Genomic DNA, 191,695 nt, shown 5'->3' on the forward strand with positions numbered 1-191,695 from the left:
TTATGCAGTGATGCTTGCGACGATACCGGCGCCGACGGTGCGGCCGCCTTCACGGATAGCAAAGCGCAGCTTCTCTTCCATGGCGATCGGAACGATCAGCGTCACGTCAACCGTGATGTTGTCGCCCGGCATCACCATTTCCGTGCCTTCCGGCAGCGTCACGATGCCCGTCACGTCCGTCGTACGGAAGTAGAACTGCGGACGGTAGTTGGTGAAGAATGGCGTGTGACGGCCACCCTCTTCCTTCGTCAGGATGTAGGCTTCTGCAACAAACTTGGTGTGCGGCTTGACCGAACCTGGCTTGCACAGAACCTGACCGCGCTCAACGTCTTCACGGCCAACGCCACGAACCAGAGCACCGATGTTGTCGCCAGCCTGGCCCTGATCGAGCAGCTTGCGGAACATTTCAACGCCGGTCACGGTCGTCTTCGACGTGTCGCGGATGCCGACGATCTCGACTTCCTCGCCAACCTTGACGATGCCGCGCTCAACACGACCGGTCACAACCGTACCACGGCCCGAGATCGAGAACACGTCTTCGATCGGCATCAGGAACGGAAGGTCAACCGGACGCTCTGGCGTCGGGATGTATTCGTCAACTGCAGCCATCAGCTTGCGGATTGCGTCTTCACCGATCTCCTTGTTGGAGTCTTCAAGCGCAGCCAGAGCCGAACCGGCAACAATCGGAATATCGTCGCCTGGGAACTCGTACGACGACAGCAGCTCGCGAACTTCCAGCTCGACCAGCTCGAGAAGCTCCGGATCGTCAACCTGGTCGACCTTGTTCAGGAACACCACGATCGCCGGAACGCCAACCTGACGGGCGAGCAGGATGTGCTCGCGGGTCTGCGGCATCGGGCCGTCAGCAGCCGAAACAACCAGGATCGCGCCGTCCATCTGAGCGGCACCGGTGATCATGTTCTTCACATAGTCAGCGTGACCGGGGCAGTCGACGTGCGCGTAGTGACGGTTCGGCGTCTCATACTCAACGTGCGACGTCGAGATCGTGATGCCGCGGGCCTTCTCTTCAGGCGCGGCGTCGATCTGCTCATACGCCTTGAACTCGCCGAAGAACTTCGTGATCGCAGCCGTCGTCGACGTCTTGCCGTGGTCAACGTGACCAATCGTACCGATGTTCACATGCGGCTTGTTACGCTCAAATTTACCTTTGGCCATTGTAATATCCCTTTGGCACCATGGATGCAGGTTGTGTCAGTGCGGGCGATTAGCGACTGACGCCACAAAAGACAAGCACTTTGTCGGAATCGATGACGATCGGGGTGCGAGGAGTGCACATCCCACGCCTTTCGAGACGGACTTGCGCTTGCGCGCTGGAGTGCACCTTGGAGCGGGTAGCGGGAATCGAACCCGCGTATTCAGCTTGGAAGGCTGCTGCTCTACCATTGAGCTATACCCGCCTATCAAGGTTCCCTGGCGCAGTGGTGGAGGAAGTTGGATTTGAACCAACGAAGGCATAGCCAACGGATTTACAGTCCGTCCCCTTTAACCACTCGGGCATTCCTCCGTACTGCGCCGGAACCATGTGACGAGGCACATGCGGGATGTCGTTGGCTTCGTTGAAGTTGCCGCCGACAATCTGGAGCGCCTTATGGCTTTCCGAACCGACGCTGTCAACACGCCTTGTGACTGTTTTGTGGAGTATTTTTGCTCTCGAGCGATTGTCTGCCCTACCCGGCGTTCGTCTTGCGCTGTTCACGGCCTTGCGAGCCGTCTATAGAGGGCTCATGAAATCAGATGACAAATCCAGAACCCCCAAAGATAGCCACTATGCGCGTCTGCGCCGGGCCCACCGGGACACCACAGGCGACGCGTCGGCTCAATCAGGCAGACCGCGGCCACGCGTCATAGCAGGAGATCTGCCGACAGACGGGCTTGTGCGGCTCTATGGCCTGCACACGGTCCGCGCTGCGCTCGATAATCCGGCTCGCCGCATCAAGCGTCTTATGGTTACGCGCAATGCTCTGGCTCGTCTCGAGCTTGAAGAGGGCGCCAAGCTGCCCTTCCCCGTCGAAATGGTCGAACCTCGCGACATCGACCGGATCGTCGGCAGCGAAGCGGTTCATCAGGGTGCGCTTCTCGAAGCTCACCCGCTGAAGCCCAAACCGCTTTCGGCTTTGGGAGACGCGCAACTGGTTCTGGTGCTCGATCAGGTGACTGATCCACATAATGTTGGCGCGATCATGCGCTCGGCAGTCGCATTCGGCGCGGGCGCGCTGATCACCACGTCCCGCCACAGCCCGGCCGAATCGGGAGTGCTTGCCAAATCCGCATCGGGCGCATTGGAGCACATAGATCATATCGAGGTACGCAACCTTGCCGACGCGCTTGGCCAGCTGCACGACATCGGCTTCCAGACCATCGGGCTCGATTCGGAAGGCCCGGCCGAGCTCGAAAAGACGTTTGCCGCCGAGCGAATCGCGCTGGTTCTGGGCGCGGAAGGTAAGGGACTGCGCCAAAAGACTCGCGATACGGTCACCGCACTCGCGCGCCTCGACATGCCCGGTGCGATTCGGTCTCTGAACGTGTCCAACGCCGCCGCCATCGCGCTGTATGCGGCCGGACGACACCTCACCACCTCGTCAAAATAAGCCACACAGGGCAGGGTCCCCTGCCCGGACGCGCCAGACGTGTCAGACGAAACCGCCAATCTCTGTGATGCGGCGCAGATACAGCGCCAGCATCACAAAACCCGCTGCGAGCGCCACGCCTTTCCAGTCGACATTTCCCCGTCGAAGCTCGCCAGCCAGTCGGACAAGCAGATAGAGCGTCGCCACCAGAACTAGTGCAAACACAACCACTCGGATCATCCGCTTGCCCCTCCTGCTGGAAATCGGTGCAATGCTGATGTGGTGCGCATGCGGAGCACTGCCAAGTCCCCGATCTGCCAAATTGCCAACGCGTGCCGGCGCGACGCGTTCACGATCGTGGGAACCACGGGTATCATCCGGGCATTGATGCGCGTAGGCTTCACTCACGACGCAACGAAGGATCCGCACGATGTCCTCACCGACGACTACGCAATCTGTGACCCTCACGCGGCGAGGGCTATTATGTGCAACTTCTGCGATGACGGCGTTGGCACTGGCGCCATGGCCGACCCTGGCCTTGGCAGCCGATCTTGATGTTGACGCCTTTCTGGCACTTTCAGAAAAACAGGTAGGACAATCAGGTCTGTCAAAAGACATCGCATCGGCAATGCTGAATGCCTACACGACCGTCGGCAAACGGGATGCGCTTGCAGCCTTAGCTGCGGGCAGCAACGATGCCGATCTGGCGAACTCCATTGTCGCCTCCTGGTACACCGGCGAGTCGCCAGACCCCGACGCGCCACATGCTCTCGACTATACGGACATCCTGCTCTGGGACGCGATGGATTACTCCAAGCCCATGGGATATTGCGGCGGCGCCACAGGATATTGGGCCGAGCCGCCGGAAGCCTGATTCTGCCAGTTTCCGCCCCAGACAAAATCCAGGACAAGGAACTTTCCCATGGCACAAGATATTTCGGTCGATGTTCTGATTATCGGCAGCGGCATCGCTGGCGCGCTTGCAGGCGCCAAGCTGGCAGGCAAGGGCCTGACGGTCGCCTTTCTCGAAAGCGGCAAGCGAATCGAACGTAGCGATGCTGTGCAGACATTTTGGGACGCCGCGATCAAGGTTCCCGAATCGGCCTACCCGAACGATCCGACTGCGCCGCACCCGCTCAGCCATCGGATTGGCGACTATTATCAGCAGATGGGTCCTGAGACGTTCAAGTCGACCTATATCAAGGTGGTGGGCGGCACGACCTGGCACTGGCTCGGTACCACGCTGCGCAACGTCCCGGCCGATTTCAAACTGAAATCGCTTTACGGCCATGCCGTCGACTGGCCGTTCGACTATGACGCGCTCGAACCGTTCTATCTGGCGGCCGAACAGGAAATCGGCGTATCCGGCGACAATAACGAGGATCTCGGCTCGCCGCGCTCGGGAGACTTTCCGATGCCGGTGATTCCGATGACCTATCTCGACAAGCAATTCGCCAAAGCGCTGGAAGGATCAAAATACCAGGTCCGCTCAACGCCGCAAGGACGCAACTCCGTGGACCGTGAGGACCGCCCGCAATGTTGCGGCAGCGGTTCCTGCATACCGGTGTGCCCGGTCCAGGCCAAATATGACGCCACGGTGCATCTGGCGCAGGCTGAGGCGGCGGGTGCGGTGATCTACGATCAGACCACGGCGACCCGCCTCAATCTCGGAACGGACGGCCAGATTGCCTCGGTCGACTTCCGCCGCGCCGATGGCAGCACGGGCACGGCGAAAGGGAAAGTGGTGGTCGTTGCAGCCCATGCCATCGAAACCCCGCGCCTGCTCCTCAATTCGGCACAGGAAGGGGCCGCAAACGGCATCGCCAACAGCTCCGACCAGGTCGGGCGCAATCTGATGGACCATCCGAGCAAGCTGAGCTGGGCTGAAACGCCGGAACCTGTCTGGCCCTATCGTGGCCCGTTGTCGACATCGGGGATCGAAAACGTGCGCGATGGCGACTTCCGCAAGGAACGCGCCGCCTTCCGCATCGAAATCGGCAATGACGGTCACAACTGGCCGACCGGCGCCCCCTTGTCGACCGCGGCTGCCCTCGCCAAGCAAGGCTTGCGCGGCGCTGAACTGGACGCAGCGATCAAAAAGGCAACGTCACGGCACATTCGCCTTGCATCGCTGGTCGAGCAGACGCCTGAAGCCGAGAACCGGGTGACGCTCGACCCGGACAAGCGCGATGCCAACGGCATGCCCCTGCCGCGCATTCATTACGACTATTCCGATTATACCCGCGCGGGACTCGACGCCGCGCAGCAGGCGCACGATGAAGTATTTGCTGCATTGGGCGCCACCAACATCAACCATGCCAAGGACGTCAACGGATCGGGGCATGTCATCGGCACGGTACGCATGGGCACCGATGCTGCAAGCGCAGTGGTCGACGCCGATCTGCGCAGCTTCAACCACCACAATCTGTTCTTGCTTGGCTCCGGCACATTTCCGACCTCGGCGACAGCGAACCCGACCCTGACGATTGCCGCACTCTCGCTGCGCGCCGTCGACGCCATCGCTGGCACGGTCAAGTAGGCTGCGTACGCGCCCTGCGATTACCGTCAATGAGCCTGCGCCCTGTATCCACATACCGGGTTCAGGCTTTTTGGCGGTATCAGCGCCCAGTGTGGCTCGATACCAGCCGATGAGCGGGGATTCAGGTCAACGCTGTCAGGAAATTGTGGTGGTGCAACCCCTGTTCTACCTCCATCTCTCCGGTACGCATGCCAGCATGGACCAGCGCCTGCGCGCGGTCGAAACGTGGCTGTGCTCAGGCGATCCCCCAGAGCGCGCACCCGGCATGGGGGCGTTGAGCGCCATGTACGAGGCCTATCGCTTCACGTCTTCCTACAATTTCGATTTTGGTGCGCGTCCGCGCAATCACCATTACCGTCGCGCCCAGCTGACACGGCCACAGACTCTCCAAAACGCCGGTATACGCTCTCGGCTCCTGAAATCGGCCGGAGCCGCACAAGATGGCTCGGTGCTCCCATACGGCAAATGTGCTTAACTGCGGGAACCTTTTCCTTGCCGCGACATCGCATGGGGTCAAAGGAGGACGTTTCATGGCTTTGGCACAGGCTACGTCCACTCTCGACGAACCTGCCCTGATCCGCCTTGCGCAGGCGCGCGAGCCTGACGCGATCCGGACAATTATTACACGCTACAATCAGCGCCTCTATCGGCTCGCTCGCTCCATCACGCGCAATGACGCCGATGCGGAAGATGTTGTTCAGGAAGCCTATCTGCACGCATTCAGGGCAATCGGCGGCTTCCGGGGCGAGGCGAGCTTGGCGACATGGCTCTCGCGGATCACGATCAATCAGGCGCTCGGTCGCCTCCGAAGAATGCGCCGACGAGAAAAGCTGAATGCCAGCCTTGGCTTCCAGCCCACTGCCTCCGTGATTCCATTTCCCGTCGCAACATCTACCGACGACCCCGAACGATCCATGGCACAGAAAGAGCTCCTGCAATTGGTGGAGAAGGCAAGCGACAATTTACCGGAAATCTACCGTGTGGTCTTCGTCGCGCGCGTCATCGAGGGCTTGAGCGTTGAGGAGACCGCGCAGGTTCTGGATATCCTGCCAGCCACAGTGAAGTCGCGCCTTCATCGCGCACGTTTCCAGGTCAAGCGCGAAGTCGAAGCACGGATCGGCCCGCTGCTGCTTGACGCATTTCCTTTTGCGGGCGTGCGCTGCAGCCGCCTTACGCAGGCTGTCCTCAATAAACTGGGGTTCCGGGAACCTTTATGAGCGGGCGCCATCCAATCTCAGTCCCCCGCAAAACGCGAAGAAACGGGACGATGGAGGTTTCGATGAAAAGTTATTTGATTGCAGGTGCCAGTGCGCTCTTGCTGGTCGCCACGGCCATCACTGCCCCTGCGCAGGTCAAACCGACTGATCCACAGATCGCCCACATCGCCTACAGCGCCGGTGTCATTGACATCGAGACGGCCAAGCTAGCTCTGTCCAAATCCACCAACGATCAGGTCAAGGAGTTTGCCCAGTCGATGGTCGATGACCACCAGGCGGTCAATGAGCAGGCGCTCGCACTGGTTGAAAAGCTCGGCGTCACGCCGGAAGATAACGCAACCAGCCAGGCCCTTGTCACCGCAGCTGATGCCAAGCGCGCGGAACTTGGCAAATTGGACGGCAGCGCATTCGATACAGCCTATGTCGCGAACGAGGTGGCCTATCACAAGCAGGTCAACGAGGCGCTTGAAGCACTGCTGATTCCGTCGGCACAGGACGCTGAACTGAAGGCTTTGCTCGAAACGGGTCTCAAATTATTCCAAGGCCATCAGCAGCATGCTGAACACGTCGCGGCAGAACTGAAATGAACGCGCCCCATCTCAACCGCCGGCATCTCCTGATCTCAGGAGGTGCGGCACTGATCATCAGAGAGACACCGGCGCGTGCGCATAACGGCGCCGTCCACGTCACGATCGAAGACCTCGTCTTTCTACCCGCCGAGATTGAGGTGAGAACGGGCGAAACCATCGAATGGGTCAACAAGGATCGCATGGCCCACACCGCAACTGTCAAAGGCGGCTGGGAAGTGATGATCCCCGCCGGCAAAACTGCCACGCGCGTTGCCGAAGCAGGTGACAGCGTCGACTATTACTGCCGCTTTCATCCGAACATGAAAGGACGCATCACCATCGTGGCGTGAGGCTACGCGAACTATCCGGATGAATTGATGATCAGCGAGGCAAATGGCGGTGAAGCGTAAAATGACATGCCGCCTGTAAAACAGGGCTGTTTTGGTTCACTGCTAAGTGCTTGAAAAATGGTGCCCCCGAACGGACTCGAACCGCCGACCCCCTGATTACAAATCAGGTGCTCTACCAACTGAGCTACAAGGGCATCACGACAAGCGAACTACCACAATTGGCCGTACTGTAAAGGGAAATCTGGCACTTTTCCGCAGCTTCCTTCCGGGGGCGGCGCATGCTACCGCTCTAGGCCCGATTTATCTAAAGCAGTTGTCACGATCCATGCGCCTCAAGAATTCCGCGATCTGTTTCATTCACGCAGATACGCCAGATGCGCGCGATGCTGCCGTGCATCTGACGTCGCTCTACGGCAACACCGCAATGGAACAAGCCGATGTGGTCGTCGCGCTCGGTGGCGACGGGTTCATGCTTCAGGCGATTCAGCAGAACATGAACAGCGGCCGCGCAATCTACGGAATGAACCGTGGAACGGTTGGGTTTCTGATGAACGAATACTCCGACACGGATCTGCGCGAGCGAATTGCAGCAGCTGTGGCCGAAACCATTCGCCCGCTGGTGATGGATGCCGAGACGGTCGACGGCCCCGTTGCGACAGCACGCGCAATAAATGAAGTGTCGCTGTTTCGTCAGTCCGCGCAGGCAGCGAAAGTCAGGATCACCATCGACGGCAAGGTGCGGCTGGACGAACTCGTCTGCGATGGCGTGATGGTCGCCTCCCCTGCCGGCTCCACCGCTTACAACCTCTCCGCTCAAGGACCGATCCTGCCGCTGGATGCGCCGCTGCTGGCGCTGACGCCAGTCAGCCCGTTTCGTCCGCGACGCTGGCGCGGCGCGTTGCTACCCAACCATTCGGTTGTGCGTTTCGATATTCTCGAAACCGAAAAGCGGCCGGTCAACGCAGTCGCAGACCATGTCGAGGTACGGTCCGTCACCTCAGTGACGGTTCGGGAGTCCCGATCGCGCACCGTCACATTGCTTTTCGACGAAAGCCACTCATGGGACGAGCGCATATTGAACGAACAGTTTCGGTATTGAAATTGAGCTAAACGTAATCATATTGCGGCGTTATCGACGCAAAATCCGCGTTTTATCGCATGCGCCGTTGACAATTTGCCTCTCGCGTCTTAACGCCACGGTTGGACGTTCGCGCCTCGCGTGAACTTGAAGGGCGCATATGCGGCGGCTCCCAAAACCGCGAAACAGCAAAGACAGCCATAACGTGTCATCAGACGATAAGACTGAAGTCCTGGCCGAAACGACGGCTGAGCCCAACACAGTGACTTTCGCCGATCTAGGCCTTTCCGAGAAAGTACTGTCCGCCGTCACCGACGCCGGTTACACCCACCCTACCCCGATCCAGGCCGGTGCGATTCCGCACGCGCTGGAAGGCAAGGATGTGCTCGGCATTGCCCAGACCGGAACCGGCAAGACTGCCGCCTTCGTGCTGCCGATGATCACGCGCCTTGAAAAAGGCCGCGCCCGCGCGCGCATGCCACGAACCCTGATTCTGGAGCCGACGCGCGAACTCGCTGCGCAGGTTGAAGAGAATTTCGTCAAATACGGCAAGAATCATCGCCTCACCGTCGCGCTGCTGATTGGCGGCGTGTCGTTCGAGGAACAGGAAAAGAAGCTTCAGCGCGGCGCTGATGTGCTGATTGCAACACCTGGTCGCCTTCTCGACCATTTTGAGCGCGGCAAGCTGCTGCTCACCGGTGTCGAGACCTTCGTCATCGACGAAGCTGACCGTATGCTCGACATGGGCTTCATTCCCGACATCGAGCGTATTGCGAAACTGATTCCGTTTACCCGTCAGACCCTGTTCTTCTCGGCAACGATGCCGCCGGAAATCACCAAGCTGACTGAGCAGTTCCTGCACGCGCCCGTGCGCGTCGAGGTTGCCAAGGCAGCATCGACCGCGACGACCGTGACGCAAGCGCTCGTGAAGTCCAACTCCAAGAGCTGGGACAAGCGCGCAACGCTGCGCCGTCTGCTCGAGGCGGAAGGCGCGGAAATCCAGAACGCGATCATCTTCTGCAATCGCAAGGTCGACGTGTCGGAACTGTTCCGCTCGCTGGTCAAGCATGGCTACGACGCCGGCGCACTCCATGGCGACATGGATCAGCGCGCCCGCATGGCGATGCTCAGCGCATTCCGCGATGGCAAGCTGAAGCTCCTCGTCGCGTCAGACGTGGCCGCGCGTGGCCTCGACATTCCAGAAGTCTCGCACGTGTTCAATTTCGACGTACCGATCCACTCGGAAGACTATGTCCACCGCATCGGGCGCACCGGGCGCGCGGGACGGACCGGCAAGTCCTTCACGATCGTGACCCGCAGCGACACGAAATACCTCGATGCTATCGAGACGCTGATCGCGCGGAAAATCGATTGGCTGGATGGAGACATCTCCACTCTTGCCGCGGTCGACACCGAGAGCGAAGCTCCCCGCAGCCGTGGACGTGAGCGGGGTCGCGCTTCGTCTTCCGGCAGAGGCCGTCGTGGCTCGGAGCAGAAGGCTGCAACCGCGCCCAAGGCGGCAGAACCCGCCGTGGTTGAGGCTGAAACGACAGCTCCAGCTGCCGAGGTGGAAGAAAAGCAGTCGCGTCGCGATGCAATCCGCGCTGAAAATGCAGAGCGTAAGGCTCGCCCTGAACGCCGTCATGACGAGCACAAGCGCTCGCGCGACTGGCGCCGCGACGATGACGGCCCCTCGCCCATCGGATTTGGTGATGACATACCGGCATTCATGCTGATCGAGCCGCCGGTAAAAAACGTGACGCAAGGCGAATGAGCCGACCGAAAGGTCAGGACGTTTTCCAACAAACAAAAAGGGCAGCTCGACGCTGCCCTTTTTGATTCTGAATGTCAGGTAAGCAATTCCAGTAACAGTGCGAAGCGGTTTTGCGTCCGGAATTTGCTGGAACCTAAAGCGCGTCGCGATCTTTCAGATTCGCGCGTTAGCTTGCCGCCGCTGCGGCACGCGCTTCGGCGAGCGTCTTAAGATCTGCGGGCTTCAGCTCCACCGATTCGCCGCAGCCACACGCGGACGACTGGTTCGGATTGTGGAAGGTAAAGCCGGTGCGCAAGGTCGTTTTCTCGAAGTCCATCTGTGTCCCGAGCAGGAACAGAGCCGCTTCGGGTGCGACCCAGACATGCGCATCGTTATGTTCGATATGGTCGTCGCCTGCCTTCGGCTCGGTGACGAGATCGATCGTATACTCCATGCCGGCGCAGCCGCCCTTCTTGACGCCGACACGAATGCCCATCGCGCCTTCACGAGCCTCAACGATCTCGCGCACGCGAGCCGCCGCGGCGTCCGTCACCGCCATGATCTGAAATCTGCCCATCGTCATCTCCACTCGTCACCGGTTCAAGGCCGGCAGAATGTCCATTTCAGCAGAACATGGTGAAAGATCGCGCTTTGCGCAAGCGATCAGTACCAGCCGACTGCCACCTGCGCCTCTTCGGACATCCGATCCGGCGTCCATGGCGGATCAAAGACCATCTTCACCTCGACGCCGGAGACGCCCTCAACGGTGTTGACGGCATTCTCGACCCAGCCCGGCATTTCGCCTGCCACGGGACATCCTGGCGCGGTCAAGGTCATGTCGATCTTGACCGACCGGTCGTCCTCGATGTCGATCCGATAGATCAGGCCGAGTTCGTAGATGTCGGCAGGGATTTCGGGATCATAAACCGTCTTCAAGGCGCTGACGATATCGTCCGTCAGGCGCGCAATCTCTTCCGCCGGGATTGCCGATTCTGCATGCAGCCCATCGTCCGGCGCGGAAGCGTTGTCTGTTGTTATATCCGACATAGACGTCACCCAAAAAATGTCCGTGCTTTCTCGATGGACTCTGCCAGTACATCGACCTCTGCACGTGTATTATACATCGCAAACGAAGCGCGGCACGTTGAAGTGACGCCAAACCGGTTCAGCAGCGGCTGCGCACAGTGCGTACCGGCACGGACAGCGACACCTGACCGATCGATCACCATCGAAACGTCGTGCGCGTGGATACCTTCCAGCTCGAACGAGACGATCGAACCCTTGCCCGGCGCATTCCCGATAATGCGCAAGGAATTGATCCGGCTCAGTCGCTCATGCGCATAGGCGACAAGGTCTGCCTCGTGTGCGGCAATGCTCTCTCGTCCGACGCGCTCCATATACTCCAGCGCCGCACCTAGCCCGATCGCCTGGGCGATCGGCGGCGTTCCAGCTTCGAAGCGGTGCGGCGGGTCGTTATAGGTTACGCCCTCCTCGGTCACCGTCTCGATCATTTCGCCGCCGCCCATGAAGGGGCGCATGGCGGACAGCATGTCCTTTCGACCGTAGAGAACACCGATGCCCGACGGCCCGTAGAGTTTGTGGCCGGTCATGACATACCAGTCACAGCCAATGTCCCGTACGTCGACCGGCAGATGAACCGCGCCCTGGCTACCGTCGATCAGCGTCGGGATACCGCGCTCGCGAGCAATCCGGCAGATTTCCTTCACCGGCGTGACAGTGCCAAGCGCATTCGACATATGCGTCACGGCAACAAGCTTGGTGCGCGGGCTCAGCGCCTTTTCGAAATCCTCGATGTGAAATGCGCCGTCATCGTCGACGGGCACCCATACGATCTTTGCGCCCTGGCGCTCCCGAATGAAGTGCCACGGAACGATATTGGAGTGATGCTCCATGATCGTGATGACGATCTCGTCATCGGGGCCGATGTTTGGCATGCCCCAGCCATAGGCGACCGTGTTGATCGACTCGGTCGCCGATTTGGTGAAAATGATTTCGTCCACGCTGGTGGCATTCAGAAACCGTCGAACCGTCTCACGTGACCGCTCATAGGCGTCGGTCGCCGCGTTCGACAGGAAGTGCAGGCCACGATGCACATTGGCGTATTCGTTCGAATAAGCATGCGTGATCGCGTCGATCACAACCTGCGGCTTCTGGGCCGATGCGCCGCTATCCAGATAGACCAGCGGCTTTCCATGAACCTGACGTGCCAGAATCGGAAAGTCGCGCCGGATCGCCTCGACGTCGTAAGAAGGGTTTTCGACTTTCTGATCCATCTGCTTTCAGCCTTTCCGAAAAAGGTGGCCAGGCGGCGTCACCGCCGCCGGCCTGTCCGTCAAGCGTGCTTGGCAAACCAGTCATCAAGCTTGGCTTCGAGCACTGCAACCAGTTCCTCGCTCTCAAGCTCTTCGATGATTTCCGCAAGAAACGCCTTGATCAGCATCGCACGACCGGTTTTCTCGTCGACGCCACGCGCCATCAGATAAAACAGATGATCGTTGTCGATCTCGGTAACGGTAGCACCGTGCCCACAAGCGACGTCGTCAGCGAAAATCTCAAGTTCCGGCTTGGTCGAGAATTCCGCGTCGTCCGACAGAAGCAGCGTGTTGCACGCCATCTTCGCGTCAGTCTTCTGCGCATCCCGCGCAACCCGGATCTGTCCCTGGAACACGCCGTGAGCACGATCCGTGATCACATTGCGGATGATCTCCGTCGACGTCGTGTGCGGCGCGAGGTGGTCAAGCACCATCGTCACGTCGCAATGCGTGTCGCCGCCAAGAAGATTGACGCCGCGCAGGTTGAAGTCAGAGCCTTCCCCCCTGGCTGCAATCACCAGATCCTGACGCACCAGCTTGGCGCCGATATTCATCAGGAAAAGCGTGAGCTTGGAGTCCTTGCCGAGCGTAATCCGCATTTGTCCAAGGTGGCTTGCGCCTTCACCCTGTTCCTGCACGACCACGTAGAGAACTTCAGCACCATCAGCAACATCAAGCGTCGTCACCGAGCTTGCGAGGGTATCGCCCGTGCCTGCCTGACGCTCGATCACGGTCACCCGTGCTCCAGCTCCGACAGTCACCGGAAAACGGGCATGAACCTGCCCACCTGCCTGCAAGTTCTGCAACTCGATAGGCGTTGCAATGTCTGCGCCTGCTGGCACGGCCAGAGCAAAGCCATCAGACACCAGTGCAGTGTTGATTGCAGCGATCGCATCGGCGGAGTCTGCCGGCGCGAGTGCGGCACGTGCATCGCCCGCCAGCAGAAGATCCTGGAAGCGCTCGATCTCGACGCCATCCACGCTGGCGATGACACCGCCAACGCCATTGCTGACAGACAGCACCGCAGAGCCTTCAAGCAACGGCTTCAATGCCGCCGGCCGTGCGGCCGGATCGAAAGAAGGCACGGCGTTCAGCAGACGTCGCAGATCGGTGTAATGCCAGGCCTCAACCCGGCGAGTTGGCAATCCGTTCTTGATCGCCTCGATCGCGTTGTCGCGATTCAGCGCCACCCCGGCATCACCGGCCAATTCGGATACGCGCTGCGCGAACCCGTCAACCAGTGCCGCTTCTGCCGGAGTCAGCGTAGCGGAAGCATGAATGTTCATTGATCCACCTCAGGCTGCTTCGCCGATGACACCGGCATAACCATTCTGTTCCAGTTCCATCGCAAGGGACTTGTCACCGGACTTGATGACCTGACCCTTGTAGAGAACGTGAACGCTATCAGGAACGATGTGCTCCAGCAGACGCTGATAGTGCGTGATGACGAGGAACGCACGATCCGGCGAACGCAATGCGTTCACACCGTCCGAAACGATCTTGAGCGCGTCGATATCGAGGCCGGAATCGGTCTCGTCCAGCACGCAAAGGTTCGGACGCAGCAGCTTCATCTGCAGGATTTCCGCACGCTTCTTCTCACCGCCGGAAAAGCCGACATTGAGCGGGCGCTTCAGCATGTTCATGTCGATGTTGAGCGTTCCGGCTGCTTCCTTCACGAGCTTCAGCAGCTCAGGGATCTTCAGTTCCGGCTCGCCACGCGCCTTGCGCTGCGCGTTCATGGCGACCTTGAGGAACTCCATCGTCGCTACGCCCGGAATTTCCATGGGATACTGGAAGGCAAGGAAGATGCCGGATGCGGCGCGTTCCGCGGGGTCCATCTCGAGGATGGACTCGCCGTTGTAGAGGATGTCGCCTTCGGTCACTTCATAGTCGCTGCGTCCTGCCAGAATGTAGGACAGCGTCGACTTGCCCGAGCCGTTGGGGCCCATGATGGCGGCAACTTCACCCTTGTTGACCGTCAGGTTCAAGCCGCGGATAATTTCCGTGCCGTCTTCTGCGATACGCGCGTGGAGGTTCTTGATCTCTAGCATGTTGTGTCTTCCTGAATAACGTGGACGGCCTCAGCCGACGGAACCTTCGAGCGAAATACCGATGAGCTTCTGTGCTTCGACAGCGAACTCCATCGGCAGCTCCTGAATGACATCCTTGACGAAGCCGTTGACGATCAGCGCAATGGCCTCTTCTTCGGGAACGCCGCGCTGCATCACGTAGAACAGCTGGTCTTCGGAGATCTTCGAGGTCGTCGCCTCGTGCTCCACCTTGGCGGTCGAGTTCTTCGCCTCGATATAGGGCACGGTGTGTGCGCCGCAGTCGTTGCCGATCAGCAGCGAGTCACAATTGGTGAAGTTGCGCGCATTTTCGGCGCGGCGATGGATCGACACCTGACCACGGTAGGTGTTGCTCGACTTGCCTGCCGAAATACCCTTCGAAATGATCCGGCTGCGCGTGTTCTTGCCCAGATGAATCATCTTGGTGCCGGAATCGATCTGCTGGTGGCCGTTCGACACCGCAATGGAATAGAATTCACCCTGCGAGCCGTCGCCGCGAAGAATGCAGGACGGGTATTTCCAGGTGATCGCCGAACCGGTCTCGACCTGTGTCCACGAGATCTTCGAGTTCTTGCCACGGCAATCGCCGCGCTTGGTGACGAAGTTGTAGATGCCGCCCTTGCCCTGCTTGTCGCCGGGATACCAGTTCTGGACCGTCGAATACTTGATCTCGGCGTCGTCGAGCGCAATCAGCTCGACCACTGCAGCGTGCAGCTGGTTCTCGTCGCGCTGAGGCGCCGTGCAGCCTTCCAGATAGGAAACGTACGAGCCTTCATCGGCGATAATCAGCGTGCGCTCGAACTGGCCGGTGTTCTTCTCGTTGATGCGGAAATAGGTCGACAGCTCCATCGGGCAGCGAACGCCCTTCGGGATGTAGACGAACGATCCGTCGGTGAAGACCGCCGAATTGAGCGTGGCGTAATAGTTGTCGGTCGTCGGCACGACAGTGCCGAGATACTTCTTCACCAGTTCCGGATGCTCGCGCACCGCCTCGGAAATGGAGCAGAAGATCACGCCGGACTTCGCCAGCTCTTCCTTGAAGGTCGTGACAACCGAAATCGAATCGAACACCGCATCGACCGCGACGCGACCGGATGCGTAGACATTGTCGCTCGGCTCTTCCGAATCGACGTCCTTCTGAACGCCAGCGAGGATTTCCTGCTCGCGCAGCGGAATACCGAGCTTTTCGTAGACGCGCAGCAGTTCCGGATCGACCTCGTCAAGCGAACGCGGGCCGGTCTGGTTCTTCGGGGCGGCGTAATAGTGGATGTCCTGGAAGTCGATCTTCGGATAGTCGACGCGCGCCCAGTTCGGCTCGGTCAGCGTCAGCCAGCGGCGGAACGCCCCGAGACGCCACTCCAGCATCCACTCAGGCTCGTCCTTCTTGGCCGAAATGAAGCGGATGATGTCCTCGTCCAGCCCCTTGGGAGCCAGATCGGTTTCGATCTCGGTTTCAAATCCGTATTTATATTGGTCAACATCGAGCAAGCGAACCTGATCGATTGTTTCCTGTACAGCTGCCATCGGCGCTCTCCAATCTCGCCGGGTTCAAGGCCCGGCAGTTTCGAAATCGCATATGAACGCGTTGAACGCGGTATGCGGGTTACATAATGCAGGCTTCGGCCAATTGCACCTGTTGCATGGCAGAGACCCGAATTTTGTGGGTCACGCGGCCCTGCTTCGCCGCTTCATGAAATCGTGCAGTGCGATCGCGAACTGCTCGATCTCGGACCCCTTTGTCTCGTGGCCAACCGAAACCCGCACCCCACTGACCGTGTCGCCAAATCCCATCGCCTTGAGAACCCGACTGGCGCCGACCTTTCCCGAAGAACAGGCCGACCCCGCCGAAACCGCAACACCTGCCAGATCCAGCGCAATCAGCAACGTCTCTGCCTTCACGCCGGGGATCGAGAAGAACACGGTGTTCGGCAGACGGTGGGTCGCTTCGCCAAATATCGTCACGTCTGGCGCAATCTCGCGCAGTATGGCGACGATCCGCTCGCGCCGCTGCTCAAGGTCGCCCGCGCGCGCCACATTTTCCCGCGCCCGTCGTGCCGCCACACCGAAGCCGGCAATCGCTGCATAGTTTTCGGTCCCGGCGCGATGCCCGCGCTCCTGCCCGCCACCAGCGGCTATCGCTGCCGGCATCAGCACGTCGCTGGTGCCGATCAATGCGCCAGCGCCTTTCGGGCCGCCGATCTTGTGCGCAGCCAGAATCAGGAAGTCCGCGCAAAGCTCTGAAACATCGAGAGAAATGCGCCCTCCCGCCTGCACGGCATCAAGAACGAACACGCCACCTGCATCATGCACGATCCTGGCGATTCGCGCTGCCGGCTGGATCACGCCCGATTCGTTATTTGCCAGATGCACGGCCACCAGCGGCAGCCCCTCGGCCTTGTCATGCGCAGCCAGAGCAGCCTCAAGCGCGGCAAGATCGACGATGCCCATTGCGTCGACCGGCAGAAATACGACCTGCTCTGCAGGGAACCTCCCGCCACCGACGACAATCGAATGATCGGTCTCAGCGACATAGAGCCGTGAATAAGTCAGCGATGCGCGCCCCATCTTCCAGTTGGGCGTCAGGACAAGCGCCGCGGCCTCGCTGGCACCCGAGGTAAAGACCACATGCTCAGGCTTTGCATTGCACAGCGCTGCGACGTCCCGCCTTGCCGCTTCCACGATACGCCGGGCTTCGCGCCCCTCATGATGCACCGAAGAAGGGTTCGCCGTCAGGTCCAGAGCCGCAATCATCGCCGCCCGCGCTTCCGGCAATAGCGGCGCGCTCGCGTTATGATCCAGATAGGCTCGAGGCGACTTCATGCGGCTTTGGGCTCCTTGGTGCTGGGTTCAGTCGCCGGACAGCGAATTTCCTTGAAATTGCAAGGCCGACCGTCCTATCTACCGGCATCACAAGCTGAGGAAAATAGCGTCCATCAGTTTTGAACAATTCTAAAGTAGCTTCTAGGCGGACGTCGGCGCTCCGTCAAGTGCGCGGGTTTTCAAACTACGTGGCGCGCCGCCTTGATGTTTTTTCGTGAATGGAGACGATATGCCTGAGGTTATTTTCACCGGTCCTGCTGGCAGACTTGAAGGTCGCTATCAGCCGTCCAAGGAAAAAAACGCCCCTATCGCCATCATTCTGCATCCGCACCCGCAGTTCGGCGGCACGATGAACAACAAGATCGTCTACGATCTGTTTTATATGTTCCAGAAGCGCGACTTTACAGTCCTTCGTTTCAATTTTCGCTCCATCGGCCGCAGCCAGGGCGAATTCGACCACGGCGTCGGCGAATTGTCGGACGCTGCCGCGGCTCTCGACTGGGTGCAGTCGCTCCATCCCGACTCAAAGAGCTGCTGGGTCGCAGGCTATTCATTTGGCTCGTGGATCGGCATGCAGCTTCTGATGCGGCGCCCCGAAATCGAAGGCTTCATCTCGATCGCGCCGCAGCCCAACACCTACGATTTCGCGTTCCTGGCGCCCTGCCCTTCATCTGGGCTGATTATCCATGGCGATGCGGACAAGGTTGCCCCGCCGAAGGATGTTCAGGTGCTCGTGGACAAGCTCCACACGCAAAAGGGCATCACCATCACCCAGAAGACAATGGCGGGCGCAAACCACTTCTTCAGCGATCATACCGAAGAGCTGATCGAAGAATGCGCAGACTATCTCGACCGCCGTCTGGCCGGTGAACTGGCCGACCCTCGCCCAAAGCGCCTGCGCTAAGGCAGGTCTTGAGCGGCGGCAGGGCTCATCAGCTACTGCCGCAGCTCACCCCTTGTTGGACATGCCGGGGATCAGCCTGAAACTGCGCTTGATCTTCGGCAACCCCACTTCGGTCCTCGCGAACAAATAGCCAAATCGCGCAAACAGGACAGCCGCAATGACGGCCCAGGCAACACCCAGCGAAAAACCCATCACCACGTCGCTCGGATAATGCGCACCGACGACGATGCGCGTGGCCGCAAGCCACATTCCCGCCGGCACTACTACCCAGCGCGATGCTGGCCAAATCAGCACCAGCGCGCCGACCACCCCTCCCACCGTTGCCGAATGTCCGGAGGGAAAACTCGCCCAGCTTGCATCCAGTGCAAACGGGTCGAACGCCAGAATTCCATGCTCTTGGTAGTGGACCGGGCGCGCGCGACCGATGATGCGCTTGATGATGTTGGAAAATAACAACGCTCCGCCAACTGACATCAGTACGAAAGCTGCCAGGACGGTCCAGTTATAGAGCAGCAAAAGCCGCTGGCCGGCTGCGCGCGTCCAGTCGATCTGGTTGACGGCGAGCAGCGCCAGGACAGCCGGCACGACATACCAGACTCCGAGCCCGACATCTGTCATGCGTGTCGCCAGCGCTGCGGCGGAGCCTGCCCATTGCCCCCGAAACGCGCCGGCAGCGTCGTCAAGCACCAAAAAACAGATCACGGTCAGCGTCACAACGATCAGCGCCGGCATCTGCCACGCTATCTTCGGGAACCGGCTGCGCCTTGTTCCTGCGCGGCGACGCAAGATTGCGACCGTCCGGCGCGAATTGTCGAAGGACAGCCCGACGGCCGCCTTCAGGCGCGGCATGCGTGTTCCGTTCTCAGGCGTCGTTTCTCGCTGCCGATCGCTCATGTCAGGCATTCCTTAGATCCGCTGGCACCGGTAAACATCTTTGCCGGGAATTGCGAGGCACATTCTCGGCACCGCAGCTTACGGTGTTGCAAGCAATCCCCCCGACACTGGCTGAAGACAGCCCGTCGTCGTTGGAAAAGTCAGCGGCAATCCACGCTTGGCGCGCACGGCCAGATAGGCCCATGCCTCGGCTTCCATCGCATCCCCATCGAGGCCGACATCTTCTGCCATCAGCACTTTTCCAGAACCGGCGACAGCGTCCCGCAAGTCGCCAACGATGTGAGGATTCTTCCGGCCACCCCCAGCAACAATCCACAAGCGCGGTTCTTCAGGCAGCAACCGAACAGAAGCGTGGATGGCCCGCGCAGAGACCGCTGCGAGCGTACGTGCACCATCCGCGACCGCAAGATCCTTGACATGAATCAGATCAAAATCGTTTCTGTCCAAAGACTTGGGAGCAGGTTTGGTGAAGAAGGTCGAACCGAGATACTCGGACACCACCTCCTCTACCACCATCCCCTGTCCAGCGATCCGGCCATCTGCATCGAAACTCATGTTGGTATGCAGACCGATCCACTGATCGATCAGCGCATTGCCCGGACCGCTATCAAACGCAATCGGATCTCCTTCCTGCGGAACGAAGGTGATGTTCGAAATGCCACCAATATTGACAAAACAGACCGGCATCATCCGGTTTTCGTCATCCAGCGACGCCGCCAGTGCCGCATGATAGGCCGGAACCAAAGGGGCACCCTGTCCACCATGGCGCATGTCGTTGGCACGCATGTCCCAAACCACCGGCAGGCCGGTTTCAAGCGCCAGAAGCTCGCCATCGCCGATCTGCACGGTCATGCCCCGATCTGGCGCATGAAACACCGTCTGGCCGTGAAAGCCGATCAGATCGGGGCGTAGCGCCGGGTACGCCGCTAGAAATGCACGGACCGCATCCGCGTGATGCACTGTGATTTCGCGCTCGAGATCGGCGAGGTCTCCCGGTCGCTCATCGCGATCCTTGATCGTGCGGGCGACTTCGAGGGCGCGTTCGATGCGCTGACGAAAGGTTGCGTCATAGGCGAAAAAGCCGCTGCTGCCACGGCGCACGATCTGCTCTCCGTCGGTCTCCACCACGGCGATGTCGATGCCATCCATGGAGGTGCCGCTCATCAATCCAATCGCGCATTTCAGGCCCATTTTGCCGTCGTCCTTGTGATTCTTGCGTTTTAGATGCTAAAGCCGCCTGGTTCCCGCGCCATTAACACGCGCGGGCTTGGCACAGTCCCTACGGAAAGCACGATCATGTCCGCCTTCAAGTCCGATTTTCTCCGCACGCTTTCAGAGCGCGGTTTCATCCACCAGATTTCCGATGAATCCGGCCTCGATGACCTGCTCGCGAAGGAATCGGTGACGGCATATATCGGCTATGACCCGACAGCCTCCAGCCTGCATGTCGGTCACCTGATGCAGATCATGATGCTGCATTGGTTCCAGGAAACCGGTCATCGCCCGATCTCCCTGATGGGCGGCGGCACCGGCATGGTCGGCGATCCGTCGTTCAAGGACGAAGCCCGCCAGTTGATGACGCTCGACACGATCGAGGCAAACATTGCGTCGATCAAGCGTGCGTTTGCGCAGTACCTCGATTACGACAAGCCCGGCAACGGCGCGATGATGATCAACAATGCCGACTGGCTGCGTCCGATCAACTATCTCGAATTCCTGCGCGATGTCGGCCGTCACTTCTCGGTCAACCGCATGCTGTCCTTCGACAGCGTCAAAACGCGGCTTGATCGCGAACAGTCGCTGTCGTTCCTCGAATTCAACTACATGATCCTTCAGGCCTACGACTTCGTCGAACTGAACAAGCGCTACGGCACACGCCTGCAGATGGGCGGCTCCGATCAGTGGGGCAACATCATCAACGGCATCGACCTTGGCCACCGCATGGGCACGCCGCAGCTTTACGCGCTCACCGCGCCGCTGCTGACGACTGCCTCGGGCGCCAAGATGGGCAAGTCGGCATCCGGAGCCGTATGGCTCAACGCCGATCTGCTGCCCGTTTACGAATTCTGGCAGTACTGGCGTAACACCGAAGACGCGGACGTCATCAAGTTCCTCAAGCTCTTCACCAAGCTGCCGATGGACGAAATCGCGCGCCTGGCTGCGCTTGGTGGTTCCGAAATCAACGACGCCAAGAAAATTCTGGCGACTGAAGTCACCGCCATGCTTCATGGACGCGCGGCAGCAGAGGAAGCAGCCGAGACCGCCCGTAAGACGTTCGAAGAAGGCACGCTGGCCGACTCTCTGCCAAGCGTCGAAATCGCCGCCGGCGAACTTGAGGATGGCATCGGTATTCTTGCGCTGTTCGTCAAAGCCGGCCTCGCCGGCTCGAACGGCGAAGCCCGTCGTCACATCCAGGGCGGCGCAGTTCGCGTCAACGACGCGGCGGTAAGCGACGAGAAGCAACTGGTCGGTACTGCCGATGTCACTGCCGACGGCATCATCAAGCTGTCACTGGGCAAGAAGAAGCACATTCTCGTTCGTCCAGTCTGATCCGAAAGCGCCTGGCGCCGGCTATCTCGCAGATCGCCGGCTCCAGATGCCAGATTTTGGCATCAATTTACCAAATTTTGCATCGAAAAGACCAAAAGACGGTCTTCCCGGACCATCATCTGAACTCGAAAACCGAGCGAAAAATGCCCGGAGCGATGACCGACAGCGGGTTTACCTGCAATTGCGGCTCGCTGTATTTCCCTGACAGCTTGAACGTGATCCCGATCAGCCCGCGATCACGACCATTGCCGAGCAGCTGGCCAATCAGCGGTATTTCCCCGAAAATCCGGTTCAAACCATAGGCCGGCATGAAGGTTCCGGTCATGTCCATATTGCCGGCGGCGTCATAAACTCGCCCTTGAAACGTTGAACCAATCAACGGGCCCCGCAGCACGCCGCGATCAAGATCGAGCGCGCCATTCCCTGTTGCAACCAGTGAAAACGCGCGCTCGAACTGCACTCTCGTCGTGTCAATATCACCGCGAACTGCTTGATTTAGCGAGCGATCTCCGCCCGCGGGGGTACTCGACACCAGAGAGCGCAGACGCGGCTCGTTGACGATCCAGAAATTGCGCGTGTCGACCTGCCCCGAGAGCGGTCCCGTCCCCGTCCCGCGCATGGATAGCGCAATCGCCCCACCTTCCATATGCTCATAAACGTCCAGAAAGCGCAGAATGGCTCCCGCATCGGCCGAAGTCATTGTCACGCTCCGCGCATCGCCATTGCGGGTATCGCTGAACGCCACCTTGCCACCCGTCGAGGTCGTCGCGGCGAATTCAAGCTTGTCGGTACGCCCGTTGGTTCCGGCGAATTTCAACGTCACGCCCCGCAAAGATTCGCCGTGAAAACCGGTCATCGCATCGACGGCGACATCCACGCGAACCGGGCCGGTATCGACGTTTTCGCCCCGGTTCTCACCGGCTCCGGCATACAGCTTGACGATGGAACGCACGTCAATCGACTTGCCTCGAACCTCGATGTCGTAACCGTTGCGTTCCGCCTTCATGGTGAACGAAAAATCGTCGTTCCGATTCAACCTTGCAGACGGAAAGCTGACCGACTGCAACTTGCCATCGACCAGCGACAGCGCCCCGGTCGCACCAAACGTGTCCCCGTCGAGCTTGAAATCGGACAGGCGGGTGACGTTGCCCTGCTGTTCCAATCCGAACGCAACCGATGCCGGCACGCCGGTGCCCTTGCTCCATCCGATCCAGGGAATGTTCAGCGTCGCGCGCTCAAGGCTCGCCTTGATGGATCTTGAACTGTCCTTGGTGTCATCGAGTTCGACCCGCGCAGTGCCGGACAGAACCGTGTTCAACCCCGGCGCAATCGCGCGCCGCCCGGCATCATCGAGGTTAAGAACGACGCGGCGCTGTCGCTCGACGCTGCTCTGACCGAGCGGCTCCACCAGCCGTAGATCGGCAGATACGCCGTTGAGCAGCGCAGCGGCGGTGATCTCGGCTTTGCGTGGATCGACCACGATGGAGCCCTTGGCTTTCGTGACCGTCTGGCCTTCGAACTTCCTTGAAATGTTGAGATTGTCGTAGGCAAGATCAACTTTCCATTCGAGTTTTTCGATCGGAAAGTCTCTTTCCAGCGGGATATCCGTGATGATCTTGCCCGCCACGGTGCCCGACAGTTCATCGGGCTTTACATCAAAGAACCGCGACACATCGATGGGGTCATAGGACGCCAGCGCGAGGATGGCATCGGCATTGCTTTCGACGTCAATCACGAGCCGCCCGATTACGGGTCTTTTGTGGGCCTCACGTATCTCCAGCAGACCATTGCGCGCATTGACGGTTCGTCCTTCCTGCATGAAAACCGTGCCGCTTTCGAGCGCGATATCGATGTCCATACCTGCAAAGATCACGGAACCGTTGCCATCACGAACTGGCGGCATGCGTCCAACAATGTCGAACCGCGTGCCTTTGATAGAAAACTCACCGGACAGCTCGGAAGCCGTCAACGGCACACCATTGCTCAGCCGACCGGGGGCAGCGTTGATCTTGATCTGCCCCGCCTCGACCTTGCCACCATACATGTTATCGACCACCCAGCGGCGCGCACCGCGAGCGGAGAACCACGGCCACAGCTGCTTGATCTCACCGACCGGCATGTCGATGACGTTCAGCTCAAGTCCAAGCCCTACTCCGACCTCGTCCACGACGATCCGGGCGCTGCCGTGAACTTCACCTTCCAGCGAACGCAGCCCAATCGTTTTAATTTCAATGACATCCGCGGTGGCGCTCATCACGCCTGCGAGCTTTGTCACAACCTCCAGGGGCCGTTCTGGAGAACCAGTTGGCGCAACAGTCGACCCGTCGCTTACAAGCTCGAAGCGATAACCTGCCTCTCCGCCCTCTGGCAGCGAACCCAGTGCGCCATGAAACGTCCAGTTTGAGCGTCCGCTTGAGACTCGCAAGGCTTCGACCTCGATCTTGTCCGCCCCCTCCTTGAGAGTGGCTCGCAGTTCAAGATCGGCATCAATCCGATCGCCATCTTTCAGGTCGACAGTAACCTGACCGATCTCCGTGTGCAGGCGCAGTTCGTGGTCTGACTGATGACGTGTCGCCGAAACAGAAAGACGCGCATCCTTGAAATCGTTCGTGCGGCCGGACGTGGCAGATGTTTCCTGTGGCACCGCGACGTTCAACGTAACCTGATCCACTGCGCCATCGCTCGGATCTCGAGAAACCTGACCCTGAACATTTGCTGTGCGTCCTGCGGCCGCAACATTAGCCTCGACCTCAAAGGAAACGGCGTTGCGCCGGCGCAATTGAGCATCGATCAACTTCACAGTGCCCAAGAGAGGATCGTCCGACAGAACCAGATCAATATTCTGAAGTCTGACGCGGCCGACACCGCCATCATTGAGCAACGACGCGAACTCATTTGCGGCTGCAAACACAGTCCGTACCGCAGCATCCTGGTCGAAAACGCCTGCCTCATCGAAGAATGGCAGTTGCGCAGGGGGGGTAGTACCGGTCAACGACGACAAGACGATCCGGGAGTCCTGTATGCGAATCCGCCGTATCTTCAGCTTGCCGCCAATCAATGGCGCAAAGCCAACCCCCAGCCGTAACTGACCGATCCGCAAGGCTTCTTCGCCGGTTCCAGTGGGCGAGAGAACGACATTGTCCGTTTCAACCGAAAGAAGTTCCATGCCGTCAAAGGACAGACGTGTCGCACCAACCGCCGCGACATAGTCGTCCCCTACGAGCTGTTGAACGGCATTCTGGGCTTCAAGACGAAGCGTTTCGCTCCCCGCCCCCAGCAAAACCGCGCCTGCCAAGGCAACCAGTGCAAGCAGGATGACTGCGACGCCCCCGAAAAAAAGCATCGCAACGCGCCCTGGACGGAAGCGTTTCCGCTCTGGCGCGGGGAGGCGCTGCGCGGAGGGGAGCTTGTCCAGACAGACGATCTCCTCGCGCCGAAACCGAATTTTCTGATGTGAAGGGATCTCGCTGTGCACGCCGGGCGAGCCTGTTTCCTTGCGATGGACGAATCTGGCCCAGCCACTATAACTGGCACCTGCATCAACGTAACCACAAAGAAGAGCTAACAGATGACTCAGATCGCCATTGGCGAGAGCGCCCCCGACTTTGAACTTCCGGGCGACGGTGGATCGACAATCTCACTAAGCGCCCTTCGCGGCAGCATTGTGGTTTTGTTTTTCTACCCAAAGGACGACACAAGCGGCTGCACCACCGAAGCGCTCGACTTCACATCCCTGAAAGAAGAATTTGACGCAATCGGCGTAAAGCTGATCGGGATCTCGCCTGACAGCGTGAAGCGGCATGACAAGTTCAAGGCCAAGCATGGCCTCACAGTTACCCTGGCTTCTGACGAAGAGAAGCAAGTCCTTGAAGCCTATGGCGTCTGGGTGGAGAAAAGCATGTACGGGCGCAAATATATGGGCGTCGAACGCACCACCCTACTGATCGACAGCAATGGGAAGATCGTCCGCATATGGAACAAGGTGAAGGTCGCAGGCCACGCAGCGGAGGTGCTGTCGGCAGCGAAAGAGGCCGCCTGAGCCTATCGCGAGTTTGAGGCCCTACCAAAGGGCAACTGGGTTTCGTGCCGAACCGAAAACGTTTGTTAACCCTAATAATGTGTAATCGGACTGTGTATTTCCCTATTGCTTGGGTGTGGGTCCGTGACAGTCAAACGACATTCGTCCGTGTTCGGAAGGCGCAAAGAGCCGCATACGATCATCATTGCCAATGGCAACAAGATCCGACACTTCACGCTGCGCCCCTGGATGACTGCTCTCACCGGGTCGGTGCTGGCAACTGCGGCCATCGGCTACCTCTCAGCCACGACCTATCTGGTGTTGAGAGACGACTTGATTGGTGCTTCGGCAGCGCAGCAGGCGCGCATGCAGCATGCCTATGAAGACCGCATCTCGACGCTGCGGGCACAGGTGGACCGCATCACCAGCCGACAGCTGCTGGATCAGCAAATCGTCGAGAGCAAGGTTTCGGAACTGCTGGCACGTCAGTCGCAACTGACACAGCGTCACGGTCGCATCGGGCCAATTCTGGAACGGGCAACAATCAACCGTGCAGAGCTTCCAAGCTCCACGCCCGTACCACCCTCCCGCCCGGACATGCGCGCTACAGTTGACGTTTCGCAGCCCCTTGTGACGGCAGAGGCTTCAAGTTTCTGGCCGCGACACGCGGCACCTGCAACCGGACGTGAAACTGCGGCAGATCGCGCCGATCAGCTCTTCGTCGCTCTCAACAAATCCCTTGAGGCTATCGAGACGGAACAGATCGCGGGAATGGAATTGCTGGCCGAAGATGCCTTCAAGACGGCGGACGAGATTACGGGCGCTCTTGAAGTTGCAGGCCTGCCGATTGAACTCGAACTCGGCGACGATGCCGCCGGCGGTCCATTGCTCCCGATTGACGGCAATCGGTTCGAAGCAGGTGTGAAGGAACTCGACGACGCCCTCGCCAAGCTCGAAGCAGCCAAGGCGATGGCTCAGGTGATGCCGATCCAGAATCCGCTGCCCGGCCGCTCGATCTCCAGCAGCTATGGCGTGCGCCGGGATCCGCTGTTGCGAACGCCGGCAATGCACGCCGGCATCGACTTTCGCGCTCCCACCGGCACGAAGATCAAGAGCGCTGGCCAAGGCACAGTGGTCAACGCCGGATGGAACGGTGGCTATGGCCGGATGGTGGAGATAGACCATGGCAACGGCCTCACCACCCGCTATGCCCATCTGAGCCGCATCCACGTCAAGGAAGGCCAGACGGTGGAGAAGGACAGTGTCGTCGGCGAAGTGGGCACCACAGGACGCTCAACCGGGCCACATCTTCACTATGAAGTGCGACACAACGGCTCCCCGATTGACCCGTTGCGTGTCATCAAGGCCGGACGCAAGATCGAAAATCTGCTGTAAGAAAAAGGGCAGGACGCTTGCGCCCTGCCCCCATGATTGCTCAAGATCACACCAGAAGGCATGACATTAATCGATGTCTTCAACCGCCTGGCCCGAACCGCCTTCGATGCGAGCCGACAGCGCCGCTTCCATGAATTCGTCCAGGTCACCGTCGAGCACGTCGCTCGGGCTGCTGCTCTCCACTCCGGTGCGAAGGTCCTTCACCATCTGGTATGGCTGAAGGACATAAGAACGGATCTGGTGGCCCCAGCCAATGTCGGTCTTTGACGCTTCGCTGGCGTTTGCAACGGCTTCGCGCTTTTTCAGCTCTTCCTCGTAAAGCCGCGAACGCAGCATTTCCCACGCCTTGGCGCGGTTCTTGTGCTGTGAACGCTCCGCCTGACAGGCAACCACGATGCCGGTTGCGATATGCGTGATACGCACCGCCGAGTCTGTCGTGTTGACGTGCTGACCGCCCGCGCCGGATGCACGGTAAGTATCGATCCGGACATCGGATTCCGACACATCGACCTCGATCGAGTCGTCGACAACCGGGTAGACCCATGTGCTTGCGAACGACGTGTGACGACGCGCGTTCGAGTCATAGGGCGAAATGCGCACCAAACGATGGACCCCGGACTCCGTCTTCATCCAGCCATAGGCGTTGTGGCCCTTGACGAGAATGGTCGCCGACTTGATGCCGGCTTCTTCCCCGTCATGTACCTCAAGCACCTCGACCTTGAATCCGCGACGCTCGGCCCACCTTGTGTACATGCGCAACAGCATGCTCGCCCAGTCCTGGCTCTCGGTGCCGCCGGCACCCGCGTGGACTTCGACATAGGTGTCGTTCGAGTCAGCTTCGCCCGAAAGCAGTGTCTCGACCTGGCGTGCCTGCGTTTCCGCGCGCAATGCACGGATGGAAGCTTCGGCGTCGGCGACGATGCTCTGGTCACCCTCTTCCTCGCCAAGCTCGATGAGTTCGAGATTGTCGCTCAGGGCTTGTGTGATCTGCTTGACGGTCGTGATACCGTCTTCGAGGCTTTGACGTTCGCGCATCAGTTTCTGCGCTTCATGCGGGTCGTTCCACAGGTCGCCGTCTTCTGCGCGCATATTCAGGTAATCAAGTCGTTTTACGGCCTGATCCCAGTCAAAGATGCCTCCTCAGCAGGGTTATGGCCTGCTTGATTTCGTCGACAATGTTTTGGGTTTCTGCGCGCATGGCGGCGGGACATCCTGCTCAAATTTGCTTCTGAATCGGCGCGGACCATAGGGACGCTGTCACCACGTGTAAAGGGACTTGCGCGCGGCGAAACAGCATGAACAGTGGGTTAACCTGCCTGCGCTAGTGTTTTCACATGGTCTGGGGCGGCTTGAAGATCAATATTGGCAGGCTGGTGCGCTACCTACTGGTTGGCGGCGCGATTTTTGGTACGCTCGCCGCTGGCCCTTCGGCAGCGTCAGATCGAGCCTGTCGGAAAATTGAAGCAAGACTTGCGGCCCTTACCGCGGAAAGCGGCTCCCGCGCATCGACGCGGCGCTACGATGACGCCATCGCCCGTCAACAAGAACAATTACAGAAAGCGCGGGCTCAGGCGAACCAGGCCGGTTGCGGACGCGCCATTGTCGGCAGCGCTGTCGCCTTCTGCGCAAGCGTCAATGGCAGCATTGAGAAGATGCAGCGCAATCTTGCCGAGTTGCAGGCGAAGCGCGGAAAACTGAAGAGCAAGGATTCGTCACGGGAGCGTGCACAGCTGCAGACTGCGCTAAAACGCCAAGGATGCGGTAGCCAGGCGCGTCGCGCCAACAGCGTCCCCGCCGAGGCGCGCAAGGTCGAGTCCAGCGCGCCTGCGTCTGTTGCGATTGGACGGGTGAGCGGAAATTTCCGGACAATGTGCGTGCGTACCTGTGACGGATATTATTTTCCGATTTCTAATTCCGTGCCCCAATCCAGCTTCGAACGGGATCAACAAGCCTGCCAGGCAATGTGTCCGGGCAGCCCCGTGGAGCTCCATATCCATCGCATGCCTGGGCAAGAAGCAGAGGACATGGTGTCTGCCTCAACCGGACAGAGATATCGCGATCTGGCCAATGCTTTTGTCTATCGGAAAAAAGCGATCGGGAGCACCCCGGCTTGCAGCTGCAATCGCGCGAACGCGGCGCCAACTTCCGGCTTTACAGTCGTTGGCGGAGAGTATGACCACCGATCTGCCGATGCAGCAATTTCGGTACCGCCGCGCCCCTCAGCACGACCAGACCCTGCCGAAGACCCGAAAACGCTGGTGAATCGGGAAAGCGGCGTCGATATTCAGGCGCTGAAACACCTGAATATCCCAAAGCCCAACACGACAGCAAACGCATCGCTCACAAATGATGGCGCGGTCAGGGTCGTCGGGCCAGTGTTCCTTCCCGACCCAGAAGCGGCAATAAATCTGCAAGCTCCGGTCCCTGCTCACGACCGGTAAGAGCAAGACGCAAAGGCATGAAAAGCGATTTGCCCTTGCGCCCTGTCAGTTCCTTGAGCGCGTCGGTCCAGGCTTTCCAGGTGGTTGTATCCCAGGGCTCTGCTGGAAGGTTCTCGAATGCGGTCGTCAAAAATGCGAGATCTTCGGCATTAAACTGCTGCCGCACGAGCGGTCCTTCGCGGACGATCGACCACCACTGCGCGGCGTCTGCAAGACGCTCGAGGTTGCCGCGAACCACCATCCAGAACGTCTCGGCATCGCTGCCGTCGATGCCAAGTGCGACGAGGCGCTGCCGGGCTTCTTCAAACGGCATGTTGTGGATCAATGTCCGATTCAGCGCCTGCACCTCTGCCGGATCGAATTTCGCAGCGGACTTTGACGTCGCCGCAGGCTCAAAACGTGCTGCCAGTTCCGACATGGTGGGAACAGCAGAAACGCTCTCGGCAGTACCGATCAACACCGCCAGGGATGCGACAGCCATCGGCTCGACGCCTTCCTGAGCCAGACTGAGGATCGAGAGAGCGCCTGTTCGCTTCGACAGCCCCTCGCCCGAACTCGTCGTCAACAGATTGTGGTGACCAAAAGCCGGCGCGACTGCACCGAGAGCCTCGAAAATCGCGATCTGCGCGCCGGTATTGGTGACATGGTCGTCGCCACGAATGACATGGGTGATGCCAAGCTCGATATCATCGACCACCGATGGCAGCGTGTAGAGATAGGTTCCATCTTCACGCACGAGGACCGGATCCGACATGGACGCCAGATCGACTGTCTGCGGACCGCGCACGACGTCATCCCAATGCACTTCCGTGCGACGGGTGACAAAGGGATCGCTCTCAAAATTTGGAAGCAGGAAGCGCCAGTGAGGCTTGCGCCCTTCCGCTTCATAGGCAGCCTTCTGTTCGTCGGTCAGCTTGAGCGCCTCGCGCCCGTAGACGGGAGGAAGACGGCGCGACAACCTGATCTTGCGGCGACGTTCGAGCTCTTCGGACGTTTCCCAGCAGGGATACAAAAGCCCGGCTTGCTTCAATTTCTCGACTGCAGCGTCGTAGGTCGCAAACCGCGCCGACTGATGAACGATAACGTCCGGCAAGACGCCGAGCCAATGCAGATCCTTCTCGATCTGGTCCGCGTATTCCTGCTTGGAGCGCGCGGCATCGGTGTCGTCGAAGCGCAGGACGAAGCGTCCGCCGTTCTTCAAGGCGAACAGCCAGTTGAAAAGCGCGGTCCGCGCATTGCCGATGTGGATATAGCCGGTCGGCGACGGCGCAAAACGTACTGTGACTGACATAGTCAGGATCTGTCCCTGAACCTGTTGGTGATCGGATAGCGACGGTCGCGGCCAAAATTCTTCCGGGTGATCTTCACACCCGGCGCTGCCTGCCGGCGTTTGTATTCGGCGATGTAGAGCAAATGCTCGATACGATGCACGGTTTCACGGTCGTGCCCTCGCGCGACAATGTCCTCAACCGCCATTTCTTCTTCGACGAGACATTCGAGAATGTCATCGAGAACCGGATAGGGCGGAAGCGAGTCCTGATCTGTCTGATCGGGTCGCAGTTCGGCGGATGGCACCTTGTCGATGATCGACTGCGGAATCACGATACCCGCAGGGCCGAGCGCGCCTTCGGGACGCGCGGTATTCCGCCATGCGGACACCGCGTAGACCTGCATCTTGTACAAGTCCTTGATCGGGTTGAACCCACCATTCATGTCCCCATAAAGGGTGGCATAGCCGACGGACATCTCGGATTTGTTGCCGGTCGTGACGACCATCGAGCCGAACTTGTTCGAGATCGCCATAAGGATCGTCCCTCGTGCGCGACTCTGAAGGTTTTCCTCGGTGACGCCTTCCTGGGTACCCTCAAAGAGCGGAGCCAGCGCTTTGGCAAAACCCTCGACCGGTTCAAAGATCGGCGCAACGTCATAACGCACGTCTAGAGCCTTCGAGCAATCCTCCGCGTCCTTCAAGGAATCAGACGACGTGTATCGATAAGGCATCATGATGCAACGAACCCGGTCCGCTCCGAGCGCGTCTACTGCAAGCGCGGCGCAGATCGCGGAGTCAATTCCGCCAGACATGCCGAGCACGACCTCACGGAACCGGTTCTTGTTCACGTAGTCACGTAGTCCAAGCATGCAGGCAGCGTAGTCCGCCGCCTCTTTTTCGGGCAGGCGCTCCTTCGGACCCTCAACACAGCGCCAACCCTCAACGTCGCGCTTCCATGTGGTGAGTACGCAGGCAGTCTCAAACTGCTTCATCTGGAAGGCAAGCGACTTGTCGGCATTTATCGCGAACGACGCGCCGTCAAAAACAAGCTCGTCCTGCCCGCCAACCATGTTGGCATAGAGCATCGGAAGACCGGTTTCGATAACCTGGCGAAGCACGATCTGCTGTCGCCGATCGACCTTTCCGCGCTGATAGGGCGAGCCATTCGGAACCAGCAACAATTCGGCGCCGCTTTCGGCAAGCGTTTCGCATACGCCGTGCTCGCCCCAGATGTCTTCACAAATTGGGACACCAATCCGGACCCCACGGAAGTTTACCGGTCCTGAAAGCGCGGGCCCGGCCTGAAACACACGTTTTTCGTCGAATTCGCCGTAATTTGGCAAATCCATCTTGTACCATTCGCCAAGAATCCGACCGGCATCGGCTGCAATCATCGAGTTGTGCAGACCGCTGGCGCGCTTCAGCGGCACCCCGATCATGACACCGGGGCCGCCGTCAGCCGTCTCTGCTGCCAGTTCCCGCACGGCTCGTTCACACTCGGCAACGAAGGCCGGTTTGAGCACCAGATCTTCTGGCGGGTAGCCAGCGATGAACAGTTCGGTGAAGAGGACGAGGTCGGCGCCTGCCTCGGCGGCCTCTTTTCGCGCCTGACGCGCAAGGTCCAGATTGCCGGCGACGTCACCAACCACCGGATTGAGTTGTGCAACGGCGATGCGGATCTGATTCAGCACTGTATCGGTCATGACACAGCGTGTAGCGCGCACTCAGGCGTGCGGCAATGGCGTTCTAGGTGTCGGCATGGAATTGCAGTTCCTCCAGGCTTCGATTGTCTCCGATAGACAGCGCCAGAATGCGTGAAATATGTGTTCGACAGAGACCACTCTCGTCAGCCCATGCGTTCATTTGCGCTTGCACCGCCGCAAGGTCCTTTCGCGACGTTGGCGCGTTACCGATATCGAGCCCCGCTTCCCGCAGCGCAAGCACCACATCAGGAGACAGGATAAACGCGTCCCAACCGACCCAACGAAGGAAATATTGCCCCGTATTGCCGCCGAGGCGGCTCCCATGGCGCGCAAGATAGGCCATCAATCCGACCTGATCTTCTGCTGGCCAGCTTGCAAGAAACCGCCCGAAGCTGCCGTGCTCCTCGGCTACTTTCTGCACAAACGATGCATTGTCTCGAACGGATCGGATTTTTTGCGGATTTCGGACGATACGCTTGTCAGCTGCCAGATCGTGCCAGAAGTCATCCGGTTGAAACAGCAAACGCTGGGGCTGAAAGCCGAGGAAGGCCTCTTCGAAATCCGGCCATTTCTGTTCAATCACTCGCCAGACGAATCCAGCTGAAAACACCCTGTTCGCCATGATGGAAAGAATGCGGTCATCGGGCACGTCGAAAAGTGCCGCATTGTCGGGGACTGGCCCCAACAGCGAGACGAGGACGGCGCTCCCACCTTTGCGCTCTGCAGCTCTGTCACGAATGGCATTGAAAGATGACATGACACCCTCGAATTGTCGTGGCCAATATGGCTCCTGGCGCTGCATCAGCCAAGCTGGAGATGAAATATGTCGAAATCAACTTCCGAACTGGCGTCGCGTTTCTTGCCCAACACAGAGCTGGGAGAGGCAGAAAAGCGCGTTCTTGATCGGCTGCTTTCCCGAAAAACGCTTGCCCACAACATCAATGTGCGCCTTGCAAAGGATGCAACATTTGGCCAGCGTCTCGCCGACAGCATTGCGCGCATTGGTGGCTCGTGGGGCTTCATTCTCGGCTTTATCGCCTTCCTTGTCGCATGGACATTGCTTAACGGCTGGCTCCTGATGGCACATGCGTTCGACCCTTATCCCTTCATCTTTCTCAACCTCATCCTCTCGATGCTCGCCGCTGTGCAGGCCCCCATCATCATGATGGCGCAGAACCGTCAGGCTGCGCGCGACAGGATCGACGCAGCCCACGACTACGAAATCAATCTCAAGGCGGAACTCGAGGTGATGGCGCTCCACGAAAAGATCGACGAGCTGCGTCACAGCGAGTTGATGGGAATGAGATCCGATCTGGCTACAGTTGTAGGCAGCCTCGGCCGCATCGAGGCAAGGCTGGCTGACGCCACACAGTCATGACTGACACTCTGCATGCACTCGTCGAGCGCTTTGGGCTCCTGGCGGTTTTCATCGGCTGTCTTGCCGAAGGGGAAAGCGCGGCCATTCTGGCAGGCTTCTTCACTCATCAAGGCCTGTTTGCCGTGGCATCGGCATTTCTCGCAACATTTCTCGGCGCGTTTCTTGGCGACGCGGCGATTTTCATCGGCGGCCGGCGATTCGCCACGCAACCGAATATCCACGCCATCACGGCCCGACCAGGATTCGACCGCGCCCTCAACCTGGTGGCGCGACACCCGACGGCCTATGTCTTGCTCAACCGGTATGTCTACGGATTTCGTCTTGTCGGCGGAATCGCGGCCGGCCTGTCGACCATTCCGGTGCCCAAGTTCCTGCTGCTGAATGCTATCTCATCGCTGATCTGGAGCTGCCTGTTCCTGTCCATCGGATATGTCTTCGGTGCAGGCGCGCAACAGGCTTTGGGCGGTGAACTGGCAAAACACGAACGACTGCTGGTCGGCCTTGCCATCGCGGTAGCGGTAACGCTCGTGACTGGAGCGGCGGCGCATTTTCTGGGCCGACGCAGAAGGCCCCAATAGCGCGCAACGAAAAAGGCGCGGATCGCTCCGCGCCTTCATAATCGCCATCAGGTTATTGATCAGCCGTGCGCAGCGTGCTTTGGCTGCTCGCCGGTCTTGCCCTTGCGCAGAAGGTCGGACACCAGAAACGCCAGTTCTACCGCCTGATCGGCGTTGAGGCGCGGATCACAATGGGTGTGGTAGCGATCCTGCAACTCATCGTCGCGAATTGCACGTGCGCCGCCAGTGCATTCCGTCACATTCTTGCCGGTCATCTCGATATGAATGCCGCCCGGATGCGTGCCTTCGGCATGATGCACGTCGAAGAACGACTGCACTTCTTTCAAGATGTAATCGAACGGGCGCGTCTTGTAGCCCGCAGCAGTGATCGTGTTGCCGTGCATCGGGTCGCAGGACCATACGACCTTGCGGCCTTCCTTCTCGACGGCACGGATCAGCTTCGGAAGATGCTCGCCAACCTTGTCGGCACCGAAGCGTGCGATCAGAGTCAGGCGGCCTGGTTCGTTCTCGGGATTGAGCAAGTCAATCAACTCGAGAAGACCGTCCGGTGTCAGCGACGGACCGCACTTCAGACCCAACGGGTTCTTGATGCCGCGGCAATACTCGATATGCGCGTGATCCGGCTGACGCGTACGGTCGCCGATCCAGATCATGTGCCCCGAGGTTGCGTACCAGTCGCCAGACGTCGAATCGACCCGGGTCAAGGCTTCTTCATAGCCAAGCAGAAGTGCTTCATGGCTGGTGTAGAAATCCGTCTCACGCAACGCCGGATGGCTTTCTGCCGAGATCCCCACTGCCCGCATGAAATCGATGGTTTCCGAAATACGCGCGGCAAGTGCCTCGTAACGCCCGGACTGCGGGCTATCGGCAACGAAACCCAGCATCCACTTGTGGACGTTTTCCAGATTGGCGTAACCACCCTGCGCGAAAGCGCGCAGCAGGTTCAGCGTTGCAGCCGACTGGCGGTATGCCATTTCCTGACGCGCAGGATCCGGGATACGCGACTTCTCGTCGAAGTCGATGCCATTGATGATGTCGCCGCGGTAGCTCGGCAGCGTGACATCGCCCTTGGTTTCGCTGCCCGAAGAGCGTGGCTTTGCGAACTGGCCAGCGATGCGGCCAACTTTCACCACCGGCTGGGCGCCAGCGTAGGTGAGGACCACGGCCATCTGCAGGAATACGCGGAAGAAGTCGCGGATATTGTCCGCGCCATGCTCGGCGAAGCTCTCGGCGCAATCTCCGCCCTGCAGCAGGAAAGACTCGCCATTGGCGACCGTCGCAAGCTGTCGCTTCAACTTGCGTGCTTCACCAGCAAAAACCAAAGGTGGATAGGATGCGAGCTGCTTTTCGGTCTCGGCCAGAACGGCAGCGTCCGGATAAGCCGGAACCTGCTGGATTGGCTTGCTTCTCCAGGAGTTCGGGGACCAATTGTTGTTCATTTCGCACCTATACGTCACGGGCGGGCGACCTGCGCCCGCAAAGACCCGATTGGCCGGGACGCGGCTCCCTTACACGAGAGACACCACGTATTCCAGTCTTAACGGCTCGAACGCTGAACTCGAGCGCTATCAGTCGACACGTTCGCCGTTTTTGACTCGATAGCTAGGCTGATACATGGTCACCAGTTCTTCAGCTGCTGTAGGGTGAACCGCCATCGTCGCGTCGAAAGCGTCTTTGCTCAACCGCGCCTTGACCGCGATACCCAGCAACTGAGCCATTTCGCCAGCGTCAGGGCCGAGTATGTGCGCACCGACGACGCGTCGTGTTTCTGCATCGACCACCAGCTTCATGATCATCTTGTCCTGACGGCCAGGCAAGATGTTACGCATCGGGCGGAATTCTGCACGATAAATTTCCAGTTCCTCGAACTGTCTGGCTGCCTCGTCCTCAGAAAGACCGACGGTGCCAATCTCAGGCTGTGAAAATACGGCCGTCGCGATCGTCTCAAAATCGGGCTTTGTCGGCTTGTCGCGATAGACGGTATCGATGAAACACATGGCCTCGTGAATTGCGACCGGCGTCAACTGAACGCGGTTCGTCACGTCGCCAAGTGCATAGATGTTGTCGACATTGGTGCGCGAGTAGTCGTCGATGAAAATTTCTCCGTGAGCGCCCGTCTTGACACCAGCAGCCTCAAGGCCGAGGCCTTCTGTATTCGGCGCGCGGCCCAATGCCAGCATGAACTGACCGACATTGAGCGTCTCACCACTGGAAAGCTTGATGTCGAGTGTATCATCGTCACGCTTCTCCACGCTCTGCGCGACCGAATGGAGAATGATGCGGATACCTTTATCTTCCATCGCTTTATGGAGTCCGCGCCGCATGTCCATGTCGAACCGGTTCAGGATCTCCTGTCCGCGATAGATCAACGTCGTTTCGACACCGAGTCCATGAAAGATGTTGGCGAATTCAACGGCGATATAGCCACCCCCAGCTATTGCGATGGCTTTCGGGAGCTTTTCAAGGTGAAACGCCTCGTTGGAGCTAATCGTGTGCTCGAACCCAGACAACGCCGGATGCGGGCTGGGTCGTCCACCAACCGCGATGAGAATTCGCTCCGCCGTAACCGTCCGGTCTTCGTTGACGATCCGCACCGTATGCTTGTCGATCAGTTCCGCCCGGCTCTGGATGATATCGGCGCCGGCACGCTCAAGATTCGTCCGGTAAATGCCTTCGAGACGGTCGATCTCCTTGTCCTTATTGGCAATCAGCGTGGGCCAGTCAAAACTGTTTTCCCCCACCGACCAGCCATAGCCGGCAGCATCCTCGAAATGTTCGGAGAACTGCGAGGCGTAAACAAACAGCTTCTTGGGAACGCAACCACGCACCACGCAGGTGCCACCGAACTTATACTCTTCGGCAACTGCAACACGCTTGCCGAGCGACGCTGCGACGCGCCCTGCCCGCACACCACCGGAACCGCCACCAATGACAAAAAGGTCGTAGTCAAATTTCTGCATGGTCGAACTCCGGCGTGCCTGCTCTAAAATCTATGTCTCACCTAAGATGGCTGGTGCCAAAAGAAAAGCCCGGGAAAACCCCGGGCTCATGCAGTATCGGAATGTGTTACCTTTGTACGGTCAATTTCCCGTGGCCGCGGGAGCCTCTGCCGCAGCGGGTGCGATCTTCTGGAGTTGCTCACCGACTTGCTGCGCCAGATCGCGACCGATACCCCGCTGCCAGATTTCCGCAGCCTTGAGAATTTCGCGTCCCGCAATAGGACCATCATTCATCAATTTCTTGCCACTTTCCGACTGATAGAACGTCGAAATATCCTTGAGCTCGGTTTCACTGAAAACCCGTGCATAAGCAAGCGCGGCTTCCTTTTCGAGATCGCCGCGACGGGCAGCCAGAGCCAAGGCCGTCTGGTCGACAATTCGATTGATTTCCGCCTGCAGGTCAGGGTTTTTCTGGATCAGCTCTCCCTTAAGAGCACCAACCGCCTGCGGCAGGATGGCGTCGAACTCAAGCGTGACACCCGTGGCAGCGATCGCAGCGCGGGCCGCGGCAAGATGGCTCTCAGAGACTTCCTGCGCACTGGCCGGCAAGGACAGGGCCAGGAGTGCAACGGTACCGGCTACAGCAGCCATGCGGCGCGAACGGTTAACCAACTTCATGGTGAGGGAACTCCCTTAGTGTTGCTTCTTGACGGCGCGTACCGTTCTTGCACCGCCGGCATCAGCGACAATGGCCGCATCAGCCAATCCGAGAAAAAGACCATGTTCGACGACACCGGGGATGGCATGCAGAACATCTGAAAGCGCTCTTGTATCCGGAATACGGCCAAAAGATGCATCGAGAATGAAATGTCCGCCATCTGTAACAAACGGGGTTGTGCCCGTCATCCTCAAATTGATCGGACCTTCAAGACCCAGTGCGTCCGCTGCAGCGCGAATTGCGATCGTCGTGGCCTTAAGTCCGAAAGGATTTACTTCAATCGGAAGCGGGAACTTGCCCAGCGTATCGACGAGCTTCGATGTATCGGCGATCACCAGCATCTGCCTGGAAGCTGCAGCGACAATCTTCTCCCGCAGCAAGGCTCCGCCGCCCCCTTTCACAAGCGCCAATTCTGGATCGATCTCATCGGCCCCGTCAATGGTCAGATCCAGCTCCGGTGTTTCGTCGAGAGTCGACAGCGGAACGCCGAGTTCCTGGCACAGAGAAGCAGTGCGTTCCGACGTCGGAACGCCGATCACGCGGAAGCCTTCAGACACTTTCACAGCCAGCAAGCGCACGAATTCTTCGGCAGTCGAGCCGGTGCCGATCCCGAGCTTCATCCCGTCGGTGACATGCGTGAGCGCTTCCCGCGCCGCTTCGATCTTCAGTTGTCTCGCGTCCATCATGCTTCCTCGGCAGGTCAATTGCAGGGGGTCGTAGCAGTTTTGCTGAAGCGGGCAAGTGCTTTATCGGTTGTGCGCCCGCCAACAGCTTGCCGCACAGACGGCAAACCGGTATCGCCTATCTTATCTGATCGTTGCCATCTCCGGAGACTTGCTGCATGACCAAGCCCATCATTGTCTACGACCTGGACGGAACTCTCGTAGACACAGCGCCGGATCTGCTGGACAGCCTCAACCACTGCCTGAACCAGGCCGGTCTGGAAACTGCCGAACCTACGGAGCTTCGCAAGTTTGTGGGCATGGGCGGTCGCGTCATGATTGAACGCGCGTTTGCGGCCCAGAACAAGACATTGGAACAGGACCAGCTCGACCGGTTGCTCGCAGCCTTTCTTGACCACTACGGTGGCGCAATCCCTGGAAAGTCCCAGCCCTACGCAGGCGTGCTGAGCGCGCTCGATAGGTTCGAGCGTGCAGGTTACATCGCAGCTGTCTGCACAAACAAATACGAGAATCTTGCAACGTCGCTCATCGGCTCTCTGGGTCTTGCACCCCGCTTTGCGGCAGTGTGTGGACAAGACACGTTCTCGTTCCGCAAGCCCGACCCTCGCCACCTCACCGAAACCATCGCCCGCGCCGGGGGCTCTCCTGCCCGTGCGGTGATGATCGGCGACTCGCGCACAGATATCGATACTGCGAAGGCAGCAGGCATTCCTGTCGTCGCCGTCGACTTCGGATACACCGACCGGCATGTCCGTGAATTTGAGCCTTCTGTGGTGATCTCGCACTTCGACGAACTGACACTCGAAGTGGTGGAAGGGCTTCTGCAAGCGGCGACCATCTGATTTTACACAGACTATCTCGCTGGCGCGTCAAGCGCCCTTGACTTGCATCGCAGCTCCACCTTATATCGCCGCACTTTCGCGAGCCGAACCGGTTCGTGATCGGGCGCGTAGCTCAGCGGGAGAGCACACCCTTCACACGGGTGGGGTCACAGGTTCAATCCCTGTCGCGCCCACCATTGTTTCAAGAAAATCTCAATTACTTGCGGAAACTGCGCTCGACGTCGCACGTCTCGTTGGCAGTGGAGCGTGATCTCGGGCGGTGGGAGAAACGATGCTCCTTCGCTTCGCCCACCCAGAATCACAAAATAGATACCAGCTCGCGCAAATGTCAGCTGGCCGGAGCGCGTGATGCCTCCACCTTGTTGCGTGCGGCGATGACCTTATCGTCACGGGCATACACATCATTGAAATATTCAACTTTCCCCCCTGCATCTGGCCACGCGGTGAAATAGGCCACATAGACGGGGACTTTCACCTTCAGGTTTTCTCGGGAATGGGGGCGCTCGAGGCGGGACGCGATGTCGCTGCGATCCCATCCCAGCACGGCCGCCGCCATGGCGCGGGGATCGGCAAGACGAATGCATCCGTTCGACAGGGCACGATTGTCGCGCGCGAACAGGTGCTTGTCCGGTGTGTCGTGCATGTAGATCGCATGTTTATTGGGGAACATGATCTTCATTTCCCCCAGCGCGTTGCCCCGACCTGGAACCTGACGCACATCGTAAGGGATGTTCGCACCATATTGTGTCCAGTTGACCGAAGAGGACGCGATCTTGCGGCCATCGCGGGCGACAACCTCAAAGCCGTTACGATCCAGATAGGATGGGTCCGAATAAAGTTTCGGCAGATATTTGTTCACCAGAATTGAGCGCGGCACGCCCCAATAGGGGTGAAACTCGACATACTGAATCTCATCCTGGAAGAAATAGGTCTGCGTTCCGAGCGAGCCGACGACAGTCGTCATCGCAAGCTTCTCTACCCCATTTTCAACATAGGTCGCCGTGAATGCAGGCGTGTTGATGAAAACGTAGCGGTCGCTCAGATCTGACGGCAGCCAGCGTAGCTGCTCCATCGCAACCAGCACCTTGTTGATTCGCGCCGATCGCGTCTCACCGGCGATTGCCTGCACTGTCCGCGGACCGATAACGCCATCATCAGTGATCCCAGCCGCTTTTTGCGCGGCTTTTATCAATGGCACCAGATCCTGCGCGTAAATGTGGCTCTCGCGGTTGCTGGCCAGAAGCTCACCATACTGCGTCAAAAACGCTCCGTCGGCCCGGCGTTCGATCAAAGTCAGCAATTTTGGAAATTCGTCACTGCTCTGGCCTGGCTTGATGACCGTGCCGTCGGCAATGACGATATCGTTTTCAGCTATTGCCTGAAGCGCCGCCAGTTCTGCCCGCAGTTCTGCATATTGTTTGTTCTGGGGATGGAAGCCTTCCAGAAGCGATGACACATCGTGGCTGCGCGCAAGCTCCTGCAGCAGCGCGGCGCGATCCAGTTCCTTTGGCTTGAAATCGTGATAGCCGGAAATCCGGTTTGGATCGACCCGTCCGGCCTGCGCGTCACGTGCATAGCGTAATACGCGTGCCGTGAGTGCCATTTCGAAACGAGCCAAGGCAGCGCTATCATTTGGCGAAGACGCCTCGACAGCATAATCATCCGGGTTGAGACCGTGTTCGGCAGCCTCGCCAAGAATACGTATCGCTGCTTCAGCACGCGCCGAAACGCCACCTTCATCCACCCAAATGAATGCCGGATTCTCAGAATAATGGGCCAAAAGCGCTGAAGCAGCGTCCTTCTCGGCCACTATCTCGAAGCCTTGAAGAGCGGTCAGATCAACGTCTTCAAGCGCTTTTTGTGCCGCCACCTGCTGTTGCGGCTGATCGGTCGCGCCCGCTCCGTCTTGCGTAGGCCGCTTGAGCGATGAAAAGTCGATGCGCACCAGGGCGTCGACCTTATAGTCGTAGTAGCCAGGACCAGTAACGCGCGGAGGTGCCGCCGGTGGCTTCGGTGCTGCGGGAGGAGCTTGCTCCTGCACGACCGGCGCCGAACGTTTATTACCAAACAACGCCTCTAACAGACCTTGTGCGGACGCCTGTTCAGCAGACACAGCCCAAAATGTAATGACTGCCGTGGCTGACAGGAGCAGCGGAGACCGACTCGACTTCATCCAATAAATTTCCTTATGGGACGTCGACTATAGTGATTCACGCTCTGGCCGTTAAGTCTGCGATTACCTATCGCGGAACCTGCACCATGCGTGCGGCACTTTGAACACACCCAGAGAACTCACCCGGACATGGCCGAGAACGCCGCGAAGCAATTGGCTTATCGCCTTTGCTTGGATAAAGAGGCCTCAACACGCAAGCCACAACACATCAGATGGAAGACCGCCATGACTGATCAGCCGACAGCAAGCCTTTTCCCCCTCGGCGCCGACGAGACGCCATACCGCAAACTGACGTCAGACTTCGTCTCGGTGGAAACTTTTCGTGGCCAGGAAATCCTGACAGTTGAGCCCGAAGCCTTGCGGCTCCTGTCAGAAACTGCGTTCTCTGACATCAACCATCTTCTGCGCCCAGGGCATCTTCAGCAGCTCGCCTCGATTCTGGAAGATCCTGAGGCCACCGACAACGACCGCTTTGTCGCCTACGATCTCCTGAAGAATGCAAACATTGCGGCCGGCGGTGTCCTACCGATGTGTCAGGACACCGGTACCGCGATTATCATGGGCAAGAAGGGCCGACGTGTCTGGACCGAAGGCGGCGATGACGGGCTGCTTGGCCAGGGCGTGATCGACGCCTACTACAAGAAGAACCTGCGCTATTCGCAGCTCGCGCCCATTTCGATGTTCGAAGAAAAGAACACGAAAAATAACTTGCCCGCCCAGATCGACATCTATGAAGAAGGTGTCGACGAATACAATTTCCTGTTTGTCGCAAAGGGCGGCGGTTCGGCCAACAAGACGTTCCTTTATCAAGGCACGCCTTCGCTTCTGACACATGACCGCATGGTCGCATTTCTGAAGGAAAAGATCCTGACGCTCGGCACCGCCGCGTGCCCGCCATACCACCTTGCGATTGTGATCGGCGGCACGTCAGCCGAGATGAACCTCAAGACGGTCAAACTTGCATCGACGCGCTATCTCGACTCGTTGCCTACGAGCGGCAGCGATGAAGGGCACGCCTTCCGCGACCTCGAGATGGAAGCCGAAATCCATAAGATGACCCAGCAGCTGGGTGTGGGTGCGCAGTTCGGCGGCAAATATTTCTGCCACGACGTGCGTGTCATCCGCCTCCCGCGCCACGGCGCATCGCTGCCTATCGGCCTGGGCGTGTCCTGCTCGGCGGATCGCCAGGCGAAGGGCAAGATTACGCGGGACGGCGTATTCATTGAGGAACTGGAGACCAATCCAGCTCGCTTCATGCCTGACATCGATGAGGAAAAGCTGACCTCCCATGTGGTGCGCATCGACCTCAACCAGCCGATGTCAGAAATTCTCAAGACGCTCTCGCAACACCCGGTGAAGACGCGCCTGTCGCTCACCGGGTCAATCATCGTGGCCCGCGACCTTGCACACGCAAAGATTCGTGAACGGCTGGAGAGCGGCGAAACGATGCCGGACTATTTCAAGAATCACCCGATCTACTATGCGGGCCCGGCCAAGACGCCGACCGGCTACGCGTCCGGTTCGTTTGGCCCGACAACTGCAGGTCGAATGGATTCATATGTCGATCAGTTCCAGTCGTTCGGCGGCTCGATGGTGATGCTGGCAAAGGGCAACCGCTCCCGCCAGGTTCGCGACGCTTGCGGCAAGCACGGCGGCTTCTATCTTGGTTCGATCGGCGGACCCGCAGCCAGACTCGCACAGGATTGCATCAAGAAGGTCGAAGTGGTTGAGTATGCCGAACTCGGCATGGAAGCGATCTGGCGTATCGAGGTCGAGAATTTTCCGGCCTTCATCGTGATCGACGACAAGGGCAACGACTTCTTCAAGGAACTCAACCTCGAATAGGACGAATGCGGATGGCGATGAAAAAGGGCTACAAAGCGCTGCTTCAAGAGGCAAATGCTGCGATCAAGGCAGTATCGCCACAGGAGGCGTACCGATTGGCTCAGTCGCCAGACCATGTACTGGTCGACATCAGGGACCCGCGCGAACTTGAACGCGACGGGCGGGTTCCCGGCGCTCTTCATGCTCCGCGGGGCATGCTTGAGTTCTGGATCGACCCGGAAAGTCCGTATCACAAGCCGATCTTAGCCAGCGGGAAAACCTTTGTGTTCTTTTGTGCTGGCGGCTTGCGATCAGCGCTTGCCACGAAGACCGCGCAGGACATGGGACTTGAGCCCGTCATGCACATCGAGGGCGGCTTTGGCGCCTGGCGTGATGCGGGTCTGGCGGTGGAAAGAAAAGATCAATCCTGATGAGGTCTGGGCTACGATCAGGCTGATCTGCGACTAATCATCGTCGAGGCGTCAACGGCGCTCTCGCGAAAGTCCCTTGGCGGCAAGCTCATCCAGATAAGCCTGCCAACGGGATTCCTTTTCATGCCCGAGCGTGTGAAAATAATCCCACGTGAAAATGCCGGTGTCGTGAAAATCGTCAAATGTGATGCGAACCGCATAGTTTCCGACGGGCTCGATCTTGGAGATGACAACATCGATCTTGCCTGGAACCGTGACGCGCTGTTCCGGCGAGTGCCCCTGCACTTCTGCCGACGGTGACAGAACGCGCAGCAGTTCCGCTGTAAACTCGAACGGCTGGTGCCCCGGAAAGCTCACCGACAGGACGCGACGATCTTTCGATACGCGCAACTCACTTGGTGCGGTCATATGATTCCCCAACATTTGTCACGGCCAGCTTAGCTCCGGCAGAACGGCACGGCCATAGGGCCGGCCAGAACCTGCCACTTGAATTGGCGTTTGGTTTGGCCGACATTCGGGATGAGGATGCACGTGGTGCAACGACACAATGGCACGCAATGGTGTCAAGGAAACGCGAATACATGACATTTCCCTACGCAAACATGACGGATAATTTCGGCCGCGACATCACCTATCTGCGGGTGTCCGTGACCGACCGTTGTGATTTTCGCTGCACTTACTGCATGGCGGAGGACATGACGTTCCTTCCGAAGAAGGACCTTCTCAGCCTGGAGGAGCTCGAACGCCTCTGCAGCGTCTTTATTGCAAAAGGTGTGCGCAAGCTGCGTCTGACCGGAGGCGAGCCGCTGGTACGCCGAAACGTCATGGAACTGGTGCGCCAACTGTCACGTCACCTCGAAAGTGGCGCGCTGGAGGAGCTGACGCTCACCACCAACGGGTCTCAGCTGTCTCGTTTTGCCAATGAACTTGCCCAACATGGCGTCAAGCGCCTCAATGTCTCGCTGGACACGCTGGACCCCAGCAAGTTTCAGGAAATTACACGCTGGGGGGAACTGTCCAAGGTTCTGGCGGGCATTGACGCGGCCCAGGCCGCTGGCTTGCACGTCAAGATCAATGCTGTTGCCCTCAAAGGCTTCAATGATCATGAATTGCCCGACCTGATGCGTTGGGCGCATGGTCGCGGTATGGACATGACCGTGATCGAGACCATGCCAATGGGCGAGATCGACGCTGACCGGACGAACCAGTACCTGCCGCTCTCGCAACTGCGTGCAAAACTGGAGCGCCAGTTTACCCTCAACGATATCCCGTTCAAAACCGGCGGGCCGGCTCGTTATGTCACCGTTGAAGAGACTGGCGGGAAGCTCGGGTTCATCACCCCAATGACGCATAATTTCTGCGAAAGCTGCAACCGCGTCCGACTGACCTGCACTGGAACGCTCTATATGTGTCTTGGCCAGGAGGATGCCGCCGATTTGCGTGCGCCACTGCGCGCGTCTGAGGGTGACGAACTGCTGTCCAACGCCATCGATGAGGCGATCGGCCGGAAGCCGAAGGGGCACGATTTCATCATTGATCGGCGCACCAACCGCCCCTCTGTATCGCGCCACATGAGTGTTACGGGCGGCTGAGTCTTCCAGATTTCCGCGTAAACATCGTGACCATTGCGCTTGGGTACGGCGCGGCCTAGTGATCGTATACCGATACGATTCCCGAGAACATTGTCCGTGCCACTATCTGCAAACCTCCGCGGCGCCCTGTTCATGGTCATTTCCATGGCGGGCTTCACTCTCAACGATGCGCTCAGCAAGGTGCTGCTTGGATCTATGGGAAACGGGCAACTGATGCTCGTGCGCGGAATTTTCGCAACCTCGGCCGTGCTTGTGCTGGCCTGGTACAGCGGTGCACTCGCGCACCCGCGACAACTGCTCAACCCGATGGTCGCCTTGCGATCGGTTTGCGAGCTTTTGTCCACGATGACCTATCTCGCCGCGTTGTCGCACATGCCACTTGCGAACGTCTCCGCACTGATGCAGGCCCTGCCCCTCGCCATCACGGTTGGCGCGGCGCTGTTCTTGGGCGAGATGGTTGGCTGGCGCCGGTGGCTCGGCATCTGCATCGGCTTCACCGGCGTCATGATCGTGGTGCGTCCCGGCTATGATGGTTTCAATGTCTACTCTCTGCTGATGATTGCATGCGTCAGCGTGTGCGCCGTTCGCGACCTGTCGACCCGTTACATCCCGACGGATACGCCATCGGTCCTGGTCTCTACCCTCACATCGACCATCGTTACCATTGGCGGCGGATTGTTGATCCCCTTCACAGGCGGTTGGCAACCAATGACGGCAGGCGATATCGGCATCACCGCCGCTGCTGCTGGTCTGCTGCTGATTGGATACCAGTTCATCATCATGTCCACGCGCGTTGGAGATGTCTCCTACATCGCGCCATTCCGCTACACCGCACTCCTTTGGGCGGTCCTTCTGGGATATCTTCTGTTCGGCGATGTACCCGACACCGCCATGATCATCGGCGCTGCGATAATCGTCGGCTCAGGACTTTATACCATCTATCGCGAACGCCGGGCCGGCAGGACGCAACCTGTCGCCGATACGACTACGCCCGGTATGGGGGTCGATGGCCTATAGACACGTCGACAGTCGATTGCTTTAACGAGACCCTATGATCCCGCCGCGCTTTCTGAACAAAACAACCCCACCGCATCTGTTCACTTTGGTGATCGCCACAGCCACCGGCGCGCTCACAATGAACATTTTTCTGCCTTCGCTTCCCGCGATAGCAAAGCATTATCAGGCAGATTATGCGGTCGTGCAGCTGATTGTGTCACTCTATCTGGCAGCGACTGGCACCCTTCAATTGTTCATCGGCCCGGCCTCGGACAGATATGGGCGCCGGCCAGTCATGCTGACGTGCTTCGTCGTCTTCATTCTTGGCTCAATAGGCGCTCTTTTTGCGCCCACCATCGAAACGCTGCTCGCTGCTCGCATACTTCAGGCGTTCTCGGCGTCCGGAATGGTGCTCTCACGCGCGATCGTGCGGGATACGGTGTCCACCGACGAAGCTGCCAGTCGCATTGGCTACATCACCATGGGCATGTCCGTCGTTCCCATGATCGGCCCCTTCATCGGCGGTCTGCTGGACGAGTATTATGGCTGGCAGGCTTCTTTCCTGCTTATTCTGCTGTTCGGAACGCTGGCGTTTGCACTGATCTATCTCGATCTTGGTGAAACCAACAAAAACCGTTCAGCACATGTAGGAGGACAGATCCGCAGCTATCTCGAGCTTGTCCGCTCCGCTGATTTTTGGTGCTACACGCTGACTGGCGGGTTCGCTTCCGGCTGCTTTTTCGCCTTTCTTGGCGGTGGTCCGTATGTTGCGACAGTCATGCTCGGTCTTTCACCCTCGCAGTACGGAATGTACTTCGCTCTCATGTCAGTCGGCTACATGGCCGGAAATTTCGTCTCTGGACGCTTCTCCCGTGATGTCGGGATCAACCGGATGATGCTCGCCGGCAACATCGTGACCGCACTGGGCATCTTCATCGCCCTCGCGTTCATATTTGCCGGTATTTTCACACCGCTGTCCTTCTTCGCGCCGATTGCCATGATCGGCATTGGCAACGGAATGGCGCTACCAAATGCAAATGCCGGCATTGTGAGCGTGCGCCCAAGACTTGCTGGCGCAGCATCAGGCCTCGGAGGCGCATTGCAAATTGGAGCAGGTGCAGGGATGGCCAGCCTGGCGGGTGCTCTGCTGTCACCAACCAGCGGCCCAGTACCTTTGTTGATCGTCATGTCCGTCTCGGCCGTAGGCGCATTATTTCCAACACTCTACCTGCTCAGGCAGGTTCGCCCATCGGATCAGAGTTAATCGGCCGCGAGAGTATCCACAAATGCGTCGATCCTTCGCCCAGCAGCCATTTCGTCATTGCAATCTTGCTGAAAACAATGGGATCATCGATACAAAGCTCGCATAAGAGCGCTTCAACGGTCTCGGGCGAAGGAACAACTGCGAGACCATAGATGATTTGAGAGGAACAATATGCCTATGTTGTCGAAAGTTTCGTTGGCCCTGTCTGCTGCAGCTTTTGCGCTTTCACTTGGCTCCGCACAGGCGCAGGACAAGATCAGGATCGGTACTGAGGGTGCATATCCTCCTTTCAACGCATTGACGGCGGACGGACAGCTTGTCGGCTTCGACATTGATATTGCACGCGCGCTCTGTGAAGAGATGAAAGCAGAGTGCGAGTTCGTCACCCAGGACTGGGATGGGATCATTCCTGCGTTGCAGGCCAGCAGATTCGACGCAATCATCGCCTCGATGTCGATCACCGACGAGCGTAAGCAGCAGGTCGATTTCACGGACCCCTACTACACAAACTCGCTGGTTTTTGTCGCTCCCAAAGACTCGGACCTGATGCCGGATAACGCTGGTGACAAGGCAATCGGGGTTCAGGAAGGCACCATCGCTGCAATCTTTGCCGAGGAAAACTATCCGAATGCCGACGTAAAGGCCTATCCTTCCCAGCTTGAAGCATGGGCGGACCTGCAGAATGGTCGCGTCGACTCGGTTCTCGCGGACTTCGGCGTTCAGTATGACTGGCTCGAGACGGACGGCAAGGAATGCTGCGAGTTCAAGGGCGACGTTGTGAGCAGCGACGACAAAATCGCAATCGCAATCCGCAAGGGTGACACCGCACTCGCGGAAAAATTCAACACCGCTCTCGCTGCAATCCGCGCCAATGGCAAATACGCGGAAGTGAATGCGAAGTATTTCCCCTTCGACATTTTCGGCGAATAATCGACCTACGGGGCGGTGAGCCTAGCCGGCTCCCGCCTCGCTGGCGCGGCGATTGAGATCTGCACACCCATCTGCCGGCATCCATTTCAAGTTATTTCATCAAGCATTTTGCAGAAGTGGCAGCGTTACAATTGCTGTCATGACGTGCCCAATCGACGGGATTGCGATCGAGATGGACAGGTTTCTGTCACTGCTGTCCTTTAGCCCCGATGGCTGGGGTGACGAAATTGCATCCGGGCTTCTGGTGACAGTCTCGCTGGCGCTGGCCACCCTGCCCTTCGGCCTTGCTGCGGGTTTTTTCATCGCATTGGCAAAGCAGTCGAGCGAGCCTTCACTGCGCCTTGCCGCGAACATCTACACGACGATCTTTCGCGGCCTACCCGAACTTCTGACACTGTTCCTCGTGTTTTATGGCGCGCAACTGGGCGTGCAGCAACTCGCCTCGTTCCTCGGCATCGAGACGGCTATAGAGATCAATGCATTCGTCGCCGGCATGGTCGCGCTGGGTGCGGTGTTCTCGTCATATGCCAGCGAAGTCTTCCTGTCCGCATTCCGTGCGATACCTCACGGGCAGTACGAAGGCGGCTGGGCGGTCGGCCTGTCCTCCTTTCAGACCATGCGGCTGATCATATTTCCGCAACTGGTCAGACTGGCCCTGCCCGGCCTTTCCAACCTGTGGCTGATCCTTTTGAAGGATACTGCTCTGGTGTCGGTGATTGGATTGTCGGACATCATCCGGCAGGTCGGCATCGCTGCGCGCGTCACACGAGAAGCGTTCTTGTTCTTCGGCATCGCCTGCCTCCTCTACCTGGCGCTGGCCATGCTTTCGTCAGTCGTGTTTGGCTATATTGAGCGCTGGGCGCGCAGGACGGAGGATGTCAAATGAGCACCGCCTCCCGCCTGGATGTAATCAAGCCGCCTGAACCATCCCGCGCCTGGACGAAACAACGTATCGTTGGATATTTTCTGGTGTCGCTGTGGGGACTCGCGGCACTGGGATTGATCATTTTTCTGGTGCGGGCGTGGAATCCGGAGCTTTTCTCCAGATATGCACCAAGCTATTTTTCCGGGCTGATCATCACGATCCAGCTCGTGGGGCTTTCGCTGCTGCTTGGCGCGCTTTTGTCCCTGCCGATCGCCTATGCGCGCGATGCCACGAGCAAGTGGGCGGCCTGGCCATCCTATATGTATGTCTACTTCTTTCGCGGCACGCCGCTTTTGGCCCAGACATTCTTGATCTACTATGGTGTCGGATCGTTCAAATCCCCGCTGGAGGCACTCGGCCTGTGGTGGTTTTTCCGCGATGCCTGGTACTGCGCGCTGCTGGCATTCACGCTCAATACCGCCGCCTATCAGGCGGAAATCCTGCGGGGCGCGGTGAAGTCCGTTCCCAGCGGTCAGTGGGAAGGCGCTGATTCACTTGGCCTGCCCCGGCTGCTGACTTTTCGAAAAATCGTTCTTCCTCAAGCCCTGATCGTGGCGCTTCGTCCCTATGGCAACGAGATCATTCTCATGATCAAGGGCTCTGCGATTGTCGCGATCATTACCGTCTACGACCTGATGGGAGAAACGCGGCGCGCCTATTCGCGCACATTCGACTTCCAGACCTATCTGTGGGCGGCCATCATCTATCTTGCGATCGTCGAAACGCTGCGCAACCTCATCGAATGGATCGAACGTCGCATCACCCGGCACCTCAAACGCTAGCGCGACCTGTCGAACAATCACCCCCAAACAAGGAGTTGGCGAAATGGCCAAAGTTGCTTTTCTCGGGCTCGGCGTCATGGGTTACCCGATGGCTGCCCATCTGAAGAACAGGGGTGGCCATGATGTCACAGTTTACAATCGGACCACGGCCAAAGCCGAACAGTGGGTAGCCGAGCACGGCGGCAACTTTGCCACCACGCCCGCTGAAGCAGCTCGTGGCATGGATTTCGTTTTCGCATGTGTCGGAAATGATGACGATCTGCGCTCGGTAACGCTTGGTCCGGACGGTGCATTCCAGTCGATGTCCAGAAATGCGGTCTTCATCGACAACACGACGGCTTCGGCTGATGTCGCGCGAGAACTCGACGCAGAGGCACGCAAGCTGGGCTTCGGGTTTATTGATGCCCCGGTGTCGGGCGGTCAGGCAGGCGCGGAAAACGGGGTGCTCACGGTCATGTGCGGCGGCGATGAAGAAAACTTCGCCAAGGCACGACCTGTCATAGAAGCTTACGCGCGTATGATCGGCCTGATGGGGCCGGCTGGCTCCGGCCAGGTAACCAAGATGGTCAATCAGATCTGCATTGCGGGATTGGTACAGGGGCTCGCCGAAGGCATTCATTTTGGCAAGAAGGCGGGCCTCGACATCGAAAAAGTGATCGAGGTCATCTCCAAAGGTGCGGCCGGCTCGTGGCAGATGGAGAACCGACACAAGACCATGAATGCCGGTCAATATGATTTCGGCTTTGCGGTCGACTGGATGCGCAAAGACCTTGGCATCTGTCTCGCCGAAGCAGATCGCAACGGTGCGTCCCTACCGACCACCGCGCTGATAGATCAGTTCTACAAAGATGTGCAGGCGCTCGGTGGCGCCAGGTGGGATACCTCATCGCTGCTCGCGCGCCTCGAGCGATAGGACAGGATGAAAGGCGGCGTGATCGACTTGTCGGACGCGCCGCCTCGACTTGGTAAGCTAGGCGCCACCATCCTTGTCCAGAACCAGATAGTCGAGCGGCAACTGGGTGGTATATTTTATCTGTTCCATCGCGAAAGTCGACGAAACGTCGCGAATTTCGATCTTTCCGATCATGCGCTTGTAGAAGGCGTCAAACGCCGCAATGTCGGGCACGACGACGCGTAGAAGATAGTCGACGTCACCGCTCATCCGGTAAAACTCAACGACTTCCGGAAATTCCTGAATAACTTCGGAAAAGCGCTTCAACCACTCGATGCTGTGCGTGCTGGTACGGATAGACACGAAAACGTTGACGCGGGTATTCACCTTTGCGGGATCAAGAACCGCGACCCGCCGCTGGATGACGCCTTCCTCCTCAAGTTTCTGAATGCGCCGCCAGCAAGGCGTCGTCGACAGACCAACCTTTTTTGCTACATCAGCAACGGCGAGTGTCGAATCTTCCTGCAAAAGACGAAGAATTTTGCGATCAAGGCGGTCCATCAGGTGCTCCAATAGAATCTCATTCCATTGTGGAGCTCTCCAACGCGCAAAACAAGAAATTTAATCTCATGGAAAACGCTGAAACAGCTGGTTTCGACTAAACGGGGCGTCAAATACGGATTCGTATTTCCTGCTGCAGAAAAGGTAGCAAATCCATCTCAAACCACGGGTTGCGTTTCAACCAACTCGTGTTGCGCCATGAAGGATGCGGCAAGGGGAGAATCCGGGGGGACGTATTGCGCATGACGATGGACCGCCAGTCTGCGACACGCTCACTGAGTGTCGCGCGTGCATCCTTGCCCAGATGCCATGCCTGTGCGTAGCTCCCCACCGCCAGAACAAGCTCAATCTGTGGCATCAAGGCAAGCAATTGCTTGCGCCATGCTGGCGGGCATTCAGGCCTCGGCGGCAAATCGCTGCCCCTGATGTCCTGGCCCGGAAAGCAGAACCCCATCGGCACGATAGCGAAACGATCCGCGTCGTAGAACTCTTCCCGGGTCACCCCCAGCCACTGCCGCAAACGGTCGCCTGAACGGTCATCGAACGGAATGCCTGACGCATGTACCCTCGTTCCCGGTGCCTGCCCGGCAATCAGCACGCGCGCGTTCTGCGAAGCGACCACCACCGGATTGGGTTCATGCGGCAGCGGCTTCTTGAAGGGCGCGTCGCGACAAATCCGACAAAGCCGGATCTGCGCAACAAGTTCGCCGAGCGGCAATTCCATCAAGCACTCGCGCTTGGTCGCGCGGAAACTGAACTATGCCAGCGCCTTACATGGACCAATTCATCTGGCACAGTAATGCGTGCGGGCTTCATGAAATCGACCGCAATCAGTCCGGTAATGTCGGCGATGCTATAGTCGTCTCCGGCAATGAATTCACGATCTGCAAGCTCGCGATCAATGAGATGCAGGAATGCGAGCGCCTTGGGCTTGTTCGCCTCACCCCATTCCGCAATCTGTGGCACCTCCCAATCCTTCATGGCGGGATGAATGTGACGGAAAGCGTGCGCCACCGGCATCAGAAGGTTCAGTTCCATACGCCGCTGCCACTCCTCCACCTTCGCGCGTCCCAGTGGACCTGTCCCGAAAAGCGGCTTTTCAGGATAGCACTCTTCAAAATAGCGACAGATCGCTACAGATTCCGTCAACACCGTCCCGTCATCGAGCTCGAGAACCGGCAGACGCTGCAAGGGATTGCGGTTCGCAACCTCCTCGTCCCGATGGCCCAGCGCGCCCATATCGACCGGCACCAGAGGAACCTCGATGCCTTTCTCGGCCAGAAAGACGCGCACACGGCGCGGATTCGGTGCCTTTCCACCATCAAACAGCTTCATCTTACCTATTCCTCCAGAGCCCCTTGAAGGCTCTCTTAATCATTGTGAGCTAATCTAAGGGAAGTATCTCGAACAAGTTTAGCCCGTTAGTCTTCATGGCGTTTCAACAGTCCGGCATTGCGGACAAGAATATTGTGGATCGCAGAAGAACGCATCGCAACCCTGACGTTGCGCGCGCGGTGCGACGCACGCGCGATCGCTTGTCGCAGCAAGCAGGCAATCCTGTATTCGACCGTGAACTATTGAAGATACATGCCAGATCCCTGATCAATGGCTCTGTCGCGATCCCACTCCTGGTAGCCCTGGTGGCCGGGGCGGGAATTTTCATGGATATCGGGATCAATGTTCTGGTGTGGGCGGTCCTGACGCTCGCCTGCTACACCGGGCTCGTCCTGTTCGCTCAACGGGTCGAACGGCAGGATGCGGCCGAAATCAATATCGAGAACGTCCGGCGCATCTTCCTGCTGTGGCATGCGGTCAGCGGCCTTGGATGGGCCTATCTGGCGTGGCTAGCCTGCAGTGAATGCCAGGTCGAACAATTTCCAGTTCTGAAAGCGGTCATCCTGCTGCTCGTCATTGCGGCCACCGCCATATTCTGTTCGGCACTTGGGGGCGCACTGGGCGTTACCTTCGCGCTTCCCGTCATGATTTTTCTGCTGTCACTATTCCTGGCGCCTGACTGGCAGCCGGTCGAAGCGATGATGGCAGCGTTGCTCATCGTGTCGCTTCCGTTTTTCAGCTTCATATCGCGCAGCCTTCATTCCTCAACGGTGATGCTGCTGGCATTCCGGGCCGAGAAAGATTTTCTGATCGCAGAACTGGAAACGGCGAAGGCCATGTCGGACGAAGCCCGACGTCGCGCAGAAGAAGCCAACCTGGCAAAATCCCGCTTTCTGGCGACCATGAGCCACGAGCTGCGCACTCCGCTCAACGCAATCCTTGGTTTCTCTGAGGTCATGGCATCCGAAGTTCTCGGGCCGATGAACAACGCGACTTATCGCGAATATGCAAATGACATCCATGGATCAGGGCGTCATCTTTTGCATCTCATCAATGAAATCCTCGATCTCTCGCGGGTGGAGGCCGGACGCTACCAACTCGCCGAAGAGCCGGTACAGCTTGAGCACGTCGTTGAAGAGTGCTGCCACCTGATGGAACTGAAGGCGCGAAACAAGGACATTCGCGTCTTGCAGCAGTTTGAGCCGAATCTACCTCGAATTTTTGCCGATGAGCGGTCGTTGCGGCAGATCACATTAAATCTGCTGTCAAATGCCATCAAGTTTGCGCCCAGCGGCAGCGAGGTGCGCGTGCGTGTCGGCTGGACCGCAGGCGGAGGCCAGTACATCTCCGTGAAGGACAACGGTCCGGGGATCCCCGAAGACGAAATCCTCGTCGTTCTGTCGGCGTTCGGCCAAGGTTCAATTGCGATCAAAAACGCCGAACAGGGCACTGGGCTCGGCCTGCCGATCGTTCAGGGCCTCGTCGCTCTTCATGACGGCGAGTTCCAGCTTCACTCCAAGCTTCGGGAAGGCACCGAGGCGATTGCGGTCTTCCCTCCGCGTCGCGTTATGGAAGAACTCCCCGCCCTGCCGCATCAGGTCAAGATTGCAGCAGCCGGTGGGCGACGTCGTTAAAACGTGTCGCAACCCTTCGGATTCGCTCACACGCTTTAAATTGCTCTATTCGCGGAAAGCCATCTGGGTGTGAACCAAGGCTGCATTCTTGACCACGCAGGCAGCAAATGCGGCTCCGGCACCTTCGCCATCACCCAATCCAAGATCAAGCAACGGGACCAAGCCCATCCGTTCTGCAGCCTTGCGCATGCCTGGCTCGCTGGAAACATGGCCGAGCAAGCAATGGTCGATCGCGGTCGGCTCAGCAGCGCGCAGCACCGCAGCGGCGGCGAGCGGCACATAGCCGTCAAGAATCACTGGAGCCTTTTCAACCCGCGCTGCCAGAATAGCGCCCGCGGCGGCGGCGAACTCCCGCCCTCCAAGGCGGCAAAGGGCTTCCAGCGGATCTTTCAGATTTGCACCATGCAATGCCAGCGCAGCGTCAACCGTATTTGCGTCGCCGCCGGGCCCGACCCAATCAGCACCCGTCCCGCCAAAGAGCGCAGCCATCAGCGCCGACGCGGCAGTTGTTCCGCCGACCCCGACTGTGCCCACACACATCAGATCGATCCCCCCAACAACAGCTTCCATGCCGAAAGCCATCGTCACGGCGCAGCCCCGCTCGTCCAGTGCAGGTTCGGTCCCGATATCCCCGACGGGCAAATGCAGTGCGAGATCGAAGATCTTGAGGCCCAGATCATTGGCAGCGCACAATTGGTTGACCATCGCACCACCTGCCGCGGCGTGCTCGATCATCGATTGCGTCTCCTTGCCTCCATAAGGTGCAAGCCCGTGCGTTCCCGCAAACAGCGCGACCAGAGGACGCAACACCTGCGGATCACGACCGGTCCAGGCAGCCAGCCACTCCGAAATTTCACCGACGCGGCCAAGTGCCGTCCCTTGTAAACTCAGCCGGGCATTCCGCTCAGCAACGCGCTTACGCGCTGCCTCGTCCGGGCCGGGCAGGTTTTTGAGAAGCTGGCGAGTGTCATCGAATGGGAGGCCGGTAGTCATCGTTCTTCCGAAACTGATTGCGGGTTTCGGTGGGCATAACCCCTCGCGTGCGGAAGCACAACGGTTGCCGCCTTGCATTGCGAGAAGCCGTGCCCCATGTGGATTGTAAACTTCGGAGAGCGGCAAGGCCATGACAGCCATCGAATCCCCCTGCACTCTTGTGTGCAGTATCGATCTCGCAAGTGGCTATTGCTTCGGCTGCGGACGGACAGGCGCAGAAATCGGCGCATGGATCAGCATGACGGTCGACGAGCGTCGGGACGTGATGGCCCAGCTGCCGGCACGGCTTGCGACATTGATACGCCCCGCCCGCCGGGAAACACGCCGTAGCCAATTGGCGCGGGAACGAGGAGAAACATCCTCGTGAGACGCGACATGCTGTTGTGGTTGGTACTTGGCGCTATTGCCATTGGCTCGGCACTGTTGCTTTTCAGCGAAGATTCAGGGCGCGTTCTTGGCATTGAAGATGAGATTTTTGCGCACACGCTCTACCTTGGCACCTTGGGCGTCGTCATCGCGGCTGGCATTCTGGGCTCAGGGCTGCGTTTCGGCCAGGCTGTGCGCAGCGCAGCACTCTGGCTTGCCATCGTCCTCATCCTCGTCGCCGGCTATCAATATCGCTATGAAATTCAGGATGTCGCCAGCCGGGTAAGCGCGGGTCTTGTACCGGGGAGCCCACTATCGCGAACGGACGCCGACGGCCGGATCTCGGTCCTGCTTGAGCGTCTGGGCAATGGTCACTTCGAGGTGCGGGCCGTTATCAACGACGCTTCCGTTCCCGTGATGATTGATACCGGCGCTACCTCAACCGTCCTGACTTATGACGATGCCCGACGCGCTGGGCTGAATCCGCAGAACCTCGCCTACAATATCCCGGTGATGACGGCCAACGGGCGCACCCACGCGGCGCGCGCCACCGCAGATGAAATACGTGTCGGTGATATCGTGCGCAAGCGCGTACCGGTCCTCGTCGCAGACACCGGAAGGCTCGAGCGGAGCCTTCTGGGGATGAATTTCATCGGGACACTTTCCGGCTTCGACATGCGTGGTGAACGGCTGATCCTGAGAGACTAGATTATTGCTCCCGAAAGCGGGAGCCGGTTTCGGGAGAGCGTGTGCAGCGAACCAGAAAGGTCGCGGCACGCAACTGCTATACGAGACTGATGATGAAACGGACCGCTACGAATACGCAGAACAGACCGAACCCGATCTCAAGCTTTCGCTTCGACAAATTGTGAGCAAGCGTGACGCCATAAGGCGTTACAATCATTGCCAACGGGATGATGAGTGCGACGGCAATCCAGTTGATGAAGCCCGTCGACGCGATCGGGAGTAGCGGGTTGCCCCAACCTGCCCAGATATAGCCAATGGTTCCCGGTATCGCGATCAGCACACCTACACCAGACGATGTCGCGACAGCCTGATGGATCGGTCTGCCAAACAGCGTCATGAAGGTGTTGTTCAGAACCCCGCCGCCAATTCCCATGAGCGTCGACAGATAGCCAATGACAACACCGATCATGCTGAGTGCGGGATTTTCGGGCAAACGGGTGCCGAGGCGCCAGCTTTCACGGTTAAAAAGCATTCGGAATGCAACAAGCAGCATGATCACTGCAAAAATGGATCGCAAACCCGCACTGGAAATGTAGGCCGCCGTCAGTGAAGCCAGCACCACACCGATCGGCACCGGAACCAGGAACTTGCGCAGCAGTTCCATGTCGACCGCGCCCTTGGCCTTGTGGCTGGTAAATGAACGGATGGCCGTCGGAACAATGATCGCGAGCGACGAGCCCACCGCAAGGTGCATGATGACACTCTCGTCAACATGCAGCAACTGAAACACCTGATAGAAAACCGGGACCAGGACAGCCCCTCCTCCTATGCCGAATATTCCGGCCAACAGTCCTGAAACCACGCCTGACGCAGCGATGGTCACGGCGAACGTAATCAGTTCGCCAACCGGCATATCCAATGCTGACATCAAATTCCCCGCCTAGATCACATATCGGACTGGTGCCTCACCGCGCTCTGCGGTCAGTCCGTATTCTCATTAAAGTCAAGCAGCTCAGGCCGCTGCGACCGCGTCGTGCAGCCGAACTTCAGCAAATGCGCGCTGGATTACCTCCGGGCCCGCATCTCGTTGGGTCGTGTCGGTCGACAGAATCTGCCGCCAGCGACGCGCGCCTGCAAGGCCATGAAACAGCCCGGTCATGTGTCGGGTTATGTGAACCAAACGCCCCCCACCTTCTATGTGGCGCGCTGCATATTCAGCCATCGTATCGATGATACCCGCCCAGTCGGTTTGAACAGAAGGCGCTCCAAAAATTTTCCTGTCGACATCCGCAAGCTGGCTCGGATCGTGATAGGCTGCACGTCCCAGCATCACGCCATCCACACCGGCTTCCAACTGGATGACAGCCTCATCCAGCGTCTTGATGCCGCCATTGATACCGACGAAGACATTCGGCAATCGTTGCTTCAACCGGTAGACCCGCTCGTAGTTCAACGGTGGAATGTCGCGGTTCTCCTTTGGCGACAATCCCTGCAGCCACGCCTTGCGCGCATGGACCCAGATCGCATCGGCACCGGCGGCCAGTACGTCATCGGTCAACCGATCAAGCGCTTCCTCGATGTCCTGATCATCAACGCCGATCCGGCACTTGACGGTCACAGGTACCGGGACAGCTGCTTTCATGGCACTCACGCACTCCGCCACCAACTCAGGAGTCCTCATCAGACACGCCCCGAATGTGCCGGACTGAACGCGGTCAGAAGGACAGCCGACATTCAGGTTGATCTCGTCGTAGCCGAACTCCATGCTCGCCCGCGCCGCTGCCGCCAGCTTGACCGGATCCGATCCACCCAATTGCAACGCAATCGGGTGCTCGCTGACATCATGTCCAAGCAAGCGCTCACGATCCCCGTGAATGATCGCATCTGCAACCACCATTTCGGTGTAGAGCAACGTCTGCTTCGTCAACTGACGGAAAAGAAATCGGCAATGCCGATCTGTCCAGTCCATCATAGGCGCAATGGCAAATTTATTGTTATATTTCATAGACTTGGAACAGTTATTAAAGTTGGCACATGACATTCGGCCGACCGCGGAAGCTCACTTGGGAGTGAGATATCATTTACTGAGGGAGGCGGACAAGCTGCAAAGCATTTACATCTAGAGCGACTTAAACACGTTCCCCCGATGGTGGCTCATGTAGGTTCGGTGTCCATCAGTGAGAGCTCGCAGCGTAGCCGTTTCCGATATCCCCGCAGCCTCACGCTGGGGAACGGGCAGCCGGTCGGAAAGCATTACTGCTCCCGCATCGTTGAATGTAATTAAGCCGGCATCGAACGCCGCATCGTAGGCTGGTCCAAGAAGCAGGCCGTTATGAACATCAAGTCGCTCCCGGTTATCAGAGTCGCGCCAGGGCTTTATGTGCGAAGCGCGTAAAAGAGGCTCAATTTCCAGGCCAGTCACGGCGCACTTACCCGACCAATGCTTCAGCAAGTCCTGACGCCAACGCCCCTGCCCAAGCCTCGCTCTAATCAAGGCCTCACGTGTAGTTTCACTCGGTATGGTCCGAGCCAGGGTATCCGCAACCAGTTCATCGACTGGGGTGGCTATCGCTAACCGCTCGCAAATCAGCTGCCCAGCTTTTGGAGGAACGCTGAACAGATATCCTTGAACGCCTTTTTTCAGCTTGGTAATTGGCGAGTTCCGTTCAGGCAGTAGTTCGACCAGCTCGTCAACGAAGGTCGAAATGGGTATCGCTGGTTGGATGGGCTGGTACACCAAGTCAACGCGGCGGCCATCATCTTGCCAGCCACCCTCAAACTCCACCGGCTGAGGTGCGTCGTATGCCGGGGTGGATGCAATTCCAATGGCGCCTATGGACTGCTGCGCATAGGAGAAAATAACGTCTCCGGGCTGAACGAGCGTCATGTTAGACCAGTGATGGAATACGACGCCCCCGGAACCGCGTTTTGGCGCCCAAAGATAGCCACCCTCGCGCTCCTCCCTAAAAGTTTTGTTTTGTGAAACCCACCAATACGCCATACCCATAAATTCCTGTGCTTCGAACGGCCTACGCTGCCATCTGATATCAAAAACCCCAGATACAACACCTACTTTAGTCAGCGTGAAACAGCATGAGCGTCAACGCCGAATGGAGCAAGCCCAGATGACAGATGAGCAGAAGATCAAGCGGCTGCTGGATCATCGGATGCAGTCGGTTGCGACGCTCAATTGGGCCCTAGAACTGAGATCGCATTGGAAAGAAGCACCCTCAATAGCTGTCTACATCGACGGCAAATTGATGATCGAGGGCAACCTGAATGCGGTCACCAACCCGATGATTGAAGTGGGTTTGGTGCATTGCCGTGCGTTACTGGAATTCTTGGGACTGTGCGACGAAAAGGGATCGCTCGGTCAGATCAAGAAGCGGCGCGGGAGTGACGTCGGCGTCGAGGGCTTCCGCAACGCCGACGGCCCCTTGAAGAAGGTGGACCCGGAGGTGGCGTTGAGCAGATATGAAGGGGAGCGGTCTGAGGCCGAGCGCGCGCTGGTGCAGATACTGCATGTCACCAATAAGGGGCTAGCGCACAACACAATGAGCCTCATTGAAGATCCGGAAGACTCCAGGCTCATTGAGATTGCAAGTCGTGGTGTGCCAGCCCTGATGATCAGCTACTTCTACACGCCGCTCGGACTGCCGAAGCCAGACTCCAGGATCACGACACGGCGGAGGGAGCCGTAGGGTCGATACCAGCTTCTCCGGGCATTACCGATTAGATATCAAAAGTCGATAATATCCAGCAAGATCAATGAGTTGAGCCATTTGCCGGTTGCCATTCACCTGCTGCGTGGCTAAGCTCTGAACCGTGGGCAGAGCACGCGACTTGCGTAACTCAATCAACTGCAGGCGGACGGTATGAACACGGCTATGATTTTGGTGGCACAGTACGGGAAGGCGATTATCCCCGTGGCGGCGGTGGCTCACGATTACTTCGATCTGACGGCCCCAAAGTTCATTCGCAAGATTCAAACGGGCGAAATTCCCCTGCCGCTGGTGCGAATGGAAGCGAGCCAAAAGGCAGCGCGGGGCGTCCATGTATCCGATCTTGCTGCATACATTGACCGCGCTCGCGAGGATGCGAAGCGGATTGTAGGCGAGAAGACCATGAAAGAGTGGCGACGCGCCGCCCTGCCTTAGCTCGCCATTTGGCCCATTTCCCCACCTAGGCCGATTCAGCCGGACATCTCGGAAAAATGTGGTCCAATTCGTGGTCCATCGCAAGTTCCGAGCGAGATTTCCTCAACTCATTCAGGTATTTACAGCAATAATCGATCCCGTCCATCATCGGGGCTGTGGAAAATCTGTAGTTCGGATAGGTCACGGGTGTCAGCGATCTCGATCAAAAGTTGCGGCTGGAGGCCGTGGTGAGGGCGGAGCTCCAAGCGCGTTGACGCGGTGTATAACCTATCTCGCAGGAACAGTCATTCTTTCGGCAAATGCGGATCTGATAGGGCAGCAGCTGGGCGGCTTACAGGAACCGACGTTCGCGAGGTCCGCTTCGCCAGTCGGCTTTCACCACTGCTCTGCAGGATCGTGCGGAAACTGGGGTGCATCCCTCCATCCACATAGGCATGTGCGCTCAGCGCACTTCCGCTGGACACAAGCGTTTCCATCGTCTCCAGATCGGACTGCGACCGACTTGCGATGGCTGGACTGAGATTGCTGCTTGCTGGCGGACACGTCGTGAGCGGATCTTGTGGCTGACCGCCGGCAAACTCCTGGTCGAAGACATATCTGCCACCGCAATACGAAACCTTAGGTTGCCTGCGGGTCACTTCGAAAATGTCGTATCCACGCTTCAGGTCGGTCCAGAACGCAAAATTGGGGTCATTTCGGTATTTTGCCATGTTTCCGGGCGTCATCCTGAACGGATAGGCCTGCACCTGAAACGATCCCTGCCCGCCCTTCAGTGCTTCACGGACGACTGCGTAGATCTCGGCGACACCATCATCCGTCATGGCATAACAACCTGAAGAGGAGCAGGCGCCATGCACCATCAACGCATCGCCAGTATAACCCATGGCGGCTTCCAGGCGGTTTGGATATCCCAGATCAAATGACAGATAATAGCTGGAAAGCGGATTCAGCATGCGGGCGTCGACATGATAGAAACCTTCGGGTGCCTGTCGGTCTCCGCTTCGCGTCTTCGGCCCCAATTTTCCGGACCAGCGACATATCGGGTAGGTCTTCAGCAACGCAAATTTGCCACTGGCGTCGCGCTTCCAAAGCTCAAGCTCGCTTTCCTGCTTGAAAATCCGGACGAGCACCGGCGACGACTGCGACATCGAGCGCTTGGACATCTCGCCTCTGAGTGAAGCCGGAATGGGTTGCGTCGCGCGACCGTCAACTGAAAGTGTCGAGGTTACACAGCCGCTGAGCGCGAGCGCGAGCACGCCGGTTGCTACTGCCTTCAGAGGGGGCCACATCATGCGTCTTTCCGTGCAGTGAAATTCAGGCTCGCCCACCGACCCGCCTATATATTGAAGGTGGGAAGGTTAACGAGATGTTTAGCACGAAAGGTCGCGTCAGAACACCGCACGATCCGTCTCGCCCTGGTGCCGGCCTGATTGAAATGCTCACCATCCCTCCCGATATTCCCTGTGACTGGAGAAAGATGCGATGCTGTCTATCGGAGATTTGGCGCGCCACACCGGCGTAAAGGTTCCTACGATCCGCTACTATGAGCAGCTGGGGCTGCTTGAAGCGGCGGATCGCAGTGAGGGAAATCAACGCCGCTACGAGACGACGCAGCGAGATCAGCTGGCATTCATCAAACATGCGCGAGATCTTGGCTTCACCCTGGAAGCCATACGCGAGTTGCTCGATTTAAGTGCTCATCCCGAGAGTTCCTGTGCTGGAGCAGACGACATAGCTGTACGGCAACTGGAAAATGTGCGGGACAAGATCGCGCGGTTGCGCAAACTGGAATCCGAACTTCAACGCATGGTTGGCTCCTGCTGCAACGGCGACGTGAGCGAATGCTACGTCATCCGCTCACTTGGCGATCACCATCTTTGCCACAGTGATCACGACTAGCCCTTTTGAAGCTTGACCCTCTAGCTACTAGAGGTCCTATCTAAGTATTCCTGTAGCTTCAGGAGAACAGATATGGACGTTTCTACGCGTCAAACCCGCTTTCGGGTCGAAGGCATGGACTGCGCCAGCTGCGCGACGAAGATCGACACGGCGGTTCGCCGAATTCCAGGTATCAATGATGTCCATGTCTCGGTCGTCGCGGGAACAATGTCCGTGGATCACGACGAATTCATCGATATGGCGGCGGTCGAGCGCAAGGCGTACAGCCTCGGCTACAAGACCACACAGATCAAAGACGAGCCGGAAAAGCGTCTATCGGGTGACAATGATCGCGACCCGCTCGCTGGAATGCACGGGCATGACCACGGACCCTCAGAAGGCCCATGGTGGCGGTCAGCTAAATCGCGCCTGACAATCGCCTGTGGTCTGGCGCTGGGCGTAGCGTTTCTGGTCGCGCAGGCTTTTCCGCAGTCCCAGCCATGGGGCTTCATTCTCGCAATGGCCGTGGGTTTGATCCCGGTCGCGCGCCGTGCGTTCGTTGGCGCGATGAATGGCAGCCCCTTCTCAATCGAAACCCTGATGACGGTCGCAGCGCTCGGTGCGGTCGTGATCGACGCCTCCGAAGAGGCTGCCGTGGTGGTCTTTCTCTTCCTACTGGGTGAACTGCTGGAAGGCATCGCAACAGGACGCGCGCGCGCATCAATTCGGGCGCTTGGAGCACTCATGCCTAAAACGGCAATTGTCGAAACCGATGGAGTTCTAGAAACGGTCGCCGCAGACAGCCTGGCGCCCGGAACGATCACCGTTGTACGTCCCGGCGATCGTGTACCGGCCGATGGGGACGTCGTTTCCGGGGACAGTTCTGTCGATGAAGCGCCTGTCACCGGCGAATCCGTGCCAAAGCGCAAGGTTGCCGGCGACCGCGTGTTTGCCGGTACGGTCAATCAGGATGGCGTTCTGCGGATAAATGTTACCGCATCTGCGTCCGACAACACGATTTCCCGGATCATCGCTCTGGTCGAGGAGGCGCAGGAATCGAAAGCGCCGACGGAACGTTTCATTGATCGCTTCTCTCGCTACTACACCCCGGCAGTGATGATTGTGGCGTTCTTGATCGCAGTGATCCCACCTCTTGCCGTAGGAGCGGACTGGGGACCCTGGGTATATCGCGCCCTCGCCGTGCTGCTGATCGGCTGCCCGTGTGCGCTCGTGATCTCGACACCAGCAGCGATTGCCGCAGCCCTTTCGGCGGGCGCCCGTCGCGGCCTGCTGATGAAAGGCGGTTCCGTTCTGGAAAATCTCGGCAGGGTCAATCTCGTTGCATTTGACAAGACCGGCACTTTGACCGAAGGCAAGCCCAAAGTGACCGATGTCGTTGGCGTCGATCGCGATGAGCGCGAAACCCTGCGTCTTGCAGCTGCACTTGAGGCAGGCTCAAGTCATCCACTTGCAGTTGCAATTCTTGCACAGGCCAAGGCCGACGACATTCCTGTCACGCCAGCAGAAGACGCGCGCGCCATCGGCGGCAAGGGCGTGGCAGGCGTGGTGGACGGCGTCCAGCTGTTGTTTGCGTCGCCCAAAGCCGCGAGCGAGCAGCTTAGCCTTGACCCCGAGCTTCTCGCACGTATCGCTTCTCTGAATGATGAAGGAAAAACGGTATCGGTGCTGCTCGCGGGTAGCGAAGTCGCCGGGCTCATCGGGATGCGCGACGAACCCCGTGACGATGCACGCAATGGTATCGAGGCACTACGGGAGCTTGGCGCTGATACGGTGATGCTCACCGGCGACAATGCCAGAACCGCCAAGGCGATAGGGTCTTCCCTCGGAATGCAGGTCCACGCGGAACTGCTACCACAAGACAAGCAGCGGATTGTCCGTGAAATGCGCTCTGACGGCCGGTTCGTTGCGAAGGTCGGCGACGGAATCAATGACGCACCGGCGCTTGCAGCAGCCGATATCGGCATCGCCATGGGGGGCGGCACGGACGTCGCGCTGGAAACGGCAGATGCAGCAGTTCTGAATGGACGGGTTCGCGACGTCGCCAACATGATCGTTCTATCGCGCCTGACGATGCGCAACATCTGGCAGAACATCACCATATCGCTTGGTCTGAAGGCGGTTTTCCTCGTGACAACGGTCATGGGCATCACCGGCCTGTGGCCTGCCATTCTGGCGGATACCGGGGCAACCGTGCTTGTCACGGCAAATGCGATGCGTCTGCTGGCATGGCGTGGCGTCCAGGAGAGCTGACCCTCCCGTCACGCTGGCATATGCGCGCTCTGCGTGCCAAACCTCTGCCTGTTGAATCGATCGGGCAGAGGCTAGCGTGGGCAACGACAAGAAACTGACAAGTCTCGGCCTGCCTGCCCTTGCATCACTGTTGCTTGAGGCAGAACCAGCCCTGGCGCACGCTTCCGATCGTGGTCACGTGCTGCTCTTGCCCACTGAGCACTATCTCGTAGGCGGCGCGATCACCGTTCTGGCCAGCTTTGTCGTCCTGGCGCTCTTGCCGGCTGCTCCACTTCATCGTGCCATGCAGCAGCACTGGAGCCTCGCCTTGCCGCTCCCTCGCGCTCGCGCGATTGTCAGCACCGCAAGCTTCGGCCTCATAATCCTGCTTGTGAGCGCAGGCTGGTTTGGCAGTCGCGATCCTCTCGCCAATCCACTGCCTTTGACATTCTGGAGTCTGATCTGGGTCGGTTTGGTGGTTCTGCAAGGCGCCGTCGGGAATGTCTGGGGATGGATCAACCCCTGGTACGGACCATGGCGTATCGCCATGCTGTTGACGGCTCGATTGCCTAAGTCGCGAATGGCATGGCCCCGACATCTGACAACATGGCCATCCGTGGTCGGGCTCGCCGCTTTTGTCTGGTTCGAACTCGTCGACCCTGCGCCGGATGACCCGAACCGATTGGCAAATGTGATTGCCGGCTACTGGCTCGTCACTTTTGTAGCAATGCTGATATTTGGCTATCGTCGATGGTCTGCGCGGGGAGAATTCCTGTCCGTTTTCCTTGCAATTATTGCCCGCCTGCCTGCCGTTTGCATCGGTGAACGGAAGATCGTCCTGCGACTTCCCGCTGCCGCCCTCATGAATGCGCCGCGATTGCCGCCAAGCGGAGTTGTTTTCCTGCTCCTCGCGCTGAGCTCGGTAACTTTCGACGGCTTGCGGCACACCTTCCTGTGGATGCGTGTGATCGGCGTCAATCCCCTCGAATTTCCCGGTCGCTCGGCCGTGATGCCACAAACGACTGTGGGACTTACAATCGCCTTCATGCTTCTCAGTTCTGCCTTCGTAGGCGCCATTGTGCTCGGCCATGTCTTGGCTGGCACAACGGTACCTTTGAAGCGCGCCCTGTCTTGCCTGGTGTGGACAATCGTACCAATTTCATTCGCCTACCACTTTGCGCACTATCTACCGTCGCTTTTGATTGATGGCCAATTTGCGCTGGTCGCGTTGTCGGACCCCTTTGCGGTTGGTCAGGATTGGCTTGGTACGTCCAACTACCATGTCCAGGCAGCGCTTCTTTCGGCTGCGCAAAGTGTCTGGATACTGTGGAACGTCCAGGCTGCAACGATCGTTGCCGGCCACATCGTCGCGATCATCGCCAGCCACGTGATCGCCTGGCGGATCTACGGCGACGGACCAACTGCAATCATCACACAACTGCCGCTCGTCGTTGTGATGATTGTCTACACCGTGATCGGTCTGTGGCTTCTGTCTACGCCCACTGCCATTTAGACGAAAGAAGCGAGCGTTACGACGCGAGAACGCCAGTTTCCAGAAGAGACAAGCTTCGATACGCCAATCAAACGAAGAGACTTGCCCTGAAAAAATAGCGAAAACCAACAAATTTCTCTGAAGTTACGCCCGTTTTTGTTTGACAGCGCCTGTCTTATTGATGCGCGAAAAGCCAATTACGCTTCACCTGCTGGCATGGCGATACAATTGACACAACAGCGGTCATTGCTGACGTTTCGTTTCTCAACGTTTCGTGCCAAGGTGCGTTAGAGTTTGAGGAACAACACAAAAAAGAGTGCCGTCATGAGCACCCCATCAAGAAGCATATCCAGTCTCGCAAGCGTCCATACGCTGCCAAAGGCCGTTGCAGGCGGGCTGGACGAGATCCCCCGCAACCCCGGCATGGCGCTTGATCTGGGCTGGCTGGAAGATATGCGCGCCGTAAACCGTTCGGCGCTCGAACGGCGCGCAACGACGTTGACCAAGCGACGTTCGATCAAGGCTGACAATCAGGCCGCGTGGCTGTTGCGCGCGATCAGCTTGATGGACCTGACAACGTTGAACAGCAACGACACCGCCGACCGCGTGGAACGGCTGTGCGCCAAGGCGAAACATCCGCTGCGCGCCGATCTGATCGCTGGTCTGGGGCTTGGGGACACCTTGATCCGTCCTGCCGCCGTTTGCGTTTACCATCCATTCGTGGCGACGGCAGTGCGTGCGCTGGAAGGGACCGGTATTCATATCGCGGCTGTTTCAACCTCATTTCCGCATGGGCTGGCGCCGCTGGAGACACGCATTGCCGAGATCCGTGCGTCGGTTGCGGATGGCGCCGATGAAATCGACGTGGTGATTCCGAGGGGCCTCGTTTTTGGCGCAAGATGGCAGGAGCTTTACGATGAGGTCCGGCGCTTTCGAGAAGCCTGTGGCGACGCACATCTGAAGGTCATCCTGGGCACCGGTGATCTGGCAACCCTGCGTAATGTTATGCTTGCTTCCATGGTGTCGATGATGGCTGGCGCCGACTTCATCAAGACCTCGACCGGCAAGGAAAGCGTCAACGCCACGCTTCCTGTCGGCCTGGTGATGACCCGCGCGATCCGCTCCTATGCCGAGCGTACCGGCTTCAAGATTGGCTTCAAACCGGCAGGCGGCATTTCGACGGCGAAATCCTCTCTCGACTGGTTGATCCTGATGAAAGAGGAGCTCGGTCGTCGGTGGCTGGAACCAGACCTGTTCCGCTTTGGCGCGTCCAGTCTGCTCACCGACATCGAGCGCCAGCTCGAGCACCATCTGACCGGCCGCTATTCTGCGGCTCATCGCCACGCGATGGCATGAACGGGCACGCACCATGAACATTCTTGAACGATACCACGCCATGGAATACGGCCCCGCCCCAGAAGCACGAAACGAAGCTGACGCTTGGCTGGCCGGACGTGATTTCAATGCTTCGCTTTTCATAGGCGGCAGCTGGCGCAGCGCGGAAGGAAGCCGGACATTTGAGGTTCACGAACCATCGTCCGGCAAGCTGCTCGCGCGTGTGTCAGACGCCTCGAAGTCTGACATCGATGCGGCCGTTGCGGCGGCGCGCAAGGCGCAAGCTTCATGGCAGGCGTCTTCCGGCTACCAGAGAGCGCGGGTTCTGTACGCGATAGGCCGTGCGATGCAGCGGCATGCGCGGCTTTTCGCGGTTCTTGAATCGATCGACAATGGCAAACCGATCCGTGAAAGCCGGGACATCGACGTCCCCCTGGCCGTGAGACATTTCATGCACCACGCAGGCTGGGCCCAGGCGCTTGAAAGCGAATTTCCCGGACGTCAGGCTGCCGGTGTCGCAGGCCAGATCATTCCGTGGAATTTTCCCCTACTGATGCTTGCCTGGAAGATCGCGCCGGCACTCGCTGCGGGCTGCACAATCGTGTTGAAACCCGCGGAGTTTACACCGCTCACGGCGATCCTTTTCGCTGAAATCTGTGAGAAGGCTGGCGTTCCGAAGGGGGTCGTCAACATCGTTCACGGAGGCCCCGAAGCGGGCGCCGCAATCGTCAATCATCCTGGCATCGACAAGATCGCCTTTACCGGCTCGTCGGAGGTCGGCAAGATCATTCGTCAAGCCACGGCCGGCACAGGCAAGAAGCTTTCGCTTGAACTGGGTGGCAAATCCGCATTCATCGTCTTTGAAGACGCTGACCTCGACTCTGCAGTCGAAGGACTTGTCGACGGCATCTGGTTCAATCAGGGGCAAGTGTGCTGTGCCGGCTCCCGCCTGCTGATCCAGGAAGGTATCGCCGAAGAATTTCTCGCGAAAGTGCGCGCACGCATGGAAAAGCTGCGCATCGGCGATCCGCTGGACAAGAACACGGACATCGGCCCGCTCATCGATCGTACACAGCTGGAACGTGTCTCAGGTCTGCTGGCGCAAGGTACATCTCAGGGAGCGCAGTGCTGGATGCCAGCGGGTGAAGTGCCCGCTACCGGCTGGTATCACCTGCCTGTTCTAGCAACCAACGTTGCGCCCGCTAACATTCTGGCACAAGAGGAAGTGTTCGGCCCGGTGCTGGCTTCAATGACATTCCGCAATACTGAAGAAGCGATCGAAATCGCCAACAATACTCGCTACGGGCTCGCTGCCTCCGTGTGGAGTGAGAACGTCAATCTCGCACTTCACGTCGCGCCGCAGCTCAAAGCTGGCGTGATCTGGATCAATGGCACGAACATGTTCGATGCCGCCTGCGGATTTGGCGGCTACCGCGAAAGCGGTTTTGGGCGCGAAGGTGGGCGCGAAGGCATGGCCGAATACCTCGCATGGCCAAAATCCAGAAGCCAGCCCATCAAGCCCTACGACCATCCCGGCGGCGCACTACAGCGCAACGAGGTCGAAGACGGCTTTATAGACCGAACCCCCAAGATGTTTATTGGTGGCAAGCAAGTCCGGCCTGACGGCAATTACTCCATGGCGGTCCTGGACAAGAAGGGAAAGCAAATTGGAGAAGCAGGCGTCGGCAATCGCAAAGACATTCGCGACGCTGTCAGTGCCGCTCGCGGAGCGAAGGCGTGGGCTTCCGCAACTGCCTACAACCGAGCACAGGTGCTCTATTTTCTGGCGGAAAACCTTTCCATTCGCGCCACCGAATTTGCGGCGCGTCTTGTGCAGCTGACAGGCGTCTCTGCCAAAGCCGCCAAGGCTGAAGTCGAAGCTTCGATCGAGCGGATTTTTGCGGCGGCGGGAATGGCTGACAAGGTGGAAGGCACGGTGCACACCCCACCCGCGCGCGCCGTCACGCTTGCCCTGCATGAGCCTGTTGGCGTGCTGGGTATTGTGGCTCCTGACGAGCAGCCATTGCTGGGACTGATCGCGATGCTGGCGCCTGCGCTTGCCATGGGCAACACGGTTGTCGCAGTGCCTTCCGCACGCTGGCCATTGCTGGCAACCGATCTCTACCAGGTGATGGAAACCTCCGATCTGCCTGCTGGCGTGGTCAATATCGTCACCGGAAAGACATCCGAGCTCGCCGCCGTTCTGGCAAAGCACGGTGACGTCGACGGTTTGTGGGTGGTGGCGGATGCCCAGACATGCGCCGCCGCCGAGCGCGAATCCGCAGACAATCTCAAACGCGTTTGGTCATCAAATGGCGCTGCCATCGACTGGGCGGCTGACGAAGGCAGCCTTAACCGTTTTCTTCAACGCGCCATTGAGGTGAAAAACGTCTGGGTCCCCTACGGCGACTGATCCCACTGGTCCTGCATTACGGGAGGAAACGCCATGAACGATGTGGTTCTCCATAATTACTTCCGCTCGTCGACGTCCTATCGGGTGCGCATCGCCCTGGCGCTCAAGGGCGTTGAATATACCTATGTCGCCCATCATCTGCGGCATGGTGCACATCGTGAAGCCGGCTATCTTGCGATCAATCCGCAAGGACTGGTGCCAACCCTGATCTGGAACGACGGAACAACAATCGCTCAGTCGCTGGCGATCATGGAGTTTCTCGATGAGGAGGTGCCGGAACCACCTCTCCTGCCCGCCGACGCTGCAGGGCGAGCGCGCGTTCGTATGCTGGCACAGATGATCGCGTGCGATATCCATCCGGTGAACAATCTGCGGGTTCTTGACCGGCTACGCAGCCGCTACGGCGCAGACGATGTTGAGATCGCAGATTGGTTTCGTCACTGGGTCAATGAGACTTTCCGCCCTTTGGAGCAGTTGCTGGCGGAAAGTGCGCACACGGGCATGTTCTGCCATGGTGACGCGCCCGGCATGGCAGACATTTGTCTGGTCGCTCAGGCGACCAACAATGCGCGCTTCAACGTCGATATGACGCTGTATCCGACGATCTGTCGGATACGCGATGCATGCCTGGAACTCGACGCTTTCGTAAGCACCGCCCCAGCACGGCAGCCAGACGCGGAATAGTTTTTAAGCAACTCCGAACGCAAAATCGCTTCGCGCCTTTGCTGGAAGCGCTCTAGCCAGCGTCGACGAGCAGCATCAGCGTTTCGGCGACAAAAGCCGGCTTTGCTTCGCCGTCGATTTCCATCGTGTTGAGGGTCTTCATCAAATGCTGACCTGGAGCCTTCGCCTCCAGCGAGATCAACTTGGAATGCATCCGAACGCGAGAGCCAACCTTGACCGGCGAAAGAAACCGCAGTTTGTCGAGACCGTAATTGATGACGACGTCGACACCGGCAGGCGTGATCTGTAGCTGCTCGTTCATCGCAGGCACGAGCGACAGCGTCAGATATCCGTGGGCGATCGGCGCATGATAAGGACTATCACGCTTCGCACGCTCGACATCGACATGGATCCATTGCCGATCACGCGTCGTCGTCGCAAAAGTGTCAACCATCGACTGGTCAATCTCGATCCAGTCCGAAACGCCCAGATCAACACCGATCATCGTCTTCAGATCTGCGATGCTTACTTGCTTGTGGTTCAAAAAAGCTGCCCTGATTTCAATTGCCTATAATACATTCCTCATCGAGATCGGTAGCATTTGAAAGCCCGCAGAGAGCCAGTGTCAGGTCGAACTCGGCGATGATGTTGCGGATCACCTCGCACACACCGGCCTCGCCCGCAAGAGCAAGGCCATAAACGTATGGCCTTCCAAGGAGTACCGCGCGCGCACCAAGCGCCAGCGCCTTGGCGACGTCGGCTCCCGAGCGTATGCCGGAGTCAAGAAGCACAGGCATGTCGCCGGCAGCCGCGACGATCGACGGCAACATAGTCAACGTCCCCGCCTCGCCATCGACCTGTCTGCCGCCATGGTTTGAGACGACAATCGCGTCAACACCATGGCTTGCGGCTAGCGCGGCGTCCTCGGGATGGCGCAGTCCTTTTAGAACGATCGGGAGTTTGGTCATTGCTCGCAGGCGGGCCACATCATCCCAACTCAGATCGGGGCGCGAATAAGTGGCGGTAAAATGCGCGACCGCGGCGCGCATCTGGTGTACGGTCAGGCCGAAATCCTTGCCTTTGCGACGCAAACTAAGGACCGTATCGATAATTCCGAGACCTTTGGGCTTCAAACCAGTGTCTGGCGGGGATTGCGGGATCTTCGACCGGAACACCGGATCAGTGAGATATTGGGCGATGCCCAATCCACGCAGAAACGGCAGATAGCCAAGATCCAGATCGCGCGGACGCCAACCGAGCAGCGTCGTATCCAGCGTGACCACAATTGCCTCCGCGCCTGCCTTCTCTGCCCTGGACACCAGCGAACGCACGACCTCATCATCACTTGACCAATATAGCTGGAACCATCGCGGCCCCTCGCCCATTGCAGCCGCGCAATCCTCCATGCTGACGGAAGCCTGGTTAGAAAACACAAATGTCACGCCTTCACTCGCGGCGGCGCGCGCAACCGCCCTGTCTGCATCGCGATGAACCATTTCCAGCACACCGATTGGCGCAAGCAGAATTGGCGACGGATGGCGACGGCCAAGCAGTTCGATGGAAAGATCGCGGCTTGAAACATCCCGCAGAACGCGCGGCGACAATTCCGCACTGTCAAAAGCCAGGCGATTGGCGCGCATGGTCGCCTCGGCCCCCGCTCCGCCGACGATATAGGCAGCGGCCTCCCGGCTCATCCGAGCCGCAGCTTTCCGCTCAAGCTCTTCAGCAAGGACCGGAACCAACGGGCGCGTTCCACCTGCACCCGGCACATAGATCTGCATCTGCCGCATACGGCCACGCTGCATGGCTTGCGCTTGTAAGTCCCCGCTCATCGACATTCCTCCCCTGTCATCGCCTCAGAGACTAGGGCAGCGGCTCAACAGCTTCAATTGGTGAAGAGAAGGCGATCGGCAATGTGGAGCACAAGACCTGCAAGACCGCCGATCAGCATACCGTTGAAGCGGATATACTGAAGATCCCGTCCGATGTTGAGTTCAATCAGCCGGGTCAACTGGACGATGTCCCAACTGCGCACCTGATCTCCGATAAAGGCAGCGACGCCACTTTTCTGAACCTCGACAAAGGAGGACAGCGCGACCACGAATCCTTCGTTCATCTCGGCGCGGATACGTGGCTCAGCGGCAAGCTGGCGTCCGACTTCCACGAACATGTCAGTGAGATGACGTCGGACAACGGAATCATTCTCATTGATGTCCTGCTCGATGAATACCCGCAGACTTTCCCAAAAACTGGTCGCCAATGTCTTGAGTTCAGGGCGTGCAAGCAAATCGCGCTTCAGTTTGTCGGCGCGCATCTCATATTCGGCAGAGGTGCGAAGCTCGCTGATGAATTTCTCCACAAACTGATCGAATTCGGCGCGCAAAGGGTGGTCGGGTGCCGCGTTAACTTCGGTGATCAATGTGCTTGCCGAGGCAACAATCTTCTTCAAAAGATAGGCATCGGCGCGGAAGAAACGGGCAAGGCTGGGCAGTTCATCACGGATCTTGTCGCGCAACGCGTCAAGCGCGGCCTCATCGCGGAGAAATCCGCCGAGCATGACCAGAATTTCGTCCAGAAGCCTCTGGTGGCGTCGATCTGCCGTGATCGCGCCAAGCATGTCTGCAGCGAGCGGAGCGATTTTTATCTTGTCCAGCTGGTCCACAAGACGACGGGTGACGAAATCACCCACTCCCGAGCCTTCCACCGCCGTCAACGCCTGCGGTGCTATACGTCCGACAAAGCGCGAAAGTTCATCTGAACGCGCGCGGTCAGTCAGCCAGTCTGCAACCATCTGGGCGAAATCCACTTGCTGCAGCTTCGCCCGAACGGGCTCCGGAGCAAGAAAATTCACCTCGATGAATCGTCCCAGATTGCTGGCGATCCGATCCTTGTTGGCAGGAATGATGGCCGTGTGGGGAATAGGCAAACCAAGTGGCCGCCGGAACAAAGCAACGACCGCGTACCAATCCGCCAGCCCGCCAATCGCGGCCGCTTCTGCAAATGCGGCAACATAAGACAACATCGGCCAGTTTGTCTGGAAAGCTCGCGCCGCGAGGAAAACCGCGACGCACAAGACAAGTGCCCCGGTGGCAATCGCCTTCGTACGCCTTAACGCTGCTTGTTTTAGCCGCTCTTCCGGAAGAAGCTCCCGCGCATCCGCCAGCGCCTCATGATCCGCCATGTTGTCCTGCCTCGCACTTTTACAGCATCCTATTGGCTGCAAGATGTGGGGGCTTATGGCCTCCAGGTCACGTCATTTTTGCCAGAATGCCAACTTCGCCGCTCAGAATGCACCGGCCTCCAAGGGAACAAAAGCGCCAGCGCCCGGTCGAAGCGGCAACGGCGGCATGGGTGCCAGTCCAATCATGCCGACAGTCTCACCATCTTCAAAACGCAGCGTCGCGTTGAAGCGCATGGCCAACCGCTTCATCGTACCATTCTGCGGATGGGTCGTGACACGGAGCCGCTCATATCCGAACGCACGAGCGCTCTCGATGAGCCGCGAAAAAAGCAAGCCTCCAAGGCCACGTTGCTGCATGTGAGGCTCGACGCTGAACGCGATCTCACCTGTTGGCTCGGCCTGCGTGACCTGCTCATGAAGTTCAGCAGCGCCGAGTACCTTGCCATTCTCAACATAGCCGATCACGACCGCACCGTTGCGAAAGCACTTTTCAGCATAGGCCGAAACAAAGGCGTCATTTGCAGGACCATTGAAACGATCGCGACGGCTCTCAACATCAAGACGCAGGAGATGCGCCTTGAACTGAGGGAGCTCGGAGTGTCTCAATAACCGGATTACACCCTGGAGGGGAATGTCGGCACGGGGAGCAATGGTGGTCATGGTCTGCTTTCTCGTCGGTTCCTCCCACGGCGGCAAATCAGCCACGTCGTAGATTGTGCAGTGCAGCATGAATTTCAAGAGGCGAGATGTCGCGCCCTTAAAACATGAGCGCGTAACTCCAGATTTATTTGACAGCCTCTCTGGAATTGTTCTAAATTTTATTCCATATTCATGTTTCGAGTCAGTTCAGGTCGTTGCGGGAAGGTTCACGATGCGGCTTACACGCCAGACAAACTATGCGATCCGCATATTGATGTACTGTGCGGCCAATGAAGGCCGCTTGAGCCGGATCGCCGACATCGCTGCCGCATATTCCGTTTCGGAACTTTTCCTGTTCAAAATCCTGCAGCCGCTTGTTGAGCACGAGCTCGTACAGACCGTTCGTGGCCGCAATGGGGGCGTGCGTATCGGACGGCCAGCCTCCGAGATTACGCTATTCGATGTCGTGCGTGTAACTGAAGAAAACTTTGCGCTGGCCGAGTGCTTCGAAAACGATGCGACAGAGTGCCCGCTCGTGGATTCCTGCGCCCTAAATGAAGCGCTGCGCAAAGCCTTGGGCGCATTTTTTGAAGTTCTTGAAGGCTACACGATTGAAGATCTTGCCAAAGCGCGCTTTTCGCTGCGCGACCGACTGGGCATCAACGATCTGCCGCAACTGGCAGTGCACAACTGATGACGGGCTCTAACGCTTTTTGCGTTTAGCCTCATCAATCAGCATGTTTGCAATCTGCATGCGTAATGCCGCACGCTCGCGAAACTCCGCCGGTACACGGTCTGGATGATAGCGCATCGCAAAGGCGCGACGCGCCTTATCCAACTCATCGGGCATGCTGCGCGGTCTAATGCCAAGCTCGCGGGAAATCGATTCCGGGTCGAGAAAAAACAGATCCTCCAGTGCGGGCTGAAGATGCGTCGGCGTTTCGACGGCCTTTTTCACACTTTGATCTTCAGATATTTCGCCATAGGCATGGACTGCACGGTCGCGAAACAACCCGGTATTTTCTGCTTGAAGCCGCTCGATCTGCGCGAGCATATCAACTTTCAGCGACGGTGGTGGCCCGTCGCTCCGCTCACGCACTTCTGCTTCATGAGTGGCGGCAAGCAACTCATCAAGCAGTGATGTAAAATCAAGCTCCGCTTCTCCGCCCACTTGAGACTCCTGACACAGGCGTTTGCGATTTCAGGAACTTAAAGCTGATCCGGTTAAAAAGATCTCTGAGAATAGGTTCGCCGATAGAATTTCACCGTTGCAGTAAACAGTTCGCTAACCAGTCCGCCGCGGCGTTCATCGCACCCCATCCATCCAGTTCAACGTCCCTCGCCAATCCACCATACGGATAGGCGTGCCGTGACTTCCCGTTTCAAAGCGCACGAATCGTACCGGGTAGTTGGGCGCTTTTTTCAGGATCGACCGGAAAAACCGCTCCTGCGTTGCGACCGGAAAAACACGATCATCGCTGCCATGGCCGAAAAATACCGGTACGCGCCGCTTAAACGCGGTACTCGCGAGGAAACTCTCGTCCCAATGCGAACCAAGCAGCAGCAAACCTCCCAGACGCGGTGCCACATCGGCATCCTTGGCAAGCTGCCAGCACAGCGCTCCCCCCATTGAGCCACATGCCAGATAAATTTTCGCGTCAGGAGCCGATGTCGAATAATAGGACAGAAGACTGGCGACCTGGCGGGAGCCCCTGGGCCCGAAATCTGAGAACTCGGGCGTGATGTAGATTCCGCCGTTACGCTGGGCAAGGTTCTTGAGGCGGTTGAAATTGCCGCCAAAAGTATGGTCATTCATTCCCTGATTGCGATTGCCGCCCTGCCCGTAAAGGTAGACGACGATGAACCGCGCTGTCTCTGGCGCGCCGACAACAACATGCGGAACGTTTGCGACATCGGTCTTGAGAACCAAGTCCGTTTGCGCTCGCAACGGAGCAAAGTCGACAAACCTGCCCCTGACCCGCCTCTCCGGCACCTCATCGCGCTCGCGCAGATCCCGTTCGATTCGATAATCGACCGTCAGGTGTCGGCCGCCGTCAGCACTGGCAAGCAATTTGGGGTACGCAAAAAACTCGTCTTTGAAAGGACGCATCAGCTCTGCACGTGCGTCGCCACCCGCCCCCGCAAGAACTAAAAACATAGCCAGGATGCTGGCAACGACATGATTTTGCGGGACGAAGCAGGGCATGACGCAGAGTAAACCACGTCTCTACCCTCACGCCAGCCCCAGCCATCGCAATGCTTCGCCCGCCCATCCGACTTGGTGTCAGCTACTCGGTGGCGTCTCCTGCCAGTTGGCGATAGGCACGGTGGAAATATATCAATGGATCAACGCTCTCGCCGACGCGGACGCCGGTGACCTGTCCGAATAGGATCCGGTGGGTGGCAAAATCCTTTGTCTCGACGATGTGACAGTCAAACGTGGCCAAGGCTCCGGCCAAAACAGGAGCACCGGATGAGATGGTTTCCCATGCTCCGAGGTTAAAGCGTTCGTCCTGCGTGAGGCCCGTGAAACCGGAGAATGCGTCAGCAATCTCGCGCTGGTCAGCCGCCAACGTGTTCAGAGCAAACACGCCGTTTTCGGCAAAACAGTCATTGTCCCGCTTCACCCGGTTGAGGCAAACAAGTACCGTTGGTGGATCATCGGACACCGAACAGGCCGCAATCGCAGTCACACCACGACGCCCCGAGGGACCATCTGTGGTCACAACCTGCACTGCGCCGGAATAACGGCTCATTGCCTCGCGATAGAGGCGTGATTCAACAGCATTCTTCTTTAGCACGATGTTACCTGCGTTTATGGCCACGCCACAATATGGGGATAGGTCTCGACAGGACCAAGATTGAGCCTAAATCTCCTGCCGTCTAACGTGTTGCGCCCACGACCGCCACCCTTTACGAGTTGACACACCCTTCACTTTTCATTCCGCAAAGGCGTGGCGATGCATTTCGTGCCCATTTTTCTGTGTTTCGCAATGTCGTTCTGGCTGACCGCTCAGACACATGCAGAAATACATGTGGGTGTAGCCGCGCCGCTGGAAGGCCCGAACCTCTTGCTGGGCCAGCAGATACGCGACGGCGCGCGCGTAGCGGCAGTATCTGCGGCGGTCAGGCTGTCCACCGTAGACGACCAATGTAGCGCAGAAAGCGGCGAACAGGCTGCGCAGACACTGATCGAAGCCGGTGCCGACATTGCTGTGGGCTTCCTGTGCACCGAAACGCTCGAAGCCGCCCTTCCCCTGCTGACGCAGGCAAACATTCCGGTCATCACATCAGGCGTGCGCAGCAACGGGATCACAGATCGGCACTTGCGCACAGAATGGCTTGTCTGGCGGGTCGCACCGCGCGCTGATGCCGAGCTCAATGCGATTGCGCAAATTCTGATACCGCGGTGGCGCAACGTTCTGTTTGCGATTGTCGATGATGGGACGATCCATGGCCGTGAGCTTGCTGAGTCGTTGCGTTCGGCTGCCGAGTTGGCGGGACTGAAGCCCGTATTGGTCGACACATATCGACCGCAATCCGACAACCAGATCGGGCTGGTGGGGCGATTGCGGCACGCAGGCGCAAGTCATGTCTTTGTCGGCGGCGACCGTGACGATATCGCAATCATGGCGCGGGACGCCGCAGGGCTCGGCTATGATCTGACCCTTGCGGGCAGCGAGGCGCTGAGAGCCGCTGGCGAGGTTCCACTCGCACAAGGTACATTGATGGTCGGCGTGCCGGAATGGGCGGACGAAGCCAGCGAGGCAGAGCTTGCGCTGTTTCGCCGGGCTCTCGTAGCGCCGGAGGGATATGCAATCCCGACTCACGCCGCCGTCGAAGTTGCGACACAAGCGCTGCGCAAGGCACGTGAGGATAAATTGCCGACCGTCCAAATTCTCAGAACTGAAACGTTCAAGACACTGGCGGGAGCGCTGCGCTTCGATGACAAGGGCGACGTGACGGACAACCCTTTCCGCCTGCTGCGCTATGACGGCTCCCGTTTCCTGCCAATCGAGTGAATATGATGCCTTACCTTGCCGGACCCAGAAACCTCATCACTGACGTCGCAGGCCTTCGTGTCGGCAACGCCCAGGATGACGTCATCAAAAGCGGTGTCACGGTGATTCTTCCGGACGCGCCCATGGTCGCGGGAGTGCAGGTGCTCGGTGGAGCACCGGGCAGCCGGGAAACAGACGCGCTCGAACCTCACAATTCGCTCGAAACGATCCACGCGGTGGTGCTCTCAGGCGGATCAGCCTTCGGGCTTGATGCAGCGTCGGGAGTGCAGTCGGCGCTTCGTGAAGATGGCGTGGGTGTCGAGGTTCGCGGCCATCGCGTCCCCATCGTGCCGGCTGCGATCCTGTTCGACCTGATCAATGGCGGCAACAAGGATTGGGGACGTTACCCCCCCTATCGCGAGCTCGGTTACACGGCTACCCGCACAGCGTCGCTGGATTTTTCCCTCGGAACGATCGGCGCAGGAGCCGGAGCACTTTCGTCCGGCTTGAAGGGCGGGCTCGGCTCCGCATCGACAGTCCTGAAAAGCGGCGTGACGGTTGGCGCACTCGCCGCGGCGAACCCGCTTGGCTCGACAACAGTCGGCAACAGCGCGCATTTCTGGGCTGCACCGTTCGAATTGGGCGACGAGTTTGGCGGCCTTGGCCTCCCGGCTCCGATGCCAGACGATGCATCGGCGATCCGGTGGAAATTCGAAGAATTGGCGCGATCTGCCGGCAACACCACCATCGCGATCGTTGCCACGGATGCGGTGCTGACCAAAGCCGCAGCGAAACGGCTCGCAATTGCAGCGCATGACGGGTTCACCCGCGCGATCTGGCCATCGCACACGCAAGGGGATGGTGATCTGGTCTTCGCACTCGCGACTGGCGCCAGCGGCATCGAACTGGATGAGATGGGCATCCTGGAGCTTCATGCCATGGCCGGCGCAACGATGGCCCGAGCGATTGCCCGTGGGATCCATGCGGCCACCCCGTCGCCCGGCGATCTGATGCCAGTTTGGTCATCACGCCTGTAGCGTCCGTATTACCTCCTTGCCTTCAGCAAAATTCGTGAAAGAGCCCGCATGAAAGCGTTTGTACCCGCCCTCATTCTCGCCACAACAGCAGCCTTCTGCGCTCCCGCACGCGCAGGAGACGCTGCCGAACTGAATATTCTCGGATTTTCTGCTGATGGACGCATCTTCGCATTCGAAGAATTCGGCATTCAGGACGGCTCAGGCTTTCCCTATTCCCACCGCTTCTACATCGATACGGGCAGCGACGAATTTGTGTCCGGATCGCCAATCCGCGTCCGCATTGATGACGAAGCCGCCAACCTTGAGCTTGCCAGACAACAGGCGCGCGAACGCGGCGACGCGATTGTTCCCAGTGCAACGCTCGCAGCCAATCGCGGCTTTACTGCAGGTGCAAGGCCGGCCACACAAATTTCGGGCGATGCGCTGCACATGGCCGTCAATCCGCGACCAGTATTTCCTCCGATCGACGCAACGCTGGAACTGCGCCTGGAAGAATTTTCGCTGCAAGGTCCAGATTATTGCGGCGACTTCGGCCCTACCAAGGGATTTCGCCTCACCCGGCTTGGGGTTCAGCCGGGTGAGCAAGCGACCTTACTGCATGAGGACAGCACCTTGCCGGCCAGCCGTGGCTGTGCCCTTGGCTACAGCATCGGAGCCGTCCAGACATTCTTTCCGCAGGGTGGAGCACCCGTTTATGCCGTGATGATCTCGGTCCGCTCTGCTGGCTTCGAGGGACCGGATCACCGTTGGATAGGCATCCCGGCGCAGTTTTGACTATCCGCCGCGTTGAGGAATCCGCTGGTCTCTGGTACGGAGCCAGCATCCATCCCCCATCAGTCAGGATATGTTCATGATCCCGCGCTACTCGCGACCCGAAATGGTTTCCATCTGGTCCCAGGAAACCAAGTTTAGGATCTGGTTTGAAATCGAGGCGCATGCCTGCGATGCCTTGGCAGAACTCGGAGTTATCCCGAAAGAGGCCGCAAAGACGATCTGGGAACGGGGCGGCGCGGCGACATTCGACGTCAATCGGATCGACGAAATCGAACGCGAGACGAAACATGACGTTATCGCCTTCCTGACGCATCTGGCTGAATTCGTCGGCCCGGACTCGCGCTTCATCCATCAGGGCATGACGTCGTCAGACGTTCTCGACACCTGCTTCTCGGTTCAGCTGGTGCGTGCTTCGGACCTGCTGCTCGCCGATCTGGACAGCCTTCTCGCCGCGCTCAAGAAACGTGCTTTCGAGCACAAGGACACCGTCACCATCGGACGCAGCCATGGCATTCATGCAGAGCCAACCACCTTTGGAGTGAAGCTGGCGCAGGCCTATGCGGAGTTTGAGCGCTGCCGCACACGCCTCGTTCATGCACGTGAGGAGATTGCAACCTGCGCGATTTCCGGCGCGGTTGGAACATTTGCCAATATTGATCCAAGTGTCGAAGAACATGTCGCTGCCAAGCTCGGGCTCAAGCCCGAACCAGTCTCGACACAGGTAATCCCGCGTGACCGCCACGCCATGTTCTTTGCCACGCTCGGCGTCATCGCTTCCTCGATCGAACGCCTGGCGACAGAAATTCGTCATCTGCAGCGCACCGAAGTTCTGGAAGCTGAAGAGTATTTCTCACCTGGCCAGAAGGGCTCGTCGGCAATGCCGCACAAGCGCAATCCGGTCCTGACGGAAAACCTGACCGGTCTTGCCCGGTTGGTGCGCGGTATGGCGCTGCCCGCAATGGAGAATGTCGCACTCTGGCATGAGCGCGATATCTCCCACTCTTCAGTCGAGCGCATGATTGGCCCCGACGCGACCGTCACACTCGACTTTGCTCTGGCTCGCCTTACGCAGGTTGTAGAGAAACTCGTCGTTTACCCGCAGAACATGCTCGATAACATGAACAAGTTCCGTGGCCTGATCCACTCGCAGCGCGTCCTGCTTGCACTGACGCAGGCAGGTGTGTCACGCGAAGATTCGTATCGCCTGGTGCAGCGCAATGCGATGAAGGTGTGGGAACAGGGTGCCGATTTCCTTGAAGAACTGCTCGCCGATACAGACGTCCGCGCGGCGTTGAGCGAGGAACAATTGCGCGAGAAATTCGACCTCGGCTATCACACCAAGCATGTCGACACGATCTTCAAGCGTGTTTTTGGTACTGTCTGAGTTCATACGACGACGGTTCTGACGTTAAAAAAGCCCGGCCGGAATGTTCCGCGCCGGGCTTTTCAATTTCGGGTCGACAAGGTCAGGCCTTGCCGGCCAGCACGCGAATCTCGTTACCCCACGGATCGCTGGAAACACTGTCAGCTGCAGCATCGCGAGAAGCAAACTCGACATAATTCAGGCCGGTGCGATCCAACTCGCGCGCACCAGCCCCACGGCTGTGCCACGAATTGGCGCCAATGTGATGATGATAGCCACCTGACGACAGGAAAACCGCCTGCGGCCCATATTGCAACATTGTGTCGAGACCCTGGACTTCATTCCACCAGCGCTCCGCCTCCTGCACGTTGCCAACTCGGGTATGCACATGGCCGATGACGGTATGGTCGGGAACTGCCGCCCACACATCGCCCTCGCCAATCTCGCTCATCAAGCTCTGGAAATTGAGGCGGTGGTTGCCCATCCGCACGGACGAGCCATCGTACGACCACGCTTCCTTCGGACGGTCGACATAGACCTCGATGCCATTTCCTTCAGGATCAGTCAGATACATCGCTTCACTGACAGCGTGATCGGCAGCACCCTCAAGAGGCAGCCGCAAGTCGCTGATGTGCTTCGCCCACAATGCAAGGTCCTTACGCTCCGGCAGCAAAAACGCAGTGTGGTAAAGGCCTGCGCTGCTGGGATCATCCTCGCGGAACGCTTTGGATTCCTCAATTTCGAGAACTTCGCGATCGCCCGCGCCAAGCCCGATGACCGCGCCATCACGGCGCATTTCCTGAAGGCCAAGGACCGCCTTGTAATAATCTGCCAGCTTGTTGCCATCGCGCGCCCGCAATCCGACACGACGAATGTTCACAGGCGTCTGAGCAGCAAAAGGAATATTTCCCATAGTCGTCTCCTATCGAAGGCGAAAACCAAACCTTCGCGACAACGCAGCCAACCCGTTGGCCGCATGACATAACCTGCTCCTAAAATTGATGCCGCATTGTCAAATGACAACTGTTATTTCGACAACACGTCGTTCACAAAATAGAAACGGTTGCATCGAGCGCTTCGGATCGCTACATCGCCGCCCATGAAGGTCAAAGATACAGATATCCTCATCATTCCCGGCTACACCAATTCGGGGCCAAACCACTGGCAGACGCGCTGGGAGCAGAAACTGTCTACCGCGCGGCGCGTTCAGCAGGCCGAGTGGACGAAGCCGGTGCGTGAGGATTGGGTGGCCAACGTGGTCCGTGCAATCAACGAAGCTGAGCGACCGGTTGTCCTGGTTGCGCACTCGCTGGGGGTGCCAACCGCGATCCATGCAGCGCGCGAAGCGTCAAAGCCGGTCGCCGGTGCGTTCTTCGTCGCTCCACCGGACGTGGCCAACTCAAAAATCCGCCCCAAGCATCTGATGACATTCGGACCCTACCCGCGCGAGCCGCTGCTTTTCCCGTCAATGACCATCGCCAGCCGCAATGATCCCTTCTGCGCCTTTGATGTAGCCGAAGATATTGCAGGCGCGTGGGGATCGTTGTTCATCGACGCCGGAGAGAGTGGCCATCTCAATGAGGAATCAGGCCACGGTCCATGGCCTGAAGGGTCGATGACATTCGCGAGCTTCCTGTCGAAGCTCTAAGCGCCGAACACGCCCGCGCTCAGGAAGTCAAGGCACCGGCGTCAGCCAGCAATGCGGCTGCGCCACGCTCCATATAGTTCTGCTCATTGCCCAGCGCGAAAAGCCGATATCCCATCGCCGAATAGCGCTGGACCAGCTTCGGGTCGACAACGTAGATCCCCGCGTGCTTGCCCACTGCTTGTGCGCGGGCCGAAATATGAGCAATCGCCTCCATCATGCTCTCGAGTGAGGGATCGACCGCCTTGCCGTCGGTCAAGGCAATCGAAAAATCCGAAGGCCCGACAAACACGCCGTCTATTCCGGCAACCGCAAGAATCTCATCCACAGCATCCAGAGCTTCGCGTGTTTCAATCATCGCAAAGGCGAGCGTCTTGCGGTTGGCCTCATCCAGCCAGGCACTTTGAGGCCCGCTAAAGCCAGAACGCCCCATTGCCAGATGTGGGCCCCACGAGCGCTTCCCGACCGGTGGATATTTCATTGACTGGGCGAATGCGCGTGCATCGGCGACAGAATTGACCATCGGCGCGATGACCGCCTGCGCCCCGAAATCCAACGCTCTCGCCGCCATGTCGAAGCGGTCCACCGGCACGCGTACGAGGCCGGGCTTTCCTGACGCGATGATCGGCCCCAGACAGCGCATCACGCTGTCTTCATGGTGCGCGCCATGCTGCATGTCCAGACACACAGCATCAAACGGAGTCGCCGCCAGACCTTCGGCATTCAACGAATCTGGCACTGAAGACCATGCTGAGAAAACGCGTTCACCCGCCATCAGGCGTTCAGTTAGCAACATATGGTCCCCTCCCGTTCACTGTGCGCCATTGAAGCCGACAACAGAACAAGGTCAAATAAAAAACCGCCCACAATGGTTTGCGGGCGGTTTTTCTCGTTGATGCGATGTGGGATCAGCTTTTCTGGATCTGAGTAGCTGCCTCGATCAACAGCTCTTCCATCGTACGGCGAATCTGATGCTCCGACTGCTGCACTCCTGCAGCTTCGAAGTCGCCGTGTATCTTGCGAAAAACGTCTTCGTCGCCCGCCTCTTCAAAGTCGGACTTCACGACTTCCATCGCGTAGTCTGCAGCGTCAGAGCCGGATTTCCCGAGCTTTTCCGCAGCCCACAGTCCCAGCAGCTTGTTGCGGCGCGCAATCGCCTTGAACTTCAGCTCCTCATCGTGGGCGAACTTCTTCTCAAATGCGTCCTTACGTTCGTCCATGCTGGCCATAAAAATTACCTCCGGTTTGTGGAGCAGTTTGCGGCAAGCAGTAGATCACGCTGCGCAAATGCGATCATTCAATTCTAAAGTGAGAACACGTTGCCCGAAACCGCTTAAGGCTCGATCCGCCGATCTCTCGATTCCCGTATTCCGATCAAGAAACACGTTCAGAAACCAAATGCGATCGGTTGCGTCAATATACAAGTCATGTCTCACGGAAACCGCAATCGCGCGCGAAAAAGCGTCCGTGACCAAATGCCGATTGAGCAAACGCCCGGTTTGCGCTAGAGGACGCGCGAGAATCCCGTTGTCGGCTTCAAGCAGCGCCGCATGGAGCCAGGCACAAACTCCGCTCCCAAGATCCAGAGATTGTCATGAACCGTCGCCGTCGCATTTATGAAGGCAAGGCCAAGATCCTTTACGAAGGACCTGAGCCGGGCACCCTCATCCAGTTCTTCAAGGACGACGCAACCGCGTTTAACAAGAAGAAGCACGAAATCATCGATGGCAAGGGTGTGCTTAACAACCGCATCTCCGAGCACATTTTCACGCATCTCAACCGCATGGGTATTCCAACCCACTTTATCCGCCGCCTCAACATGCGTGAGCAGCTGATCAAGGAAGTGGAAATGATCCCGCTGGAGATCGTCGTGCGCAACATTGCCGCCGGCTCCCTGGCGAAGCGGCTTGGCCTTGAAGAAGGCACCGTTCTGCCCCGGTCGATCATTGAATTCTACTACAAGGCCGACGCCTTGGACGATCCGATGGTTTCTGAAGAGCACATCACGGCTTTCGGCTGGGCATCGCCGCAGGAAATCGACGACATCATGGCGCTTGCCATTCGAATCAACGATTTCCTTTCGGGGATGTTTCTCGGTGCAGGCATTCAGCTTGTCGACTTCAAGATCGAATGTGGTCGCCTGTTCGAAGGCGACATGATGCGCATTGTGCTTGCCGATGAAATCTCGCCCGACTCATGCCGCCTGTGGGACGTCGCAACCAACGAGAAGCTCGACAAGGACCGTTTCCGCCGCGACATGGGCGGCCTCGTTGAGGCCTACCAGGAAGTCGCTCGCCGGCTCGGGATCATGAACGAGAACGAACCCCCGCGACCAAGCGGGCCGGTGCTTGTCTCGTCGAAGCCCGACAACGGCAGCGTTCACTGAAATCTGTCTGGCGGCGAGGTGCAAACCTCGCCGCTCTCACTCTTGCCATCAACTTCTGCCCGGACCCAGCTAAACATGATCAAGGCTCGCGTAACCGTCACGCTCAAGAACGGCGTTCTCGACCCGCAGGGTAAAGCGATCGAAGGAGCACTCGATGCTCTCGGTTTCAATGGCGTTGGATCGGTTCGTCAAGGAAAGGTGTTCGACCTCGAACTCGACACTGCTGACAAGGCGCAGGCCGAAATTGAAATCAACGCAATGTGCGAGAAGCTGCTCGCCAATACGGTGATCGAAAACTACCAGGTGGAGATAATCTGACGTGAAATCGGCGGTTGTCCTCCTTCCTGGCCTGAATCGTGACCGCGACATGATCGCGGCACTGACGAAAATCGGCGGCAAACCGCCTGTCACTGTCTGGCAAACAGACACGGAAATTCCTGATGTCGATCTCATCGTCATCCCCGGCGGGTTTTCCTATGGCGACTATCTGCGTTGCGGCGCGATCGCAGCGCGCATGCCGGTGATGCGCGCGGTTGCCGAGAAGGCAGCTCAGGGCGTGAAGGTGATGGGCGTCTGCAACGGCTTCCAGATCCTGCTCGAAGCCGGCCTGTTGCCCGGCGCGCTGATGCGCAACGCTTCGCTCAAGTTTGTCTGTCGTGAAGTGAAACTCGAGGTCGCCAATGCAGCGACAGCGTTCACCAGCGGTTACCAGCAGGGCCAGGTCATTCGTTGCCCGGTAGCACATCATGACGGCAACTACTTTGCCGACACCGATACGCTGGCTCGCATCGAAGGCAACGGGCAGGTCGTGTTCCGTTATGCCGACGGCACGAACCCCAACGGCTCGATCAACGACATTGCAGGCATCGTCAACGACGCAGGCAATGTGCTCGGTCTGATGCCGCACCCTGAAAACCTGATCGAAGCGGCTCATGGCGGCTCCGACGGCCGCGCACTTTTTGAAAGCGTGCTGGGAGTTGCCGCATGATCCGTGGCTTCGCCGCGCTCTGGATCGTGGGGGGCTGCCTGCTTCTCGTTGCTTGCCAATCAACCAAGCCTGCCCCCTCTCCAGCGACAGGCAGCAGCCGGAACGCCGCTCTGCGTAACATGGAAGTCGTTGCCACGGCTGCCTATCGATGCTGGTTTGCCAGCAATGATCGGGAATTCCGTGGCTACAGCTTCGCCAATGAACTGAACTCCTTCACAGGCCGTCCCCGCTTCCTGCTGGTGCCAAAGGGCAATTATGGCGGTCGACCTCTGCTTGTTGTGCAGGCTGAGGGGCCGGTCGGCTCGGTCACATCTTTCGGTCCTCTGCTAAGCGGCCCGTCCAGTGCCCGCGTTTCAGCAGACCTTAACCGCTGGTCTTCCGGCAATACTGCTTGCAGCGGCAACGCCTGATTTTTCGGAACAAGAGATGACGATTTCCAACACCGTTTCAATCACCGATGAACTCATCGCCGCTCACGGGCTCAAGCCCGATGAATACCAGCGCATTCTGAAACTGATCGGACGTGAGCCCACCTACACGGAACTGGGCATCTTCTCGGCAATGTGGAACGAACACTGTTCCTACAAGTCTTCAAAAAAGTGGCTGCGGACGCTGCCTACATCCGGCCCGTGTGTCATCCAGGGTCCGGGTGAAAATGCCGGTGTTGTCGATATCGGCGATGGACAGGCTGTCGTGTTCAAGATGGAAAGCCACAATCATCCATCCTACATCGAACCCTATCAGGGCGCTGCGACCGGCGTCGGCGGCATCTTGCGCGACGTGTTCACGATGGGCGCGCGTCCAGTCGCTACCATGAACGCCCTTCGTTTTGGCGAGCCAGAACACGCAAAGACACGCCATCTCGTATCCGGTGTCGTTTCTGGCGTGGGCGGCTACGGCAACGCCTTTGGCGTTCCGACAGTTGGCGGCGAGGTTCAGTTTGACGCACGCTACAACGACAACTGTCTCGTCAATGCGTTTGCCGCAGGCCTCGCTGACGCAGATGCGATTTTCTACTCCAAGGCCGAAGGCGTTGGGCTTCCCGTCGTCTATCTTGGGGCCAAGACCGGCCGTGACGGCGTCGGCGGCGCGACCATGGCGTCGGCAGAATTTGACGATTCGATCGACGAAAAGCGACCGACCGTTCAGGTCGGCGACCCATTTACCGAAAAGTGCCTGCTGGAAGCCTGCCTCGAACTGATGGCGTCGGGCGCCGTGATCGCGATTCAGGATATGGGAGCGGCAGGCCTTACCTGTTCGGCCGTCGAGATGGGCGCCAAGGGTGACCTCGGGATTCGCCTTGACCTCGACAAGGTGCCCGTTCGCGAAGAGCGCATGTCAGCCTACGAAATGATGCTCTCGGAGAGCCAGGAGCGCATGCTCATGGTGCTCCGCCCCGAACAGGAGAAAGAAGCCGAGGCGATCTTCCACAAATGGGGTCTCGACTTTGCCATTGTCGGTGAGACCACTGATGATCTGCGCTTCCGTGTGTTCCATCAGGGCGACGAAGTCGCAAACCTTCCGATCAAGGAACTGGGCGACGAGGCCCCAGAATATGATCGTCCATGGGTAGAGCCTGCGGCCCCCGCTGCGCTCGAACGCACAGATGTCCCGGACATGGATGTTGCTGAGGCGTTGGTGAAGCTGCTGGGTACGCCAAACATCTCGTCGCGCCGCTGGGTCTGGGAGCAATACGACACCCTGATTCAGGGCAACTCACTGCAATTGCCAGGTGGCGATGCCGGCGTTATCCGTGTCGAAGGACACGCCACGAAGGCGCTCGCCTTCTCCTCCGACGTCAACCCGCGCTATTGCGAGGCAGATCCGTTTGAAGGTGGCAAGCAGGCGGTGGCCGAATGCTGGCGCAACCTGACGGCGACGGGTGCGCTGCCGCTGGCTGCAACCGACAATCTCAACTTTGGCAATCCGGAACGTCCTGAGATCATGGGCCAACTGGTCCACGCCATCAAAGGCATCGGCGAAGCCTGCCGCGCGCTCGACTTTCCGATCGTCTCCGGCAACGTCTCCCTCTACAACGAAACCAACGGTCAGGGCATCCTGCCAACGCCGACCATTGGCGGCGTGGGTTTGATCGACGACTGGTCGAAGATGGCTCGGGTGCGGTTCGCGGCAGAAAATGAAGAGATTTTCTTGGTCGGCGGACCGAGGGAACTCGGCACTCATCTTGGCCAGTCCGCATATCTTCGCGATCTCCACGGTCGCAATGAAGGCCCTGCCCCGCATGTTGATCTGGCGCACGAAAAGGCGGTTGGTGACTTTGTCCGCGGCCTGATCCGCTCCGGCATTGCGACAGCTGTTCATGACTGCTCTGACGGCGGTCTCGGTGTCGCGATCGCCGAGATGGCGATTGCATCCGGAATCGGCGCAACTGTCGACCTCGCAGACGATTGCGATGCAGTTGCGGCGTTGTTCGGCGAAGATCAGGGCCGCTACGTCGTCACCATGTCCAAAGACTCAGCAGCTGCTCTCGCGGCCGCGAATGGCGTCAACATCGTCCGCATCGGGACAACAGGGGGCTCGTCCTTGAAGCTCGGCCGTGCCCGTGCCATACCGGTAGTGGAACTTAAGGAAGCACATGAAGGCTGGTTCCCAACCTTCATGGGATAACGAGCAAGGACAGAACAATGGCAATGGATGCGCGTGAAATCGAGCGGCTGATCAAGGAAGGGATTCCGGATGCGACCGTGACGATCCGCGACCTTGCCGGTGACGGCGATCACTATGCCGCCGAAGTGATCGCCGAGAGCTTTCGTGGCAAAAGCCGCGTAGAGCAGCATAAGATGGTCTACGATGCTCTCAAGGGTAACATGGGCGGCGTGCTGCATGCGCTCGCCCTGCAAACGAGCGTCCCGCAATAGCAGATCGCGCCGGCGGAAAACTCTTCCGTTTCCGATTGACCTGCCTGACTTGAAGGTCCGGCAGGTCGAACAAGATGATGTGTTTCCTCGACAATGTCACACTGATATTCTATCTAGGTTGAAACACCTCCCCAACTCCCGTTTCTGGCCTTGAACCGGAATACGAAAGGCAGCAATCATGAGTGAAATCAACGGCTTCATCGCCAACGAAGTCCAGAATAACGATGTTGTTCTGTTCATGAAGGGTACACCGGACTTCCCGCAGTGCGGATTTTCCGGACAGGTCGTGCAGATTCTCGACTATCTCGGCGTGGACTATAAGGGGATCAACATCCTCACCTCCGACGAGCTCCGTCAGGGGATCAAGGACTATTCGAGCTGGCCGACGATCCCACAGCTCTATGTCAAGGGCGAGTTTATCGGCGGCTGCGACATCGTGCGTGAAATGTTCCAGGCTGGTGAGTTGCAGGACGCTCTCACCCAGAAAGGTATCAGCGTTCGCGGCGCAGCCTGACACGGGCGATGGTTTTCTTGTCGACCAGATAAGAACCCGATCCTTCCGACAATGCGCCGACATTCCGGCGCATTTTTTTTCGTCTCTTCCAGATAGGAGAACCGGTCATGAATATTCCGACCGGAGCCAGACCAGCGGCGGCGGCCGCCATTGGTCGCCGTGAGTTCATTGCCCTTGCAGCAGCGCTCATGTCCATCAATGCACTGGCAATCGACATCATGCTGCCCGGCTTGCAGGAAATCGGCTCGAGCCTTGGCGTCGAGAATGAGAACCACCGCCAGTACATTATCTCCGCCTACTTTGCCGGCATGGCGGTTGCGCTGCTGCCCTATGGCCCGGCCTCTGACCGATTTGGTCGCCGCGGCCCCATGCTTTTCGGTCTGGGGGTCTACGTTCTGGCGGCGCTCGCAGCTGCCTTTGTGACATCCTTCGAAGCATTGCTGGCGATGCGGTTCCTGCAGGGTGTGGGCGCAGCAGCAACACGTGTCATCGCTGTGTCGATGGTGCGCGACAGATTCGGTGGACGCCAGATGGCTGAAACCATGTCGCTGATCTTCATGGTATTCATGGTGATCCCGGTTATTGCTCCATCCATCGGCCAATTGATGCTGCTGATCGGCAACTGGCACTTCATATTCATCTGCATGGCTGCAATTGGCATACTGATTACGCTTTGGGCTCTGTTCCGCATGCCGGAATCGCTGAACCCTGATGAACGTCGGCCTTTCACACTCGCATCGATCGGGCAAGGTTTTGCCGTCGTCCTGACGAACCGCTTTTCACTTTTTTATACCCTCGCATCCACCGCGATCTTCGGGTGCCTGTTTGCCTTCATCAACTCCGCGCAGCAGATCTATGTTGGCATCTATGGGCTTGGCGTTTGGTTTCCAGTGCTGTTCGCAGTCGTGGCGGGGTTCATGGCGCTCTCGTCCTATCTGAATGCGCGCCTGGTCGTTCGCTACGGGATGCGAAAGCTCTCACATACCGCGCTGACAGGGTTTCTGATCGTTTCAATCATCTGGCTGGTCTGGTCGATGTTCGATACGGTGCCGCTCGTGCCGTTCGTCGTGCTTTTTGCATTGGCAATGTTCCAGTTCGGCTGGATAGGGTCGAACTTCAACTCGATTGCCATGGAGCCGATGGGACACGTCGCCGGCTCGGCATCGTCGGTGCAGGGCTTCATCCAGACGCTTGGCGGAGGCGTCATCGGCGCCTTGATCGGACAGGCCTATGACAACACGACCACGCCGCTGGCGTGGGGGTTTGTCATCCTTGCATCAATCGCGTTGGGGCTTGTCGCAATTGCCGAGAAGGGCCGTCTCTTCCAAGGCACCCCTCAGACCGCCGACCATTGACGCTCAGTTGCTGGCCGTCAGCGCAGCGAAATCAAACAATGTGCGATCCAGCAGATGGCTGGGTCGCACATTAGCCAGCGCGCGGATCATCGTGTCCTTGCGGCCCGGCATACGCCGCTCAAGATCCTCAAGCATCATTTTCATCGCATTACGCTGCAGCCCGTCCTGACTGCCGCACAGGTCGCAAGGGATGATTGGGAACGCCATCGCTTCCGAGAACTTCACCAGGTCCTGTTCTGCACAATAGGCCAGCGGCCTCAAGACGGTGACGTCGCCATCATCATTCATCAGCTTCGGCGGCATCGCGGCAAGACGGCCACCGTAAAACAGGTTGAGGAAGAAGGTTTCGAGGATATCCTCGCGGTGGTGGCCAAGCACCAGTGCGCTACACCCCTCCTCACGGGCAACACGGTAAAGGTGACCTCGCCGCAACCGCGAACATAACGAGCAGTAGGTGCGGTTCTCCGGAATTTTCTCCGTGACCACCGAGTAGGTGTCCTGGTACTCGATACGGTAGTCGACACCGATAGACTTCAGATATTCAGGCAAAATGTGCTTCGGGAAATTCGGCTGCCCCTGATCCAGGTTGCATGCGACCAGATCTACAGGCAGAAGGCCACGCCATTTCAGATCGAGCAGGACCGCCAGTAGCCCGTAAGAATCCTTGCCGCCGGAGAGCGCAACCAACCAGCGGTCTCCCGGTTTGATCATCGAAAAATCGGTCATCGCCTGTTGTGCTGCACGCAGAAGACGCTTGCGCAGCTTGTTGAACTCAAGCGACGACGGGATTTTGCGGAACATCGGATGGCAATTGTCGCCAGATTCCGCGTTTTGTGCCGCGGCAGTGAGGCCCTGATTGACGTTCATGTTCATTCCGGAATAACCATCTCGCAACATTTCCCAGCCGGCAACGTTCCGGCGCGACAGATGGTGAGCGCCATTCCGAACCAGATCGCAGCAAGCAATGCGTTGACAAACGGGACCCTGTCAATCGTTTCGCCGTTTCTCAATGAAGCAGAATCCGCTCCGGCGTTTACCCGAATGCTCGCCGAGCTGGAACGCATCGTGGCTGAACGGTTCGGTCTGTCGGTCGAGGTGATCCTCGTCGATGACGGTAGCACCGACGGAAGCGCTGCAGCATTTTCTTCTCTTCTTCAGGGCAGATGGAAAATCGTGCAGCTGTCGCGAAATTTCGGCAAGGAGATCGCTCTGTTTGCCGGCATCGAGGCAGCACGTGGCGATCTGGTACTGTTAATGGATGCCGACCTGCAACATTCGATGGCGGTCAGCCTCCAGCTGATCGAAGCGATCGTCAACGACCCGCAGACCGACGTGGTTTATGCCGTGCGCGGTGACCGCCGCGAAAGTGGCTTGATGCGGCTGGGCTTTTCACGTCTGTTCTACAAGCTGATCAATGTGCGCCAGCGCTTCACCATGCCGCCAGATGCCGGCGACTTCCGCATCATGCGCGCTTCGGTCGCACGGGCTTTCACGCTGCTGCGCGACAAGAAGCGTTTCAACAAAGGGCTCTACGCCTGGGCCGGGTTCCGGCAGAAGTCGATCAACTACATTCCCGAAGAGCGTGTTGCCGGTGTGACCCGCTGGTCCAAATTCGGCCTGCTCGCACTCTCCAAGGAGGGTTTCACCTCCTTCTCCGCCCTGCCACTTCGCGTTCTTAGCAGTTTCGGCTTCCTCCTCGCATTTGCCGGCGTAGCCTATGGCATCAAGATCCTGCTGGAAGTGATGTTCTATGGCATCGTGGTGCCAGGCTATCCGAGCCTGATGGTCGCGATTCTTGTTATCGGCGGCTTCAATCTCGCCTTGCTCGGCATGCTCGGTGAATATCTCTGGGTGACACTGAGCGAAACGAAGGATCGCCCTCTCTACATTGTCCGGGAAACTCTCGAAAGCACGCCAGCCAAAACCACCGCACCTGCGGATGTGACATGACCCGGAAGATCTGGCTGATCGCGGACGATTACGGCCTCTCTGCGGGTGTAAGCGCATCCATCCGTGAACTGATCGTGCAAGGTCGTCTTTCGGGGACCGGCTGCATGACCCTGTTTCCCGAATGGCCGCAGGAGGCCCAACACCTGCACGCCTTGCCCACGCAGGCAGCCATTGGGCTGCATCTGACGCTGACCGACCAGATGGCTGCGACTGGCCCCTCGGCGCTGGCTGAGGGCGGCAGGTTACCCCCTCTGGGCCGGCTGGCGCGGTTGACGACGCTGAGCACGGCAGCCGCGCGAGCAGCCATGGCCGAATTGGACGAGCAATATACACGATTCACCGATGTAATGGGGCGAGCGCCGGATTTCATCGATGGCCATCAACATGTGCACTTCCTGCCCGTCGCACGCCGGTGGCTAGTCCAGCGTTTTGCGGACCTACCGCCGAGCGCGCGTCCCTTCGTGCGCGGTTCTCCTTCAATAAGATTTGCACCGTCCCACGTTGTTGCGAAAGCAGCGGTCGTTCAGACCCTCGCACTTGGCTATGACGCCTCTGTTGCGCGACATGGTTTTGCCGTTCATGGGCCTCTCGCCGGCTTTTACAAATGGGACGATCCGGAGGAGTTTTCCACGATGCTGTCCTCCTGCCTGCGGAACCTGCCAGAGGGTGCGCTGGTCATGTGTCATCCCGGACACCCGGATACGGTTCTCGCCTCACGCGACCGCCTGACAGCGCCCCGTGCAATCGAACACACGTTCCTCTCATCTCAGGCGTTCGTCGACATGCTGCGTGCTGCAGATGTGCAACTGGCCGGAATGCCAAGATGAGCCAGCAGCAAACCTTGACGCTGACACAGAAAGCGCTGCGATTTGGACTTGTTGGCCTTGCCAACACCGGCGTCGACCTTGCGATCTTTGCTGCATTGGTGGCTCTGGCTGTGCCAGCCCTGGGCGCGAATATCGGCGCGTGGCTCGTCGCCGTCTGCTTTTCCTATCTGGTCAACTCACGCTGGTCGTTCGAGCGCGACACCAGCTTGCACGAGGGTTGGGCGTTTCTTCGCTTCATCAGCCTTGGCGCATTGATTTCGCTTGGCATCTCCAGCCTCGCCGTGATCCTGCTGCCGCCGCGGATTGGTCTTTGGCCCGCCAAGATCCTCGGCGTGGTCGTCGCCGCGATCCTGAACTTTTTCGCCGCGCACTGGTCGATTGAAAACCGCCTACGGTAGGATTCAAGGGATCGCAGGGCAGACCGGCGCAGGCAAATATGCTTCGATCCGTACCGTCAGACCCGCGCCACCGCGTCCGTTGAGCCACGCATAGTCACTTGAAGCGAATCGGCACAGACCGAGACCCGCGAGCGATGAAGTATCCGCCGTTCCAACGACGAGCACGCCGTAACGCCGCAATTCGTCTTCGCTGACCCAAGGCGACAATCTCGTGTCGAGATGTTCGAACCATGTCGGGCGTTCGGGCAGAATATTGGCAACGGTAGCAGCCTGCACGCCTCCGCCGACGACAGCGACCGTGGCATCAGCCGGCATCCCGGCACGTTTCAGCGCCTCGGTCCAAACGGCTTTCGCTTCTGTCGCCAGCGGTTCACCCGGCATCAATGGCGTCCAACTCACCGGGCGTCCGTCAGCAAACCAATAGTGCGACCAGCGCTCGACCGGATAAACCAGCGCAATCACCACGATGCAGGCAAGGACAAAGCCCGTCCCGCTGCGTGTCCACTCGATTTCGCCGGAAAGGCCTCGCACCCGCATGAGCAGCCAGGGAGCCACGAACAGGAAGTTGACGATGAGCCAATGGTCCTTGATCGCCAGGCCCGTAGCAATCGCGATTCCAATCGTCGCAACAATCGGACCGAAAAGAGCCACGCCAAACAGCCGTGTCAGCATGTGGACGCGGCCGAGATTCGCATCTTCCACCCTGCCACGCGCAGACAACCCACGCAGTACGCCAATGGCGGGCAAAATAGCGACGGCGACGGTGACGCCAATCACCGTGAGTGCTGATATCAGCCCAGCCATCGCACTGCCGCTGGCCGACAAACGCGGATTTGCAGCCAACGCTGCTTCGGTAGCTTCAGGATTGTTCAGTAGCCAAAGGAGGTTGGGAGCAATCAACGCGCATGTAAAGGCCACACCTAGTCCCGCTGGAACGAGGCGAATACGACGGCGCATCAACGGATCATACAGAACGAGCAACGCGACCGACAAAGGAATCAAGGCAAAGGAATATTTTGTCAGGAACCCACCTGCGGCGGCGGCGCCAGTTACCAGCCACCAGCCTGCGCTTTCCCGGTCGAGTGCCCGCCAGATAGCGAGCACGAACAATGCTGCAAAGGGCAGTTGCGCAATGTTGGCGTTCCACTGCGGCAGATGCACGCCGAAATAGACAATGAGCGTAGACAGAACGACTGCAGCGAATGCGAAGGAGCGCGTCTGGACATCGCGGATCGCGGCGAAAATCCCCAGCTGTGCGGCAGCGAAAGCGAGCGCGGAAAGGACATATGCGCTGCCGAGCCAGCCGCCGGTGCCCTGGAACGCCATCTCCATAAGCCATGTCTTCATCGGGGGATGCCGATAAAGCCCAGACAGCCACTCGCGCCCCCAGGCAACGATTTCCATCACATCGACCGGTAGCCCGGCGTTGAAAATCAGCGGTAGCAGCGTCCACAGCAGACCATAGCCGGCAAGCCATAGCCAAACCCCTGAGCGCCGTTCCGCAAGTCGATTCAACATTTGCCCACCCCCAAAGAAAAAGCCGCCGACTCTCGCGAGGCGGCGGCCTTCTCAATACATGTTTTATGCCGATTAGCGCGAGTAGAACTCGACGACCAGGTTCGGCTCCATCTGCACTGCGAACGGAACGTCAGCAAGGCCAGGAACGCGAGCGTAGGTGGCAACCATCTTGTTGTGGTCAACTTCGATGTAGTCCGGCACATCGCGCTCAGCGAGACCAACGGCCTCAAGCACGATCGTCAGCTGCTTCGACTTCTCACGCACTTCGATGACGTCGCCTGCCTTGCAGCGGTACGAACCGATGTTCACGCGCTGGCCGTTGACGTTGACGTGGCCGTGGTTGACGAACTGACGCGCCGCGAAAATGGTCGGCACGAACTTTGCGCGGTAGACGATTGCGTCCAGACGCGACTCAAGCAGACCGATGAGGTTTTCCGGCGTATCGCCCTTGCGGCGGTTGGCTTCCTCGTAGGTCTTGCGGAACTGCTTCTCGGAGATGTCACCGTAGTGACCCTTCAGCTTCTGCTTTGCACGCAGCTGCAGACCGAAGTCCGACATCTTGCCCTTGCGGCGCTGGCCGTGCTGGCCGGGGCCATACTCACGACGGTTCACCGGGGACTTCGGGCGGCCCCAGATGTTTTCGCCAAGACGGCGGTCAATTTTATACTTTGCGGATTCGCGCTTGCTCATCGCATTTCCTTTCAAAAAGTTACACTCGAAAGCTTGCGCTCCGAGTGAAGGAAACGCGCCCTCCTCTGGCCTCTGGTTTTGAGACCTGACAGGACAGACATCACACGCTGCAATATCGTCCACGGGACACGTCGTGAAAGACCCGACACCTTGTGGGGCGTTGAGTTGAGGGCCGTTTAGGGAAATCCGACCCTATTGTCAATCCTTGCAGGCGGTCGACAGCCCAAAACCATGCATCAGCCGACGGGCTGCGGCGTTCGGTTGGCCGGACGTGAAAACCGCGCGGTCTGCTCCTATCGACGATATTTCGACCTTTTCCGCGGCGGGTTTCAATAGAGACAATGTGCGACGGGCTATTGCTTCTGCCGGATCCACCCAATCCACCGGCCAGGGTGCCGTCTTGCGCATGCGGTTGACGAGAAACGGGTAGTGAGTACACGCCAGCACGACAATGTCGGTCCGCTCTCCGTCCTGCTCAATGAAGCAGGGCTCGATCTCCCGACGCACCGCATCTTCATCGACAAAACCATCGCGCATGTAGGTTTCGGCAAGAGTTGCCAGCTTCTCGCTGCCCACCAGCCTTACATGCACTCTGCTTGCCCATTCACCAATAAGATCGCGGGTGTATTGCCGCTTGACCGTTCCGGGCGTCGCAAGCACCGAAACCAATCCGGACCGGGTCCGCTCAGCCGCCGGCTTGATGGCAGGCACGGTGCCGACAAACGGGGTATTCGGAAATGCGCTCCGCAAATCGCTAAGCACCAGCGTAGATGCGGTATTGCAGGCGATCACCGCGACCTCTGGATCGTGCTCACGGATCAGCTGCCCAAAGAGGCTGACGATGTGGGATCGCAGGGCGTCTTCCGGCCATGGCCCGTAGGGAAATGCAGCGTCGTCGGCGACGTAGACAAAACGCCTGTCGGGGATAAGCACCCGCGCCTCACGCAGAACCGTCAACCCACCGACGCCCGAATCAAACACCAGGACCGGCCGATCAGTCATCAGTAACGTCCTCTCCGCTCCCGGCTGCGCCCGGATGAGCCTTCGCGTCTGCTGCGGCCTTGCGGTCTGGATAGGCCGTACCGCGCGGCTGCTTCGGCGAGAAATAATCAAGCGAAGATACCACTCCGCGCAGGAGATTGATCTCCAACAGCGAATAGCCCGGCCGCGTCAGCACCGCCCGCAGATTGTCGACCATCTTCGGCTTCTTTGCGGCAGGTCGGAAATATCCACGCACCGACAGGGCTTCTTCGAGGTGGTCAAAAAGACCCTGCAATGCTGATTTCGGTGCAGGCTCGACAATTGGTCCGGAAAAGGCGGTGTGCGTCTCGTCTTCCAGACCAGTCTTCATCCACTCATACGACATCAGCAAAACCGCCTGGGCGATATTCAGCGACGCAAAGGCCGGATTGACAGGAAAGGTCACGATCTCATCCGCCAAAGCGATCTCGTCATTATCAAGACCGAAGCGCTCGCGCCCAAAAAGGATACCGTTGTGCTGGCCAGCCTGAAAACGCTGTCGAAGGATACGTCCCGCTTCCACCGGGCCTCGCACCGGCTTGAAGCCGTCACGCTGGCGTGCCGTCGTTGCAATGACATAGTTGAGGTCGCCAATTGCCTCGGCCAAAGTGTCGAACACGGTCACGCGGTCAATAACATGGTCAGCCTTGGACGCCGCAGCGAGCGCCCTCTCATTGGGCCATCCGTCACGTGGGTTTACGAGGCGCAGATCTACCAAGCCAAAGTTGGCCATCGCACGCGCGACCATGCCAATGTTTTCACCCAGTTGCGGCTCGACCAGAATGATCGCAGGGCCTTCCTGAATCAGCTGCTTTTCGCGGTCCGTGCCTGCCATTTGGCTCCCCATCGGGAATTGTTGTCTTGAAGCGGCGTCAACTGGCACATTTTTTCGAAAAACTAAACGTCAGCGCTTCAGAAAAGCGCGCATTGCCTCAGCCACCTGCGCGGGACGCTCGTGAAGTATCCAATGTCCGGCATCCTCGACCGGTGCAATCTCAAGGTCGGGTACGAATTGCTGGAGTCCGGACAGGCAAGCTTGCCGCAGTGCCTGGTCCTGCTGCCCCCACACGACAAGATGCGGCATATTCACGACGAAATTCTCCGGCGGCATGTCCAGAATTGAAGGGCCGAGGGTTGTTGCTCCTTCTTCAGGAACGACAATAGGCGATGCACGATACCAGTTGAGCATGGCAGTCAGGGCACCGGGCCGGGCCCAAGCCTCAACATAGGTCTGCTTCATGGCCGCATTGAAAAAATGCGTCGATGAAAAGCCATCGATCATGCGGGCCAGTCGCCGAAATCCATCTTCTGAAAGCATCTGCTCAGCATCATCGGCCCGCAACCGGTTGATGTACTGGCTGGCGGCGCGCTGCTCTGGGTCTTCAAAGATCGCTTTCTGGAAACAGACGGGATGAACACCATTCGCGACGATGAGATGGGAAACCCTCGCGGGATGCGCCAGCGCATACGCATAGGCTACCGATGCTCCCCAGTCGTGTCCTGCCAGAATGAACGGCTTGGACGGAGAAAGACGATCCGCGAGCTCTGCAAGGTCTGCCACCATGCGCCGGGTATGGTAGGCAGCCAATCCGACAGGCTTTGAGGACTGGTTGAAACCACGTTGATCCGGCGCCACCAGCAGGAAGTCGTTCTCGAGCTCAGTCATCACATCCTGCCATGCCGCCCAATATTCGGGGAAACCATGCAGGCAGATGATGAGCGGGGCATCTTCGCGTCCGGCAATCGCGACGTTGAGCGTAACTTCACTGAGCGGGTGCGTTTCGAATCTCACCAACAATATACTTCCCCTCCCTCCTCAAAACGCCGCATCGCTGCGGCATGGCTTTGCCTTCATGCGCTGCGATGATATAGGGGCGGCATTCTCTATCCGACCCTGTCAGGGCTTGGCCCTAAACAATTAAAGAGGCAGTACTTATGGCGAAGATCAAGGTGGAAAACCCGGTCGTCGAACTCGACGGCGACGAGATGACCCGCATCATCTGGCAGTTCATTAAAGACAAGCTGATCCACCCATATCTCGACATCGACCTCAAATATTACGATCTCGGCATGGAGTCGCGCGATGCGACCGACGACCAGATCACCATCGATGCTGCGCATGCGATCCAGAAGTACGGCGTTGGCGTGAAGTGCGCCACCATCACCCCGGACGAAGCACGCGTTGAGGAATTCGGCCTCAAGAAGATGTGGAAGTCGCCAAACGGCACCATCCGCAACATCCTCGGCGGCACGATCTTCCGTGAGCCGATCATCATGAAGAACGTCCCGCGTCTGGTTCCTGGTTGGACCAAGCCGATCGTTGTCGGCCGTCACGCATTCGGCGACCAGTACCGCGCGACCGACTTCAAGTTCCCAGGCAAGGGCAAGCTGACGATGAAGTTCGTCGGTGAAGACGGTCAGGTGATCGAGCACGAAGTATTCGATGCGCCTGGAGCCGGCATTGCCATGGGCATGTACAATCTCGACGAATCGATCCGTGATTTCGCCAGGGCGTCGCTGAACTATGGCCTGCTGCGCAAGTGGCCGGTTTATCTGTCGACCAAAAACACCATCCTGAAGGCCTATGACGGGCGATTCAAGGATATCTTCCAGGAAATCTACGAGCAGGAGTTCGAGGCGCAGTTCAAGGAACTGAAGATCTGGTACGAACACCGCCTGATCGACGACATGGTTGCTGCTTCACTGAAGTGGTCGGGTGGCTATGTTTGGGCATGTAAGAACTATGACGGCGACGTACAGTCCGACACCGTGGCACAGGGCTTTGGCTCGCTCGGCCTGATGACCTCGGTTCTGATGACGCCGGACGGGAAGACCGTGGAAGCCGAAGCCGCACACGGCACGGTCACACGTCACTATCGCCAGCACCAGAAGGGTGAGGAAACTTCAACCAACCCGATCGCCTCGATTTTCGCCTGGACGCGTGGTCTTGCGCACCGCGCCAAGCTCGACAACAACGAGGCGCTGGCAAACTTCGCCAATACGCTGGAAGCCGTCTGCATCAACACAGTCGAATCGGGTTTCATGACCAAGGATCTGGCACTGCTGATCGGCGCCGACCAGCCATGGCTGTCGACGACCGGCTTCCTCGACAAGATTGACGAGAACCTCCAGAAGGCTATGGCCGCCTGAGGTTTCCCTCATCTGAAGCACTGAAAAAGGCGGCCCTTGTGCCGCCTTTTTTGTTGCCTAAATCGAGATGGTAACCCTGTTGTCGAACCTCAACGGCAGCACGCGCATTGGCACAGCATCGCACGATGCGCCGCCAGGTTGCGTCTTCTCTTCGCGATCACGCGCATGACTCACTCAAGGAGCCTCACATGATTGCCAGAAAATTCTCCCTTGCCATTTCCACTGCTGTCTTGATGGCCGGCACCGCTTTCGCTCAAGGAAATTTGGTTGAAGTCAGAGACAATGTTCAGGTTGTGCCGTTCAATGCCATCGCCGACGAAGTCGATGATTGGGATGTTTACGACGCATCAGGGACGGAAATCGGAGATGTCGAGGATGTCGTCGGCACCGACAAGAACACCCCGACTGCGCTGGTGGTCGATTTCAAGAGCAAGTCCGCCTATGGCGACCGAGATGTGGTGATCCCGCTCGATCAGTTCAGCCTGCAAGGCAACCGGTTGATTCTCAAAGCCGATGCGGCAGCCGTCGCCCAAATGCCTACCTGGGACGACTGATCCTCCCAAACAGCAAAGGGCCGCGCGATGCGGCCCTTTTTCTAAGCGCGTCGCGATCTTTCAGATTCGCCCAACACGCTTTGTTTTCTATGTGCACGCATACCGAATTGGTTCAGCTGCCCATGGCCGTTTTCACCGCGCTCACGGCATCGGCCGCCTTGTCGCCGTCAGGGCCGCCGGCCTGCGCCATATCGGCCCGGCCGCCACCGCCCTGCCCGCCAATTGCGGCAGAAGCAGCGCGCACGAGATCAACGGCGGAGAATCGGTCCTTGAGGTCGTCGGTGACGCCAACAACGACGCTTGCCTTGCCATCTTCCGACGTGCCGACAAACACGACCACGCCCGAGCCCAGTGACTTCTTGCCCTCGTCCGCAAGCGGCTTCAGATCTTTCGCCGAAACACCCGACACGACCTTGCCCAAAAACGCTACCCCTGCGACGGTTTCCTTGTCGTCGGAGTCAGCCCCAGCCGCGCCACCACCGAGAGCCAGCTTCTTGCGTGCGTCGCCAAGCTCTCGCTCCAGTTTCTTGCGCTCTTCAAGAACGGCCTCAAGGCGTGTCACGACATCCGCCGGCGCGACCTTGAGAGCTGCAGCCGCAGCTTTCAGCCGCTTGTCCTGCTCGTCGAGATAGATGCGCGCAGCATCGCCTGTCAGCGCCTCGAGACGCCGAATGCCGGAAGCGACCGCGCCTTCAGCCACAAGACGAACCAGCCCGATATCGCCCGTCGCCGACACATGCGTCCCGCCGCACAGTTCGACCGAATAAGCCTTGCCTGTCTTTTCGCCATGCAACGCCGAGCCCATGCGTACGACCCGCACTTCGTCGCCATATTTTTCGCCGAACAACGCCATCGCACCTTCCGCAATCGCGTCATCAACTGCCATCAGTCGCGTGGTGACCGGCGCGTTCTGCAGCACGATTTCGTTGGCATAAGTTTCGACGATATCCAACTCTTCCTGCGTGATCGGCTTGGGATGCGAAAAGTCGAAACGCAACCGATCCGGAGCCACGAGCGAACCCTTCTGGGCGACATGGGTGCCAAGAACTTCGCGCAAAGCTTCGTGCAGCAGGTGAGTTGCCGAGTGATTGGCGCGGATCTTGGCACGTCGTTCATGATCTACCGCCATTTCGACAGCAAGACCGACCTTTACCGTGCCAACGACAACGCGTCCGGTGTGAACAAATACGCCGTCGCCCTTTTTGTGCGTGGCGCTAATCTCAATCGAGAATCCGTCGCCAGTCATCGTGCCGGTATCGCCAACCTGACCACCGGACTCACCGTAAAACGGAGTTTGATTCACAACGATCGAGGCCAGATCGCCCGCACCGACTTCCGCAACCTCGGCACCGTCCTTGACCAATGCAGTGATCACGCCTTCCGCGACCTCGGTGTCATATCCGAGGAATTCAGTCGGACCGACACGGTCGCGCACGCTGAACCAGACGGTTTCGGTTGCTGCTTCACCGGAGCCGACCCAGCTCGCGCGGGCATCCGCCTTCTGCTTTGCCATAGCGGCATTGAAGCCGTCAGTGTCTACTGAGATCCCGCGCTGACGCAAAGCGTCCTGAGTGAGGTCGAGCGGGAAGCCGTAAGTGTCGTAGAGCTTGAACGCGGTTTCGCCATCGAGACGGTCGCCCTTGTCGAGCGATTGCGTCGCGTCGGACAACAATCCAAGACCGCGCGCCAGCGTCGTCCGGAAGCGCGTCTCTTCCAGCTTGAGCGTTTCTTCGATGAGAGCCTGACCGCGAACCAGCTCAGGGTAAGCCTGTCCCATTTCGCGCACGAGGGCCGGCACAAGCTTGTGCATCAACGGATCGCCCACGCCCAGCAACTGAGCATGGCGCATCGCACGGCGCATGATGCGGCGCAGCACATAGCCGCGCCCTTCGTTGGACGGCAGCACGCCATCGGCGATCAGGAAGCACGAAGAGCGCAGGTGATCGGCAATGACACGGAACGAAGCCACCGTCGCTGCATCCGGCGCCTTGCCGATGGCGGATGCCGTCGTATCAATGAGATGGCGGAACAGATCCGTCTCAAAAACGCTTTCCACGCCCTGCAGGATCGAAGCCATACGCTCCAGGCCCATGCCCGTATCAATCGAGGGACGCGGCAGCGGCACCTGCACGCCCGGCTCGGGCTGGTCGAACTGCATGAAGACGAGGTTCCAGAACTCCAGGAAGCGATCCCCATCCTCATCCGCACTGCCGGGAGGGCCTCCGAAGATATGCTCGCCACGGTCGATAAAAATTTCGGAACACGGACCGCACGGCCCAGTGTCACCCATCGCCCAGAAATTGTCGCTGGTCGCGATACGGATGATCCGGTCATCGGTAAAGCCTGCGATCTTCTTCCAGTATTCAGCAGCTTCTTCGTCAGTGTGGTAGACCGTGACCAGAAGGTTGTCCTTCTTCAGTCCGAACTCCTTGGTGATCAGGTTCCACGCAAGTTCGATTGCGTTCTCCTTGAAGTAATCACCGAACGAAAAATTCCCGAGCATCTCGAAGAAGGTCAGGTGACGGGCCGTGTAGCCGACATTGTCGAGATCGTTGTGCTTGCCGCCGGCGCGCACGCTCTTCTGCGCAGTGGTTGCGCGCTTGTAAGGGCGTGTCTCAAGGCCTGTGAAGACGTTCTTGAACTGGACCATGCCAGCATTGGTGAACATCAAGGTTGGATCGTTGCGCGGCACAAGCGGGCTTGAGGCGACCACCTCGTGTCCATTGCTGGCAAAGTAGTTGAGAAAGGTCGACCTGATGTCGTTGACGCCGCTCATGCTTCAAGCCTTCATGAAATGCCGCGACGTGTTCGCGGTAAAGGAACAATTTGGTGATGGCTTTTAGCGTTGACACCCGGTGCTGTCCAGAAATCCTGTTGCAACGCCACATTCACAGACGAAAGCCGCCGGTGATATCACCAGCGGCTTTCAAAACTTGAACCTGTGTCGCTTGGCTACATGCCCGCGGCATCGTCGATATCATTGCCGTCCTGATCGCCCGGACCACCGTTTTCAAGCAGTCGCTCAGCAATCAATCCGGCATTCTGACGGAGCGCCAGTTCGATCTCGCGCATCGCTTCGGGATTGTCGCGCAGAAACTGCTTGGCATTTTCGCGGCCCTGCCCCAATCGCTGCGAATTATACGAGAACCAGGCGCCTGACTTTTCAACGATCCCGGCCTTGACGCCCAGATCAATCAGCTCACCGGTCTTCGAAACGCCTTCACCATACATGATGTCGAACTCGACCTGCTTGAAGGGAGGCGCCATCTTGTTCTTGACGACCTTGACCCGTGTCTGGTTGCCGACCACCTCGTCACGATCCTTGACCGCGCCGATACGGCGAATATCCAGCCGCACTGACGCATAGAATTTCAAGGCGTTGCCACCGGTCGTCGTTTCCGGCGAGCCAAACATCACCCCGATCTTCATGCGGATCTGGTTGATGAAGATGACCATGCAGTTGGAGCGCGAAATCGACGCGGTCAGCTTGCGCAGAGCCTGGCTCATCAGGCGCGCCTGCAGGCCAGGCAGAGAATCGCCCATCTCGCCTTCAATTTCAGCCCTCGGCGTCAGTGCCGCCACCGAGTCGACCACCAGCACGTCGATCGCACCCGAACGCACCAGAGTATCGCAGATTTCGAGTGCCTGCTCACCCGTATCAGGCTGCGAGATCAGCAGGTTCTCCAGATCGACACCCAGCTTACGAGCGTAAACAGGATCCAGTGCATGTTCAGCGTCAACAAAGGCGCATACTCCGCCCTTCTTCTGCGCCTCTGCCACTGTATGCAGCGCGAGTGTCGTCTTGCCTGAACTTTCAGGTCCGTAGATTTCGATAATGCGCCCCTTCGGCAAGCCGCCGATGCCGAGCGCGATGTCGAGGCCGAGCGAACCGGTCGATACCGTCTCGATCTCGACAATCTGCTCGTTCGCACCGAGCCGCATGATCGAGCCCTTGCCGAACGCGCGCTCGATCTGAGAGAGTGCCGCATCCAGAGCTTTTGTTTTGTCCACCGAACTATCCTCAACAAGCCGCAATGAGTTCTGAGCCATGATACCTTACCCCTTGGTGGTCAGCGAAGCCGGTCAGCCCGGTGTCCCTAGGTTTTTTGTACCGCTTTTGTTCCTATTTTGCAAGAATGCTAACATACTGATAAATAATTAATTCTCAAATTTGTTCTGTTTTTGTCTTCGGCAGTTATGCTCCAGCCCCTTTCACCGAACCATGCGTGATAGCGCCACAGGAGCCGGAAAGGGTCGTTCATGATTCGCTTTTCACGCGCTCTTTCGAGGAAGCGGCCGCGCCATCTTCTGGCGGGATTCGACTTCCTATCACGCCAATCTGCGCTACAGTCATGATCATGTCAGCCACAAGGTTTGCATCCCAATCCCAACCCAGACTGCTCGCCATCGGGGCCGCTCATCTCGACAGGCGGGGACGGATGACGGGGCCCTATGTCGCAGCCGCGTCCAATCCGGGCACAATGCGTGAAGAGGTCGGAGGCGGTGCGTTCAATGCCTTGCGCAATGCCGTTCGCCACGGCGTCTGCGGCACAATTCTGTCCTTGCGGGGTGGCGATCTCGCCGGGGATGCCGTCAGCCGCGCAGTTGCGGATTCCGGCATCATGGACCTGTCAGTCACCTTCATTGATCGCACCACGCCGAGCTACACTGCACTGCTCGATGCTGAAGGCGAACTGATTGCCGGTTTCGCTGACATGGATCTTTATGAAGCCTGCTTTGGGCGGCAAATGCGCCGCCGGTCGGTCCGGGATGCAATCGCCAACAGTTGCGCGGTGCTTTGCGATGCGAATCTACCTGCCGACGCGCTGATATCGCTTGCCGCGCTCACGGACGAAAGACCGCTCTATGGCGTTGCTATTTCACCGGCCAAAGTATCGCGTTTCATACCGATATTGCCGCAACTGCAATGCCTTTTCATGAACATACGCGAAGCACAGGTCGTTACGGGTGAGGTTTCCACCAACCCGATTACCCTCGTGCATGCGCTGAAACGCAAGGGGCTGTCCTCGGCAGTCGTCACCGCAGGCGGAGACATTCTCGCCGGTCTGGACTCGACCGGGATCTTCGAGGTGAAGATCCCGGCAGCAACCAATGTTGCCGACGTAACTGGTGCCGGCGATTCTGTGGCAGGGACCACTACAGCGTGCCTGATGCGAGGGCTCCCCCTGCGAGACGCGGTGCGACATGGCATAGCAGCGGCTAGTCTGACCATCGCCAGCTCCAACGTCGTTGCCTCCTACGAAGACGATGCATTTGCCGAGGCTCTGGAGCGCATTCCAGTTGCACAATCCTCCTCGTCCGACGCCTGACGAAGATAGCTACAAGGACAACCCGCCCATGACCAATCCACATCTCGACATCGCTCCCGAAGTCGCTGAAGCGCTCGCTGCCGGCAGACCGGTTGTCGCTCTTGAGAGCACAATCATCACGCACGGCATGCCCTACCCTCACAACATCAACATGGCGTCGCGCGTCGAAGAGATTCTTCGCGAGGGAGGCGCTGTCCCCGCGACGATCGCGGTGATCAACGGACGATTAAAGATCGGCCTCTCAGCGGAAGAGCGCAACATCCTCGCCGACTGCAAGGATCCGATGAAGCTGTCGCGCGCCGATCTGGCCTATGCGCTCGCGCAGACGCGCACCGGCGGCACTACGGTAGCCGCGACAATGATTTCCGCACATCAGGCCGGAATCAAGGTTTTCGCGACTGGCGGCATCGGTGGCGTTCACAAGGGCGCCGAAGAGAGCTTCGATATCTCGGCCGATCTCGATGAGTTGTCGCGAACACCTGTGATCGTGGTATCGGCCGGCGCGAAAGCGATTCTGGACATCGAGAAGACGCTCGAAGTTCTCGAAACGCGTGGCGTTCCGGTGGTGGCATTCGGGACTGATACGATGCCCGCGTTCTGGTCGCGGATATCGCCTTTCAAGGCACCGCTGCGGCTGGACAGAGCCGAAGATATCGCCCGGTTTTACCAGGTCAGAGGTCATCTGGGGATCGTCGGCGGCATGCTGATTGCCAATCCAGTGCCCGAAGCATCAGAGATTCCTGCTGACACTATGCGCGGATACATCGACGCAGCACAGGCGGAACTGGATCGAGATGGCATCACAGGCAAGGCGGTGACCCCCACCCTGCTCGCTCGCATCCTTGAGCTGACCGAAGGGGCGAGCCTTCAGACCAACATTGCGCTGGTCGAAAACAATGCGCGTCTGGCTGCGAAAATTGCCGGGGCGCTCTAGCACCCCGGCAACAACAAAAGTATTCCGCGCCAAGCGCCAGGAGTTAGCCCTGGGTGATCGGCACCAGCGTGATTTCCACACGACGGTTGAGCGCTCGACCGTCAGGCGTGGCGTTGGTAGCGATTGGCTGCGACGGACCGAAGCCCTGAACCGCAAAGCGACGGCCGTCGACACCCTGGCTGGCCAGATAGGTCGCGACAGACTGTGCGCGGCGCTGCGACAGGCTTTGGTTGTGCTGGAGACTACCGGTTGAATCGGTGTGACCGTTGATGTCGACCAGCGTGCGGTTGTATTTGTTCAGCACCAGAGCAACCGCGTTCAGAGTCTGGTAGAAAGTTCCAGTGACCTGATCCTGATCGGTGGCGAAGGTGATATTGGAGGGCATATTGAGAATGATGTTGTCGCCCTGACGGGTGACCGACACACCAGTTCCCTGCAGGTAACCACGCAGTTCTGCTTCCTGCTTGTCCATATAGCCGCCGATTGCGCCGCCAGCGAGCGCGCCGACGCCCGCGCCGATCAGAGCATTGGTACGGTCAGAATAGCCCCCTACAAGCAAACCGACGCCTGCACCGGCCAGGGCGCCGATAGCTGCGCCGCCTGCCGTATTCGATACGCGCTGTTCGCCGGTATATGGATCGGTGGTGCAGCCCGCGAGCATAGTCGCCGCCAGCGCAGCAATCACCATATTCTTGATCATGGAAACCCTCATTCCGTTGTAAGACGCCCGTCGCGTCGATCAATCAGCCCCTCTATTTCCTTGGATTACGGCGAAATACAGTTCGGGGCAAGCAATCCGGGCCTTTTTCCGACCTCACAAGGCTGCCGCCAAGCATGGACCATTAACCCCATGATAGGGGCCTTGTTGTAGGCGATAAATAACAATTCAAAAGACAACAAGCCGCAGCGCCAATCGACCGAGGGTATTTATGCGCCGTTTCCTGCCCGTCCTGGCCAGCTTTCATCTCTTTTCAGCAACCCCTGCAATTACTCAGGAGTTGGCCCTCGCAGAAGTACCGCTGCTCACTCCAGGTGCTGAAGCTGGCGACACAATCGGCAAGTACAGTTTCAAGCTGACTTTTGAGGCGAGCGAAATCGAAGGAATGAACGAGGTTCGCCAAAAGTTCATTGACAATGGAATCCTGGCCGAAACCCTGGGTGAAGTGGCCGAGCAGATTGCCCTGCCGCAAGACGTGCCAATAACTTTCACGGATTGTGGAGAGCCAAACGCCTGGTGGATGTCCGAGGAAAAAGAACTCAAATTTTGCTACGAACTGATTGCCCTCTACAATACCGGCTATGAACATATCGATAGCGCGGAGAAGGAGTTTCTGCTTCAGGCAGACCGCGAGACCGTGCTGATCGGCACTACCATGTTCATTCTGTTTCATGAGCTGGGCCACGGCTTCGTCGACATTTTCCAGCTGCCGATAACTGGTCGAGAGGAAGACGCTGTCGATCAGTTCGCGGCGATCACGCTGATCGAGAGCGATGAAGAAGACGACGAACTGCATGAGCGTCCATCGCGGATGGCGCTGATCGGTGCATATTTCTTTCACCAGCTCGCCGCGGCACCCGACTCGATCACCCGCCATATCCTCGCCAACGAACATGCCCTCGGACAGCAGCGCTTCTACGACGTGATGTGCCTTGCTCTCGGCGCAAACGAAGAACTCTACGGACCAATCCTGGCGCTGGGTCTGCAGATGGTTGACGACAGCGCGCAGCGGCACCCGGAGCTGGCGACGGAAGCACGCGTCGCAGAGTGGTTGGAGCGTACCGATGATCTCAACATACTACCGTATCGCAGGGCATTCCGTTGCGCCAACGAATATGCCCGCTACAGCGCGAGCTGGAACTACATGTTCGATAATTTCATGGTCCCGCAGCAGGACTGACAAGACTTGACCGCATAAGCTGAGGGAACACCCATGGCATCTGGATCTATGAAGTCCCTCACGGCTGCGGCCTTTGCGAGCTTTCTCCTGCTCACTGGCTGCGCAAAGGATGTCGGGCCGATCAATCTGATGCACTCGGCCATGCCCGCAGCCTCAGCTCCCTTCATTCCCGATTCAGGTGATGACGGTTCCACCGTCGTCGCCCTTGCGTTTTCCGGCGGCGGCACCCGCGCGGCAGCGTTTTCCTATGGCGTTCTCACCGCATTGGACGATCTCGTCGTCGACGAAATGCCCTATCGACGCTCGATGGTCGACAATATCAGAATGATTTCGGGCACGTCCGGCGGCGCTGTCCTGGCGGCGTATTTTGGCCTGCGCGGACGCGACGCCTATCGGGATTTCGACACAAGATTCCTGTATCGAAATGCTGAAAAGTCCATGCACACCAACCCGCTGTCGCCAATAACACTGGCGCGTGCCGTCAGCGGTGGTGCCAATGACAGAAGTTCTTTTGCCTACTGGCTCGACGAGAACCTTTACGACAATGCGACATTCAAGGGGTTTCGGGCACCCAACACGCCGCAGGTCTGGATCAACGCCTCAGACATCTTCAACCACTCACCGTTCCTCTTCACCTACGACACATTCGCTGCCCTGTGCAGCGATCTGGATTCGGTTCGTATTTCGGATGCGGTCGCGGCTTCTGCGGCTGCACCTGTCATTTTTACCCCAATCGTGCTGGAGGCCCGGCGCGACAGCTGCGACTACAAGCAACCGGCCTGGCTTACGCGCGCCCTCGAAAAGGAGTCCGGCTCAATCAGGCTGGAATCCTATGCGCATGCGCTGAGCAGCTACCATCACCGCCAAGACATCAACTATGTAAAACTGCTTGATGGTGGCCTGACAGACAATCTCGGCATTACCGGCTTTGCGTTGGAGCGCGCCGCATCAGCGACGCCCCATGGCCCCTTGTCGGCCGAGCAGGCAGTAAAGCTCCGGCATCTGCTGTTCATTGTCACCGATGCCGGTCAGTTCCAGACCGCAGACTGGGCCCGACAACTCCATGGTCCGACAGTCGCTCCGCTAGTCCAGACGGCGATCCGAACCAGCATGGCTGCCTCCGTTCTCCACGAACTGGATGCGCTCATCATGGCGATGCGCGAGTGGCGCAGCGAACTTGTCGCCTTTCGTTGCGGTCTTTCGCAATCGGCAGTGAAACGGATGCGTGGAACGCTGGATGGCTGGAACTGCCGCGATGTCGATGTATCGGTTGAACATCTCTCCTTCGCCGATCTTGATGAGCCGTTGGCCACCACGCTAAGCGCCGTGCCGACCCGCCTTACGCTGCCACGCGAGCAAGTCGACCAGTTGATCGCCGCAGGACGCAAGACGGTGACAGGAAGCCAGAAGATCATGACTGCCCTGCGCAAGATCCAGCACGACGCCGATGTGCGCGAAAATCTTCTCGTGGCGGCGCGCTAGCGCGTTTCTCCCGAAAGATCGCGACACACTACCGTCCGCTCACCGGGAGATGGCGATGACCTCAAGCTCAAGCGCGCCTACCTGCACCAGATCCCCCAACCGCTTGCCGATGAGCGCTGCTGCAACAGGGGAAGCGTAGGAAATCGTACCCTTTGCCGGGTCTGCTTCGTCCTCGCCGACAATCCGATATGTTTGCTTGCGGCCATCTTCGCGCTCATATGTGACGGCGTGACCGAATGCGATCACATCGTCTGTCGCGGGCGCTGGCATCAGATGAGCCGTGCGTACCCTTTCGGCAAAATACCTTGCATCACGGTAAGGCACGGCAGACTGTCGGCGACGCTCATTTATGTCATCCACCAGACTGGCGGCGTCCAGCTCACGTTGCGAGCGCTCGAGTTCGTCCTTCAGCAGCTGCAGCCCGGTCTCCGTCACCAGGTTGGGCCGATCTGAGATCGGACGCGGTGGCAGAATCGTTTCAGATGCTGCTTCTGCGCTTTCTTCCTTGACGAACGCTACGCTCACCTCGTGAAACTCCTCTGGTCATTCATGCAGGCCCCACCAAAGCCCCAACCGCAGCCAAAAGCAAACCATGTGAGGTCCGGGCGACATTTTGTCAGCGTGCCGCTCTTCAACTGGGATCGCACTCGCTCCATATTCGGCGAACCGCTTGCTCTCCTGGAGTTCACTTCATGCGTCTTCTCAACTGCTTTGCTGCGATGTCCATGTCTGTTCTCGCAATATCGTCAGCCTCGGCACAACAGGTTGGCGAAGTCGGCGTCGACTGGCTGGGAAACGACATCATCGTCGAAGCCATTCGCGATCCAAAGATTGAGGGCGTGACCTGCCATGTCGCTTATTTCGACCGGGGTCTGATTGATCGCCTGCAGAAGGGAAACTGGTTCGAAGACCCCTCGAACTCGTCCATTTCATGCCGTCAGACCGGTCCAATCACCATCGGCGCCATCAGCCTCAAGCAATCCGGAGAAGAGGTTTTCAGCCAGCGCCAATCGCTTGTGTGGAAGTCGCTCGTCGTCAAGCGGATCTATGACAAGGCCAATGACACCCTCATCTACCTGTCACATTCGCGGCAGGTCCAGGACGGATCCGCGAAGATGGCTCTGTCGACGGTTCCGCTCTACGGTCAGGACGTGACCTGGACGGGCGAAAAGTGAGAGCTTGTTGCTCAACGTCCACTCGGATAGATACGGCGTAGCACAAGGAGATTTATGCACAGAGACGTCAGCTGAAAACCGCCGGGAGCGGTTGCAACGCGCCCAAGATGGCGCTGTCTTTGTTACATAAATTTCGAAGGTCATCATGAATACTTCAAAGCTCTCAATTCGCGCTTATGACGCCGCGGATTGCGAAACTCTGTCGGCCATCTGGCTGAAGGCTTCGCTCATCGCCCACGACTTCATCGGTGAGGCCACACTGAACGAACAGCGTGTGCTCATCGAAGAACAATATCTGCCGGCTGCGGAAACGTGGGTTGCGTGCCTCGACAACAAGCCGGTCGGCTTCATAAGCCTGTTGGACGACTTTATTGGTGGGCTCTTTGTCGATCCGAACTGCCAGAGATACGGCATCGGCAAAACGTTGGTCGCTCACGCATTTGCGCTCAAGAAAAGCCTTAAGCTCGAAGTCTACACGGCAAACACCCGCGCCTATGACTTCTACCGAAAGCTCGGGTTCATCGAAGTCTCGCGGCGCCCTGTAGACGATCAGGGCTTGCCATTCGAAAACGCGCAACTGTTCCTGTCCTGATACTGGCAGAGGGCGGCCAACCGGTCGCCCTCTTCACTCTCGGATGCTAGACCAGCTCGACGTCCACGACGCCCTGAACCGCTTTCATCGCCGAAGCTATTTGGGGTGAAATTCGGTAACGATCGGGAAGAGCAATCTCGATCTCCCCCTGCCCGTCCGGCTTGATCACGATGAACGATACCTGGCCTTCACCCCGCGTTCCGAGCTGACCGGCGACAACATCAAGCGGAGCCGCATCGCGCACGAAGATGCGCATCTGCTTTTGCATCCGCGCGGCCTCGTCCTCCAATGAGCTTACGGTCTGGATTCGAAGGTTTACGCCCTCCGGCCGGTCTTCCGCAGCGACCGTGATGACCATCGAGCGCCCGACTTCCAATGCATCGCGAAACTGCGCCAACGCTTCCGAAAAAAGTACCGCCTCAAACTGTCCGGATGTGTCGGAAAAATTGATGATACCCATCTTGTTGCCGGTGCGGGTTTTTCGCTCCTGCTTGGCTGTGATCGTGCCGGCAAGACGGCCTGCGGTCGCTCCACGCTTGACGGCTGCCTGGAATTCCACCCAGTTCTGCACCCGCATCTTTTCGAGCATATCCTTGTACTCATCGAGCGGATGCGCCGAGAGGTAGAAGCCGATTGCCGCGAACTCCCGATGCAAGCGGTCTGCCGCCAACCATGGCTCCACGACCGGCAGGATCAGCTTTTCGGGCTGCGCCCCGAGCATCGCGCCAAAGATATCAGTTTGCCCGGATGCTGCATTTTCCTGCGCGCGGGCAGCCATGCCCATCATGCGTTCCAAGCCCGCGAACAATTGCGAGCGGTCATAGCCAAAGCAGTCGAATGCGCCGGCGGCGATCAGGCTTTCAAAGACACGTTTGCCGACAATGCGTGGATCGATGCGCGAGCAGAAGTCCTCAAGCGTCGTGAACGGCTGCTGATTGCGCAGCGCTACGATATGATCGACGGCGGCTTCACCGACCCCCTTGATGGCCGCGAGCGAATAGAAAATCTTGTTCTCGCCGACCTCGAACTTTCGGTACGACGTCTTCACCGAAGGCGGCACCACCTCGATACCGATGCGCATTGCGTCAGCACGAAAGTCGGCCAGCTTGTCGGTATTGCCCATATCCAGCGTCATCGACGCCGCAAGGAACTCGACCGGATAGTGCGCCTTCAGATAGGCGGTCTGGTAGGAGACGATGGCATAAGCCGCTGCGTGCGACTTGTTGAAACCGTAGTCAGCAAACTTTGCCAGCAGGTCGAAGATGAAGTTCGCCTGTGGCTTGCCGACCTTCTTTTCCATCGCGCCGGTGACGAAGCGCTCGCGCTGCTTGTCCATCTCAGCGCGGATCTTCTTGCCCATCGCGCGGCGCAGAAGGTCGGCTTCACCGAGCGAATACCCGGCCAGAACCTGGGCGATCTGCATCACCTGTTCCTGGTAGACGATGACGCCCTGGGTTTCCTTCACCAGATGGTCGATCATCGGATGGATCGACGCGATCTCTTCCTCGCCGTGCTTGCGGGCGTTGTAGATCGGGATGTTTTCCATCGGGCCGGGACGGTAGAGCGCCACCAGCGCGATGATGTCCTCGATGCAGTCCGGCTTCATGCCGATCAGCGCCTTGCGCATGCCGGCAGATTCAACCTGGAAGATGCCGACCGTCTCGCCGCGCGCCAGCATTTCGTAGGTCTTGGCGTCATCCAGCGGAATCGTCGCAAGGTCGATTTCGATGCCCTGACGGCGAATGAACTTCACCGCCGTGTCCAGCGTCGTCAGCGTCTTGAGGCCGAGGAAGTCGAACTTCACCAGCCCCGCCTGCTCGACATATTTCATGTTGAACTGGGTGACCGGCATGTCCGAGCGCGGGTCTCGGTACATCGGCACCAGTTCGGAGAGCGGACGGTCGCCAATCACGATGCCGGCAGCATGGGTGGACGCGTGGCGGTAAAGCCCTTCGAGCTTCATCGCCATGTCGAGCAGGTTCTGGACGACCGGCTCCTTCTCCACCTCTTCGGCGAAGCGCGGCTCTGCCTCGATAGCGTCCTTCAGCTTGACCGGGTTGGCAGGGTTGGCCGGCACCATCTTGCACAGGCGATCGACCTGACCATAGGGCATCTGCAACACACGACCGACGTCGCGCAGCACGGCGCGCGCCTGCAGTGTACCGAAGGTGATGATCTGCCCGACCTGATCGCGCCCATATTTCTGCTGGACGTAGCGGATCACCTCTTCACGGCGATCCTGGCAGAAGTCGATGTCAAAGTCCGGCATCGACACGCGGTCGGGATTGAGGAAGCGCTCGAACAGCAGCGAGAAACGCAGCGGATCGACGTCGGTGATTGTCAGCGCATAGGCAACCAGCGAGCCAGCACCGGAACCACGCCCCGGTCCCACCGGGATGTCGTGGGCTTTCGCCCACTTGATGAAGTCGGCAACGATCAGGAAGTAGCCCGGAAATTTCATCCGGGTGATGATTCCGATCTCGAACTCGAGCCGCTCCTGATAGTCTTCGACCGTGTAACCAGTCGTAGGGCCATGCGCCTCAAGGCGCATCGCCAGCCCCTCTCGTGCCTGACGCGCCAGCTCATCGGCTTCTGCCTGCAAGGCGGCCTCTGCGTCCTCCGCGTCTGCACCAGTAAAGCGTGGCAGGATCGGATTGCGGTTCTTTGGATAGTACGAGCAGCGACGCGCGATCTCGACCGTGCTGTCGATGGCCTCAGGCAAGTCCGCGAACAGCGCGATCATCTCGGCCTGCGAGCGCAGATAGTGGTCCGGCGTCAGCCTCCGCCGCTCATCGACGGCAACGACCGACCCTTCCGCAATTGCCAGAAGCGCATCATGCGCTTCGTAGTCGTCTGCCTTCGGGAAGAACGCCTCATTCGTCGCCACCAATGGCACGTCGTGCTCATAGGCAAGGTCGATCAGGCCGTTCTCGACATGCTTGTCATGTCCATGCCAGCGCTGCAGTTCGATATAGAGCCGGTCACCGAAGACTTTCTGCAGGAATTCAAGACGCTTTTGCGCCACGGGCTTCTGGTCTGCCTTGATGGCCGCGCCCAACGGTCCCTTTTCGCCACCGGTCAGGCAGATGATGCCTTCCGACAACGCAGGCAGCCAGTCCGCCCGCACATGGGTCGGCTCCCCTGAAGGTCCATCCAGATAGGCACGCGAGACAAGGCGCACGAGGTTGGCATAGCCCACCTCAGTCGCTGCAATCAGCACCAGCTGCTGCGTCTCCGACCCCTGCTTGCGTGGGTTGTGGCGCTGGCTTTCGCCGGAGGTGTCGGGAAACAACACATCAAGCTGGCAACCGACGACAGGCTGCACGCCATCCTTGGTTGCCTTCTGTGCGAATTCGAGCGCGCCGAACAGATTGTTGGTGTCGGTAATCGCGATAGCAGGAGCCAGATCCTTGACCGCGTGCCCGACAATCTTCCCAACCGGCAGCGCTCCTTCAAGCAGCGAGTAGGCGGAATGCACGCGCAAATGGATGAATGCGCGTGAAATTCCATTGCCGGAACGGGTCGCGGCGAGCGACGAAGACTCAGTCATGCTCATCCTATCGGTCTGTCGATTCGGGAAATCGCACCCAATGTCACTGCAGATGCCTGACACGTCGAGTCGCGAATGCAGCTTTCCCCGCTATCACCAGCCTCAGGCGCAGTCTATTCCGGGTTGGCTGCCAAAACCACCAGCGCCTTGCCGTCGGCATCCTTCAAAGTGAGCTTGCTCTTCTCCTGATCGATACTAAACGACGCCACCTTGGCGAGCGCGGCGTGGAACTTGCTTTCCTGGTTCATCAGCGCCTCAGCGCATGCCATGTTGGTCGAGGCCAGTGCCCCGAAGGCCAACTTGTCGCCGTCAATCTTGGCGCTGCCGGAATACCGGTTGCAACCGCCGCTGCCGTGTACGGCACCATCCTGCGAAATCTCCAGCGTCGTCTGCGCGCGGTCAATGACGCCGCCGCCTTCGATGTCCTCGGCCAGCCAACGGCCGTACAGCGTCAGCTCGGCGTCCGCTTCAGCTTCGTTTGCGATGCGCTGCACGAAAATATCGGTTTTCGTGCCGTCCTCACCCAATGCAGGGTGATGTTCGGTGGTCGTGAATAGCATGCGATCACCGTCGTAGATCGTTGCCTGCAACGCATACCGGGCACGCTTGTCGATCAAATTCGGATCATAGCTAAGCTTGTAGGGAACAGGGCTGGCAGCTGCGTCAGCAATCTCCGCGCTGGCAATCGTCACCGACGGCGCATCCGCGCGCGAGACGTCGACCAGTTTGACCACAGTGCGCGACCCGCGCGGCAACATCATCCGCTCCCGATACCTCACGTTGCCTTCAAGCGTCACGTCTGCGGTGTATGGCGCATCGGCAAGCGCCGGCACTGCAATGCAGGCTCCGATCGTGGACGTGGCGACAACGAAAGCACGGCGTGAAAGAGAGGACGTCAGCATGGTTGTTCTCCTGTTCTGTGTCGAGACCTTGGAACCTGAAATTATGGCCACACCGAGATGCGTACCGGGTAATGATGTTACAGTTGTCTTGCTCCGTGCCCTCGGCTAGCTGTTGACTGACCCTATCCGACGATTCCTGGAGCATACAATGAAAACTCGCGCCGCAGTCGCCGTTGCCGCAGGCAAGCCGCTGGAAATCATGGAAGTGGACCTTGAAGGTCCGCGCGAAGGCGAAGTGCTGGTCGAGATCAAGGCGACGGGCATCTGCCACACCGACGAGTTCACGCTGTCAGGCGCCGACCCGGAAGGCATCTTCCCGGCAATTCTCGGTCATGAGGGCGCTGGCGTCGTTGTCGATGTCGGCCCAGGTGTGACGACCCTGAAAAAGGGCGACCACGTCATTCCGCTCTATACACCTGAGTGCCGTTCCTGCCCGTCGTGCCTGTCGCAGAAGACCAACCTGTGCACCGCTATTCGCGCGACGCAGGGACAGGGGCTGATGCCGGACGGCACCAGCCGCTTCTCCATCGGCAAGGACAAGATCTTCCACTACATGGGCTGCTCGACCTTCGCGAACCACACGGTTCTGCCCGAGATCGCGCTCGCCAAGGTCAACCCGGACGCGCCGTTCGACAAGATCTGCTACATCGGCTGCGGCGTCACCACTGGCATCGGTGCCGTCATCAACACCGCCAAGGTGGAGATCGGTGCGACAGCGGCCGTCTTCGGTCTCGGCGGCATTGGCCTCAACGTCATTCAGGGCCTTCGTCTTGCTGGCGCTGACATGATCATTGGCGTCGACATCAACAACGACAAGAAGGAATGGGGCGAGCGCTTCGGCATGACCCATTTCGTCAACCCGACCGAAATCGACGGCGACGTCGTGCAGCACATCGTCAACATGACGAAGCGCGGCGCGGACCTCATCGGCGGTGCGGACTACACGTTCGACTGCACCGGCAACACCAAGGTCATGCGTCAGGCGCTGGAATGCGCGCACCGCGGCTGGGGTGAATCGATCGTCATCGGCGTTGCCGGTGCCGGTCAGGAAATCTCGACCCGTCCGTTCCAGCTCGTCACCGGACGCACCTGGAAGGGCACCGCATTTGGCGGCGCACGTGGCCGCACCGACGTGCCGAAGATCGTCGACTGGTACATGGAAGGCAAGATCCAGATCGACCCGATGATCACCCACACAATGCCGCTTGAAGACATCAACAAGGGCTTCGACCTGATGAACTCGGGCAAGTCGATCCGCTCCGTCGTCATCTTCTGACGCCCGGCCTCACGGAACCACCCGGCCCCGAAAGCATTTTCGGGGCTGGATATGGGTTCAACTCAGGTGAGGTCAGAGATGTTGAGAACGCACACCGCCCTGCTTTTCGTCACCGGCGCCTCCCTGCTTGTGCTGGCAGGCTGCAACGACGACAACAGCACTGCCAACCAGCCGCCCGAGCCACCCGCGAAGGTGGAAAGCCAGCCATCCGCACCCCCGCCAAAGGATAGCACCGACGATGCGCTGCGGCGTATCACCGAAGGTGCCGACTCGATCCGCCAGGGTGCAGAACAACTCGCGCGCGACGCGCGTCAGCATACCGACAAGCTGATCGAGGACGCCGGACCGACCCTCGAGCGGCTACGTGACATGGCGCGCGAATTCGGCGTTGCCGCAAATCAGGTGACAGAACGCGCCCTGCGCGACTTCCAGACCGGCATCACCGTCTTGCAACAGCGCGTCGACGAATCACGCACCACCGCGCCGCAGAGCGGCGATCCGGCAGCGCTCCTGCCCCCGTCCGACGAGTTGCGTGCCGATACGCGCATCGCCGCCAAAGCTCGCAGCGCTGGCGTCGGCCCGGATTACGTCGGCGTCTGGGCCGCCGATGCCGCAGCCTGCGCCCAGGTCGATCTCGACCCACAGACGCCGATTGCGGTTGTCACGCCCACTACGATCAGACGCGCCGACAGCGTCTGCAATTTTGCCGAAACGCCGCTCACCGACAGGGAAGCGACCTTGAAAGCCACCTGCATCGCCGATGACAAGATGGAAGACATCGACATCCAGTTGCAGATGCCGGAAGACAATGCACTGGAACTCGACGGCGCGGCTGCCCTGATCCGCTGCCGGTTGCCGGACTAGCAAGACATATGTAAGCGCACAGGCTATCTTCCGTTGATGGAAGGCATCACGCGGAAGGGGATCGAGACATGCGGCGCGCCATAGGCTGGTTTTTGGCGTCTTTTGCGGTGGCCGCAGTGATTTTTCTCGCCTATGGAAGCTGGCGAACCTACGCCATCACAGACCGTATTTTGACTGTCGGCGGAAACACCGCACAGAACAGCGGCTGGCCTGCGCCGGAAACGGCAGCCGATATCGGCTATGTCGGCGATCCCCAGCAAGCCTATGGCTACGCTTTCGAGGATGTCGCGATTGCCACCGAACTTGGCGACGCGCCAGCCTGGCTCGTTCGCCCCACATCGTCCTCATCGACCTGGGCGATCGTCGTTCACGGCATCGGCGGGCGGCGCGAAAACGGCTACCGCTTCCTCCCGACTTTTCGCAACGCGGGCCTGCCAACGCTGCTGATCTCCTACCACAATGATGACGGCGGGCCATTGTCGCCCGATCATCGCTATGCCTTCGGCCTGACCGAATGGCGCGACCTTGACGCCGCCGTGACCTATGCGCTCGCCAACGGCGCTGACGATGTCGTGCTTCTGGGCGAATCGATGGGCGGCGGCATCGTCGGGCAGTTCTTGCGCCAGTCGCAGCACGCTGATCGGGTCAAAGCTATCGTGCTCGACGCACCCGCGATCGACTTCTCCGCTACAGTTCTCGACCAGATGCGGCAACTCGACATTCCCCTCGCCGGCGTCCTCCTGCGCGGCGGCTTGACGCTCGGCGCATGGCGGATGCCGTTCGACCTGCGCCACGCCAACGTGATGGCAGAATATGCAGGATTTGCCGGGCCGCTATTTTTGTCCCATGGCAGTGCCGACCGGATCGTGCCAATCGGCCTCAGCGACGATCTGGTAGCACGGCGGACCGCCCCGACCGAATATCTGCGCACCGGTGCCGACCACATCCAGTCCTGGAAAGAAGATCCGGCACGTTACGACGCCGCCCTTCTGGCTTTTTTGCGAACGATCCCATGACACACACCCATCCCCATATCTTCATCGATGCCGACGCCTGTCCGGTCAAGGACGAGGCAACCCGCGTCGCCGAGCGGCATGAGTGCGTCATCACCTTCGTCTCCAATGGCGGCTTGCGTCCCTCACGCAATCCGATGGTCCGCCATGTCGTCGTCACCAAGAGCGCCGACGCCGCCGACGACTGGATTGTCGAAAACGCCGGCGAAAACGACGTCGCCGTCACCGCTGACGTCCCGCTTGCCGCCCGGCTCGTCGAAAAGGGTCTTCATGTGCTCGGGCCGACCGGTCGTCCCTTCACGCCCGAAAGCATTGGCATGGCGGTCGCCATGCGCGACCTCAAACAGCATCTGCGCGAGAGCGGCGAGATCAAGGGCTACAATCCCGGCTTCACTCCCAAAGATCGCTCGGCCTTCCTGCAAGCGCTCGACCAGACCGTGCGCCGCGCCAAACGCAACGTGTCAGCATGAGTCTCGCCGGCCGCCATGCTCCGTTCTATCTGGCCGTCGCGGTCGGCGTTGTTGCCCTGGCACTTGGGCTGTGGGCGCTGCCGCAACTGGCGTTTCCGTTAGCCACCAACGCGTTTTTCGTCACCTATCTCGGCCTTGAGCTGAAACGGCTCCCGACCCTGAGCGCCGAATATCTGCGCAAGCATGCCGCAAGCAACGACCTGCCGGTGACCGCCATTTTCCTCGTGACTCTGGCCGCCGTCGCCAGTGCGTTCGTCGCGTTGTTCGTGCTTCTGAACGCCGATCATCGGCCCGGCGTGATCGCTGCAACACTGACGCTGATTGCCGTTCCACTCGGCTGGCTGACCATTCACATGATTGCAGCGATCCACTACGCGCATGTCTACTGGCAGCCTAGGGACGCCACCGATCAACTGGAAGGCGGCCTCGACTTTCCCGGAACCTCCGAGCCGCGCGGAAGCGACTTCGTCTACTTCGCTTTCGTCATCGGCATGACCGCGCAAACCTCCGACGTGCAGATCACCACGCAACGCATGCGCTCCATCAACATCGTCCATGCCATCGTGTCGTTTTTCTTCAACACCGTGCTCGTCGCCGCCGCCGTCAACGCTGCGGTCGCACTGGGAAACTAGACAAGGGGGGCGCACACTCCACGCCTCGTGGTTGAGGCTGACTGAGCTGGGCCGAGTCGACTTCCGTGAACGGATCGGCTAACTCAAGCTTATGAAAACACTCTCTACTTCCCTTTCACACGGCGGCGTTCAGGGGGTCTATTCCCACGCTTCCGAGACCTGCAATTGCGAGATGACGTTTGCGGTGTTCGTTCCGCCGCAGGCGAAAGACGGTAAGCTTCCGGTTCTCTGGTACCTGTCAGGGCTGACCTGCACGCACCAGAACGTCATGGACAAGGGCGAGTATCGCAAGCTTGCCGCTGAACTCGGCGTGATCGTCGTCTGCCCAGACACCAGCCCCCGGGGTGAGGATGTTGCGGATGAGCCGGATAACTGGCAATTCGGCAAGGGAGCCGGCTTTTACGTTGACGCAACGCAGGAGCCCTACGCCAAGCACTACAAGATGTACTCCTACATCACCGAAGAACTGCCCGCGCTGATCGCGAAAGAGTTCCCCGCGGACATGGATCGCCAGGGTATCTTCGGGCATTCAATGGGTGGTCATGGCGCGCTCACCATCGCGCTCAAGCACCCGGAGCGGTTCAAGTCGGTTTCGGCATTCGCACCGATTTTCGAGCCTTCAACTGCAGGTTGGTCGCGTCCCGCTCTCGAAAAGTATCTGGGCGCTGACGAAGCATCGTGGCGGCCCTATGACACCGTCGCTTTGATTCGCGAAGGCAAGAGCTTCCCCGAAATCCTCATCGACCAGGGCACGGCCGATAGTTTTCTTGACGAAGGCTTGCGGCCATGGCTCCTCGAAGAGGCCGTGAAGGGTACGCAGACGAAGCTGACCTTGAACATGCGCGAAGGGTACGATCACTCGTACTACTTCATCTCCACCTTCATGGATGATCACCTACGCTGGCACGCTGCGCGACTGGGATAAAAATCCATTGTCAAAACCTATGCCGCAATCGAAATCTCCGATTGCGGCAGGTGACAGGCTGAAACTGTTCAGCTAGAACGATTGTGTCCGGGGCGTAGCGCCCGTCGGTTTGCGGGAGAGAGCAGCGACGCTGCCGCCGAAGGGGAAATCGCCCGAAATCTCTCAGGCAAAAGAACCGTAGACCGAAAGGACACTCTGGAAAGTCGGGAGGGCCGAACGGCTCCCCGCGCCGAAGGTGTAAGGTAGCGCGGCCATGCGTTCAGCTACCGAGTCTCTCAGGCTTCAGACAGAGGGGCACAAGCCTGCTGCAATTGTGCGGCTGGCTAGTGCTGCTCTGGAGACGACATGGCCGATACGGGCTCAGGCGACCTTTTGAAATTGCCACTGAACGAACTGCACGAGGCGGCTAAAGCGCGCTTTGGTGGGTTTGCTGGCTGGAACATGCCGATCACCTATCCGCTGGGCGTGTTGAAGGAACACCTTCACACCCGCGAGAAGGCTGGCCTCTTCGATATTTCCCACATGAAGCTCATAGAGGTGAGCGGTGGCGAGGCAGCCAAGGCACTTGCCCGCGCCTGCCCCTTCGACCCTGAAGCGTTGGCCCTCGGTCAGTCCAAATACACCTTCTTGCTCAATGAGAAGGCGGGAATCTCGGACGACGTCATCGTAACCCGTGTAGCTGAAACACGCTTCATCGTTGTCGCAAATGCCGGAAATGCCGCCGCCGACGTGGCTCATCTGAGCGCCGTTGCAGCGGAATTCAATTGCGTCGTTGACCCGCTCGATCGTGTGCTTTTCGCACTGCAGGGTCCTGCCGCTGAAGCGGCGCTCACTGAAGCTGGCCTCGATCTTTCGCACCTGACATTCATGCAGGGTGTCGAGCCGAAAACGGGCTGGTTCGCCACCCGCTCAGGCTACACTGGCGAAGACGGTTTCGAGATCGCCATGCCGATCCCGGAAGCCAGGGAATTTGCCGACAAGCTGCTCGCAAATGAAAACGTCGCATGGGTTGGTCTCGCTGCGCGCGACAGCCTGCGTCTTGAAGCCGGCCTGTGCCTTCACGGCAACGACATCACGCCAGACACCAACCCCGTCGAAGCTGGCCTGATGTGGGCAATCGCCAAGCCGCTGCGCGAGACGGGCACATTCATCGGGGCCGACGCCTTGCGCGCCGCAATCTCTCAGGGTGCGGCCCGCAAGCGCGTTGGTCTGAAGCCTGAAGGCCGCGCACCGGTTCGCGATGGCACCCCCCTCATCGACGCAGACGGAAAAACCGTCGGCGAAGTCACCTCCGGCGGCTTTGGTCCCTCAGTCGGGCACCCGGTCGCCATGGGCTACGTTGATACAGAACCCGCGCAGCCCGCAACTGAAGTTTTCGCAGAAGTACGCGGCAATCGCGTGCGTCTGGCAGTTCACCCTCTTCCCTTCACGCCGCATCGCTACCGCAAAGGATAATCCTCATGGCGACGACCTATTTCACTGAAGATCACGAATGGCTCCGCGTCGAAGGCGACACAGTCACTGTCGGCATTACCGACTACGCGCAGGAGCAGCTGGGCGACCTGGTGTTCGTTGAACTGCCGGAAGTCGGCAAGGCCTTCTCGAAGGGCGATGCAGCCGTCGTGGTTGAATCGGTCAAGGCTGCGTCCGACGTCTATGCCCCCGTCGATGGCGAAGTCACCTCGGTCAACGAAGCCCTCACGTCCGACCCGGCTCTCGTCAATTCGTCGGCAACCGGCGAAGGCTGGCTTTGGACAATGAAGCTTTCCAACCCATCCCAGCTCGAAGGTCTGCTCGATGAGGCAGGCTACCAGGCGCTGATCGGCTAAGAGCAGGATATGACGGAAAAACAAGCAATTTTTGCCGATCGCCACATCGGGCCAAACGCTTCGGACGTTCGGCACATGCTGACGACGCTCGGCGTGCCTTCGGTTGAGACATTGATCAGCCAGGCCGTTCCGCAGTCCATTCGGCTGGGGCGCCCGCTCGCCCTTCCCGCACCAGCAAGTGAGGCTGAAGCACTTGCTGAGCTCTCCGAAAAGATGAATCAGAACAAGGTTCTGAAGAGCTTTATTGGAGCAGGCTATCACGGCGTTCACGTGCCACCTGTGATCCAGCGAAACCTGTTTGAGAACCCCGCCTGGTATACGGCCTACACCCCCTACCAGTCCGAGATCAGCCAGGGCCGCCTTGAGCTGCTTTTCAACTTCCAGACCTTGGTCAGCGAACTCACCGGCCTGCCGATCGCTTCCGCCTCGCTGCTGGATGAAGCAACCGCCGTTGCCGAAGCGATGGGAATCGCCTGGCGTCACCACCGTTCCAAGAAGAACGACGTGGTGATCGCAGGCGAACTCCACGCCCAGACGCTCGACGTTGTGAAGACGCGTGCGGAGCCTCTTGGGATCAACATCGAAGCCACCGAGATTGGCGCCGAGACTGCAGCGCTGATCGTGCCATGGCCGGACACCTATGGCGTTTTCGGCGACCACAAGGCAACCATCGCTGCGGCCAAGGCTGCTGGCGCAATCGTCATCTTCGTTGCTGATCCATTGGCACTGACGATCACCGCATCGCCGGCATCATTGGGTGCCGACATCGCCGTCGGTTCGATGCAACGCTATGGCGTGCCGATGGGGTACGGTGGGCCGCACGCTGGGTTCTGCGCCGTTTCTGACGCCCTCACCCGTCTGATGCCGGGCCGCCTTGTAGGTCAATCGACGGACGCCCATGGCCGTCCAGGGTTCCGCCTCGCACTGCAAACGCGTGAGCAGCACATCCGTCGCGACAAGGCGACCTCCAACATCTGCACCGCCCAGGCACTGCTCGCCAACATGGCGACCGCCTACGCAATCTGGCATGGGCCAGAAGGGCTGCAGGCCATCGCACGACGCGTCAACAATTTCGCCTCACGCCTTGCCGCAGCGCTCGGCATCAAGGCTCGGTTGTTCGACACTGTCACCGTGACCGTCAGCGGAAATGCCAAGGCGCTCGCCGCCAAGGCTGAGGAATCCGGCTTGCTCCTGCGCGTCGTCGACGAGGACCGTATCAGCGTCGCCTTCGACGAAACCTCGACGGAAGAAGACCTGCAGACCATTGCTGGAATTCTGGGCGTCACGGTCGCGACTGAAGCACCGAGGGCACTGCCCCAAAATCCACGTGGCGGCGAATTCCTGACCCAGCCGATGTTCCATGATCATCGCTCGGAAACGGAAATGATGCGCCTGCTCCGCCGGCTTGCAGACAAGGATCTGGCCCTCGACCGCGCGATGATCCCGCTTGGCTCCTGCACCATGAAGCTGAACGCCGCAGCCGAGATGATGCCAGTCAGCTGGCAAAGCGTTGGTGGCCTTCATCCGTTTGCACCGGCAGAACACGCCACCGGCTATAAGGCAATGACCGATGAGCTGGAAAGCTGGCTTGCCGAGATTACCGGCTTCGACGCCTGCTCTCTGCAGCCGAACGCTGGCAGCCAGGGTGAATATGCGGGTCTTCTCGCTATCCGTCGCTATCACCAGTCGCGGGGAGATACCGGGCGCGACGTCTGCCTGATCCCTTCGTCAGCTCACGGCACCAATCCCGCAAGCGCAGCCATGGCCGGCATGGGTGTGGTCATCGTCAAGTGCACCGACGATGGCGACATCGACGTTGCCGACCTCAAGGCCAAGGCAGCGCAGTATGCTGATCGTCTTGCCGCCCTCATGATCACCTACCCGTCCACCCACGGTGTGTTCGAGGAAGGTGTGCGCGAGATCTGCAAGACCGTCCACGACCATGGCGGACAGGTTTACCTCGACGGTGCGAACCTCAACGCAATGGTTGGCCTTGCGCGCCCCGGAGACTTGGGTGCCGACGTCTGCCACATGAACCTGCACAAGACGTTCTGCATTCCGCATGGCGGCGGTGGCCCAGGCGTTGGACCGATCGGCGTGAAATCGCATCTTGCGCCATTCCTGCCAGGGCACGTCTTCGGTGGCGATGGCTACGCCGTATCGGCTGCGCCGTTCGGCTCGGCATCCATCCTTCCGATCACGTGGATGTATATCCGTATGATGGGTGGGTCGGGCCTCAAGCACGCAACCGAGATGGCGATCCTGAACGCCAACTACATTGCCGAGCGCCTGAAGGCATTCTACCCCGTGCTGTACAAGGGCAAGAACGGTCGCGTCGCGCATGAGTGCATTCTCGACACCCGCGTTCTGAAAGACACGGCGGGCATCGGCGTCGAGGACATCGCCAAGCGTCTGATTGACTACGGCTTCCACGCCCCGACCATGTCGTGGCCAGTGGCTGGCACGCTGATGGTCGAGCCGACGGAAAGCGAGTCAAAGCTCGAGATCGATCGCTTCTGCGACGCAATGATCGGCATTGCGCGGGAAGCGTCCAAGGTGGCCGACGGTACATGGCCGCTGGATGACAATCCGCTCGTGAACGCCCCGCATACTTCGGCGGAGACGATCGCCAACGAATGGACCCATCCATATTCGCGGACGATCGCGGCATTCCCTGCCGGCGAGGCAAATTTTGCCTCCAAATACTGGCCGCCAGTCTCGCGCATCGACAATGTTGGGGGAGATCGCAATCTCGTCTGCGCCTGTCCTCCGGTCGAGGTACTGGCAAGCTAACGTCCGCGAGAAGCTGACGTCATCGACAATGCCGAAAGCGGGTTTCCGCTTTCGGCTCAATCAAGAGCCAAGCCCGAAGTCAGTTAGGATTTCTGGGTCGCAAGCCTGATTGCCTTATGGGTCAGGCAGCGGAACGTCAGCCTGAACGCCCCACTGCGCCTCTCATGACCATCGCGGGTCGATCAGCCGATGACGGCCGCTACCGCGCGGGCGAACGTCGCCGCTCCGAACGCAAAAGCGAACGCCGAAATGAAGATCAGCACAGTTCGCGCCTGTCTCGACAAGCCGTTGCGATCTTCTCTGTCGTGTTCCTGCGCCATATGCACTGCTCCATGCGCCTCGGCATCACGCGAGGCAAAGTTACTCCCGCCGCCAACCTCGTGTGGAAAGGTCAACAATATCCTTCCAAGCGGCCTTCGGGACCACGCGACTTCGGGCCTTGGTTATCAAAGTGTTGCGCAATCGCTGCTGGGCTCACTATGTTGGGGAGCAACAGGGCACTCTCGAACGGAACAAGAACCTTGACGCCCAGAATGCTGATATAACGGCGACACAGTGGCCCCGTTGTGGGTGATTCGCCCTATTTCCAAGACAGGTTTACATGGACGACGGTAACGATCTTTTCTCCGGAATTTCCACACCAAGCCCGATCTCTGCCCGTCCTGCCGACCCCATCGTTCAGGCCGCGAAGTCAGCCACGGTCGCGCCGGTCGCAAAGGATGCTTCCGAAGGTTACAGCGCTCAGGACATTGAGGTTCTTGAGGGGCTCGAGCCAGTGCGGCGTCGTCCCGGCATGTATATCGGTGGCACCGACGAGAAAGCGTTGCATCATCTGTTCGCCGAAGTCATCGATAACTCGATGGACGAAGCGGTGGCCGGCCACGCGACCTTCATTGAGGTCGAGGTACATGGCGACGGGTCTGTCAGCGTGACAGACAATGGCCGTGGCATCCCGATCGACCCACATCCGAAATTCAAGGACAAATCGGCGCTCGAAGTGATCATGACGACACTCCATGCGGGCGGAAAATTTGATTCCAAGGTCTATGAAACGTCAGGCGGTTTGCATGGCGTAGGCGTGTCTGTGGTGAACGCCCTGTCCGATATGCTCGAAGTGGAGGTTGCACGCGGGCGCAAGCTCTACCGCCAGCGCTTCTCACGCGGCATTGCTCAGGGTGGGATCGAAAGTCTTGGCGAAGTTCACAATCGTCGTGGCACGCGCGTGCGCTTCCACCCCGATCCGGAAATCTTCGGCCACTCGTTGAAGTTCGAGCCAGCACGTCTTCTAAAGATGACGCGCTCCAAGGCGTATCTTTTTGGCGGTGTCGAGATCCGTTGGATCTGCGATCCGGAGCTGCTTTCCGAAAAGGAAGACACACCGACCAAAGCTGTGTTCCACTTTCCTGGCGGCCTCAAGGATTATCTTGCAGCGTCGCTCGGCTCTGACTTTCAAGTCACGCGAGAAATCTTCGCTGGCAAGACGGAGAAGAACAACGGCCACGGCGCCGTCGAGTGGGCAGTGACATGGTTTGGCGGCGACGGCTTCGTCAATTCCTATTGCAACACCATTCCGACCGATGAAGGTGGCACCCATGAGATGGGTTTCCGCAGCATCCTGACCCGTGGGCTGAAGAACTACGCCGACCTCGTCGGCAACAAGCGTGCCTCTATCGTGATGGCAGAGGACGTGATGATCTCGGCAGCCGGAATGCTGTCGGTCTTCATTCGCGAGCCGGAATTCGTCGGCCAGACCAAAAACCGGCTGGCGACTGTCGAGGCCCAGCGCATCGTCGAGAACGCGATCCGCGACGCTTTCGACCACTGGCTTGCAGACAATCCGCAGGAATCCTCAAAGCTTCTCGACTGGGTGATCGCCCGTGCCGATGAGCGCGTCAAACGACGCCAGGAAAAGGAAGTTACCCGCAAGAGTGCGGTCAGGAAACTTCGCTTGCCGGGCAAGCTGGCTGACTGCACCCAAAACGCAGCACAGGGCGCGGAGCTTTTCATCGTGGAGGGTGACTCCGCTGGTGGCTCGGCCAAACAGGCGCGTGATCGCTCAAACCAGGCGATCCTCCCGCTGCGCGGCAAGATCCTCAACGTGGCGAGCGCCGGGCATGACAAGCTGACCGCCAATCAGACGATTGCCGACATCATTCAGGCGCTCGGATGCGGAACTCGCTCCAGATATCGCGATGAAGATTTGCGCTATGATCGCGTGATCATCATGACCGACGCCGACGTTGACGGTGCACATATCGCGTCGCTTCTAATGACCTTCTTCTACCAGGAAATGCCACAGCTGATCCGCAACGGGCATCTCTACATGGCCGTCCCGCCCCTCTATCGCATCAGCCAAGGCGGCAAGGTGCGTTACGCGCGTGACGACGATCACAAGGACGAATTGCTCAAAACCGAGTTTTCAGGCCGCGGAAAGATCGAGATCGGTCGCTTCAAGGGGCTTGGCGAAATGATGGCGGCGCAGCTCAAGGAAACCACGATGGACCCCAAGAAGCGGACCTTGCTGCGGGTCGAAATCATTGATGATGAAGACGCAACGAAGGCATCCGTAGAAGCCTTGATGGGCACGAAGCCGGAAGCCCGTTTCCGTTTCATCCAGGAAAGGGCGGAGTTCGCGCCAGAGCTGGATATCTGAACCAGCTCGTCAGGCTGCGGTGATCTGGAGTGCGTGGTCTCGAGCGTTGTCTCGCAACGCTTCCAGATGGATCATCCGGATAAGCGCTGCGACATCGTTGTGCTGCTCGAAGGATTCCGACTGTCCCTGAGCTGCGTCCAAAGTGCGCAGCATTGCCCAGCTGACTTCCTGTACACCCGCGACCTGCCGGCCGGCCGCAACATTGCGCCAAATTTTCAGCGCGACCACGACCACGCCGTGTAACTCCTTTGAAACACCTGCACCACGCAGGAGCGCCATGACTGCAACGTCACGGCCCGAAGCAAGGATTGCCCGGACGCGGCCTTCCGTCTGGCCAGACAAAGCCATCAGGACGGAGCCCAGAAAATCGACCTTGCCGTGCGCCACCGCGCGCAGCAGAAACGCGCCGGTCAATTCACCACGCAGCCGTAGATGCTCGATCAGCGCCGCATGTTCCCCAACCGGCACGTTCTCGATGAGCGTCAGCGACGCGCGCATGCAGGCATCGCGGGTGATCTGATGCGCACGCCGTTCGCCCATAAGCGCCCGTACCAGCGGTGCCTCGCGCAACACCTCGCCCAGCTTGACCAGCAACATATGGCGACATTCGCCCGGCAGACTCGCATCGCCCATCAATGCCTCGCGCAGAGCTGCATCATGGCCGAAGCGCTCCACCAGCCGTCGATAGCTCAATGAAGCAATGACGGCCCCCTCATTGCGCGCCAAAGCAATACAGGCCGCCAGCTCGCCAACCTCCGCAATCGCAGCCGAAAGGCTCATCGATACCTGCGGGCGCGACGCAATAGAAAGCTGCACACGGCCTGAGCCGGCTGCAACACGGTCAATGAGATCGCCATCCATCAGAATGGGCGAACGAACGAGAACCCATTCGGCCACGTCGTCCTGATCCGATGCAAGCGCGGCCACAATCTGTGGCGGTGCCTGCCTGCTCATTGACAATGCCTCGGAAAGAGCGGCGCGCACTTTTGGCGAAGGATCATCCAGCAGCAGCGTCAACGCCGCTTCAGCCTCACAGCGATCCTCGAACGGAAGCTCATGGTTGAGAAACGCCCTCGACAAGGCGCTCGCAGCAGCAACCCGCTCTGAAACCCGCGCATTGCCGATCCATGTGAGAAAATGCCTGATAATCATGGATGTTTAACGCCTGACCCGCCCTATACACCCTGACGCTATTGAAAAATGGTTTACGAACGGTTCACCATAGATTTTAACCGCTAGGGAACCATCGCATTCGGAGGAACGGTACATGGCAGGGCTATATCTGGAGGAATTCGCGATCGGTCAGGTGATCCGTCACCCGATCACCCGTACCGTGACCGAAAGTGACAACGTGTTCTTCTCGACAATGACCATGAACCCGCAGCCGCTGCATATCGATTTTGATTATGCTGCCAGGAGTGAATGGGGCAAACCGCTGGTCAATTCTCTTTTCACACTCGGCCTGATGATCGGCATTTCGGTGCATGAAACCACGCTTGGCACCATCGTCGCCAATTTGGGCATGACCGACACCACGTTTCCTCATCCGCTTTTCCATGGCGATACAGTGCGTGTCGAAACGGAAATCCGCTCCATCCGAGAATCAAAGTCGAAGCCGGATCGCGGCGTCGTCGAAATGGAACACCGCGCCTACAATCAACATGACGTTCTGGTAGCCAGATGCGTCCGCCAGACGATGATCCAGAAAAGGCCTGCCTGATGCGTTCCCTGCTTTTTGTACCGGGCGATTCCGAACGCAAGCTTGCCAAGGGGCTGGCTTCGGGTGCCGATGTCCTGATCATCGATCTGGAAGACTCGGTTTCCCTGGACCGCAAGGCTGCAGCACGCGAGATCACGGCATCGCTTCTTATGCAGGAACGATCGGGCCCCCGCCTCTACGTGCGCGTCAACGACCTTTCGTCAGGCCTGACCGACGACGACCTCGGCGCAATCATGAAGGGCGCACCAGAAGGCGTCATGCTACCAAAATCAAACAGCGCAGATGATGTCGCGCGGCTTGCTGTGCGCCTGCGCGTGGAGGAAGCCCGCAATGGTCTGGAAGATGGGGTAACCCGCATCCTGCCCATCATCACAGAAACACCGCTTGGCGTCCTCAATGCGGCTAGCTACGCGCGTGGGGAGTCTCGTTTGTCCGGCCTGACCTGGGGTGCAGAAGACCTGTCCGCCGAAATCGGCGCTTCAGAGACGCGTGATGCGAATGGCGTCTATACGCAGGTTTTCCAGCACGCCCGGGTGACGACGCTCCTTGCCGCCAATGCCGCCGATGTCGCGGCAATCGACACCGTCTTTCCCGATTTCAGAAATGAAGCGTCATTCGAACGCGACAGCCGCGAGGGTGCCCGCGATGGCTTTACCGGGCGGATGGCTATTCATCCGGCGCAAGTTCCTGTCATCAACGAGATATTCGCCCCGTCTCCAGATGCCGTGCAGCATGCGCAGGCAATCGTCGACGCCTTCGCCGTTGCCGGCAATCCGGGCGTCATCAGTATCGACGGCAAGATGTTTGACCGCCCTCACCTGAAAAGAGCGGAAAGGCTGCTGGCGCGAGCCAACGCTGCCAGCACCTGAGCGCCTATCGGTTCGTCATGCGTCGTTCCAGCGAGGACGACGCATCTGGAACGTATCCGTGACGGACGTAAAATCCAGATAGCCAAGCCGCGAAACTGTTCCGGCTTTGACAATGTCGAACATTCCGTCCGTCATCGCGTCTTCGCTCATATAGACACCGACGACTTCGCCGAACACCATGAAGCGATTGCCGGTTTTTCCATCCAGCCCCTTCGGCTGGTGGATTTCGGTGACCTTGCATTCGAGTGCTGCCAGCGCCTGCGCGACGCGTGGTGGCTTCACCAGCGTCGACACCGCCGTTTCGAGCTTTGCATAGTCAAATTCCGACACGCCTCGTGGAGCATCGACGGACGTCGCATTTGCCGCTTCCACCAATGCCCGGCCAACCAGATTACATACGAACTCACCCGTCTCGCGCGCATAGACAACGCTATCTTTCTCTCCTTCCGAAGAGAACATCACGAGATGGGGGTTCGTGCTCAGTGCGTTGAAAAACGAATAAGGCGCAACATTGAGCTTGCCGGTTGACGAAACTGTCGAAATCCAGCCGATCGGGCGCGGCGATACAATCGCCTTGAACGGATCATGCGGCAGGCCATGGCCCTTGTTCGGCTCATAGAACACGTGTCAGGCCTCCCAAGGTCCGGAATATTCTGACACCAGCGCTTCCATATCGGGGCGAGGACGGTCGGCGGTTCCGCCATCGTGCGAACCAATATGGACAAACCCGACAACGCGCTCATTCGGCGCCAGTCCGAGCAGGCGGCGCCCTTCCTCGTCTTCGGAATACCAGTTGGTGATCCAGTTGGCGCCATAACCGTGTGCATTTGCTGCAAGCACCAGATTCATGGCGGCCGCACCACCGGAAAGGAGCATCTCCCACTGCGGCACTTTCGGATGATCCTTCACCACTGAAACGACTCCGATCACGAGCGGAGCGCGCGCAAATCGCATCAGTTCCTGCTGCTGGCGCTTTTCATCCAGGTGGCCCTCCCGCTCCTGCGCACGGGCAGCCAGCATTCGGCCAATTTCATGACGCACCTCGCCGCGATAAAGGATAAAACGCCATGGCTGCACCATGCCGTGATCGGGAACCCGTGCTGCGATCCTGAGCATCGTGGCAATTTCGGCATCGCTCGGTGCAGGCTCTTTGAGCTCCGCAATCGGAGCGGATCTGCGGGCGAGCATGAAATCAATCACTGACTGAGACAATAAAAACTCCTACGAAGATGGGAAGATGTTCGTGCAGTCGCTCGGCATGAGAGCTTGAGAAGAGCAACCACGCACGCCTGGACGCTTGTTGCCAGATCTCTGCAGCCGAACGGTCAGAAGAAATCCTTGCGTGTACGTCGCATTTTATGCCTTGAATTTGCCATCCGACTGGGGTTCAACGCAAGGCATGTTAGCAGCTGTTACCAGACTGTTCACCAGAATAGCATTTTCGGCAGCGGCTTGTTCGCTCGTTCCGGCTGCACACGCACAACAGGCAACGAGCCCGCTCGACAACCTGCGTGTTCCCGGTATCTCCAGCTACGCATCACCGACGACCCAAGGCCCTCTCTCGCAAGCCGGCGAAGGCGAAATTACACTTACCGCCTTCCTTACGGACGGAGGTGCGCCGATCACGCGCGGGCTTGTCTGGAGAGTTTTCAAGCCCGACCCGGATCAGGACGGCAAGTTGCCGTTAATTGCGTCGGCACAAGGCGGTTCGAGCAACTTCATGCTGCAACCCGGTAGCTATCTGGTACACGCCTCTTTCGGCCGGGCTGGCGCAACCAAACGCATCACGGTCGACCGGAGCGCAAAAACAGAATCGATCGTGCTGGATGCTGGTGGATTGAAACTCGATGCGACGCTGTCCGGTGGACTCCGCATCCCTTCCGACAAGCTGCGTTTCGCGATTTACGAAGCTGAGCCCGACGCGACCGGTGACCGGGCGTTGATTGTTCCGGACGTCCAGCCCAACACGGTCGTGCGGCTCAATTCGGGAACCTACCACGTCGTATCGAACTATGGCTCTGTCAACGCAGTCATTCGTTCAGATATTCACGTCGAGGCGGGAAAACTGACGGAAGCAACGGTCGAACATCAGGGCGCCGAAGTCAGTCTCAAACTGGTACGTGAGAAAGGCGGCGAAGCTATCGCCGACACCTCATGGGCAGTTCTTACCGATTCCGGCGACGTTGTTCGCGAAAGCGTTGGCGCCTTCGCCTCGATGGTTCTGGCGGAAGGCAACTACGCAGTTGTCGCCAAAAATCGCGACAAGATTTATCAGCGGGATTTCAATGTGGTTGCTGGACGCAATCAGGACGTTGAGGTTCTTGCGGCCGAAACACTGGCCGACCCTTCTCTTGGCTCCGGCGACTGAGAAATAGATTCACCTCGCGCCGTTATCTGCTTGATATCTTTAAAAAAGGCCCCGCACATGGTCGATGTGCGGGGCCTTTTTTTATTTACCTCAGACAGCCGCCGGCACAGCACGCCGACGCGCCAGGTCAGGTGGCGTCGCTTCCTCGACGAACGCCGCAAGGGCTGCGTCAAGCGTCATCGACTCCTGATCTCGTGACCCAAAGCGACGGACATTGACCGTGCCCTCTTCCGCTTCACGGCGACCGCAAACCAGGATCAACGGCACCTTGGACAGAGAGTGCTCCCGGACCTTGTAGTTGATCTTCTCGTTACGAAGGTCGGCTTCCGCGCTCAGCCCCACGGCCTTCAGCTTTTCTACAACGCTCTTCGCGTAGTCGTCAGCATCGGACGTAATGGTTGCGACCACCACCTGTCGTGGCGCGAGCCAAAGCGGAAAATGGCCAGCGAAGTTCTCAATCAGGATACCGAGGAAACGCTCCATCGAGCCACAGATGGCACGATGAACCATAACTGGCTGCTTCTTCTCGGAGTCAGCACCGATATAGAACGCACCGAACCGCTCTGGCAGGTTGAAGTCAACCTGAGTGGTCCCGCACTGCCACTCGCGTCCAATGGCATCCTTCAGCGTGTACTCGAATTTCGGTCCATAGAACGCGCCTTCTCCAGGAAGGATATCCGTCTTGATGCGACCGCCAGACTGCGCCTCGATCTGCTGAAGCACACGGGTCATGATCGCTTCAGCATGATCCCAGTTCTCGTCCGAGCCAACGCGCTTTTCCGGACGCGTCGACAGCTTGACGACGATCTCCTTGAAGCCGAAATCCTCGTAGACCGAGAGGATCAGATCGTTGATCTTCAGGCATTCCTCGGCAAGCTGTTCTTCCGTGCAGAAGATATGCGCGTCATCTTGCGTGAAACCGCGTACCCGCATCAGCCCGTGCAGCGCGCCGGATGGTTCATAGCGATGCACTGTGCCGAATTCGGCAAGACGGATCGGCAGTTCGCGATAAGACTTCAAGCCATGCTTGAAGATCATGACGTGGCCGGGGCAGTTCATCGGCTTCAGCGCGAAAACACGCTTGTCTTCCGCCTCATCGCCTGCGGACTGCACTGCGAACATGTTTTCCTTGTACCAGCCCCAATGGCCTGAGGTTTCCCAAAGACTATGGTCGAGAACCTGTGGCGCGTTGACTTCCTGATAGTCCGCATCGAGCCGCCTGCGCATGTAGGAAACGAGCGTCTGAAACATCTTCCAGCCGTTCGCGTGCCAGAACACAACGCCGGGGCCCTCTTCCTGAAAATGGAACAAATCCATTTCACGACCGAGACGACGATGATCCCGCTTTTCAGCCTCCTCCAGCATATGAATATACTGGTCGAGCTGTTCTTGCGTTGCCCAGGCCGTCCCATAGATGCGGGTTAGCATCGGGTTGTTGGAATCGCCGCGCCAGTATGCTCCGGCAACCTTCATCAGTTTGAACGCGTTGCCGATCTGACCAGTGGAGGCCATATGCGGACCACGGCACAGGTCGAACCAGTCGCCCTGATAATAGATCTTGAGATCCTGACCTTCCGGAATGGCGTCGATCAGCTCGACCTTATAGGCCTCGCCCTTGTCGCGGAAAACCTGCTTCGCCTTGTCGCGCGACCACACTTCCCGCGTGAACGGCTGATTGCGCGCAATAATTTCACGCATCTTCTTTTCGATGACGGGAAAGTCGTCCGGTGTAAACGGCTCGTTGCGCGCGAAGTCGTAGTAAAATCCGTTCTCGATCACCGGCCCGATCGTGACCTGTGTGCCCGGCCACAATTCCTGCACTGCCTCGGCGAGGACGTGAGCGGTATCATGACGGATCAGTTCCAGCGCACGCACGTCGTCGCGGGTGACGATCTCCACGGCACCCGAGGCACCCAGCGGTTCGGAAAGATCGCGCACAACGCCATCAACCGCATAGGCGACAGACTTCTTGGCAAGCGATTTTGAGATGGATTCAGCCAACTGCGCACCAGTCATGGCGGCGTCGTAATCGCGCACGGAACCATCGGGAAATGTAAGGGAAACAGAAGCCATAAGAATTCTCCTATCCAGTCCCGCCTACGAACGCGGGTGGCCAGTCAAACAAGCGATCCGGGGTGGTTTCCCCGATGCCGGCACACATAACCCTCCGGTCTGTGAACGTAAAGAGCCCGCGCCTCGAAGCGCGGGCTCTCTGACCGTTCGGGGAATGATTACTTGCTGTTGTCTTCGACCGGCGCGTCGGGACCGTTCTTCTTGATGGAGTCGATCGCGTTCTGAGCGCTGGCCTTACTTGTGTAACCCTCGGTCGAGAACATGATCTCGCTATTGTACTTGAAGCGAACTCGGAACTCGCCTGCCTTGTCTTTGTAGATTTCAAACTTGTGAGCCATCGTTTCCCTCTCCTTTAGCACCAGCAATGGTGATGTCAGTGTTCGCACTTCTCTTCCCGGCGTCAACATTTCGATGACAAATCGCCAGACTATTCGTGCAATTCACCATTTTTCTGGCGCGAAATATCCCAGTAGCGCCATGGCTGATACCACCGATACCGCTGGCTGAGGCTTTCCGGGACAAGATCGACGCCATGGGTGCCACCGGGACCGCATCGAACGACTCGAAACAGCCCCATGAAACCACCCGCCCACAGGCCATGTCGTGCAATTGCTTCGTAGGCGTATTCCGAGCATGTCGGGTAATGGCGGCAGGAATTTCCGATGAAGCCCGAGAGTGTCAGCTGATAGAGGCGTATGAATATCGTGCCGAACAGTCTGCCGGGAGTCTTCTTCCAGGGCCCCCGCCAGTTGCGGCTGTAAACCGTTTCGCGTCCATTATTCACATTCAAGTCCATTCATCGAAGACAATCCGTTCTCAGCGTCGATCGTTTGAACACGCCGTTCGAAGTAGTATCTGTGCATCCAAAGAGACGAATGCCACGCCGGGGACGAAACGGCAGCAAGGATTTTCAGCATGAGCAATCAAATTGAACTCGGACTCGACACTTTCGGCGACGTCACAGCCGACGAAACCGGTAAACTCAAGTCTCAGGCCCAGGTGTTGCGTGACGTCATCGAGGAAGGCGTCCTGGCGGATCAGGTCGGACTCGATTTCATAGGACTGGGCGAGCACCATCGCGATGACTTTGTCATTTCAGCGCCTGAAGTGGCGCTGGCAGCCATCGCCGCACGGACCGACAAGATCCGCCTCGGCTCTGCGGTAACCGTGCTCAGCTCGGACGAGCCTGTTCGCGTATTTCAGCGGTTTTCGACATTGGACGCCATCTCCAGCGGACGCGCAGAAGTCATTCTGGGACGCGGTTCCTTCACCGAATCTTTTCCGCTGTTCGGCTACGCTCTCAACGACTACGAGACGCTGTTCTCGGAAAAGCTGGACCTGTTTGCGGCGTTGCTGAAGGGCGGGACCATCAACTGGAAAGGTAGTGTACGCCCAGAGATTCGCGATCAGATCGTTTATCCTCCCATCGAGAATGGCACGCTCAAAACGTGGATCGGCGTCGGCGGAAGCCCGGAATCGGTGGTCCGCGCAGTGACCTATGGTTTGCCGATGATGCTTGCGATCATTGGTGGCGAGCCAAAGCGGTTTTTGCCCTTCATCGACCTTTATCACCGAGCCGTCGAACAGATCGGTGGCGACGTGTTGCCTCTGGGCGTCCACTCGCCGGGACATGTTGCAGAAACCGACGAGCAGGCACGCGAGGAGCTTTGGCCGGGTTACGAAGTGCTTCACAACCGGATCGGCGGCGAGCGCGGCTGGGGCCGCACGACACCCGACAGGATGAACATGGAAGCGGACATGGGTTCGCTCTATGTCGGCTCGCCTGAAACCGTAGCGAGAAAGATCGCAACGACGATGAAAACGCTCGGCATTACGCGCTTCGACATGAAGTATGCCAACGGGACCGTGTCCCACGACAAGCTGATGAAAAGCATCGAGCTCTTCGGCACAAAGGTCGCACCAATGGTGCGGGATCTGCTCGCCGGAAAATGATATCGCAGGGAGGCGGCTCAGGCCGCCTCACCCGCCCGCTTGCGCTCGATCTGACCGATCGCATCGACGACAGCGTCGAAGGTCAGCATAGTCGACGTATGGCGCGCCTTATAGTCGCGCACTGGCTCAAGATACTTCAGATCTTCGAAACTGCCTTGCGGTGGAGCGCCGTTTTCCTTCAGCATCCGCAACATCGTTTCCCGCACTTGGCGCAATTCATCCGCAGTCGCGCCCACGATGTGTTCCGCCATGATCGCCGATGAAGCCTGGCCGAGCGCGCACGCTTTAACGTCATGCGCGAAGTCCGTTACGACATCCTTGTCCATTTTCAGATCGATCGTGACGGTAGAGCCGCACAATTTGGAGTGAGCTGTCGCCGTGGCATCCGGATTTTCGAGACGGCCTATCCGCCCGATATTGCCTGCGAAACCCAAAATTTTGGCATTATACACCTCGTCGATCATGGCTTCTTCAATTCCTGCAAAGCGAGATGGATTGTTTATCGGTTGGCATCTTTCATTACCGACCCTGAACCATATATAAGTGCCAGACACCGGCTGGAACAAGCATGCGCGAGTTCGTGCCGTCGCAATACCGACCAGTTTCGGAAACCCGGCACTTCGGGGGATCCGTGCAAGGCGGTGACCGTTCAACTCGCCCCTTCATAGAAAGGGGCTACGGGAGACCCTTTTCATGGACGCCTGCGTCAAAAACATCCCCTTGCAAACTTCGCCTGCTCAAGATCTTTCCAGCCTACAGACCAATCAACGTCCTTCCGCCGCCGAGGTTGAAGCCGCTGTGGGCGTCCTGTTGCGATGGACGGGTGACAATCCGGAACGTGAAGGATTGATCGATACCCCGAAGCGTGTCGCCAAAGCCTATCGCGAAATGTTCTCCGGATACGAGCAGGACCCTGCTGAGGAACTTGGCCGAACCTTCGAGGAAGTCGAAGGCTACGACGACATGGTCCTCATTCGTGACATCTCGTTCCACTCGCATTGTGAACACCACATGGTGCCGATCATCGGCAAGGCGCATGTCGCCTATCTGCCGGACGGCAAGGTTGTGGGGCTGTCAAAGATCGCGCGAACGGTCGACATCTTCGCACATCGACTGCAGACGCAGGAGGCGATGACTGCCCAGATCGCTCATGTGATCCAGGACGTGCTCCAACCTCGCGGCGTCGCTGTTCTGATCGAGGCGGAACATATGTGCATGGCAATGCGCGGAATTCGCAAGCAGGGCTCGACCACATTGACGACCACATTCACCGGTGCGTTCAGGGACCATCCCGAAGAACAGGCTCGCTTCATGATGATGCTGCGCGGCCTGTCCCGCTGACTGGAGCCTTTGGCAACATGGATTTCCCCAGCCAACCAACTGACAAGAGCCTGCTTGAAGAAGGCGCAGCTTTTGCTCCGCGCTTCGATCGCGATGGTCTGATCACCGCTATCGTCACGGATGCGCGCGACGGTGTGCTCCTCATGGTCGCCCACATGAACGCGCTGGCGCTTGGGCTGACCCTTGAGACAGGCATCGCCCACTATTGGTCGCGCTCGCGCGCTCAATTGTGGAAAAAAGGCGAAACCTCCGGAAATCTCCAGCAAGTCGTTGAGATGCGCACGGATTGCGACCAGGACGCGATATTGTTGAAGGTCGAAGTCCTGGGGCATGATGCAACCTGTCATACAGGTCGACGTTCCTGCTTTTACAGGAAAGTCACCTTCGAGGACGGGAATGCAAAGCTCATCGATGACGGGTCGAAGCCGCAGTTCGATCCTGAACAGGTCTACTCGACTACGTCATAAGTCGCGCACTCAGACATCGATTCACTATTTTGATACGCCCGCCCCTTACGTTACCATACGGGGATAGGGAGTATGCATGATGCTTGAATGGGCGTCTTTGCGACGCAGACATGAGGACGGCGGCGGCGGCGCCCTGCCGACAGAACCACCGATAGCGCAGCCAAAACCCCGGAAATCTGGCGTATCTCTTGCCCTGGGCGGCGGCGCCGCGCGTGGCTGGGCCCATATCGGAGTGCTCCGTGCACTCGATGAGGCCGGGGTCGAGATTGACATGATTGCAGGCACCTCCATCGGCGCACTGGTTGGCGGCTGCTATCTGGCTGGCAAGCTGGACGAGCTGGAAGATTTCGCGCGTTCACTGACAAAGCGACGCATGTTCGGTTTGATGGACTGGAGCTTCGGCGGCAACGGCCTGTTGGGCGGAATGAAGCTCAATGCCAAGATGCAGCAGCATATGGCGGGGATTACCTTTGCCGATCTGCCAAAACCCTTCATCTGCGTCGCTGCCGAGATCCGAACCGGCCACGAAATCTGGCTCTCCAGCGGCTCGCTCATAAAGGCAATGCGTGCATCCTATGCACTTCCAGGCGTTTTCGAGCCGGTCATCTGCAACCGCCGGGTGCTCGTTGACGGAGCTTTGGTGAACCCTGTTCCGGTATCGGTGTGTCGCGCACACGAACAACCGCTCGTGGTGGCCGTCAACCTGCACTATGACCTTTTTGGACGCGCTGCCGTGATCAAGCACAGCGCCGACGATGTTGACGAGGAAATTCGTGAACTGACGATCAAGCGCGATGCGGGCGAGCGCGAAACGCGGCTCGGAATTACTGGCGTGATGGTGGAAGCGTTCAACATCATCCAGGACAGGATCGCGCGTGCCCGGATGGCCGGTGACCCGCCCGATCTGGCGCTGATGCCGAAACTTGGGCATATCGGACTGGCGGATTTCCACCGCGCAGATGAGGCGATCCGACTGGGCTACGAGATTGCACGTGCCCATCTTGACGACCTGGAACGCCTGCAAACCGTACTGGCGTAGGCCAACTGCCAACAGCACAAAAAAGCCCGCGATCTTTCGAGCGCGGGCTTTTCGCATTCAAACCCGCTTACTGTGGCAAAGCGAATGCAATGATGTAGTCACCACGCACATCAGAAGCGCGCGAGCCACCCGCCGAAACGACGACATATTGGCGGCCCGTCTTTGGCGACGTGTAGACAAGCGGCGTCACCTGCGTGCCAGCCGGAAGGCGATGCTTCCAGACTTCCTTGCCGGTAGCCAAATCGAACGCCCGGATGTTCTGGTCCAGCGTGCCGGAGTAGAACACAAGCCCGGAAGCGGTCGTCACGGGACCACCGACGGTTGGCATGCCGATAGGCATTGAAAGACCCATCTTGATGCCGAGAGGCCCATTGTCCTCCACGGTGCCAAGCGGAACCTGCCATGCGATCTTCTGGGTCTTCAGATCGATCGCCGTCATCGTGCCATATGGCGGCTCCTGACACGGAACACCCAGCGGCGACATGAAGGTTACCTTGGCAGCACCGTATGGCGTGCCCAACTGGCCCGACAAGCCTTCATGCGATGATGCGGCATCCGCATTGTCAGCAATTTCGCGCGGCACGAGCTGGATGCGATGCGGCGAGCGCGTGTCGTTGAACACGAGATAGCCGGTCGGCTCGTGGATCGAAGAGCTGCCCCAGTTCATGCCACCGAAGAAGCCAGGCCACTGCAGAGAAGCGTCCAGACCGGGAGGCGTGAAGTCACCGTCGTAGCGCAACTTGCGGAACTCGATACGGCAATAGAGCTGATCGAACGGGGTTGCACCCCACATCCGCGCTTCCGTCAGCAGATCCACGCCGATCGCCGGCATGCCCACCGAGTATGGCTGCGTCGGAGCAGTCCAATCGCCCTCGGCAGCGCCCTGAGGAACCGCCTTCTCTTCGACGTCGAAGATCGGCTCACCCGTTGCGCGATCAAGCACAAAGATCTGCCCACGCTTGGTGGTCTGGATCAATGCTGCCTGACTGCCGCCGCTACCGTCGGGAAGATCGTACAGTGCTGGCTGTGAAGGAACGTCATAGTCCCACAGGTCATGGTTGACAGTGCGGAAGTGCCAACGCTCACGGCCGGTCTGGATGTCCAGCGCCACGACTGCAGAAGTATATTCCTCGTCGAAATCACGGCGGTGGCCACCAAAGAAGTCCGGTGTCGCGTTTCCTGTCGGCAGGTAGACAAGGCCGAGCTCAGCGTCGAAAGCCGGGGTCGACCAGACGTTCGGCGTGCCGCGCGTGTAGGTCTCACCTTCCGGCGGGAAACGTGTAATGTCTGGGTTACCGAGATCCCACGCCCATACCAGCTCGCCGGTTTCGGCATCGAACCCGCGCACGACACCTGACGGCAGCCCGACAGCGACGTTATCAACGACCCAGCCGCCAATGACGATGATACCGTTGGCTACTGTCGGAGCGGACGTCTGGAAGTAGAAGCCGGGGCGCACTTCGCCCATGCCGATCTTCAGATCAACCGTCCCGTTGTCGCCGAACTGGGTGCAAACCGCGCCGGTGTCAGCATCCAGCGAGATCAGGCGCGCGTCGATTGTCGTCATCACGATGCGACGCTGGCAGATGGCCTCGGACGATGCCTGGACCTCCTCCGCAGGCGCAGCAGGCGCGTCGACCGTTTCAGCAGCCCCGTCTTCGACGTCCGCGTTCTCTTCCGACGCTTCTGCCGCATCCTGTGCCTGACGGGCTGCTTCTGCGGCAACCTCCTGAGCGCGGATTGTCTGCAGACCAGCAGAGATTTGGCCGGTCGACTCAAAGTAGCTCACACTGCGGCAACGCTGCCACAATGGCGACTCTGCCTTGGGATCGAAGCTCCAGCGCTCGTCGCCAGTGTCGGCATCGAGGGCGTGTACGACGTTGCGAACCGTGCACGCATAAACAGTGTCGCCGATCTGGATCGGGGTGTTCTGATCATTTGCGCCGACGCCGCGGGGATCGAGAGGAACATCGCCATGGCGATACGTCCAGGCAACCTGGAGATCCTTGACGTTGTCCGTCGTGATCTGGGTGTCCGGCGCATAGCGGGTGCCGTGGCCGGTACGCCCATAATGCTGCCAGTCGGAAGGAGCATCGACGTTCTGTGCGATCACTTCAGGCTCGCTGGTCGCGGCAACATAGGGCACCGGCTGAAATGCGCGATATCCCGTAGCTCCCAGGCCAACCAACAACACCGCAACAGCAGCAAGCGACGTACCCCTGCTAATGCGTCGACCACCACGCGTGAGCGCGGGCGCAGCAAGAAACAGAAGCAGGCCGAGTACCGCCGGCGCTACGAGCCGCGAAACCAGTGGCCAGAATTGTACGCCGACTTCCCACAACGACCATGCGATCGATACGGCAAAAACAACGAGAAAAATATAGAGCCCCTGAACATTCCTGCGGGCAACGAGATATGCCGACAGCAGCAATGCAGCGCCAGTTGGTGCGAAGTACCAGGAGCCACCAAGAAAGATAAGCTGAATGCCACCGTAGAGGAGGTAGCCCCCTCCGATAACCATCAGCACGACAATCAGCCATACGGGCCACGGTGCCCAGCTTGATCCGGCTTTATTTTCGGACATGTACAAGCCTTTCGTATTTTCCCAAACGAATCCAGGAAATCATGCCCTCCCACGATCAGTGAATATGCGGCGTCCAGCGAGCTTGTCCAGAGATGAAGACATGCAACATGTGTACAGTCCCCGTTCAGTTTCCTCAAAAATCGCTACGCCAATGCTGCATCCATCACGCGAAACTGGGCTGAGCGTGATCCGTTCCACCAGTTTGAAGACAGGTTTCCGACGATGTGCATCGCCCTGCCGCGGTTTGAAACCAGGAAGTTTCCAAGCTCAGAATCCACGGCGCGAAAAGCCATCGCCTGAAGACGTGCTCCGGTCTGAGACCGCAGTTCCAGACGAAGATGGTTGGCCCCAACCTGTCGCGCATCTGCCAGAGTGTGATGTGGAAGCACCAGCACCGGCTGTGGATGTCCCGAACCGAACGGCCCGGCGTGCTCAAGGGCGTCAAGCAGTGAGAATGTTGCCCCATCCGCGGACAATGCTGCATCTATCTCGATGCATTCCTCATGTCGCAGCCGCGATATGTCGTCGGATGCCCATTGCTCGAAGAAAGCCCGAACATCGCCCAGCTTGTCACGCTGGATGGTAATGCCGGCTGCCATTGCGTGGCCTCCACCCTTGACCAGCAGCCCCTTGTCGACGGCTGCACGCACCATGCGACCAAGGTCGAACCCCGGAATGGATCTGCCAGAGCCCGTTCCGGTGCCGGTAGAGTTGAAATTGATGGCAAAGGCTGGCCGGCGAGCGTGCTCCTTGAGCCGTGCGGCGAGAAGGCCAACAATGCCTGCGTGCCAGCGGTCACTTGCAGTCACGATCACTGACGGCCCTTCACCTGCCGCCAGTTCGACATCTGCTTCGGCCTTGGCCTCCGCCAGCATGGACTGTTCCATCGCCTGACGTTCCTGATTCAGACGATCAAGCGTCTCGGCGACACTCAATGCGGTGACAGGATCGTCGTCCGCGAGCAACCGGCTCCCGAGCGCTGCATCCCCGATTCGTCCACCGGCATTGATGCGTGGTCCGATGATGAACCCGAGATGATAGGGATTGAGAGGTTCGCCGATACGCGACACTCGCGACAACGCGGAAAGGCCAGCGTTGCCCATGCGGCGCATCGCCACCAGCCCCTTGACGACGAATGCCCTGTTGACACCGACCAACGGAACGACATCGCAGACCGTGGCGAGCGCGACCAGATCCAACCAGCCGAGAAGATCAGGAGCTGCCGCTTGTGCTCCACGTTCGCGCAAAACGCTGACAGTGCGGACAAGTGTCACGAACACGACCCCGGCGGCACACAAATGCCCCTGCCCGGACAGATCATCTTCGCGGTTCGGGTTTACGATGGCGATTGCGTCAGGCAGCACGCCACCTACCTGGTGGTGATCTAGAACAACGACATCAGCGCCTGCTTCATTGGCCGCGTCGATGGATGCCGCGCTGTTCGTGCCGCAATCCACCGTGATGATGAGCTTTGCGCCGCGCCCGACAAGCTCGCGCATTGCGTCGGGGTTCGGCCCGTATCCTTCGAAAATTCGGTCCGGAATATAGATCTCGGTCTCGACGCCATAGTGCGTGAGAAATCGCTGCATAAGAGCCGATGACGCCGCGCCATCGACGTCGTAATCGCCAAATATCGCAACCCGCTCGCCCCGCAGAACGGCATCTGCGATGCGGCCGGCCGCCTTGTCCATGTCGGTGAAGGTACGAGGATTGGGAAGCAGATCTCTGATCGTGGGGTCCAGAAAGCGTTCCGCGTCATCCTGTGCCACGCCTCGCCCAGCCAGCACTCGCGCTACGATATCCGGAACGCCATGCCCCTGCGCAATCGCAAGCGCCGTATTTTCCTGACGCAGGTCGAGCCTGTGTACCCAGGCAAGCCCGGACGCGGAACGACGTACATCGAGAAAATAGCGTTTATCAGTCATGACAGCATCCCGTTCATCGCGCGTAAGCTAGTGGCGACGAACGGGTTTGCCAAAGTCTAATCAGAACTTATCCAGATCCTGATGGCGCGCCTTGATCTCGCGCACCGTGCCTGACGAAGAGCGCATGACGATCGTGTGGGTCTGGATCGAATCGCGTCCAAATTTGACCCCAGACAGCATGTTGCCATCCGTCACGCCGGTTGCTGCAAACAGAACATCGCCACGCGCCATATCTTCCATCGCATACACGCGGTTCGGGTCGGAAATACCCATCTTGGCCGCACGCGCGATCTTGTCTTCGGTGTTGAGCAGAAGGCGTCCCTGCATCTGTCCGCCGATGCAACGCAATGCTGCCGCGGCGAGCACCCCTTCAGGCGCGCCGCCGGTACCCATGTAGATGTCGATACCTGTGTCGTCGGGGTTCGTCGTATGGATCACACCAGCAACGTCGCCGTCACCAATCAGCCGGATCGCAGCGCCGGTTGCGCGCACTGCCTCGATCAGGCGTGCGTGACGCGGCCTGTCGAGGATGCAGGCTGTAATCTCATTGACCGGAACGCCCTTGGCTTTCGCGAGGTTCTCGATGTTCTCGATTGCCGGAGCGTCGATATCAACGACACCGGACGCGTAACCCGGCCCGACCGCGATCTTGTCCATATAGACATCTGGCGCATAAAGCAGGCTGCCCTTTTCAGCAATCGCGATGACGGCCAGCGAATTCGGCAGATTTTTGGCACAGATCGTGGTGCCCTCGAGCGGATCAAGCGCGATGTCGACGCTCGGACCATCGCCTGTACCCACTTCTTCACCGATGTAGAGCATCGGCGCCTCGTCGCGTTCGCCCTCGCCAATCACGACCACGCCATTGATAGGCAGACGATTAAGTTCGGAACGCATGGCATCCACAGCAACCTGATCGGCAGCCTTCTCGTCTCCACGACCGCGCAGACGCGCAGCGGCGACAGCGGCGCGCTCGGTGACACGTACGAGTTCGAGGGTGAGGATACGATCAAGACCGGACGAAGCGGTAGATGCCATGACAAATTCCCAAATAAGACGGTTCGCAGTTTAGGTAGCATCCTTTTGGCAAAGCCGTTGTACGACCACAAGTAGCGCGGTGCTTAATTCGGCCCGCCGCGCTCAGGTGAATCGATTAAACTCGAGTGACTGGGGATAAGCACCCGCTTTTACGTACGTTTCTGCCAACGGGCGCGGTATGTGTCGCGGGCCGCCGTCGCGACGAGAGCACATACGATCAGCGCGATGAGAAGCGCGGTCGCAATGCCGAAACGCCTGTCCGGGCCACTGAAAAACACCTCATGCATGATGCGTCCCGGCATGAAAGTGAAGAAGCCTGCGATGACCAGGGCACCGAGGTAGATGCTCTTCATGGTCGCCTGGTGCTCATGAATGTGCCGCTGGCGCGCAGCCGCCACCCCCTTATACAAGAACCATGTGGTGCTGATCGACAGCAAGTGGATCGGGCTCCAGATACCGACCATCTGGATTGCGTGGATGAACATCGACGTGGCGCACACCACGAGCATAAGGACCACCCAGATCTTTCCGCCTGCCCGGTGAAACGCATCTCCTTTGCGTCGGAACAGCACGCAGGCACCGAGCAAAAATGCGAGAACTGCGGAAATCGTATGTATCTGGATGGCAAGCGAGGCTTCGAGTAGAGGCGTCAAGGTCATGAACGTACCTGCGAGATTGTGGAGCTTTTGAAAACAGTGCAGGCTTGACCTGTCTCATCAGATTGCCTCTGTTCAACGCAAACCTCGCAAGCTGCTGGAATTCGTTCGTGAGCCGATCCCCTATGCAATTCGCGAAGCGCCAGTTGAAGGTGACTCTCAGGTCGCCGCTTTTGTGGGTGGCACTTGGCGCCGCCTCAGCCGTCTTCGGGATGGTGGGGCCCTTCGGCACTTACGAAGCGCTGGGGCTGCCTGCCCGGCTTGGATATTGGGCACTCGTAGCGGTTACGACCTATCTGGCAGGATTTCTTTGTGTCACGCTGCTTGAGGCCTGCTTTGCAGCCAACGACATACGACCGTCAACGGCCACTTTTGCTGTCTATGGCGCGATTGCCGGTTTGCCGGTTGCCGCTGTCGTGTGGCTGATCAACATTTGGATCTTCGACGCGAAGGTAATCGGTTTCGGAGCGCTGATCGCCTACACGGTGCCGTTGTCCGCGATTGCATCGGGATGCGTGGCGTATTTTTCGATGACACTTGAAAATACGCAGAAAAGCGAGCCCTCAGCCGTCCCGCAGCGCCCGCCCCTGCTGGAGCGTTTGACACCTGAACGACGCGGTGAGCTCTATTACCTGACGATGCAGGATCACTACGTCGAAGTCGTCACCAGCAAAGGCACGTCGCTGGTGCTTCTTCGACTGGCGGACGCGATCAAGGAAACCGCGCCCCTGGACGGTGTTCAGATTCACCGTTCGCATTGGATCGCGCGCGACGCGGTGCGGGAAACGCAGCGGCAAGGCGATCGCCTGATGATCAAGATGGCGAACGGCGAAACCCTTCCGGTCAGCCGCTCGCGTCGCAATACCCTCAAGGATGCGGGCTTGTTATAGCCGCGTTCGGGCTGCGCGTTCGATTCGGATTACCTGTGGCTTGTCAACCAGATGACCGTCACTGGTGATGCCATCGACCGCCTTGCGGACGGCAGCTTCTGTCGTCTCGTGGGTCACGAGGATCACCGTCTTCTGATCCGCCGAGTTGTGTCCGTTGGCATGCTGGACAATGGATTCCAGTGAAATCTCGTTGTCAGCCATGCGGCGAGCGATTGCGGCGAATACACCAGTGCGATCCGAAACCGTGAGGCGAATGAAATACCCACCTTCGTGGCTGCGCATCTTGGCACGCGTGTAAGGTGCAAGCTCTGTCACCGGACGTCCGAAAACCGGGCCATGCTGGAAACCGGGCCGGCTCTTGGCGATGTCGGCAATGTCGCCGACCACGGCAGAAGCTGTGGCATTGCCGCCGGCACCCGGACCCGACAAAAGCAACTCGCCGAGAATATCTGTCTCGATCGCAACCGCGTTCGTGACACCGTTGACCTGTGCGATCACCGACGCAGTCGGAACCATTGTCGGATGGACGCGCTGCTCGATACCGCTCTCGGTGCGTAGCGCTACCCCAAGCAGCTTGATGCGATATCCAAGGTCCGACGCAGCCCGGATGTCGGCCTGCGTGATGTTGGAAATGCCTTCAAGATAGATGTCGTCAGCAGCGATCTCAGTGCCAAAAGCAAGGCTCGTCAGGATCGACAGCTTATGAGCGGTGTCGTTCCCTTCGATATCGAAAGTCGGATCCGCTTCGGCATAGCCAAGACGCTGGGCGTCAGCGAGGCAATCCTGAAACGAGATGCCTTCTGCTTCCATCCGCGTCAGGATGTAATTGCAGGTGCCGTTGAGGATACCGAAAATGCGCGAGACGGTGTTGCCCGCCATCGATTCACGCATCGTCTTGATGACCGGTATTCCGCCTGCGACGGCCGCTTCGTAGTTGAGAAGCACGCCTTTTTCCTCTGCAATACCAGCAAGAGCCAGTCCGTGCTTGGCAAGCAGCGCCTTGTTGGCGGTAACGACGTGGCGGCCATTTTCCAACGCAACGCGAACGCTCTCGCGTGCTGGCCCCTCATCGCCGCCGATCAGTTCGATAAAGACATCGATGTCGGCGGTTCGCGCCATTTCAACGGGATCATCGAACCAGACCGCGCCTGACAGATCGACACCGCGATCCCGCCCCTTACTGCGAGCGGACACGGCGGTCACGAGGATAGGACGACCGCACTGGCGCGTGAGTTCCGCCGCCTTTTCGGTGAGAACACGCGCGACGCTCGCGCCCACCGTTCCAAGACCGGCAATTCCAACACGCAACGCTTCGCTCATAACCCCGCCACCCTTCGTAACTGTCAGATCTGCAATAATCAGCGACGCGCGGCCAGCGGCGTCACATTGTCCAGCGTTTCGCCGGTTGTGCCCAGGAAGCGCTTGATGCTTCGCGCTGCCTGGCGGATGCGGTGCTCATTTTCAACAAGCGCGAGGCGAACGTAGTCGTCGCCGTGTTCGCCGAAACCGATACCGGGCGCAACCGCTACGTCGGCCTTCTCCACCAGCAGCTTGGAAAACTCCAAGGAGCCGAGATGGCGGAATGCTGCGGGGATCGGTGCCCATGCAAACATCGTCGCGGCCGGAGCCGGGATTTCCCACCCGGCGCGCGCAAACGTGTCAACCATGACGTCGCGACGACGATGATAGACAGCGCGGACTTCTTCGATTTCCGCCCCGTCGCTATTGAGGGCAGCGGTCGCAGCGACCTGGATCGGCGTGAACGCGCCGTAATCCAAGTAGGACTTCACGCGCGTGAGGGCAGCAATCAACCGCTCATTACCGACCGCAAATCCCATACGCCATCCCGGCATGGAGAAAGTCTTGGACATCGATGTGAACTCGACTGCCACATCCATTGCACCCGGAACTTCGAGCACGGACGGCGGCGGGTTCCCATCGAAATAGATCTCGGAATACGCCAGATCCGACAGGATCAGGAGTTCGTTCTTGCGCGCATAGTCCACGACTTCTTTGTAGAAATCGAGTGTCGCGACATATGCCGTCGGGTTCGACGGATAGTTGAGGATCAAGGCCAACGGCTTCGGCGTCGAGTGACGAATGGCGCGCTCGAGAGCCGGGATGAAGTTTTCATCCGGCTCGACCTGCATGGAGCGGATCACCCCTCCAGCCATCAGGAAGCCGAAAGCGTGGATCGGATAGGTCGGGTTCGGGCACAGGATCACGTCGCCAGGCGCGGTAATCGCCTGCGCCATGTTGGCAAAGCCTTCCTTTGAACCGAGCGTCGCGACGATCTGCGTATCGGGGTTGAGCTTCACACCGAAACGGCGCGCGTAATAATTCGCCTGCGCCTTGCGCAAGCCGGGGATACCCTTCGACGAGGAATAGCGGTGCGTGCGCGGATCGCGAACAACGTCCACCAGCTTGTCGACGATCGCCTTCGGCGTCGGCAGATCGGGATTGCCCATTCCCAGGTCGATGATGTCGGCTCCACCCGTTCGCGCCGCTGCCTTCAGGCGATTAACCTGTTCGAAGACGTAAGGCGGCAGGCGGCGAACTTTGTGGAACTCTTCCATAGCTTTTTCCTGGAGTATGTAACCGCATTGGCGGCAGGTGTTTCGGTTCGCGGCTATATACGCAAATCGAAAGAGGGTCGAGAGACAGAACGTCACTCACCTTCGATGGCACGCAAAGTTTCCTCTGCGTGAGAATTGGCCAGTCGGCGCAATTCATCGGCGCCGTCGAGCGACGTCCCCTGCCCGCCGCCTGCGGCCTGCCTCGCTCGCTTCTGGCGCAATTCCTCGACCGCGGCGCGACTTTCGTCGTTAGTCAGTTGCGGGCCCGACGGTTGGGGCGCGACGTTGAGGTTGGGGTACTCGCCCGGTCGCGAAACAGGGGTCGTGTCCTGCTTCGGTGGTGCCTGAACCGCAGCAGGAAATGCATCTTCCAGACTGACTGTCGTGCAGCCAGCCAGAAATGAAAGCACCGTCGCCGATCCCGCGACAAAACAAGAAATGAAGGCCTCGCGCCATATCGTCATTCTTTTGTCCCATGACCTGCCCAGAACTTCCCGCAGGGCGTGATCGGTATTGGACCGGTATCTAGCTCCCATGATACTGTGTCAAGAAAAGGCGGCGGCAGGAGGACAAAAAGCTAAATGGGGAAGGCAGACGACGGCCACACCAAAACCGATGCACATTCCTCCGTCGACCAATATCTGGTCAAGGATCCTGAGCGCTTTGCACTCAACGTAGCGCGGATGATTGAAGAAGCCGGCAAAGCGGCGGCAGCCTGGTCGGGCCCGCGTGAGAAGGGCGAGGTTCGCGATTCAATCTCCGAGCCGATGACCGATATGGTCAAAACCTTCTCAAAGCTGACGGAATACTGGCTTTCCGACCCCGCCCGCGCGCTTGAAGCTCAGACGCGGCTTTTTTCCGGCTACATGAATGTCTGGACGAATTCGATCCAGCGCCTCGGTGACAGCGCGATCGAACGCGTCGTCGAGCCTGAGAAAAGCGACAAGCGCTTCACCGACCCGGAATGGGCACGCAACGCATTTTTCGACTTCATCAAACAGACTTATCTGGTCACATCGAGATGGGCAGCCGACTTGGTGGAACAGGCGGATGGTCTGGACGATCACACACGCCACAAGGCGCAATTTTATGTGCGACAGCTCAGCGAAGCCATCTCGCCTTCGAATTTCCTTTTGACCAATCCTGAATTGTTTCGCGAAACGATGGAAGCTAACGGCGAGAATCTCGTGCGTGGCATGAAGATGCTGGCTGAAGATATCGAGGCGGGACGCGGAGATCTGAAACTGCGCCAATCTGACCCCACGGGATTCAAGATTGGGACAAACATTGCCACAACCCCCGGCAAGGTGATCGCCCGCAGCGATGTCGCGGAAATCATTCAGTACAGCCCAAACACCGACAAGGTGCTCAAACGCCCGCTGCTGATCTGCCCGCCATGGATCAACAAGTTCTACATTCTTGATCTGAATCCCGCAAAGTCGTTCATCAGTTGGGCTGTCTCGCAGGGCCATACGGTTTTCGTGATCTCATGGGTCAATCCCGACGAGCGCCACGGGCGCAAGAGTTGGGAGGACTACATCGACGAAGGTATCCGCTTTGGTCTCGATGCGGTTGAAAAAGCGACCGGGGAGCGGGAAGTCAACGCCATCGGCTACTGCGTCGGAGGAACGCTGCTGGCTGCAGCGCTTGCGCTATTCGCGCAGGAAGGCGATGACCGGATCAAGAGCGTCACCTTCTTCACGACGCAGGTGGACTTTACCTATGCGGGCGACCTGAAAGTTTTTGTCGACGAGGATCAGATTTCGGCGCTTGAGAAAGCCATGTCAGACAAGGGCTACCTGGATGGCACCAAAATGGCGACGGCTTTCAACATGCTTCGCGCAGGCGACCTCATCTGGCCGTACATGGTCAACAATTACGTTCGTGGCCGGGAGCCCCTGCCGTTCGACCTGCTCTACTGGAACTCCGACTCCACGCGCATGAGTGCTGCCAACCATTCCTATTATTTGCGCAACTGCTACCTCGACAACACATTGTCACGCGGCGAAATGGTTCTCTCTGGACGTAAACTGTCACTCGGCGACGTGACGATTCCAGTGTACAATCTGGCAGCAAAAGAGGACCACATAGCGCCCGCCCGCTCGGTGTTTCTCGGCTGCCAGTATTTTGGCGGTGACGTCCGTTACGTCATGTCGGGCTCCGGCCATATTGCCGGCGTCGTCAATCCGCCCGCAGCACGAAAATACCAATACTGGACCGGCACCAAGCCCAGCGGGGACTTTGATTCCTGGGTTGCGTCTGCCAACGAACATCCCGGCTCGTGGTGGGAGAACTGGCAAAGCTGGATTGAAGAATGCGACAATCGTCGGGTTCCACCACGCAAGCCCGGTGGCAGGAAGCTTAAAGCACTTGGAGACGCCCCAGGAAGCTACGTATCGGTGCGCGTCTGACATAGGCCGAATATGACCTGACCGTGGCAGGTTCATCTTCTCGCCGCATTTGACTTTTAGCCGAATGGTTGCACTTCGATGTCCGATTCGTTAGGTCTTTCGCGAGGGGCATACGATATGTGACGACCGGACTGCCGAGTTTGACCAGAGGGATCGGTCATTCGAGCAGAGGGTCGCACCTTCAAATTCGATCGCTTCAGCGGTCGGCGTTTGAAGGATAGTGCGAAGGCACGACGTAGAAGTAAGTCGAGTTGTTGGAAGGGGTTCCACATTGAAAGTAGAGGGAACGCGCCTTGTACGCGACGGTCGCACCGCATTGCTTGCGGCTCTGACGTCGGTTCTCCTCGCCTCATGCTCCACGACCGAAACTGAGCCATTCGGCTTCGCCATGCCCGCGCCGACGCCATCGGCAGCAGTGGATCAGGCGAGCTTTGCACAAGGCCCGCTCGAAAGCGCTGTGGAAGTCACAACGGCAAGCGCCTTTGTGATGGATGATGACGATCCCATGCTTCCTGAAGCTGTCGCTGCGGCCCCAACGCTGCGACCTGGATCCGAGGGACAGCTGCTGGCACTGCAAGCTCCCCCAGAACCTCTAGCGGAAGCGATCGTGGCCGTTGCGCAACCGGTTGCAGCACCTCAATCACCTATCGAGATTCCCGCGCAACCGCCTGAACCGGCACAACCGACCCAGTTTCTGGAAAATGCCCCCATCCAGCAGCAAGTAGCAGCAGCGCCCGCCCCCAAGCCTCGCGGCTTCCTGTCCGCACTGTTCGGCACAAACTCGGCGTCCGCCGCAGCTCCCGTAAAAGCTTCAGCTTCGCTTATTCCCTCCCCGGCCCCCTCCGCTGAGCCTGCAAAGCCGATGGTGCAGTTGGCCTCGACGGGCCCCGCAACGCCACTGGTTGCAGCCGCATCCGGTTCGGCCACGCCCCTCCCAGGTGTTCGGGACAAGAATTCACTTTTCGAAATTTCGCGCCGCTCAGGCGCTGACGACGACGCCGATATCGATCTCTACGAAGACGAAGCGGTCCAGGTTGCGTCTGCTGCCGGCCTCGCCCGCCTCGCCCCGAACGGCCTCCTCAAACAGACCGATAGCGTCGATGTCGCATGCCTGAAACCGTCACTGGTTCGCGTGCTGCGCACTATCGAGAATCATTTTGGCCGAAAAGTCGTTGTCACGTCCGGCTATCGCAACCCCGGACACAATCGCAAAGCTCGCGGCGCCCGAAATTCGCTGCACATGTATTGTGCCGCAGCCGATGTTCAGGTCGAAGGTGTCAGTAAGTGGCAACTTGCCGCTTATGTGCGCACCATGCCCGGCCGCGGCGGCGTGGGAACCTACTGCCACACCGATTCCGTACACGTCGATGTCGGGCCGGAAAGAGACTGGAATTGGCGCTGCCGCCGCCGTAAGTAATTGACGTTGCGGTAATACTAAAATCGACCCGAAATGCAAAAGACGGGTTGCCACCTTCGAAAATGCTGGCTATAAGCCACCTCGTTCTGGTCAGCGCCCATCGTCTAGCGGTTAGGACAGCGCCCTTTCACGGCGCAGACAGGGGTTCGATTCCCCTTGGGCGTACCAGAAACTTTAAAGACTAAAGTCTTTCTTTTCCCCATCACTGAATCTTTGATCATGAGACTGCTGCGAAGCTCCAGAGCACTCGCGCTTTAGTTCGCGTGACACTCTTGCGGAACGTATCCACTCTTCAGCTGTTTTGGTTTCATCCAACCAACCCAGCGGAGATGCACGATGGATCACACCCGACACACCCGCCTGTCGACTCATGAACTGAATGCCGAGACTCTGGAAGGCGCGACCATTTATGGACCGGACGACGAAAAGATCGGCTCCACCTCCCACCTCCACGGCAGTCAGGTCGTCGTCGACGTTGGCGGCTTCCTTGGAATCGGAGCGAAACCTGTGGCAGTTCCGATCAGCAATCTCGAATTCATGCGGGATGAGGACGGCGACATCCACGCCGTGACGAATTGGACTAAAGACAGCCTCAAGGCCATGCCTGAACATATCGACTAACAGAACGCCCCGGAACAGGCGCAGACGGCCACCACAGGCCATCACGCCACTTCCAGGCGCTCCCGGTCCGCAAGCGCCACGAAAGCCGCGCACGGCGCTCCTAGGCCCACTGAGGCGCACCTTGCTCACGACCAGCATGACCGGCTCACGGCATTCGTCAGCTGCCTCCCCCCTTTGCGACAAGCACCCTGCCTCTTGAACCTTTGCCCCTTCGGTGCGAAATGAGGGGCTGAACGAGACAGAAGGATGGGCGACAACATGGTCACCTATGTCGATGCGGCCACCGCGCCACAACGCAACACCGGCCAGATCCGACTTTACGGCCCCGAGGCTTTCGAAGGCATGCGCAAAGCGTGCCAACTCACAGCGCGTTGCCTTGATGCGCTGGCCGACATGGTGAAACCGGGTATCACCACAAATGAGATCGATCGCTTCGTGTTCGAGTTCGGCATGGACAATGGCGCGCTGCCGGCAACGCTCAACTATCGCGGCTATACCAAATCGACCTGCACCTCTATCAATCACGTGGTCTGCCACGGCATTCCGGATGACAAGCCACTGCGCGATGGGGACATCGTCAATATCGATGTCACCTACATCCTCGACGGCTGGCACGGCGATGCAAGCCGCATGTATCCGGTTGGCCAGATCAAACGCGCCGCTGAGCGCCTGATGGAAGTCACCTACGAATGCCTCGTGCGTGGCATTGCCGCTGTGAAGCCCGGCGCTCGTACCGGGGCAATTGGCGCTGCGATCCAGACCTATGCAGAAGCAGAGCGCTGCTCTGTGGTACGCGATTTCTGCGGCCATGGCGTCGGCAGCCTTTTCCACGACACCCCGAACATCCTCCATTACGGACAGGCAAACGAGGGCGTAGAGATCCGCGAAGGCATGATCTTCACCATCGAGCCGATGATCAATCTGGGTCGTCCGCACGTGAAAGTGCTGTCTGATGGCTGGACGGCAGTGACCCGCGACCGCTCCCTGACGGCGCAATATGAGCATACGGTCGGCGTGACGGCGGACGGGTGCGAAATCTTCACACGCTCGCCCGGTGGGCTGGAAACGCCAGGACTTGCCGCCTGACAGAACTGCCTTATCCTGTACCCTTTGCGGCATACACCGTGGAGGGGCGGATGGCAGGCGCAGAGAACGACAATCGCGGCTCCTTTGCCGAGTCACCGCTGCGTGCAATTGAGCTTGAGCAGAAGCCTCCCCCGGCGCCCAAACCCCACTATGCCGGTCATCGCGACCGGCTACGTGCCCGCGTGCGTAAGTCAGGCGCGGACACACTCGCTGATTACGAGCTGCTCGAACTGCTTCTTTTTCGATCAATCCCGCGTGCAGATACAAAAGCGATGGCGAAGGCGCTGATCGCCCGCTTCGGCAGCTTCGCCGAGGTACTGGGAGCGCCCGAGCATTTGCTCAGAGAAATCAAGGGAATCGGAAAGGAAGCTGCCTTCGACCTGAAGGTTGTCGCCGCCTCTGCGGGGCGCATGACACATGGCCGGATCAACCGCCGCGCGGTCCTGTCGAGTTGGCAGCAGGTTCTCGACTATTGCCGAGCGGCAATGGCATTCGAGCCCCGCGAGAATTTCCGCATCCTTTTTCTCGACAAAAAGAACCAGCTGATCGCCGACGAGGTGCAGCAGACAGGCACCGTCGACCACACGCCCGCCTACCCGCGAGAGGTTATGCGCCGCGCGCTCGAGCTGTCTGCCACGGCCATCATACTGGTGCACAACCACCCTTCCGGCGACCCCAGTCCCTCACGTGCAGACATTGAGATGACGCGCACGATTGCCGACACCGGAAAGCCCCTGGGCGTCGTGGTGCTGGATCACATCATCGTCGGGCGCGACGGCTATGCAACACTGAAAGGCATGCAGCTCATCTGACGGCTGTGGTGCCATCAACACCCGCAACAGCTCCATAAAACAAAAGGTCGCCGGTTAGGGCGACCTTTTCAATTCAGTACGGTGAAACCCGATTACTCGGCTTCATCCTGGGCAGCGGCCTTCTTCTTGGGTGCTGCCTTCTTCTTTGGTTCGCCTTCAGCTGCAGCGTCGTCAGCCTTCTCGGCCTTTGCCTTCGCAGCCTTCTTTGCAGGCTTCTTTTCCTCGGACTGCGTCGCGTCCTCATCGTCGTCAGCCAGCAGGACTTCCTTCGAAACCTTCTGGTCTTCGACTGTCACTACGCTGAGCAGGTGATCGACCACCTTCTCTTCGAACAGCGGAGCGCGGATCGAAGCGAGCGCCTGCGGGTTCTCACGGTAGAACTCGTAGACCTGCTGCTGCTGGCTCTGCGGGATGCGACGGATCTGGTCAAACAGAGCGCGCTGCAACTCGTCGTCGTTAACCTGGACGTTGGCCTTCTCGCCAATGTCGGCAAGCACCAGGCCAAGACGGACCCGACGCTCGGCCAGACGCTGGTACTCTGCGCGGGCCTCGATCTCGTTGGTGTCTTCGTCTTCGAACGTGCGACCTGCCTGTGCGAGGTCGTTGTTGACCTGTGCCCAGATGTTGTTGAATTCGGCTTCAACCAGCTTCGAAGGCGCTTCGAACTTGTAAGCCTCGTCCAATGCGTCCAGCAGCTTGCGCTTTGCCTTCTGGCGGGTGACCGAGCCATACTGGCTTTCGATCTGGCCCTTGACGATCTCACGCAGCTTCTCGGCGCTCTCGAGGCCGAGCTGCTTGGCAACTTCGTCGTTGATCTCGAGCTTGCCTGCCTTGGCGACAGCCTTGACCTTGATGTCGAAGGTCGCTTCCTTGCCGGCCAGATGCTCTGCAGCATACTGCTCGGGGAAGGTCACGGTGATGGTGGTCTCATCACCTTCCTTGACGCCAACGAGCTGATCTTCAAAGCCCGGAATGAACTGGTTCGAGCCCAGGACGAGATCGGAGTCTTCGGCCGCGCCACCTTCGAACGGCACACCGTCGATCTTGCCGAGGTAGTCGAAGGTCACGCGGTCGTTGAGTTCCGCCTTGCCCTTCTTCGGCTCGTAGGTGCGGGCGGAATCGGCGACGCGCTCGACCTGCTCTTCAACTTCCGTCTCCGGCACTTCGTAGACCAGTCGCTCAATCTTGATTGTCGACAGGTCCATTTCCGCGATTGGAGGCAGAACCTCATAATCGAGCGAAAACTCGAAATCCGAGTTGCCGGCGAGGATCTTGTCCGCCTCGGCTTCATCCTCGGTCATCTTCACTTCCGGCTGCATTGCAGCCTTCTCACCACGCTCTTCAAGAATTGAGCGGGTGGAGTTCGACAGAATCTCATTGACCACTTCGGCCATGAAAGACTTGCCGTACATTTTACGCAGGTGCTGGGTCGGCACCTTGCCTGGACGGAAGCCGTTGATCTTGACCTTGTCCTTGGCTGCCGAAAGCCGCTCTGCGAGCTTGGCTTCCATGTCCGCGGCGGGGACAATCACCTTGATCTGGCGCTTCAGCCCACTGTTGAGCGTTTCAGTTACCTGCATCTCACAACCTTTGTCTTCATCAACGCTGGCGGAGCGGCGACTAAGCCGTCCAGCCTGCTGGAAACTCCTGGCCGGGACTGGCCCGATGCCGATGAATGGAAACGCTCCTTCACGATCTTCATCGCGGGAACCCGTTTCAGCCAAATCACAGCACCTTGTCCCGGAAATCCGGGCCATCCGTCCCTATGTCACCGAAATGTGGCGTTGGTCTGAAAATAGCACACACAACTTCGATTACGAATTCGCGTCACTAGATGAGAGCTTGCGTTGACGCAAGACTTATCTTAGGGACAAGCCGGATGCGCGGGTGTGGCGGAATTGGCAGACGCACTTGGTTTAGGTCCAAGCGCCGAGAGGCGTGGGGGTTCAAGTCCCTCCACCCGCACCATCCTCAAACTCCCTTTCAGTATATCGGCTCTTCATAGAGCATCGTTTCGCCGTCGTGGAACGACTTGATCTGCGCGGAGCCATTTGCGTCAACCACAACCTTCATCCTGAAGCTGCGCGCGTTCAGATTGCGCTCGATCTCGCGCCCCTCACCTTCTGGCACATAGAAGCGTTCGATGCCGTAGTCGACGTCGATGAACTCGGTCGTCGCGCTCCATGAACCGTGAGTGGCGCCTTTTATGTCGACCTCTCCGGTTGCCGCCTCTTCCGGCAAGTGGGCATCGTAGCTGGCGGCAACAGGCTGCCAAATGCCGCTCTCATCGGCTCGCAAACGGACGAAAACCACGCGATCTTCGCCGTTGCTTGCAGCATCCTCTTGATTGATGAGGATTGAGGTCGGAATTCTGGAGATATTGTAGCCGAGCACGACGTAGTCGCCGCGCAACAGGTCGCGCGGGTCCACCGGCTCAACCTGAAGCGTCACCTCAGTGCCGCTACGCAGGATCGAGGCTCGTCCGGCGATCATGAACACCAGAAAGCCGATCTGGAGCAGCGCAACGCCGACGGCTACCGGCAATAACAGACGACGGGGAATCATGAGCGGCCTCCTGCAGTTCCCGCGGAGTTGGAAGCAAAGCGCCGTTCAAGATGCGTGATCAACCACGCCAGAAGCGCCAACACAAAGCCACCGACGACAAAGAACCCTGCGGTGTCGAGCATTGTCCCCAGCATCACGACATAAATGAAACCGAGCTGAAAAATAAAGGCTGCGTAGGCGAGCTTGCGCAGCCGGCTGCTCAGCGCGCCGCCGGCCAGCAGCGCCGCAATGATACCGGCAAAAGCCACGATTGACGTCAGAAGGAACCCGCTTTCATCGATCCGCGCGAACTGCATGATCCCGACCGCGAGGAGAAAACCAAACAGTCCGAGCGCCATCAGCTCTGACCCGAGTCCGAGAAGCCGCTGGGTGTCTCCGGACCTGTAACGCGCCGCGCAGAACAGCGCTGCCGATGCAAGACCGAGCACCACCGGAACCGTAGAGCTTTCACTTTGCGCGTATTGGATGAGAGCAAACAGGAACAGCGACAGGATGAGCAATATCCGGCTGATTTGAGAACCAGTCCAGAAAGACAATCCATACAGGGAAAGGACAATCAGCAAATAGGAGGCGGATACGGAGTTCGATAGCCAGTTTTCAAGCCCGTGGAGGACCAACCAGGCCCCGCCCAGCAAAACTGCTCCGACGGTCAGGGGAGAGGATCGCAAGCCAGCCGCGGCGAGCGCAGTGCCGGCACCCCACGCGAATATCGCCTCCTTCTCATCGCCGGACATATGATACATCTGCGCGACCAGCGCGATTGATGCTCCGAAGGAAGCTGCGGCGACGACCCAGGCCGCCTCGCCATATCCTGAATGCCCCCTCAATTTGAGCAGCGCGCCACCAGCATAGCCGCCCAAAATGAGCGCAAAAAGCATAGCAACGCGTCCCAAGCGCGGTATTTCCTGCCAATTCGCAGCGATAAAAATGAGAATTGCTGCGGAAAAAAGCGCGGCGGCCATCATGGCCAGCACGGAACTGAGCGCAAATCCGACCTTCTTCTGCGTGGCCGCATCGTGGCGTAGCGCGTCAGCTGTCGGACCGTCGATCAGCCCTTCCTGCTGCCACCGATCGATGTCTTGCTGCACCCGGGTCACATACGCGGTCATCGGCTTCTCCCTCACACTGCCATCACACCATGTTGCGGTGCACAAAAAAACAGAATTACGCCCTAATTCCGGCTAGATAGACGGATTCCGTCACAATTCGGCCGCAACCATTTGCAGCCATTAATATTGCATTGCACAAAACGCATTGCTGCCATGCACCATCGTCACTTCTAATCCGATGCAACCGCGACTATCTTCCAATCATCGCAAGAACAAAGAAACAGTCTAGGTGAACGATATGAACATCATCCGCAACTACCGCAACTGGCGCCGCTACCGTGATACCGTCAACGAGCTGAGCCGCCTGTCCAACCGCGAACTGAACGATCTGGGCATCACCCGTGGTGACATCCCGTTCGTTGCACGCAAGTCGGTCTAACGAATTCAGAGTTTTCGTCGGGGCTTTCCTCCTCCCATGCCCTGATGAATATGGCCCGAGACTTCCTCCTCCCAGTCGAGGGCCACTTAAACGACACCCGCCGGACCTCCTCCCCCGGCGGGTGTTGTTATTTCAGCAAGGCAGTCTCCGCTGCTTCCTTGCATTCCCAAGCGACGCGGATTATTCCCTGCCTATGACAATCAAGCCTGTTCACGTCGTCGGCGGCGGTCTTGCCGGTTCCGAAGCCTCTTGGCAACTCGCGCAAGCCGGTGTTCCGGTCATTCTGCATGAGATGCGACCGGTGCGCGGCACTGAAGCCCATAAGACCGAAGGGCTGGCAGAACTGGTCTGCTCCAACTCCTTCCGATCAGATGACGCAGAAACCAACGCTGTCGGCGTATTGCATGCCGAAATGCGCCTGGCCAATTCGATCATCATGGCGTCCGGCGATGCGAATCAGGTTCCCGCGGGCGGCGCACTGGCCGTTGACCGCGACGGCTTCTCTGATGACGTTACGGCCAAGCTCGAAGCCCATCCGCTGATCACCATCGTGCGCGAAGAAGTTTCAGGCCTGCCGCCTGCGGAGTGGGATCAGACGATCATTTCGACCGGCCCACTGACTGCACCGTCGCTGGCCGAAGCGATTTCCGCAGAAACGGGTGCTGACGCCCTCGCCTTCTTCGACGCGATTGCTCCGATCATCCATTTCGACAGCATCGACATGAATGTCGCCTGGTTCCAGTCGCGCTACGACAAGGTTGGACCTGGTGGGAGCGGCAAGGACTACATCAACTGCCCGATGGACAAGGAGCAGTATGAGGCATTCATCGCCGCCCTTAACGAAGGCGCCAAGGCCGAGTTCAAGGAATGGGAAGGTACGCCCTATTTCGATGGTTGCCTGCCAATCGAGGTGATGGCGGAGCGAGGGTCAGAAACCTTGCGCCATGGGCCGATGAAGCCAATGGGCCTGACGAACGCACATAATCCGACCGTCAAGGCCTATGCAGTCGTGCAGCTGCGCCAGGACAATGCCCTCGGCACGCTCTACAATATGGTCGGCTTCCAGACGAAGCTGAAACACGGTGAGCAGGTTCGCATTTTTCGCACGATCCCTGGGCTTGAGAACGCCGAATTCGCCCGTTTGGGTGGCCTGCACCGGAACACTTACATCAATTCGCCTACTCTGCTGGACGGTTCGCTGCAGTTGAAGTCGCGTCCGGGCCTGCGATTCGCCGGCCAGATCACCGGATGCGAAGGCTATGTCGAGTCGGCCGCTATCGGCCTTCTTGCAGGGCGTTTCGCCGCGGCTGAACGCTTGGGGCGCCCGGTTGAGTTGCCACCACTCACGACAGCGTTTGGGGCTTTGCTCAACCACATCACCGGCGGCCATATCGTCTCCGACGACGAGCCGGGCAAGCGCTCATTCCAGCCAATGAACGTGAACTTCGGGCTCTTCCCGCCTCTGGAGCCGGGCACCGCATTGAAGCCTGAGGGTTTCGAAGGCCGATTCCGGGGTAAAGACAAGGCCATCGCCAAGAAGCGCGCGCTCGCAGCACGTGCATTGGCCGACTGCCAGTCGTGGCTTCAGGATCTCTAGGACGGAACTGGCGGCCAGCCGCCATCTCAGCAAGATATCGCCGTTCGTCGGCCCCGCTACCGCTCGACCTGAAAATGGACTAGGTCTGGTGAGAGTATCGGGGGAGGAACGACAATGACGGATCTGAGCTTCTTCAAGGTCGAGCGCGACGATGGGGTCGTGCACATTGCCATGGATCGGCCCGACAAAGCCAACAGCATGACACCCGATTTTTGGATTGAGTTGCCGTCGCTGCTCGAACTGTTCGGGAGTGACGAAACGGTCCGCTGCGCTATCATATCCGGTGAAGGCAAGCATTTCACCAGCGGCATGGATCTCGCAACTTTTTCCACCATTGCCACCCTGTTTGAAAGCGAACCCGGAAGAGCAGCTCTCGCACTGCGCGAGATGATCCTGCGGCTGCAGCACACATTCACAGCCATCGAGAAAGCTCGCTTCCCTGTGATCGCTGCGGTGCATGGCGCCTGCATTGGCGCCGGGGTCGACATGATCACCGCCTGCGACTTGCGGATTGCGTCGGCAGATGCGTTCTTCGCGATCGAGGAAATCCACATCGGGATGGCGGCGGATGTAGGAACGCTCCAGCGGCTTCCAAAACTGATTGCGCCGGCGATCGCCGCCGAACTGGCCTACACGGGACGGCGCTTCCAGGCCGACGAAGCCAAAAGCATGGGGTTGGTTTCCAGCCTGTACGGGGATCGCCAGGCTCTCATCGATGGCGCATGGGAGCTTGCGCGCTCGATGGCCGCAAAATCACCGCTGGCGCTGGCTGGAATCAAGCGCAACCTCGCCTATTCGCGCGATCACTCCGTCGCCGACGGCCTCGACTATATCGCGACATGGAATGGCGGGATGTTGCGTGCTTCAGAACTGATGACGGCAGTGCAGGCAAAGATGTCGAAGACACAGCCTGCCTTCGACAATCTTCTCGCGGATCAGCCTGCAAGCCGAAGATAGCTACTCCGCCGGGATACCCTGCGGAGCTTCCGGCAATCCAGGCTTGCCTGCTTCCGTCGGATTTCGGCGGACATAGGCAGCTTTCAACGTCTCCGACGTGTCGCGTGATCCATCATGGCTCCAGCCGGGCGGCCGGAACAGATACCCAAGCCGCTGGCCAAAGGACAGACCAGGCTTGCAGGCATCGGAGAACATCGCCACCCATTCATGGAATGCCACTTTGACGGGATTGAACGTGCCTATGTTGCTGACAATGCCATAGCGCGGCGAATCTTCTTCCAGTTCCTCAACGAATGTCCCGAACATCCGATCCCAGATGATAAGCGTTCCGCCATAGTTCGCATCAAGATACCGGGGGTTGGTGGCATGATGGCAGCGGTGATGTGACGGCGTATTGAAAATGAACTCAAAAGGTCTCCACATCTTGCCGATTGTCTCGGTATGGATCCAAAACTGCCAGACCAGGTTGAATCCGAACACGAACGCGATGACCGCGGGGTGAAAACCGAGCAGAACCAGCGGGGTCTGCAAGACGAACATGCCGGTGAACAGCCCTGTCCATGACTGACGCAATGCAGTCGACAGATTGTAGTGCTGGCTGGAATGATGATTGACATGCTCAGCCCAAACCCATCGCACGCGATGCGCAATGCGATGGTAGAAATAGTAACGCAGATCATCAAGCAGGAACGCGACCAGGAACACCCACCAGGAAAGTCCCAGATCAAACATGCGGAACTGCCAGAGCCAAAGAAGCGCAGTGTAAGAGACAACGCCGAGCAGCAGCCCTGCCACCACATTGCCGGTCCCCATCATCAGGCTGGTCACCGTATCGCGGGTTTCAAATGCGCCGCGCGCCCTGCCTGTACGCACCAGCCACACCTCTATCAGGATCGCGACGACGAAGAAGGGGATGGCCAACTGCGTGATGGAAGGGAACTGATACTCGTTCATGACGACTTCTCCCAAATTCGCCGTGGTAATGCTGTGAACAGGTCCTCGACTGCATAGGCAGTCACCACGTCTGCGAAGACAAACTCTCCACCCTTCCAGGTGAAATCGCGTAATCGGAGCGACACGGTATGCGCGGAGGCGCGTGGGGTGCCCGACAGATCGGAACGCGCGATCAGTCGCGTCAAAAACCTGTCGCCCACGGCGTGGACAACGCCAACTCGTGAATTGGGCAATTCAAGGAATGCACAGGTGCCGTCCTGCGTCAGGTACACAGAGGACGGTCGCAAATCGGGGAAGTCGATCGCGAAGCGCTCGGCCGCAGCCTTGGCGTCCGCAAATGAAGCACGCCGGGTTCCTCCCGTCATATGCACGACGAGCACAACCAGCGATATACCCGCCGCGACCACTGTCGCCAGCAGAAGCAGGTTCATTCAGCGCACCCTCCCCCAATTTCCCAGACGGGATGCTACCTGAAACTAACCTCGCGTCAAAGTCGCTCCATCACTACCGCCAACCCGAAGACGCGGTACGAAAGAGCAACCAGTGGCGTCGCAGCGCCGAGATTTCCGCGACCCTCTGCATCGGATCGAAACCGCGCCGGGATGCCGCGTCAAAATAGGCGGGTGCAAGGGCGGCCGGAAGGAACGCCGGGCGAAGCAGCGGCGGCATTCCCTTTGTATCTGCTGCGAGCTTGCCTGCATGCTCGCGCCCCAGCGCAATCATCGCCTCCATCGCACGCATAGCGGCTTCGGGCGCCTGAGCGCGAACAAACTCGTCCCTGCTTGTCCCTGCTGCCTGCAAAATATCCTGGGGAATGTAGCACTGCCCACGTCGCGTATGTACGGGCAGTAGCCGGATCAGCCCCGAGATGGCGAGTGCGCATCCGCCATGTCCCGCTGCAGCAGCAAACCGTGACGCTTCGTTCGGATCGAGAATCAGAGCAGCCAACTGGATGATCGTCGAGGCGGTATCACCACAATAGCCCTCAAGATCGTTGCGACTTGGAATCGGATCATCATAAAGGTCGAAGATTCGTGCTTCCAGATATCTGTCAAACGCTTCCTTCGGCAGGGAGTGCGCCTTCATGACAGCTATCAGTCGCTCGGCCAGAGGATGCCCTTCCGCACCCTCGCCGTTTCCTGCGAGCACATCACGCCACCATTGGACACGAATCTCACCGGGCAGCGGTTCGTGGATACGATCACGTATCGCTGCGATTTCGACGTTGAACAGATAAAGCACCGCCAACGCTTCGCGCTTGTCTTCAGGCGCATATAGCGTTGCCAGATATCGCTCGGGATCGGCCTGCCGCAGTTCCTGCATGCCGCTTATTTGCTGGGCCGATAGCATCCGCTTACTCGACAGCAAGCAGAACCGCTGCCACTGCGCGGTCTTCGGCGAGCAACACGTTGTAGGTTCGCACCGCCGCGCCGGTCGACATGGAATCGACCGAAATGCCGAGTGCCCGAAACTGCTCTCTCAGCGGACGAGGAAGAGGCACCAGATCAATACCGGTGCCAACGAGGAGAATATTGATCTCAGCCGCCTCGCCGATCACCCGCGACAAGGTCTCTTCGTTGATCTGCGAAGGTTCGGTCACGCTCCAACCGTGAACGCCCGATGGCAGACACATGATCGAACCCCGATGCGACATCTCAGCGAAACGGAACCCGCCGTCTCCATAAGCGTCAATCGGCGCACGGCCCGGAAAATGGGCCGCGCGGATGTTGATACCTTCACGCATCTGCTCAGGCTTTCGCGGGCGTACGTGGCGACGCCGACGCCTTTTCTTCTTCTTCGCCGAACATACCGGGGCGAAGTTTAAACAGAATCAACATCGGCCCCGCGATAAACAGCGAGGAATAGACGCCGATGAAGATACCGATGAAGATCGGCAGAACGAAAGTAGCAATCACTTCACCGCCGAACCAGTAGAGCGCCGCCAACGCCATCAGCGTCGTCAGGCCCGTCAGAATCGTGCGCGAGAATGTCTGATTGAGCGAAAGGTTGATGACCTCCTCAATCGGCATTTTCTTGTATTTTCGCAAGGTTTCCCGAATGCGGTCGTAAATGACGATCGTATCGTTGATCGAATAGCCAACGACAGTCAGGATCGCAGCAATCGCCGTCAGGTTCATTTCGAGCCCGAACAGCAGATAGACACCGACGATCAGGACCACGTCGTGTGCCGTCGAGACGATTGCGCCAACACCAAACTGCCACTCGAACCGCAGCCAGATGTAGATCAGCATGCCGATCATCGAAAGAAGGATACCCAGCACGCCCGTCAATGCCAGCTCGCCTGAGACTGTCGGGCCGACAACTTCGATGCGCCGGAAATCATAGTCAGCGCCAAGCGTATCGCGGACAAGCTGCATCGCGGACTGCTCCGCATTGTCGCCTTCCTGCGTCTGCAGGCGTATCATCAGTTCACGCTCACCATAGGCCTGAACCTGGATTTCTCCAAGATTGAGGTCTGACAGACGTGCGCGAACATCTCCGGAGTCTGCTTGCGGGCCCTTCGCCTGAACCTCAATCAGCGAACCGCCCATGAAGTCGATGCCGTAGTTGAAGTCCTTTACGTAGGCCAACCCCACCACAGCCAGCGAGCTGGCGATGGAGAAGCCGAACATCAGCTTGCGAAGCTGCATGAACTTGAATTTCGGCTCAAGTGGCAAGTAGTGGACCAACCCCTTGGGAAGATTGGTTGGCTTGAACCGGCGCAACCACCAGACTGCCACCATCCAGCGAGTGAGCGTGTAGGCGGTAAACACCGTCGTCAGCAGCCCCAGACCCAGCGTGACGGCAAAGCCGCGCACAGGACCGGTACCGACGTAGAACAGGATGGCCGCAACGATCATCGATGTCAGATTGGCGTCCACAACGGTTGAGAGCGCGCGCTGGAAGCCCTGGTCAAATGCCTGAACTATGGAGCGCCCTCTCGCGACTTCTTCACGAACCCGCTCAAAGATGATGACGTTCGAATCGACCGCCATACCAACGGTCAGCACGATGCCCGCAATGCCCGGAAGCGTCAGCGTTGCCCCAAGCATGGTCAGAATCGCCACCAGCATCGCGACGTTCGCTAGCAACGCCAGATTTGCGATCAGCCCCAGCGAGCCATAGATCAGAAACATCGAAATGACGACAAGTGCAGAGCCGACACCCGCGGCGAGTGCGCCTGCCTGAATCGAATCCTCGCCCAGGCTTGGACCGACGGTACGCTCTTCGATGATGTTGAGGTCGACCGGAAGCGCACCGGCACGCAGGAGCACGGCGAGGTCGTTGGCGCTTTGCACGGTAAAATTGCCGGAGATCTGTCCGGAACCGCCAAGAATAGGCTCACGGATCTGCGGTGCTGAAATTACCTGATTGTCGAGGATGATGGCAAACAGGCGACCAACATTCTGCTGCGTTGCCTGGCCAAAGCGCGTTGCACCCTGATTGTCGAAACGGAATGAGACGACGGGTTCGTTGGTCCGCTGATCAAAGCTGGTCTGTGCGTCGATCAGATTTTCACCGGAAACAATGACGCGGTTCTCGATGATGTAAGGCACCGGCGGATCGTCATGAGAATACATGACGGTCGTGCCGGCAGGTGGGCGACCAGAAATCGCCTCCTGTGCCGGGACAGACTGATCGACCATCTGGAAAGACAAACGCGCCGTCTTGCCGAGAATGTCCTTCAGCCGCTGCGGGTCATCAAGACCGGGAACCTGAACCAGAATCCGGTCAGTGCCCTGCCGCTGAATGATCGGCTCGGTGGTTCCAAGCTCGTTCACGCGGCGATTTACCACTTCAACCGACTGGTTGAGTGCAGTGGCAAGACGATAATCGATACCTTCGTCAGTCAGCGTAAAACGGAAAAGGCCGGGTTCAGCCTCATCCATCGTCAGTTCGCGCACTGAACCAGCACCGAACAGGCCCGACGAAATCGGCTCGGTCAGACTCGCAAGCGCAGTTTTTGCCGCCTGGATTTGCTCGGCATCGCGTATGCGCACCTGCACCGAACGGCCAGATCCTGTCAGGCCGGTATATCCGATGCGGGCATCGCGCAACGCAATGCGGATGTCATCGCGCGCTGTGTCCAGATGATCGGCGATCATTCCATCGCGATCGATCTGGAGAAGGATGTGCGACCCGCCCTGAAGATCGAGACCCAAGGTCATCTGCTTCTTGGGGAGCCAGTCCGGCAGCGAATCCAAGACCGACTGCTTCATCGTATTTGGGGCAGCAATGATCACTGCTACCGCTACGACGAGCCAGATCGCTATCGTCTTCCAGCGCGAGAAATAGAGCATATTAGTATGTCCAGTCAGACAGAACGGAAACCGATACCGATACCGTCGTGTATACGGTTACTTCTTGGCGTTCTGGTTCGCGACCGGCTCGCCCTTGACGCGAACGTCGGCGATGGTCGAACGCAGCGCAGTCACCTTCACGCCATTTCCGAGATCGAGTTCGAGTTCATTGTCGTCGACCACTTTGGTCACCTTCGCGACAAGCCCGCCAGCCGTAATAACCGTGTCGCCACGACGCACTGCTGCCAACATCTCACCGCGACGCTTCATCTGCTGACGCTGCGGCCGGATGATCAGGAAGTACATGATAACAAAAATCAGTATGAACGGCAAAATGCTGACGAGAATGTCGCCGCTGCCGCCGCCGCCCAAAGATTGAGCGTATGCCGGGGTCACAAACATGAGAAACTCCTGAGACGAATGCGCGAAGGGACCGCGAAATGGTCCCGTGGAAGTTTCGCGGAATATAATCACTGACACCGCCAATGCAACCGCGACTGCAACGCGCCACGTCGCTTTCCCCGCACCCGACTGCGTGTTAGAGCGTCGCGTCAGCAAACGCAGCACAAGCTGGAGGAAACCGACGCTGATGAACACGCAACTGACCGAGAGCCTCGAACAGAAGCTTGACCGCCTGATCGCAGCCGTAAGCGCACTGACACCAAGCGAGCCGGTTCCGACGGACCTGTCTGCGGCAGATTGCTTTGTCTGGTCTGCCGAAAAAGGTGTTCTTGAGCCGGTTCAGCGCGTCAATCGCGTCGATATGAGCCTTATTCGCGGAATTGATCGTGTTCGCGATCTTCTGACCGAGAACACACGGCGCTTCGCTGAAAAGCTGCCAGCCAACAACACCCTTCTGTGGGGTGCGCGCGGCATGGGAAAATCATCGCTGGTGAAGGCGGCACATGCTGCCATCAATAACGAGCGCAACGATGGTGTCAGCCCACTCAAACTGGTGGAAATTCACCGCGAGGACATCGATACGCTGCCGAAATTGATGACGCTCCTGAAGGCTTCCGATTTCAGATTTATTCTTTTTTGCGACGATCTTTCATTCGACCACGACGATACATCCTACAAATCACTCAAGGCCGCACTCGAAGGCGGCGTTGAAGGCCGGCCCGACAACGTACTGTTCTATGCGACGTCCAACCGGCGTCATCTGCTTCCGCGCGACATGATTGAAAATGAGCGCTCGACGGCGATCAACCCTGCTGAAGCAGTCGAAGAAAAAGTGTCGTTGTCGGACCGCTTTGGGCTTTGGCTGGGTTTTCACAAATGCTCGCAGGACGAGTATCTGGAAATGGTCTCCAGCTACGCAGAACATTACGGACTTGAGGTTGCCGAAGACGAGCTCCGTCGCGATTCGCTTGAATGGGCGACAACACGAGGCAGTCGCTCCGGTCGCGTCGCCTGGCAGTACATTCAGGACCTGGCTGGGCGATTGGGCAAAACACTCGACAGTTCAGCGGAATGAAAAATGCCCGCCATGCATGGCGGGCAAATTCAGCGGCTCGGACTGGAGACTACGGCCGCCAGGTTATTATTTGATACGCGCATCCGCGCCGCTACTCCAGATAGGTAGCTGGGTTGACCGGCGTGGAATCCTTGCGCACTTCAAAATGCAGCTTCGGGCTATCTGCCGATCCACTCATGCCGGACAGTGCGATCTCGTCACCGCGACGCACCTTCTGGCCGCGCTGGACGTTCAGCTTGCTGGCATGGCCATAGACCGTGACGAGCCCGTCCTCGTGGCGCACCAGAACGGTGTTCCCGAATTCCTTCAATCCATCGCCGGCGTAGATGACCACGCCATTCTCGGCTGCACGAATTGCAGTGCCTGTGGGAACGGCAATATCGATGCCGTCGTTTTTCTTGCCGCCACTGCTGCCTCCGAAGCCGGAGATCACGCGTCCGCGAGCAGGCCAGCGCATCCGTGAAATACCGCTCGCATCTGGCGCAGGCGTCGTCGTATCCACCGCCGCATTCTGGATCAGCTTGTCGGCCTGCTGGCGTGGCGGCGTGTAGGCACCGGTCGCCTGCTTTCCTGCCGCTGGCACGGAAGCGGTTGTTGTCGCGTCGGTCGCGGGCTTCGGCGCCACGGCGACCTGCGTCGTCGCAGCAGATCCTCCACCGGGAATCACCAGCTTCTGACCGATACGGATCATCCCATCATTCAGGCCGTTTGCCGCTTTGAGGGCAGTCGTCGTCGTGCCATGACGCCGCGCGATTGCCGCCAGCGTATCTCCCGACGAAACCGTATACGCGCCCGATGACGGTGCACCGGTGTTCTGATTGTTGCCCGCCGTCGTCGTTGACGGCTGCGTACGATCGTTGAGTCCGGGCTGCGACGGCAACACTGCCACGCGCTCACCTGGCGCCTTGCTCGGCACAGGCACGCCACCATTTGCTGGCGGATCGAACCGGGAGCCCGTCGAGGAACGAGCGTCGGCAACACTAGGATTCGCGTCTGGAGCGCTTACCGGCGCGCGTGCTGAATGAACATAGGTTGGAATTACAATCTGCTGTCCGCTCACCAGGGCGTTCGGGCTGCTCAGACCGTTGGCCTTCATGATCGCATCAGCAGGTACACCGAAGCGACGCGAAAGATTGTAGACCGTTTCTCCCTGATTGACGCTGACCTGCGTGCCACCTGCCCGCGACCAGCCACCATCATTGTTGATGCCGATCGTCGCAGACGCCTGCTGTTGTGGCAGCGAGACAACGGGAGCGGCCGTCGGCATTGCCGGTTGAGCGGCCGCGACCGAACCAGTCGGGTTGGAATCAAGGCTTGCACGGGTCACCGCCGGTGCCAACGCTGGTCCGCTCGTGACGGCCTGACGTGCAGGCGCCGCATAGACAGGCTGTGCCGATGCAGACGGATAGGAATTCTGTGGGGGGTAAGAGTTCTGTACCGGATACGGGCTCTGCGTCCCATAACCGCCACCCACATTTCCCTCAGGCCGCGGCGAAGAGCGACCACGGTTGAGGATGCCGCCGCCTCTCTGGCGCGCCACCGACCCTGTCGACATCTGATCAACCTGCGCATAATCGCCAGGATAGGCCTGTTGAACAGGCGCCTGCGAAGCGCGGGTCGACCCCGTCATGATTGAATCCTGGAAGCGGGTGACATCCGAGCTGCAACCTGCAGCAAGTCCACCGACCATGAAAACTGCGGCACCGCGCAACAGGGCCCGCTGGTATTTGCCTGAAACTGCCAACCGCATCACACTACCCGATACCCATACCAACTCATGGCTGGATTAAAGCGCGTTAATGTTACCGGGCGGTTAAGGGCGGGCTCTAAATTATTCAGTCGGGTTTCAGATCGCTGCGGCGATACCGCTGGCCATAGGCTGCAGCCGTACATTGGCCAGAACCTCACGCTCAAAACGACTACCAAGCTTCACCAGCCGTTCCATGACCTGAATGTCTTCGGCAGGACCGATCGGCGCAACCATGATGCCACCGGTGGCCAACTGATCCACGAATCCCCTCGGGAGGGTTTCATAGGCAGCCCAGGCAACGATTCGATCAAATGGCCCTTCGGCCATGGCGCCCTGCGAGCCATCCGCATGTCTGATGAGGACATTGTTGATGCCAAGCGTCTCATGACGCCGACGCGCTTTTTCGACCAGCGTCTTGTAACGATCGAACGTCAACACGCGCGCCGCGATACGCGACATCACGGCTGACGTGTAACCCGATCCGGTCCCGATCTCGAGAACGCGGTGTCCCGGCTGCAGATCCAGAGCGGCAAGCACACGCATCTGAAGATCGAGACCCTCGATCGTTTCGCCACATTCGATCGGCACCATCCGATCCGACCACGCTTCCGCGCTCCACTGGGCTGGAACGAAATCCAGCCTCGGCGTCACTTCCACAGCGCTCATCAATGGCCTGTGATTGATACCGGCCGCGCGCATGCGCATGACAAAAGCTGCAAAGCGCTCGCGTTCTGCTTCCTGAATGTCCATACGCGCGCCCGTATTCACGCAAGCGCCTTGGCGATCTGGTCCTTCACTGCATATGCCGTGAGATCCAGATGGAGCGGCGTTACCGAAATCTGGTCATTCCGCAGAGCGGCCAGATCGGAGCCTTCGCGGAAGTCGGTGGCTGAACGGCTGAACCTCAGCCAATAATAAGGGAACCCGCGGCCATCCTTGCGCTCGTCCAGCCACAGCCCATGGGTAATTTTTCCCTGGCTGGTAACAGACACGCCCTTGACCTCATCCGGCCGGCAATTGGGGAAGTTCAGATTCAAGAACACATTGTCCGGCAACGGCAACCGAATCAGCTTCTGGAGCAGTTCCGGTGCATGTTTTTCTGTCGTTTCCCACAACACGGTACGGCCATCCTCGGTGACGGAGTAGCCCTGGCTCAATGCGATCGAGCGAATGCCGAGCAGTGTCCCCTCCATCGCGCCAGCGATGGTTCCAGAATAGGTGACGTCATCCGCGACGTTGGAGCCGGAATTGACGCCGGATAAAATCAGGTCCGGTGCCTCAGGCATCAGCTTGCGCACCCCCATGATGACGCAATCCGTCGGCGTTCCACGCACGGCATACTTCTTCTCGCCAAGCTTGCGCATACGCAATGGCTCGGACAACGACAGCGAATGTGCAAAACCAGACTGATCTGTTTCAGGCGCCACGACCCATACGTCGTCGCTGAGGGTGCGAGCGATACGCTCCAGAACCTGCAAACCCTCGGCGTGAATACCGTCGTCGTTCGTCAGAAGAATCCGCATCATGCAGCCTCGATCTTGGCAACGCCGCCCATATAGGGCCGCAAAACGTCCGGCACCGAGATCGTGCCGTCATCATTCTGATAGTTCTCGATCACCGCGATCAGCGCGCGCCCGACAGCCACGCCCGACCCGTTCAAGGTATGAACAAACGCCGTCGACTTGCCGTCTGCTGCACGATAGCGCGCATTCATGCGACGCGCCTGGAAATCGCCGCAAACCGAACAGGAAGAAATCTCACGATAGGTGTTCTGCCCTGGGAGCCACACCTCGATGTCGTGCGTCTTGCGTGCGCCAAAACCCATATCACCGGTGCAAAGAACCACCGTGCGGAACGGCAGGCCCAGACGCTTGAGCACCGTCTCTGCGCATTCCGTCATGCGGTCATGCTCTGCCAACGCAGTTTCCGCATCGGTGATCGACACCATCTCGACCTTGTAGAACTGATGCTGGCGCAACATTCCGCGCGTATCACGGCCAGCAGATCCCGCTTCCGAGCGGAAGCATGCAGTCAGCGCGGTAAAGCGCAGCGGAAGCTTCTCGCCAGCGACGATTTCCTCTCGAACGAGATTCGTCAAAGGCACTTCCGATGTCGGGATCAAGGCAAGACGCCCCTCGCCATGCTTGGCGAAAAACAGGTCTTCCTCGAACTTTGGCAACTGATTGGTGCCAAACAGCGCCTCGTCACGAACGAGGAGAGGCGGATTGACTTCGGTATAGCCATGCTCGGTGGTGTGAAGGTCGAGCATGAACTGGCCAAGAGCGCGCTCAAGGCGCGCCAGTTGGCCCGAGACCACCGTGAAGCGCGAGCCGGAAAGCTTGGCTGCACGCTCGAAGTCCATATAGCCGAGCGCTTCGCCAATCTCGAAATGCTCCTTGGGAGCAGCGATCTGGCGTGGCTCCCCAACCCGGCGGATTTCGACATTGTCGTTTTCGTCGCGACCGACCGGAACATCGTCGAGCGGAAGGTTTGGAATCACTGCAAGAGCATCGTTCAATGCCCTGTCGAGTTCACGCGCTTCGCTTTCGCCCGTTTGGACAAAGCTTTTCAGCTCCGAAACCTCGGCCTTGAGGCGGTCGGCCAGCGCAGCATCCTTGGCTGCCATTGCCTTGCCGATTTCCTTCGACGCCGCATTCTGGCGCGCCTGCGCTTCCTGCAAACGTGTCAGATGGCTGCGGCGGGCTTCGTCCTTGGCGACAAGGTCGTCGACAACCGATCGCGCGGACTCCACAGACTGGCCGCGCTTGACGAGCGCGTCTGCGAGAGCCTGGGGGTTTTCACGGATCCAACGGATGTCGAGCATGGGTTTCTATCCTCAAATAGCCGAAAAATGGCGTCTGAGGGGGTAAACCGCAAATGGCTTAGAAGCAAGCGTCTGCGTTGTCAGCAAGGACAACGCAGACAAGGTCTTGAGAAAATCAGACCAGGCGGCTCTGTTCGACCGCAGCATTGATGAAGCTGGCGAACAGAGGATGCGGCTCGAACGGCCTTGATTTCAGTTCGGGGTGATATTGCACACCGATGAACCAGGGGTGGTCAGCATACTCGACGGTTTCCGGCAGAACGCCATCTGGCGACATGCCCGAAAACACGAGGCCGCATTCTTCCAGGCGGTCCTTGTAGTCGACATTCACCTCATAGCGGTGACGATGGCGCTCGGAGATTTCCGTGCTGCCATAAATCTCCGCGATCTTGGTGCCTTCCTTCAGCGCTGCCTTGAACGCACCCAGACGCATCGTGCCGCCGAGATCGCCAGATGCACGGCGCTTTTCAAGCATATTGCCCTTCAGCCACTCGGTCATCAGACCAACGACCGGCTCCTTCGCCGTGCCGAATTCGGTCGAAGACGCGTTCTCGATACCCGCCAGCGAGCGCGCTGCTTCGATGCATGCCATCTGCATGCCGAAGCAGATGCCGAAATACGGCACCTTGCGTTCGCGGGCAAAACGCGCAGCGGCAATCTTGCCTTCTGCCCCGCGCTCACCGAAGCCGCCGGGAACCAGGATGCCGTGAACCTTCTCCAGCCAGGGCGACGGGTCTTCCTTCTCGAAGATCTCGCTCTCGATCCACTCGAGCTTGACCCGCACACGGTTGGCCATGCCGCCATGCGACAGCGCCTCGGTCAGCGATTTGTAAGCGTCCTTGAGGCCAGTGTACTTGCCCACAATGGCGATCGTGACTTCGCCCTCCGGATTATGAAGACGCTCGGAAATCTCGTGCCAGCGCTCCATGCGCGGCTTTGGCGCCGGATCAATTCCGAAAGCGGCGAGGACTTCGCCGTCGAGACCTTCCTTGTGATAGGCCATCGGCACGTCATAGATGTGATCTACGTCCAGTGCCTGAATAACGGCGGACTCACGAACATTGCAGAACAGCGACAGCTTGCGACGCTCTTCCACAGGGATCTCACGATCTGCGCGCACCAGCAGAATATCCGGCGCAATACCGATCGAACGCAGTTCCTTGACCGAGTGCTGCGTCGGCTTGGTCTTCAGTTCGCCCGCAGCCGGGATCCACGGCATCAGCGTCAGGTGAATGTAGACAGCCTGTCCGCGCGGCAACTCGTTGCCGATCTGGCGGATGGTTTCGAGGAACGGCATCGCTTCGATGTCGCCCACCGTGCCGCCAATCTCGCAAAGTACGAAATCGAAATCGTCATTGTCGGAAAGGACGAAATTCTTGATCTCGTCGGTGACGTGCGGAATCACCTGCACGGTCGCCCCGAGGTAATCGCCACGACGCTCGCGCTCGATGATGTTCTTGTAGATGCGGCCGGTGGTGATGTTGTCCTGCTGATTGGCAGAACGGCCGGTGAACCGCTCATAGTGACCAAGATCGAGGTCGGTCTCCGCACCGTCGTCGGTCACAAAGACCTCGCCGTGCTGGTAGGGCGACATCGTGCCCGGGTCCACGTTGAGATAGGGATCGAGCTTGCGGATCCGCACACGGTAGCCACGCGCCTGCAACAGAGCTCCAAGAGCTGCTGCAGCGATGCCTTTGCCGAGTGAGGAGACCACGCCGCCGGTGATGAAAACATATCGCGCCATGGGAGTCGTCGCTTAGCCTTCTGCGAATGATTCCGCCAGAAAAAAATGACTTCCAGCCGAATACATCGTCAAATTTGCACAAAAGAAAAGGGCCGACGCTGGTCGGCCCCTGGGGCTGATTTTCGTTCAGCGACCTTATTGGCCGCTGGGAACCTGCGGTTGAGCAGGTTCTGCGGGTGTTGTCGAACCGCCGATCTGGTCGAGGATTCCACCGCTTCCGCTGGGCGCACCTTGCTGGGAGGAAGCAGGGATACGATCGAAGATGTCGTGAGGACGCTCGCCGTAGCGGGCCAACAGCGACAAAGAAAGCGACGTTGCAAAGAATGCAACTGCCAGGATGGCCGTGGTGCGAGTCAACGCATTTGCTGCGCCACGTGCTGTCATGAAGCCCGAGCCGCCGCCGATACCGAGACCACCGCCCTCTGAACGCTGCAGAAGGACGACACCCACCAGCGCGAGAACGACCATCAAGTGAATGACGATGAGAATAGTCTGCATTCTTCAATCCGGAATTGTTAGGCGGCGCCCGAATGTGGCTTGACCGCGGCTCAATACACGCCTTTGCCGCGCATTCCAACCCATATGGGTTTGGTTATCGGCGCAAAAAAGGACGCTCGACAGAAAATCGATCACTAAATCGCGCGATATGCCTCGGCAATCCCGAGAAAATCCGCAGCTTTAAGGCTTGCCCCGCCGACGAGCGCCCCGTCAACATTGGCCACTGCCATCAATTCCACCGCGTTCGACGGCTTGACCGAGCCGCCATAAAGGATGCGCATGCGCCCAGCCTCGGCTCCGACGATTCCGGCCAACTCTGCCCTGATATGCGCGTGTGCCGATGCGACGTCATCAGCGGACGGCGTAAGTCCCGTGCCGATTGCCCATACAGGCTCATAGGCGATCACAGAATTTTCGTGTGTTGCATCGCTGGGAACAGAGCCCGCAAGCTGTCGCGACAACACCTCCAGCGTGCGCCCGGCCTCCCGCTCGGCATGGGTTTCACCGATGCAGATCACCGCGACCAGACCTGCGCGCCATGCAGCTTGCGCCTTCGCATTCACGATTGCGTCAGTTTCGGCATGATCGGTCCGGCGCTCGGAATGGCCGACGATCACGAAGGCCGCACCCGCATCCTTGAGCATCTCGGCTGAGACATCTCCAGTATGGGCACCCTTCTCCATCGGATGGCAATCCTGACCGCCTGCCTTCACAGGAGCGCTTGCAAGTACGTCCGCCGCTTTTGAAAGCAACGTCGCAGGGACACAAAGCAGCGCGTCGACACGAGCATCGAGACCATCCTTCATGCCGTCACCGATCGCGGCGATCTCGTCGAGCGACGCACTCGTGCCATTCATCTTCCAATTACCTGCAACGAGCGGGCGAATGCCGGGGGTCATGGTCACTTTTCCTTCCCTGAGCCGTGAGACTGGGCTTTCCTACCAAAAACCAGCTACAAAGCAATCGACACAGGCGGGGAAGGACGGTATGCCCGACTCCGCTTGTCACCCTTTGATATTTCTAAGGTTACCGGAAGACGATATGCTTAATGGACTCCGAAACGCAGCCGGCTCATGGGTCGCCAAACTCCTGCTTGGAATGTTGATCCTCAGCTTTGCGATCTGGGGAATTTCCGGCCAGATTTTCGGCGGTCTGGGCTCCAATGTCATTGAGGTTGGCAAGACTCGTGTCTCCATCATGGAGTACCGCCTCGCCTATGACCGCCAGGTCTCACAGCTTTCGCAGCAGTTCGGCCAGCCGATCACGCGTGAGCAAGCGCAGGCTTTTGGTGTCGACAATCAGGTTCTCGCTCAACTGGTCGCCGGTGCGGTCCTCGATGAGCAGGCGCGTGAGATGCGTCTTGGCTTGTCGCGCGATCGACTTGCCTTGTTGACTGCTGAAGACCCGGCGTTCCAGGGTGCCAACGGCCAGTTTGACCGTGCACAGTTCGAGTGGGTCTTGCGCCAGATCGGTATGCGACCTCAGGATTATCTGAAGAATCGCGAGCAAGTCGCGGTGCGTCAGCAAATCGTCGAAGCAGTTTCCGACGGAATCGCAGCGCCCGACACGTTCCTGCGCGCTGTGTCTCTCTATCAGAATGAAGACCGGACGGTTGAGTACGTCGTGTTGCCACCATCAATGGTGCAGCAGATCGACGCCCCGTCGGATGCACAAGTGCAGGAATGGTTCGACGCGAACAAGGCAAACTACGCCGCTCCTGAATATCGTCGCTTCAAATATGTAAAGCTCGAGCCAGCCGATATTGCTGACCCGGCCTCGGTGACAGAAGAGCAGGCGCGCGCAGCATACGACCGAAATGTCGACCGCTACACGACCGCCGAACGTCGCCGGATCGAACAGCTGGTGTTTGCGGATGAAGCAGCGGCAAATGCGGCGCTGGACAAGATCCGCGGTGGGGCGACGTTCGAAGATGTCGTTACCGAACAGGGCAAGACCTTGAAGGACGCGCTCCTGGGCACTTTCGAGAAGTCCCGCGTGGCCGACCCTGCGATTGCCGAGGCAGCATTTGCGTTGCCGGAGGGTGAGGTCAGCCAGGTCGTCGCCGGTACGTTCGGCCCGATCCTGCTGCGCGTCACTGCTATCGAGCCAGCAAACGTGCGGCCTTTCGAAAGCGTCCAGCAGGAAATCCGCGAAGAAATAGCTATGGACGATGCGCACCGCATTCTCGCTGAAGTCCATGATGGCTACGAGGATGCGCGCGCCGCCGGCGACTCGCTGGACGAGGCCGCCGCCAAGCAGAAGCTGACGGTGAACACCGTTGAAGCCCTGGACATCACAGGCAAGACACCGGAAGGCACCACTCTTACCGACCTGCCTCAGTCGAGCGCTTTGCTGCGTGACGTATTCGAGACCGAAGCGGGGGTAGAGAACCCGCCCCTCAACATCGGCTCCACCGGTTATGTCTTTTACGAAGTCGAGGGGATCACCCCTGCCCGCGACCGCACGCTTGAAGAAGTGCGCGAGCAGGTGATCTCCGACTGGACAAGCAACGAACGTGAGGCCCGCCTTGCCGCCCGTGCGACTGAAATTCAGAAGCAAGTCGCTGACGGGAAGACCTTTGCCGAGGTCGTCGCTGGGCTTGACCTCGAGGTCCAGACCCGTCGAGGTCTGAAGCGCAATGCGAATGACGCCGATTTTGGCAACGCCGGCGTTGCAGCCGCATTTGGCGTCGGGCGCGGTGAAAGTGGCGTCGTTCAGGCTCCTGAGGGTGGATCCCAGATCGTGTTCCGCGTTGCAGAAGTAACGCAGCCACTCAACGCAGGTGCAGACGCGTTGCCAGAGGACGCGCGCAAACGCTTTGCCTCTGGTTTTGGCGACGATCTTCTCGACCAGATGGTGACGACCCTGCAAAGCCAGTATTCTGTCGCGATTGACCGCAACGCGATCCAGCAGGCACTGAGCTTCTGAGGGGTGCGCAATGACTGACTTCAAGGCGCTTATCGGCAAGGTAGCGGACAACCAGTCGCTCACATTCGAAGAATCGCGCCAGGCGTTCGACATCATGATGTCCGGCAAGGCGACGCCCAGTCAGATCGGCGGTTTTCTGATGGCGCTGCGTACGCGCGGTGAAACCGTTGACGAGATTTCCGGCGCGGTTGCGATCATGCGCGACAAGATGCTGCCTGTCGTTGCCCCAGCTGATGCGGTCGACATCGTCGGCACCGGCGGAGACGCATCCGGCACCTACAATGTCTCCACTTGCGCCGCCTTCATCGTCGCTGGAGCTGGCGTCACTGTGGCCAAGCACGGCAACCGGGCACTGTCGTCGAAATCCGGCTCCGCGGATGCTCTCGCTGCGCTCGGAATTGAGATCGAAATCGGCCCCGAGAAGATTGCGCAGTGCATCGCTGAAGCAGGTGTTGGCTTCATGTTTGCACCGGCTCACCATTCCGCGATGCGGCATGTTGGACCCTCGCGCGTGGAACTCGGAACGCGAACGATCTTCAACCTGCTCGGCCCCCTCGCCAATCCGGCTGGCGTCAAGCGCCAGTTGATCGGCGTTTATGCCGCGCATTGGGTGGAGCCGATTGCGCATGTCATGAAAGCGCTTGGCTCTGAAACTGCCTGGGTCGTCCATGGCGATGGGCTCGACGAACTGACGACCGCCGGGAAGTCACTGGTTGCGCAGTTGAAGAACGGGGAAATCACGACGTTCGAGATCGAGCCGGAACAGGTCGGGCTCCCTCGCGCCCGCATGGAGGATCTGCGCGGTGGTGACGGGGCTCACAACGCCCAGGCGTTGCGAGCTGTCCTTGCTGGCGAAAAAAGCGCTTATCGTGACATTTCCTTGCTCAATGCCGCCGGCGCCCTCGTCGTGGCGGAGCGCGCCAAGACGCTTCAGGAGGCCATTGCTCTCGCTGCCGATTCCATCGACAGCGGCGCAGCGTTGGAGCGCCTTGAAAAGCTGATTGAAGTTTCCAGAACAGAGGTGGCGTCGGCATGACGGATATCCTGCGCAAGATCGAAACCTACAAGCGCGTCGAGATCGCCGCCGCAAAAGCACGTCTTCCACTGGAGGAAGTCAGAGCCCGCGCTGCAGACCAATCTCCTGCCCGTGGGTTTGCTGCGACAATCAAGGCACGGCAAGCCGCAGGTGAGATGGCCCTGATCGCCGAGATCAAGAAGGCCAGTCCTTCCAAGGGCCTGATCCGTGCGGACTTCAATCCAGCAGAACTAGCCAAAGCATATGAGGCCGGAGGGGCAGCCTGCCTGTCAGTCCTGACCGACACGCCTTCCTTTCAGGGTGCACCGGAGTTTCTGACGGACGCACGCGCCGCCTGCGCCCTCCCCGCACTTCGCAAGGACTTCATGTTCGAGCCCTACCAGGTTCATGAAGCGCGCAGCTGGGGTGCAGACGCGATTCTCGTCATCATGGCAAGCCTCACCGACGACGAGGCAAGACTGCTCGAAGACGAAGCATTCGAAGCCGGCATGGATGTTCTGGTCGAAGTCCACGACGAGACAGAGATGGAGCGCGCGCTGACCCATCTGGCGTCGCCACTGATCGGCATCAACAATCGCAATTTGCGCACATTCGAAGTGAGCCTCGAAACGTCTGAACGTCTGGCAAAGATGGTTCCATCGGACCGTATCATTGTCGGCGAAAGCGGCATCTTCACCCACGAAGACTGCAACCGGCTGAAAGCGTCCGGTATTTCGACCTTCCTCGTCGGCGAGAGCCTGATGCGCCAGCCGGACGTCACTGCCGCGACACGCACATTGTTGAAAGGCACCACCTGACCATGACAAGCGACCGTCTCACTCATCTTGATGCGTCCGGCGAAGCCAACATGGTCGACGTGGGCGACAAGAACGACACGGTTCGTACCGCCATTGCCGAAGGCGCCGTGGTCATGAAACCAGAAACGCTGGCGATGATTTGCGCTGGCGACGCCAAGAAAGGCGACGTCCTCGGCACCGCGCGTATTGCCGGCATCATGGCTGCTAAGCGGACCCACGAACTGATTCCGCTTTGCCACCCTCTGTTGCTGACCAAAGTGACTGTCGAGATCACCCCGGACGAAGACCTTCCCGGGCTTCGGGTAACCGCCTTTGCGCGCGTCAACGGCAAGACCGGCGTCGAGATGGAAGCGCTGACGGCCGCCTCGGTTGCCTGCCTCACCGTCTACGATATGGCAAAGGCCGTCGATCGCGGAATGAATGTCACGGATATACGCGTCGTCGAAAAGACGGGTGGCAAGTCTGGCGACTATCGAAACGTGCAGGATCGGTAAGATGGCTGCACTCCTGCCGGTCGAAGACGCACTTGCTCTCCTTCTGACCGACGCGTCACCTCTGGCGGGAGAAGATGTCCCTCTCGGCAGCGCAGGCAACCGGGTTCTGGCCGTTGATATTCATGCGCGCAGGACCCAGCCACCTTTTGATGCGTCGGCGATGGACGGTTACGCGGTGCGCGCGGACGACGTTGCGCAGATCCCAGCCAGACTTCGCGTCATCGGTGTGTCAGTCGCGGGCCAGCGTTTCTCAGGCTGCGTCAACTCCGGGGAAGCAGTCCGTATCTTCACCGGTGCACCGGTCCCAGCGGGAGCCGACGCAATCCTGCTTCAGGAAGATGCCCGTCTGATTGACGAAGGAACCATTGAAGCACTGGAAGCTGTCGCAAGAGGCCGCCACATACGCCGTGCCGGACTGGATTTTTCCACCGGGGATCTTCTCCTGCCGAGTGGTCGCGTCCTTGACGCTGCCGCCCTCTCACTCGCCGCATCCGCCAACTATCCAACACTTTCTGTCGTGCGCAAACCGCTCGTCGCGATCCTTGCCACTGGCTCAGAACTGGTGGAACCTGGAACCACGCCCGGTGACGACCAGATCGTTGCTTCGAACAATGTCGGCGTCGCAACGCTTGTGAGTGCGGCGGGAGGGCGAGTCGTTGATCTTGGCATAATACCAGACGATCGCGCAGCTTTGGCTGGTGCAGTGAATTCAGCCCGCGAACTCGGCGCTGACGTCATCGTGACACTTGGTGGTGCCTCTGTGGGAGATCACGATCTGGTCCAGGAAGTCTTGGGCGCGCAAGGCATGGCGCTCGACTTCTGGAAGATCAAAATGCGTCCAGGAAAGCCACTGATTTCTGGCCGGCTGGGGGCAACGCGCGTGCTGGGTCTGCCGGGAAACCCGGTCTCGAGTCTCGTTTGCTCGCACCTGTTCCTAGTGCCGCTCGTCGCGCGTTTGGCCGGGCGTATACACAAGCCCGATGTGCGCACGGCGGTCCTCGGCGTTTCCATGAAAGCCAACGATCACCGTCAGGATTATGTGCGTGCAGTAGTGAGCGTCGACGAGGGCCGTCTCACGGCGATGCCCTTCGCCGTGCAGGATTCGTCAATGCTCAGCACGTTGGCAGCAGCCAACACCTTGATCATTCGTGCGCCAGACGCGCCCGCTGCCTCGGCTGGCGATGCCTGCACCGTTCTAATGCTTCGCTAGGGCATGTTTCCCGAAAATGGGAACCGGTCTCGCGATAAACACATGCGCGAAACCAGAAACTTGATCCGTTTCAAGCGAATCCGGTAAAGTGCGACAAGCTTTGACCGCTATTTGACGGTCATCGGGAGGCCTGCAACCATGAACACCACCCGATCGGCGCATTGAGCGACCATCTGGTTCAGACGGCCCGCATGATCCCTGAATTCGCGCGCAAGCCGATTGTCGGGCACAATACCCAGACCGACCTCATTGGACACGATCACCAGCGGCCCTCGGAAGCGCGCAACCACTTCCACCAGACGCTCCGAATCAGCTTCAACATCGCATCCTGCCAGCATCACATTGGTAAGCCACAGCGTCAGACAGTCTATCAGAACCGGTTGACCGGATCCGCACGCCTCCAACGCCTCGGCCAGATCGAGCGGCGCTTCAAACGTCTGCCATCGTGAATCGCGCCTGGCTCGATGATGAGAAATACGCTCACGCATTTCGTCATCGAACGCCTGCGCAGTCGCGATGTAGCTCAATGGCCCAGGGATACGAGCGAGAATTTCTTCCGCGTACCGGCTCTTGCCCGAGCGGGCGCCGCCAAGAACAAATGTCAGGTTTCCCGTCACGCTTCCCTCTTCCAAACCGACCTCGTGCTTTCCGCTCAGAAACCCGTTATTGAATTCAGATGACCTCCAAGCGCAAGCCTCTACCGCCCATTCTGCACGATATCGTCGCGTGCGTCGGCTTCTACACGCGCCTGCCGGTGAGAGTTGACTTTGAGCGACCACTCGCGCTGTCGCAGTGGGCGGCCCCTGTCGCCGGTCTCGTCGTGGGGCTGCTGGCTGGCAGTTTCGGCTGGCTCATATGGTGTCTTGGCGTTCCGCCCACGATCACTGCTGCCATAATCCTTGCCGCCACCATTGCAATGACCGGCGCGCTCCATGAGGACGGGCTGGGCGACACGGCCGACGGATTTGGTGGCGGCCGCAATCGAGAGCAAAAGCTCGCAATCATGAAGGACAGCCAATCCGGCACCTATGGCGTGCTGGCTTTGAGCCTGTCTGTGCTACTTCGTTGGAGCGCACTGACAGCGCTGCTTGCAACAGCGGGCGGCATGACCACCCTTCTCGTGCTTGCCAGCGCCCATGCGGCTTCACGCTCCATCATCCCCGCCTTCATGTCTCTTGTGCCCTCCGCACGCCCAGACGGCCTTTCTGCCAGCGTTGGGCAAACTGATGCAAAGACTGGCGTCATCGCCTTGGCCATCGGTGGAATGTCGCTGCTCGTCCTGAGTGGGCTCGAAATCGCGGCCATCGCGTTGCTCTTTCTCGGAGGCGTTTTTATTTTCATACGCTGGCTCGCTCTGCGCCAGATCGGAGGGCAAACAGGCGATGTACTGGGTGCTCTGCAACAATTTGGTGAGATCGCGGTCCTATCGACCGCAGCCACCCTGCTGCCGTAATGGAATGAACTGATGAATCTACCCGTTTCAATTGACGCATTGCGCAGGCTATGTGCTGAGCTACCCGAGGGAAGCGCCACAGCCGCTCAATCTGCCGCTCAAAGACAGGCCATGCTCACAAAGCCGCGCGGCAGTCTGGGACGCCTCGAAGAGCTGGCCATCTTCCTCGCAAGATGGCAGCGAGGCATGAAGCCCTCTCTTGATCATGTTGATGTATTGATTTTCGCCGGGTCACACGGCATCGCCGCCAGAGGCGTGTCTGCCTATCCGACGGAAGTGACAGCCCAGATGGTAGCCAATTTTGCCAATGGCGGCGCGGCGATCAATCAGTTGGCCGCCATAGCGGGAGCCAACCTGTCTGTGACACCATTGGAAATCGACAAACCGACCGCTGACTTCACCGTGGCTCCCGCTATGAACGAAGCGGAGTTTCTCGCCGCTGTCACGGCAGGCATGCGAGCAGTTGTACCCGGCGTGGATCTAATCACGGTCGGCGAGATGGGAATCGGCAACACCACCGTTGCGTCGGCGACTGCGGCAGCCCTCTTCGGAGGCAGCGGCAGCTCGTGGGTCGGTCGGGGAAGCGGCGTCGATGATGAAGGCTTGACGCGAAAGGCCACAGCCGTCGACACGGCACTGACCTTCCACGGCAACGCACTGCAAGACCCGCTGGAGGCACTGCGCCTTGTAGGCGGGCGGGAACTTGCCGCAATCTTTGGCGCAGTTCTGGCTGCAAGGCTGCAAGGCGTCCCTGTGGTCCTTGACGGATTTGTCGCAACAGCCGCAGCAGCGCCCCTCACCCGCCTGCACCCAAACGGCCTGGCGCACGCACTCGCAGGCCATGTCTCTGCGGAAGCCCAACACCCTCGCCTTCTGAAGCTGCTTAACCTAGACCCCATACTCGATCTAGGAATGCGTCTTGGAGAAGGATCGGGCGCGTGCCTGGCCGTGAATATCCTGCGCAGTGCAATTGCCTGTCACAATGGGATGGCAAGTTTTGCGGAAGCTGGCGTGTCCGAAAACTGATTCAGACTTTCCCGAGCGGGCAGATGCCGGCTCGGGGACAACGTGCTCAAGAACGTCTGAAAGGAGACAGCGAAATCAATTCGCTTGTCAGACCGAAGAGTCTCGCATTCAAAATGCGTTTCAGTCGGTCTCTATAAAGTAAGGAGAAAAAGGCTTTAAGCCTTGAATAAAATGGCGCGAGTGACGGGGCTCGAACCCGCGACCTCCGGCGTGACAGGCCGGCACTCTAACCGACTGAGCTACACCCGCGCTCCCCAACGTTGCGCCGCAGCGGCGTCTCGTTGTTGGCTGTGAATTAGGCGGTTCCAGGCGAAGTGTCAAGCGCTTCCTGGAAGGAATTTTGATAATTTTATCAAAGATTTTTGTCCGGCTGTGGATAGCCGACTTAAGGCGCGAAACATCCCCCAAGGGAAGCCGTATAATTTGATGAAACACTGACCGACGGCCGTTTTTGCCCTTGCCTAACACCCGATAACGGCCTAAAGCACGCGCCGGAATGGGCGATTAGCTCAGTTGGTAGAGCGCTTCGTTTACACCGAAGATGTCGGCGGTTCGAGTCCGTCATCGCCCACCATTCCTTTCAATGACTTAGCTGGTTTTTACGAACATATGCTAAGGTTCATTGAACCTGAGGACGGCAATTGATGACCGATCCCGACCTGGCTGAAAAGCGCCGCAAAGGCTACACCGTCGATACGCTCGGCGTGCTGATCGACCATGGCTACAAAGTCGCCCTCTACTGCGAAAACCCGCGTGACGGCCTGACCTGCGGTTTTGTGAAGTGGCTCGATCTGGAGAAGCTAGCCGCCAAGCTTGGCCGCGACCACAGCTGCCTGCGCGACGATCTCGTGCCGAACCTTTTCTGCACCAAGTGCGGCGGGAAGAAGGTGAGCATAAGGTTGCATCCCTACACCGGGCCGCGCGATTAATTATCCCTCACTTTCGGCACGTCATATCTGAGCGAACTTGTCGCCTGCATGATCAACTCGATCAGGTCGACAGGAGACAGATCGCAGATCGTATCCTCCCCGTACATCAGCGAGCGCCGGAAGGCTTTTCCGTCCTCGGTAATACTGACGCAAATGCGAGGGCCGCGCATATACCCGATGCTCATGCTGCAATTCTCCGCTCGATTGGGTCAATGGCGCGAAGCACCAATCCGTCATGATTGTGAAATGTGAGCGCTTGGAGTGCGCGCCGCGCGCCGTAGCCCATACCCGCCGCATAGGAGTCGGGCGGACAGAACGCGCGCAAGCTTTCGTACCGAAGCGGTCCGATATCCTTGGCGTTGTCGTGGTGAACGTGCCCCGTCAGATAGTATCGGTGCCGCGTCTCGCTCCAGAAGGTGCACACGTCGGAAATATAGAGCGCCATCTGCGTGGGCTTGCCCTTATCGCCGTGGTGCGCAAAGATAGCCGATCGCCCCCACTGCTTCATAAACAGATCGCGCGGTGACTTCTCGACAACGATGCGCGGCTCGTCCTGATATCGCTCCGCAAGCGCGAACGTCAGCACCATATGCGCATTGGTATCGTGATTGCCGCGTAGCACGCGCACCGTCAGTTTCTCATGCTTTGCCAGCAGCGTCTCGATGATCTCGGACAGGATCGCGATTGCGGTATCTATGACCTTGAACTGCCGGCCATCTACATCAAGCTTGTGCTTGCTCTGAGGTGTTTCAGCTCGGTCGTCATCTGCGTGAAGCGTATCGCCCCCAAGGACAAGCACCGCCTCCTTGCTCGCAGGCGTCAATGCCAGTACCTTCGCGAAGGCGTATCGCAGGTCTTCACATGCCAGGCTGAGATCATAATCTTGACTGCCCGTCTCGTCGCCCCACGCCCTCATGCCGAGATGAAGATCCATGACCGGCCAGACCGTGCACAGATCGCCCAGAACTGACGCGGGCGGTGTGATGGGCTCTGCCCTTGGAATATCACTGAACGCGTTCTGCAGACGCTCCAGCGTGCTCTCTAGGGCAATCTGTTCCTTTGGCGCATTCCAGCGGACTGTTTCAACCTTCTTACCTTCGTCATCATAGACATGACGATAGCCGCCTGCGATCTCCGCACCGTTGAGGTTAGAAGCCTGCATGGCGTTTCTTGCGCCACCTGAAAGATGCAATCCGGCCTGCTGTGCCTTCTTGTACCGGTTCCGCAGGGTTTCAAACGGCACGCCCATAGCGCGGGCGGCGGCGTTGACGTTACCGTGTTCCTCGACAGCGCGAAGTGCTTCGAGCATCACAGCCTCTGACAATCCAGGGTTTGCCACTGCTTACACCTTGAACCATTTAAGGATTTTCCCGACGCTTTCTCCGAACATCACCACACCCACGGCAAGGCCCAGAATGCCCACGATCAGCCACTTGATGAAGTTGCCAACGGTGGCGATAGATCGCACCAGCCGGATTCCGTCGTTCAGGGTATCGACCTCATCAGGCCGCAACCCGGCAAGGAACTTCTGTGTCTTTTCCGGCAGATCATCGAACCGCTTTGCATCGCTCATTTCCAGCATCCCCGGCTTGTCCCGAAGCCGTTATGAGCCGCGACGCCCTCCGCAAAGGGCCGGTCATGCTCGATGATGAATGCGCGGGTCTGCGCCGCCGGCGTTAGGCGAGCCCAACCATCGCATTCACTGGCAGGTGCTGTCGTCTGGCATCCAGCGGCCGCCAAGAGCAGAACAAAGCCCAGCGTCATCCAGGTTGCGTATCTGGTCATCGGTCGCGTTCCTTTCGCGCAAGACTTCGACGGATCGGTTGAGGGTGGCATGTCGTTCCGCCGCAGCACCTGCGTGGTAGGCTTTGACGTGGCTGAAGGTGAGAAGGCCGAGAACCGCGATGACGGCCGCCAGCGAGGCCCAGAGGCGAAGCGGGATCACGCAAGTTCCTCCCGGATCTCTTTCACACCAGCGATGATCTGCCGGCGCATCAGGAAGATGACGACAAGGAAGGCCAGCACGACACCGCCAATAGCGACCACGGCCTGCCAATCCATGCCAGCGAGCCAGCCAAGGCCAAGGGCGCCGGAACTGGACAAGCCGGTGATCCACGACCACAGCCCAGTCTTCTGCTTGACCTCCTGATCGACCGAGGCGGGAACCACCGGCTTTTCGATGTTCTTCTCGATGACGGATGGACGCTCAGGGGTCGGGCGCGCTGCCAACTCCAGAGCATGGCGCCGCACGTCGGTGACGCGGCTCGTCCAGCCCTTGCCGAATGTGGCCCACGTTGACAGGCGCTTGAGGAACGCCATGCGGCTGTCGCAAAGCTTGTGGATCACATCGGCATGGAACATCGCGCGGGTCGCTGCGAGCGTTGCGGGTCCGATCTTGCCGTCTGTGGTGGCGCCGACAATAGCCTGCAAATACTTCGCCGCGCGGGCCGGTCCGCTGTTCACTGCAAAATCAAAAACGGCATAGTCGATGCCGTCTGGCAACTCGGCACCAGCGACAGCATCCCAATAGTGGCGGCGATAGACCGCCGCGATCTGTTCGTCGGTGATCTTGCGCAAATCGTCCTTGGTCGCGTTCGGCTTCACATAGCGCCGGAACGTGGCGAGCGTGACGCCACGCATGGTCGCGCCGCCCGGATCGGACGCATGGTCCGCCCATCCGCCTTCATGTTTAAGAACGAGCGAAAGCGCCCGCTGGAAGTTACGGTCCATGTCTTCTCCTTCCCGCCGTTGCCGGCTGGCTGGTTTCATGATGTGATGATGAAGGGAGGCCCGGTTATGGACATGATGGCGCTAGTGCTGAGCTTTGTCGCAGGCGGGCTAGTCGCTTGTCTGACGATCTTCTGGATGTTCGCAAGGAGCGCGCCGAACATCGATGGCGACATCATCGAACAAATGCGCCGAGAGACAGACGAAGCGGAGCAGGTGGATGGCGGCCTGTTGATGCGCGAGGGAAAGAAGAGCCTGCATTAGTGCCTGCTAGTACAAGCCACCACGGCCTGAATCGATCGCCGCAGTTGCGCCGGGCGAGATGCCCATAGCGTGATCGCGAGAGCCGGGACCGCTGCCGTCCGTCCAACCGCCCCAGCCTGTCCGTCGTCAGATCATTTGGCGCAGTTTGGGTCTTGGATTAGCGGAGTATCGGCCTCGTCTTTGGGTTGATGTTATGCGGCGAGCTTGCGGTGCTGCAAGCGCCGATGCTGGATGGTTTGTCGTTTGATCCTTTCGCGCTGTTTTATGATGGCTGCGGCCCTGCCGAAGTAGGCGTCTGCCGGGGTCACGTTGTCGAGGCTCTCATGATAGCGCCTGTGATTGTAGTGTTCGACGAAGGCGCCGATCTGGGCCTCCAGGTCGCCGGGCAGGAAGTAGTTCTCCAGCAGGATGCGGTTCTTCATGGTTTGGTGCCAGCGCTCG

Annotated in this window: 188 protein-coding genes, 8 tRNA genes and 1 riboswitch; of the genes, 102 read left to right on the top strand and 94 right to left on the bottom strand. The window is 58.8% G+C overall.

Features of this window, described 5'->3' with window-relative positions; genetic code table 11:
- The 3 genes from tuf to BMZ42_RS06090 all read right to left on the bottom strand — a co-directional run bounded on the left by tuf (nucleotide 1) and on the right by BMZ42_RS06090 (nucleotide 1,525).
- Nucleotides 1–1,176: an elongation factor Tu gene (gene tuf / locus BMZ42_RS06080; RefSeq protein WP_091519920.1), complete on the bottom strand. Its 1,176-nt coding sequence runs from the start codon at nucleotides 1,174–1,176 to the stop codon at nucleotides 1–3.
- Between the two features lie 168 nt (nucleotides 1,177–1,344).
- A tRNA-Gly gene (locus BMZ42_RS06085) sits at nucleotides 1,345–1,418 on the bottom strand.
- 22 nt (nucleotides 1,419–1,440) lie between these two features.
- Nucleotides 1,441–1,525 (bottom strand) — tRNA-Tyr (locus tag BMZ42_RS06090).
- Nucleotides 1,526–1,745: 220 nt separating this feature from the next.
- Here BMZ42_RS06090 and BMZ42_RS06095 point away from each other — a divergent pair.
- Nucleotides 1,746–2,609, top strand: a complete 864-nt coding sequence (locus BMZ42_RS06095) for a TrmH family RNA methyltransferase (protein WP_091519922.1) — start codon at nucleotides 1,746–1,748, stop codon at nucleotides 2,607–2,609.
- 42 nt (nucleotides 2,610–2,651) lie between these two features.
- On the opposite strand, the gene BMZ42_RS17960 is transcribed toward BMZ42_RS06095, so the two are convergent.
- Nucleotides 2,652–2,828: a hypothetical protein gene (locus BMZ42_RS17960; protein WP_175556648.1), complete on the bottom strand. Its 177-nt coding sequence runs from the start codon at nucleotides 2,826–2,828 to the stop codon at nucleotides 2,652–2,654.
- A gap of 259 nt (nucleotides 2,829–3,087) precedes the next feature.
- On the opposite strand from BMZ42_RS17960, the gene BMZ42_RS06105 reads away from it, so the two are divergent.
- The 6 genes from BMZ42_RS06105 (at nucleotide 3,088) to BMZ42_RS06125 (ending at nucleotide 7,263) form a co-directional block, all read left to right on the top strand.
- Entirely contained in the window at nucleotides 3,088–3,462 is a 375-nt protein-coding gene (locus BMZ42_RS06105) for a sugar dehydrogenase complex small subunit (protein WP_210185204.1), read from the top strand.
- Nucleotides 3,463–3,510: 48 nt separating this feature from the next.
- A complete protein-coding gene (locus BMZ42_RS06110; RefSeq protein WP_091519930.1) occupies nucleotides 3,511–5,127 on the top strand; it encodes a GMC family oxidoreductase in 1,617 nt (538 codons plus the stop codon).
- Nucleotides 5,128–5,275: 148 nt separating this feature from the next.
- The gene (locus BMZ42_RS17750; protein WP_139207866.1) at nucleotides 5,276–5,602 is read left to right on the top strand and encodes a hypothetical protein; all 327 of its coding nucleotides are present in this window, start codon (nucleotides 5,276–5,278) and stop codon (nucleotides 5,600–5,602) included.
- A 55-nt stretch (nucleotides 5,603–5,657) separates the two neighbouring features.
- Nucleotides 5,658–6,344, top strand: a complete 687-nt coding sequence (locus BMZ42_RS06115) for an RNA polymerase sigma factor (protein ID WP_091519933.1) — start codon at nucleotides 5,658–5,660, stop codon at nucleotides 6,342–6,344.
- 62 nt (nucleotides 6,345–6,406) lie between these two features.
- Nucleotides 6,407–6,931 (top strand): DUF4142 domain-containing protein, encoded by a 525-nt coding sequence (locus BMZ42_RS06120; protein ID WP_091520294.1) that lies wholly within the window; start codon nucleotides 6,407–6,409, stop codon nucleotides 6,929–6,931.
- On the top strand, nucleotides 6,928–7,263 hold the full coding sequence (locus BMZ42_RS06125; RefSeq protein ID WP_091519935.1) for a cupredoxin domain-containing protein: 336 nt from the start codon (nucleotides 6,928–6,930) through the stop codon (nucleotides 7,261–7,263). Before BMZ42_RS06120 ends, BMZ42_RS06125 begins: the two co-directional genes overlap by 4 nt.
- A 118-nt stretch (nucleotides 7,264–7,381) precedes the next feature.
- Here BMZ42_RS06125 and BMZ42_RS06130 read toward each other — a convergent pair.
- A tRNA-Thr gene (locus tag BMZ42_RS06130) sits at nucleotides 7,382–7,457 on the bottom strand.
- A gap of 131 nt (nucleotides 7,458–7,588) precedes the next feature.
- Here BMZ42_RS06130 and BMZ42_RS06135 point away from each other — a divergent pair.
- Together BMZ42_RS06135 and BMZ42_RS06140 are read left to right on the top strand one after the other, a co-directional pair.
- Nucleotides 7,589–8,362 (top strand): NAD kinase, encoded by a 774-nt coding sequence (locus BMZ42_RS06135; RefSeq protein ID WP_091519937.1) that lies wholly within the window; start codon nucleotides 7,589–7,591, stop codon nucleotides 8,360–8,362.
- 241 nt (nucleotides 8,363–8,603) lie between these two features.
- Nucleotides 8,604–10,115, top strand: a complete 1,512-nt coding sequence (locus BMZ42_RS06140; RefSeq protein ID WP_244523192.1) for a DEAD/DEAH box helicase — start codon at nucleotides 8,604–8,606, stop codon at nucleotides 10,113–10,115.
- A gap of 166 nt (nucleotides 10,116–10,281) precedes the next feature.
- Here BMZ42_RS06140 and sufA read toward each other — a convergent pair whose 3' ends face one another.
- The 7 genes from sufA to BMZ42_RS06175 all read right to left on the bottom strand — a co-directional run bounded on the left by sufA (nucleotide 10,282) and on the right by BMZ42_RS06175 (nucleotide 17,316).
- Nucleotides 10,282–10,671 (bottom strand): Fe-S cluster assembly scaffold SufA, encoded by a 390-nt coding sequence (sufA, locus tag BMZ42_RS06145; protein WP_091519942.1) that lies wholly within the window; start codon nucleotides 10,669–10,671, stop codon nucleotides 10,282–10,284.
- Between the two features lie 86 nt (nucleotides 10,672–10,757).
- A complete protein-coding gene (locus BMZ42_RS06150) occupies nucleotides 10,758–11,141 on the bottom strand; it encodes an SUF system Fe-S cluster assembly protein (RefSeq protein WP_091519944.1) in 384 nt (127 codons plus the stop codon).
- 5 nt (nucleotides 11,142–11,146) lie between these two features.
- Nucleotides 11,147–12,388: a cysteine desulfurase gene (locus tag BMZ42_RS06155; RefSeq protein ID WP_091519947.1), complete on the bottom strand. Its 1,242-nt coding sequence runs from the start codon at nucleotides 12,386–12,388 to the stop codon at nucleotides 11,147–11,149.
- 59 nt (nucleotides 12,389–12,447) lie between these two features.
- Complete coding sequence (gene sufD / locus BMZ42_RS06160) at nucleotides 12,448–13,713, bottom strand: Fe-S cluster assembly protein SufD (RefSeq protein ID WP_091519950.1); 1,266 nt, start codon at nucleotides 13,711–13,713, stop codon at nucleotides 12,448–12,450.
- Nucleotides 13,714–13,722: 9 nt separating this feature from the next.
- The gene (sufC, locus tag BMZ42_RS06165) at nucleotides 13,723–14,478 is read right to left on the bottom strand and encodes a Fe-S cluster assembly ATPase SufC (protein ID WP_091519952.1); all 756 of its coding nucleotides are present in this window, start codon (nucleotides 14,476–14,478) and stop codon (nucleotides 13,723–13,725) included.
- A gap of 30 nt (nucleotides 14,479–14,508) precedes the next feature.
- Entirely contained in the window at nucleotides 14,509–16,020 is a 1,512-nt protein-coding gene (gene sufB / locus BMZ42_RS06170) for a Fe-S cluster assembly protein SufB (protein ID WP_091519954.1), read from the bottom strand.
- 141 nt (nucleotides 16,021–16,161) lie between these two features.
- Nucleotides 16,162–17,316, bottom strand: coding sequence for a cysteine desulfurase family protein (locus tag BMZ42_RS06175; RefSeq protein ID WP_091519956.1), 1,155 nt, complete (start codon nucleotides 17,314–17,316; stop codon nucleotides 16,162–16,164).
- Between the two features lie 229 nt (nucleotides 17,317–17,545).
- Between BMZ42_RS06175 and BMZ42_RS06180 the strand changes: the two genes are divergently transcribed.
- A complete protein-coding gene (locus BMZ42_RS06180; protein WP_091519959.1) occupies nucleotides 17,546–18,220 on the top strand; it encodes an alpha/beta hydrolase in 675 nt (224 codons plus the stop codon).
- 45 nt (nucleotides 18,221–18,265) lie between these two features.
- Here the strand turns inward: BMZ42_RS06180 and BMZ42_RS06185 are convergent, their stop codons facing one another.
- Nucleotides 18,266–19,114, bottom strand: a complete 849-nt coding sequence (locus BMZ42_RS06185; protein ID WP_175556649.1) for a phosphatase PAP2 family protein — start codon at nucleotides 19,112–19,114, stop codon at nucleotides 18,266–18,268.
- Between the two features lie 78 nt (nucleotides 19,115–19,192).
- Nucleotides 19,193–20,305, bottom strand: coding sequence for an anhydro-N-acetylmuramic acid kinase (locus BMZ42_RS06190; protein WP_091519964.1), 1,113 nt, complete (start codon nucleotides 20,303–20,305; stop codon nucleotides 19,193–19,195).
- A gap of 105 nt (nucleotides 20,306–20,410) precedes the next feature.
- On the opposite strand from BMZ42_RS06190, the gene tyrS reads away from it, so the two are divergent.
- Nucleotides 20,411–21,664: a tyrosine--tRNA ligase gene (tyrS, locus tag BMZ42_RS06195; protein WP_091519967.1), complete on the top strand. Its 1,254-nt coding sequence runs from the start codon at nucleotides 20,411–20,413 to the stop codon at nucleotides 21,662–21,664.
- Nucleotides 21,665–21,779: 115 nt separating this feature from the next.
- Here tyrS and BMZ42_RS06200 read toward each other — a convergent pair whose 3' ends face one another.
- Complete coding sequence (locus BMZ42_RS06200) at nucleotides 21,780–25,007, bottom strand: YhdP family protein (protein WP_091519969.1); 3,228 nt, start codon at nucleotides 25,005–25,007, stop codon at nucleotides 21,780–21,782.
- Between the two features lie 225 nt (nucleotides 25,008–25,232).
- Between BMZ42_RS06200 and BMZ42_RS06205 the strand changes: the two genes are divergently transcribed.
- Both BMZ42_RS06205 and BMZ42_RS06210 read left to right on the top strand, forming a co-directional pair.
- Nucleotides 25,233–25,703, top strand: coding sequence for a peroxiredoxin (locus BMZ42_RS06205; RefSeq protein ID WP_091519971.1), 471 nt, complete (start codon nucleotides 25,233–25,235; stop codon nucleotides 25,701–25,703).
- 123 nt (nucleotides 25,704–25,826) lie between these two features.
- Nucleotides 25,827–27,077 carry a M23 family metallopeptidase gene (locus BMZ42_RS06210; protein WP_244523182.1) on the top strand — a complete coding sequence of 417 codons (1,251 nt, stop codon included), beginning with the start codon at nucleotides 25,827–25,829 and terminating at the stop codon, nucleotides 27,075–27,077.
- 66 nt (nucleotides 27,078–27,143) lie between these two features.
- Here the strand turns inward: BMZ42_RS06210 and prfB are convergent.
- Nucleotides 27,144–28,275 (bottom strand): peptide chain release factor 2 gene (gene prfB / locus BMZ42_RS06215; RefSeq protein WP_139207868.1). Its coding sequence is split into 2 segments (ribosomal slippage): nucleotides 27,144–28,208 and nucleotides 28,210–28,275, totalling 1,131 coding nucleotides; the frame shifts between segments, so codons are not numbered across the junction.
- Nucleotides 28,276–28,426: 151 nt separating this feature from the next.
- On the opposite strand from prfB, the gene BMZ42_RS06220 reads away from it, so the two are divergent.
- Nucleotides 28,427–29,518 carry a DUF2865 domain-containing protein gene (locus BMZ42_RS06220; protein ID WP_175556650.1) on the top strand — a complete coding sequence of 364 codons (1,092 nt, stop codon included), beginning with the start codon at nucleotides 28,427–28,429 and terminating at the stop codon, nucleotides 29,516–29,518.
- Here BMZ42_RS06220 and gltX read toward each other — a convergent pair.
- Genes gltX through BMZ42_RS06235 form a run of 3 tightly spaced genes read right to left on the bottom strand, consistent with a single transcriptional unit; the run spans nucleotide 29,436 to nucleotide 33,248 of the window.
- Nucleotides 29,436–30,809: a glutamate--tRNA ligase gene (gltX, locus tag BMZ42_RS06225; protein ID WP_091519977.1), complete on the bottom strand. Its 1,374-nt coding sequence runs from the start codon at nucleotides 30,807–30,809 to the stop codon at nucleotides 29,436–29,438. The two genes, BMZ42_RS06220 and gltX, sit on opposite strands and share 83 nt — an antisense overlap.
- A gap of 2 nt (nucleotides 30,810–30,811) precedes the next feature.
- The gene (locus BMZ42_RS06230; protein WP_091519979.1) at nucleotides 30,812–32,491 is read right to left on the bottom strand and encodes an NAD+ synthase; all 1,680 of its coding nucleotides are present in this window, start codon (nucleotides 32,489–32,491) and stop codon (nucleotides 30,812–30,814) included.
- 43 nt (nucleotides 32,492–32,534) lie between these two features.
- On the bottom strand, nucleotides 32,535–33,248 hold the full coding sequence (locus BMZ42_RS06235; protein WP_091520298.1) for a DNA-3-methyladenine glycosylase I: 714 nt from the start codon (nucleotides 33,246–33,248) through the stop codon (nucleotides 32,535–32,537).
- Nucleotides 33,249–33,314: 66 nt separating this feature from the next.
- Between BMZ42_RS06235 and BMZ42_RS06240 the strand changes: the two genes are divergently transcribed.
- Complete coding sequence (locus BMZ42_RS06240) at nucleotides 33,315–33,869, top strand: DUF1003 domain-containing protein (protein ID WP_091519981.1); 555 nt, start codon at nucleotides 33,315–33,317, stop codon at nucleotides 33,867–33,869.
- Nucleotides 33,866–34,447 carry a DedA family protein gene (locus BMZ42_RS06245; RefSeq protein WP_091519984.1) on the top strand — a complete coding sequence of 194 codons (582 nt, stop codon included), beginning with the start codon at nucleotides 33,866–33,868 and terminating at the stop codon, nucleotides 34,445–34,447. The genes BMZ42_RS06240 and BMZ42_RS06245 overlap by 4 nt, the downstream gene beginning before the upstream one ends.
- 59 nt (nucleotides 34,448–34,506) lie before the next feature.
- Here the strand turns inward: BMZ42_RS06245 and BMZ42_RS06250 are convergent, their stop codons facing one another.
- From BMZ42_RS06250 to rpiA, 4 genes are all read right to left on the bottom strand, one after another.
- Entirely contained in the window at nucleotides 34,507–35,886 is a 1,380-nt protein-coding gene (locus BMZ42_RS06250; protein WP_091519986.1) for a class II 3-deoxy-7-phosphoheptulonate synthase, read from the bottom strand.
- Between the two features lie 129 nt (nucleotides 35,887–36,015).
- The gene (gene gor, locus BMZ42_RS06255) at nucleotides 36,016–37,407 is read right to left on the bottom strand and encodes a glutathione-disulfide reductase (protein WP_091519988.1); all 1,392 of its coding nucleotides are present in this window, start codon (nucleotides 37,405–37,407) and stop codon (nucleotides 36,016–36,018) included.
- Between the two features lie 120 nt (nucleotides 37,408–37,527).
- A complete protein-coding gene (locus BMZ42_RS06260; RefSeq protein WP_091519990.1) occupies nucleotides 37,528–38,064 on the bottom strand; it encodes a DUF2059 domain-containing protein in 537 nt (178 codons plus the stop codon).
- 15 nt (nucleotides 38,065–38,079) lie between these two features.
- A complete protein-coding gene (gene rpiA / locus BMZ42_RS06265; protein WP_342028919.1) occupies nucleotides 38,080–38,790 on the bottom strand; it encodes a ribose-5-phosphate isomerase RpiA in 711 nt (236 codons plus the stop codon).
- A 155-nt stretch (nucleotides 38,791–38,945) separates the two neighbouring features.
- Here rpiA and BMZ42_RS06270 point away from each other — a divergent pair, with 155 nt between their 5' ends.
- The gene (locus BMZ42_RS06270) at nucleotides 38,946–39,629 is read left to right on the top strand and encodes a phosphoglycolate phosphatase (RefSeq protein WP_091519995.1); all 684 of its coding nucleotides are present in this window, start codon (nucleotides 38,946–38,948) and stop codon (nucleotides 39,627–39,629) included.
- A gap of 101 nt (nucleotides 39,630–39,730) precedes the next feature.
- A tRNA-Val gene (locus BMZ42_RS06275) sits at nucleotides 39,731–39,805 on the top strand.
- A 152-nt stretch (nucleotides 39,806–39,957) separates the two neighbouring features.
- Here BMZ42_RS06275 and BMZ42_RS06280 read toward each other — a convergent pair.
- Entirely contained in the window at nucleotides 39,958–41,670 is a 1,713-nt protein-coding gene (locus tag BMZ42_RS06280; RefSeq protein WP_342028920.1) for a L,D-transpeptidase family protein, read from the bottom strand.
- A gap of 357 nt (nucleotides 41,671–42,027) precedes the next feature.
- Between BMZ42_RS06280 and BMZ42_RS06285 the strand changes: the two genes are divergently transcribed.
- Together BMZ42_RS06285 and BMZ42_RS06290 are read left to right on the top strand one after the other, a co-directional pair.
- On the top strand, nucleotides 42,028–43,647 hold the full coding sequence (locus BMZ42_RS06285; RefSeq protein ID WP_091520000.1) for a fumarate hydratase: 1,620 nt from the start codon (nucleotides 42,028–42,030) through the stop codon (nucleotides 43,645–43,647).
- A 17-nt stretch (nucleotides 43,648–43,664) separates the two neighbouring features.
- Entirely contained in the window at nucleotides 43,665–44,057 is a 393-nt protein-coding gene (locus tag BMZ42_RS06290) for a rhodanese-like domain-containing protein (RefSeq protein WP_091520300.1), read from the top strand.
- 51 nt (nucleotides 44,058–44,108) lie between these two features.
- Here BMZ42_RS06290 and BMZ42_RS06295 read toward each other — a convergent pair whose 3' ends face one another.
- Nucleotides 44,109–44,465, bottom strand: a complete 357-nt coding sequence (locus BMZ42_RS06295) for a gamma-butyrobetaine hydroxylase family protein (RefSeq protein ID WP_091520003.1) — start codon at nucleotides 44,463–44,465, stop codon at nucleotides 44,109–44,111.
- Nucleotides 44,466–44,638: 173 nt separating this feature from the next.
- Here BMZ42_RS06295 and moaA point away from each other — a divergent pair, with 173 nt between their 5' ends.
- The 7 genes from moaA (at nucleotide 44,639) to BMZ42_RS06330 (ending at nucleotide 51,459) form a co-directional block, all read left to right on the top strand.
- A complete protein-coding gene (gene moaA, locus BMZ42_RS06300; protein WP_091520004.1) occupies nucleotides 44,639–45,649 on the top strand; it encodes a GTP 3',8-cyclase MoaA in 1,011 nt (336 codons plus the stop codon).
- 96 nt (nucleotides 45,650–45,745) lie between these two features.
- A complete protein-coding gene (locus tag BMZ42_RS06305) occupies nucleotides 45,746–46,666 on the top strand; it encodes a DMT family transporter (protein ID WP_091520007.1) in 921 nt (306 codons plus the stop codon).
- Nucleotides 46,667–46,700: 34 nt separating this feature from the next.
- Nucleotides 46,701–47,909, top strand: a complete 1,209-nt coding sequence (locus tag BMZ42_RS06310) for a multidrug effflux MFS transporter (RefSeq protein WP_091520009.1) — start codon at nucleotides 46,701–46,703, stop codon at nucleotides 47,907–47,909.
- A 171-nt stretch (nucleotides 47,910–48,080) separates the two neighbouring features.
- A complete protein-coding gene (locus tag BMZ42_RS06315) occupies nucleotides 48,081–48,839 on the top strand; it encodes an ABC transporter substrate-binding protein (RefSeq protein WP_091520011.1) in 759 nt (252 codons plus the stop codon).
- Between the two features lie 172 nt (nucleotides 48,840–49,011).
- Nucleotides 49,012–49,725, top strand: coding sequence for an ABC transporter permease (locus tag BMZ42_RS06320; RefSeq protein WP_091520302.1), 714 nt, complete (start codon nucleotides 49,012–49,014; stop codon nucleotides 49,723–49,725).
- Nucleotides 49,722–50,546 carry an ABC transporter permease gene (locus BMZ42_RS06325; RefSeq protein ID WP_091520013.1) on the top strand — a complete coding sequence of 275 codons (825 nt, stop codon included), beginning with the start codon at nucleotides 49,722–49,724 and terminating at the stop codon, nucleotides 50,544–50,546. Before BMZ42_RS06320 ends, BMZ42_RS06325 begins: the two co-directional genes overlap by 4 nt.
- A 43-nt stretch (nucleotides 50,547–50,589) precedes the next feature.
- On the top strand, nucleotides 50,590–51,459 hold the full coding sequence (locus tag BMZ42_RS06330; protein ID WP_091520016.1) for an NAD(P)-dependent oxidoreductase: 870 nt from the start codon (nucleotides 50,590–50,592) through the stop codon (nucleotides 51,457–51,459).
- Nucleotides 51,460–51,516: 57 nt separating this feature from the next.
- Here the strand turns inward: BMZ42_RS06330 and BMZ42_RS06335 are convergent, their stop codons facing one another.
- The 3 genes from BMZ42_RS06335 to BMZ42_RS06345 all read right to left on the bottom strand — a co-directional run bounded on the left by BMZ42_RS06335 (nucleotide 51,517) and on the right by BMZ42_RS06345 (nucleotide 53,334).
- On the bottom strand, nucleotides 51,517–51,999 hold the full coding sequence (locus BMZ42_RS06335) for an Lrp/AsnC family transcriptional regulator (protein WP_091520019.1): 483 nt from the start codon (nucleotides 51,997–51,999) through the stop codon (nucleotides 51,517–51,519).
- A gap of 109 nt (nucleotides 52,000–52,108) precedes the next feature.
- Nucleotides 52,109–52,723, bottom strand: coding sequence for a uracil-DNA glycosylase family protein (locus BMZ42_RS06340; RefSeq protein WP_091520021.1), 615 nt, complete (start codon nucleotides 52,721–52,723; stop codon nucleotides 52,109–52,111).
- Nucleotides 52,723–53,334 carry a glutathione S-transferase gene (locus BMZ42_RS06345; protein ID WP_091520023.1) on the bottom strand — a complete coding sequence of 204 codons (612 nt, stop codon included), beginning with the start codon at nucleotides 53,332–53,334 and terminating at the stop codon, nucleotides 52,723–52,725. Before BMZ42_RS06345 ends, BMZ42_RS06340 begins: the two co-directional genes overlap by 1 nt.
- Nucleotides 53,335–53,429: 95 nt before the next feature.
- Between BMZ42_RS06345 and BMZ42_RS06350 the strand changes: the two genes are divergently transcribed.
- Nucleotides 53,430–54,968 (top strand): sensor histidine kinase, encoded by a 1,539-nt coding sequence (locus tag BMZ42_RS06350; RefSeq protein ID WP_091520026.1) that lies wholly within the window; start codon nucleotides 53,430–53,432, stop codon nucleotides 54,966–54,968.
- 45 nt (nucleotides 54,969–55,013) lie between these two features.
- Here the strand turns inward: BMZ42_RS06350 and BMZ42_RS06355 are convergent, their stop codons facing one another.
- Nucleotides 55,014–55,961, bottom strand: a complete 948-nt coding sequence (locus BMZ42_RS06355; protein WP_091520028.1) for a nicotinate-nucleotide--dimethylbenzimidazole phosphoribosyltransferase — start codon at nucleotides 55,959–55,961, stop codon at nucleotides 55,014–55,016.
- A gap of 130 nt (nucleotides 55,962–56,091) precedes the next feature.
- Here BMZ42_RS06355 and BMZ42_RS06360 point away from each other — a divergent pair, with 130 nt between their 5' ends.
- Both BMZ42_RS06360 and BMZ42_RS06365 read left to right on the top strand, forming a co-directional pair.
- Nucleotides 56,092–56,328, top strand: a complete 237-nt coding sequence (locus BMZ42_RS06360) for a DUF1289 domain-containing protein (protein WP_091520031.1) — start codon at nucleotides 56,092–56,094, stop codon at nucleotides 56,326–56,328.
- Nucleotides 56,325–57,035, top strand: a complete 711-nt coding sequence (locus BMZ42_RS06365; protein WP_342028922.1) for a TIGR02281 family clan AA aspartic protease — start codon at nucleotides 56,325–56,327, stop codon at nucleotides 57,033–57,035. The genes BMZ42_RS06360 and BMZ42_RS06365 overlap by 4 nt, the downstream gene beginning before the upstream one ends.
- Before the next feature lie 76 nt (nucleotides 57,036–57,111).
- On the opposite strand, the gene BMZ42_RS06370 is transcribed toward BMZ42_RS06365, so the two are convergent.
- The 3 genes from BMZ42_RS06370 to BMZ42_RS06380 form a co-directional block, all read right to left on the bottom strand.
- Complete coding sequence (locus BMZ42_RS06370) at nucleotides 57,112–57,942, bottom strand: sulfite exporter TauE/SafE family protein (RefSeq protein WP_091520035.1); 831 nt, start codon at nucleotides 57,940–57,942, stop codon at nucleotides 57,112–57,114.
- Between the two features lie 84 nt (nucleotides 57,943–58,026).
- Nucleotides 58,027–59,019 carry a tRNA dihydrouridine(20/20a) synthase DusA gene (gene dusA / locus BMZ42_RS06375; RefSeq protein ID WP_091520038.1) on the bottom strand — a complete coding sequence of 331 codons (993 nt, stop codon included), beginning with the start codon at nucleotides 59,017–59,019 and terminating at the stop codon, nucleotides 58,027–58,029.
- A 114-nt stretch (nucleotides 59,020–59,133) separates the two neighbouring features.
- Nucleotides 59,134–60,015 carry an HNH endonuclease gene (locus BMZ42_RS06380; RefSeq protein ID WP_175556651.1) on the bottom strand — a complete coding sequence of 294 codons (882 nt, stop codon included), beginning with the start codon at nucleotides 60,013–60,015 and terminating at the stop codon, nucleotides 59,134–59,136.
- A 109-nt stretch (nucleotides 60,016–60,124) separates the two neighbouring features.
- Here BMZ42_RS06380 and BMZ42_RS06385 point away from each other — a divergent pair, with 109 nt between their 5' ends.
- Both BMZ42_RS06385 and BMZ42_RS06390 read left to right on the top strand, forming a co-directional pair.
- Nucleotides 60,125–60,715 (top strand): hypothetical protein, encoded by a 591-nt coding sequence (locus BMZ42_RS06385; RefSeq protein WP_091520042.1) that lies wholly within the window; start codon nucleotides 60,125–60,127, stop codon nucleotides 60,713–60,715.
- Nucleotides 60,716–60,889: 174 nt separating this feature from the next.
- Nucleotides 60,890–61,171, top strand: coding sequence for a pyocin activator PrtN family protein (locus BMZ42_RS06390; RefSeq protein ID WP_091520045.1), 282 nt, complete (start codon nucleotides 60,890–60,892; stop codon nucleotides 61,169–61,171).
- A gap of 284 nt (nucleotides 61,172–61,455) precedes the next feature.
- Here BMZ42_RS06390 and BMZ42_RS06395 read toward each other — a convergent pair whose 3' ends face one another.
- Entirely contained in the window at nucleotides 61,456–62,463 is a 1,008-nt protein-coding gene (locus BMZ42_RS06395) for a L,D-transpeptidase family protein (RefSeq protein ID WP_244523183.1), read from the bottom strand.
- Nucleotides 62,464–62,653: 190 nt separating this feature from the next.
- Here BMZ42_RS06395 and BMZ42_RS06400 point away from each other — a divergent pair, with 190 nt between their 5' ends.
- The 6 genes from BMZ42_RS06400 to maiA all read left to right on the top strand — a co-directional run bounded on the left by BMZ42_RS06400 (nucleotide 62,654) and on the right by maiA (nucleotide 71,223).
- On the top strand, nucleotides 62,654–63,070 hold the full coding sequence (locus BMZ42_RS06400) for a MerR family transcriptional regulator (RefSeq protein ID WP_091520046.1): 417 nt from the start codon (nucleotides 62,654–62,656) through the stop codon (nucleotides 63,068–63,070).
- A 72-nt stretch (nucleotides 63,071–63,142) separates the two neighbouring features.
- Entirely contained in the window at nucleotides 63,143–65,320 is a 2,178-nt protein-coding gene (locus BMZ42_RS06405) for a heavy metal translocating P-type ATPase (protein WP_091520049.1), read from the top strand.
- Between the two features lie 76 nt (nucleotides 65,321–65,396).
- Nucleotides 65,397–66,812 (top strand): hypothetical protein, encoded by a 1,416-nt coding sequence (locus tag BMZ42_RS06410; RefSeq protein ID WP_091520051.1) that lies wholly within the window; start codon nucleotides 65,397–65,399, stop codon nucleotides 66,810–66,812.
- Between the two features lie 303 nt (nucleotides 66,813–67,115).
- Nucleotides 67,116–68,147 carry a deoxyribose-phosphate aldolase gene (deoC, locus tag BMZ42_RS06415; RefSeq protein ID WP_091520053.1) on the top strand — a complete coding sequence of 344 codons (1,032 nt, stop codon included), beginning with the start codon at nucleotides 67,116–67,118 and terminating at the stop codon, nucleotides 68,145–68,147.
- Between the two features lie 13 nt (nucleotides 68,148–68,160).
- The gene (locus BMZ42_RS06420; protein WP_091520056.1) at nucleotides 68,161–70,539 is read left to right on the top strand and encodes an aldehyde dehydrogenase family protein; all 2,379 of its coding nucleotides are present in this window, start codon (nucleotides 68,161–68,163) and stop codon (nucleotides 70,537–70,539) included.
- A gap of 33 nt (nucleotides 70,540–70,572) precedes the next feature.
- On the top strand, nucleotides 70,573–71,223 hold the full coding sequence (maiA, locus tag BMZ42_RS06425) for a maleylacetoacetate isomerase (RefSeq protein WP_091520058.1): 651 nt from the start codon (nucleotides 70,573–70,575) through the stop codon (nucleotides 71,221–71,223).
- A 52-nt stretch (nucleotides 71,224–71,275) separates the two neighbouring features.
- Here maiA and BMZ42_RS06430 read toward each other — a convergent pair whose 3' ends face one another.
- The 4 genes from BMZ42_RS06430 to BMZ42_RS06445 form a co-directional block, all read right to left on the bottom strand.
- Nucleotides 71,276–71,707, bottom strand: coding sequence for a MaoC family dehydratase (locus BMZ42_RS06430; RefSeq protein WP_091520306.1), 432 nt, complete (start codon nucleotides 71,705–71,707; stop codon nucleotides 71,276–71,278).
- 55 nt (nucleotides 71,708–71,762) lie between these two features.
- Nucleotides 71,763–73,034, bottom strand: coding sequence for an alpha-hydroxy-acid oxidizing protein (locus BMZ42_RS06435; protein WP_210185205.1), 1,272 nt, complete (start codon nucleotides 73,032–73,034; stop codon nucleotides 71,763–71,765).
- Between the two features lie 53 nt (nucleotides 73,035–73,087).
- Complete coding sequence (locus BMZ42_RS06440) at nucleotides 73,088–74,383, bottom strand: DUF445 domain-containing protein (RefSeq protein WP_091520063.1); 1,296 nt, start codon at nucleotides 74,381–74,383, stop codon at nucleotides 73,088–73,090.
- Between the two features lie 102 nt (nucleotides 74,384–74,485).
- Nucleotides 74,486–75,112 carry a GNAT family N-acetyltransferase gene (locus BMZ42_RS06445; RefSeq protein WP_244523194.1) on the bottom strand — a complete coding sequence of 209 codons (627 nt, stop codon included), beginning with the start codon at nucleotides 75,110–75,112 and terminating at the stop codon, nucleotides 74,486–74,488.
- 142 nt (nucleotides 75,113–75,254) lie between these two features.
- On the opposite strand from BMZ42_RS06445, the gene rirA reads away from it, so the two are divergent.
- Nucleotides 75,255–75,716 carry an iron-responsive transcriptional regulator RirA gene (gene rirA, locus BMZ42_RS06450; RefSeq protein WP_091520066.1) on the top strand — a complete coding sequence of 154 codons (462 nt, stop codon included), beginning with the start codon at nucleotides 75,255–75,257 and terminating at the stop codon, nucleotides 75,714–75,716.
- Nucleotides 75,717–75,725: 9 nt separating this feature from the next.
- On the opposite strand, the gene BMZ42_RS06455 is transcribed toward rirA, so the two are convergent.
- From BMZ42_RS06455 to BMZ42_RS06465, 3 genes are all read right to left on the bottom strand, one after another.
- Nucleotides 75,726–76,193, bottom strand: a complete 468-nt coding sequence (locus BMZ42_RS06455) for a hypothetical protein (RefSeq protein WP_091520069.1) — start codon at nucleotides 76,191–76,193, stop codon at nucleotides 75,726–75,728.
- 135 nt (nucleotides 76,194–76,328) lie between these two features.
- The gene (locus BMZ42_RS06460) at nucleotides 76,329–77,180 is read right to left on the bottom strand and encodes an alpha/beta hydrolase (RefSeq protein ID WP_244523184.1); all 852 of its coding nucleotides are present in this window, start codon (nucleotides 77,178–77,180) and stop codon (nucleotides 76,329–76,331) included.
- Nucleotides 77,181–77,310: 130 nt separating this feature from the next.
- The gene (locus BMZ42_RS06465; protein ID WP_091520071.1) at nucleotides 77,311–77,823 is read right to left on the bottom strand and encodes a flavin reductase; all 513 of its coding nucleotides are present in this window, start codon (nucleotides 77,821–77,823) and stop codon (nucleotides 77,311–77,313) included.
- Between the two features lie 159 nt (nucleotides 77,824–77,982).
- Here BMZ42_RS06465 and BMZ42_RS06470 point away from each other — a divergent pair, with 159 nt between their 5' ends.
- From BMZ42_RS06470 to purB, 4 genes are all read left to right on the top strand, one after another.
- On the top strand, nucleotides 77,983–79,044 hold the full coding sequence (locus BMZ42_RS06470) for a branched-chain amino acid ABC transporter substrate-binding protein (RefSeq protein ID WP_091520074.1): 1,062 nt from the start codon (nucleotides 77,983–77,985) through the stop codon (nucleotides 79,042–79,044).
- 5 nt (nucleotides 79,045–79,049) lie between these two features.
- Entirely contained in the window at nucleotides 79,050–80,060 is a 1,011-nt protein-coding gene (locus BMZ42_RS06475) for a P1 family peptidase (RefSeq protein WP_091520312.1), read from the top strand.
- A gap of 48 nt (nucleotides 80,061–80,108) precedes the next feature.
- Nucleotides 80,109–80,834 carry a DUF2259 domain-containing protein gene (locus tag BMZ42_RS06480; protein WP_091520076.1) on the top strand — a complete coding sequence of 242 codons (726 nt, stop codon included), beginning with the start codon at nucleotides 80,109–80,111 and terminating at the stop codon, nucleotides 80,832–80,834.
- A 76-nt stretch (nucleotides 80,835–80,910) separates the two neighbouring features.
- The gene (purB, locus tag BMZ42_RS06485) at nucleotides 80,911–82,218 is read left to right on the top strand and encodes an adenylosuccinate lyase (RefSeq protein WP_091520314.1); all 1,308 of its coding nucleotides are present in this window, start codon (nucleotides 80,911–80,913) and stop codon (nucleotides 82,216–82,218) included.
- 82 nt (nucleotides 82,219–82,300) lie between these two features.
- On the opposite strand, the gene BMZ42_RS06490 is transcribed toward purB, so the two are convergent.
- Nucleotides 82,301–83,110, bottom strand: a complete 810-nt coding sequence (locus BMZ42_RS06490; protein ID WP_091520078.1) for a VOC family protein — start codon at nucleotides 83,108–83,110, stop codon at nucleotides 82,301–82,303.
- Between the two features lie 186 nt (nucleotides 83,111–83,296).
- Here BMZ42_RS06490 and BMZ42_RS06495 point away from each other — a divergent pair, with 186 nt between their 5' ends.
- Nucleotides 83,297–83,845 (top strand): RBBP9/YdeN family alpha/beta hydrolase, encoded by a 549-nt coding sequence (locus BMZ42_RS06495; RefSeq protein WP_091520081.1) that lies wholly within the window; start codon nucleotides 83,297–83,299, stop codon nucleotides 83,843–83,845.
- Between the two features lie 19 nt (nucleotides 83,846–83,864).
- Here the strand turns inward: BMZ42_RS06495 and BMZ42_RS06500 are convergent, their stop codons facing one another.
- Together BMZ42_RS06500 and BMZ42_RS06505 are read right to left on the bottom strand one after the other, a co-directional pair.
- Nucleotides 83,865–84,638: an HpcH/HpaI aldolase family protein gene (locus BMZ42_RS06500; protein WP_091520084.1), complete on the bottom strand. Its 774-nt coding sequence runs from the start codon at nucleotides 84,636–84,638 to the stop codon at nucleotides 83,865–83,867.
- Between the two features lie 112 nt (nucleotides 84,639–84,750).
- On the bottom strand, nucleotides 84,751–85,071 hold the full coding sequence (locus BMZ42_RS06505; RefSeq protein WP_091520087.1) for a DUF1476 domain-containing protein: 321 nt from the start codon (nucleotides 85,069–85,071) through the stop codon (nucleotides 84,751–84,753).
- 365 nt (nucleotides 85,072–85,436) lie between these two features.
- Between BMZ42_RS06505 and purC the strand changes: the two genes are divergently transcribed.
- The 8 genes from purC (at nucleotide 85,437) to BMZ42_RS06545 (ending at nucleotide 91,964) form a co-directional block, all read left to right on the top strand.
- Entirely contained in the window at nucleotides 85,437–86,228 is a 792-nt protein-coding gene (purC, locus tag BMZ42_RS06510; RefSeq protein ID WP_091520088.1) for a phosphoribosylaminoimidazolesuccinocarboxamide synthase, read from the top strand.
- A gap of 75 nt (nucleotides 86,229–86,303) precedes the next feature.
- Entirely contained in the window at nucleotides 86,304–86,546 is a 243-nt protein-coding gene (purS, locus tag BMZ42_RS06515) for a phosphoribosylformylglycinamidine synthase subunit PurS (RefSeq protein ID WP_091520091.1), read from the top strand.
- 1 nt (nucleotide 86,547) lies between these two features.
- Entirely contained in the window at nucleotides 86,548–87,216 is a 669-nt protein-coding gene (gene purQ, locus BMZ42_RS06520) for a phosphoribosylformylglycinamidine synthase subunit PurQ (RefSeq protein ID WP_091520093.1), read from the top strand.
- Complete coding sequence (locus tag BMZ42_RS06525) at nucleotides 87,213–87,626, top strand: hypothetical protein (RefSeq protein ID WP_091520095.1); 414 nt, start codon at nucleotides 87,213–87,215, stop codon at nucleotides 87,624–87,626. The genes purQ and BMZ42_RS06525 overlap by 4 nt, the downstream gene beginning before the upstream one ends.
- 16 nt (nucleotides 87,627–87,642) lie before the next feature.
- Nucleotides 87,643–89,844 carry a phosphoribosylformylglycinamidine synthase subunit PurL gene (gene purL, locus BMZ42_RS06530; protein ID WP_091520097.1) on the top strand — a complete coding sequence of 734 codons (2,202 nt, stop codon included), beginning with the start codon at nucleotides 87,643–87,645 and terminating at the stop codon, nucleotides 89,842–89,844.
- A 17-nt stretch (nucleotides 89,845–89,861) separates the two neighbouring features.
- Nucleotides 89,862–90,095, top strand: a complete 234-nt coding sequence (locus tag BMZ42_RS06535; protein WP_091520099.1) for a BolA/IbaG family iron-sulfur metabolism protein — start codon at nucleotides 89,862–89,864, stop codon at nucleotides 90,093–90,095.
- A 178-nt stretch (nucleotides 90,096–90,273) separates the two neighbouring features.
- On the top strand, nucleotides 90,274–90,609 hold the full coding sequence (gene grxD / locus BMZ42_RS06540; RefSeq protein WP_091520102.1) for a Grx4 family monothiol glutaredoxin: 336 nt from the start codon (nucleotides 90,274–90,276) through the stop codon (nucleotides 90,607–90,609).
- A 107-nt stretch (nucleotides 90,610–90,716) separates the two neighbouring features.
- A complete protein-coding gene (locus tag BMZ42_RS06545) occupies nucleotides 90,717–91,964 on the top strand; it encodes a multidrug effflux MFS transporter (protein WP_091520105.1) in 1,248 nt (415 codons plus the stop codon).
- Between the two features lie 3 nt (nucleotides 91,965–91,967).
- Here the strand turns inward: BMZ42_RS06545 and ttcA are convergent, their stop codons facing one another.
- Nucleotides 91,968–92,831, bottom strand: a complete 864-nt coding sequence (gene ttcA / locus BMZ42_RS06550) for a tRNA 2-thiocytidine(32) synthetase TtcA (protein ID WP_091520317.1) — start codon at nucleotides 92,829–92,831, stop codon at nucleotides 91,968–91,970.
- Nucleotides 92,832–92,891: 60 nt separating this feature from the next.
- On the opposite strand from ttcA, the gene BMZ42_RS06555 reads away from it, so the two are divergent.
- From BMZ42_RS06555 to BMZ42_RS06565, 3 genes are read left to right on the top strand one after another with little or no spacing between them, the layout of a single operon-like run.
- Entirely contained in the window at nucleotides 92,892–93,914 is a 1,023-nt protein-coding gene (locus BMZ42_RS06555) for a glycosyltransferase family 2 protein (RefSeq protein ID WP_091520106.1), read from the top strand.
- A complete protein-coding gene (locus BMZ42_RS06560; RefSeq protein ID WP_091520108.1) occupies nucleotides 93,911–94,741 on the top strand; it encodes a ChbG/HpnK family deacetylase in 831 nt (276 codons plus the stop codon). The genes BMZ42_RS06555 and BMZ42_RS06560 overlap by 4 nt, the downstream gene beginning before the upstream one ends.
- Nucleotides 94,738–95,139 carry a GtrA family protein gene (locus BMZ42_RS06565; protein ID WP_091520110.1) on the top strand — a complete coding sequence of 134 codons (402 nt, stop codon included), beginning with the start codon at nucleotides 94,738–94,740 and terminating at the stop codon, nucleotides 95,137–95,139. The genes BMZ42_RS06560 and BMZ42_RS06565 overlap by 4 nt, the downstream gene beginning before the upstream one ends.
- A 3-nt stretch (nucleotides 95,140–95,142) precedes the next feature.
- On the opposite strand, the gene BMZ42_RS06570 is transcribed toward BMZ42_RS06565, so the two are convergent.
- The 5 genes from BMZ42_RS06570 to BMZ42_RS06590 all read right to left on the bottom strand — a co-directional run bounded on the left by BMZ42_RS06570 (nucleotide 95,143) and on the right by BMZ42_RS06590 (nucleotide 100,159).
- Nucleotides 95,143–96,657, bottom strand: a complete 1,515-nt coding sequence (locus tag BMZ42_RS06570) for a glycosyltransferase family 39 protein (protein ID WP_091520113.1) — start codon at nucleotides 96,655–96,657, stop codon at nucleotides 95,143–95,145.
- A 72-nt stretch (nucleotides 96,658–96,729) separates the two neighbouring features.
- A complete protein-coding gene (rpsD, locus tag BMZ42_RS06575; RefSeq protein WP_091520115.1) occupies nucleotides 96,730–97,347 on the bottom strand; it encodes a 30S ribosomal protein S4 in 618 nt (205 codons plus the stop codon).
- Nucleotides 97,348–97,545: 198 nt separating this feature from the next.
- Entirely contained in the window at nucleotides 97,546–98,349 is an 804-nt protein-coding gene (gene murI / locus BMZ42_RS06580) for a glutamate racemase (RefSeq protein ID WP_091520117.1), read from the bottom strand.
- Nucleotides 98,342–99,202, bottom strand: coding sequence for an RNA methyltransferase (locus BMZ42_RS06585; RefSeq protein WP_091520120.1), 861 nt, complete (start codon nucleotides 99,200–99,202; stop codon nucleotides 98,342–98,344). The genes murI and BMZ42_RS06585 overlap by 8 nt, the downstream gene beginning before the upstream one ends.
- Before the next feature lie 69 nt (nucleotides 99,203–99,271).
- Nucleotides 99,272–100,159 carry an alpha/beta fold hydrolase gene (locus tag BMZ42_RS06590; protein WP_175556652.1) on the bottom strand — a complete coding sequence of 296 codons (888 nt, stop codon included), beginning with the start codon at nucleotides 100,157–100,159 and terminating at the stop codon, nucleotides 99,272–99,274.
- Nucleotides 100,160–100,302: 143 nt separating this feature from the next.
- Between BMZ42_RS06590 and BMZ42_RS06595 the strand changes: the two genes are divergently transcribed.
- The gene (locus BMZ42_RS06595) at nucleotides 100,303–101,517 is read left to right on the top strand and encodes an NADP-dependent isocitrate dehydrogenase (protein ID WP_091520124.1); all 1,215 of its coding nucleotides are present in this window, start codon (nucleotides 100,303–100,305) and stop codon (nucleotides 101,515–101,517) included.
- A gap of 188 nt (nucleotides 101,518–101,705) precedes the next feature.
- Nucleotides 101,706–102,071, top strand: a complete 366-nt coding sequence (locus BMZ42_RS06600; RefSeq protein WP_175556653.1) for a PRC-barrel domain-containing protein — start codon at nucleotides 101,706–101,708, stop codon at nucleotides 102,069–102,071.
- 112 nt (nucleotides 102,072–102,183) lie between these two features.
- Here BMZ42_RS06600 and alaS read toward each other — a convergent pair whose 3' ends face one another.
- Both alaS and recA read right to left on the bottom strand, forming a co-directional pair.
- Entirely contained in the window at nucleotides 102,184–104,847 is a 2,664-nt protein-coding gene (gene alaS / locus BMZ42_RS06605) for an alanine--tRNA ligase (protein ID WP_091520128.1), read from the bottom strand.
- 176 nt (nucleotides 104,848–105,023) lie between these two features.
- Nucleotides 105,024–106,121, bottom strand: a complete 1,098-nt coding sequence (gene recA / locus BMZ42_RS06610; protein ID WP_091520131.1) for a recombinase RecA — start codon at nucleotides 106,119–106,121, stop codon at nucleotides 105,024–105,026.
- Between the two features lie 308 nt (nucleotides 106,122–106,429).
- Here recA and BMZ42_RS06615 point away from each other — a divergent pair, with 308 nt between their 5' ends.
- Both BMZ42_RS06615 and BMZ42_RS06620 read left to right on the top strand, forming a co-directional pair.
- Nucleotides 106,430–107,401, top strand: coding sequence for a carbohydrate kinase family protein (locus BMZ42_RS06615; protein WP_091520320.1), 972 nt, complete (start codon nucleotides 106,430–106,432; stop codon nucleotides 107,399–107,401).
- 28 nt (nucleotides 107,402–107,429) lie between these two features.
- The gene (locus BMZ42_RS06620; protein ID WP_091520133.1) at nucleotides 107,430–108,335 is read left to right on the top strand and encodes a pseudouridine-5'-phosphate glycosidase; all 906 of its coding nucleotides are present in this window, start codon (nucleotides 107,430–107,432) and stop codon (nucleotides 108,333–108,335) included.
- Between the two features lie 43 nt (nucleotides 108,336–108,378).
- Here BMZ42_RS06620 and BMZ42_RS06625 read toward each other — a convergent pair whose 3' ends face one another.
- A complete protein-coding gene (locus BMZ42_RS06625) occupies nucleotides 108,379–109,035 on the bottom strand; it encodes a YiaD family glycine zipper/OmpA-like lipoprotein (RefSeq protein ID WP_091520135.1) in 657 nt (218 codons plus the stop codon).
- 229 nt (nucleotides 109,036–109,264) lie between these two features.
- Here BMZ42_RS06625 and BMZ42_RS06630 point away from each other — a divergent pair, with 229 nt between their 5' ends.
- Entirely contained in the window at nucleotides 109,265–110,233 is a 969-nt protein-coding gene (locus BMZ42_RS06630; RefSeq protein ID WP_091520138.1) for a DUF4344 domain-containing metallopeptidase, read from the top strand.
- A 48-nt stretch (nucleotides 110,234–110,281) separates the two neighbouring features.
- Nucleotides 110,282–111,715 (top strand): patatin-like phospholipase family protein, encoded by a 1,434-nt coding sequence (locus tag BMZ42_RS06635; RefSeq protein WP_091520140.1) that lies wholly within the window; start codon nucleotides 110,282–110,284, stop codon nucleotides 111,713–111,715.
- 39 nt (nucleotides 111,716–111,754) lie between these two features.
- Here the strand turns inward: BMZ42_RS06635 and greA are convergent, their stop codons facing one another.
- Complete coding sequence (gene greA, locus BMZ42_RS06640; protein WP_091520142.1) at nucleotides 111,755–112,240, bottom strand: transcription elongation factor GreA; 486 nt, start codon at nucleotides 112,238–112,240, stop codon at nucleotides 111,755–111,757.
- Between the two features lie 167 nt (nucleotides 112,241–112,407).
- Between greA and BMZ42_RS06645 the strand changes: the two genes are divergently transcribed.
- Both BMZ42_RS06645 and BMZ42_RS06650 read left to right on the top strand, forming a co-directional pair.
- Nucleotides 112,408–112,890: a CreA family protein gene (locus tag BMZ42_RS06645; RefSeq protein ID WP_091520145.1), complete on the top strand. Its 483-nt coding sequence runs from the start codon at nucleotides 112,408–112,410 to the stop codon at nucleotides 112,888–112,890.
- A gap of 145 nt (nucleotides 112,891–113,035) precedes the next feature.
- Nucleotides 113,036–113,482 carry a GNAT family N-acetyltransferase gene (locus BMZ42_RS06650; RefSeq protein WP_091520147.1) on the top strand — a complete coding sequence of 149 codons (447 nt, stop codon included), beginning with the start codon at nucleotides 113,036–113,038 and terminating at the stop codon, nucleotides 113,480–113,482.
- Between the two features lie 46 nt (nucleotides 113,483–113,528).
- On the opposite strand, the gene dnaE is transcribed toward BMZ42_RS06650, so the two are convergent.
- A complete protein-coding gene (dnaE, locus tag BMZ42_RS06655) occupies nucleotides 113,529–117,032 on the bottom strand; it encodes a DNA polymerase III subunit alpha (RefSeq protein WP_244523188.1) in 3,504 nt (1,167 codons plus the stop codon).
- A gap of 113 nt (nucleotides 117,033–117,145) precedes the next feature.
- Nucleotides 117,146–117,934 carry an META domain-containing protein gene (locus tag BMZ42_RS06660; RefSeq protein WP_091520152.1) on the bottom strand — a complete coding sequence of 263 codons (789 nt, stop codon included), beginning with the start codon at nucleotides 117,932–117,934 and terminating at the stop codon, nucleotides 117,146–117,148.
- A 148-nt stretch (nucleotides 117,935–118,082) separates the two neighbouring features.
- Here BMZ42_RS06660 and BMZ42_RS06665 point away from each other — a divergent pair, with 148 nt between their 5' ends.
- The 9 genes from BMZ42_RS06665 (at nucleotide 118,083) to gcvP (ending at nucleotide 127,736) form a co-directional block, all read left to right on the top strand.
- The gene (locus BMZ42_RS06665; protein WP_091520154.1) at nucleotides 118,083–119,210 is read left to right on the top strand and encodes an S-(hydroxymethyl)glutathione dehydrogenase/class III alcohol dehydrogenase; all 1,128 of its coding nucleotides are present in this window, start codon (nucleotides 118,083–118,085) and stop codon (nucleotides 119,208–119,210) included.
- 78 nt (nucleotides 119,211–119,288) lie between these two features.
- Nucleotides 119,289–120,074: a hypothetical protein gene (locus BMZ42_RS06670; protein WP_091520157.1), complete on the top strand. Its 786-nt coding sequence runs from the start codon at nucleotides 119,289–119,291 to the stop codon at nucleotides 120,072–120,074.
- A 68-nt stretch (nucleotides 120,075–120,142) separates the two neighbouring features.
- Entirely contained in the window at nucleotides 120,143–121,090 is a 948-nt protein-coding gene (locus tag BMZ42_RS06675; protein WP_091520159.1) for an alpha/beta hydrolase, read from the top strand.
- Nucleotides 121,087–121,557, top strand: a complete 471-nt coding sequence (locus BMZ42_RS06680) for a YaiI/YqxD family protein (protein ID WP_091520161.1) — start codon at nucleotides 121,087–121,089, stop codon at nucleotides 121,555–121,557. The genes BMZ42_RS06675 and BMZ42_RS06680 overlap by 4 nt, the downstream gene beginning before the upstream one ends.
- Complete coding sequence (locus BMZ42_RS06685; protein ID WP_091520164.1) at nucleotides 121,554–122,189, top strand: DUF1345 domain-containing protein; 636 nt, start codon at nucleotides 121,554–121,556, stop codon at nucleotides 122,187–122,189. The genes BMZ42_RS06680 and BMZ42_RS06685 overlap by 4 nt, the downstream gene beginning before the upstream one ends.
- A 91-nt stretch (nucleotides 122,190–122,280) precedes the next feature.
- A complete protein-coding gene (fghA, locus tag BMZ42_RS06690) occupies nucleotides 122,281–123,114 on the top strand; it encodes an S-formylglutathione hydrolase (RefSeq protein ID WP_091520165.1) in 834 nt (277 codons plus the stop codon).
- A gap of 102 nt (nucleotides 123,115–123,216) precedes the next feature.
- Nucleotides 123,217–123,302, top strand: a riboswitch (glycine riboswitch).
- Nucleotides 123,303–123,459: 157 nt separating this feature from the next.
- On the top strand, nucleotides 123,460–124,569 hold the full coding sequence (gene gcvT, locus BMZ42_RS06695) for a glycine cleavage system aminomethyltransferase GcvT (protein WP_091520168.1): 1,110 nt from the start codon (nucleotides 123,460–123,462) through the stop codon (nucleotides 124,567–124,569).
- Nucleotides 124,570–124,574: 5 nt separating this feature from the next.
- Nucleotides 124,575–124,943, top strand: coding sequence for a glycine cleavage system protein GcvH (gene gcvH, locus BMZ42_RS06700; RefSeq protein ID WP_091520170.1), 369 nt, complete (start codon nucleotides 124,575–124,577; stop codon nucleotides 124,941–124,943).
- Nucleotides 124,944–124,952: 9 nt separating this feature from the next.
- Complete coding sequence (gene gcvP, locus BMZ42_RS06705; protein WP_091520173.1) at nucleotides 124,953–127,736, top strand: aminomethyl-transferring glycine dehydrogenase; 2,784 nt, start codon at nucleotides 124,953–124,955, stop codon at nucleotides 127,734–127,736.
- Nucleotides 127,737–127,918: 182 nt separating this feature from the next.
- Here the strand turns inward: gcvP and BMZ42_RS17755 are convergent, their stop codons facing one another.
- Entirely contained in the window at nucleotides 127,919–128,131 is a 213-nt protein-coding gene (locus BMZ42_RS17755; RefSeq protein ID WP_139207870.1) for a hypothetical protein, read from the bottom strand.
- A gap of 206 nt (nucleotides 128,132–128,337) precedes the next feature.
- On the opposite strand from BMZ42_RS17755, the gene parE reads away from it, so the two are divergent.
- The gene (parE, locus tag BMZ42_RS06710; protein WP_091520176.1) at nucleotides 128,338–130,389 is read left to right on the top strand and encodes a DNA topoisomerase IV subunit B; all 2,052 of its coding nucleotides are present in this window, start codon (nucleotides 128,338–128,340) and stop codon (nucleotides 130,387–130,389) included.
- A 9-nt stretch (nucleotides 130,390–130,398) separates the two neighbouring features.
- Here the strand turns inward: parE and BMZ42_RS06715 are convergent, their stop codons facing one another.
- Nucleotides 130,399–131,541, bottom strand: coding sequence for a DUF2336 domain-containing protein (locus BMZ42_RS06715; protein WP_091520177.1), 1,143 nt, complete (start codon nucleotides 131,539–131,541; stop codon nucleotides 130,399–130,401).
- A 115-nt stretch (nucleotides 131,542–131,656) separates the two neighbouring features.
- Between BMZ42_RS06715 and BMZ42_RS06720 the strand changes: the two genes are divergently transcribed.
- Both BMZ42_RS06720 and BMZ42_RS06725 read left to right on the top strand, forming a co-directional pair.
- Nucleotides 131,657–132,109 (top strand): MaoC family dehydratase, encoded by a 453-nt coding sequence (locus BMZ42_RS06720; protein WP_091520180.1) that lies wholly within the window; start codon nucleotides 131,657–131,659, stop codon nucleotides 132,107–132,109.
- Complete coding sequence (locus tag BMZ42_RS06725) at nucleotides 132,109–132,978, top strand: HpcH/HpaI aldolase/citrate lyase family protein (RefSeq protein ID WP_091520322.1); 870 nt, start codon at nucleotides 132,109–132,111, stop codon at nucleotides 132,976–132,978. The genes BMZ42_RS06720 and BMZ42_RS06725 overlap by 1 nt, the downstream gene beginning before the upstream one ends.
- A 15-nt stretch (nucleotides 132,979–132,993) precedes the next feature.
- Here the strand turns inward: BMZ42_RS06725 and BMZ42_RS06730 are convergent, their stop codons facing one another.
- Entirely contained in the window at nucleotides 132,994–133,602 is a 609-nt protein-coding gene (locus tag BMZ42_RS06730; protein WP_091520183.1) for a flavin reductase family protein, read from the bottom strand.
- A gap of 3 nt (nucleotides 133,603–133,605) precedes the next feature.
- Nucleotides 133,606–134,190: a nitroreductase family protein gene (locus BMZ42_RS06735; RefSeq protein ID WP_091520185.1), complete on the bottom strand. Its 585-nt coding sequence runs from the start codon at nucleotides 134,188–134,190 to the stop codon at nucleotides 133,606–133,608.
- A 187-nt stretch (nucleotides 134,191–134,377) separates the two neighbouring features.
- Here BMZ42_RS06735 and BMZ42_RS06740 point away from each other — a divergent pair, with 187 nt between their 5' ends.
- Nucleotides 134,378–135,346: a hypothetical protein gene (locus BMZ42_RS06740; RefSeq protein WP_091520325.1), complete on the top strand. Its 969-nt coding sequence runs from the start codon at nucleotides 134,378–134,380 to the stop codon at nucleotides 135,344–135,346.
- 90 nt (nucleotides 135,347–135,436) lie between these two features.
- Here the strand turns inward: BMZ42_RS06740 and thrS are convergent, their stop codons facing one another.
- The 3 genes from thrS to yidD form a co-directional block, all read right to left on the bottom strand.
- Nucleotides 135,437–137,419: a threonine--tRNA ligase gene (gene thrS / locus BMZ42_RS06745; RefSeq protein WP_091520187.1), complete on the bottom strand. Its 1,983-nt coding sequence runs from the start codon at nucleotides 137,417–137,419 to the stop codon at nucleotides 135,437–135,439.
- A 158-nt stretch (nucleotides 137,420–137,577) separates the two neighbouring features.
- Entirely contained in the window at nucleotides 137,578–137,757 is a 180-nt protein-coding gene (locus BMZ42_RS06750; RefSeq protein WP_091520189.1) for a YegP family protein, read from the bottom strand.
- 89 nt (nucleotides 137,758–137,846) lie between these two features.
- Nucleotides 137,847–138,203 carry a membrane protein insertion efficiency factor YidD gene (gene yidD, locus BMZ42_RS06755; protein ID WP_244523189.1) on the bottom strand — a complete coding sequence of 119 codons (357 nt, stop codon included), beginning with the start codon at nucleotides 138,201–138,203 and terminating at the stop codon, nucleotides 137,847–137,849.
- Between the two features lie 131 nt (nucleotides 138,204–138,334).
- Between yidD and BMZ42_RS06760 the strand changes: the two genes are divergently transcribed.
- Nucleotides 138,335–139,372, top strand: a complete 1,038-nt coding sequence (locus tag BMZ42_RS06760) for an LLM class flavin-dependent oxidoreductase (RefSeq protein ID WP_091520194.1) — start codon at nucleotides 138,335–138,337, stop codon at nucleotides 139,370–139,372.
- 17 nt (nucleotides 139,373–139,389) lie between these two features.
- Here BMZ42_RS06760 and BMZ42_RS06765 read toward each other — a convergent pair whose 3' ends face one another.
- Nucleotides 139,390–139,836 carry an iron-sulfur cluster assembly scaffold protein gene (locus tag BMZ42_RS06765; protein WP_091520196.1) on the bottom strand — a complete coding sequence of 149 codons (447 nt, stop codon included), beginning with the start codon at nucleotides 139,834–139,836 and terminating at the stop codon, nucleotides 139,390–139,392.
- Between the two features lie 229 nt (nucleotides 139,837–140,065).
- Between BMZ42_RS06765 and folE the strand changes: the two genes are divergently transcribed.
- The 3 genes from folE to BMZ42_RS06780 all read left to right on the top strand — a co-directional run bounded on the left by folE (nucleotide 140,066) and on the right by BMZ42_RS06780 (nucleotide 142,219).
- Entirely contained in the window at nucleotides 140,066–140,713 is a 648-nt protein-coding gene (gene folE, locus BMZ42_RS06770) for a GTP cyclohydrolase I FolE (RefSeq protein WP_091520198.1), read from the top strand.
- A 17-nt stretch (nucleotides 140,714–140,730) separates the two neighbouring features.
- A complete protein-coding gene (hisI, locus tag BMZ42_RS06775) occupies nucleotides 140,731–141,180 on the top strand; it encodes a phosphoribosyl-AMP cyclohydrolase (protein ID WP_091520201.1) in 450 nt (149 codons plus the stop codon).
- Nucleotides 141,181–141,259: 79 nt separating this feature from the next.
- Nucleotides 141,260–142,219 (top strand): patatin-like phospholipase family protein, encoded by a 960-nt coding sequence (locus tag BMZ42_RS06780; protein ID WP_091520327.1) that lies wholly within the window; start codon nucleotides 141,260–141,262, stop codon nucleotides 142,217–142,219.
- Between the two features lie 67 nt (nucleotides 142,220–142,286).
- Here the strand turns inward: BMZ42_RS06780 and BMZ42_RS06785 are convergent, their stop codons facing one another.
- From BMZ42_RS06785 to BMZ42_RS06800, 4 genes are all read right to left on the bottom strand, one after another.
- Nucleotides 142,287–144,803 (bottom strand): membrane-bound PQQ-dependent dehydrogenase, glucose/quinate/shikimate family, encoded by a 2,517-nt coding sequence (locus tag BMZ42_RS06785; protein ID WP_091520203.1) that lies wholly within the window; start codon nucleotides 144,801–144,803, stop codon nucleotides 142,287–142,289.
- 143 nt (nucleotides 144,804–144,946) lie between these two features.
- Complete coding sequence (gene recJ / locus BMZ42_RS06790; RefSeq protein ID WP_091520206.1) at nucleotides 144,947–146,728, bottom strand: single-stranded-DNA-specific exonuclease RecJ; 1,782 nt, start codon at nucleotides 146,726–146,728, stop codon at nucleotides 144,947–144,949.
- A gap of 60 nt (nucleotides 146,729–146,788) precedes the next feature.
- Entirely contained in the window at nucleotides 146,789–147,766 is a 978-nt protein-coding gene (gene glpX / locus BMZ42_RS06795; RefSeq protein WP_091520207.1) for a class II fructose-bisphosphatase, read from the bottom strand.
- Between the two features lie 149 nt (nucleotides 147,767–147,915).
- On the bottom strand, nucleotides 147,916–148,425 hold the full coding sequence (locus BMZ42_RS06800) for a DUF2306 domain-containing protein (RefSeq protein WP_091520210.1): 510 nt from the start codon (nucleotides 148,423–148,425) through the stop codon (nucleotides 147,916–147,918).
- 107 nt (nucleotides 148,426–148,532) lie between these two features.
- On the opposite strand from BMZ42_RS06800, the gene BMZ42_RS06805 reads away from it, so the two are divergent.
- On the top strand, nucleotides 148,533–149,312 hold the full coding sequence (locus BMZ42_RS06805; RefSeq protein ID WP_139207873.1) for a LytTR family DNA-binding domain-containing protein: 780 nt from the start codon (nucleotides 148,533–148,535) through the stop codon (nucleotides 149,310–149,312).
- Here BMZ42_RS06805 and BMZ42_RS06810 read toward each other — a convergent pair.
- From BMZ42_RS06810 to BMZ42_RS06820, 3 genes are all read right to left on the bottom strand, one after another.
- Nucleotides 149,307–150,632 (bottom strand): homoserine dehydrogenase, encoded by a 1,326-nt coding sequence (locus tag BMZ42_RS06810; protein WP_091520214.1) that lies wholly within the window; start codon nucleotides 150,630–150,632, stop codon nucleotides 149,307–149,309. The two genes, BMZ42_RS06805 and BMZ42_RS06810, sit on opposite strands and share 6 nt — an antisense overlap.
- 38 nt (nucleotides 150,633–150,670) lie before the next feature.
- Nucleotides 150,671–151,888 (bottom strand): LL-diaminopimelate aminotransferase, encoded by a 1,218-nt coding sequence (locus BMZ42_RS06815; RefSeq protein WP_091520217.1) that lies wholly within the window; start codon nucleotides 151,886–151,888, stop codon nucleotides 150,671–150,673.
- A 92-nt stretch (nucleotides 151,889–151,980) separates the two neighbouring features.
- The gene (locus BMZ42_RS06820) at nucleotides 151,981–152,352 is read right to left on the bottom strand and encodes a hypothetical protein (RefSeq protein ID WP_091520218.1); all 372 of its coding nucleotides are present in this window, start codon (nucleotides 152,350–152,352) and stop codon (nucleotides 151,981–151,983) included.
- Nucleotides 152,353–152,469: 117 nt separating this feature from the next.
- On the opposite strand from BMZ42_RS06820, the gene BMZ42_RS06825 reads away from it, so the two are divergent.
- The 6 genes from BMZ42_RS06825 (at nucleotide 152,470) to radC (ending at nucleotide 158,235) form a co-directional block, all read left to right on the top strand.
- Nucleotides 152,470–154,299: a PHA/PHB synthase family protein gene (locus BMZ42_RS06825; RefSeq protein ID WP_091520221.1), complete on the top strand. Its 1,830-nt coding sequence runs from the start codon at nucleotides 152,470–152,472 to the stop codon at nucleotides 154,297–154,299.
- 271 nt (nucleotides 154,300–154,570) lie between these two features.
- Nucleotides 154,571–155,716, top strand: coding sequence for a D-Ala-D-Ala carboxypeptidase family metallohydrolase (locus tag BMZ42_RS06830; protein ID WP_244523190.1), 1,146 nt, complete (start codon nucleotides 154,571–154,573; stop codon nucleotides 155,714–155,716).
- Nucleotides 155,717–155,809: 93 nt separating this feature from the next.
- Nucleotides 155,810–155,884: transfer RNA gene (locus tag BMZ42_RS06835), tRNA-Glu, on the top strand.
- Nucleotides 155,885–156,052: 168 nt separating this feature from the next.
- On the top strand, nucleotides 156,053–156,337 hold the full coding sequence (locus BMZ42_RS06840; RefSeq protein ID WP_091520224.1) for a photosystem reaction center subunit H: 285 nt from the start codon (nucleotides 156,053–156,055) through the stop codon (nucleotides 156,335–156,337).
- Between the two features lie 258 nt (nucleotides 156,338–156,595).
- On the top strand, nucleotides 156,596–157,423 hold the full coding sequence (gene map, locus BMZ42_RS06845; protein WP_091520332.1) for a type I methionyl aminopeptidase: 828 nt from the start codon (nucleotides 156,596–156,598) through the stop codon (nucleotides 157,421–157,423).
- Nucleotides 157,424–157,473: 50 nt separating this feature from the next.
- Nucleotides 157,474–158,235 carry a RadC family protein gene (gene radC / locus BMZ42_RS06850; protein WP_091520226.1) on the top strand — a complete coding sequence of 254 codons (762 nt, stop codon included), beginning with the start codon at nucleotides 157,474–157,476 and terminating at the stop codon, nucleotides 158,233–158,235.
- 92 nt (nucleotides 158,236–158,327) lie between these two features.
- On the opposite strand, the gene tig is transcribed toward radC, so the two are convergent.
- A complete protein-coding gene (tig, locus tag BMZ42_RS06855; RefSeq protein WP_091520229.1) occupies nucleotides 158,328–159,815 on the bottom strand; it encodes a trigger factor in 1,488 nt (495 codons plus the stop codon).
- A gap of 303 nt (nucleotides 159,816–160,118) precedes the next feature.
- Here tig and BMZ42_RS06860 point away from each other — a divergent pair.
- A tRNA-Leu gene (locus tag BMZ42_RS06860) sits at nucleotides 160,119–160,203 on the top strand.
- 15 nt (nucleotides 160,204–160,218) lie between these two features.
- On the opposite strand, the gene BMZ42_RS06865 is transcribed toward BMZ42_RS06860, so the two are convergent.
- Nucleotides 160,219–160,800: a GDYXXLXY domain-containing protein gene (locus BMZ42_RS06865; RefSeq protein ID WP_091520230.1), complete on the bottom strand. Its 582-nt coding sequence runs from the start codon at nucleotides 160,798–160,800 to the stop codon at nucleotides 160,219–160,221.
- The gene (locus BMZ42_RS06870; protein WP_091520233.1) at nucleotides 160,797–161,909 is read right to left on the bottom strand and encodes a DUF2157 domain-containing protein; all 1,113 of its coding nucleotides are present in this window, start codon (nucleotides 161,907–161,909) and stop codon (nucleotides 160,797–160,799) included. Before BMZ42_RS06870 ends, BMZ42_RS06865 begins: the two co-directional genes overlap by 4 nt.
- Before the next feature lie 238 nt (nucleotides 161,910–162,147).
- Between BMZ42_RS06870 and BMZ42_RS06875 the strand changes: the two genes are divergently transcribed.
- The 3 genes from BMZ42_RS06875 (at nucleotide 162,148) to BMZ42_RS06885 (ending at nucleotide 164,842) form a co-directional block, all read left to right on the top strand.
- Nucleotides 162,148–162,288, top strand: a complete 141-nt coding sequence (locus tag BMZ42_RS06875; RefSeq protein ID WP_091520234.1) for a DUF1127 domain-containing protein — start codon at nucleotides 162,148–162,150, stop codon at nucleotides 162,286–162,288.
- Between the two features lie 193 nt (nucleotides 162,289–162,481).
- The gene (gene trmFO / locus BMZ42_RS06880) at nucleotides 162,482–163,885 is read left to right on the top strand and encodes a methylenetetrahydrofolate--tRNA-(uracil(54)-C(5))-methyltransferase (FADH(2)-oxidizing) TrmFO (protein ID WP_091520237.1); all 1,404 of its coding nucleotides are present in this window, start codon (nucleotides 162,482–162,484) and stop codon (nucleotides 163,883–163,885) included.
- 114 nt (nucleotides 163,886–163,999) lie between these two features.
- A complete protein-coding gene (locus tag BMZ42_RS06885) occupies nucleotides 164,000–164,842 on the top strand; it encodes a crotonase/enoyl-CoA hydratase family protein (RefSeq protein ID WP_091520240.1) in 843 nt (280 codons plus the stop codon).
- Here BMZ42_RS06885 and BMZ42_RS06890 read toward each other — a convergent pair whose 3' ends face one another.
- The 6 genes from BMZ42_RS06890 to yajC form a co-directional block, all read right to left on the bottom strand.
- Nucleotides 164,843–165,796 (bottom strand): sterol desaturase family protein, encoded by a 954-nt coding sequence (locus BMZ42_RS06890; RefSeq protein ID WP_091520243.1) that lies wholly within the window; start codon nucleotides 165,794–165,796, stop codon nucleotides 164,843–164,845.
- On the bottom strand, nucleotides 165,793–166,227 hold the full coding sequence (locus BMZ42_RS06895) for a hypothetical protein (RefSeq protein WP_091520247.1): 435 nt from the start codon (nucleotides 166,225–166,227) through the stop codon (nucleotides 165,793–165,795). The genes BMZ42_RS06890 and BMZ42_RS06895 overlap by 4 nt, the downstream gene beginning before the upstream one ends.
- Nucleotides 166,228–166,300: 73 nt before the next feature.
- Nucleotides 166,301–167,119 carry a phytoene/squalene synthase family protein gene (locus BMZ42_RS06900; protein WP_091520248.1) on the bottom strand — a complete coding sequence of 273 codons (819 nt, stop codon included), beginning with the start codon at nucleotides 167,117–167,119 and terminating at the stop codon, nucleotides 166,301–166,303.
- A gap of 31 nt (nucleotides 167,120–167,150) precedes the next feature.
- Nucleotides 167,151–167,540 (bottom strand): Mth938-like domain-containing protein, encoded by a 390-nt coding sequence (locus BMZ42_RS06905; protein ID WP_091520251.1) that lies wholly within the window; start codon nucleotides 167,538–167,540, stop codon nucleotides 167,151–167,153.
- Between the two features lie 4 nt (nucleotides 167,541–167,544).
- Nucleotides 167,545–170,097: a protein translocase subunit SecDF gene (gene secDF, locus BMZ42_RS06910; RefSeq protein ID WP_091520252.1), complete on the bottom strand. Its 2,553-nt coding sequence runs from the start codon at nucleotides 170,095–170,097 to the stop codon at nucleotides 167,545–167,547.
- 57 nt (nucleotides 170,098–170,154) lie between these two features.
- Entirely contained in the window at nucleotides 170,155–170,499 is a 345-nt protein-coding gene (yajC, locus tag BMZ42_RS06915) for a preprotein translocase subunit YajC (protein WP_091520334.1), read from the bottom strand.
- Nucleotides 170,500–170,686: 187 nt separating this feature from the next.
- On the opposite strand from yajC, the gene BMZ42_RS06920 reads away from it, so the two are divergent.
- The gene (locus BMZ42_RS06920) at nucleotides 170,687–171,574 is read left to right on the top strand and encodes an ATP-binding protein (protein ID WP_091520255.1); all 888 of its coding nucleotides are present in this window, start codon (nucleotides 170,687–170,689) and stop codon (nucleotides 171,572–171,574) included.
- Nucleotides 171,575–171,665: 91 nt separating this feature from the next.
- Here the strand turns inward: BMZ42_RS06920 and BMZ42_RS06925 are convergent, their stop codons facing one another.
- The 7 genes from BMZ42_RS06925 to tpiA form a co-directional block, all read right to left on the bottom strand.
- Entirely contained in the window at nucleotides 171,666–173,324 is a 1,659-nt protein-coding gene (locus tag BMZ42_RS06925) for a peptidoglycan DD-metalloendopeptidase family protein (RefSeq protein WP_091520256.1), read from the bottom strand.
- Nucleotides 173,325–173,420: 96 nt separating this feature from the next.
- A complete protein-coding gene (locus BMZ42_RS06930) occupies nucleotides 173,421–174,074 on the bottom strand; it encodes a protein-L-isoaspartate(D-aspartate) O-methyltransferase (RefSeq protein ID WP_091520336.1) in 654 nt (217 codons plus the stop codon).
- Nucleotides 174,075–174,088: 14 nt separating this feature from the next.
- On the bottom strand, nucleotides 174,089–174,847 hold the full coding sequence (gene surE, locus BMZ42_RS06935) for a 5'/3'-nucleotidase SurE (protein WP_091520339.1): 759 nt from the start codon (nucleotides 174,845–174,847) through the stop codon (nucleotides 174,089–174,091).
- Nucleotides 174,847–176,148, bottom strand: a complete 1,302-nt coding sequence (serS, locus tag BMZ42_RS06940; protein ID WP_091520259.1) for a serine--tRNA ligase — start codon at nucleotides 176,146–176,148, stop codon at nucleotides 174,847–174,849. The genes surE and serS overlap by 1 nt, the downstream gene beginning before the upstream one ends.
- A 115-nt stretch (nucleotides 176,149–176,263) precedes the next feature.
- The gene (locus tag BMZ42_RS06945; RefSeq protein ID WP_091520260.1) at nucleotides 176,264–177,892 is read right to left on the bottom strand and encodes a CTP synthase; all 1,629 of its coding nucleotides are present in this window, start codon (nucleotides 177,890–177,892) and stop codon (nucleotides 176,264–176,266) included.
- A 135-nt stretch (nucleotides 177,893–178,027) separates the two neighbouring features.
- Entirely contained in the window at nucleotides 178,028–178,390 is a 363-nt protein-coding gene (gene secG, locus BMZ42_RS06950) for a preprotein translocase subunit SecG (RefSeq protein ID WP_091520263.1), read from the bottom strand.
- Nucleotides 178,391–178,524: 134 nt separating this feature from the next.
- A complete protein-coding gene (gene tpiA / locus BMZ42_RS06955; RefSeq protein ID WP_091520264.1) occupies nucleotides 178,525–179,289 on the bottom strand; it encodes a triose-phosphate isomerase in 765 nt (254 codons plus the stop codon).
- 142 nt (nucleotides 179,290–179,431) lie between these two features.
- Here tpiA and BMZ42_RS06960 point away from each other — a divergent pair, with 142 nt between their 5' ends.
- From BMZ42_RS06960 to BMZ42_RS06980, 5 genes are read left to right on the top strand one after another with little or no spacing between them, the layout of a single operon-like run.
- The gene (locus tag BMZ42_RS06960; protein WP_091520267.1) at nucleotides 179,432–181,318 is read left to right on the top strand and encodes a peptidylprolyl isomerase; all 1,887 of its coding nucleotides are present in this window, start codon (nucleotides 179,432–179,434) and stop codon (nucleotides 181,316–181,318) included.
- A 10-nt stretch (nucleotides 181,319–181,328) separates the two neighbouring features.
- The gene (gene trpD / locus BMZ42_RS06965; RefSeq protein ID WP_091520268.1) at nucleotides 181,329–182,354 is read left to right on the top strand and encodes an anthranilate phosphoribosyltransferase; all 1,026 of its coding nucleotides are present in this window, start codon (nucleotides 181,329–181,331) and stop codon (nucleotides 182,352–182,354) included.
- Nucleotides 182,351–183,151, top strand: coding sequence for an indole-3-glycerol phosphate synthase TrpC (trpC, locus tag BMZ42_RS06970; protein WP_091520271.1), 801 nt, complete (start codon nucleotides 182,351–182,353; stop codon nucleotides 183,149–183,151). The genes trpD and trpC overlap by 4 nt, the downstream gene beginning before the upstream one ends.
- Nucleotides 183,152–183,153: 2 nt before the next feature.
- Nucleotides 183,154–183,645, top strand: coding sequence for a cyclic pyranopterin monophosphate synthase MoaC (gene moaC / locus BMZ42_RS06975; RefSeq protein ID WP_091520273.1), 492 nt, complete (start codon nucleotides 183,154–183,156; stop codon nucleotides 183,643–183,645).
- Between the two features lies 1 nt (nucleotide 183,646).
- Nucleotides 183,647–184,855: a molybdopterin molybdotransferase MoeA gene (locus tag BMZ42_RS06980; protein WP_091520275.1), complete on the top strand. Its 1,209-nt coding sequence runs from the start codon at nucleotides 183,647–183,649 to the stop codon at nucleotides 184,853–184,855.
- Nucleotides 184,856–184,962: 107 nt separating this feature from the next.
- On the opposite strand, the gene cobU is transcribed toward BMZ42_RS06980, so the two are convergent.
- A complete protein-coding gene (gene cobU, locus BMZ42_RS06985; protein ID WP_244523191.1) occupies nucleotides 184,963–185,472 on the bottom strand; it encodes a bifunctional adenosylcobinamide kinase/adenosylcobinamide-phosphate guanylyltransferase in 510 nt (169 codons plus the stop codon).
- Between the two features lie 59 nt (nucleotides 185,473–185,531).
- On the opposite strand from cobU, the gene BMZ42_RS06990 reads away from it, so the two are divergent.
- Together BMZ42_RS06990 and cobT are read left to right on the top strand one after the other, a co-directional pair.
- Nucleotides 185,532–186,308 (top strand): adenosylcobinamide-GDP ribazoletransferase, encoded by a 777-nt coding sequence (locus BMZ42_RS06990; RefSeq protein ID WP_091520278.1) that lies wholly within the window; start codon nucleotides 185,532–185,534, stop codon nucleotides 186,306–186,308.
- Nucleotides 186,309–186,320: 12 nt separating this feature from the next.
- Entirely contained in the window at nucleotides 186,321–187,334 is a 1,014-nt protein-coding gene (gene cobT / locus BMZ42_RS06995) for a nicotinate-nucleotide--dimethylbenzimidazole phosphoribosyltransferase (protein WP_091520280.1), read from the top strand.
- Between the two features lie 172 nt (nucleotides 187,335–187,506).
- Here cobT and BMZ42_RS07000 read toward each other — a convergent pair.
- Nucleotides 187,507–187,583, bottom strand: a tRNA-Asp gene (locus tag BMZ42_RS07000).
- A 249-nt stretch (nucleotides 187,584–187,832) separates the two neighbouring features.
- Here BMZ42_RS07000 and BMZ42_RS07005 point away from each other — a divergent pair.
- Nucleotides 187,833–187,908 (top strand) — tRNA-Val (locus BMZ42_RS07005).
- 70 nt (nucleotides 187,909–187,978) lie between these two features.
- Entirely contained in the window at nucleotides 187,979–188,263 is a 285-nt protein-coding gene (locus BMZ42_RS07010) for a hypothetical protein (RefSeq protein WP_091520282.1), read from the top strand.
- Here the strand turns inward: BMZ42_RS07010 and BMZ42_RS07015 are convergent.
- The 5 genes from BMZ42_RS07015 to BMZ42_RS07035 all read right to left on the bottom strand — a co-directional run bounded on the left by BMZ42_RS07015 (nucleotide 188,260) and on the right by BMZ42_RS07035 (nucleotide 190,993).
- Entirely contained in the window at nucleotides 188,260–188,448 is a 189-nt protein-coding gene (locus tag BMZ42_RS07015; RefSeq protein ID WP_091520285.1) for a hypothetical protein, read from the bottom strand. The genes BMZ42_RS07010 and BMZ42_RS07015 overlap by 4 nt on opposite strands.
- Nucleotides 188,445–189,572, bottom strand: a complete 1,128-nt coding sequence (locus BMZ42_RS07020) for a hypothetical protein (protein WP_210185206.1) — start codon at nucleotides 189,570–189,572, stop codon at nucleotides 188,445–188,447. Before BMZ42_RS07020 ends, BMZ42_RS07015 begins: the two co-directional genes overlap by 4 nt.
- 33 nt (nucleotides 189,573–189,605) lie before the next feature.
- Nucleotides 189,606–189,836, bottom strand: coding sequence for a hypothetical protein (locus BMZ42_RS07025; protein ID WP_091520345.1), 231 nt, complete (start codon nucleotides 189,834–189,836; stop codon nucleotides 189,606–189,608).
- 126 nt (nucleotides 189,837–189,962) lie between these two features.
- On the bottom strand, nucleotides 189,963–190,208 hold the full coding sequence (locus tag BMZ42_RS17760) for a hypothetical protein (RefSeq protein WP_139207876.1): 246 nt from the start codon (nucleotides 190,206–190,208) through the stop codon (nucleotides 189,963–189,965).
- Nucleotides 190,205–190,993, bottom strand: coding sequence for a glycoside hydrolase family 108 protein (locus BMZ42_RS07035; protein WP_091520289.1), 789 nt, complete (start codon nucleotides 190,991–190,993; stop codon nucleotides 190,205–190,207). Before BMZ42_RS07035 ends, BMZ42_RS17760 begins: the two co-directional genes overlap by 4 nt.
- A gap of 66 nt (nucleotides 190,994–191,059) precedes the next feature.
- On the opposite strand from BMZ42_RS07035, the gene BMZ42_RS07040 reads away from it, so the two are divergent.
- Nucleotides 191,060–191,254, top strand: a complete 195-nt coding sequence (locus BMZ42_RS07040) for a hypothetical protein (protein ID WP_091520292.1) — start codon at nucleotides 191,060–191,062, stop codon at nucleotides 191,252–191,254.
- A gap of 191 nt (nucleotides 191,255–191,445) precedes the next feature.
- On the opposite strand, the gene BMZ42_RS07045 is transcribed toward BMZ42_RS07040, so the two are convergent.
- The coding region (locus BMZ42_RS07045; protein WP_139207878.1) for an integrase core domain-containing protein at nucleotides 191,446–191,695 on the bottom strand (250 nt) is incomplete at its 5' end.

The sequence above is a fragment of the Aquamicrobium aerolatum DSM 21857 genome (genome assembly GCF_900113935.1).
Classification (GTDB): Bacteria; Pseudomonadota; Alphaproteobacteria; order Rhizobiales; family Rhizobiaceae; genus Aerobium; species Aerobium aerolatum.

Bases quoted from the DNA above. Each gene is read 5' to 3' on its own strand.
- BMZ42_RS06785 (WP_091520203.1), bottom strand. From the start codon at position 144,803: ATGTCCGAAAATAAAGCCGGATCAAGCTGGGCACCGTGGCCCGTATGG.
- BMZ42_RS06900 (WP_091520248.1), bottom strand. From the start codon at position 167,119: ATGCAGGAACTGCGGCAGGCCGATCCCGAGCGATATCTGGCAACGCTA.
- glpX (WP_091520207.1), bottom strand. From the start codon at position 147,766: ATGGCATCTACCGCTTCGTCCGGTCTTGATCGTATCCTCACCCTCGAA.
- BMZ42_RS06360 (WP_091520031.1), top strand. From the start codon at position 56,092: ATGACAGCCATCGAATCCCCCTGCACTCTTGTGTGCAGTATCGATCTC.
- deoC (WP_091520053.1), top strand. From the start codon at position 67,116: ATGAGCACCCCATCAAGAAGCATATCCAGTCTCGCAAGCGTCCATACG.
- BMZ42_RS06760 (WP_091520194.1), top strand. From the start codon at position 138,335: ATGAGCAATCAAATTGAACTCGGACTCGACACTTTCGGCGACGTCACA.
- alaS (WP_091520128.1), bottom strand. From the start codon at position 104,847: ATGAGCGGCGTCAACGACATCAGGTCGACCTTTCTCAACTACTTTGCC.
- recA (WP_091520131.1), bottom strand. From the start codon at position 106,121: ATGGCTCAGAACTCATTGCGGCTTGTTGAGGATAGTTCGGTGGACAAA.
- BMZ42_RS06340 (WP_091520021.1), bottom strand. From the start codon at position 52,723: ATGGAATTGCCGCTCGGCGAACTTGTTGCGCAGATCCGGCTTTGTCGG.
- BMZ42_RS06840 (WP_091520224.1), top strand. From the start codon at position 156,053: ATGGATCACACCCGACACACCCGCCTGTCGACTCATGAACTGAATGCC.
- BMZ42_RS06250 (WP_091519986.1), bottom strand. From the start codon at position 35,886: ATGAACAACAATTGGTCCCCGAACTCCTGGAGAAGCAAGCCAATCCAG.
- BMZ42_RS06260 (WP_091519990.1), bottom strand. From the start codon at position 38,064: ATGAAGTTGGTTAACCGTTCGCGCCGCATGGCTGCTGTAGCCGGTACC.
- BMZ42_RS06320 (WP_091520302.1), top strand. From the start codon at position 49,012: ATGGACAGGTTTCTGTCACTGCTGTCCTTTAGCCCCGATGGCTGGGGT.
- tuf (WP_091519920.1), bottom strand. From the start codon at position 1,176: ATGGCCAAAGGTAAATTTGAGCGTAACAAGCCGCATGTGAACATCGGT.
- secG (WP_091520263.1), bottom strand. From the start codon at position 178,390: ATGCAGACTATTCTCATCGTCATTCACTTGATGGTCGTTCTCGCGCTG.
- BMZ42_RS06895 (WP_091520247.1), bottom strand. From the start codon at position 166,227: ATGAACCTGCTTCTGCTGGCGACAGTGGTCGCGGCGGGTATATCGCTG.
- trpD (WP_091520268.1), top strand. From the start codon at position 181,329: ATGACTGACTTCAAGGCGCTTATCGGCAAGGTAGCGGACAACCAGTCG.
- BMZ42_RS06800 (WP_091520210.1), bottom strand. From the start codon at position 148,425: ATGACCTTGACGCCTCTACTCGAAGCCTCGCTTGCCATCCAGATACAT.
- BMZ42_RS06750 (WP_091520189.1), bottom strand. From the start codon at position 137,757: ATGGCTCACAAGTTTGAAATCTACAAAGACAAGGCAGGCGAGTTCCGA.
- BMZ42_RS06820 (WP_091520218.1), bottom strand. From the start codon at position 152,352: ATGACGATATGGCGCGAGGCCTTCATTTCTTGTTTTGTCGCGGGATCG.
- purL (WP_091520097.1), top strand. From the start codon at position 87,643: ATGACGATTTCCAACACCGTTTCAATCACCGATGAACTCATCGCCGCT.
- BMZ42_RS07020 (WP_210185206.1), bottom strand. From the start codon at position 189,572: ATGCTCGAAGCACTTCGCGCTGTCGAGGAACACGGTAACGTCAACGCC.
- BMZ42_RS06630 (WP_091520138.1), top strand. From the start codon at position 109,265: ATGCGCCGTTTCCTGCCCGTCCTGGCCAGCTTTCATCTCTTTTCAGCA.
- BMZ42_RS06445 (WP_244523194.1), bottom strand. From the start codon at position 75,112: ATGCTGCACTGCACAATCTACGACGTGGCTGATTTGCCGCCGTGGGAG.
- BMZ42_RS06865 (WP_091520230.1), bottom strand. From the start codon at position 160,800: ATGATTCCCCGTCGTCTGTTATTGCCGGTAGCCGTCGGCGTTGCGCTG.
- BMZ42_RS06670 (WP_091520157.1), top strand. From the start codon at position 119,289: ATGTTGAGAACGCACACCGCCCTGCTTTTCGTCACCGGCGCCTCCCTG.
- BMZ42_RS06600 (WP_175556653.1), top strand. From the start codon at position 101,706: ATGATTGCCAGAAAATTCTCCCTTGCCATTTCCACTGCTGTCTTGATG.
- BMZ42_RS06190 (WP_091519964.1), bottom strand. From the start codon at position 20,305: ATGGGCCTGAAATGCGCGATTGGATTGATGAGCGGCACCTCCATGGAT.
- BMZ42_RS06495 (WP_091520081.1), top strand. From the start codon at position 83,297: ATGAAGGTCAAAGATACAGATATCCTCATCATTCCCGGCTACACCAAT.
- dusA (WP_091520038.1), bottom strand. From the start codon at position 59,019: ATGAAATATAACAATAAATTTGCCATTGCGCCTATGATGGACTGGACA.
- BMZ42_RS06430 (WP_091520306.1), bottom strand. From the start codon at position 71,707: ATGATCGGTGTTGATCTGGGCGTTTCGGACTGGATCGAGATTGACCAG.
- BMZ42_RS06120 (WP_091520294.1), top strand. From the start codon at position 6,407: ATGAAAAGTTATTTGATTGCAGGTGCCAGTGCGCTCTTGCTGGTCGCC.
- BMZ42_RS06505 (WP_091520087.1), bottom strand. From the start codon at position 85,071: ATGGCCAGCATGGACGAACGTAAGGACGCATTTGAGAAGAAGTTCGCC.
- BMZ42_RS06620 (WP_091520133.1), top strand. From the start codon at position 107,430: ATGACCAATCCACATCTCGACATCGCTCCCGAAGTCGCTGAAGCGCTC.
- BMZ42_RS06440 (WP_091520063.1), bottom strand. From the start codon at position 74,383: ATGGCGGATCATGAGGCGCTGGCGGATGCGCGGGAGCTTCTTCCGGAA.
- BMZ42_RS06885 (WP_091520240.1), top strand. From the start codon at position 164,000: ATGACGGATCTGAGCTTCTTCAAGGTCGAGCGCGACGATGGGGTCGTG.
- BMZ42_RS06725 (WP_091520322.1), top strand. From the start codon at position 132,109: ATGCGTTCCCTGCTTTTTGTACCGGGCGATTCCGAACGCAAGCTTGCC.
- radC (WP_091520226.1), top strand. From the start codon at position 157,474: ATGGCAGGCGCAGAGAACGACAATCGCGGCTCCTTTGCCGAGTCACCG.
- folE (WP_091520198.1), top strand. From the start codon at position 140,066: ATGGACGCCTGCGTCAAAAACATCCCCTTGCAAACTTCGCCTGCTCAA.
- BMZ42_RS06110 (WP_091519930.1), top strand. From the start codon at position 3,511: ATGGCACAAGATATTTCGGTCGATGTTCTGATTATCGGCAGCGGCATC.
- BMZ42_RS06585 (WP_091520120.1), bottom strand. From the start codon at position 99,202: ATGGCAGGCACGGACCGCGAAAAGCAGCTGATTCAGGAAGGCCCTGCG.
- tig (WP_091520229.1), bottom strand. From the start codon at position 159,815: ATGCAGGTAACTGAAACGCTCAACAGTGGGCTGAAGCGCCAGATCAAG.
- BMZ42_RS06990 (WP_091520278.1), top strand. From the start codon at position 185,532: ATGACCTCCAAGCGCAAGCCTCTACCGCCCATTCTGCACGATATCGTC.
- BMZ42_RS06385 (WP_091520042.1), top strand. From the start codon at position 60,125: ATGGAGCAAGCCCAGATGACAGATGAGCAGAAGATCAAGCGGCTGCTG.
- moaC (WP_091520273.1), top strand. From the start codon at position 183,154: ATGACAAGCGACCGTCTCACTCATCTTGATGCGTCCGGCGAAGCCAAC.
- sufD (WP_091519950.1), bottom strand. From the start codon at position 13,713: ATGAACATTCATGCTTCCGCTACGCTGACTCCGGCAGAAGCGGCACTG.
- BMZ42_RS06525 (WP_091520095.1), top strand. From the start codon at position 87,213: ATGATCCGTGGCTTCGCCGCGCTCTGGATCGTGGGGGGCTGCCTGCTT.
- parE (WP_091520176.1), top strand. From the start codon at position 128,338: ATGGACGACGGTAACGATCTTTTCTCCGGAATTTCCACACCAAGCCCG.
- BMZ42_RS06615 (WP_091520320.1), top strand. From the start codon at position 106,430: ATGTCAGCCACAAGGTTTGCATCCCAATCCCAACCCAGACTGCTCGCC.
- sufB (WP_091519954.1), bottom strand. From the start codon at position 16,020: ATGGCAGCTGTACAGGAAACAATCGATCAGGTTCGCTTGCTCGATGTT.
- BMZ42_RS07040 (WP_091520292.1), top strand. From the start codon at position 191,060: ATGGACATGATGGCGCTAGTGCTGAGCTTTGTCGCAGGCGGGCTAGTC.
- trpC (WP_091520271.1), top strand. From the start codon at position 182,351: ATGACGGATATCCTGCGCAAGATCGAAACCTACAAGCGCGTCGAGATC.
- BMZ42_RS06980 (WP_091520275.1), top strand. From the start codon at position 183,647: ATGGCTGCACTCCTGCCGGTCGAAGACGCACTTGCTCTCCTTCTGACC.
- rpiA (WP_342028919.1), bottom strand. From the start codon at position 38,790: ATGATGGACGCGAGACAACTGAAGATCGAAGCGGCGCGGGAAGCGCTC.
- BMZ42_RS06740 (WP_091520325.1), top strand. From the start codon at position 134,378: ATGTTAGCAGCTGTTACCAGACTGTTCACCAGAATAGCATTTTCGGCA.
- BMZ42_RS06470 (WP_091520074.1), top strand. From the start codon at position 77,983: ATGCATTTCGTGCCCATTTTTCTGTGTTTCGCAATGTCGTTCTGGCTG.
- BMZ42_RS06285 (WP_091520000.1), top strand. From the start codon at position 42,028: ATGACTGATCAGCCGACAGCAAGCCTTTTCCCCCTCGGCGCCGACGAG.
- murI (WP_091520117.1), bottom strand. From the start codon at position 98,349: ATGACTGATCGGCCGGTCCTGGTGTTTGATTCGGGCGTCGGTGGGTTG.
- BMZ42_RS06960 (WP_091520267.1), top strand. From the start codon at position 179,432: ATGCTTAATGGACTCCGAAACGCAGCCGGCTCATGGGTCGCCAAACTC.
- BMZ42_RS06475 (WP_091520312.1), top strand. From the start codon at position 79,050: ATGCCTTACCTTGCCGGACCCAGAAACCTCATCACTGACGTCGCAGGC.
- BMZ42_RS06570 (WP_091520113.1), bottom strand. From the start codon at position 96,657: ATGTTGAATCGACTTGCGGAACGGCGCTCAGGGGTTTGGCTATGGCTT.
- BMZ42_RS07010 (WP_091520282.1), top strand. From the start codon at position 187,979: ATGACCGATCCCGACCTGGCTGAAAAGCGCCGCAAAGGCTACACCGTC.
- gltX (WP_091519977.1), bottom strand. From the start codon at position 30,809: ATGTCAGTCACAGTACGTTTTGCGCCGTCGCCGACCGGCTATATCCAC.
- BMZ42_RS06350 (WP_091520026.1), top strand. From the start codon at position 53,430: ATGGCGTTTCAACAGTCCGGCATTGCGGACAAGAATATTGTGGATCGC.
- BMZ42_RS06945 (WP_091520260.1), bottom strand. From the start codon at position 177,892: ATGGCGCGATATGTTTTCATCACCGGCGGCGTGGTCTCCTCACTCGGC.
- BMZ42_RS06370 (WP_091520035.1), bottom strand. From the start codon at position 57,942: ATGTCAGCATTGGATATGCCGGTTGGCGAACTGATTACGTTCGCCGTG.
- BMZ42_RS06400 (WP_091520046.1), top strand. From the start codon at position 62,654: ATGCTGTCTATCGGAGATTTGGCGCGCCACACCGGCGTAAAGGTTCCT.
- BMZ42_RS06625 (WP_091520135.1), bottom strand. From the start codon at position 109,035: ATGATCAAGAATATGGTGATTGCTGCGCTGGCGGCGACTATGCTCGCG.
- BMZ42_RS06685 (WP_091520164.1), top strand. From the start codon at position 121,554: ATGAGTCTCGCCGGCCGCCATGCTCCGTTCTATCTGGCCGTCGCGGTC.
- tyrS (WP_091519967.1), top strand. From the start codon at position 20,411: ATGTCCGCCTTCAAGTCCGATTTTCTCCGCACGCTTTCAGAGCGCGGT.
- BMZ42_RS06500 (WP_091520084.1), bottom strand. From the start codon at position 84,638: ATGTTGCTAACTGAACGCCTGATGGCGGGTGAACGCGTTTTCTCAGCA.
- serS (WP_091520259.1), bottom strand. From the start codon at position 176,148: ATGCTCGACATCCGTTGGATCCGTGAAAACCCCCAGGCTCTCGCAGAC.
- BMZ42_RS06480 (WP_091520076.1), top strand. From the start codon at position 80,109: ATGAAAGCGTTTGTACCCGCCCTCATTCTCGCCACAACAGCAGCCTTC.
- purC (WP_091520088.1), top strand. From the start codon at position 85,437: ATGAACCGTCGCCGTCGCATTTATGAAGGCAAGGCCAAGATCCTTTAC.
- BMZ42_RS06295 (WP_091520003.1), bottom strand. From the start codon at position 44,465: ATGACCGCACCAAGTGAGTTGCGCGTATCGAAAGATCGTCGCGTCCTG.
- BMZ42_RS06115 (WP_091519933.1), top strand. From the start codon at position 5,658: ATGGCTTTGGCACAGGCTACGTCCACTCTCGACGAACCTGCCCTGATC.
- BMZ42_RS06435 (WP_210185205.1), bottom strand. From the start codon at position 73,034: ATGAGCGGGGACTTACAAGCGCAAGCCATGCAGCGTGGCCGTATGCGG.
- BMZ42_RS06290 (WP_091520300.1), top strand. From the start codon at position 43,665: ATGAAAAAGGGCTACAAAGCGCTGCTTCAAGAGGCAAATGCTGCGATC.
- map (WP_091520332.1), top strand. From the start codon at position 156,596: ATGGTCACCTATGTCGATGCGGCCACCGCGCCACAACGCAACACCGGC.
- BMZ42_RS06720 (WP_091520180.1), top strand. From the start codon at position 131,657: ATGGCAGGGCTATATCTGGAGGAATTCGCGATCGGTCAGGTGATCCGT.
- rirA (WP_091520066.1), top strand. From the start codon at position 75,255: ATGCGGCTTACACGCCAGACAAACTATGCGATCCGCATATTGATGTAC.
- BMZ42_RS06240 (WP_091519981.1), top strand. From the start codon at position 33,315: ATGTCGAAATCAACTTCCGAACTGGCGTCGCGTTTCTTGCCCAACACA.
- BMZ42_RS06815 (WP_091520217.1), bottom strand. From the start codon at position 151,888: ATGGAAGAGTTCCACAAAGTTCGCCGCCTGCCGCCTTACGTCTTCGAA.
- BMZ42_RS06125 (WP_091519935.1), top strand. From the start codon at position 6,928: ATGAACGCGCCCCATCTCAACCGCCGGCATCTCCTGATCTCAGGAGGT.
- BMZ42_RS06560 (WP_091520108.1), top strand. From the start codon at position 93,911: ATGACCCGGAAGATCTGGCTGATCGCGGACGATTACGGCCTCTCTGCG.
- recJ (WP_091520206.1), bottom strand. From the start codon at position 146,728: ATGACTGATAAACGCTATTTTCTCGATGTACGTCGTTCCGCGTCCGGG.
- BMZ42_RS06930 (WP_091520336.1), bottom strand. From the start codon at position 174,074: ATGGACATTCAGGAAGCAGAACGCGAGCGCTTTGCAGCTTTTGTCATG.
- fghA (WP_091520165.1), top strand. From the start codon at position 122,281: ATGAAAACACTCTCTACTTCCCTTTCACACGGCGGCGTTCAGGGGGTC.
- gcvT (WP_091520168.1), top strand. From the start codon at position 123,460: ATGGCCGATACGGGCTCAGGCGACCTTTTGAAATTGCCACTGAACGAA.
- BMZ42_RS06920 (WP_091520255.1), top strand. From the start codon at position 170,687: ATGAACACGCAACTGACCGAGAGCCTCGAACAGAAGCTTGACCGCCTG.
- BMZ42_RS06890 (WP_091520243.1), bottom strand. From the start codon at position 165,796: ATGAACGAGTATCAGTTCCCTTCCATCACGCAGTTGGCCATCCCCTTC.
- BMZ42_RS06355 (WP_091520028.1), bottom strand. From the start codon at position 55,961: ATGACTACCGGCCTCCCATTCGATGACACTCGCCAGCTTCTCAAAAAC.
- BMZ42_RS06535 (WP_091520099.1), top strand. From the start codon at position 89,862: ATGGCAATGGATGCGCGTGAAATCGAGCGGCTGATCAAGGAAGGGATT.
- sufA (WP_091519942.1), bottom strand. From the start codon at position 10,671: ATGGGCAGATTTCAGATCATGGCGGTGACGGACGCCGCGGCGGCTCGC.
- BMZ42_RS06555 (WP_091520106.1), top strand. From the start codon at position 92,892: ATGGTGAGCGCCATTCCGAACCAGATCGCAGCAAGCAATGCGTTGACA.
- BMZ42_RS06395 (WP_244523183.1), bottom strand. From the start codon at position 62,463: ATGATGTGGCCCCCTCTGAAGGCAGTAGCAACCGGCGTGCTCGCGCTC.
- BMZ42_RS06345 (WP_091520023.1), bottom strand. From the start codon at position 53,334: ATGAAGCTGTTTGATGGTGGAAAGGCACCGAATCCGCGCCGTGTGCGC.
- BMZ42_RS06870 (WP_091520233.1), bottom strand. From the start codon at position 161,909: ATGACCGCGTATGTGACCCGGGTGCAGCAAGACATCGATCGGTGGCAG.
- hisI (WP_091520201.1), top strand. From the start codon at position 140,731: ATGGATTTCCCCAGCCAACCAACTGACAAGAGCCTGCTTGAAGAAGGC.
- purS (WP_091520091.1), top strand. From the start codon at position 86,304: ATGATCAAGGCTCGCGTAACCGTCACGCTCAAGAACGGCGTTCTCGAC.
- BMZ42_RS06405 (WP_091520049.1), top strand. From the start codon at position 63,143: ATGGACGTTTCTACGCGTCAAACCCGCTTTCGGGTCGAAGGCATGGAC.
- BMZ42_RS06390 (WP_091520045.1), top strand. From the start codon at position 60,890: ATGAACACGGCTATGATTTTGGTGGCACAGTACGGGAAGGCGATTATC.
- BMZ42_RS06420 (WP_091520056.1), top strand. From the start codon at position 68,161: ATGAACATTCTTGAACGATACCACGCCATGGAATACGGCCCCGCCCCA.
- BMZ42_RS06565 (WP_091520110.1), top strand. From the start codon at position 94,738: ATGAGCCAGCAGCAAACCTTGACGCTGACACAGAAAGCGCTGCGATTT.
- BMZ42_RS06150 (WP_091519944.1), bottom strand. From the start codon at position 11,141: ATGTCGGATATAACAACAGACAACGCTTCCGCGCCGGACGATGGGCTG.
- BMZ42_RS06205 (WP_091519971.1), top strand. From the start codon at position 25,233: ATGACTCAGATCGCCATTGGCGAGAGCGCCCCCGACTTTGAACTTCCG.
- tpiA (WP_091520264.1), bottom strand. From the start codon at position 179,289: ATGACCCCCGGCATTCGCCCGCTCGTTGCAGGTAATTGGAAGATGAAT.
- BMZ42_RS06675 (WP_091520159.1), top strand. From the start codon at position 120,143: ATGCGGCGCGCCATAGGCTGGTTTTTGGCGTCTTTTGCGGTGGCCGCA.
- BMZ42_RS06230 (WP_091519979.1), bottom strand. From the start codon at position 32,491: ATGACCGATACAGTGCTGAATCAGATCCGCATCGCCGTTGCACAACTC.
- surE (WP_091520339.1), bottom strand. From the start codon at position 174,847: ATGCGGATTCTTCTGACGAACGACGACGGTATTCACGCCGAGGGTTTG.
- BMZ42_RS06545 (WP_091520105.1), top strand. From the start codon at position 90,717: ATGAATATTCCGACCGGAGCCAGACCAGCGGCGGCGGCCGCCATTGGT.
- BMZ42_RS06270 (WP_091519995.1), top strand. From the start codon at position 38,946: ATGACCAAGCCCATCATTGTCTACGACCTGGACGGAACTCTCGTAGAC.
- moaA (WP_091520004.1), top strand. From the start codon at position 44,639: ATGACATTTCCCTACGCAAACATGACGGATAATTTCGGCCGCGACATC.
- BMZ42_RS06330 (WP_091520016.1), top strand. From the start codon at position 50,590: ATGGCCAAAGTTGCTTTTCTCGGGCTCGGCGTCATGGGTTACCCGATG.
- yajC (WP_091520334.1), bottom strand. From the start codon at position 170,499: ATGTTTGTGACCCCGGCATACGCTCAATCTTTGGGCGGCGGCGGCAGC.
- BMZ42_RS07035 (WP_091520289.1), bottom strand. From the start codon at position 190,993: ATGGACCGTAACTTCCAGCGGGCGCTTTCGCTCGTTCTTAAACATGAA.
- dnaE (WP_244523188.1), bottom strand. From the start codon at position 117,032: ATGACTGAGTCTTCGTCGCTCGCCGCGACCCGTTCCGGCAATGGAATT.
- BMZ42_RS06185 (WP_175556649.1), bottom strand. From the start codon at position 19,114: ATGAGCGATCGGCAGCGAGAAACGACGCCTGAGAACGGAACACGCATG.
- thrS (WP_091520187.1), bottom strand. From the start codon at position 137,419: ATGGCTTCTGTTTCCCTTACATTTCCCGATGGTTCCGTGCGCGATTAC.
- BMZ42_RS06680 (WP_091520161.1), top strand. From the start codon at position 121,087: ATGACACACACCCATCCCCATATCTTCATCGATGCCGACGCCTGTCCG.
- BMZ42_RS06095 (WP_091519922.1), top strand. From the start codon at position 1,746: ATGAAATCAGATGACAAATCCAGAACCCCCAAAGATAGCCACTATGCG.
- BMZ42_RS06765 (WP_091520196.1), bottom strand. From the start codon at position 139,836: ATGATCGACGAGGTGTATAATGCCAAAATTTTGGGTTTCGCAGGCAAT.
- BMZ42_RS06715 (WP_091520177.1), bottom strand. From the start codon at position 131,541: ATGATTATCAGGCATTTTCTCACATGGATCGGCAATGCGCGGGTTTCA.
- sufC (WP_091519952.1), bottom strand. From the start codon at position 14,478: ATGCTAGAGATCAAGAACCTCCACGCGCGTATCGCAGAAGACGGCACG.
- BMZ42_RS06245 (WP_091519984.1), top strand. From the start codon at position 33,866: ATGACTGACACTCTGCATGCACTCGTCGAGCGCTTTGGGCTCCTGGCG.
- gor (WP_091519988.1), bottom strand. From the start codon at position 37,407: ATGCAGAAATTTGACTACGACCTTTTTGTCATTGGTGGCGGTTCCGGT.
- BMZ42_RS06105 (WP_210185204.1), top strand. From the start codon at position 3,088: ATGACGGCGTTGGCACTGGCGCCATGGCCGACCCTGGCCTTGGCAGCC.
- BMZ42_RS17960 (WP_175556648.1), bottom strand. From the start codon at position 2,828: ATGATCCGAGTGGTTGTGTTTGCACTAGTTCTGGTGGCGACGCTCTAT.
- BMZ42_RS06635 (WP_091520140.1), top strand. From the start codon at position 110,282: ATGAAGTCCCTCACGGCTGCGGCCTTTGCGAGCTTTCTCCTGCTCACT.
- BMZ42_RS06180 (WP_091519959.1), top strand. From the start codon at position 17,546: ATGCCTGAGGTTATTTTCACCGGTCCTGCTGGCAGACTTGAAGGTCGC.
- BMZ42_RS06825 (WP_091520221.1), top strand. From the start codon at position 152,470: ATGGGGAAGGCAGACGACGGCCACACCAAAACCGATGCACATTCCTCC.
- BMZ42_RS06925 (WP_091520256.1), bottom strand. From the start codon at position 173,324: ATGCGGTTGGCAGTTTCAGGCAAATACCAGCGGGCCCTGTTGCGCGGT.
- secDF (WP_091520252.1), bottom strand. From the start codon at position 170,097: ATGCTCTATTTCTCGCGCTGGAAGACGATAGCGATCTGGCTCGTCGTA.
- BMZ42_RS06650 (WP_091520147.1), top strand. From the start codon at position 113,036: ATGAATACTTCAAAGCTCTCAATTCGCGCTTATGACGCCGCGGATTGC.
- BMZ42_RS06235 (WP_091520298.1), bottom strand. From the start codon at position 33,248: ATGTCATCTTTCAATGCCATTCGTGACAGAGCTGCAGAGCGCAAAGGT.
- trmFO (WP_091520237.1), top strand. From the start codon at position 162,482: ATGACAATCAAGCCTGTTCACGTCGTCGGCGGCGGTCTTGCCGGTTCC.
- BMZ42_RS06325 (WP_091520013.1), top strand. From the start codon at position 49,722: ATGAGCACCGCCTCCCGCCTGGATGTAATCAAGCCGCCTGAACCATCC.
- grxD (WP_091520102.1), top strand. From the start codon at position 90,274: ATGAGTGAAATCAACGGCTTCATCGCCAACGAAGTCCAGAATAACGAT.
- BMZ42_RS06200 (WP_091519969.1), bottom strand. From the start codon at position 25,007: ATGCTTTTTTTCGGGGGCGTCGCAGTCATCCTGCTTGCACTGGTTGCC.
- BMZ42_RS06315 (WP_091520011.1), top strand. From the start codon at position 48,081: ATGCCTATGTTGTCGAAAGTTTCGTTGGCCCTGTCTGCTGCAGCTTTT.
- BMZ42_RS07015 (WP_091520285.1), bottom strand. From the start codon at position 188,448: ATGAGCATCGGGTATATGCGCGGCCCTCGCATTTGCGTCAGTATTACC.
- BMZ42_RS06310 (WP_091520009.1), top strand. From the start codon at position 46,701: ATGATCCCGCCGCGCTTTCTGAACAAAACAACCCCACCGCATCTGTTC.
- purB (WP_091520314.1), top strand. From the start codon at position 80,911: ATGATCCCGCGCTACTCGCGACCCGAAATGGTTTCCATCTGGTCCCAG.
- BMZ42_RS06155 (WP_091519947.1), bottom strand. From the start codon at position 12,388: ATGGATCAGAAAGTCGAAAACCCTTCTTACGACGTCGAGGCGATCCGG.
- BMZ42_RS07025 (WP_091520345.1), bottom strand. From the start codon at position 189,836: ATGAGCGATGCAAAGCGGTTCGATGATCTGCCGGAAAAGACACAGAAG.
- BMZ42_RS06175 (WP_091519956.1), bottom strand. From the start codon at position 17,316: ATGAAGTCGCCTCGAGCCTATCTGGATCATAACGCGAGCGCGCCGCTA.
- BMZ42_RS06660 (WP_091520152.1), bottom strand. From the start codon at position 117,934: ATGCTGACGTCCTCTCTTTCACGCCGTGCTTTCGTTGTCGCCACGTCC.
- BMZ42_RS06595 (WP_091520124.1), top strand. From the start codon at position 100,303: ATGGCGAAGATCAAGGTGGAAAACCCGGTCGTCGAACTCGACGGCGAC.
- BMZ42_RS06780 (WP_091520327.1), top strand. From the start codon at position 141,260: ATGCTTGAATGGGCGTCTTTGCGACGCAGACATGAGGACGGCGGCGGC.
- BMZ42_RS06645 (WP_091520145.1), top strand. From the start codon at position 112,408: ATGCGTCTTCTCAACTGCTTTGCTGCGATGTCCATGTCTGTTCTCGCA.
- BMZ42_RS06335 (WP_091520019.1), bottom strand. From the start codon at position 51,999: ATGGACCGCCTTGATCGCAAAATTCTTCGTCTTTTGCAGGAAGATTCG.
- BMZ42_RS06380 (WP_175556651.1), bottom strand. From the start codon at position 60,015: ATGGCGTATTGGTGGGTTTCACAAAACAAAACTTTTAGGGAGGAGCGC.
- BMZ42_RS06665 (WP_091520154.1), top strand. From the start codon at position 118,083: ATGAAAACTCGCGCCGCAGTCGCCGTTGCCGCAGGCAAGCCGCTGGAA.
- maiA (WP_091520058.1), top strand. From the start codon at position 70,573: ATGAACGATGTGGTTCTCCATAATTACTTCCGCTCGTCGACGTCCTAT.
- BMZ42_RS06905 (WP_091520251.1), bottom strand. From the start codon at position 167,540: ATGCGTGAAGGTATCAACATCCGCGCGGCCCATTTTCCGGGCCGTGCG.
- rpsD (WP_091520115.1), bottom strand. From the start codon at position 97,347: ATGAGCAAGCGCGAATCCGCAAAGTATAAAATTGACCGCCGTCTTGGC.
- BMZ42_RS06460 (WP_244523184.1), bottom strand. From the start codon at position 77,180: ATGTTTTTAGTTCTTGCGGGGGCGGGTGGCGACGCACGTGCAGAGCTG.
- cobT (WP_091520280.1), top strand. From the start codon at position 186,321: ATGAATCTACCCGTTTCAATTGACGCATTGCGCAGGCTATGTGCTGAG.
- BMZ42_RS06875 (WP_091520234.1), top strand. From the start codon at position 162,148: ATGAACATCATCCGCAACTACCGCAACTGGCGCCGCTACCGTGATACC.
- gcvH (WP_091520170.1), top strand. From the start codon at position 124,575: ATGGCGACGACCTATTTCACTGAAGATCACGAATGGCTCCGCGTCGAA.
- BMZ42_RS06810 (WP_091520214.1), bottom strand. From the start codon at position 150,632: ATGAGCGAAGCGTTGCGTGTTGGAATTGCCGGTCTTGGAACGGTGGGC.
- BMZ42_RS06490 (WP_091520078.1), bottom strand. From the start codon at position 83,110: ATGGGAAATATTCCTTTTGCTGCTCAGACGCCTGTGAACATTCGTCGT.
- ttcA (WP_091520317.1), bottom strand. From the start codon at position 92,831: ATGAACGTCAATCAGGGCCTCACTGCCGCGGCACAAAACGCGGAATCT.
- BMZ42_RS06135 (WP_091519937.1), top strand. From the start codon at position 7,589: ATGCGCCTCAAGAATTCCGCGATCTGTTTCATTCACGCAGATACGCCA.
- gcvP (WP_091520173.1), top strand. From the start codon at position 124,953: ATGACGGAAAAACAAGCAATTTTTGCCGATCGCCACATCGGGCCAAAC.